Origin of the sequence: Acinetobacter sp. WA-87 (genome assembly GCF_039938935.1) — a bacterium.
In the GTDB taxonomy this organism is placed as follows: Bacteria; Pseudomonadota; Gammaproteobacteria; order Pseudomonadales; family Moraxellaceae; genus Acinetobacter; species Acinetobacter seifertii.
This window is the reverse complement of the sequence record NZ_JBDUVF010000003.1, coordinates 230,687-461,372: the sequence shown is the minus strand read 5'-3', so window position 1 is coordinate 461,372 and position 230,686 is coordinate 230,687. Positions and strand designations below refer to the sequence as shown.

The window sequence follows — 230,686 nt, the reverse complement described above, 5'->3', positions numbered from 1 at the left end:
ATTCCCAACCGCACGGTCCCGTTATTTTCAGCAGCAATTGCCGCCTGTTTAAGTGCTGTATTATTTGAAATACTCAAAAACTTATTTGGCTTTTTAATGTCCAACTTCACCAGTTATGAAATCATATACGGTGCATTTGCGGCAGTACCTATTTTCCTACTATGGGTTTTCTTATCTTGGAATATTGTTTTGCTTGGGGTCGAGGTGAGTTTTGCCCTTACCGCTTTCCATTCAGGTAAAGAGCAAAAAAGACATCCAGTACTCATGCTACTCGATATTTTAGAACTCTTTTATAAAAAGCAGAAACTTGGTGAAAGTGTAAGTGATAAAGAAGCATTGGGTATTTTAGGCCGCGGTGAGGTTGGCCGTTGGCCCGCTTATGTCGTCTTACTTGAAGAGCAAAATTTAGTTAAACGCACAGATAAAGATGAATATGTTTTAGTTCGCAATTTATCTCAAGTCGACTTCTGGAGCTTCTTCACTGCATTGCCTTATCCACTTCCCCTACGTCTAGATGTACTCAATGTGCATGACGATGACGAATGGATGGAAAGAATTGGCCCTGCACTAGTTGAATCAAACGACTATTTAGCTGCAAAGCTCTCTATTCCACTTTCAACGATTTTTGAAGAGAAATAATATACATGAACAACAGGGTTTAGCCTTTGTTTGGTTGGCCCTGTTTTAAGCTCATAATAATGATTCCTGATAAAACCAAAATACTTCCAGCTACAAATTTGATTTCTAATTTTTCATCTAAGAACAACACACTAAAAAGCACACCAAATAATGGCGTCAGAAAGGAAAATACGCCTAAACGTGAGGCTAAATAATTTCTTAATAGCCAAAACCAAAGTAATAAACTTGCAAAAGATACAATCAATGTTTGAAAGCTCAGACTTAAAAATGTCAATTTCGTAAGATGAATTGTGGTTTGATCTGTCGCAAAAGCGATTAAGATTAATAAAATGAAACAACCCGTGAGTTGATAAAACAAGGTTTGCGTTGCTGGGGCTTGAGCCAAAGAAGATAAGCGAACAATAATAGTGCTTAATGCCCAAGCCATTCCCGCCATAAGTGCATATAAATCACCCAATAAAACTTGCACTAATGCTGCGCCATTTAGAGTTGTAGCTGTCGGATAAAATGTAATAATAATTCCCATAAAAGCCAAAGTAATGCCTGCCCACTGCGCTCGGTTCAAGCGCTCAGTAGGAAATTTCCAATGAAGTCCCAATGCGACAAAAATTGGAGCGGTATAGAGTAAAACTACAGTATGGGAAGTTGAGGTGAGTTTTAAGGCTTGAGTTACGAAATAGAACTCTAATGAAAAAAATAAAGCAACAAGCGCACCAGCTTTACATTGTTGATAAGAAAATAGATGGATAGAACTATCACGCCACAATAAAGGCAATACTAAAAGTGCAGATAATCCAGAACGTAAAGCAATTTGCATAATCGGCGTAATATCTGCAGCCGCTATTTTTAGAACCACTTGTTGAAGTCCTAAAATCATGCATAAAAGCACCATTAAAGCCGAAGCTCTGGTATCCAGATTTTTGCGCTCGTCCATTTAATACCTTTATTTATAGCGAAAAATCAGACTATAGAACTGTCGTATTTGCATGATATAGTGAAAAACAGACAAGCTATTTGCATTTTCAGGCAATTTTCATAGATGAAAAAATCAGCTCAACGTGTGCAAGATTTTCTAGAAATTCCCGCTCACAACTCAATTCCTGATTTACTCTGGTTTCGTGTGCGAAATGCGCCAGCAGAAACGGTTTATCCTCAACATGCACATGCATGGGGTGAATTTATTTATGCTTTTAGTGGTGTACTTGAAGTTAATATTGATCAAATCAACTATTTAACGCCGCCACCTTACGGGATTTGGCTACCACCTTATACCAAACATAGCGGAATTAATCGCAATGAAGTAACCCATGCAACCTTATATATTCATGAAAGTCTGTGCCAAAAGTTACCGCAGAAAGTAGGAATATTATTAACTTCACCGCTTGTACCTGCGTTGTTAGACCACTTAAGGCAATATCATCAGGATGAAACTCAAGTTGAATATTTACGTCTACTTCAGGTTCTATTAGATCAACTCATAGAAGCTGAATTGGTCGGTAGTTATTTACCAACAACACATCATCCAGCCTTAGCAAAAGTTTTAAATGATTTACACCATAACCCTGCCGATAACAGTACTTTGCAAGAACTCGCTGAACGTATAAATATGACTGAAAGGACTTTGGCTCGTTACAGTCAAAAAGAGTTAGGCATGTCTTTACATGAATGGAGACAAAGATTAAAAGTTATGAAAGCAATGACTATGCTTAATCAAGGAAAAACAATTGAAAGCATCGCTTTTGATTTAGGTTATGCCAGTGCATCAGCATTTATTTATATGTTTAAACGCTGGATGGGATTTACCCCAGACCAGTTCCGAAAACTCTATCAATAACTTAATGTCGAGTGCAATAAAAAACCCTATTATCAGTTCAATAATAGGGTTCAAAACTTAATGAGCTAAATCAAATTATGCTTTAACAAAAGTTTCCCAAACAAAATCTTGAGTAGCACCTTTCAAAGTCATTTTTAACTGATCGCCAGCATTCAATGGCCCTACACCTGCTGGCGTACCTGTCATAATGACATCGCCCGGTTCAAGTGAAAACACCTGATTTATATCAACCAATAAGTAAGCAATGTTAAACATAAGCAAGGCTGTATTACCATCTTGACGTAATTCATCATTTATATGGAAAGTAAACTTAGTATCTTCCCAATTGGTAATTTCACTTACATCTACCCAGTCCGCAAGTACACATGAACCATCAAATGCTTTTGCTCTTTCCCAAGGCTGGCCTTTATCCTTCAATTCATTTTGCATATCACGCAAAGTTAAATCTAACCCTAAAGTTACCGCCCCAATAGCTTGCAATACTTTTTGCGGATCAGTTTCGCCTTTTAGTGGCTTATCAATACGTAAAACAAATTCGCATTCGAAATGGCAACTACCCCAAGATGGATTCCACGAAATACCTTCATCTAAACCAATCAAACTACTTGGCGGTTTGATAAACAATACTGGTCGTCCCGGCATTGCATTGTTCAGCTCTTTTACATGATCGGCATAACTTCTGCCCACGCAAACGATTTTTGAAGGACGTGTATTCATGAGGCTTCCTTTATATTGTTGCGACTAATAATTCCAATAACTTATTTCTTAAATGTATTTTCAAATACGGTTTGATCTGAAGCTTGAGCAAAAGCACGTTTAGGTACAATAATGACCGTCTTATTTTTTAGCTCAAGCATATAAGTCAATTTACCTATGGCAAAAGTTTGTACGTCACCATACTGTACAACTTGTTTACGACCCGCAGCATAAAGTTCAAAATAATCCTGATATAAATCGATTCCCTGCTCACTCTTACCAAACTGATAACGTACAAACTGACGTTTAAACATCATTGGTAAAAGCCAATAGCGCATTAAACCTTGCATAATTAGGAAAAAAACACCTAAGGCAACATAGTAACGACCAACACCTGAGAAACCTAAATAAAGCCCCCAAATAATGATTGCAACACTAATAACAGGGGTTAAAAAACGGCTGAATTGCTTCTTTCCGAACGTCACCAAGCCAAACCCGTCTTGAGACTCTTCTAAATTTAAATAATAACGTAAAGATAAAGCGCTTTTTTGCTCGGTCATCACAATGTGTCAATATTGAATAAATCGAAACTATTAGAGCATATTCATCTACGCTTTAAAATGAATCAAAAGTGATTTTTTATTTTTGCTCAACTTATAAGACTTTCAGTTGTGCAAGCTGCTTACTCGTTTCATATATAGAACATAGATTCATATTTATAAGGCTTATTTCCTATTCTTAAATTTATAGAATGCTTCTATTGTCTCTTTTAGTGGAATTCGTCATGTCTTTCTTTGCAAAACTATTTGGCTTAAATCAAAAATCGGCAACTCAAGAAGATGTGGCTGTTAAAGCCACTCAAGAACTAAAGCCTTCAAATGCAGTTTCTTTCTTAGAACTCATTAAGAACCGCCGCTCTATTTATGCAATTGGAAATAACTTAAGCCAAACCAACGACGAAATTGAAAAATTAATTCAAGAAGCAATCAGACATAGTCCTTCTGCATTTAACTCTCAATCATCTCGCGCTGTTATTTTATTTGGAGAGTCACATCACAAGTTTTGGAATATGGTTCTAGAAATTTTAAAAAGTATTATCCCAGCTGAAGCTGTATCTGGAACAGAACAAAAAATTCAAAGTTTTGCCGCTGGTGCAGGCACAGTTTTGTTTTATGAAGATCAGAACGTGGTTAAAGGCTTACAAGAACAGTTTGAAGCTTATGCTTATAATTTTTCAATCTGGTCTGAGCACTCAACAGCAATTGCTCAATTTGCAGTTTGGAATGTATTAGCTGAAAAAAGTATTGGCGCTTCATTGCAACACTACAACCCAATTATTGATGAGAAAATTAATACTGCTTTCAATATCCCAGCTGAATGGAAGCTAAGAGCTCAGTTAGTTTTTGGTTCTATTGAAGGAAATGCTGGAGAAAAAGCCTTTATTGATGATTCAAGCCGCTTTAAAACATTTGGCTAATCAATATTTTGTACTATCGTTTAGAGCTGGTTGCCATGAGCACCAGCTTTTTTAATAAAACTATAAAAAATAGGCACAAAAAAACCGCTATAAATAGCGGTTAATTCTTCAAGTGGTGCGCTCAGAGAGATTCGAACTCCCGACCCCTTAGTTCGTAGCCAAGTGCTCTATCCAGCTGAGCTATGAGCGCGTACTTGATGGAGGGCATTATACGCAGTTTTTCTATTTTAGAAAGACATTTTTCATCTTTTTGTCATCAAACGTCTAGTTCTTAGCCATTAGAAAACACAAAGGTATGATCTCGCTCAGGAATGTAGTCTGCTTAGCTATGAAATCGGTTTGAAATATTTTTTTTCAATTAAAGTTCTTTACGACTACACCTCAATTTGGGCATTTTGGCCAAATGAGTAAAAATAAAAGTATAGTTTTTTAGTCAGGATTATATAAATAAAATATTTCTACCTAACCATAAATATTTTTATTAGCTAGTTTATTTAGCTTTAATATTTATAAAAAATAATCAAAAAAAGAGGAAAAAATACATTGATCTTTAAACCATATATTATAAAAAAAATTATTATTTTTATGTCTAAATCAAAGTGAATATCTAATTGTCAAAACATTATAAGTATCAAATTATTTGAGTAGAAATATGCATTGACACTTTTTGAGATGTACCCAATACTAATTTTTAATTATTGAGAAGCATATCTCAATAATTGCCTAACGTAATAAATAAATACTTACTTAAAAATACATAAATATACAGGAAATAGACCATTATGTTCTTATTAAAAAATCTAGTAACTTCGATATCAAAAGTTACCCAAGACTTGGGTAATATTATATCGGTAACCCCAATTGTAAATACAGGTTCCTCTGTTAACGTTAACGTTTCTGATATAAATATTGCTACAGGAAATGTTTCAACATCAGGCTTACTTTCTAATGTTGTTTCAACTGTAACCAATACCGTTTCTCACACAACAGGCTTAGTTTCTGGTGTAGTCGGTACCGTAACAGGTGCTGTTGGTGGTGTAACTGGTGGCGCTACTGGCGGCAATCCAGTTGGTACAGTAACTGACATCCTTGGCGGTGTGACTGGCACTATCGGCGGCCTGACTGGTGGTTTAACTGGCGGCGTGACTGGTGGCAATCCCGTCGGTGCGGTAACTGATATCCTTGGCGGTGTAACTGGCACTATCGGCGGCCTGACTGGTGGTTTAACTGGCGGTGTCACTGGCGGCAATCCAGTCGGTGCAGTAACTGATATCCTTGGCGGTGTGACTGGCACTATCGGTGGCTTGACTGGTGGTTTAACTGGCGGTAATCCAGTCGATACAGTAACTGACATCCTTGGCGGTGTGACTGGCACTATCGGTGGTTTAACTGGTGGTTTAACTGGCGGTGTCACTGGCGGCAATCCAATCGGTGCAGTAACTGACATCCTTGGCGGTGTAACTGGCACTATCGGCGGTCTGACTGGTGGTTTAACTGGCGGCGTGACTGGTGGCAATCCAGTCGGTGCAGTAACTGATATCCTTGGCGGTGTGACTGGCACTATCGGTGGTTTAACTGGTAGTATTATTGGTGGTGGTACATCTCCTATTTCTCCAGTTGTTGATGTAGTTCAAGGCGGCATTGATATTCTTCAAGGCGTTGAAAGCTTAAAAACTGGTATTATTAATACAGCAATTAATACTGTTGCTGACACTGTAGTTGGCGTACTCCCTCAAACGGAACATCCTGTTACCGATATTGCTCATCTTGGCACTCTAACTTTTGAAACCTCTCGCGATACAGTCAATGGCGCATTAGAAACAGTATCTAATTTAGTAGGTGGCGACATTCAAGGAGCTACTCAATCTGCAACAGGTATTCTTGGGACACTTGTTAATAACGGTTCAACTGCAACAGGCATTTTAACTGACATCCTTGGCGGTGTGACTGGTACTATCGGTGGCTTGACTGGTGGTGTTACTGGCGGCAATCCATTTGGTACTGTTACTGACATTCTTGGCGGTGTGACTGGTACTATCGGCGGCTTGACTGGTGGTGTTACTGGCGGCAACCCACTTGGTACTGTTACTGACATCCTTGGCGGTGTAACTGGCACTATCGGCGGCTTGACTGGTGGTGTTACTGGCGGCAACCCACTTGGTACTGTTACTGACATTCTTGGTGGTGTGACTGGCACTATCGGCGGCTTGACTGGTGGTGTTACTGGCGGCAACCCACTTGGTACTGTTACTGACATTCTTGGCGGTGTAACTGACACTATCGGCGGCTTGACTGGTGGTGTTACTGGCGGTAACCCACTTGGTACTGTTACTGACATCCTTGGTGGTGTGACTAGCGGTATTATTGGTGGCGGCACATCTCCTATATCTCCAGTAATTGATGTGGTCCAAAGTGGTATCGATGTTCTTCAGGGCGTGGAAACTTTAAAAACTGGTATTATTAATACAGCAATTAATACTGTTGCAGACACTGTAGTTGGTGTGCTTCCTCAAACGGAACACCCTGTTACCGATGTTGCTCATCTTGGCACTTTAACTTTTGAAACGTCTCACGATACAGTGAATGGTGCGCTTGAGGTTGTATCTGATTTAGTGGGCGGTAATATCCAAGGTGCAACTGATCATGCAACTGGTATTGTCAACACACTCATTACAAATGGTACAACTGCGACTGGTATTTTAACTGACATTCTTGGTGGTGCGACTGGCGCTATTGGTGGCGTAACTGGTGGTGTTGGTGGCGATAATCCACTCGGTGTAGTTACTGATCTTCTTGGTGGTTTAACTGGTGGCAATCCACTTGGTACAGTTACCGATATCATTGGTGGCGTAACTGGCGGTACAGCTGGCAGCAATCCTATTGGCATCGTAACAGATATCGTGGGTAGCTTAACTGGTGGTGTTACTGGCACAGGTAGCTCAGATGTGATTTCTGGGCTATTAGGCGGATTAACAGGTAACTTAGGAGGAGTAACTTCTACAGTATCAAGCGTAACAAATACGGTTCATACTTTAGTTCCTCAATCATTACTTACTGATAATTTCTTAGATAGCTCTTCACACACTCTTTAATAAAATTAAATAAAGCCACTATTTATAGTGGCTTTATTTTTGTATATATTTTTAAAGATTAATTAATATTAATTCATTTCCTGCCATTTATAATATTTCTTATGCGCTAAGCCTAACATCGGATAATCATTAGGAGTATCACCATAAGCATAAATAGTAGAATATTTGGTTAAATCATATTTATTTTTTATTCTATTTACTTTTTCTAAATAACCACAATCACCATTAATAAAATGACCAGTCAAGACACCATTATGTATCTCAAGTTGATTACAAATAACATCTAAGTTTAATGACTGACACCAACTTTCTAAATAAACCCCTAACGAAGCAGATACAACAACAACCTGATCCCCTTGCTGTTTATGCCAGAGAATACGTTCTAGTGCATTTTCACGAATACAGGTAGGAATTACTTTATTAGCAAACTCTTGTCCTATATGTCTCAGAGAATCGGCATTATAACCAACATATCCCACCTGACAGAGCTTGGTCCGTATAGTTCTATCCGTTACCCAGCCAAACTTATAGCCCGCAATATAAGGTGCAAGTCGAATACCACCAAGTATTTGAGTTTTTCTGCTCAAAGAAAATTTAAGGAACAAACTAAAAGTATCGTTATGGGTTATCGTGCCATCAAAATCAAATAAAGCCAGATTCATTTATGATTATCTCTAATATAATTAAAAAGTTATAAATTTAAATTTTTTAAAATTACTAAATAGCAGACACAAAAAAACCGCTATAAAAGCGGTTAATTCTTCAAGTTGGTGCGCTCAGAGAGATTCGAACTCCCGACCCCTTAGTTCGTAGCCAAGTGCTCTATCCAGCTGAGCTATGAGCGCGTAACTTGTGTGCCTTTCAGCGATTCGTTCTATTTTACTTGGTGCGCTCAGAGAGATTCGAACTCCCGACCCCTTAGTTCGTAGCCAAGTGCTCTATCCAGCTGAGCTATGAGCGCATTAAGTAAATGGCGGTGAGAGAGGGATTCGAACCCTCGATACCAGTAATAGGTATGCTTCCTTAGCAGGGAAGTGATTTCAGCCACTCATCCACCTCACCGGAACGAGCCGCCATAATACAAACTAAAACCCTATTGTTCAAGTCATCATAGTGAAATTTTCTTGTTTTTTAGTTCAATGAATTATTTTTTAAGCAATTTCCTTATTATTTTCATCTTTTTCGATCAAACGCTTGTTAAGATAGATATTATTTCTTCATTAAAATACAGTAGTGCATACACATTATTGCAAACCTAAACGTGCAGTTCGGGTCTGCATGACTTATGCTAAACTTATCTGCCAAGCGTGAAACCAAAAGACATGACAAAAAACTGGGCTGACCCCGAAGCGAAAGCTGAAGCTGAACGTTATGACAATCCGATTCCAAGCCGTACTCTTATTTTAGATACATTGGAGCAATTGCAGACACCACAATCCCATGCAGAACTTGTTGACCATTTTCATATTCAAGACCAGAAAAGTATCGAAGCTCTTAGTCATCGCTTAAGTGCAATGGTTCGTGATGGTCAAATCATGAAAGACGGGTTTAAGTTTCAGTTGGTGGCAGACCAACCCACTTATGAAGCGACTGTCTATATTAATAGTAAAGGTTTAGGTACCGCTCATATTGACGGGCAAAATGACCTTTTACTTCCTGAACGTGAATTACGCTTAGTCTTTAATGGTGATCGGGTTCGAGTTCGACAGACATCAGTAGACCGTAAAGGTAAACCGTGGGGTTTCATTACCGAGGTTCTACAGCACCGTGTAAAACAGTTAATTGGTAAATTGTCTATACACGACGGTGAATACTTTATTCAACCTAATAATCCAAATCAGCACCAACCGATTCCATTAGAAAAAGAATTAGTTGCACATGCCAACGCAAATGTTGGCGACATGCTTCGTATTGCTATAGATACCTACCCAACCCGTGAAGAGTTTGCAACAGCGCATATTATTCAATCTATGGCCGATAAAGCGGATACCGAAATAATTATCCCACAGACCATTCTTGAGTTTGGCTTACCTTACGAATTTCCAGATGAAGTTATAAAAGAAGCTGAAAGTTTTAAAGAACCTTCTGCACAAGACCGTGAAGGACGAGTTGATTTAAGAGATTTAGCGCTTGTCACAATCGATGGTGAAGATGCACGAGATTTCGATGACGCCGTGTATGCCGAAAAACGTCCAGGTGGGGGTTATCGCGTTGTAGTTGCAATTGCTGATGTGAGTCATTATGTACGTTTAGATTCAGCTCTTAATGAAGAAGCGGAAGAACGTGGTACTTCGGTTTACTTCCCGCATTTTGTTTTACCAATGCTACCAGAAGCATTATCAAATGGATTGTGTTCACTTAACCCGCACGTAGACCGTTTATGTATGGTCTGTGATCTAAAACTCTCTCGTACTGGTCGTGTAACGGGTTATGAGTTTTATCCATCGGTCATGCACTCAAAAGCACGTTTGACCTACACTCAGGTAGCGCAATACTTTGATGGTGCAACTGACGCAATTCCAAAAGATCGTGATATTCACAAATCACTCAATACGCTTTTCCAGCTTTATCAGATTTTGAAAAATTTACGTGCTGATCGTCATGCAATGGAATTTGAAACGATTGAAACGTATATGACTTTTGATGAGCTAGGTGGAATTAAAGAAATTTTGCCTCGCACACGTAATGAAGCACACAAACTTATTGAAGAATGCATGTTGCTTGCTAACGTGGCTGCGGCTGAATATGCATTAGAACATGATGTTCCAATGTTATATCGCGTACACGAAGCGCCTGAGTTCTCACGTATTCAGAAAGTAAAAGACTTTGTAAAACTTCTTGGCTTACCGTTCCCTGACCAACCAACTCAAGCAGATTATCAAAAAGTTATTGAGGCAACTAAAGACCGTATTGATGCACCAAGCATTCATGCCGTGTTATTACGCTCAATGATGCAAGCTTACTATGGCGCAAAAAATGCAGGTCACTATGGTTTAGCTTATGAAGCTTATACGCATTTCACCTCACCAATTCGTCGCTATCCAGACTTATTGTTACATCGCGCAATTAAAGCTCATTTAAAACAAAAGCCTTCCCCACTCTCTGGTGCAGCTTTAGACGATGCTGGTGAACATTTCTCTCAAACCGAACGCCGTGCAGATGAAGCATCTCGCAGTGTAACGACTTGGTTGAAGTGCCACTATATGCAACAGCACTTAGGTGATGAATTCATTGGTATAGTAAGTGCTGTCACTGAATTTGGCCTATTTATTACCCTTAAAGACTTATATGTCGATGGCATGATTCATATTAGCCAGCTTGGCGATGACTTCTTTATTTATGATCAAGCGAGTCAAAACCTTATTGGACAAAATCGTGGTCAGGTCTTTGGTTTAGGTGATGAAGTTAAGATTCAGGTTGCTGGTGTAAATCTAGAAGAACGTAAGATCGATTTCCAACTTATTCAGCAAGTCACCCATGCTGGACGAGTAGTTCGCAGTCGTGCTCCACGTACAACCAGAACATCAACCCAAGCAACTGAAGAAGTTTTTGGTAAACCGCCTACCGCTTCGAATGATGATGAAAAACCTGTCCGTAAAAAGAAGGAAAAAGGTAAACCAAGTTCATATACTAAAAAGTCTGGTAAAAAAACCACTACGAAAGCAGAGGCCAAGCCAGAAAAAGTAAAGAAAAAAGTAAAACCAAAAAAGAAAAAGTCGAATGCCAAGTCCAAGGCTGACTAATCCATAGGTTTTTACATTATTTATTATTAAGCTCCCCAAAATGGGGGCTTAATACTTTTAGAACGTTTATTTTTCAAATTAAGCTTGATTTCCTGCCTAACAATACCTACATCTAATACTATGTTTAAAAAATAATGTGGCTATTAGCAATGACTTTACAGCAAGCAACTCTACCTACTCCCCGCTTTGACCAAATTACATTAGATAATTTAAAACAAGACATTCAACAAGCAATTCAAGCAGGGCAAGAGTTCTTAAATACCCTTACGGCTGCACCATCCGAGACAGATCAGCAACTTGCCGTGCTTGAACAAATTGATGCACTTGAAAATAACCTTAGTGAATCATGGGGAGTGTTGTCACATTTAAATGCAGTGATGAGTAATGCTGAAACCAGAGAAGTCTATCAGTCGCTCTTACCCGCTTTAAGTGAATATTACACTCAACTAGGTCAACATACGGCGCTATATCAGACTTACCAACATATTCTTGATGGTCAGAGCTATACAACACTTAGCGCTGCGCAACAAAGTGCCATCCGCCTCGCATTACGTGATTTCAAGCTTTCTGGCGTTGCTCTAGAAGGTGAAAAGAAAAAACGCTATGCAGAAATTTCTGCACGTCTTTCGCAGCTTTCTTCTGACTTCTCCAACCACGTACTTGATGCGACACAAGCCTATTTTAAACCGCTTACAGAAGATCAGTTAAAAGGTCTTCCAGAAAGTAATATTGAATTATTAAAGCAGTATGGCAAACAGCGCGACCTTGACCAAGCAGTAGCGACTTTAGATTTTCCAGCTTATTTTGCAATCATGACCTATGCAGATGATCGCGCATTACGCGAAGAACTATATAAAGCTTATGTCACTCGTGCATCAGATCAGTCTGAACAAACTGAATTTGATAACAGCAAAATTATGGAAGAAATCTTGAGCCTCCGCCAAGAAATGGCAAAACTACTTGGTTTCAATAACTACGCTGAATATTCTCTTGCTAGCAAAATGGCTCCTGATGTCAAAACAGTTCACGACTTTTTAGCCGACTTAGCTGAGCATGCACGTACACCTGCTCTTCATGAGGTTGCTGAGCTACAAGCAATTGCCAAACAAGATGGAATTGACGAGCTCAAACCTTGGGATACGACTTACTATTCTGAAAAGCTTAAACAGCAACAGTTCAACTTATCTCAAGAAGCATTAAAACCTTACTTCCCTGCTCCGAAAGTCATTCAGGGCTTATTCCAGATTGTACAGCGCCTATACGGCATTAACATCGTTGAACGTGAAGCTCCTGTTTGGCATCCAGATGCTCGTTATTTTGAGTTAGAAGACCAAGGCCAAGTGGTTGGCGGGTTCTTCTTTGATTTATATGCACGTACTGGTAAACGCGGCGGCGCATGGATGAGCGGCTTCCGCTCACGTATGCAAACTGTTCATGGTTTACAAAAACCAATTTGCTATATGGTGTGTAATTTCACCCCACCTGTAGGTAATCAGCCAGCCTTACTAACTCATGATGAAGTTATTACCTTGTTCCACGAGTTTGGACATGGCTTACACCATATGCTAACTGAAGTAGATAATATCTCGGTTGCAGGTACTCACGGTGTTGCTTGGGATGCAGTCGAGTTACCAAGTCAGTTTATGGAATTCTGGTCATGGGATAAAGAAAGTCTTGATGTTTTAAGTGAGCACATTGAGAGCAAACAGACCTTACCTCAAGAATTACTTGATGCTTTATTAAATGCGCGTTTCTTCCAATCTGGTATGCAAACTTTACGTCAACTTGAATTTGCACTGTTTGATTTAACTATTCACACCAAGACTCCTGCGTTGAATAGCGAGCAAATTCAGCAGACATTAAATGACATACGCCAACAATATGCAGTAGTACCAACTGTTGATTACAACCGTTTCCAACATAGCTTTAGCCATATTTTTGCAGGCGGGTATGCGGCGGGTTACTACTCTTACAAGTGGGCAGAAGTTTTAGCAAGTGATGCATTTGACCGCTTTGAACATGAAGGTATTTTCAACACTCAAACAGGTAAAGAATTCCGTCAAGCAATTTTAGCTGTAGGTGGGAAAGATACTGCTCTTGAAGCATTTGTCAATTTCCGTGGTCGTGAACCAAAAATTGATGCATTGTTACGTCATCAAGGTTGGACGAACGACAACAAAACCGCTTAAACTATGGGCCTAAATTGATCGTGTGGTTAGGGTGATAAAGATGAAAAAACGTTTCATTGCTGGGGCTAAATGTCCAAAATGTGAAGCCATAGATCGGATTGTCATGCTAACCACCGCTGAAGACGAATGGATTGAATGTATCGAATGCGGTTATAGCGAAAATCGTCCGACTCATGTTGATGAACCGGAAACACCTGCTATACCTGATGAAGTTGGAGTAATACAGTTCAAGCCTCGTCGTTCTGACTAAAGGTCTTAGAGATGCCACTACAAAGAAAACAAAACTCAAAACTCTTGTGGATTTTAATTGGGGGCTTAAGCATTCTGGCAGTGCTTTTTTTCGCAGCACAATGGTTTTTTAAAAAAACTGAATCGCCAGCACCGATAGTCGATCCTCATCCTGTATCGACACCAGCTCCTGAAAAACCTACAGCACCAGCAAGTTCCGTACCTGTAGCTCAACCGCAAACTGCTAGTTCTCAGCAGCTTGTGAATGAAGATGTGCTCAAACAGCCTGTTCCAGCTCAAGAATCTTTAGCAAAAGAAGAAGTTTCTAAGCTCAATGATATCAACCATCAATTACAAGATCAGGAAGCGACTTTAAAAGCTCAACATGCTGATGCAGATCAACTTATTAAGCTAAAAGAAGAGCAAGTAAAACTGCTCGAAGCTCAGGTTAAACAACAATAGCTTTTGCCTAAATCTAAAGATAACGTAAAAAAGCTAGTTCACCTTGAACTAGCTTTTTTTATTAATTAGAAACTGGCTTATTTAAAAACTCACCATAAAAAAACACCCCCTTAAAGAGAGTGTTTTTAGTAGGTTATACATTTAAAACTATTTGTACCAACCAAAAAGTTTCAGTACTAATGGAGCATAAGTTACCAATACCAACGATGAGAACAAGACAATAATTGGTAATAACCAGCGTTCATATCGATAATAGAAACTTGTGTATTTCTCTTTCGCTTCCACATCCGCAGCATTGACCTCATCATCCCCAACGGATAACCGTGTTAATAGATGGTTTAAGGCAACTGGTGGTGTTACATAACCAAATTCGAATGCAACCAATACAATCATCCAGAAATGAATTGGATGAATACCATTTTCGTAAGCTACAGGAGCAATCGTTGCTGCTACTAAAATTACAGCACCAAATGGATCTGTACACATACCGATAATAGCAAGTAACAATGCAATACATGCCAGTGATATATAGATACTGCCTAAATGAGTTGGTAATAACTCAACCACTTCAGAGCGCTCAATTAAACCACCTACACTTGCAGACAATGCCATCAAAATAATTAAGGCACCGATATGCCCAACGGTTTCTGATGTCGCAAAACGCAATGCACCACCAAAACCAAGACGGAACTGCGAACTATGCGGATCGTGTGATTGTAAGAACGGAGATTTTTTCTCATGTTCACGAACAATTGCTTCATGAATATTTAAAGCTGGTGTCTCTTTAGGCATCACCAATTTATCGTACAAGATCATCGCAATCAGCACGAGTGGCAGAATTACTGGTGCAGTAAATTCGTTCATTCCGGTATCTAATGCATATTTATAAAATGCAAGAACAACTACTGTAATTAAGATGTATGGAATAACGGGTACGAAAGCTCGTGCCATGCCTGGAAGTGCTACTTTCGGTGAGTTCACACGGAACTTTTCTTCTGCCAAGAAAAGAGATACACCTAAGAAAATAAATGCAGTTAACCAGAATACGTAAATACCATGTCCAAATAATTCATCAGATGTAACATGGCGACTGTCTAGCATGGCAATTAAAACGACCAATAGACATGGACGTACCACAACACCTAATGAACCTGACATTGCAGATACAGCAAGTGCATACTGACGGCGAGCACCTGCATTCCAAACTTCCTTATAAATAATCGCACCGGCCGCAATAACGAAAATCCCTGATGCACCTGTATAAGCTGTTGGTACAGCAGCAGCAATCAGAATTAACCAAGTTAAGGTTTCTGGTGCTAAGTTCCATGGACGAAGTACATTTAAGAACAAGTCCATAACACGTGTTTGTGTAAGCAACATACCTGCCCAAATAAATAAGGCAAGATTTAAGAAAATACCTGAGAACTCAACCAACAAACCAAGGTAAATCCCTTGCCCCATTGGATAGTCCATAAAGAATGTGAAGACAATACCTGTAATTAGTGCCATATAAGCATATAAAGGCACAGAGAGTAAGGCTAAGCCTATGTTACCGCCTTCACGTTTTGGCGGAGGTGAAACAAATAATTGATACAGACTAATTAAGCTCAGAACAACAAACAGAATCATCCAGATCCAGTAAATCGTTACTGTTTCATAAGTAGGTGTTACCCCAGAATTAATGACAGAACGATACTGACTAATCACAGAAAAACTTAGTAGTGCATTACCAAGCAACATAAAGAGAGAATACACTTTGTAATCAATTTTTGTTGCTGGATTACGTAAGCCAATATGGTGATATTTCAATGATGCAGTAATTGCAGAAATTAAAACCATAAAGACTAGTAAAATGGCGCGGTTCTCTGTACCAAATTTAAATATCCCGAAGAAACCCGTTTCAATCGTACGGTATGTACGTACTCCCGGATTTGCCTCAATATATTTAATAGTTTTATCGTAGGCCTTATATTTATCTTCACATTGCTGCTGTGCGGCTTGTAAGGATGCACGGACATCACTTTCTGAGGCAGCACCAAAGAAGCTCGCGAAATCATCAGATGCATTCGCTTTCATTTGCTCTTTTACTTGAGCATCAATATTTGGATTTCGATCACAAGATGGTTTTTCAGGCTCAGCACGCAAAAATGAATATTGCATGCCTATCGCAGGGTCACCATAAAGGCGCTCCCCGATACGTAATAATTGCCCGTGGATCATTTCCCCGGTACCAATTATCAGCGTCATTAATAGCAAAATGAGGATTACGAATGTTGAGATCCATTCGTTCCATATATAACCCAGCAGACCTAATCCAGATCTTTTTTCTTGATATTCTTGCATAAATATTCCAATTTTGTTCTCTCAAATCCCTCATAACAAAGGCTCTGAGTCATGCAATTTCCTTGGTCAGGGGTATCGTCCATCCCCTTTCTACCAATCCCTTTATTCAACGATCAAATTTGCATCAAACTTTATCAATAAAGAATGACTAAAATCTCTTTTTTAACAGTTTGTATTGTCAATCTTCCTACTTGAATCTCTGTATAAGCCAATAGCATCCCCCAAAGATCGCACCGCCTATCGCACCATACAAATGAGCTTCGGTTAAAACAGGACTACCAATTAATTGTGCAGTGCCCGTTTGTCCAAAGGTGTTTTCCCAAACCAGTTTGGCAATAATTAGTCCTAAAACTAACAATGCAAAATTCCGTTCTTTGCGATATTGCAAATAAACTAGAGCAACGGCTGTATACAACCCGTGAAGTACTCCAGATAGACCGGCATATGCATCGATATAAGGCAAATAAAAATAGAACACCAAGCTAATAAATGGTGGTAGAAGAAAAAGAAGAATTAAGATGTGCCACACTTTGGTATGTGGAAATATGAAGGGCAAACAAGCAAATGCCATCATATTTAAAAGGAAGTGAATCCACCCCACATGTACCCAATGCGCTGTCCACAAACGCCAAAACTCACCAAGTAAGCTTTCACGCCAATAAATAAAATAATCTGGAAATACTTGTAGACATGCAGAAACAGAAATGCACCCTGCGACCAAAAGCACTTTTTTATTGAGTACATGATCCTTCATAGCACACTCCTTTTAAAACTAGACTCCTTGCGATTAATACGAAAAATAAGTAGCAACGCAAGCAAGGAGTTAGTTTCTTCAGATCTTTTTACTGTGCAGTTGCTGAGTCTGCTGGAACTTCTGATGCAGCCCCACCGTCAAATAACTCATCCAGTTCTGCTGAACCCTCGTTTTTCTCATCCCAGAAATGAGACATACCACCATCACCTGTACGAACGCCCGTATGCTCAGTCCAATAGCGGTCAGAAATACCACGAACAATTAAACCAGCCATACTATCGATTAACTTAAAGTTCGGATTAACTGGTTTATCATCTGCTTGAGATGCTGCATAAGTTTTTAATGCATCACGGATTTTGGCATCATCACCACTTGCTTGTGCAGCTACAGCATAGAGTGCGTGAGACAAACGAACACCCTTTTGTTCACCGATTTGCACTGACTGTTTTAAAGTCTCATACGGGTCTGGCTTACCTTCATTAGCTCCTGGTAATAAAGTCCAGATCACCGCACGTGTTGCATTTGGTGCTCCCCAGAACTTTTGGTTATCAAGACAAACCATGCCACGTTCTACGATAGCAGCAATATCTTTCGGAACATTGACAGAACCACCTGAGTTAATGTCATTTGTTACTGCTTGAAGGCCACTGATCATTCCAAGTAGATATACAGTCTGATCGGTGTCACTACGCATAGTTGGACAAGAGTCACCTAAATGGTACTTATATTTAGATTCCCAACGATCAGCGAATAATTTATAGCCCGTATATTGCCGCTCTGCAGCAATTGCAGCCCAACGCTTCTGCGCAATACGTGCATCTTGAGCTTCTGTTACTTGTCCTGCTTTTGAAGCGCGCAAATAACGTAACTCCTGCTCTAATGCTTGGTTTTCCGCACATACACCTGAAGCAGCATACATTAAGACAGCAACACGAGTAGGATCTGCACCCATCCCTTTAGTCGACATGATTGCAGGAGTTAAGGCACTACCAGTATTACAAACCATTTCAGCATCTTGCATTGCCAAAATAGGTGGAACAACGTGTTTTTCCGTAAAACCTAAAGCAACATTTGCTCCGCTTTTCACGACGTATGAACAACCTGATAAAACTGAAGCTGCAAGAAAACTCATCGCCAAACCTTGGCTTATTTTTTGGACTTTAGACATCTTCCTGTCCTCGATGTAATTTGTTTTTTCCTTTTCAGATGTACATTAGCAGATGCATATCTTGAATAAAAGAGTAATTACTCTAATTGTAGCGCTTATACTTTGACACACTTCACAGCAGATAAAATTGACAGTTTTTCAGGGAAACAAAAATTTTAGGCAAAAAAAAGTAGCATTGCGACGGTTCAGCACATGCTACTTATTAACTGGGATAAGCTTTTAACGGCTTATATTATTGTTGTTCTATATAATCCTTGAGTAAAGTTCCTGCTCTTCCTACTACTACAGCCATAACAACTGCAATTAACAGAAACATCCACATTGAAATCTCCATGAGAGACCTCCTTACTACATTCGCACCCAGTAAAAACCGGACACTTGATGAAATGAATCGATTAATCAATTAAACTATTGACTGACCGACGACCTTTGCATCCTCTGTCTCTTAACTTTGCTAAGATTAGCTTTATTAAGATGTTCCCTGAGTAAAGTTCCTGCTCTTCCTATCACCACTGCCAGAATGATGGCAATGACCAAGAACGACCATGTTGGCATCTCCATTTGAGACCTCCGACACACTTTACGTTGGTGTTTGTACTTTAACCGATAGAATAATAACCATATTGAGAAATTGTCGGACAATTAGCTTTCTTGCTATTTTTTCTGTATTTTAACTAGACAATTTATATTTTCCAAATAGAAATAAATCTTAATTAATTGATTTTTAATATTTTTAAATAAATATACAAATGTAGAATTGTCTAACAATTAATAGAATTTTTCTAAAGTCTTAAGCTGTTTCCATTGAGATAAGGACATTTGATCAAACCAAATAACAGAAGTTAATGTTTTATCACCCTTAAAATAGACCACTATGAAAATCTGATAATCAATTATTTTTAAAATTTCTACACGAGAAATGGTTTGTTCTGAATGAAAGCTAAGTGACCATAATTTCTGATCTAAATAAGCAATTTGAACGAGCTGTGGTCGCTTTAAAAAGAAAATAAAACTTATAAATAATAAACAGACCGTAACTAACCACCAGAGTATTGGTATCAGCTGATAAAACAGAGCTGCTAAACATAGGCCAATAAAAAACTGAAATATAATCGAGAAACGGCTATATTTCAGTTTAAAATTCAATTGGTTGATCAAAACTAATCAGCCATGAACATAATGCTTTAATTTATGAATAAAATCACGTAATTCTGTACGCGGCGGTTCAGATACTTCCATAAACCAGTCAAGTAAATCAGGATCTTCCTGCTCTACTAATTCAGCAAACAATGCTTTTTCTGCTGGATCTGCCTTTAAATAATAATTTTTCACATACGGGTCAAAATAGACATCAATTTCCTTTAAACCGCGGCGTGCGCGATAAACTACTTTACGTTCTTCCAAGGTCATTTCTTCAGACATTTATTTCCCCATCTGCGTTGATAGTGCGCCTAGTTTACCTGATCACATAAGAAAGTTCGCTAAAAATCTCAAATTGACCAAACTTATCACTTCATAGCTATAAATGAGCATTCATCACATTGTTAGACCTAATGAGCTTGCCTTATGTTTAGACTCATAACATCAAGCCCAAACCAAGGAAGAAATACAATGCAATCTGGTGCTATTCGTCCCATTCCAAATATGTTACCTCGCCATCTATTTAACGAAGAACATGAAGCTTTTCGTGAAACGGTACGTAAATTCTATGAGAAGGAAGTTGTACCAAATACTGAGAAATATGAAAAACAACAATATGTGGACCGAGATCTTTGGAATAAAGCTGGTGCATTAGGTTTACTGTGCACCACTATGCCAGAACAATACGGTGGCTCAGGTGTGGACCGCCTATACAGTATGATTCTTATCGAAGAACAAGCATACGCAATGGACTCAAGTACAGGTTTCTCATTACATTCTGATATTGTCGCCAACTATATCAATAACTTTGGAAACGAAGAACAAAAGCAAAAATGGCTTCCGAAAATGGCAACTGGTGAAACAGTGACCGCAATTGCCATGACAGAACCAGGAACAGGCTCAGATTTACAAGCTGTTCGAACAACAGCCGTTCTTGATGGCGATGAATATGTCATCAATGGTTCAAAAATATTTATTACCAATGGCTATTTGTGCGACATGGCCATCGTGGTATGTAAAACAGGCAACAGTGATAAAGGCTCTGCCAATTTATCACTTATTATTGTTGAAGCTGACCGTGCTGGTTTTACTAAGGGTAAACCACTCAATAAAATTGGCATGAAAGGTCAAGATACATGTGAACTCTTCTTTGATAACGTTCGTGTTCCTAAAGAAAATCTTTTAGGCATGGAAGGCATGGGCTTTATTATGCTCATGAAAGAATTAGCCTGGGAGCGTATGTTGGTTGCAATTATCTGCCAAGCTGGTGCAGAAGCAGCGTTTGCACATACTGTTCAATATACAAAAGATCGTAAAGCATTTGGCAAGCCAATTAGTGCTTTCCAAAATACACGTTTCAAACTCGCAGAACTACGTACTGAAATTGATTTCTGCCGTACCTATTTAGATCGTTGTATGGAATTACAACTTGAAGAAAAGTTGAGTGTTGAAGCTGCCGCAGCTGCTAAATATAAAATTTCGGATATGTTCTCGAAAATAGTCGATGAATGTCTTCAATTACATGGTGGTTATGGTTACATGCTGGAATACCCAATTGCTCGTGCTTATATTGACCACCGAGCAAACCGCATTTATGCAGGTACAAACGAAATTATGAAAGAATTAATCTCTAGGACACTTTAATACCAAGCATAAAAAGGAGGCTATTTGCCTCCTTTTTTATTTCAAATCTTAAGACACTAGCTTTGGCTTACGTGTATTTACATCTGAATGTTTGTGAAAATGAAGAATACCATCATCAAATTTAGCATTTTGTAATGACTTTCTATCTTCAAGATAATTATTGGTTACTTGCCATGGAGCATGCTTACCTTGTTTTGGAAGCTCATGAGCTGCACGACTAATATAACCAGAAGACAATTTACCCATTACAGTATCTTCTTCCATTTCGTTTTTATTACCCGCTGGAATAACCTCATCATAGTTATTCTTGTCCATATAGTTTAATAGACGGGAAATATAATCAGCTGCAATATCAACTTTTAATGTCCAAGATGCATTCACATAGCCAATAATCATTGCCATGTTTGGAATATCACTTAGCATAATACCATTGTAAAGCATATGCTCTGATGAGTTGATTGGCTTACCATCAACTTTAGCTTGAACACCACCCATAATTTGGACTTGTAAACCAGTTGCAGACACTATGATGTCGGCATCAAGATGTTTGCCTGACTTTAATTGAATACCCGTCTCTGTAAATTTCTCGATCTGATCAGTTTCAACACTTGCCTTACCTTCACGAAGAATCTTAAATAGATCACCATCAGGGACTACACAAAGACGCTGATCCCAAGGATTATAAGAAGGCGTAAAATGTTTCATATCCACTTTACCCTTAAGCTGCATTTCAATTGCTTTTAAGAGTAAACGACGAACTGTTTTAGGATGCTTTTGTGACAATGCATAAATTGCGCGCTGCATACCAATATTACGTGCACGCGTAAATTTGTAAGCTGTTTCTTCAGACATAAATCTACGAGTTTTTTCATAAATGAAGTCAATAGAAGGAACTGTTGCAATATAAGTTGGTGAACGCTGTAACATTGTCACGTGACCTGCCCCACCTTTCGACATTGCAGGAACTAGAGTAATTGCAGTAGCTCCACTACCAATAATTACTACTTTTTTACCTGTATAGTCTAAGTTTTCAGGCCAATGCTGCGGATGAATGAGTTGACCTTTAAAAGCATCTTGATTAGGGAAAGTCGGAGCATAACCTTGGTCATAATTATAATAACCAGTACAACCTACAACAAAGTTAGCTACCCAAGTCTGTTGCTTTTTATTGCTATCCTCGACAACAACATGCCATTTCTTTGAAGTAGAATCATAATTTGCAGAAAGCACACGATGACCAAAGTGAATCTTTTCTTTTAATTTGAACTCATCAATTACTTCACCTAAATAACCTTTAATTGAAGCACCATCAGCCAGTACATTTGCTTTACACCATGGTTTAAAGTTAAAACCAAATGTAGACATATCTGAATCTGAACGAATACCAGGATAACGGAAAAGATCCCAAGTCCCCCCAAAAGATTCACGACGCTCTAAAATTTCAAATTGGCGCTGCGGAGAGTTTTTAGATAGATGGGCAGCAACTCCGATTCCTGAAATGCCGGCACCAATGATTAGAATATCAACTTGCTTTTCCATTTTATTTTTATACCCATTGTTGAGAATATGACTTTATTAAAGCACAATTTTGACAATACACAATGTCAAGTTTGACCGTTTATCCGTTTTTTTATGTCACTTGGGGACAATTTTTTATTTTTATAGCTTTTAAAAAATAAAAAAGACCGGCATAAAGCCGGCCTTTTTCGAATAATATCAATTATTCAGCTGAAGTATTCACTTCACGATCTACAAGCTCAACGTAAGCCATCGGTGCTGCATCACCAGCACGGAAGCCCGCTTTAAGAACACGTAGATAACCGCCGTTACGTTCTTTGTAACGAGGGCCGAGTACGGTAAATAATTTACCTACAGTTGCAGCATTACGAGTACGAGCAAATGCTAAACGACGATTTGCTACAGTATCGTTTTTTGCTAGAGTGATTAAAGGCTCAGCAACACGACGTAATTCTTTAGCTTTAGGAACAGTTGTTTTGATCAACTCGTGTTCAAATAAAGAATTAGCCAAGTTTTGGAACATCGCTTTACGATGGCTGCTTGTACGGCCTAATTTCACACCACTATTACGATGACGCATGGTGATAGTCCTACTTAATTAACGGCTACGATAGGCAAAACGGTCGTCCATACGAAGACTAGCTGGTGGCCAGTTTTCAAGACGCATACCGAGTTGTAAGCCTTTCGATGCCAAAACATCTTTGATCTCTGTTAACGATTTTTTACCAAGGTTAGGAGTTTTTAATAACTCAACTTCAGTACGTTGAACGAGATCACCAATGTAGTAAATATTTTCTGCTTTCAAACAGTTAGCAGAACGAACAGTAAGCTCTAGATCATCTACTGGGCGAAGCAAGATTGGGTCAACTTCTTCACGAGGTTCTTGAGCAACTGGAGTTTGATCTTTCTGAAGATCAACAAAAATTGCAATTTGTTGTTGCAAGATTGTTGCCGCTTTGCGGATTGCTTCTTCCGGATCAACCGTTCCATTTGTTTCAAGGTCGATTACCAGTTTATCTAAATCGGTACGTTGTTCAACACGCGCATTTTCAACGGTGTAAGAAACACGTTTAATCGGACTATAAGAAGCATCTAATTGCAAACGACCTACTGGACGTGTTTCACCTTCAGGGAAACGAGAATCAGATGTTTCATAACCACGACCTTGAGAAACTTTCAAGCGCATTTTTAATGAACCTGAAGCACTCAAAGTACCAATTAAATGATCTGGGTTAACCACTTCAACATTATGAGGTAAACGAAGGTCAGCAGCAGTAATATCGCCAGGACCTTGTTTCTCTAATGTTAAATAAGCTTCATTTTGATCGAACAGCTTAATAGACAATCCTTTTAGGTTCAGCAAGAGCTCGACGATGTCCTGCTGCAAGCCTTCTAAAGTACTGTACTCGTGCTCGACACCTTCTATCTCTACTTCAACCACAGCAGCGCCAGGTAAAGAAGACAATAGAATGCGACGTAAAGCATTACCTAGAGTGTGGCCAAAACCACGCTCTAAAGGTTCTAGAATCACTTTTGCCGAGGTCCCGCTTACCGCTTCGACCTTGATCGCTTGCGGAGTGAGAAACTCGTTTGCAGTACGCGTCATTATTGCTACCTCAAGGATTATTTAGAATACAATTCTACAATCAAGCTTTCGTTGATTTCAGCAGGTAAATCAGAACGATCTGGTGCAGCTTTAAACGTACCTTCAAGTTTAGAATGATCAACATCAATCCAAGCTGGAATACCACGTTGAGCAGCTAATTCAATCGCGTTTTTAATACGCAATTGTTGTTTAGCACCTTCGTGAACCGCAATTACATCACCCGCTTTAACTTGAATAGACGCGATGTTTACACGACGACCATTCAAAGTAATGCTACGGTGACTTACTAACTGACGAGCTTCTGCACGTGTAGAACCAAAACCCATGCGATAAACAACGTTATCAAGACGGCTTTCAAGCAATTTCAACAAGTTCTCACCAGTTGCGCCTTTAACACGAGCTGCTTCTTTATAGTAGTTACTAAATTGACGCTCTAACACACCGTAAATACGACGGACTTTTTGTTTTTCACGTAATTGTAGTGAATACTCAGATTGCTTACCACCGCGAGCCTGACCATGTTGACCAGGTGCTTTGTTAGCTTTTTTAGTTTTGACGTCAAATGGTTTAACGCCAGATTTAAGTTGCAGGTCTGTCCCTTCGCGGCGAGAGAGTTTGCATTTTGGACCAATATAACGAGCCATGAATGTTTCTCCTTACACGCGACGTTTTTTAGGTGGACGGCAACCGTTGTGAGGAATTGGAGTCACATCGGTAATGCTGTTAATCTTATAACCCACTGCGCCTAATGCACGAACCGCAGACTCACGACCTGGACCAGGACCTTTTACAAGGACGTCTAGGTTTTTCAAACCGTAATCTAAAGCTGCTTTACCAGCAACTTCAGCAGCTACCTGAGCAGCAAACGGAGTTGATTTACGTGAACCACGGAAGCCTTGTCCACCTGAGGTAGCCCAAGCCAATGCATTACCTTGACGATCGGTAATCGTAACAATGGTGTTATTAAAAGACGCGTGAATGTGTGCAACACCTTCAGAGACGGTACGAGTGACCTTCTTGCGTGTGCGAGTATCTTTAGCCATCTTTTAGCTTCCAGAAATCTTACTTTTTAATCGGTTTGCGCGGACCTTTACGGGTACGTGCGTTAGTTTTGGTGCGTTGACCACGGACAGGCAAGCTGCGACGATGACGAAGGCCACGATAGCAACCTAAATCCATTAAACGTTTAATGTTCATGGAAATTTCGCGACGTAAGTCACCTTCGGTAGGAACCTTAGCAACTTCTGCACGAATCGCATCAAGCTGTGCATCGTCCAACTCACGAATCTTAGTAGTTTCAGTGATGCCAACTGTAGCTAAGATATTCTTAGCAGTATGGCGACCGATACCAAAGATATAAGTGAGGGAGATAACAGCATGCTTGTTATCCGGAATGTTTACACCGGCAATACGAGCCATTCACTTTTCTCCAAAAAGGCAGTAGAGATAATCAACCGCCCCACAAAAATCTTGAGGGGCGGATATTAACCCAATTCGCCTACTGAAATCAACAGGTCTTGATTAGATTAACCTTGACGCTGCTTATGACGAGGTTCTGCGCTACAAATCACGCGAATAACCCCATTACGACGGATAACTTTACAGCTACCACAAATTTTCTTTACAGAAGCTTGTACTTTCATGATGAAACCTCTAAGTGCGCTTATCCCTTAGGATGAGCAGTCGTTTTTCTCATTAATGTTTGATTGTCATATTGATGAGAAGTTAAATGCGCTTGTAGCTGAGCCATAAAGTCCATAACAACAACGACTACGATAAGTAATGAGGTACCACCCAAATAAAATGGAATACCAAAAGAACTCTGTAAAATCATTGGCATCAAACAAATGACTGTAATATAAATCGCACCAATAAACGTCAAACGATTAAGAATATGATCTAAGTAACGAGCAGTTTGCTCACCTGGGCGAATACCAGGCACATAAGCTCCGCTGCGTTTTAGATTTTCTGATACTTCCTTAGGGCTAAATACTAAAGCCGTATAAAAGTAACAGAAAAAGATAATTAACGCACCAAAGAGCACCAAATACAAAGGCTGTCCAGGCGACAATACCAGAGCTAAATCTTGTAAGCTACGCTTAATTAAACCAGCATTCGGATCTGCACTACCTACCCATTGACCCAAACTAGCTGGGAACAACAATAAAGAGCTTGCAAAAATTGCAGGAATCACACCAGCCATATTAATTTTTAATGGTAGATGTGTTTGCTGAGCTGTAAATATACGACGCCCTTGTTGCTTTTGTGCATAGTTTACTGGAATACGACGCTGTGCTTTTTCAATAAACACAATCGCAGCCAGCACACCAAGAGACAAAAGACCAAAGATGACAAGACCAATCAAACTTGTTTGACCATTATCTACAGATGACACTGATTGCATAATTAATTTAGGCAAACCAGCAACAATACCTGCAAAAATAATCATTGAGATACCATTACCGATACCTCTTTCAGTGATTTGTTCACCTAACCACATTAAGAACATAGTTCCAGCGATAAGTGACGTAACAGCAGGAATATAAAATGCAAGACCCGTAGACAGAGTAATACCCTGACCAATTAAGCCTGCACACATACCTACTGCCTGAACCACTGCAAGTAATAATGTACCCTGACGCGTATATTGATTAATTTTACGCTTACCTTGCTCCCCTTCCTTTTTCAAGGCTTCAAGAGAAGGAATCACTGTTGACATTAACTGCACAATAATTGATGCAGAAATATAAGGCATGATCCCTAAAGCAAGAATAGACATTCGCTCTAAAGCACCGCCAGAAAACATATTGAATAGCCCAAGAATAGTTCCTTGGTTTGCATGAAATAAATTTTCTAACGCAGCATTATTAATGCCTGGTACTGGAATATGCGCTCCTAGTCGAAAGACCAGCAATGCACCGATTAGAAAACTCATCCGGCGAATAATTTCACGGTATTTCACATGAAATGGCTGACCTTTCATCATGTTGACATGACCTGAAGAACTAGGAGACATAGACACTCGAGATTACTCCTCGACTTTACCGCCAGCTGCTTCAATTGCAGCTTTAGCGCCTTTAGTCAATGCAACACCTTGAACAGTGAATGCACGAGTGATTTCACCAGAAAGCACGATACGAGCACGAATTTGATCGCGACGAACAACATTCGCAGCTTTTAAAGTTTCAAGGCTAACAATGTCGCCTTCCACTTTAGTTAACTCAGACAAACGTACTTCAGCAGTTTTTAAAGCGATTTGGCTAGTGAAACCGAATTTAGGTAAACGACGATAAATCGCTGTTTGACCGCCTTCGAAACCTGGACGAACGCCACCACTTTTACGTGATTTTTGACCTTTGACACCACGGCCACCAGTCTTACCAACGCCAGAACCGATACCACGGCCTAAACGACGGTGTTCACGTTTTGCACCTTCTGCAGGTGCAAGCTCATTTAAACGCAGAGTCATGGCTTATTCCTCTACACTAACCATATAGTAGACTTTGTTGATCATACCACGGTTAGAAGGCGTATCTTGCACTTCTACAGTATGACCAATACGACGCAGACCTAAACCTTGTAAGCAAAGCTTGTGATTTTTCAAGCGATGTGAAGAAGATTTAGTCTGGGTAACTTTAATCGTTTTCATGATTGATTACCCTTGAATTTCTTCTACTGATTTACCACGTTTCGCAGCGACTTTCTCAGGAGAAGTCATATCACGCAAACCTTTAAAAGTTGCGTTTACTACGTTAGCAGCATTAGTAGAACCATAACATTTAGCAAGTACGTTATGTACACCTGCAGCTTCAAGAACGGCACGCATTGCACCACCAGCGATTACGCCAGTACCTTCTGAAGCAGGTTGCATGTATACACGGCTTGCACCATGACGAGCATTCACAGGGTGTTGTAAAGTAGTACCAGCAAGGTCTACAGTGATCATGTTGCGACGAGCAGCTTCAAGTGCTTTAGAAATAGCAGCTGGAACTTCACGTGCTTTACCACGACCAAAACCAACACGACCATTACCATCACCCACAACTGTTAATGCTGTGAAAGAGAAGATACGACCGCCCTTGACAACTTTGGCTACACGATCAACGGCAACCAGCTTTTCAACAAGACCTTCGTTTTGTTCAACTTTAGCCATGATTAGAACTCCAAGCCGTTTTCACGAGCAGCATCAGCCAAGGCTTTGATACGACCATGATATTTAAAACCAGAACGGTCAAATGCAACTTTAGTTACACCAGCTGCTTTCGCACGTTCTGCGATTAAAGCACCTACTTTAGTAGCTGCATCTACATTACCTGTAGTACCGCTACGTAAAGATGCATCCAAAGTTGAAGCTTGCGCTAAAACTTTGCCACCATCTGCTGAAATAACTTGAGCATAGATGTGACGCGGAGTGCGGTTTACACACAAACGAGTCGCACCCAATGCACGAATGTGCAAGCGTGTGCTTTTCGCACGACGCAAACGGGATTGTTTCTTTTCGTTCATAAGAACCTCGCGCCTTATTTCTTCTTAGCTTCTTTACGAAGAATGACTTCATCCGAATAACGAACACCTTTACCTTTATATGGTTCAGGAGCACGGTATGCACGGATTTCTGCCGCTACTTGACCTAACAACTGCTTGTTTGCTGATTTCAAAATGATTTCAGTAGCAGTTGGAGTTTCCGCTGTTACACCTTCTGGTAAAGCGTAGTCAATTGGGTGTGAGTAACCAAGGTTAAGGTTTACAACAGTACCTTTAACCGCAGCTTTATAACCAACACCAACTAGCTGCAACTTACGTTCGAAGCCTTCGCTAACACCTTTTACAAGGTTGTTCAATACAGCGCGAGCAGTACCAGCTTGCATCCAAGCATCTTTCGATTCTTTAACTGGAGCAAGTTGAAGTTTACCTTCTTCCTGTTTTAGCTCGACCAGCGCATGCAGGTTGAAAGACAATGTACCTTTAGTGCCTTTCACTTCGACCTGCCGGCCGTTCTGAGTAACTGCTACACCATTAGGTACAGTTACTGGGGCTTTAGCCACACGAGACATGAGGAATCACCTATTAAGAAACAAAAGCAATAACTTCACCACCAACGCCCGCAGCACGTGCAGCGCGATCAGTCATGATGCCTTTGCTTGTAGAAACAATTGCAATACCTAAACCTTGCTTAACGCTAGGAAGTTTATCTTTACCACGGTATTGGCGAAGACCTGGACGGCTTACGCGCTTAACCATTTCGATAACTGGTTTGCCTTCGAAATATTTTAAAGTAATAGTCAAAGTAGATTTTGTCTCTTCTTGAGCAACTTCTACATTTGAAATATAACCTTCTTGTTGAAGTACGTTTGCAATAGCAACTTTCAACTTAGAAGAAGGCATAGAAACAGTTTGTTTCTTAGCCATTTGTGCGTTACGAACACGTGTTAGCATGTCGGCAACGGTATCTTGCATACTCATTTAGTCGCTCCTTACCAGCTTGCCTTAACAACGCCTGGTACATCACCTTGCATTACTGTGTCACGTAGTTTGTTACGGCTTAAACCGAACTTACGGAAGTAACCATGAGGACGACCAGTTAAACCACAACGGTTACGAAGACGTACCGGAGATGCATTACGCGGCAATGCTTGTAACTTTAACATCGCTTCGAAACGCTCTTCGTCGCTAGCATTTACGTTTGCAATCGTAGCTTTTAATTCAGCACGTTTTGCAGCGTATTTAGCAACAGTTTTTTCGCGTTTCAATTCGCGATTAATCATACCTTTCTTAGCCATATCGACCTCTTATTTGAACGGGAAGCCGAATGCACGCATAAGCGCACGGCCTTCGTCATCGGTGCGAGCAGTCGTAGTAATGGTAATATCCATACCACGAATACGATCAATCTTATCGAAATCGATTTCAGGGAAAACGATTTGCTCTTTCAAACCCATTGAGTAGTTACCACGACCATCAAATGATTTCGCAGAGAAACCACGGAAGTCACGGATACGAGGGATTGCGATAGAGATCAAACGGTCCAAGAATTCGTACATTTGGTCGCCACGTAAAGTAACTTTACAACCAATCGGCCAACCATCACGGATTTTGAAACCTGCGATAGATTTACGAGCAAGTGTAATTACTGGTTTTTGACCAGCAATTAATTGCATGTCGACTACAGCGCCATCTAATAATTTCTTATCAGTTGCAGCTGCGCCTACACCCATGTTTAGGGTAATTTTTGTGATGCGTGGAATTTCCATCACGTTCTTAATGCTAAGTTCTTCTTTTAACTTTGCTTTAAGTTCATCATTGTAACGTGCTTTAAGTCTGGCCATTGCCTTTTCAACCTATTACTTCGCTACCGCCACTGATTCACCATTTGATTTATAAACGCGAGTTTTCACGCCATCAATCACTTGGTAACCAACACGGTCAGCCTTCTGGGTTGTAGCATTTAAAATTGCCACGTTTGAAATATGAAGCGAAGCTTCTTGAGTAACTACACCGCCTTCAGCGCCAGTTACACGATTCGGCTTTTGATGCTTCTTCACTAAGTTAAGGCCTTCAACCTTAACGCGGTCTTCAGAAACAGACAATACAGTACCCTGTTTGCCTTTTTCTTTACCTGCGATCACGATAACTTGATCGCCTTTTTTAATCTTAGCCATGATTGCCTCTTATAGAACTTCAGGAGCCAATGAAATGATTTTCATGAACTGTTCAGTACGAAGTTCACGAGTCACTGGTCCGAAGATACGAGTAGCAATCGGAGCTTTGTTGTTGTTCAAGATAACTGCAGCATTATCATCAAAACGGATCACAGAACCATCTGGACGACGAATGCCGAATTTAGTACGAACTACAACCGCATTCATCACGTCACCTTTTTTAACACGTGCGCGTGGGATTGCTTCTTTTACAGTAACTTTAATAATGTCGCCAACAGAAGCATAACGACGATGTGAACCACCAAGTACTTTAATACATTGTACGCGGCGAGCACCACTGTTGTCTGCTACGTCGAGCATAGTTTCGGTTTGAATCATTGCCCTACTCCAAAACCGAGCATCACCGGTCACAATTTCGAAAGGCTCAAAGAGTACTCGAAATTGACCGATGATGCAACAAGAACGTCGAATTACTCAGCAGCTGCTTCAACTACTTCCACTAAAGTCCAAGCTTTAGTTTTAGAAATTGGGCGGCTTTCTTTAATGGTTACAACATCGCCAATTTTAGCAACGTTGTTCTCATCATGAGCGTGTAACTTAGTTGAACGGCGAATTGACTTGCCATACAACGGGTGTTGAACGCGGCGTTCAATAAGAACAACAATAGATTTATCCATTTTGTCACTTACGACTTTGCCGGTTAACGTGCGGACTGTTTTTTCACTCATTGTCCGTTCCCCTGTTTTTCGGTAAGGAGTGTCTTAATACGAGCAATTGTCTTACGAGCAATTTGCACTTCGTGCGATTTACCCAACTGACCAGTTGCTTTCGCCATACGAAGACGGAATTGGTTAAGCTGTTGCTCATCAAGCAAAGCTTTCAACTCTTCTACCGATTTTTCACGTAGATCTTTAGTTTTCATTACATTACCGTCCGAGTCACGATAGTGGTTTTAAACGGAAGCTTAGCAGCAGCTAAAGCAAATGCTTCACGCGCTAATTCTTCGTTCACACCTTCAATTTCGTACAGGATCTTACCTGGTTGGATCTGGCAAACCCAGTATTCCACGCTACCCTTACCTTTACCCATACGCACTTCAAGAGGCTTTTGAGTAATTGGTTTATCCGGGAATACGCGAATAAAGATTTTACCACCACGCTTAATACGGCGGCTAATAGTACGACGTGCAGCTTCAATCTGACGCGCAGTCATACGACCACGTTCAGTTGCTTTAATTGCAATCGAACCAAATGATACTGTACTACCACGATGCGCTAGACCAGTGTTACGGCCTTTGTGCACTTTACGGAATTTGGTACGTTTAGGTTGCAACATGGATTATTCTCCCTTGTCAGCAGCACGGTCACCGCGACGACCACGACGCTCTTGACCTTCACCACGACCACGACCACGTTTAGCTGGACGATCTTCAGCAGGAGCAGGGTTCATGACTTGTTTCATGCCACCTAAGATCTCGCCACGGAAAATCCAAACTTTAACACCAATCGTACCGTAAGTTGTTTCTGCACGCATAGTTGCATAGTCAATGTCTGCACGTAATGTATGCAAAGGTACACGACCTTCACGATACCATTCTGTACGAGCAATCTCTGCACCACCTAAACGGCCAGACACTTCAACTTTGATACCTTTAGCACCAGCACGCATAGTGTTTTGAACCGCACGCTTCATAGCACGACGGAACATAACACGCTTTTCTAATTGAGAAGCAATTGCTTCAGCAACTAAACGCGCATCTAAGTCTGGGCGATCAATTTCGTTGATACTTACTTGCGCTGGAACACCCATAATGCTGGTAAGTTCGCGCTGTAATTTCTCAATATCTTCGCCTTTTTTACCGATTACGATACCAGGACGAGCTGTGCTAATAGTTACTTTAGCAGCGCCTGATGGACGTTCGATAAGAATATTGCTTACCATCGCATTCTTAAGTTTTTTAGTTAAAAACTCACGAACTTGAAGATCTTTAAGCAAGTATTCAGCGTATTGTTTCGGATTCGCATACCAGTTAGCGTTATGACGTTTCACAACACCTAGGCGGATACCGATTGGATGAACCTTCTGACCCATATCAAACCCCTACCTTAACGGTGATGTGACAAGTACGCTTAGTAATACGATCTGCACGGCCTTTAGCACGTGGCATAATACGTTTAAGGCTCATGCCTTCATCAACGTAAATCGTAGAAACTTTAAGATCGTCAACATCTAAACTGTTATTGTGTTCAGCGTTTGCAATCGCAGATTCCAATGCTTTTTTCACTAAAACAGCAGCTTTTTTATTGCTGAAGTTTAAGATGTTTAAAGCATGCGCAACAGATTTGCCGCGAATAAGATCTGCAACCAAACGTGCCTTTTGTGCCGAGATAGCGGCACCGCGTAATTTAGCAGTTACTTCCATCATGACACCTATTAACGTTTAGATTTCTTGTCAACACCGTGACCACGATAGGTACGAGTTGGCGCGAATTCACCGAGTTTATGACCAACCATATGCTCAGTAACAATTACTGGAACGTGATTACGACCATTATGAACAGAGATTGTTAAACCAACAAAATCTGGAAGGATCATCGAACGACGAGACCAAGTTTTAATCGGCTTGCGAGAGTTACTAGCAACAGCCGCTTCAACCTTAGCGAACAAGTGCGCATCGACGAATGGGCCTTTTTTCAGAGAACGAGGCATTAGTCAGATTCCTTTACTTGACGCGACGGTCGCGAATAATCATCTTAGTCGTACGCTTGTTGGTACGTGTCTTGTACCCTTTAGCTTTTTGACCCCATGGGCTTACAGGTTGAATACCTTTGTTACGCCCTTCACCACCACCGTGCGGGTGATCAACTGGGTTCATCGCCATACCACGTACGGTAGGACGAACACCACGCCAGCGCGAAGCACCAGCTTTACCCAATGAACGAAGGTTGTTTTCTTGGTTAGAAACTTCACCAATTACAGCGCGGCATTCAACATGAATTTTACGCATTTCACCTGAACGAAGGCGAACAATTGCGTAAGAACCATCACGACCCAACAACTGAACAGAAGCACCAGCAGAACGCGCTAATTGCGCACCCTTACCAATTTTAAGTTCGATGTTATGAAGCGTAGAACCGATCGGCATGTTACGAAGTGGCAAGCAGTTACCTGGACGAATTGGAGCATCGTTACCAGATTGTACTTTATCGCCAGCACGTAAACCTTTAGGAGCAATGATATAACGACGCTCACCATCAGCATATTTCAACAAAGCAATATGTGCTGTACGGTTTGGATCGTATTCAATGCGCTCTACAACAGCTGGAATGCCGTCTTTGTTACGCTTAAAGTCAACGATACGATAGTGTTGTTTATGACCACCACCAACGTGACGAGTAGTAATGTGACCGTTGTTATTACGACCACCAGTACGTTTTTTAGCTTCAACCAACGGTGCGTAAGGAGCGCCTTTGTGAAGGTGGTCATGAACCACTTTCTCTACAAAGCGACGTCCTGGAGACGTTGGCTTACATTTTTGAATCGGCATAATTTTCGTCCTTATTCCGCTGCGCTTTCAGCGGTATCGCCCAAGTCAGCCATTTCAACATCTTGGCCGGCTTTCAGGGTGACGTATGCTTTTTTAACATCAGAACGACGTCCTAATGTTTTACCAAAGCGCTTAGTTTTACCTTTAGTAATAGTAGTGTTAACTTTAACAACTTCTACACCAAAAAGTTTTTCAACTGCTTTTTTAACTTCAAGTTTAGTAGCATTGATGTCTACTTTAAATACTTGAACGCCAACAGTATCACCTAAAACTTGTGCCTTTTCTGAGAAGACTGGTCCTTTAAGGACTTGATAGATACGTTCGTTGTTCATCCGAGTTCTACCTCAATTTTCTTAGCAGCAGCTACAGACATCACAACTTTATCAAACGCGATCAAGCTTACAGGATCGATTGCAGTTGCATCTACCACATCTACATGCGGAAGGTTGCGTGCTGCAAGATATAAGTTCTCATCTACAGCGTCAGTAACGATTAATGCACGAGCAGCATTTAAGTCGTTAAGCTTTGCAAGCAATTCTTTAGTTTTTGGAGCAGCAACAGCAAACTCTTCAACTAATACAAGACGATCTTGGCGAACAAGTTCAGCTAAGATACATTGCATTGCACCGCGGTACATCTTACGGTTTACTTTTTGAGACCAATCTTGTGGACGAGCAGCAAAAGTTTTACCACCACCAACCCAGATAGGGCTACGAATAGAACCCGCACGAGCACGACCAGTACCTTTTTGACGGAATGGCTTTTTACCACCGCCAGAAACGTCTGCACGCGATTTTTGAGCACGAGTACCTTGACGACCACCTGCTAAGTAAGCAGTAACAACTTGGTGTACAAGAGCTTCGTTAAATTCACGTCCGAAAGCAACTTCAGACAATTCAACAGCAGAGCCGGAAACAGTTTTCAAATTCACGGTATTTCCCCTCAGGCCTTGATGGTAGGACGTACAATTACGTCGCCGCCAGTTGCACCAGGAATTGCACCTTTAACAACTAAAACAGAACGTTCAGCGTCAATAGATACGATTTCAAGACCTTGTACTGTTACGCGTTCGTCACCTAAGTGACCAGCCATTTTTTTGCCTTTGAACACGCGTCCAGGAGTTTGGTTTTGACCTGTAGAACCTAATACACGGTGAGAAACTGAGTTACCGTGAGTAGCGTCTTGGGTACGGAAGTTCCAACGTTTAACACCACCTTGGAAACCTTTACCTTTTGATTGACCAGTTACGTCAACAACTTGACCAACTGTGAACAAATCAACGCCGATAGTACCACCAACTTCACGACCTTCAAGCTCAGCTTCAGTAACACGGAACTCTTTAACTAAACGACCAGCAGCAACACCAGCTTTCGCGAAGTGACCTTTCTGAGCGCTAGTTACGCGAGATTCGCGACGTTCACCAGTAGTTACTTGAACAGCTTGATAACCATCAGTTTCAAGTGTTTTGATTTGCGTAATGCGGTTTGGATCGACTTCGATGACTGTAACAGGTACAGAAACACCAGCATCTGTAAAGATGCGAGTCATACCACATTTGCGACCGACTAAACCAATAGCCATGTGCATAAACCTCTAAAAAAGCGGCCTAATTAACTAATCGTTAATTAACCGAAAGCCTTAACCCAAAGCGATCTGAACATCAACACCAGCTGCAAGATCTAATTTCATCAATGCATCAACAGTTTTATCTGTAGGTTGAACGATGTCGATCAAACGTTTGTAGGTGCGGATTTCGTACTGGTCACGCGCATCTTTGTTAACGTGCGGTGAAGTAAGAACGTTGAAGCGTTCGATGCGAGTAGGCATCGGAATTGGACCACACACTTGTGCGCCAGTACGCTTAGCGGTTTCTACGATCTCTTGAGCAGATTGATCAATCAGACGATGATCAAAAGACTTAAGACGGATACGAATTCTCTGGTTAGACATACCAGTAAACTCCAAGCCAAATATATAAAGAATCACCTTTGACGCATCTCACCCATTGGTAAGTGTCAAAGGCAGTGATAATCACTAAGGTCATGATCGATGCCACGACTGTAATGCACATTTACTACTTTCTTCGCAGTAAATGCCCTCTCATTGAGGGTCGCTCATTATAACGATTGTTTAAGTCTTATGCAATTCTCTTTTTCTATTTTTTGCTCAAATCCTGTTTTAGCTAGTCATTTTAGGTATTTATTACAAATTCAATCGCTTTATTTAAAAGCTGATTACCCTGTTCAAATTTTTTTGCCTCTGAATATTCAAGCTCACGTGTAGATTGCACATATTCCCCACTAAAAATTGAAAGTTCTTCCTCATTTTCCAAAAGAAGTTTTAGGGCTGCTGGGGTCATCTCTGGATGAAACTGAAAGCCTAGTACATTCTTTCCAATCTGATACATTTGATTACGACAAGCATTGCTCTCAGCCAAACGTATAGCACCTTTAGGTATTTCAAATGTTTCGCTATGCCACTGCATCACATTAATTTCTTCAGGCAAAGGAAAGCTTTCCTGAGGTAAGTTTGCAACTCTTTGCACTGTCGACCACCCAAGTTCTTGATAACGGTTACGGCTAACCGCTGCACCCAATGCATTTGCGATCAGTTGGCCTCCCAAGCAAAGACCTATAGCTGGCTTACCTGCCGCTAAATATCGACGTAGCCATCTTTTCTCTATTTTCAGCCATGGGTAATTTGCTTCGTCATTAACACTCATGGTTCCACCCATAACCAATAATAAATCAACTTCTTCAATTCGTGGTAAAGCTTCTATTTCAAGAGAACGATCAACTGGAAGTGCAAAAAACTCAGTAGAGCTAATAGTTGCATGATGAGCTTTTAAAAATGAGTAGCAACTTCCAAAACCTTCACCAGCAATATGTTGGAAATAGTGAACACGTAAATGCGACTTCATGCGCTTAAACCTATTGTTGTTAGAATGTTGATTAGATCTTTGCAAAAATAAAGCCAAGTTTTTAGTGAATGTTACAGCAGTAACGAAACATCTTAGAAATAATCAAAAATCTAGCGAATAAGTAAGTTTTCTCTTAATCTAATCTTATTATTTAAAGTACAGCGCCCTATGAAAAAGCATAACAATTTTCAAACCCAACTCATTCATGCACCACGAAAAGCACCTCAGTTTATCGAGACCGTGCAACCTCCCTTATTTCGTGCATCAACTATTATTTTTAAATCAACTGCGCACCTTTTTGATCGCCATTGGACTGACCCTTATGATTATAGCTATGGGACACATGGCACACCTACCACATTCACTTTAGCCGACAATATTGCGCAAATAGAGGGTGGTTTGTACGGCTTACTTGCACCAAGTGGTTTATCTGCAATAAATATAGTTAACTCTGCTTTTTTAGGAACAGGTGATGAAGTTTGGGTACCAGACAATATATATGGTCCAAACCTAGAGCATTTAAACTATTTAAAAGCACAATATGGCATCAGGGTTAAAGTTTATAATTCAATTGATGTTTCAACTTTTCAACCTACCAAACAAACCAAGCTTTTATGGCTAGAGGCCGTAGGCTCTGTCACTATGGAGTTTCCAAATCTTAAAGAGTTAGTAAAAAAAGCAAAAGCTCAAGGTGTTTTAACAGCTTTAGATAATACTTGGGGGGCTGGACTTGCATTTAATGCTTTTGATTTTTCTAATGAACATCTATCAGTTGACTTAACTGTGCATGCACTTACCAAATATCCAAGTGGTGGTGGCGATATATTGATGGGTAGCATTGTAACTCGCGATGAAAAACTATATCACCGCCTGTTCCGTACACATGCCACTCTAGGTATTGCTATCTCAGGAGATGATGCAGCACAAGTTCAGCGTAGCCTCGCACACATGTCACTACGATATGAACAGCAATCAAATAATGCGAAAACTTTATTGGAATGGTTAAAGCAACAGCCTCAATTTGCACAAGTTCTACATCCAAGTGATAAAGCTTCCCCAGGTCATCAATATTGGCAAGAGATTTGCACTACAGGTAAGAGTGCAGGATTAGTCAGTGTCATATTTAAACCTGATTATGATATTTCAGCTATACGTCGCTTTTGCGATGCTCTTAAGCTATTTAAACTTGGTTTTAGTTGGGGTGGTCCAGTTAGTCTTGTCATGCTTTATGATCTAAAAATGATGCGAAAACTTAAAAATACACATTTACAACAAGGTTTATTGGTTCGTTTGTGTATAGGTCTGGAAGATCCGCAAGATTTAATTCAAGATATCGAAAATGCGCTGAAATATTTGTAAAACGACAAGATCAACAGTGACTCACACCGAAGGATAAAAATATATGGGTACACCGATTGTTATTGCTAAAAATATTAATGACACCTCTAAAGAAATTGTTTTGCTTTCTCAATTTGCTAACCGGCATGGCCTAATTGCAGGTGCTACGGGTACAGGTAAAACAGTCACTCTAAAGGTTCTTGCAGAAAGTTTTTCTAGAATCGGTGTTCCCGTCTTTCTTGCCGACGCAAAAGGCGATGTTTCTAGCCTAGCAAAAGCTGGAGAGGCTTCAGATAAATTTAATGAACGCTTAAAGCTTCTACAAATTGATAGCGTTCCTTTTGCTGCCAATCCCGTTATTTTTTGGGATTTATTTGGGCAACAAGGCCATCCTATTCGAACCACTATTTCTGAAATTGGGCCAATTTTATTAGCACGTATACTCAATCTAAATGACACTCAAGAAGGTGTTCTATCTGCTGTTTTCCGCATCGCAGATGATCAAGGATTACTGTTAGTCGACTTTAAAGACCTAAAAGCCATGATCACTTTTGTGAGTGAACATGCAGCGGAATTTAAAGCTGAGTACGGCAACTTATCTCCAGCCAGTTTAGGAGCAATTCAGCGCAATTTGCTCGCTCTTGCCGACCAAGGTGGGGATCAATTCTTTGGAGAGCCAGCTTTAAATATTCTGGACTTTATACAAACCGATGCTAATGGCCGCGGCTATATCAATATTCTTGCTGCTGACAAGCTCATGAATACACCTAAGCTATATGCTACTTTCTTGTTATGGATGCTTTCTGAGTTATTTGAACAGCTTCCTGAAGTTGGTGATATGGATAAACCGAAACTCGTGTTTTTCTTCGATGAAGCTCACTTGTTATTTGATAATGCCAGTCAAGCTTTACAACAGAAAATTGAACAAGTTGTACGTTTAATTCGCTCTAAAGGTGTCGGTATTTATTTTATTACTCAAAATCCACTTGATTTACCAGAAAGTGTTTTGGGTCAGCTTGGTAACCGCGTACAACATGCTCTACGCGCATTTACTCCGAAAGATCAAAAGGCAGTAAAAACTGCTGCAGATACGTTTCGTGCTAATCCTAATTTCAAAGTGGATGAAGCGATTACACAGCTAGCGGTAGGTGAAGCCCTCATTAGTTGCCTAGATGAACAAGGTACTCCACAAATTGTAGAGCGTGGCTGGGTGATGCCTCCCTACTCCTCTTTTACACCGATTACACCTGAAGAACGAAAAACCCTAATTTCCCAAAGTATTATTACTGGTGTCTATGAACAAGTTGTAGACCGTGAGAGCGCTTATGAAATGCTCCAAAATAAAGTTGCTGAACGTGAGCAGCAAAAACAGGATGCTGAGCTTGCCAAAGAGCAAGAAGCTTTAGCGAAGCAACAAGCCAAGGAACAAGAACGTTTAGCACGAGAACAGCAAAAGGAAGAAGAACGTGCTGCAAAAGAACGAGCAAAACTAACTCAAGATATAGTGGGAACTTTTGCAAAAAGCGCTGCACGCACTTTAGGCGGCAGTACAGGACAGAAATTGGTACGCGGATTACTTGGCTCATTATTTGGAAAATAGACCATTTAAATCAGCACTTTATTTTAAGGGATTTTATATCCCTTAATTTTTTTATGGTTTTTATTAATAAAACTATTGCGATTAATTTTTATAAGATGTATTTTAAATACATCTTATAAAGCCAGATAATTAAGGTCTAGCCATGACTCCACAACAAATTGAACTCGTAAAATCTACTGTACCTGTATTGCGTGAACACGGCGTTACACTGACTACATACTTTTATAAGCGGATGTTAAATAACAGTCCTGAATTAAAAAATGTTTTTAACCTAGATGACCAGACAAGCTTACGCCAACCTCGCGCCCTCGCAGCGGCAGTACTCGCATATGCTGAAAATATTGAAAATCCTACAGTGCTTGCCAAAGCAGTTGAGCGTATTACCACTAAGCACGTAAGTTTAGATATTCAACCCGATCAATATGCAATTGTTGGAGACAACTTACTTCATTCAATTAGTGAAGTTTTAAATGTTCCATTTGAATCAGAACTGATTGAAGCGTGGAAACAAGCTTATTTACAGTTGGCAGATATTTTAATTGGCGTTGAAAAACAAAAATATGAACAGCTTGAAAGCTTAAAAGGTGGATGGGCTGGCTGGCGTTCATTTGAAATTACACAAATTGACCCACTTGAGTCTGGCAAGCGCTTTACGTTAAAAGCGACTGATCATGAAGATGTACTGACTAGCCCAGCTAATGCTTTTATTTCTGTAAAAGTACAAGTTCCTGAGCAACAACTTGAGCAACCTAAAGCATTTAAATTTACAGAAGCTCAGGAAAATAATGCGTACCAGTTTGAGGTGCAACCAGAAGAAAATCATACTGAATTTTCCGTTGCTAATATTTTACTTGAGCACTATAGAGTGGGTGACCAAGTACAAGTTTCAGCTCCTTTAACGCTCTAATATAAAAAGCTCTAGCCTGAAAGTTTTCTTCTTTAGACTTTCAGGCTAAGATGATCGTCCGTCAACCTTTAGTTTTTGGTGATCATGCAACTTAATAAATTTACCGATTATGCTTTACGAATATTAATGTACGTCGCTCGCCCAAGTGATGCACCGTATACGATTGCAGAAATCGCGAAAGATTTGCATGTTTCGCAAAACCATCTGGTTAAAGTTGTTCATTTCATGGGCAAGCAAGAATGGATTATTACCATTCGCGGCAAAGGCGGAGGAATTCGCTTAAATCCTAATGCACTAAACTCAAATTTGGGTGCAATTGTTCGTATATTACAAGGTGATAACCAAATCGTTGAATGCAATACACCACCATGTGTTTTACGCTCTCATTGTGGCTTAAAAGGAATTCTCGATCAGGCTTTAGAAAGTTTTTATCAAAGCTTAGACCAATACACGCTTGGAGAAGTCTTACAACAGCCGAGATCTGCTTCAAATACCTCTCCGATAGACTTTTTGCAAATCTAAACTTCGTAATTTTATTTATCTTTACAAGCAAGCTTACTGAAAATTAGCAAGAATAACCAAGCTCCTTTATACTAGGCGCGAGCCCTCTCATTTAAAAAGTTATTTTTTATGCGTCGTAGTGAAAAATCGAAAGACACCAAAGCCAGACTCGCACCCAAACAAAAGATCAGTTATGAAAAGAAACCAGATCCAGCGATCACGGAATATGCCGTACAATCTCTGAACTGGTTACACCAAGCTGAGTTTTTAATGAGTGCACCTAAATTGGCACTTTGTGTTGAAGATAGTGGCTACGAGATTGCTTTTGCAGGACGCTCAAATGCTGGTAAGTCTAGTGCTATTAATGCCTTAACCAACAAAAAACAACTCGCACGTGCCTCAAAAAAACCTGGCCGCACACAAATGATTAACTTCTTCAGCCTAGGTAATCCTGATCAACGCCTAGTTGACCTTCCTGGTTATGGTTATGCTGCCGTACCAGAGGACATGAAACGTGTATGGCAAAAAGAATTAGAGAACTATCTAATCCATCGTAAAAGCTTACAAGGATTAGTTTTACTTATGGATATTCGCCACCCTTTACAGCACTTTGACATGATGATGCTAGAGTGGGCTTATTCACGCCATCTATTTGTACATATTCTTTTAACTAAAGCAGACAAACTTAATCGCGGCCCAGCAAACAAAGTCTTGCTTGAAGTTAAACAACAACTGAAAAAAATGAAGCTTGATTTCTCGATTCAGCTTTTCTCTTCATTGAACAAACTAGGCTTAGAAGAACTCGCCAGTGTAATGGCTGGACGCTTACATTTTACGCTTGATCAAGAGCCAGAATTTGACGTTGATGCGATTCCTGAAGCAAGCGATGAGGATGCTGAAGAGTAAATCGTCATAACAGATACAATTTCTTTATCAAATTTATATTCAAATGGCCCCTATTGCTAAACACAAATGCAGGGGCTTTTTTTATACTCGTTATAACTTCATCGAGTTAAAAATCAGGACTAAATGATGAAATTGCTATCTTTTTTGAAGAATAAGGCTTTAGGTTCTTCTATTGATTATAAAATTCTTCCACGCAAGGTGAAATTTGATTGGAAAGACACGCCTGTAGACTGGATTCCAAACCAACCGTTTGCAAGTTACTTTATTAATGAAATTAATAATATCTTGCCTGCTGGAGAGTTCTGGTTCTGCCGTTTATATAACAAAGTTTTACCTCGCATTACCGATGAAAAACTTAAACAGGACGTTCAAGCATTTATTCGCCAAGAGGCTATGCATGCAAATGCACATACGTCTGCCAATAAAGAATATTTAAGTGCACGTAATATTGATATCCAGAGAAATCTGGACATTATGAATTATCTATTTACCACTGCTTTGGCAGATAAACCTTTTGACAAAGAAGTTCCTCAATTCTTGCAAGAGCAATGGGATTTATTCCGTTTAGGTGTTATTGCAACGGTTGAGCATATGACCTGTGTACTTGGTAAATATGCGCTTTACAACAAACGTTGGGAAGAATTAGGTGCAGATCCTGAAATGGTCGATCTGGTTAAATGGCATGGTTCTGAAGAAATTGAACACCGCACCGTAGCCTTTGATTTATATCGCCATTTGGGCGGTGGTTATATCCCACGTTACTATTTAAGCCTTGCAGTGATTCTACTGGTACTTGGATTATGGGTAGACGGCGCTGCACATATTATGAAGCAAGACCCTCGCTTTGCTGATGCTGCCAAGTCGAGATTTTTCCCAGCATGGGTTGCTGTAGAGTGGTATAAAATTAGCCGAAAAGATAATCAGGTTTTACCAAACCCAATCTGGCTTATTGCTCAGCAAATTGATTACCTCATGCCTTGGTATGATCCAGTTAAAGAAGGTAGCACTGAAGATGCGGTAAGTTATTTATCTCAATCTCCAGCAGCAAAAAGAGCCGAGCTACAAGCCGCTTAAAAATAAAAAAGCAGGATATAAATCCTGCTTTTTTATTGAGTGATCAGATACTGATATCTTTATCTTTGGTATATCGATCTACAACCACACTAATCATCATATCGCCCTGCACATTTACTACCGTTCTTACTGTATCGAGCAACCGATCGATCGGAAGTAAAATAGCAATTGCTTCGGCTGGTAGACCCACAGACTGCAATACCATAATCATGGTGACCATACCTGCACTCGGAATTCCCGGTGCTCCAAGTGATGCAATCATCGCAGTTAAACACACAACAATTTGCTGGGTTAGGTTTAAGTCTAGTCCAACTAAATTTGCAACAAAGAGCGCAGCAGCAGCTTCATATAAAGCTGTACCATCCATGTTAAGCTGCGAGCCTAGTGGAATAACAAAACCTGCCGTTTGAGGACGAACACCTAAGTTTTCCTGTGTACATTTCATACTCAGTGGCATCGTTGCCGAACTAGAACTTGTTGCAAATGCAGTAATTAAGGCTGTACGTGTACCTTTGAAAAAAGTCCAGGGGCTCATACGACCAACAATCCAAAGCAGTAATGGCAAAACAACAGCACCATGGAAAATAGTGGTTCCAGTTACCACAACAGCAAACTCTGCCAAGCGACTTAATACTGAAATATCTTCTGTCGCCATTAATTTAGCAAGTAATGCAAAAATTCCTAATGGTGCCAGTTTCATGACCCATCCAACCAGCATCATCATCATTTCAAAAAACTGATGACTCAATAAACGAATACTCTTAAAGCGCTCACCACCTTGAACCAATGCAAAACCGACAAATAGTGCAAATACCACAACAGCTAAAACATTTCCGTCGCTAAATGCTTTAAAGGGATTAATTAAAGTATTTTGAATAAAGTTAGTAAAGAAAGTTGCTGGGTTCAAACTATCTGGTGCTTGATAGCTTTGCATTGATGCCTGAAAAATTGAAATATCCACGCCTCGGCCCACCTCAAATAAATGAGCACAGCCAATACCCAAGATTAAGGCCAATGTGGTGGTGGTGATAAAACATAAAAATGTGATTTTCCAAACAGGACCTAGCTGTCCGCCTGCCTGTAAATTTGAAACTCCAACCACAATGGAGCTAAAAATTAATGGCACTAACAACATTTTAAGTAGCCCAATAAAAACACTACTCAATATACCCAAGCCATATAAACTATGCTTTACAAAAGCAGTATCAGGATACATGGTGAGTAGGAAGCCAAAGGCTAAACCTAAAATCGCGGCAATCAGAATTTGTGTATTTAAGTTCATATCAACGTTATTTTTTTCAGTAGGCAATACTTTTGCAAATATGACATGAGCTTGATTTTCATTCGAGCAATTTTTTGTCACATGCTTTGAATTAAAAATAAAAAAGCCATCTTTTTAGATGGCTCATTATTAATTATTGAGTTTCAATTTCCCTCAAACGGATCAAACCCTCTTGCACCGTACTACAAACGAGCTGCCCATTTTGCCACATACGGCCAAAGTTTAAACCGCGAGAAGCTGCGCTCACTGTGGCTTCCATGTCATAAAGCATCCATTCATCAGCACGAAGTGGGCGATGGAAATAAATGGCATGATCAATACTGGCACACTGCAAACTTGGAGAAATATAGCTTAAACCATGAGGTCTTAAAGCCGTAGTCATTAAAGTAAAATCTGAATAGAACGCCACAATTGCTTGGTGTAAAGCAATGTCATCTAGCTGTTTTGGAATGCGATCATGAGTACGGATATAGTGCGCATTAAACGGGGCTTCCGGCTGAGGCTGAAATGGATTGACTGGATCAATCGGACGAATTTCAACATGACGTTCACGCATGAAACTTGCACGGACATTCTCTGGTACGAAATTAAGAATCCCTTCTTTAAGCTCACTTTCTGACTTTAAAGTCTCAGGCGCTGGGTATTCCGGTTCTGAATGCTGGTAGTTCAAGCCTTCCTCAGGGTTGGCGAAAGACACCATTGCCGAGAAAATAACTCGACCATGCTGGATTGCCCGAACTTGACGGCTGACAAAGCTTTTTCCATCACGCAAACGATCTACTTCATAGATGATTGGAGCATTAATGTCGCCACCATATAAAAAGTAAGCATGCATAGAATGCGCAGGACGGTCGGTTGTATAAGAGGCAGCACGTAAAGCCTGACCTAAAACCTGACCTCCAAAAACACGTTTACCGACCAAATTACGGCTAATTCCACGGTAAATATTTTCTTCAAGCTTTTCTAAAGTGAGCAGCTCAACCAGTTCTTGGGTTAACGCATTCATGAGAGATACCTTCATATTGCAGGCAAAATTGGTATTAAAGGACAGATGTGTAGAATCTATTGTGCCATAAAAAACTATTTGTACATGGAACAATCAGTCAACTTCTGACGAACATTGCCCTTAAAACAGCTAAAAATACGATTTTTAACGATAAAAAATGCCAAAAGCATTATAATTTATAAGAAAGTAGCATATTGTTTTTTTTAATAAATGCCTCAAAATAATTACCCTCTGCATTTGGTGCCGGGATTTGTCTTTAAGAAGTAGGAGTTCTTATGTCCAAGAGTGGGTTTGGTCAAATGTATCGTCGGCTTTCGAGTAAGCTACTTGACCTCGTGGTAACACCACATGTTCTTGGGGAAGTTCCTACTGAACCAGTATCAGAAACAACAGAAACTGAAGCAAAGACTGAGCGCCAAAAAGTGGTGTGCTATGTCTTACAAAACCATTCTCGCAGCAATGCTTTGGTGGTGGATGGCGAAACTCGCCGTTTAAATTTAAAGCCAGCATTAGATCCGTTAGTGATCGGTTCTCATCAGGAAAAAGCATCAGTTTTATTTTTACAGCATAATGATGAAAATAACCTATTAAATCCCCCACCTCATGCTTTTCCACCGCGCTTAATTAAACTGATTGAAGTTTTACAGGCAAACCCTGAGCTCGACATAGAACTGGTTCCAGTAACCGTTTTATGGGGCCGCTCCCCAGATAAAGAAGATTCTTGGTTCAAGCTCTTGTTCTCAGATACATGGGCAACACCAAGTACAGTTAAGCAGCTTGTAAATATCGGTTTACATGGTCGCCAATCTTATTTGGAGTTCCATGAACCGCAGTCTTTACGTGACCTTGTTGAATATGCTCAACAGCATTATCCAAACCTTTCACCAGCGACTTATATTGTTAGTACTTTAAATGACTATCTTGACCGTCAACGTGAAGTGGTTTTAGGCCCTGACTTATCAGATCGCCGTAATGTCATGCAGTCAGTTGTAAAGTCTCGTGACGTGCAAGAGGCTATTCGACGTGAGAGTATTCGCGGCAAAATTAGCATGCTTGAAGCAGAACGTCGTGCGATTGGTTATGTCAATGAAATCGTATCTGACTACTCACACTCAGCAGTTCGCTTTGCAGATTTAGCATTAACACGCCTATGGACTCAGCTTTATGACGGCGTAGAAGTTCATAACTTTAGTACCGTTCGTGAACTCGCGAAAGATTACGAAATTGTTTATACACCGTGTCATCGCAGCCATATTGACTACCTATTATTGTCTTATGTGATTTATAGACGCGGCCTAATGGTTCCGTATATTGCTGCTGGTGACAACTTGAACTTGCCTTTCGTAGGTCAGCTTTTACGTGGTGGTGGTGCTTTCTTTATTCGCCGCTCTTTCCGTGGTAATGGTCTTTATACAACTGTATTTAAAGAATATTTATACAGCATTCTTTCTCGCAATACGCCACTTGAATACTTTATTGAGGGTGGTCGTTCGCGTACAGGTCGTTTATTACCACCGAAAACCGGTATGCTTGCCATGACGGTTCATAGCCATTTACGTGGCCGTACAAAGCCAATTGTATTTGTACCAACTTATATTGGTTATGAGCGCCTGATGGAAGGTTCGACTTACGTTGGCGAAATGCAAGGTAAGCCCAAAGAAGCTGAATCTATTTTTGGTATTGTTAAAACATTACGAAAAATTGAACGCATTTTCGGTAAGGTACACGTTAACTTTGGTGAACCCGTTTTTCTTGATGATTTGCTTAAACAGCATAACGCAGAAAATGTCTATATCGAGAAAAATGACGACCCAATCCCTCAAGCCGTTTCAGATGCTGTAAATAGCTCTGCACATGCAATTTTAGAAAACATTAACCGTGCGGTAGTCATTAACCCGGTTTCTTTACTCTCAATTATTTTGCTTGCTACTCCAAAGCATACTCTTGATGAAGAAATCTGTATTAAGCAGCTTGAAGCTTACCGCAATTTAGCATCAAATTTCCCATACGATCAGCGCACAGAAGTAACTCCGTTATCTGGCAAGGAAATTATTGCTTACGGCTTAAAGCTAAAATTAATTAAGCGTGTACAGCATGCACTGGGCGATATTATTGCGATTGAAGATAACCAAGCAGTTCTGCTTACATACTTCCGTAATAACATTTTGCATGCTTTCGTTTTACCTTCGTTGGTTGCATCGCTTGTTGAGCATAACGGTAAAATCAGTCGTGCTGATTTAAGTAATGTCATCTATACCCTTTATCCATTCTTGAAAGCTGAACTATTCCTTAAGTGGCAAAGCAGTGAGCTTAAAGAACAGATTGAACAATATGCAGATGCATTGGTTCAATCAAACCTTATTCATCAAGATGAAGAAGGTAACTTGATTAGCTCTGCACCAAACACTGAAGAGCACAATCAACTTGTTGTATTGGCAACACCTGTTAAGCAAAGTCTTGAACGTTATTACATGACTTTAGCTTTAATTACTCAGCGCGGTTCAGGCAATATTTCAGCAAAACAAGTTGAAGAATTAAGTCATTTGTTAGGACAACGCTTGTCTGTTCTTTACGAGTTTAATTCTCCAGAGTTCTTTGACAAAGCATTGTTCCAAAGCTTTATTAAAGTTTTAACTCAGCAAAATTACATCCGTACTAATGATCAAGGCCAGATTGAGTTTGACGATAATTTCCGTCAAATGGCAGCAGGCGCACAGTTAGTACTTGATGAAGTAACATTGCAGATGTTGCAGCACATCACGACCTTTACTGATGAAGAACTAAAAGAAGCACTTGAAGCAATGGCCTCTCAACAAGCGAAACGTCGTTTAAAACGTAAAAAATCTTAAAGTTTGACTCAAAATAAAAGGCAACTTAAGTTGCCTTTTATTTTATCGAGGCATTGAACACTCGAAGTAACGTGGATCATCAATACAGCGTAAGCGCTTCATCAATTCAACAAAGTAAGCATCGTAATATCCAGAACGCACATATTGATTGCGTATTTTGGCCACCATAATGTCATAGCTCTGCTTTTCGTAGAAAGAAACATCTACCCAATAGTAAGCTGGCAAATGATTTTCCCACTGTATCGCTCGATTCGTTAATAATTGACTATTTTGCGCAAACCAAGACCGAATTTTTCGGCCAAAATTGGCAGGATACGATTTAGGCTTAATAATTAGATTTACCCCAAAATAAGCCAATGGAAAGTTAATCACCTGAGTGTCTGGCCCAAAATCTTTCTGTAAGTTATATGGTAAAAGCCCATAAATCGGTGCAGGCATAATATCGATTTTGTTTTGCTGGAACTGAGTGATCGCATTGGATAAATCAACATAGACTGGCTGTGCACCTACACTTCTCACCAACGCCTGCTGTGGCGGATTATTGGCTAATACACCGACTCGTTGACCTCTAAGCTGTGCCACTTTCGATATTTTTTTGTTTTTCATGACCATATAGGCAGTTCCTACGGGAATCATACCAACTACTTCATAGTCTTGATTAATGAGTTTTTTCTCAATTGTCGGGTGATTTAAAAGCTGCAATAAATTTCGGGCAGTCCTGTTATTAGGTATAAGGCCTATACCTGAGCTACTTCCCATAAAATGATTGTATTGATACGTATTAAAGTTACTAGCTGCTAAACCTGAACATTTACCATCATCAAAGGCTTGAATGGCTTGCTGCTCTTTTTGATAGCTGACAACTTTGAATTTGACATTATATTGCTGAGCATATAGTCGGATGTCATTTAAACGACGCGTTATATCCCCTTGGGTGCCCATAGGATCATATGTACACCACAACTGATCCTCTGCCCAACTCGCAACAGACGTTGCACTCAAAATAAGCGCTAAATAAAATTTCTTCACTTTCAACATTTTTATCTTTATCGGCAATTTATTTGCCTCTTCAGGTATTTCTATTGTTATTTAAAGTTTAGTCTAAATTTTGATTTGTACCATGAGCATTTAAACATAATAAATAGTCATTAAAGCAAATTGGGTGTTCAAGTTGAAAACCTGTTTCAAATAAGTGTTTCGCATATATTTTTTTACCTGAAACATGAGCTGAATCTAAAGTAAGCAGCGGTAAGTCTAACTGACTCTGAAACCAAAGGATGACTTCATGTAACGGTACAGGGGCATTATTGGCAACAAGATAACTCTTATGCGGTTTTTCATAATCGGCTAAAAATGCTAAAAATCTTGCCAAGTCATCAATATGAATACGATTACTATAGTGAATATTTGGATAGGTTTGTGTGTTTTCAGCCATCCGTTTTAATCGATCAACCGAAGCACCATAAATCCCTGTGGGACGTACAATCACACATTGAGCTGGAAAGTATTTCTGCCATAGCAATTCCATATTATGAAGAATATGGCCTTGAGCATCATTCGGGTGAATCTGACTATCATCATCAATCGTTTCACCAGAATTTTCACCATATACCCGCGTAGATGACACCACAATTAATCTTTTGACCGGATGTGATTTTAAGGCCTGTCGAATAGGCTCAATACTATCCACGTAAGTATGATGATAACCTTGAACTGTACTATCGTCTGGAGAAAGCAAAATATAGACTACATCTACAGGCGCAATTTCACTTAAATCGAGCGTAAAAATATCCTGTATGAGGTGTGTCCCGTAAGGATCTATTTTTTCACTACGGCTAATTGTGGTAATTTGATGTCCTGTCTCAAATAGTTGTTTAGCAACACGCTGAGATGTTTTACCATAACCGATAAATAATATATGCATAGAGAACTCGTTGAGGGGACATGACTTCAGTCCATCAGTTACAAGGCGTTGGATCGGCTTCAGCAGCCCTACTCGAAAAACTAAATATTTTTACCACAGATGATTTACTGTTTCATCTGCCCCGTGATTATGAAGATCGCAGTACCATTATTCCTATGAATCAGTTGGTGGTTGGTCGTAGTTATTTACTCGAGGGTGAAGTCAAATCTGTTGATTTCCCTCCAGGTAAACGTAAATCTATGGCTGCATTAATACAAGATGAATTTGGTAAGGTGACTTTACGTTTTTATCATATTTATAAAAACTTAACCGATAAAATAAAACCTGGTAACCGTTTACGTATTTTTGGTGAAGTTCGCGTAGGTGCACGAGGACTTGAGCTTTATCATCCAGAAATTCAGCTCATTAATGAACACACGCCTCTGCCAAAAACGCAGCTCACAGCAATTTACCCGAGTACTGATGGATTAACACAACCTAAATTACGCGAATATGTTAAACAGGCGTTGAAGCATCATAGTGATGCACTACCCGAGCTGCTTCCTAAACAATATACAAATGGGTATGCCCTCAAAGAAGCCTTACATTACATTCATGAGCCACCTGTCGATGCCAATATGCTCCAATTGGCCGAAGGATCTCACCCTGCACAGCAGCGTCTTATTTTTGAAGAACTGGTCGCACACCAAATTAGCCTTCTCACACGACGGGCCTATATTCGTCAAATTGCCTCACCCGCTTTCCCAAGTAGTAAGGTACTGGCAAAAAAACTGTTAGAAGCTTTACCATTTCAAATGACCAATGCACAAAAGCGTGTATCCAAAGAAATTTTAAGCGACTTAAAACAGCACCAGCCTATGCTACGTTTAGTACAAGGTGACGTAGGTGCAGGGAAAACTCTAGTTGCGGCAGTTGCAGCATGCCATGCATTAGAGGCCGATTGGCAAGTTGCATTAATGGCACCTACCGAAATTTTGGCAGAGCAGCATTATTTAAATTTTAAACGTTGGTTTGAACCCTTGGGCATTACGGTCGCTTGGTTATCTGGCAAACAAAAAGGTAAAGCGCGAGCACAAGCTGAACAACAAATTAAAGAAGGTCATGCCGAACTGATTGTAGGTACTCATGCCTTATTTCAAGATAATGTTGGGTTTGCAAAGTTAGGTCTTGTTATTATTGATGAGCAACATCGCTTTGGGGTAGATCAACGATTGGCTCTACGTAATAAAGGCGCTGAACAACTAACTCCACATCAATTGGTCATGACTGCAACGCCAATTCCTAGAACATTAGCGATGAGCGCTTATGGCGATTTAGACACCTCAATTATTGATGAATTACCACCAGGTCGTACACCAATTCAAACAGTGACTATTCCGCTAGATCGTCGTGAAGAAGTGCTAAATCGAATTGCTACAAATTGTCGAGAAGGCAAACAAGCTTACTGGGTATGTACTCTGGTTGAACAGTCCGAAACTTTAGATGCTCAAGCCGCGGAAGCCACCTATCAAGAAATGAGAGAGCGCTTTCCTGAACTTAATATTGGTTTAGTTCATGGCAAAATGAAAGCTGATGAAAAGCAATCTGTCATGCAAGCATTTAAAAATAACGAACTACAGCTTCTGATTGCCACAACTGTCATTGAAGTGGGTGTAGATGTACCTAACGCTTCAATTATGGTCATTGAAAATGCTGAACGTCTAGGACTTTCACAGCTACACCAATTACGTGGCCGTGTAGGACGAGGTGCAAAAGCCAGTTTTTGCGTTCTTCTTTATAAACCACCACTTTCACAAAATGGTCAGGAAAGACTTTCGATTTTAAGAGAGAGTAATGATGGCTTTGTGATTGCAGAAAAAGACCTTGAACTAAGAGGTCCGGGTGAATTATTAGGAACCAAACAAACAGGTGATATGGGGTTTAGAGTCGCGCGATTAGAACGAGATGACCATTTACTGAGTCAAGCGCATTATGTTGCACAACAGGTTCTAAAGGACTATCCACAACAAGCTGATGCCCTCTTGAAACGCTGGCTACCTGAAGCGCCCCGATACGCTTATGTTTAAGTTGTTCAATCCTCAATATCTTTTTCAGTTATTGTCCCCTTGCCTGTTATGTGAAATAGGAACGCGGGGTAAGCACTCTCTTTGTAAAGAATGTTGGGAACAACTACCATGGCTTAACCAGACAGTTCAGCGTAATGATCAATCTGTTCTTGTGGCCTGTCATTATACCTATCCAATTAACCGCATAATTCAGCAGTTTAAATATGAACAAAAATTACATTACCAAACCTTACTTGCTGAAATTTTACAGCAGATAAAATTTCCTAAAGTACAGGCCATAGTACCTATGCCTATTTCTAAAGAGCGTTTAACTGAGCGAGGTTTTAATCAATCATTATTACTTGCCAAACTCCTAAGCAAGCAATTAAAAATACCCGTTTGGCAGCCTGTCCAACGCCTCAATGAGCGTTCACAAAAAGGATTATCTCGTCTCGAAAGATTTAAAAATATTGAACAGCAATTTGTTGCGATAACTCAAGAAAAACGGCGCTACCGTCGTGTGCTGATTATTGATGATGTGATCACAACAGGAAGTTCAATTTCCGCTTTAAGTCTGGTGCTAAAACAGCTAGGGTGCACATCTATTTATGCAAGCTGCCTAGCTGCTGCCTCATCTACATCATATTAAAATTATTAAATTGCAGATAAGTTTTGCTCACACCATGGAATTACTATTTCTTTGGTTAATGGCGCAAGTTTGGTTTCGGAATCATTAAATTTTATCCACTTCATTTCAGCAATTTCGGCTGCAATTTGTGGAGACTGTTTTAATCGAACCAAATATAAATGGCTAATCAGCGTATGATCTGGCTCATTAGCAGCTGCTGTCTCAAAACGCCCTATAAACTGTTGTATTACACACGGGCTGCCAACTTCTTCCAAGATTTCACGTTGTATGGCTGTTTCTGGAGCCTCATTCGGCTCCAGCTTACCGCCTACTTGCATAAAAGCTTGTGTATCACGCTTTCTAACCAGTAATAATTCATTGTGCTCATTTAAGATCACCGCAGCGGCGACCGTAATTATTTTCACCGATTTAACCTCGTTTATGGTTGAACATCTGCATTAGCCCATTTTGGAGCTGGTGGTTGATATTGTTCAAATTGTTGAAGAATATCCTCAATTTTATCCGAAGCGATCAATTTATCAGCGAATCGCGCTTGGCTAAAACCTTTATCTACAGTTCCTTGAACCATTTTAAGCAAATCTTCATAAAAGCCCGCTACATTTAGAAAAGCACACGGCTTTTGATGAATACCTAATTGTGCCCATGTCCATTGTTCAAAGATTTCTTCCAATGTACCTGCCCCACCTGGTAACGCAATAAAACCGTCCGACAGATCTGCCATTTTGGTCTTACGCTCATGCATATTCTCGACGACATATAACTTTGTCAGTCCGGGATGAGCTAACTCGCGATCGACTAAAGCACGAGGAATGACGCCAATGACCTGCCCACCGGCTTGCAAAGCACTATCAGCGACAACGCCCATTAAACCTGAACGACCACCGCCATAAACGAGAGTTTTACCTTGCTTGGCAATAGTTTGACCGGTTAATTGAGCAATTTGTTGAAAGATTGGGTCTGAACCTAAAGATGAACCACAGAAAATGCAAATTGAATTCATAGTATAAAAACCGTTTTATTGAACTGTCATGCTGACAAACTAGACTATCGACAGAGTTTTTTTTTGCAAAATAGTGTATTGGCAAGTGTTTTTCGGCAAATCCTTGTCTAAAATACACCCATCAATTTCCATCAGACTGCGTGAGGAAAAAAGACACATGCTTGAAGCCTTTTATGCCACAGAACGCGGAAGTCTGGAAGATGCCACCATCAATGGTGGATTTGATCTACATCCCGAATTAGTATGGCTTGATCTAATTGCACCCTCTCAAGAAGAACAACAATGGGTCTTAGATGCCTACGATCAGAACTTACCTACACTAAAGTCCCTAGAAGACATTTCTTCTTCTGCTCGATTCTACCGCGATGATGACGGTATTTTGCATATCAGCACCTATTTTTTAACGAAAAATAAAAATTATCAGGTCGATGGAGATGCTGAAGAGTCATCACATATGCTTGCCATGGTACAAACCGTAGCATTCATTTTACACAAAGATCGCTTATTTACGTTACGCGGTGAAAAGCTCGTTGCGTTTCGTGCATTTCGTGCTCGAGCTCGCCGTAATGACTATGAAATGGATTACAAAGATCCAACTTGGATTTTATTAGGTCTGCTTGAAGCAAAGCTAGATGAGCTTGCGGATATCTTAGAAGATATCCACAAGGATCTAGAAAAATACTCCACTGAGGTTCTTAATAACCATCAACGTGAGAAAATTTTAGACCTTGATGACATGATTACCCGCTTGGCTCAACAAGAAGATATGCTTGGAAAGGCACAACTTTGTTTAATTGATTTACGTCGGGTCTTAACCTTTTTATCTCGTCCACGCGCCTTAGGCAGTCACATCTACGATGCAGATATCCGAGAGCTCAGTGAAGATGTCCGCTCACTTGTAGAACATGATGCGTTCTTATTCCAAAAAGTACGATTCTTGCTTGATACAACGTCTGGGTTCATTAACACAGAACAAAACGATACGATTCGTCGATTCTCGATTTTACCAAGTATGTTAGCGCCGCCAATGCTGATCGCGAGTATCTATGGTATGAACACTGAAGTATTGCCTTTTGCTCATGGTAAAAGTAGTTTTATCGCAGTGCTATTAATTATTGTCGGCTTTTTTATTGGCCCTATCATTTACTTCCGCTGGAAGAAATGGATTTAAAATCTGCACTTATCCCCTATTAATTTTTATAAAAAAAGCACCTAAATTTAGGTGCTTTTTTATTTTTGGATGACTAGACCAAATGTAGGTCTTCTTGCAAATGGCAAGCTTGAATGATTTTCAGCATCTTCTCTGGAACATTTTTAAAATGTAAGCCAGCGTTCTGCGGAGTCTGACGTAGCCATTGGACTAACACCGCCAATGCCAACGTATTACCATGCTCAAGCTGTTTTAGATCGACTATTAAAGGAAAGCTTGTTTGCTTCTTAATAATTGCCAATCCAGCTTGGTATTGTTGCTCAGCATTTTCAAAATCGATTTTGCCTGAAACAACTAACTCTTGGTTAAGATACTGAACCACTCTTCACCTACTTATTTTTGTTTGTTCTGATTAACAGCAGCATCTGCATCAGGTTGGAATGTCGCAATTGCTTTATTCAAATCGCCACCATTACGTTTCACAGTTGCAGCAAACTGGTTGCGGAACTGTAACCCTAAATCAATACCAGAAACATTGATGTTACGGATTTTCCACTGTGAGCCTTTGTCAGCCAACTGGAACGACACAGGAATTTTGTCGCCATTATGGTTAAAGTCTAAAGTCACAACAGGGTTTTTACCTGCTGTCGCTTTATAAGGGCGCATGGTGTAAGTTTGGTTTGTGTATTTAGCAAATGCACTACCGTAATTCTCAATTAAAGTATTACGGAAGTTTGTTTCAAACTGAGCACGTTGTGCAGCAGTACTATACTGATTTGTCGCATAAGTACCCATCACAATACGAGTGAACGCTTGTGAATCAACATACGGGTCTAAGTTCTGACGTATGATTGATTTAACCAAAGCAGGGTTGTTTTGCAACTTGGCATGATCTGTTTTTAAACGAGCAATCAAACCATCAGCAACACGCTTAATAAAATCAGGTGGTGCTTCTGAAGGTGCAGCAAAAGCTGTACCAGCAATCATAGTAGACAAAATACTTGCTGTCAGGGTTTGTTTAAACAACTTATTCACCTGGAACCACTCCTTCAAATAATCTCTTACTCAACAAATGACGGCTGTGCGCTGCTGTCAGTACTTGCAGGAGCTTTTTCTTCTGCTGAGGATGATGAACCAGCGGCAACTTTACCTGCGCCACCACCAGTAATAAATTTACTAATTAAATCTTCTAAATCCATCGTTCCTTGGGTGTTAGAAATCGTAACACCACGTTTAAGGTAGTTAAGACCACCACCTGGTACGATTTTTAAATATTTCTCACCCAACAAACCATTGGTTGCAACCATTATATAAGCATCTTCATCAATACTGGTGATGGATGACATGTTACTGATCAGTTGCTGTTCCATTGTTTTTTGTTGCGCTGGCGTCGCTTGCGTATAATCAGAACTATAACGTAATTCGTCTAAAGCATTTTTTTGAACTTCTTTTAATTGCTGAGCATTAAAACTTGTCAGTTTTCCATCAAGGTCAAAAGTTACTGTAGCTAAACGTGTAACCGGATCAAGTGTAATTGAATCAACACGACCAATTGTTACACCGCTCATCGTTACTTTAGCACGAGGCTTAAGTCCGTTAACGTTGTCAAACTGAGCTTTCATCGTGTAGCCATCGCTCAAGTTTGTACCAACTAAACCACTTACTTTCATCGCTAAAAAAAACAAAGCAATACCGAAGATAATGACAAAAATACCTACGGCCAGCTCACTAGTACGTGATTTCATTAAATCCCTCCGAACATGACCGCAGTCAACACGAAATCAAAACCTAAAACACATAATGAAGAATATACAACCGTACGGGTCATCGCTGTCGCAATGCCTTCAGGTGTTGGATCACACGCATACCCTTGGAAAACTGCAATCCATGTACAAAGTAAAGCAAATACAATGCTCTTAATGATGCCATTTACAACATCATGGCCAAATTGAACATTATTTTGCATACCACTCCAGAAGGAGCCTTCATCAACGCCAAGAAAATCAACACCAACCATTTTGCCGCCAACAATACCAATCGCAGCAAAGATAACGGTTAACATTGGCAAACTGACTATGCCAGCCCAAAGACGTGGTGATACGATTTGCTTTAAAGGATCAACACCAATCATTTCCATACTGGCAAGCTGCTCACTTTGTTTCATTGAACCAATTTCAGCAGTTAATGCAGAACCTGCGCGCCCAGCGAATAGTAAAGCAGCAACAACTGGTGCAAGCTCACGTAGCAAAGTTAAAGACACCATAGTGCCTAGCATTGATTCGCTACCCACATTGACCAATATTGAGTAGCCTTGCAGTCCGAGTACCAGACCAATAAATAAACCTGATACCGTAATAATAAGTAAAGACATTACCCCTACACGATGCATTTGATAGACGAAACGCCCAAAACCACCCGATGAAGGTAATGAAAAAATAATCTGTAAGAGCATCAGTGCCGCAACACCAATCCCTCGAATCCGCTCAATAACGAGTCTACCTAACCAGGCAATCGTATTCATGGACGAACCTCGTTATCTAAATAAGCTTGATGGCTAAACTGGTACTCAACCGGACCTTCTGCCGAACCGGTTAAGAACTGTTTTACAAAAGGAGAAGCATATTTTTGCAATTCTTCCGGCGTTCCTTCCCCTTGAATCTTTCCTTCCGCTACGACATAAATGTAATCGGCAATAGATAAGGTTTCGGAAACATCATGCGAAACAATAATGGTGGTTAAATCCAAAGCTTCACGCAACGAACGAATGAGACGAGTTAAAACACCTTTTACAATGGGGTCTTGCCCAGCAAATGGTTCGTCATACATGATTAAATCTGGATCAAGCGCGATTGCACGAGCCAAAGCAACTCGTCGATTCATACCGCCTGATAACTCGGTAGGCATGAGCTGTTCTGTTCCACGCAGGCCAACAGACTCAAGCTTTAAAGCAACCAGTTCAGCAATCAAATTTTCAGAAAGCTTAGTATGTGCACGGATTGGAAAAGCGACATTTTCATAAACCGACATATCGGTAAATAAAGCGCCACTTTGGAAGAGCATTCCCATACGCGCACGAGCGGCGAACAATTCCTGACGTGACATTTGAGCAATATCTTTACCATCAAGCAAAACTTCACCCTGATCAGGAACAAGTTGTCCACCAATCAAACGTAATAAAGTCGTTTTACCTGTACCAGATGGTCCCATGATGGCCGTAATCTGGCCGCGACGTATATTTAAACTAATATTGTCATAAATGACGCGTTCCCCTCGATTAAAACTCAAATTTTTCACTTCAATGAGTGACTGAGTCGAGAGAGGAGTTTTATTATTCATAATGGCAATCATTCCTGCACTTTTATGCCCGCATACTATAACACTGAATTTTGGGAATCTTGTTGTAATTTTGACAAAAGCAAAGACAACTAAACGTATAAATATAGGTTAGTTTTTGAAGGGAATTTACTGATTGAGCACTTGGAACTGATCTACAAAATGGCCTGTTAGCAAAGCATAGGCAAAGTAAATCCCATTGCACAAAGCGAGTACAATAAAAAGATATGGCAAACCATGTTGAAGTAATAATTTACTCAACCATGTCAAAGATGCCATTTTTCGATTACTTTTACGCATTATTACAATTAAATTTGAACCACTTCACACTTTATTATTTTATAGCAAAACTGAAAAATAAAAAAGGCCAGTTTGTTAACTGGCCTTTTTTTAAATCTTTTTAAAGATTAACGGTCGAATTTACGACGTGGTTTGTCATCAAAACTACGACGTGGGCGATCCTCACCACCGAAGCTACGTTTTGGACGATCTTCACCACCAAACGATGGACGTTCACCACGTGGTTTGTCATCAAAGCTACGACGTGGTTTATCATTAAAACCACCTTCGCGACGTGGACGATCTGAGTTGAACTCACGACGTGGACGATCTTCGCCACCAAATGACGGACGCTCACCACGTGGCTTGTCATCAAAACTACGACGTGGACGATCTTCACCACCGAAGCTACGTTTTGGACGATCACCAAAACCGCTTTCACGACGTGGTTTATAGTCTACACGGTTACCACGGTTGTCATCATTTGAGTCAAAACGCGGTTTATCATTGAAACCACCTTCACGACGCGGACGGTCTGAGTTGAACTCACGACGTGGACGATCTTCAAAACCGCCTTCGCGACGTGGACGGTCTTCAAAACCACCTTCACGGCGTGGACGATCTGAATTAAACTCACGACGCGGACGATCTTCGCCACCAAATGGACGATCACCACGTGGCTTGTCATCAAAGCTACGACGTGGACGGTCATCACGACCACCTTCACGACGTTTGAAGTTGCTTTCGCCTTCAAAACGACGACCACCGCCAAAACCGCCACCACGACGACCATCACGACCACCGCCGTTGCCGCCACGACCACGACCACCACCATCACGACCTGAACGAGCAGGAGGTGGAGATGGCTCTAAGCCTTCAATTTCAGAAACGCTTAAACGAGCTTCTAAATATTCTTCAAGTGCACGAATCTTACCGCGTTCACGATAAGTCGCTAAAGTAATCGCTTGACCTGTACGACCAGCACGACCTGTACGACCAATACGGTGTACGTAGTCTTCGTGCTTCATCGGAAGACCAAAGTTAATTACGTGAGAAATAGTTGGTACGTCAAGACCACGAGCAGCAACGTCAGTTGCAACTAAGATCTTCGCACGGCCTTCACGGATACTACGTAAACGACGGTTACGTACTGTTTGTGGCATCGCACCGTGAAGTGCAACAACTGAATGACCTGCTTCTGCAAGTTCTTCAGCCAACATATCAGTGTCTTCTTGAGTGCTTGCAAAAACTACAGCTTGATCTAAGTTTTCATCACTTAACCAATGAGTAAGTAATTTTTTCTTGTGCTCAAAGCCATCAGTCCAATGCAATGTTTGCGTAATATCTGTATTGGTAGAATGACCAGTTTCAATTGCGATACGCATTGGATCTTTCATCATGCATGCTGCAAGACGAATAATACGATCAGCAAATGTTGCAGAAAACATTAATGTTTGTTTACGGTTAGCCGCTAATTCGCTAATCGCTTCTAAGTCTTCAGAGAAACCTAGATCAAGCATACGGTCCGCTTCATCAACAATTAAAGCATCTACTTGGTCTAATTTAATTTGACGACGGTTTACCAAGTCAAGTAAACGACCCGGTGTTGCAACAACAACTTGCGCGCCTTTTAACTGTTGAATTTGTTTAGCAAATGGCATACCACCCATAATTGCAGCAATACGAACACCTTTCATGTGACGTACAAATGCAATTGCATCTTGGCTTACTTGTTGTGCTAATTCACGAGTAGGAGAAATAACCAAAATATTTGGTTGAGTTACTGCTTTCATGCGTTCTTTGAACGGAACGAAAGTTTCTTGACCAGCCAAGTTATTTAATGTCGGCAATAAGAAAGCTGCAGTTTTACCAGAACCAGTCTGGCTAGAAACTAAAAGGTCTTTACCTTCTAAAGCTGCAGGAATAGATTGTTCTTGCACAGGAGTCGGGGTAGTAAAACCTAAACCTTCAAGCGCTTGTTGTAAGGTTTCATGCAAAGAAAATTCGGCAAAAGTTTTGCTCATAGAGAGTTTCACCCTAATGGGTGCTCCATTTTTAATAAGTACAAAATAGACATCGGCACAAAGCGGCAAAGCAAAATTAGCTGAACCTTATTATTCAGCGGCAATCCGAGTAACGACGATGTGGATTAAACGCACGCTTGATTACGGCCGAACCTGAAGAATCGCTGAGCGATCGGGGCGCAAGAAATGGTCCTCTCTATGGACAGCGTGCGCTTACAATGAATAGAACAGAATGTTCAGGTAATGAACGGAAATTTAAGTGCGTGGGCGGATTATAGCAGAAAGAATTTAAAAGTCATGTGTTTTAATCAACTTTCTTGTTATTTCTATTATTATTTGTATTTTACCGATCATTAAAAAGTTAAAACCCTCTATAAAAAGAGGGTCTTAACAGAGAAACTATTTCTAAATTATTTTGCAGCTTTGTCCCAAGCAGGAACAACAGTTTGCATTAATGGCTTTAACATTTTAAGTGAACATGCGATCACTTGACCATTTTCAAGTGAATCATTGCCACCACGAGCATCAACAACTACACCGCCCGCTTCTTTAATAATAAGCTCACCAGCAGCGATGTCCCATGGTTTTAAACCAAGTTCAAAGAAACCATCGAAACGACCAGCAGCAACATAAGCTAAGTCTAGAGCAGCTGAACCACCACGACGGATTTGAGCGCCCGCTTGAGTCACTGCTAATAATGATGCGAAATGTTGTTCTGCATAAGATACGATCTCACCAGCACGTTTAGCACGGTAAGGATGGCCTACTGCCAAGAATGTATTTTCTAAGCTATCTTTTACATTTACACGAATACGGCGTTGGTTCATAACCGCACCGCGACCGCGACTTGCAGAGAACAATTCGTCACGCACTGGGTCGTAAATTACGCCGTGCTGAGTAACGCCTTTATGTTGAACTGCAATAGAAATACAGAAATGAGGGAAACCATTAATAAAGTTTTGCGTGCCATCAAGCGGGTCAATGACCCAGCACCAGTCTGCATCGTGGCCTTTGCCTTCTTGCATACCAAACTCTTCACCTAAGAAGCTATGGTTTTTATAACTTTTACGTAATGTATCAATCGTTAATTGTTCTAAATAACGATCTACACGTGTTACCGGGCCATCAATGCCTTTCTCTTCAACTTGCAAATCGAGTTTATGACGATTTTGATGCGCTTTTAAAAGCTCTTGACCAACTGTTTGAGCCGCACGCGCAGCCATAACCACCATAGGTTCCATTGAACACCCACTACAAGAAATTTGAAGATTTTGACAAAGAATAATGCATAAAAGCGCGAACATTTTAGCAAATGAATGCGCTTTATGGGAAAAAATGTTTCAAAAATTTTGTGAAAGGCTTAAACGACCTGATTTTGCTTAAGCCAAGCTCTCTCAATTGAGTTCAAAATACCTTTCGTATCTAGACCACAATCTTGCAACATTTGATTATGTGAAGCCTGATGCAAGAATGAGTCTGGCAAACCTAAGTTAATGATAGGTTTAACAATTTGTTCTTGTGCCATAAACTCATTCACTGCACTACCTGCACCACCCATAATCGCATGTTCTTCAACTGTTACGAATAAATGAGTATGCTCAGCCAAGTCTCGAATGATTTGTTCATCAAGCGGTTTTACAAAGCGCATGTTTACCACACGCACACCTACATCATGTTTTTGTGCAAGTTGCTCACCAGCTTCTATAGCAACCATGACACGGCTACCAAACGCTAGAATTGTAATTTGCTCATCATTGTTTGCATTAATTTCTGCAACAATTTCAGCTTTACCTAATTCAAGAACCGTCATTTCTTTTTGAATTTCGACACCAACACCAGCACCACGTGGATAACGTACTGCGGCTGGGCCATTGTAGACATAAGCAGTATGGAGCATTTGACGACATTCATTTTCGTCTTTTGGCGCCATGATCACCATATTCGGGACAGTACGCATATAAGCATAGTCATAAGCACCAGCATGAGTTGGCCCGTCTTCACCCACTAAACCTGCACGGTCGATTCCGAAAGTTACATCAAGGTTTTGTAAAGCAACATCATGAATAAGCTGATCGTAGCCGCGTTGCAAAAATGTTGAATAAATTGCAACAACAGGTTTGAGCCCTTCGCAAGCCATACCAGCCGCAAGTGTTACAGCATGCTGCTCTGCAATGGCTACATCAAAGAAACGCTGTGGAAATTGCTTGGCAAATTTAACCATGCCTGAGCCTTCACACATCGCAGGTGTGATCGCAAGCAGACGTTCATCTTGAGCAGCTTCATCACACAACCACTCACCAAATACATCGGAATACTTTGGTGGAGTTTTGCCACCTGAGGTAGCATTTATTTTACCAATCGCATGGTAAGTGATCGGGTCTGCTTCAGCAGGAGCAAATCCTTTTCCTTTCTTGGTATAAACGTGTACTAAACGCGGTCCTTTACGTTTTTTGAGCGCGTTAAAAACTTGAGCTAATTGAGTAACATCATGCCCATCAAATGGACCAAAATAGTCAAAACCAATTGCTTTAAATAAATTATCTGCTGCATCGGTTGCTGATTGGTGTAAGCGAGAGTTATAAGTCCATTTTGGGTGTGGCTGAATGTAAGCCTCACCATGTTCATCTACATTGACTAAATGACCCTTTTCCCAAATTGCAGCTAAATGCTTAGCGAAGCCACCGGTACTGCAAGAAATTGACATGTCATTGTCATTAAGGACAACAATCAAGTCAGCATCATGTGCAACAGCATCATTCATCGCTTCAAAAGCCATGCCCGCAGTCATTGCCCCATCACCCACAATACATACCACTTCACATGGGTCATTTTGATAGCGACGTGCAAGTGACATGCCTAAGCCAGCAGAAATAGCTGTTGATGAGTGCCCCACTCCGAAAGTATCAAAAACTGATTCTTCTCTGGCAGGGAAAGCTGCTAAACCATTTTTTGAACGGATAGTGGTAATTTGTTCGCGACGTCCAGTCAGGATTTTATGTGGGTATGCTTGGTGTCCCACATCCCAAACTAAACGGTCATTTGGTGTATTAAAGCAATAATGCAGCGCAACCGTCAGCTCAACCACGCCGAGGTTAGCACCGAAATGGCCACCACTCTGGCCTGCTGCATATAAAATATATTGACGCAACTCATCAGCCACTTGAACCAGTTGGCTATGCTCGAGCTGACGTAATTGTTGAGGATGATCAATTGCATCTAACAATGGCGTAACAGGGCGTTGAGTTGGAATTTCGGTATACAACATATGTGGCAAAGCCTTTATAAGCCTGGCAAATCCTAAGCTGGGTCAAAATGGGTCGATCATACAATCGAATGAAGTCACCTTCAATCAGCCACATTTGCGAACGAGATCATGCAAAGCAGTCTCTCATACATTATGGGTATGGTTGGCAGATTATCCTGAATAATCTGACTATTTATCAACTATTATCGTCTTCTTTATACAAAAAAGAAAACCTTAGTGTGCAAAATGATTATGACAATTCGACCAATCTCCCAGCATTACGCTATACTTTAAACCGTTTTCGGTTAAAAGATGAGTTAATCTGTGCCTATAGAGTTCATTGCAACATCAAAACTCCCGACCGCTTTTGGTGAATTCAATATTTCTGTGTTTCAAGATCCAGCAACAGGTGAAGAACATGTGGCACTTTCTAAAGGGTTAGAAAATCCGCCAACAGGCCCTGTTTTAGTCCGTGTACATTCTGAATGCTTAACAGGTGATGCTTTTGCGTCATTGAAATGTGATTGTGGTCCACAATTGCAAGCGACTCAAAAACTCATCAATGAAGCAGGACAAGGCGTAATTTTATATTTACGCCAAGAAGGTCGTGGAATTGGTTTAACCAATAAAATTCGTGCTTATGCCCTACAAGATCAGGGACACGATACAGTAGATGCCAATTTACTATTGAATTTACCTGCCGATGCACGTCGTTACGATATGTGTAGCATTATGCTCGACCACTTAAAAGTAAAAGAAGTGAAGCTAATTACCAACAATCCTTTGAAAATTCAGGCACTCAAAAATCAAGGTATTAACGTTGTAGACCGTGTACCGTTAACCGTAGGTCGTAATCCTTTTAATGAACAATATTTAAAAACCAAACGTGAAAGAATGGATCACCTTTATCAAAAAGATGATTTTTGATTTCAAGGGTAAAGTTTAAAAACAATGTTTAAGGGATTTTTTCAAGATTTAGAAAAAATCCCTTACTTTTTTTATGGTTTTATGTTTTGATGTATTTAATTTATATCAATCATCTTTGAGGGTCATTATGCAACATCCGACTTCCACAGATATTCAACGTGTCCGCGAATTTCTCCTCGATTTACAAGCCCGTATTTGCGCTGGTTTAGAACAACAAGAAAAAGCTGGCGGTGGTACGGCAGAATTTATTATTGATGATTGGGAACGCCCAGAAGGTGGCGGCGGTCGTTCACGTGTGCTGCAAAATGGTACAGTGATCGAAAAAGGCGGCGTGATGTTTTCTCACATCAACATTAGCAAACTGCCCGCTTCTGCTACAGAAAGACATCCTCAAATTGCTGGTGCTAAAGCACAAGCGCTTGGTGTTTCTTTAGTTATTCACCCTAAAAACCCAAATATTCCAACCTCTCACGCAAATGTACGTTTATTCGTTGCAGAACGTGAAGGACAAGATCCAATTTGGTGGTTTGGTGGTGGTTTTGACTTAACGCCATTTTATCCAGATGATCAAGATGTTTTAAATTGGCATCAAGCTGCTTATGACCTATGTAAACCTTTTGGCAACAATGTTTACAACGAACACAAGCAATGGTGTGATGACTACTTTTATTTAAAGCATCGCGACGAACAGCGCGGTGTCGGTGGTTTATTTTTTGATGATTTAAATTGCTGGGATTTCGAAACTTGCTTTAAATATATTCAAGCTGTAGGCAACGGTTATTTAAATGCCATTTTGCCAATTTTCGAAAAACACCGTGAACAGCCGTATACCGAAGCTCAACGAGAATTTCAACTTTATCGCCGCGGCAGATATGTTGAATATAACTTGGTTTATGACCGTGGTACTTTATTTGGTCTACAAACAGGTGGCCGTATTGAGTCTATTTTAGTGAGCTTGCCTAACTTAGCTGCATGGTCATATCGTCCTGAGTGGGATGAAGACTCACCAGAGAAACGTTTAACTGACTACTATTTAAAACCTCGTGATTGGTTAGGCTTAAAAGAAAAAGTCGCTTAATTTTTTTGTTTTGGGGATTCTTTGGCTTCCACCCTAAAGAATCTCCTTTTTTATTTTTCAAGTTTTCTGACACTCTCCTAATATTTTTTCTTGTGCCAATTTGACTTATAGTGAGGCCTGCTGAATATTCAGTATAGGCTTTATTTGCTTCATGCCATTTTAAAATTTTGGATACAAGAATGACCAAACAGTTTGCAGTAATTGGCAACCCAATCGAACAATCACGCTCTCCTGAATTGCATCATGCTTTCGCTCAAAAAACAGGTGTTGATCTAGACTATCAAAAACGACTGGCCCCTCTCGACGGTTTTGAATCGAGCATGCGCAGTTTCTTTGCAGAGGGCGGAAGTGGTATGAACGTTACCGTTCCGTTTAAAGAGCAAGCTTATGCTTTATGTGATGTGTTAACTGAGCGTGCCCAAATTGCTAAAGCTGTAAATACGTTATGGATGGAAAATGGCAAATTGCATGGTGACAATACTGACGGTCAAGGCTTAGTTGCCGCAATTCAAGCATTAGAATGGAACCTTGATAATACAACTATTTTAATTTTAGGAGCTGGTGGTGCAACTCGTGGTGTTATTTATCCGCTTGTACAAGCTGGCGCTAAAAAGATTATGATTGCAAATCGAACTCTGGCTCGTGCAGAGCAACTCGTAGATGACTTAAAAACAGCAGTTCCACAAGCTCAACTACAAGCAATTTCCCTAAATGACTTAGAAGGGAATTTTGATATTGTAATTAATGCGACTTCTGCAAGCCTTTCAGGCGATGCTCTACAACTTCCTGAAAAATTACAATTCAAACATGCTTATGAAATGGCTTACGGCAAGCCATCTAGTTTCTTAGATCAAGCGAAACAACGCAATGTGCCTTATGCAGAAGGTTTTGGCATGTTAGTAGGCCAAGCGATTGAAGCTTTTTATATCTGGAATGGTGTAAGGCCAGACTTAAAAGATTTCTTATAAACAAAAAAAAGAACCTACTTAAAGTAGGTTCTTTTTTTATCTCATTGACTATTTTTTAGCAGCGACCATTTGCTTATAAACATCTCGGAAAATTTCATAATCAATAAATTCATTATGTTCAGGTTTTAACTTCTGAATTGTTTTTTCCGTAAGCTGTTGTTTACGAGCGGCCACATAAACGTTCCCTAAAATATCAGCGGTTTCTGATAACAAATGTTTTTCTTCAGCAGAAACACCGTTTTGTTTTTCAAACTCTAACTGATACTGTTTTGAGAAAAGTTGGGCAGGCTGTTTATATTGCTTCTGTAGTTTCTGCCAAGCTTCACGCCCTGCTTTCCCTTGCATGGTCTCTATTACAATATGATCTACAGCACGACCTAACTCATGGTCAAACTGCTCATCTTGCTCAAGATGATGCTTTTTCTGTAAAGCTGTAATACGTTCTAAAGCCTTTCCTTGAGGATTATAGGTATCTTCTTCTGAGAACCAGTAAGCATAAACCTCAGCAATTTCTTGTAGCTGCTGAATAGAGTAATACTTAATATATGACGGTTTTTCAGCAGTCAAATTGGCAATAAATACTGCTTTATAAGTTTTGTCATAGGCATGCGTTGCGTCATAGGTTTTATCTGCAAGTAAAGCCAGATTTGCATCTAGATCTTGTACGTCACTATGCGTGCCCACTGGATGCTCTAACACATCACCTTGACCGAGTTTGTCACCAAAGCCTTTAATAAAGTTTTCTAGCATAGAACCTTTACTTGCTTCAGCTACAGATTTAGCTTGTTTAAGCTGCTGCTGATCAATTGAGGTCGCTTTACCATAGTTTAAAATTTGCATATCAGCTTTAATATTGAAGCTATGTTTAAACTCGGCTGGCGTATAAGCAACATCATAAGCCATGTTTACTGCACGGCCTTTGTCATCTAAAGCCACATCAATCGTGATTGGATTTCTTTGCTTCGGTAAAGCTTGCTCAATCTCAACTTTATGTTTTAACCATAAAGCTTTGAAAGCTTCATCATTGATAAACTGGTTTTGGTTATAAGCTTCAAACGTTTGTTTTAAAGCGTCTCGGCGAGACTTAGTTTGAACTTTTTCAGCACTTGCAGCGCTCTGGTCTAGCACATCAATGCCATAAACTTGGCAATAATTAATATCACCTAAAGCAACAGGTTTCTTCAGTGTTTTTAATTCAATACATTGATCTTCAGTGAGAGTTACAACCTCTTCAGCTTGTGCATCTTGTACACCATCTGCAGCAGCTTCTTCACTGACATCTTCGTCTTCAGAAGCCGATGCATCTGCAGCTTCAGGAGCTTGCGCCGCCGCACTTAAATTATCTTCACCTTCATCATCTGATGAAAGAGCGCCATCAAAGTGTGCGTTGATTAAACTATATAGTTCCTGACTTACAGCAGCAGCGTCATCGGAAGAAACTTTTTGTTCTTCCTTATTAGTTGCTCCTTTTTTTGCTTCAGAAGCAGCAAGCTCAGTTGCCACCTTTTCTGCCATCTTTTCATTATCGAAGCCTAAAACACTTTTTTGAAGGTATTTATCATTGACCTGACCATACAGCTCAACTTCTAAAAGCAACTCTTCAATCGTAGTGTTCAAACGAATTTTATCAACAGCCCCAGCCTTACGATCAGTATCTGTCAGAGATACACGTTGTAAGTTTTGCGGGTCAGCCAAACGATATGACACTGCACTAGAAGCTTTAAGATATTCAATAAACTTCTTCATATCGACATTTTTAAAGAAGTCTTTATACTTTGAAAAATCAATGTAAGTTAAATTGTTTTGATTTTCTTTATTGACTAAATACGGCATTAAACCAAAGTAATTTACGTAAAACTTATAATTTTCTAAATCAAGCACCATTGGCAATTTTGCCTGAACCAATAGCGTTGGCTTTTCATATCTGGCAGTTAGGTTAAATGAACCCATTTTTTGACGATAATGAATTGAGCCGTCATAGCTAAATTGAAGATCATTTAATAAATTAATTAATACGGCATTTACTTTGTCAGAACGTGCTGATGAGATCAGTCCCAAATCACCTTGTTCATTTGCAATAGCCGCATAGAGGGTTTGTTTCTGTGCTTTACTTAAGCCAACCTTTTGCTCACGTAGGTACTGATCGACTTTCTTTTGTAATTCAGCATCAAGCTTAGGTGTATTTTCAGCTTTTGAATTTTGCTTTATTTGTGATGGATCAACCGTAATTTTAAAGTTTCCGCGATAATCATAACTTGGATATTCATACATCGCGTTAACGCTTTGAATAGCTTTTTGCTCTAAATTCGCAGATGCCAATTGCGGACGTACACTGTGTTGCGCACACGCCGTCAAGCCCAAACTAAATAAACATAAACTGAGATATTTTAAATGCATAACCTTTTTTAAAACCTTATCGCTTTATCTTTTCAGCAAAACTTGCTAAAAATAAAAAATTAGTTGTTTTTTCACATAAAAGTATAAGACCTGACTTTATCAGAAAATATAATTTACGGTGTATTTATTTTCGACAAAATTCGCTTTTCTGACATTCTTTTCGGGTGTGATTAACATTGTATTTTTATCATGCGAGTGAATAATCAAATCATCGATTGAGATAATCCCACAATGATTCAAAATTAGGATTAAAGCCATGCCAGCATATAAAGCTCCCCTACACGATATCCGCTTCTTAATGAATGAAGTACTAGATTATCCTGCTCACTATAAAACTTTATCAAATGGTGAAAGTGCAGATCCAGATACTGTAGATATGATTCTTGAAGGTGCGGCAGATTATTGTGAAAACGTACTGTCACCACTTAACCAATCTGGCGATGAAGAAGGTTGCTATTTTGACAACGGCGAAGTAAAAACGCCAAAAGGTTTTAAAGAAGCTTATGACCAGTTCGTAATGGGTGGCTGGCAAGGACTTTCTTATCCTGAAGAATTTGGTGGTCAAGGCCTACCAATGTCTCTAAACCTGATTAAATCAGAGATGATGGGTACTGCAAACTGGTCATTTACCATGTATCCAGGATTGAGCTCAGGTTGTATGAACACGATTTTGCAATTCGGTACAGATGAGCAAAAACAAACATATATGCCTAAACTTGTTGAAGGTACATGGAGCGGCACAATGTGCTTAACCGAACCTCAATGTGGTACAGACTTAGGCCAAGTAAAAACTAAAGCTGAACCTCAAGCAGATGGTACTTACAAACTCACGGGTACAAAAATCTTTATTTCTGCGGGTGAACACGATTTAACTGAAAACATTATTCACATCGTACTTGCTCGTCTTCCAGATGCGCCAGCAGGTACACGTGGTATCTCATTGTTTATCGTACCTAAATTCATGCCTACAGCAGATGGCGGTGTGGGTGAACGCAATACCGTAACTTGTGGTTCAATTGAACACAAAATGGGTATTCGTGCGTCTGCAACGGCTGTACTCAACTTTGATAATGCAACAGGTTATCTAATTGGTGAAGTAAACAAAGGTTTACATGCAATGTTTACCTTCATGAACACAGCGCGTATCGGTACTGCAGTTCAAGGTATTGCACATGCTGAGTTATCTTTCCAAGGTGCTCTTCCATATGCTAAAGACCGTATGTCTATGCGTGCGCTTTCTGGTAAGAAAGATCCAGATAAAGTTGCTGATGCAATCATTCACCACGCAGACGTACGCCGTATGCTTTTAACTCAAAAAGCGATCGCTGAAGGCGGTCGTGCAATGATTTACTATGCTGCGCAAATTGCTGACAAAATGACAGATGCGTTAACACGTGGTGATCAAGCTGCTTTTGAAGACTACGATGACAAACTTGGTTTCTATACACCGATCTTAAAAGGTTTCTTAACTGAACTTGGTTTAGAAGCAGCCAACCACGGTATGCAAGTTTACGGTGGTCATGGTTATATTAAAGAATGGGGTATGGAGCAAATCGCACGTGATGCACGTATTGCGACCTTATACGAAGGAACAACTGGTGTTCAAGCACTCGACTTAATTGGTCGTAAAGTGTTGCTAAGTTCAAAAGGTAAAGTAGTACGTGAATACACTGCTGAAATCTTAAAATTCTGTGCTGCTCACGCACGTAATAAATACTTACGTCGTTTTGCTTGGGACTTAACTAAGCTTTGTGCTCAGTGGAATACTTTAACAGTTCGTATCATGCTTGCTGCACGTAAAGACCGCGACATCGTGTCTTCTGCTTCTGTAGATTTCTTAATGTTCTCAGGCTATGTCATGATGGCTTACTTCTGGGCTCAACAAGCTGTGATTGCTTCTGAAAAATTAGAAGCTGGCAACGGTCAAGAAACCCCTGAGTTCTATAAAGCAAAAATTAAAGTTGCTGATTTCTACTTCGACCGTTTATTGCCACGTGCACAAGGTCATGCAGAATCGATGGTAACTACATCTCGCACACTTACTTCATTACCAGTTGAGCACTTTAGCTTCGACTACTAATGATTTGTAAATACTAAAATTAAAAGAGCGCAATTTATATTGCGCTCTTTTTTATTATATTAAAATTAACTTTATTCTTTTTTAAGGATATAAGCTTTTGTAGGAACAAAATAATTTTGCTCTAGAAACTCACGATTTTTACCATAATCACTATAAAAGAGTTTTTCTAAATTTACCGATAAAATTCTTTCTGAATCAATATTAAAGTAGAAATTCACATCTGATGCGGGGCAATGAATAATTAAATTATGTTCTACATTGTCTACTTTCCACGTTAAGTTAGGACACAATTGATTTACAACCGCACTTTTAGCACCATCTTTAGTACCTATACGTCCGTAATGAACTACATTCCAGTAGGCAGAACCATCAGCTAGTAAATTTAAAATATATTCAGCTTCCCCGTTCTCACAATCAGCAAAAGCATCTGTACAAGATATGCGAGTATGATAACGTCCAACATACTGTAACGATGAGGCCGACAATTTTTGTAAGTGGCCTTGTGAATTATTTGGTAGAAAAGTCCGACCAGCAGCAGCATCTAAAGTTGTTACTGCCGAGTTATTTTTTATAGCGTCATTTTCATGCTTTGAAGCTGTCGTGGATACACTGGAATGATCTTTCGATTCCGCATGGTTTACATCGCAGGCAGTTAACCCTATACCTAGGATAATCATTAAACCTAAATGCTTTATTACAAAACCAGACTGCTTCAAAGATATATACATCATTTAAATACGACAGCAATGTTACAAGTTTATCTTTAATCCAAGAACTATTTACCTATATAAATAAGATTTAGCCCTGAAAAAGTGCATTTTAGTTGATGTTTCTTTCATTCCTTTAAATCGTTTACATATTTTAACCATTTTTAGTTTTATTAAGACTTTAACTTGGTAATTCGATCTCCATATCTTTATTAAACAAGTGAATAAATGATTCCTTGTAGTTTATATATTTGAGGAGAATTAGATGGCCAATTCTGGTTTATATCGCTCGAACCGACAAAGCATGATCGCCGGTGTAATGGGCGGTATTGCTGAACGTTTTGGTTGGAACGCAAATTTATTACGCATTATTTTCGTATTGGTTTCGGTAATGAGTGCGGCTTTCCCAGGGATTTTAGTTTATCTCGTTTTATGGTTAGTCATTCCTAAAAGACAGCCTGAACAAGTCCAAGGTTATCAACAACCTGTTCGTACTGTACGAGAAGAACAAATACATTAAATAACTTAGTTTATTTTGGTCGCTACGGTTGCATCCCCTAATCAACCGTAGCTTTTTTTATTCTAAAATTATAGCTTTCGATTTAACTGTTGCTGTAATGCAGCAATCATATCTGCACGGCTAATCATTCCTATAAGCTTACGATCTTCAACAACAGGAATGTAGTTAAAAGACTTTTCAACAAAGTATGGCACTAAATCTTGAATAGGTTGGGTTGGTAGTACAGTAACCACTCGACGACTCATGATCTGCTTTACATAATGCTGCCAAGAGTTTCTTGGATCGGCTGCCCTTTTAAACCATTCTACGACTTCATATAACGCTAAAGTTCCGACCAAATGGTTTTCTGCATTGACCACAGGTAAACTCATAAGATTCTGTTGTTTAAACTTATCGAGTGCTTGGTGAATATCGTCGTCTTCATGCAACTTAATCACATCACGGCTCATAATATCCTGACAGATATATTGATTAACCATGCGTTCATTGGCATGTTCTTGCGCTTCTAAAATGATTCTTTCTAAGTCGTACTGGCTGATATCTAATAGTTCAGTGTGATGCTCTAATGCATACTCGATATCTTTTGGCTGAATCGACACCTTTTGGGTAGGTGTTGGATCTTTAGTACGTTCATTTAAATGTGCGGTAACGGGATAATGTCGCCCAATCAATCGATTGAAGAAAACAGCAAACCCAAGTAGCAGTAACGAGTTGAGTAAAACTGGATAAAGAATGAAATAAAAACCTAATTTATGGATGGCAGTACCACCCAGTACGGCCGTAATTGCAACTGCGCCACTTGGTGGGTGTAACGAGTCGGTGGTCATCATTAAAAAGATGGCAAGCCCGACAGCCACACTAAAAGCCGTAGTTAAATCAGGAATCCACTGTGCACAGGCAACGCCAATAATGCCAGCTAAAGTATTACCAACAATCACGTTCCATGGTTGAGCCAACGGACTGGTTGAAACTGCAAATAAAAGAACAGATGAGGCACCCATAGGCGCGATGTACCAAGCATTAATTCCACCCAGAACATACCAGCTAATTAAAGAAGAAATTGCTAAACCACATAGTGCTCCAATACCGCAAAGCAATCGCTCTTTTAGTGGTAAAACCTTAAAATTTGGTTTTAAAATCTGTAACCATTCTCGCTGTATAACACTCACAGTACACCTTTGGGGATATGCCGTTATTTATAACGGGCAAAAGTATACGCCGAAAGCCGTATAAAATGCATTTAAATTATATCTTTCAATGCTCAGAGAATTTTTTGAAGTTATTCTTACTATTTTAAAACTTTAATATTCCATCAATTTTTCATTTAAGTAGCGCCAGTAACGTTTTGGCAAATACTGCACATGAAGTTTTATATTCTGGCGTTCTGTAATATTTACGCTCTTGAAATAATCTTTCCAAAGCTGGTCATATAAAACTTCCTGCTCATCTAACTCAAGTTGAAAGCTTTGACTCATGCCATTTTTAAAATTACGGTCAACTTCAGAGGCTTCGAGTGAAACTTCATGTATTTCACGTAAATCATAATAAATTCCAAACTTACGTTGCTCGTCATAAATGAGCCAACGCTGATCTTCATAACGCCGTTTAAAATGCGGCTGAATAAGGGGTAAAACATTAAAATCAGGACGTACTAAACTTAAAAAAAGCTCATCTTTAGTTTTCTTAAACCGAATAAAAGCTTCCATGCGATGCTTTTCTCGCCCGACTTTTTTCGTCCACTGCGCAATCGCTAAAACACTTGGGTGCGAATAATCTTTTTCTACAGACGAATGACTACTAAACACATAAATACAATAATTAAATAAATGCTGATAGGCATCTAAAGATTCAGATAAATAAGCAAAATAAAATTGTTTTAACGAAGAAGATGAAAGCTTTTTTTGTAGCGCAGACCATACACGTTCGGCATGTTGCTCGTTATTTGCAACCTCAATTTTATCGGCAAATAAGCCATGCTGAGCTGCATCATTCAGGCAGAGTTTGACCTGTAATTCTTTAAATTGAAATGCACGAAAAACACAGCTTAGTAGCCCAACCATTGAACCATCAAAATAGTAAGCAACTTCCTCATTAAACATGGCTAAAACCCAAGGCTTAATTGTGGCGAGAGTTGCTGCACATATTTCGAAGATCCCTGCGTTAAAATCTGCTGTCGAATATAGCCAGAAGATAATTCCTTTTGGAATTTTGGACTGTCTTCACAGCGAATAAAGAATTTTGCACGCTGGTAGGCCACGCCTAGTTTTTTAAGTAAATCGATATGGATTTTTCCAAAACGGCGAGCCTGCACAATTTTCTTAGCCGATTTCACCCCAATGCCTGGTACACGCAGAATCATTTGATAATCAGCACGATTTAAATCTACCGGAAACTGTTCAGGATGCCTTAAAGCCCAGCTTAATTTCGGGTCTACATCAAGATCTAAGTTTGGATGTTTTTCATTAACGATTTCATTGACCTGAAACCCGTAAAAGCGCATGAGCCAATCGCTTTGATAGAGTCGGTTTTCACGAAGCAGCGGCGGTGCGGAACCCACTGCTGGCAAGTAATTATTTTCGGTATTAATTGGAATATAACCCGAAAAATAGACGCGCTTGAGTTTAAATTCCTTATAGTGCTTGTCTGCCATAAACAAGACATCTTGGTCTGACTCTTGATGTGCCCCCACTACCATTTGAGTGGTCTGCCCTGCTGGTACATATTTCGGTACATGCTTAATGATTTGTCGCTCATCTTTAAGCTGAATGAGCCTGTCACGGACTAAACCTAAATCTTTTTGTACTTCCTGATGTGATTTTTCTGGGGCGAAAGTTTTTAGCCCAATCTCAGTTGGCATCTCTAAATTAATACTCATACGATCCGCATATAAACCTGCTTCATGAATCAGTTCAGGCGATGCTCCCGGAATGGTTTTTAGATGAATATAGCCATTAAAGTTTTCTTCAAGACGCAACTTTTTCACGACTTGAAGCATACGCTCCATCGTATGATCCGCCGATTTAAAAATGCCTGAGCTTAAAAATAACCCTTCAATATAATTACGGCGGTAAAAATTAATAGTTAAGTCTACGACCTCTTGCACCGTAAATGCTGCACGCTGGACGTCGTTAGAGCGACGTGAAACACAGTAGGCGCAGTCAAAAATACAAACGTTACTAAATAGAATTTTTAAGAGAGATACACAGCGGCCATCTTCAGTATAGCTATGGCAAATACCCGAATGGCTAGCATCCCCTAGACCTTTATCTTTGTTTTTACGGTCACTGCCACTTGATGAACAAGACACATCATATTTAGCAGCATCAGCAAGAATCTGTAGTTTTTCCCGAATGCGATCAGACATATCAAACGACTCATTTGTGGCATCGTCTAAAAAATATCATGTCGCATTCTTAAATTTAATCTAGTGAAGTACGGTCAGCGTCATGAGATGACGTTTAAAATGAACTAGCTTAATTAACGTATTATTCAAGCTGCTTTACACGCTTTTCATACTCTTGCATAGGGCAATACGAATACATCGGTGAGCCAATGTATGAACCTGCATTATTACATTCCTGATCTACATAGGCTTTCCAAAGTCGCTGAGATTTTAAAATATCTTGGTAACGTTCTGGCTGTTTGTATTCTTCGCTTTGTGCATGAATTTGATCAATGAGAGCAACAATTTTTTCTTCATAAGTCTTTTTAGCTTTATCAGAACAACTATACACGACCATATTATTAATGCTTTCAAGCTTCATTTCTTTAATAGTCTGTTCTACACATTGATTGTACTCATCTTGCTCATCAGTTTCGGTTTGTGCGTATAACCACGGACTATAAAAAAGACTGGATAAAACAATAAGTTTGCAGCAAAATTTCAACATAACTTCTTCTCAGTTCTATAATTTTTAATATGCTGCAATATAACAAAAAAAACGATTATTTACGCACTTGCGCTTGCACCTATCCCATTGCTAAGTTTATCTGCCTTAGGAGTAATGACATTAAATGCTGAGTTCAACCTTTATTCGATTGGAGTTATTTTTCTAGCCCACTTCTTATTTTATTTACTTTTTTATGGCCTTCTGGTTATTCCTTTCACATATGTCATTTCATATTTACTCGCCCGTAAAAATCGTTTAAATCTGATGAGTATTTTCATTAGCGCAACTGTGATCTGGATTTTGATAAGCCCTATTGCACGTTTGTTTTTTGTCGGGTCATTTCCATCTCCTTGGTGGGATATTTATAAGATTTACAGTTTTTATCTCATGATTTTATTTACGGGCTTTTGCTACTGGTTAAGCTTGAAGTGGCTAAGCCGAAAACAAATAGGCTAATCGCGCATTCCTTTGATTAAGCCTTTGCCACTCCCCTACAAAATCCTTATACTTAGGGGCAATTTTTCTCATAAATTCGTGGATGCTACATGAGTCGCGCCATCTCGCATATTGATACATTTCAGGGTTTAATTCTTGCCCTACAAAACTACTGGGCCGAACAAGGCTGCGTCGTATTACAACCTTACGACATGGAAATGGGCGCTGGAACATTCCACACCGCAACATTCTTACGTGCTTTAGGGCCTGAGACTTGGAACGCGGCATACGTTCAACCTTCACGTCGTCCAAAAGATGGCCGCTATGGTGAAAATCCGAACCGTTTGCAACACTACTACCAGTTCCAAGTGGTACTTAAGCCAAACCCAGACAACATCCAACAGCTTTATCTTGATTCTTTAAAAGCAATCGGGATTGATACACTTACTCACGACATTCGTTTCGTAGAAGACAACTGGGAGTCTCCAACTCTTGGGGCTTGGGGCTTAGGTTGGGAAGTTTGGCTTAACGGTATGGAAGTGACTCAGTTCACTTACTTCCAACAAGTCGGTGGCGTTGAATGTTACCCAGTAACAGGCGAAATCACTTATGGTTTAGAACGTCTAGCGATGTACCTTCAAGGTGTTGACTCGGTTTATGACCTTGTTTGGACGAAAGGCCAATTTGGTACAGTAACTTACGGCGACGTATTCCATCAAAATGAAGTTGAGCAATCGACTTACAACTTTGAATACGCTCCAGTTGAAAAATTATTTGAACTGTTTGATTTTTATGAATCAGAAGCAAACCGTTTAATTGAAGCAAAACTTTCTCTTCCTGCTTATGAACAAGTGGTTAAAGCGTCTCATACCTTTAACTTGCTTGATGCACGTGGCGCAATTTCTGTGACTGAGCGTCAACGTTACATTTTACGTGTACGTACTTTAGCGCGTGCTATTGCACAAAGTTATGTACAAGCACGTGCAGAGCTTGGCTTCCCAATGGCAGAACCACACTTACGTGATGAAGTATTGGCACAGCTAAAAGCACAAGCTGAAAGTGAAGCAGCAAAGGCGGAGAAAAACTAATGAGCAAACATACTGTTTTATTCGAACTTGGCTGTGAAGAACTTCCACCAAAAAGCTTAAAAACATTACGTGATGCCCTAAAAGCTGAAACAGAAAAAGGCTTAAAAGATGCAGGTTTAAACTTCGCATCAATTGAAGCTTATGCAGCTCCACGTCGTTTAGCACTTAAAATTGTTGATATCGATGCTGCTCAGGCAGACACACAAAAGCGTTTTGATGGCCCTGCTGTTCAAGCAGCTTATGATGCAGAAGGCAAACCGACTAAAGCGCTCGAAGGCTTTATGCGTGGTCAAGGTATTACAGTTGATCAGCTTTCTACTTTCCAAGCAGGTAAAGTTGAAAAAGTTTGCTATTTAAAAGATGTAAAAGGTCAAAGCCTTGACGCTTTACTTCCACAGATTTTACAAACTGCATTAGACAATTTACCAATTGCTAAGCGTATGCGTTCTGCTGCAAGCCGCACCGAATTTGTACGTCCAGTGAAATGGGTTCTCTTACTTAAAGATGACCAAATTGTTGACGCGACTATTCAAGATCATAAAGCGGGTAATGTAACTTATGGTCACCGTTTCCATGCACCTGAAGCTGTAACTTTAGCGCATGCAAATGACTATTTAGCTGCTTTAGAAAAAGCTTACGTTGTTGCGAACTTTGAAAAGCGTCAAGCAACCATTCAAGAACAAGTGAAAAAGTTAGCTGATGAAGTGAACGCAACTGCGATTGTTCCAGCTGATTTACTTGACGAAGTAACAAGCCTCGTTGAATGGCCTGTGGCTTTACGTGCAACTTTTGAAGAACGCTACTTAGCTGTTCCTCAAGAAGCTCTTATTACGACAATGCAAGACAACCAGAAGTATTTCTGTTTGATCAATGCGGAAGGCAAATTACAGCCTTACTTCATTACTGTTTCAAATATTGAGTCTAAAGATCCGACTCAAATTATTGAAGGTAACGAGAAAGTTGTTCGTCCTCGTTTGTCTGATGCTGAATTCTTCTTCTTACAAGATCAAAAGCAACCGCTTGCATCTCGTAAAGAAAAATTAGCAAATATGGTATTCCAAGCACAGCTTGGTACGCTTTGGGACAAATCAACACGTATTGCAAAACTTGCTGTTGCATTATCTTCAATCACTGGTGCAAACACAGCCGATGCTGAAAAAGCTGCATTACTTGCTAAATGCGACTTAACCTCTGAGCTTGTTGGTGAATTCCCAGAACTTCAAGGTATTGCGGGTACTTACTACGCACGTATTGAAGGCGAAAACACTGAAGTTTCAGAAGCTTTAGGTGAGCAATATTTACCAAAATTTGCGGGTGATGTTTTACCTAAAACTAAAACAGGTACAACGATTGCTCTTGCTGACCGTTTAGATACGCTTGTTGGTATTTTCGGTATTGGACAAGCGCCTACAGGTTCTAAAGACCCGTTTGCACTTCGTCGTTCAGCAATTGGTATTTTACGTTTAATCATTGAAAATGAATTAGATGTAACAATTGAAGAGTTAGTAAATCTTGCACTTCAAGGCTATGGCGATATCGTTAAAGACCATGACAAGACTCGCGCTGATGCTGTTGCATTCTTGGAAGGCCGTTACCGTGCCAAGTACGAAGACCAAGGTGTTGCTGTTGACGTACTTCAAGCTGTTCAAGCACTTGCACCGAAGTCTCCACTTGATTTTGACAAGCGCGTAAATGCTGTTAACCACTTCCGTACGTTACCTGAAGCTGCGGCACTCGCTTCTGCAAACAAACGTGTTGCTAATATTCTTGCAAAAGAAGCGACACCAGAAGGTTCTGTAGTCGAAGCAAACTTGGTTGAAGATGCTGAAAAAGCATTATTTGCTGAGCTTCAAGCAGTTACCCCTGCTGTTGAACCATTACTTGCAGCAAAAGACTACACTGCTGCCCTTTCTAAGCTTGCAGCACTTCGCGCGCCGATTGATGCATTCTTTGATGGTGTAATGGTAATGGCAGATGATGCTGACCTGAAAGCAAACCGTTTACGTTTACTGGCTCAGCTACGTAACTTGTTTACTGCTGTAGCTGATGTGAGTGTGTTGCAGGGCTAAGATTATATAGAAATTAATTTTTGTATAATTAAGCTTTATTTAAAACCATGTTTCCGAACTAAACCGGAAGCATGGTTTTTTAATAGTTTTACCTTCTAATTTTATTCAAAATAATAAATTGATTAATTTATAAACACTCAATAAATAACAATTATTTACTTTTATTTCAGTTAATCCATAATTCAGCCAGCTTTAACAAATAATTACCTAACTTAATAAAGAATGATTGCAATGAAAAACTTAAACTTATTACTCATATCAACATTACTATTTACTGGATGTGCAACGACTAAATCGATTCAATATCCCGCTACAGGTAAACAAACCTCTCTTTCTGTTTCTTCAGAACAATTATCTTCAATGACTGAATCAGGTGCAGGTGATTACTTTGTAAAAGACAGCCAAATATTAGTTGGCGACTCTAGTAATGCTTCAGCCAGCCCAGTTTCTGGAATGTTTGGTCTTATCGGAGTAGGAGTCGCAATGGCAATTGATAAAAATGCAAATAGTTCAGCCATTGAAAAAAGCTCTCTCAATCAACCTATTAAATTTGACCAGCTAATACATCAAAAAATTAACGATTCTTTCGCGCAAAATAAAGCTGATCCAACAATCAAATTACTCAATTTAAATCAGGCATCTGAAGTTAAGATTGTGCCTTATTCACGTCTTTCTTTCCGTGAAAAGCCAATTGTAAAAGTAAATTTTGGTTTAAAGACCCAATTTAAAAATGCAGCCGACAATAATGCAGATACAAAACGCTTATATCACTATGTAAGTAAGGATCGTATTTCTTTATCTGAATGGGAAGCTAATAATAATTTATTATTTATGAAAAAAGCAGATCAAGCATTTAACGCTCTTAGCCAAGTATTCACTTTAGATTTACAACATCAATTAAATTTAAAAGCATTTGATGAAAACAAGCAAAAAAGCTGTAAAACTAATGCAGATACATCCTTAGTTTCTTTTATTCAAACTCCCGATAATTTATGTGTTGGCGTAGTTAAAACAAGCAAAGGCGATGTATTCGAAAATAGTATTTATATCGTTGAACAATAATAAAAATTACTAATTAATATTAAATAGAATAGAGAACTACTTAAGTTTAAGTAGTTCTCTAATGTTTTCAAACCAACTCTTTAATTTCTTCTAAACTTTTCGATGGCTCAAACCACATAAAATCATAATCAGCTACATCATGAATATAAAACGGATCATTTTTCATGATTTCTTCAACTTCTTGAATCGAAGAGCTTAGAACTAAAATCACCCCACCCACTCTATTTTCTCGGCGACCTGATGCCAGAAATTTCTTTTGCTCATAGTAATGATCTAAAAATGCGATATGTTCTTTTAGCACTGCATCAACTTCGGCTAACGGTTTTTTATAAGTTAAAGTAACAACAATCATCTCATTCTCTTAAAGCAAGTAACACATGACATAGCATTAATCTACAGATAGTTTAATGATCTATAGATTATTCGATAGTACGCCAATTCCCCCAATTCATCCACACCAAACTCCCCACAATAATCACTCCACCTAGCAGCACCATCATTGATGGTTTTTCATTTAAGAAAACAACGGCCAAACTCATGGCGACAATCGGCGAGCAATACAAAAAATTCGATGCAATCGTTAACGGCATATTTTTAAGTACATATCCCCAAAGTACATAAGCCATCGCACTTGGGAAAATACCCAATAAGACAACCGACATATTTGCTTGCCACGTAGCATGTGAAATTTCACTAGGTAAATGAGCGCTATAAAATAGTAAAGGAATGGTCCCGAACCAGATGATGTAGCACATCAAGCTCAAGGCATCATAGTTTAAAGCAAATTTCTTATATAAATTAAAGTACAGACCCCACGCAATTGCAGCTAAAACAATTAATAAACTATAAGGGCTAGGTACACCAAAACCATGATCTCCACTAACCACCAACATGGCGCCGCAAAGTCCCAGCAAAATACACAACCACTGTTTGAAACTAATTTTTTCTTTAAAAAGCAAAGCTGAAATAATAAAAGTGAATAGCGGAATAGATTGACTCAAAATACTAGATGCAACCGCAGTCACATACTGCTGTCCGGTATTTATAAGTAAGTGATGCAGAGTTACAGAGAAAAATCCTAATACAGCAAGCGCAGGAACATCTTTCCACTTTAAAGGCTGAATGCCTTTTTTCATAACCAAAAGAAGTAAGAAAACCGATGCAATCAAAAAACGGAGCAAGGCAATATGCTGTGGTGTATATGAGTGCAAGGCACTATGCACACCAATAGGTGAATAGCCCCAACAAAAGACGGTCACAGCAATACATAAATAGAGCTTAAATACGGGAGGCTGGGTTTCGGCAGCAAGGGAAATTGCCATGTTAAATCTACACTAGTGAAATGGAACTCTTTCATCATATGCGCATGGATAGTTGAATAAAATTAACTTATATTGAGTTTAATATTCATTAAAAGTGAATGATAAAACATGGATATCACTCAGTTAAAAATGTTCCAAACCGTGGTTGAATGCGGAACAATGGCAAAGGCATCAATGCAACTGCATTGTGTACCATCCAACATTACGACACGGATTAAACAACTCGAAGAAGAACTCGGTGCACCGCTGTTTTATCGGGAAGGAAAAAGTTTAAACCTCACTCCTTCTGGTGAAATTTTTCTTAATTATTGCCATAAAATTTTAGCGCTATGCGATGAGGCAAAACGTAGTATTCACCCAGATGCACCGCCTTCTGGCCCACTCAAAATTGGAGCGATTGAATCGTCTGCCACAACTCGTCTGCCTAGCTTACTTGCGAAATATCATCAGCGCTATCCAGAGGTTTCCATTCAAATTATTACTGGCACATGGAAACAGCTATTAGTTGATATTTCTCAGCATAAACTCGATGGTGCAATTGTCGCGGGTAATATTGAATTTCCAATGTTAAATAAGCTAGGTATTTATCAAGAAGAAATTATTTTAATTGCCCCAGAATCTTTCGGTGAAATCCACTGCCAAGAAGATTTGATTGGTAAGGAAATTTTTATGTGGACGGAAGGCTGCCCTTACCGAGCTGCTCTTGAAGAATGGCTTAAGCTTAAAAATATTTCGCTTCCAATTACGAGTATTACCAGTTATGCCACCATTATTGGTTGCGTGAGTGCAGGCTCTGGTGTGTCTTTAGTGCCGAAGAGTCTTTTTGAGCAATATAAAAATTTAACCAATATTCGAGGCTATAAATTTGAACATCTTGCCTTTATGCAAAACCATTTTTTCTGGCACAAAAATGTAAGTAATCACAAAGCGAGAGATATGTTTTTAGAATTGATTAAATCTGAATTTATCGTTTAGGTTTTTGCCTGAAATAAACTATGCATGCAAAAATCTATGCTTTATATAAAATTGTCATGCATAAAAAGCATAACCAAATTTCAGAAATTTAAATTTTATACTTATAAAACAAATACTTTAAATTAAATTAATTTTTGATTTAGAAATAAAATCTGCATAAGCCATCCGCTTTTTGCAATGATCCTAATAAAAATACGCTCATTCTAAACCTATAGAATTTTTGAGTCGCTCAACATGAATAAAGCAATTGGAATTTTAGGTGGTATGGGACCACAAGCTACGATTGATGCTATGAATAAAATTATTAAAAATACACCAGCACATTGTGACCAAGAACATATTCCTGTCGTTACAGTTTCTATCCCAGATATACCTGACAGAACTCAATCCATTATAAATCATGATGATAAACCACTCGAGAAAATGGCTGAATATCTTAAAATATTAGAAGCAGCACAAGTCGGTTGTATCATTATTCCTTGTAATACTGCTCATTTCTGGTTTAACCAACTGCAAAAGCGTACCCAAACTAAAATGATCAGTATCATTGAGTCTGCGGTTCATTTTATTCAAGATAGTCAAATTGATGAGGTGTGTATTCTTGCTACATCTGCCACAATAAACACCGAGCTTTATCAAAGCCAGTTTATTGAAAATAGTATTGGTTTCTCTACTCCTTCTGCCGAAATGCAAAATAAAGTAATGCAAAGTATTTACCAATACAAAGCAGGAAATATTCAACAAGCTAGAGAAATGATGAAGGAAGTTATTAATTTTTACACTAAAAAGAGAAATATAAAATTCCTGTTGGCTTGTACAGAAATACCTCTCATTTTAGAAGAAAGTATTGAGGCTTATCCTGAACTATTCATCGACACAACCGACGTACTCATTAAGAATGCGATTGCGTGGTATCAAAACTCCCCCATAGAAAAAGTTGCATAGCTAAATGAAAGATAATGCAACTTATGCATAAAATGGTTTAGGCAATTGTCCAATCAATTGCCTTCATAAAAATCCATAAACTTTCAGAAGCTGTATTGAGCCTCGCACTACTACGATATAAGTAAATATCTACAGACAAGACTGAATCTTTCAAAGGTACAATCATAAGTTGTTTTTTTTCAAGCTCATCTTGAATACTGTAATCGGGTAACCACCCCACTCCATATCCCCCTTTAATCATGTCTTTAAGCAGTAAACTCATTGAAGACACAAAGTTTGTCTCAAATTTATCTGAATGATGCTCTTGTAGAAACTTATTTACTTTTTTACCCATATAACTATCGTCGGTGTAATTCATGAGCGGAACTGAAGCATCTTCGAGTGAATATTTGGGACGACCTAAATGATTAGGTGCAGTGACTAAATAAAGCTTTGCTGAAAATAGTTTATGGCACAAGAACTGTGGATTCATAAGATCATCATCATAAAAAGATGCGATAAAGTCACATTGACCATTTTTAAGAGAATCTACGGTTTCATTTACGTTAATGGCTTCAACATGAAAAATCTTTTCTTGGTAGTTTTTTAAATTTCCTAAAATTTTAGGAAAAATATAACCTGCCAAAGAGTGCGCAGACGCAATAGTGACTTTACTTCTAACATGATTGTCACCTTTAATTCGATCTATATTGAACTCAAAATCATCTAGCAAATTTCTGGCGTGCAGAACAAAAAGCTTACCCTTTTCTGTGAGCTGTAACGGCGAAGTTTCTCGGTCAAAAACCTCGAATCCCAAACTACTTTCTAGGGCCTGAATACGACGACTTAACGAAGATTGTGAAATATTTCTAATATCAGAAGCGATTGTAAAATTTCGGTATTTTTCTAGAATGATCAGATCATATAACCATTTTAATTCTATATTTTGTATCACCTGAAGCTCCAGATCATTCTAGGAATTTAGATAAGTTGTTTAAGTATATTTGAAATGATGATTTATCGTAATCAAATCGTATGGGTTTTATCTCATTGCTGCACAAGGTTTATTTTTAACAGTAAGATCAGCACTTGATATTTTGACAGTCATTGGGGAGTTTGAACCAAATGAAAACCTTAAAAGTTTTATGTATTGCAAGCTCTATATTGGCTTCATCGACGCTTTTTGCTGAAACGACACAGCCTCAACCTACAAATGAGACAACGTCTAAAGCTCAACCTTATGGTGATAATCCAAGTTTAGGTCGTGTGTTGTTATATAAAACAGGAAAAGGCATACAAAATCTAGGGAACTCTATTCAAGGTGCTTCTGAAAATACGTCAAATAAAATTAGTGAAAAATGGCAAAGCACTAAAGAATTTACAGCTGAAAAATCAGAAGTTGCCCAACAAAAAGTAGATACTGCAAAAGCATATACTGAAGAGAAAATAGAACAAGCTAAACAAAATATCACCAGTAGCCGAAATGGTGAAAACATTCCGATCGAACAAGGTGAGTTAAGTAAGTCTAGTACGACGACTAATTAAAATTGAGTCCGACGAATAGCGCGATTACTTCGCGCTCATAGAAATGTATACGTTTAAAAAGAAATACTACCCATTACAAAGAGCTAGGAATCTGCCTTATGAATAGTCAAAAACTTCTCTTTTCAACACTATGCTGTATCGCACTATCTGCATGTGCAACTACTAAATCTGTTTCTTCTTATTCTCAATCAAAGGTTTTAGAACAAGACACCAATATTGAAGCTTATCCAACCACCACAGGTAATGTAGCCAAGCTCATTAAACATGATAAGCAGGCCTGCATGATCGAATTTACGGGTTACTTAGGTGGAGGCCAAGTCACTGAGCACTGGATTTTTAATAATAAAGGCCTGATTTCAGCTCAATCATTTACCGAACAATATCCCGACTCATCTGGCATACTAAGTCAAGCCACCAACTCGACAACAAAAAGCTCGACCACTTTTAATATTCAAGACCCAGCAATTCAAAATAATTTTAAAAAGCTCCAAAGCAATTTTAGTAAAGCCAATTTAGCAAAATGTGATTAAAGATTTTCCATAAAAAACCCGTTGCAGAGGCAGTTTTCTGCAACGGGCCATAGCCATTCAAATTTCTTGGACCTAATAAAAAATTATAAATCTGCTATTTAATTAATGGTTAAACCATTGGTTGCAGCCAGTAAATCAATACGAGGGAAAACCAAGCGTGTTCTTGGGTCAGTAATAGGTTTACCCGTAGTTTTTAAACGATTAATCGTCTGATCGATAGTTTCAGTTGGTGTCACACTATTTGCTCTTAATAGTGCAATTGCGCCAGCAACATGTGGTGTCGCTTGGGAAGTACCGCCCATAGTGTAGCCACCTGCTGTAATCATTGCCCCTGGAGCCAGTAAAGTCACAAGACGTCCACCGTTACTAAAACATGCTACTTTGTCTGCTGCTGTAGTTGAGTCAGTACATTTCAGTGGATTACCCCATGATGCACGACCAATATTACTATCATATACTGCGCCAACTCTTACAGCACCAGCAACACAAGCAGGTGACGAAATTCCATCAGGGAACGCATCATTACCAGATGCTACTACGGGGACTACGCCAGCAGCTCGTGCATTTGCAAATGCTGTTGCATAACTACTATTGCTACATTCAGATGTGAATTTCACACCAGGAACGCCAAGGCTCAAATTGATCGCTTTAATATTGTAAGTTTTAGCATTATTTACTGCCCAGTTAATACCCGCAAGGATATCGCTATCATAGGCTGAATCTGATCGAAAAACGTCTATTCCAATAATTTTTGTTTTGGTAGCAACTTTAGACACAATCGCTGAAACATTACTACCATGACCATTATCATCAAGTGAGCCATCATCTGGAGCACTATCAAATGAATAAACGACACGACATGTACTTGAAGGTGTATTCACCGCCGTACAGCCAAAATCCGAATGCAAATAATTTACCCCTGTATCCAGCACAGCAACACTCGAACCGGTTCCATTAAAACCTTTAGTATTGGCCTGAGGCTGATTAATTAAAGGCAGACTTTCCATCGTCGTAGGCTGATTGATTCGGTTTGGATATACAGCCTTAACGTTTGGGTCATTTAGTAAATCAACTAAGGCCTCTCTATTACTAACTCTATAAAAAGCTAAGGGCAAATTATTGTAGTCCCGAAGTACTTGCACCCCTACACCACGATTAAACCTTGCCTGTAAGTTCTTTTTATTTGAAGCAATATAACTTCGCCGTTCCAAACCTGAAGCCACGCTTTCCGTAGGAATATTATATTCAACAATAAGATCATTAGACTCATTGGTGACCAAGGCATCTAAATCGATTTTACCCTGAGACACTTTTTGTTTTGCTGCCTGATTTAGCTGTTGTTTGGCTCCCTTAGAATCCAAAGGAAGAGCGAAAGCTGTTGTACTTAATATTGTAGATAGACCTAATAGTAATAACGTTTTACTTTGCATTATTTTTCTCCGTAGTTCTTTGGTAAAGAACATTTGAACGTCTAGTATTTCTTGGATAAAGAAAACTAGATTATTTAAAGTGTTTTAATTTCATTAGCAGGATCTTTTTCTGGATCAATCGGTTGAATAGAAAGATCACTTTTTGTGTCATATAAAGGAACAGTATCTGCGGATACTGGTTTAGGTTGAGTAGAATTTAAAGATACATTTTTAGGTTGAACAGGCTCCTTAAGTTGGGAATGTAAAGATGAAGTGTCTGATTGCGATGGATTCGACTTGTGCAAAGTAGAATTCATCACATCTGATGCACCGCTTGATGGCTTAAAATAGAGAACAACGGCGACTAAGCCGAGTAATACGACAAGGGAAGCAATAATTTTCATCATTTAAGATCTCTGTTTTTTTGTTTATAGACATCTCTATTTATTTTTGATTATTCGAAATAAAGCGCTATTTCTTGGGATATATGTCATGTGAAATTTCATTTCATAAAACATGTAAGCCCGAGGAACACTAAAATTCTTTTTCCCGAATAAACAAAAATACTGTTCTGCCCTGTGCATTTATATTTCTGGCAGAATATGGTTCAAAAAAGTGCCAAAAAGCACTTTATTCTCATAATAAGCAATAACTATGCCGTTATCTCGATTAAAAAAAGAAAAGGAAATCTTCTTTATAGATATAAAAAAATGGTCGTGTTGAATAAGTTTAAATATTTGTATTTCTAAAAAATGAGAGAAGTTATTTTTTATTAGCTTTTTAAACAGTCAAATATCGATATCTATTTCACTTTATTATTAATATTTTCTTTTCTCCACAATTTCTCCCTCATCTGTTTAGTGACTGTAATACTGTTGTAAGGTTTTGATGAAGTCTATTCCTAAGCAAAGCAAGGTTTGACTATGATGCGATTGCGTTTATGAAATACCTCACTAAAAAGGTATATTCTTTGAAGGATATCGCAATGAAAATGATGAAAACAGCTATCGTTACTGCAAGTGTTCTTGCTTCTGCTTCTATTTTTGCACAAAGTGCGGGCATTAATGCAGATGCTTCTGCTCAAGTAAATGTACAACCGGGTGGTCTTGTTAGTGGCGTAGCCAACACAGTCAAAAGTACTGCACACACTGTAGGTAGCACAGCAAAGTATGCTGGTCATGTTGCTGCTGACACTACAGTTAAAGCAACTAAAAAAACAACTGGAAAAGTGACTGAACTTTCTTCTAAAGCTGCAAATGGTACAAAACACTTTGCTACGGAAGCTGCTACAGGTACTAAAAATGTAGCGACTAAAGCTGCAAACGGTACTAAAAATCTAGCCGTTGAAGCGAAAGCTGATACCAAAGCACATTTAAATGCGGTAAAAACTAAAGTAGCAGCACATGAAGCTGAACAAAAAGAGTTTACTGCTGAAAAACAAGCTAATGCTCAAGCACGTGTAGATGCAGTTAAAGCTCGCGTAGCTCAAAATCAAGCTGAGCAAAAAGAATTAGTGGCTGACACTAAAGCTGATGCTCAAGCAAAATTAAATGCAGCTCAATCAGCGCACGCGATTAATGCTCAAACAGGTGTAAACGTTGGTGTTAATGTTGCCCCAGTTGGAGTTAGTGCAAATGCAAACTTAAATGCAGGTGCTCAAGGCTCTACCCAAAAAACTGAAAAGAAATCTTTCATGAAAGGTCTTTTCGGTACTAACTAATTAAAGCTAGCAATAAAAAAGGGCTATCAACTGCCCTTTTTTATTTACTTTAAATCAGTTATTTAAAGAGTTTCAGTTAAAACCAAACCAGCGCGCAAACCAATTTTCACATTTGGGTTTGGAAATAAAATCCAGACTTGATCTTGCTCAACCACATAATTACCAGAAGGTTGCATGGTAATGATTTCACCTTTCGTAAATGTCGAAAAGTTTGGAGCCTCAGCCGATAAGTTCATTTGAAAATCTTCATCTTTTTTAATTAAAGAATCAGACACCTGAAACACTCGAATTTTCGATTTATGTCGCGTCGGTAAAACTTGTTCAGAAACCATATGACGAATGACTTCATCAATTGCAGCAAACTGACTTAAGTCATTTTGTCCAAATGGCAAGGCTTTACCTAACTCTAAGGTTGCGCTCGCTGCTTTAAAGCTCTCGCTGGTAAAATGTGTAAATGTTTTACCTACTGCATTGTGATAAACCAAAGCATCTAAATCGGCTGCTTCAAGACTTGCTGTTAAATCAGCATCATAGCCATGCGTTTGATAGGGAAATAAAGCAAACGTTGGTAATAATGAAGCACGAATTGCTGTGTGCAAATCATAGTGATAGCGCTTAGCATTACTCGCACTTTCCTGAAAGAAAGTGGCCACTGCCTGCTCTAAAACCGCAGCTCGCTTAGACTCTTCTGTTACAGGTAGAGTTTTATACCCACCACAAAACATTCGGTTTACATCGTCATATACATAGCGCTTGCCTTGGCGCATTGCATACGGATTACCCAACACAAGCAGCAACCTCACAGCAAGGTTTAAACGCCCTGCAAATAAATCGGTGCAAAGTTGAGACAACAACTCAATTGGTGCTGTTTCATTACCATGTACCCCTGCTGACAGTACGACAGCTTTGTCGTACTGTGCATGTGGCGTACATTCAAGAAGTCCTTCACCTAGCCAACGCCAAGAAAAGTTTTCTTGCTTTCCTTCGCGAGTTGTAGGCTGCTCACCCTGTAAGGTTAATGCTAGAAAATCTTGCATGTCACCTCCTCATTATTTTTGGAAAGGATAAACCGAACCCAAACCTAAAATTTTGGTGAGTTCATCAAGTGCCATACGGCTTTCCATAAGCAGGTGCGGATCTGCTAAATCTTCTTGCGCTAAACGATCGCGATAATGTTTATCAACCCATTGATTGAGCGTTCCAAACAATTGATCATTCATGAGAACTTTTGGATTTATAGCATTTAATTCGGTTTCGTTCAAAGCCACACGTAAACGCAAACATGCTGGTCCACCACCATTACGCATACTTTCACGCAGGTCATATACCTGAATTGCATCAATTGGTGTGCCCATTTGAATCATATCGTTCAAATAGCCCCACACTGCTGCATTTTGACGAGATTCTTCTGGCACAACAATCGTCATACCGCCATCTGGACGAGTCAAAATCTGGCTATTAAATAAATAAGTAGCCACAGCATCGTCTACAGTAACGCGGTTTTCAGGCACTTCAATCGAAATAAAGTCTTCACCAATGCTTGCCATTTTTTGACGAATTTCAGTAAAAGCCTGATCTTGATTTAAAAAAGCATGTTGATGGTGGAATAAAACCTGTTGGTTACTTACTGCGATCACATCGTTATGGAAAACACCCTGATCAATTACATCCGGATTTTGTTGAACAAAAACCGTATGTGCATCATCTAAACGATGCAAACGTGCAATAGCTTCACTTGCCTCGCGCGTTTGACGTGCTGGATAGCGCTTTGGTCCCGGTAAGCCATTATTTAAATGTTGTTGACCATAAACAAACACCTGAATACCGCGCTTAGCATAATCACCACCTAAACGATTGTGATTTGCTGCCCCTTCATCACCGAACAAAGCCACTTGCGGTAAAGCTTCGTGGTGTACAAAGTGACGCTCATTTTTAAAGATGGCTTGTAAAACTTGGCTTGTAGTTTCAGCTTCAATTGAACGGTGAAATTTATTGTTCAGGTTAGCCGCAGTAAAATGCACACGCTCATCTTGGCTATCAGCCGAAGGTGAAACTGTCGCTGCATTTGCAGTCCACATTGGAGAAGCTGAGCTTAAAGATGATAACAATTCAGGTGAATGACGCATGGCTTGAGCCACAACACTAATGTCATCTCCTGTAAAACCTAAACGGCGTAACATTGGAACATGTGGACGTTCATGCGGAGCAAGTACACCTTGTTTCATTCCCATATCAGCCAAGGCTTTCATTTTTAATAAGCCTTGTTTCGCCGCTAATTTTGGGTTCGAGGTATTATTGCGGTTTTTGGTTGATGCTTCATTACCAAAAGACAAACCCGCATAGTGATGTGTTGGTCCCACTAAACCATCGAAATTTACTTCATATCCTTTCATTTTTTCTTTCCCTAGTGTTTAAGGCAACACAATCCCTGGAGATAATTTTTCTGGCAAACTTAAGCTTTCACTTTCAAGTGAAGCCATTGGCCAAGCGCAGTAGTCAGCAGCATAAAATGCACTTGCACGGTGGTTGCCTGAAGCTCCAACACCACCAAATGGTGCGGCACTTGAAGCACCTGTTAATGGCTTGTTCCAGTTCACAATACCGGCACGTGCTTCAATGAGTAAGTCATCAAACAGTTCACGTTTTGGAGAAACCAAACCAACTGACAAGCCGAAACGTGTTGCATTAGCAATTTTCAATGCTTCATCAAAGCTGTCATAACGTTGAATGGTCGTAAGCGGGCCAAAATATTCTTCATCTGGAATACCAGCCACACCTGTTACATCAACAATGCCCGGAGTCAGTAGCGAACTGTCTTCTTGTGGACGAGTCATTGCTAATAAACTTTTTGCACCCAGTTCAAGTAACTTTTGCTGAGCATTCATCATGTTTGTTGCAGCAACTGATGAAATTACACCACCCATAAATGGCTGTTGTTCATCGTTCCAGCGACCCACTTTCAAGTTCTTAGCAACCTCAACAAAACGTTGAATAAATGCATCACCTTCAGCACCATTTTTTACCAAGATGCGGCGCGCACATGTACAACGCTGACCTGCCGAAACAAATGCAGATTGAATAGCCAGATTAACTACAGCATCGACATCAACAATTTCATCAATAATCAATGCATTATTGCCACCCATTTCAAGTGCAAGAATTTTCTCAGGCGCACCTGCCATTTGCTTATGCAAGTGATAACCAGTGTTTGCACTTCCGGTAAACAGTAGACCATCGATTTCATGTGAAGCAGCCAGCGCTTCACCAGTAGTACGACCACCTTGTACCAAGTTCATCACGCCATTTGGCAAACCAGCTTGTTGCCAAAGTTTTACAGTTTCTTCAGCAGTCCAAGGTGTTAATTCACTTGGTTTAAATACAACTGTGTTGCCCGCAAGTAATGCAGGAACAATATGTCCGTTTGGTAAATGGCCCGGGAAGTTATATGGACCAAAAACTGCAAGTACACCATGTGGACGGTGACGTAAAGATGCCACACCATCTGCCATTTCAGTTGAGCTTTCGCCAGTACGCTGGTGATAAGCACGAATCGAAATCGCAACTTTGCCAATCATAGATTGAACTTCAGTTAAGGTTTCCCAAAAAGGTTTGCTAGTTTCTTGGCTAATGACTTCTGCTAAATGTTTTTTATTTTCTTCAAGCAGCTTTGCAAACTTTTCTACAATCGCAACGCGCTCAGCAAGAGGTAAACGTGCCCATGTAGGAAACGCTGTACGTGCAGCTTGGCAAGCTTTCTCAACATCAACGGCCGTAGCTTCACCACCTGACCATACAGTTTGGTTATCAACTGGATTTGTTTTTACAAATGTTGTACCGCTGCCTTGTAACCAGACACCGTTTATAAATAAAGAGTTTGACATCAGGATACTTCCATAGGATTTAGTGATAACACACGAACAGCGTGGCCTTCTTGTACACCGAGTTTCTCAGCTTGTTCATGGGTTAAATTTAGAGTGCTATCTACGAGATCAAACTTCATTAACATGGCTCGATAGTCGTGATAATTATCATTGGCAACAAGGTATTGTGTTTTACCTACCGTTGCGTCATTTGTAATTTTGACAGTTAAAAATTGGCTTTCTTTTACTGCGCGCAACTCATCAATATTGGCTTCAATCGTTGGGCCTGCATCAAAAATATCGACATATCCTTGATAACGTAAACCTTCAGACTCAAGCACATGATAAGCAGGCAGAGTATGTGGATGCATTTTTCCAATTACTTCTTGCGCGTCTTTTGGCAAGAGGTCTACATAAACTGGAAAACGTGGCATAAGTTCCGCAATAAAAACTTTTTGACCAATTCCACTTAAATAATCTGCTGTGGAGAAATCCATATTGAAGAAATGGTGCCCAATCGCATCCCAGAAAGGCGAACATCCATTTTCATCAGAGAAACCACGCATTTCAGCAATGAGTTTTTTCTCGAAATATTGCTTAAAAGCAGCAATAAACATAAAACGGATTTTTGATAAAAATTTACCGTTTTGATTCTCACGACGTTCTGGATCTAAAAATAATGTACAGAGCTCACTGCTTCCCGTTCTGTCATTACTTAAAAATAATGTCGGTAATGATTTGTAGACATTTAATGCTTTTGAAGCGTGAACTTGAGTACCCACGTGAAAGTTGTACCAAGGCTCAATTAAACCTACAGCAACCTCAATTGCACTTACCCCAATAACACGTTGAGCTTCTGTATCTTCAAGAACAAACAAATAACCTTGTTCGCTCTTATGGACATTACCATTTAAAGTATTGCGAGTACGTGAAATTCGAGCCGAAAGCGTATCCATATTTTGTGGCAAGGAAGTCAGGCCAACACCTGACTTACCTGCTAATTTATAAATATCTTCAAGGTCTCGAAACTCGGCATGACGGACAATCATCATGGCTAGCTTTCCTTTTTTTTATTTAGCCAACTTTGCCAAAGCTCTTTTTAAACGAGCAATCCCTTCATCAATGTCCTGTTCAGGAATAATGAGAGATGGAGTAAAACGAACCACGTTTGGTCCAGCAATTAAAGCAAGTAATCCTTCTTCGCCTGCCCAAGTCGTAATGTCTTTTGCTTTACCAGCATATTCAGCTTTTAATACGCAACCAATCAATAATCCTTGACCACGAATTTCATCAAAAACTTGATATTCAGCATTTAAAGTATTTAATGCATCAAGGAAATATTGATGACGGTGTTTTACACCTTCAAGCACTTCTGGTGTATTAATAAACTCAAATACTGCGCCAGCAACAGCACTTGCCAACGGGTTACCACCGTAAGTCGTACCGTGCGTACCCACTGAAAAATGCGGAGCAAATTTATCAGTTGTTAACATTGCACCCACTGGGAAACCACCGCCTAATGCTTTTGCAGTGGTAAGAATATCCGGAGTAACACCTGAGTTCATGTAAGCATAAAGTGAACCTGTACGGCCTACACCTGTTTGTACTTCATCAAAAATAAGTAACGCACCAAACTCATCACACAACGCACGCAAACCTTTTAAAAATTCGATGTCAGCAGGAATAACGCCGCCTTCGCCTTGGATCGGTTCAACAATCACGGCACATGTTTGTTCGTTAATGGCTGCTTTTGCAGCTTCTAAATCATTAAAGGCAACATGGTTAATACCATTTGGAAGTGGTGCAAAATCTTGTGAATATTTTGGTTGACCACCCGCCGAAACGGTAAATAAGGTACGGCCGTGGAACGCATTATTAAATGCCACGATGCCGCTTTTCCCTGCCACACCGCTGTCGAGCCCAACTTTACGAGCAAGCTTTAAAGCTGCTTCATTCGCTTCTGCACCTGAGTTACAGAAGAATACTTTATCTGCAAATGTATTTTCAGTGAGTTGTTTAGCAAGGCGTAGAACTGGTTCATTGGTATAACCATTGCCGACATGCCAAAGTTTTGTTGCTTGTTCTGTTAAAGCATTTACTGCCACTGGATGTGCATGACCTAATGCGTTTACTGCAATCCCGCCTGCAAAATCGATATATTCTTTATTTTCTTGATCCCAAATACGTGAACCTTCACCACGTACCGGAATGAAATTTGCCGGTGCAAAAACTGGAACCATCCAGTCATTAAAGTTGCTTCGAGTTACAGAAATTGGCTGTTCCATGCTTACCTCAGTATCTATTTAATTTATTTAATCTGTCTTACTGTCTTTTATTTAATTTATTTAGAAAAAGGGACTGAGAAAATAACTCTATAACATCCTTTATATTTACTCAGCCCACTTTTTCTAAAAGGTAATTTCCTCAGATTAGCCTGGGAAAATACCGCGTTCTTTACGAGCTTTTAAGATACGCTCACATGCCAAGATGTAAGCTGCTGTACGTAAAGTACAAGCATTGCTGTTTGCTGTATTCCAAACGTCATGCATAGCTTGAACCATCAACTTGTCTAAACGCTCGTTGATTTCTTCTTCGGTCCAGAAGTAGCTCGCCATGTCTTGAACCCATTCGAAGTAACTTACAGTTACACCGCCGGCGTTACATACCACGTCAGGAACCACAACAATGCCACGCTCAACTAAAATATCTTCAGCTTTAGGATAAGTCGGGCCGTTCGCACCTTCTAAAATCAACTTAGCTTTAAGTTTTTCAGCACGTTCAACTGTGATTTGACCTTCTAACGCAGCAGGAATAATGATGTCTACATCTGCAGTCCAGAAATCTTCATCAGCAATTGCTTGCGCGCCAGCGAAACCACCAATCCCACCTTGGTTTGCATTTACGTGTTCACGTAATGCAACAAGATCAATACCGTCAGCATTGAAAATTGTGCCAGTGTGATCTTGAACGTGAGTGATTTTTGCTTTTGATTCAACAAACAAGAAAGCAGCTTCACTACCTACGTTACCAAAACCTTGAACAGCGATTTTCGCGCCTTCAATTGGCAAATTGATTTTTGCAGCTACTTCGCGACCTGTAACGAATACACCGCGACCAGTCGCTTTAACACGACCTAAAGAACCACCTAAGTGAACTGGCTTACCAGTTACAACACCAGTTACTGTATAACCTTGGCTTGTAGAGTAAGTATCCATCATCCAACCCATGATATTGGCATTTGTACCAACGTCTGGAGCTGGGATATCTTTTTGAGGTCCGATAATGTGACCGATTTCAGTCGTATAACGGCGAGTTAAACGTTCTAATTCACGATTTGAAAGTTTACGTGGGTCAACACGGATACCACCTTTAGCACCGCCAAATGGCAAGTTCAAAACAGCAGTTTTAATTGTCATCCATGCAGATAACGCCATCACTTCATTTAAATCAACGTTTGGATGGTAACGTACACCACCTTTACCAGGACCACGAGACAAGTTGTGTTGTACACGGTAGCCTTCAAAGTGCTGAATAGAACCGTCATCCATTACGATTGGCACGTCAACAATAAGCGCACGCTTTGGACGTTTTAATGTATCGATAAACTCAGCTAAGTGGTCTAAGTACGGAGCAACACGGTCAATTTGTGCCAAGTAAGTTTGCCATGCATCGCTATGTTCGTTTACGTATGAAAGATCTGACATCTTTTTTCCTATTTACCTATACAGACTCAGATGTGATAAATCCGCAGTCTTTATTATTCAGCAACCAAAACCTTGCAATAACAATGTTTTGATTTATTTATAAAATCTTCAGCCCTTTTAAAGCTTTAGACCCTTTAAATTCCATCTTGTGATATCAAAAGTACGATTTACTTTTATATATCGATATCTTTTACAATCTTTCTTTTGCCTCATCTGCTGTTTATAAAAACGTCTTTATAAAAGCAAAAGTCCACCACAACCAACTCAAACAAGCCGATTGGAAATAAGTACAAAAGAGGTGATACAACCGTTTGGGAGTTAAAAAGAACTCAGGTTCATAAACCGAAAAACCATAAGTCCATAAAATTATTTTTGACTAATCGATAGATCCCTCCATTAGTCTTTTTAAATAAAAATTGTTCATTAATACTGCAAGCTTTATATCGGCACTCAAGCAGATAATTGATGCTTTCATATAGACATAAAATCTTTAAGTAAATATAGCACAGAGCAAAGTAATTTAGAACATTTTAAAATAAACAAGCAGAGAAAAAATAATCAATTTCTCATCTTTTTTATAATAAAAAAGTAACCAATCTAAAAAACACCTTTAACCATGATCATTTTATTTTATGGAAATTAAAAAAATATTAAAATTAAAAATGATCAAAAAATTACCATTTAATAACAATAACTTAATTAACAAAAAATTTCAAAAAACACTCAAAAATTGCAGAAAATTTCATAATATTTTTTTAGTTTGATTTAATTTAAAACAAAAAATAAAATATAAAAGTTTCTTCAATATTAAATAACCATGTTAAACATATACTTATTTAAAAACTTATAATAATTAGCTATTAATAACATTCCGACAAATGGTTAATTCATGAATCATTATTTGATTTTTTTATTAAAATAAAAAAAACATTTTTAAAAAAAATACATAAAACATCAGGACCAAGCTTAATTTTCAGAAATAAAAAGGTCCCTTGAGGGACCTTTTTCAACTAAACCAAGCTTAGTTCTGAGCAATCTCTTTCTTACGATAAAAGATAAAATAACTGAGATAGCATAAGACGATAAAAATTAAACAACAAACGAAACCAGCTTGCATTGATGGGTCAAATACCATACTCACACAGGTAACAATACAAAATAGACCACCTACAATTGGAGTCAGTGGAAAAAGTGGCGCAGCGAAACGTAAATCTTTTGCTGTTTTGCCTGCCTTATACCATTGTCTACGGAAGTTAAATTGTGAAACGCAAATTGCGATCCACACCACCACCATTGTAAAAGCAGCAACACCTAGTAAATTTTTGAAAATTGTTTCTGGCGCAAACTGTTCTGAAAGTAATCCGGGAATAGCACCAAACATGGTCACAATAATGGCAACAATAGGTGTTCCAGATGGTGTGAGTTTAGCGAAAATTTTAGGTAATTGATTTTTTGCTGAAAGCGACCACATCATACGTGAAGCAGCAAACAAACCAGAGTTAGCTGCAGAAAGTAGAGCCGTAATAATTACGAAACGGATAATATCTTCTGCATACGGAATACCAATATAGTTAAATACCGTCACAAATGGACTACTGCTCACATCATTTGCATTAAGACCTGCAAGATGAAATGGAAGCAAAGAGCAAATAACAACAATTGTACCTACAAAAAATATAAGTAAGCGCCAAATTGCTGCATTAATTGCTTTAGGAACAGTCTTCGCTGGATCTTCTGCTTCACCCGCAGCCACACCAATAAGCTCAGTTCCAGAGAAAGCAAAGTTTACTATCAGCATGGTTGTGAAAATTGGAAATAACCCGTGCGGAAACCAACCTTGTGCCGTTAAATTAGTAAATAATGGCGCTGTTTCATGCCCGTGATAAGGAATAAAACCAAAAATCGCGAGCAATCCCAAAGTAATAAAAACAATAATTGTTATAACTTTAATAAGAGCAAGCCAAAACTCAGATTCTGCAAATAAACGCGTTGAACTAATATTAAGGAAAAAGACGAGTCCACCAAAAAACAAAGTCCATGCCCAAACAGAAGTGGTAGGAAACCATTCCTTAACCAGTAAAGCTGCGGCAGTGAATTCAGTTCCTAAAGTAGCAGTCCAAGTTAGCCAATATAACCAGGTGATCATATAACCTGTGCCCGGACCAATATAGCGTCGTGCGTATTCACCGAAAGAGCCCGACTCAGGCACATGAACCGCTAGCTCACCAAGACAGAGCATAACGGTGTAGGCAATCAGACCGCCCAAGAAATAAGAGATAATTGCGCCAATTGGGCCTGCTTGAGAAATTACGTCGCCAGACCCTAAAAAAAGACCTGTACCTATGGCACCGCCAAGGGAGATCATCACCAAATGTCGAGTACTCATTGCTCGTTTCAAAGGTGCAGAACTTCCATGTTGCGATGCATCATTATTCCGATAATTTAATGATTGCATATAAAAAACTGTAACGACAATTTAGTAAAAAATCATTTTAGGAGAAAAAAATAAATATGCAATTATCTTTGAATAGTGAAGCTATTTTAAGCACACCTTCCCATTTTAAATAAAATATCAATGAAAAACAGCACCTTGACAATTATAAAAGTATTAATTGTATTTTAATTAATCCTACACTATTTCTTTAATTTATATAAAAATAAAAACCATTATTTTTTAAATATAATAATTTTTCACTTAATTTATCATGACTACTTTTAGTCCTATCTTTATTTAAAAATCAATCACACTATTTATTTAAATAATGACTTTTAATTTCATATACAAATAAATTAATAAAAAAATATTTTTTGAGCAAAAAATAAAGCCCAAATTTGAAGGTTTGGGCTTTATTTAAGCAATAAGGTAAATTAAAAACGGGTCAGTACAAGTTGTTGCGATGGTTGAACTGAACCTTCAATGTAGTCACAAACACCTTGTTCATCACAATCTAAATTGAATTGCTTATAGCTCAATGCAAAAAAATCAGAATATTGTTTAATGACAAATGGACTCATATCCGAGCTTAATGCATCACCTTGTTTAAATAATTTAATAATTTTTCGGTCATTCATACCTAACAAATAAATTTCATTATTTAATTCAATGTGTGCAACTCCGGTCTGCTCTGCCACAATCGGAATCAGATACGATGTATTTGCGAACAACACATCTACAGCATAGCTTTCAAGTTTTAAATTAATTAAATTGAATACTAAGACTGTACCAGAGTGAGTCTGCAAGCCTTTGTTAGAGCTTACAACTTGCTGGCTGTACTGAATTTTAATTCCAAGTTTTTGGAAGTCTTGTTCAGTCGCCTGCTTTGTTTTTACAAGACTACGTGTAATGGCTTGCTTGAGCGGGTTATCTAAATAACGCTCATCTAATTGAAAATCATTTTGACGTAAAATTTTCAATAACATACTGTCATGATAAGTCAGCACATTGGCAAGTACATTACGGTAATAGAATTTACTTTGTTTTTTAATTTTACGAACGTGTTGATAGAAATATGTTTCATCAAATTCATGTTCAATAAAATCATGTAAAAGACTTGAACTCGCCAATACAGATAGAGCTTCATGTCCTGTAAAAGGCAAATGAACCGTATGTAAACTTGGCAATATTTCTTTTATTTTTAAGTAATGTTCACGATCGACGGCAAAGTAAGGGTCATAAACAATAATATATTCACGACTTGCATCTATATCTTGCTGCTGAATTTGCATGTCTTTATTTGCGACAGCATCAAAGAATTCAGCATAACGTCGGTCTTCAACTTGTTCAGGGTCAATTGAATATTGAGGTACAAAAGCAACGATTCGATTCATGTTTAAAAGATTCGAATATTTGATTGCTGCATAGCCACCCATTGAGCCGCCATAACCTACAATATTTTTAAAACGCTGAATAATAGGCAAAATGGCTTTAGCCATTTCAACCATACTGGCTTTTGGGAACCATGATTTTTGTTTTGGCATAATCCCAATAACATTGTATTGGTACTTTATTAGAGACTTTTCAGCATTGATAGATAAGCCACTCGCTCGGGTAATCAAATCGCCAAAAGAGAGAACTAATGTATTAGAATCGCCTTGTAAAAAAATGGCTCTAATGTGTTCGTCTTCAAAAATAATTTGCTTATCCATGCTCACACCGAAAGAAAATTTACTCCCACATATATCGTCAAAAATGAAACAAAATAGGTGTTTTGCCAATTTATGATTGCGGAGTATCTTATTTTATAGATGCCAGTCAGATTAAAAAGCGCAAAATATGACACAATCCTTACATCCTGCCGCTCAAAAAGGCTTCAGCTCCGCTGCGGAGCTTTATCAGCAAGTTAGACCGAATTATCCAGCAGAAATAGTCAGTTGGCTGCAAGAACGCCTCCAAATACATGAAAATTCTACTGTTATTGATCTTGGCTCAGGCACTGGCAAATTCTTACCCTACTTAAAACAAACCCATGCAGATATTCTTGCAGTAGAGCCAATTGGCGAGATGTTACAACAGCTTCAGCAAGCCTATACTGATATTAAAACTTTACAGGCATTTAGCCATGCTATTCCGCTAAACGATCAACAAATTGATGCGGTCATTTGCGCTCAATCTTTCCATTGGTTTGACAACATGGAAACACTGACTGAAATCCATCGAATATTAAAACCGCAAGGACATTTGGGACTCGTATGGAACCAGCGTGATGAACGTACGAACTGGGTAAAAGCCTTAGCAGATTTTTTGCTACCCCTTGAAGGTGATACACCGCGTTACCATAGTGAAAACTGGAAAAAGGTTTTTGAAAATCAAAATTTATTTAGTTTTGAAAGCTTAGAAACTTTTTCGCAATCACAGCATGGTACTGTCGAACAAGTGGTGAGTAAAAGATTACTCTCTACAAGTTTTATTGCAGCAATGACCGAAAAAGATCAATTACAGCTCAAAGCTCAGTTTGAAAAAATTGTTTATGATTTTACAGGGCTAGGCCCACAAGATCAGATTGATTTTCCATATGTCACATATGCATATCACTTTCAGAAAAGTACGTCGTCAAATCATAGAGAATAGGTTCGGTTGAAAGCTATGTTTAAAAAAACGCCTCATATCATCTTAATGTCTTTGCTCAGCTCTAGCCTATTATTGACTGCTTGTAAAAAAGCAGATGAGCCAGCAAAGACCGAACAACATCAGACAAATTCATCTACTGATCAGGTGATGGAAAAGCTCAATGAAAGACCTGTTAAAAAATTCGCGGCCACTGCTGACGATGCGCATGACATTGCATTATTAGAGGACTATGACCGTCGCTTTACTGAAATGAGCGATGAAATGGAAACTGAGCTAGAAAAAATGCATGCAGCAGGTACACTCACCACAGAGTTTGAACAGAAACGTACACTTGATAATGTTCGTTCAGCATTAACTATGTTAAAAGATCTCGACTTAAAAACTGAACAAGGTCGTTATATTCAAGGCTTGCTTTATCAGTATTGGGAAAACCAAGAAAAACATATCAATGATAAACAAGCCAATAAAGATGAACAGGTCAATCAACTGGCTGACTACTTACAAGCACAGAACCAGTTGAAATACTGGAAAGCTTCGCAGCAGCATTAATTTTATAGCGTGCAATAAAAAGCCTTCTGATTAAGAAGGCTTTTTAATTTATATATTTTGTTTTTCAACCCAGTGAATTGCTTGAACACGGAATAACTCACACGCACCATCACCTGTATCAGTTGAGGTTAAAGATGATCGCCAAACTAAATTTTTGTCTTTAATTTCGACCAATTCACCTTTGAGATAAACCAAGTCACCGCGTTTAACTTGTTTAATTTGTTGAGCAATCTCAGGGCTCGCAGGAATGATGTGCATATTAGACACCATTTGCATCGCTTGCTCAGCAGGTACTGGAAGCTTACTCATTTTCCAGTTCAAATAGCGGTCATACTGTTTAACTGAAATAGTACGAGCAATATCTGGTTGAGCAAACAGTCCCCAGCTTACCGCATAATCAATCGGTGAAAACTTAGCTTGTTCATCATTTTTATAAATTTTTGAACCTAAAATTCTAAAGTTGCCTTGAAATGGTTGTAACACAGAAATTGACTGATCTTTTTCAATCGGTAACAGACCATTTGCAATGTTATATTCACCAGAAGTAGAGGCCGTCGAAGCAAAAGCTGAGCTAATACATAAAGAGGCCAATAAGCCTATCATTACATGTTGTTTTTTCATCGCTTTATACCTCAAATATTGCTAGATCAAATACAGTAGATCTCTAATTTATGGTAGCGCTAAGCGATGAAAAAAATATCGGAATTTAGTAACAATACAGATCAATTTCGTCTATTTTTGTGCCTAATTAAATAGGTTGTTAATCTTCAAAATCAATTCGTAACGTTTCAAAACGAACCTTTCCTTCTTTTATTGCTTGAGCAATTGCCTGCTGCCCTTTGGTTAAACGCGCTCCCCCACTTTTTATATCAAGTAAAATAATCTGGATATCCTCGGCAGTCCCGTCCCCATCTCGAAAATCGGTATAGCCATCAAAAATAACGTAATCAACTGGATCACCCAAGAACTTGGCATCACTTGGTAAGTATTGAAACTCAGGTAAAATCGGCGCGAATTGTTCTGCCATTTTACCTTTTAATACGGCGCGGCTTGTATTCACACTTCTCTTTTGTGCTTGTGCTAATGCCTGTTGATGCTCAAGCTCTAACTCCGCAATATATTGCTCGTATTCGGCCTTAATTCGACCATTACGGGTATTTGATAAAATGAATGTAGTAATAATAATACCAATACCAGCACCTATAAGCATGGCTAGCCATACGGACATAAATTTTCCTTAACAAATACATATCATCGCGATAGATGAGCAATCATATCTAAAATTACGGAGTAGCTTAAACTTTTGTCAAAGGTGGTCATCTACTTCGCATAAAAAGATGCTAAGGTATAAAACATAAACACATGTGCTGCTGAAAATAATTGGATTTATGAAAACGATACTTATTGCAAATCAAAAGGGCGGATGCGGAAAAACCATGACAGCCATTACGTTGGCAACAGCTTTGGCACAAAAAGGATATAAAGTAGCATTAGCAGATTCTGATAACCAAAAATCTTCTTTACAATGGTTGAAGCAACGTCCAGAAAATGTAGCTGCGATTCAAAGCCTAGATTGGCGTCATGAAAAATCGATTGGCGATGCGCCTAAAAATTTAGATTATTTAATTATTGATGCACCAGGCGCTCTTTCAGGCGATCACGCTGAGCAGTTAGTCAGCGAAGCTCATGCCATTATTACACCACTTCAGCCTTCGTTTTTTGATATCGATAGTACACGTCGTTTTCTCAAGCATTTGCAAGATATTAAGCGTATACGCAAAGGTAAGGTACAAATTTTACTGCTTGCAAATCGAGTTAAACCGAATAGCGCCAGTTCAAAAGACATTCAGCAATTTTTTGAAAAAATCGAACATGAACCAGTCGCTTGGATCGCAGAGCGTAGTGCTTATGGCAGCTTGGCAATGCAAGGTTTGAGTGTGTTTGATAAACCACAAAAAAACTTTATTGCAATTCAAAGCCAGTGGCAGCCACTTTTAAATAAACTGATTGAAGATAAATCTGAGTGGTTCTAAAAATAACTTTTTATTTTTGCTGAGCAGGAATGTGTACATTAGCATTTCTGCCTAAAATTTGCCTCAGGTCATTTTTCAGTTAATATGGCCTCACCCTATTTAAAAAATTAGAGAATTTTTGTTCGTGCATCAATACGCTCCTACTTTACAGCGCGTTTTATTGTTTGGGTTGTTTTTTATCCTGATGTTTTTAGGATTTAACATCCTGAAGTACTTTATTGTACCTGTAGTTTGGGCTGCGATTATTGCCTACATGACTTGGCCTATTTATTTAAGAATCCAGCGTTTTTTTGGTGAAAACCGCCATAATTTGAATGCCACATTGATGATTAGCTTAGTCATTTTAATTGTTGGCGTTCCACTCACATGCGCTATTTTTATTTTGCAGCACGAAGGCCGTAATCTTTATTTCGACTTGCAACGCCAAGTTTTTTCGGGCCATTTAAGCGTACCTGACTTCATTAAAAACTTACCTTTTGTCGGTAAAGAAATAAGCCGAACACTAAACGATATAAATACCGACCCCAATAGTACAATTCAAAGTATTGCAGCTTGGGTTCAAAGCCATTTAAGTTATGGTCGCGTATTACTCAATGAAATTAGTAAAAATATCATCAAACTTGGTTTCGCAATTTTAACGCTTTTCTTCTTTTATCGTGATGGTCACACCATTTTAACTCAAGTAAGTAAAGCCTTAGAAATGGTGATCGGTCCACGTATTCATCATTATCTAGATACAATTTCAGAAACAACTCGTGCTGTTGTGTACGGTGTGGGTTTAACTGCGATTGCTCAAGCTGTGCTTGCTGGATTAAGTTATTTCGTAGCGGGTGTACCAAATCCAATGGTACTCACGATTGCAACATTCTTATTAGCACTCATTCCTTTCGGTACTCCTGTTTCCTATTTAGGTGTTGGCCTATGGTTGTTCTCTCAAGGGCAAACTATGGAAGCCATTGGCGTAGTTTTATGGGGTGTTCTTATTGTAAGTAGTTCGGACAATGTGATTCGCCCTCTTGTGATCTCTGGTGCAACCCAAATTCCGTTTTTACTCATTATGTTTGGTGTATTAGGTGGTATTGCGAGTTTTGGTTTAGTTGGTTTATTTATTGGGCCAGTTATTTTAGCCGTTCTATTAGCGATTTGGCGCGAATGGCTCCATGAAACCATTGATCCTGAACCAATGCCAAAAACCACTATGATTTATGATTCGGATGATGATTTACCGCCATCTCAAAATTAAGCCAATGATTTAAAAATGTTTCAGGATACAAAGTGACTATTTAAATTAACTTGTAGGCTTAACGAGCCTTTGCTTGAATAAAAAAATCAGCTTTATATCTATAAGGACATCCAATAATGCCATTATTAAATAAAATGAGTGCAGTATGTGCACTGACAGCCTTATTAACAGTCGGTTGTAGCACGGTCAGCAAAACTGTTTCAGATACGACTCATGCATTAACCACAATGCACACCAAAAAAGTAGTCGATGTGAATGAAGTAACAGCCAATGGGATTGGTAAAAAAATCGGGACAATTAGCTTTCAAGACAGTGATAAAGGCCTGATTATTACCCCTGCTTTAGCAGATTTACCAAGCGGTACTCGCGGTTTCCATATTCATGAAAATGCATCGTGCGAACCTGCTGTTAAAGATGGAAAACCAGGTGCCGCTTTAGCTGCGGGTAGCCACTATAACCCTAATCAAGCACCACATCATGGTACGCCAACTACAGGACACTTGGGCGACTTACCAGCATTGGTTGTTGATAATAATGGTGTAGCTACCACCGCTGTTATTGCACCACGTTTAAAACTTGCTGACATTCAAGGCCGCGCCATCATGATCCATGCTGGCGGAGATAACTATTCAGATTCTCCTCTACCTTTAGGTGGTGGCGGAGCACGAATTGCCTGTGGCGTAATCCAATAACTTATTATTTTTATATTGTGGGTATCTAAAAAGATATCCACAATTTTGCTATTTTATTAAGCAGTTTAGTTCACTTAATTATTATAAAATCTTAAAAAATTAACTGACTTTTTTAGATAAAGCGCATAATATTTTTCAAGTAATAAAAAATTTAAATATCCCTAGTCACGCCCCCTATCATTTAGAAAAAAACCGTGAATTATTTGACTCAAATATTTAATCGTTTTAAAGCGAATTCAATTTTAATTTACTGTCTGCAAATTTTAATTGTACTTACAGGCACAACTTTAGGTTTACTGTGGTTGAGCCATAACGAGCTCATCGTTCCTGTAACCTTAGGTGCGATTGCCGCTGCACTTACCGATTTTGACGATCGCTTAAGTCTCCGTTTACGTAATCTGCTCTATGTTTGCATACTCTTTTTTACTGTCAGCACTATTCTTGGTTTTTTAGCACCTTATAAACTTTTATTTATTTTATATCTTTCAATTTCAAGTGCTGGTTTAATTTTATTGGGAGCCTTAGGCCAGCGCTATGCCACCATTTCTTTTGGTACGATTTTACTCTCGATTTACAGCATGTTTGGTTTAGGAGAATATGCTCACTGGTACCAACAGCCTACTTATTTTGTCTATGGCGCACTGTGGTACGGCCTAACATCTATTTTATTTTTTCTTTTAAAACCAACACTTCCTTTACAAGATAAGCTTTCGCAAATTTTTGAAGAAATATCTGCCTTACTTCAAGCTAAAGCACGCTTGTTCGATCCTGATAATAAAGAAAATGTTGAACAGCTTTTATTTGAATTATCACTACAAAATACGCAAGTCGCGCAAAGTCTTAACCAAATACGTAGTTCCCTGCTAACTCGTCTTAAGGCATCACGAGTCAGTAATAAAAGTATTTACTGGTTAAACCTGTACTTTTTTGCCCGCGATATACATGAGCAGGCCACCTCTAACTATCTACACTATGAACATATTCAACAAAATTTTAGCCGTAGCGATCTCATTTTCCGTTTTCAGAAAAATCTCCGTTTACAAGCTCAAGCTTGCCATGATTTAGCACAATGTATTTTGCATAACCAGCAATATCAGTCTTCTCAAGAAGGACAAATTGTTTTAAACCATTTGGAAGGTTCTTTAAAAGACTGGATACAACAGCATCCACAAAATTTTGAAGTTAAAAACTTAAAGCTGATTTTTAATAATTTAAAAGGCATGCATGAACAGTTTGAACAACTTCAATATGCTCAACCGTTTAATGAAACGCTCAGTCAAAACAAGCAAGATCATCTCAATTTACTTGATGATGATATTCAAGATTTTTCTGACCTTGTTTTAAAAATTCGCCAGCAACTGACTCCACAATCGGCTCTGTTTAGACATGCAATACGAATTGCCGTTGTGTTTGCAGCAGGTTACGTCATTTCACTGCTACCTTTCGCCCAGCACGGTTACTGGATTTTGCTCACCAGTTTATTTGTTTGCCAAATTACTTACTTTGCAACGAAAAGCCGTTTAAAACTCAGAACAATTGGAACCTTACTTGGCGTTTTATTGGGTATTCCTATTTTGTATTTTGTCCCAAGTATTGAAGGTCAGCTCATTCTTACCATTATTTGTGGAGTTAGCTTTTTTTACTTACGCCAAAAGAAATATGCACTTGCAACACTGATGGCAACCTTGATGGTATTGCTCATTTTCAACTTAAAAGGCGCAGGTTTCAGTATTATTTTACCTCGCCTAATCGATACGTTATTAGGCTGCTTTATTGCATGGCTTGCTGTTAACTTTATATGGCCAGACTGGAACTTCCGTAATATTCCAAACAATATTAAAAAAAGTAGCCAAGCCACACTGGATTATTTCAATGTAATTGTTCAGCAATACCAACATGGTAAAAATCAGGACATTGAATATCGCAGAATTCGCCGTGCTGCGCATAACGCACAAATTGAGCTGTCGAATATGATTTCGAGCTTAAGTGCTGAGCCCAATCCCAAACCAGAGCTGATTCATTACGCCTTTCGCTATCTGGTTTATAGTCATAGCCAGTTGAGTTATGTCGCAGCATTAGGTAGCCAAAGACAAAAAATTGAGGATCAACAGGTATTACAGCTCTTACTGGATTGTCAGCAAATTCTTAACCAAAGTTTATTTGAACAAACTTCTGTTGATTTTAATTTTCTTGAGCAAACTTTGAAGCAAATTCAAAGTCTAACAACTCACGAACACTTTTCAGAAAGCTACACTCTTGTTTTAAAACAAATGAGTTTACTATTAGAAACCTTGCCTGAATTATTAACCCTTAAAGGCAAACTTTTAGAACAAGAGATTAAGTAAAATAAAAAAATACCGGAATTTATATTCCGGTATTTTTTTAATGTAAGTCTTGGGCAACTCTTTCCTGCATTTCCCGTTTTAAAGCTAAACGTGGCTGAGTAAACCACAGCGCAATAAATGCAAAAGCAGATAAGACAAAAGCCCATAAATGAAATTGAGTATAGAGATAACGCACCAGCTCAATCATTGCAAAAAAGCTCGTCATCAATAGCATTGAAACAGCGGCAGCCACAGTTCCTTTTGATACTTCAGATGACATCAGTGCAAAACGGTACAACACTGAAAAGCTAATTCCTTCACCAAAGCAAATGAGTGTCATACCCGTAAGCAAACAAGGAATTAAATAGGTTTGCCAGACAACGCCTAATATTAAAATGAGTGTACCAGTGAGCATAATCGGTAAACCAATTAGGACTGTTTTACCTAAAGCCAAACGGTCAATAATTTTAATTAAAACGATGTTACCAACAATTAAGCCTAGAAATACCGGGAATTGAGCTAAACCATATTGCACACTGGTTAGCTTGAGTTCATCAACCAAAATAATTGGTGATAACGCAATCCAAAGCATAAGCGGCATACCTACAAGCGGCAGGGCGAGTGTTAAACCAAGGAATTGCCGATTGCTAAACACTTTTTTAAAGTCATCAAAAAGATAGCTAAAAGGTTGTTTAGTTACACTCACCTTCTGACTCGGCATTTGTTTCTTTAAGCCAAACCAACTTAGCAGTGCAAGTAAAGCAATTGCCACAAAGCCCCAGTGCCAAGACACATAATCAATTAAAAATGCGCCAAGTACAGGTCCGAGCAAGGGTGCAAGCAATGAGATATTTGCCATGAGTGCCATGACTTTAATAGCATCACGCTCGGCAAAATTTTCTTGAATCGCTGCATAGCCCACTGCTGAAATTACACTTAGACCAATACCTTGTAAAAAACGTAATGTCAGAAAGTGTTCAATTTGTCTTGTTAATAAAATTAAAAAACAGCACAAGGCAAAAAATAAAACACCGGCCAAAAGAACTTTCTTACGACCTAATCGATCTGATAAAGGCCCAAGTAACCATGCAACAGATGCACCACCTAATAAATAAAATGACATTGAAGATGGTGCCCAAGTTGCACTCACACCAAAATCTTCAGTAATTGCCAACATAGCTGGCTGAATCAGGTCATTACCAATATAAACCGCAAATTCAAATAGCACTAAAGCTAAAGGAAACATCAACGTTGTACGGTTCAACGCTGTCGTTTGAATATTATTCATGAGTTGTACACTTCAAAATAGCGGCCAAAATGTCTCAGCAACTACATATTGAAATAAATAATGTAGTCATCACGATGACAGTATGGTCAGTCAATCTTTAATTAAGTTTTTATATGCCGTGAGAGTGCATGTTTAGAATGTGAAACACCGTATTCACAAGGTGTCTAAGACAAGAAAAATGTATGACGTGAGATTCGGTAATTTTTACCATTTGGCTTAATTTCCGGATGACACAATATCACTTTTTATATTGATCAGCAATCGGACAGTTTCATCCATTTAAAATTCTATATTTTGCTTAGCATCAACTCATTTTTATATTGTGAATAACCTTAAAGTTATCCACATACCTGATAGAAATTCTACTTTAAGGACAAGGATTGACTTGGAAGTCTGTTGTCTCCTGCCCTTGTTTACATTGATAACTTTGTTTTTTATTTACGATTTTCCAAATGGTCTGATCACGTTTTAATAAATATTCGGTACGTGTTTTTGATATAGCATCTTCACTAGGCACAGTTTGTAAAATAGTTACTTGTGCATTAGAAGCATCATCCAAAGCATTCATTTGTTGTGAAATACTTAAATTACTCGCATTATTTAAAAGGTTTGGTTGATCAATCAAAACTGCTTGTATCGGACTATTGGCTTGGGGTGTAGGCGGGTTTGTATTCGGTGTACATGCGCTCAGAATCAACAAATTACACACCATGAGTAAACCAATTTTTTTCATACTCAACTCCACCACAACTTCACGTTGATGCTAAAGGCTATAAACAAATTTTTCCATTCAACTTTGTAAAGTGTTTATGTTTAGAGTGAAAAATTTAATAATTGTTTAATGCATAATTCATGATTTTTAATCAATAATCTTTTTCCGATTACTGCATTTTTCTCTAAGAGTAAGTTCACTAAAGTATGCATCAATTTAGGAATTTAATTAGAGTAACTTTCATGAGCAATATTTTAGTGATTAATGGTGCCAAACAATTTGCCCATTCAAATGGTGAATTAAATGACACTCTCACGGCTTTGGCAACGGACCATCTCACTGAACTAGGCCATGATGTTCAAGTGACCCGTACAGATAGCGACTACAATGCAGAAGCCGAAGTAGAAAAATTCTTATGGGCAGATGTCGTAATTTACCAGATGCCTGGTTGGTGGATGGGTGCACCGTGGACGGTAAAAAAATATATTGATGATGTATTTACGACAGGCCACGGCTCACTATATGCAAATGACGGTCGTAGCCGCTCTGATGCTTCAAAAAAATATGGTTCAGGTGGCTTAATTCATGACAAGAAATATATGCTATCACTCACTTGGAATGCACCTATGGAAGCATTTGATGATGCTGATCAGTTCTTCCACGGTGTGGGCGTAGATGGTGTTTATTTACCGTTTCATAAAGCCAATCAATTTTTAGGTATGAGCACGCTTCCAACTTTCATTGTAAACGACGTAATTAAAATGCCTGAAGTTGATCGTTACGTTGAAGAATATAAAGCACACTTAAACACTGTATTTGCAGCAGCTTAATCAGGAGAAAACCATGCTTACCATTATTGCAGAAATTCGTACTCAATCAGGTGGACAACATCGCCAAAACGTATTGGATACTTTTCAAAAAATCATTCCAACTGTTTTAGCAGAAGATGGTTGCCATGGTTATGAACCTTTAATTGATCACAAATCAAATGCAAGTTTCCAGACTCAAGAGCCTGACACGATTGTTATGCTAGAAAAATGGGAAAGTGTGGCTCATCTTGAAGCTCATTTAGCTACACCTCATATGCAAGCGCATCATGCAGCCGTTAAAGACGATGTCGTTGATGTCAAAATTAGAATTTTAGAAAGCGGCATATAATTTAACCCATAAAAAAAGACGATATATTTATCGTCTTTTTATTTTTAAGAACAAAGTTGGGTTTGGAACCCTCTAGAACCTTTCCCTCGTGCACATTGGTAGCTTGTTTGCTTATTTTGCAATTGCCACTTTTCATCGACCAATTTAAATGAATATTCTGTTCGAATTGCTGAAACAGAATCATCCATTAAACCTGTTTGAATGACTGTAATACGAGAAACTGTTGGAGACTCTACTCGGTTAAATACTTGCTGAATTGAGGTATTGTTATGCTCTTTTACAATCTCAGGTTGAGCTTTAAGAACTTGTTGCATCGGGGTTTCCGAACCTACAAAAGGAATCAACTTACTGGTCGTCGCACACCCAGTGAAAAGTCCAACACAAAGTGCTGAAATTAAAAATAAACGTTGCATTCTTATCACCAAAAACAAAAGCCATAGCTTTATGATGCTATGGCTTTGTCGGTTACTCTGTAGAAACTATGTAGTTCTACAAAATAGATCTATTTAAAGATCAAATAATTTACCTATTTTAGGCTATTGGACTATATAGCGGTTTTGCTCTTAGTCTCTTACCCTTGCTTAATCATATTCTGATGGGATAGCAAACTTGTAAATACTAATAGTGAGTAGCATAAATACCAGTTTGTAAAATAACTTTTAGACTAAATTAATAAGTCTATAAAATGTTTTTCACTTTCCTAAAATAGTATTTAAAATTTTAGAGAATAAATGTACCTCTCCAGAACCTTGAATATCTACATTTTGTTTGATTAAAAAAGCTCTTGCCTCATTGTCTACAATATAGGGATAAAACTTTGCATTTTGAAATGATGGTTTTAATTTTTGATAAATTTTATCTGACTCATCACTAAAATAAATACTTGGATAACCAACTTTTTCAACATCACCTCTTTCATTGACTAATAACTCTATCGTAAGCATTCTATCTTTCGAATCCAATTCAGCAGAACTAAATTGTGGAATATGAGGACCAACACGGTATTCAGGTGTATTTAATAGCCTTTTTCGAATAGATTTATTACCAAAATCAATATAGTTATATTGTTCCCAATTACAATCAGAATTTCTTTTTTTATCTTCTCCAATAAGTGAGCCATCCTTTGCTCGTACAGTCATTGTCATCACACCAGAATTTACTTTACTAAAAATATTTTCATTTAATACGCGACAATACATCATAAATAAAATATTAGACAACGGATCAACATATTTGCTTGAGGGATTTTCCAATGCTGTATTTGATTGAGCTTTCAATAGAATCACATTAAAATTTATGTCTAGGATACCAGCACGACTCATCGTTATTTTAAAAGCATTAGGGTTAAGGTCTAGCTCTCTTTCACCTTTTCTATTTTTTAATTTTTCATTTATTTTAGATTTATTTATTATTTTATAATTTTCATCTAGAATTCCTTCTTTAACTAAAATTAAATCTAATTCTGACGGTTTAATATTTATCTCGCCTTTATCCGCCCATAACACTTGAAATTGTGTAACAGCCAATAAACATAAAATAATTTTTTTTAACACTCTATTTTCCTTAATCAAAAAATTTTTAATATAATGACAATTAATATTATTTTAATAAAAAAGCGCATCTTTCGATACGCTTTTAACAGAAATTCTTTTATTCAATCAAGTATTAAAGATCAAATAATTTACCTGGGTTCATCAGACCATTTGGGTCAAATACTTTTTTCAATGCCTTCATATATTCAATTTCTTCAGGTGAACGTGAATATTCTAAATATGGCTTTTTCGTCATACCTACGCCATGCTCAGCAGAAATTGAACCATCGTATTTTTTAACGGTATCAAACACGTATTTATTCACAACCTGACATTTTGCAAAGAACTCATCTTTGGTTAAGTTTTCAGGTTTTAAAATATTTAAGTGCAAGTTACCGTCACCGATATGACCAAACCAGCAAATTTCAAAATCAGGATAGTTCTCTTGAACAATTGCATCAATCTCACGAATAAATGCAGGTACATGAGTAATTAATACTGAAATATCATTTTTGTATGGGATAAATGGTGCGATTGATTCAGAAATATCTTCGCGTAAACGCCATAAGCTTTCTACTTGGTCAAGGCTCTGGCTCATTACGCCATCAAGCACCCAACCCTGTTCCATACAATGCTCGAAAATTTCCATTGCTTTATCAAGTATCGGCTCATATGGTGCTTCAAACTCAAGCAATACATAGAACGGGCATTGAGTTTCAAATGGACGTTGTACATGTCCGTGGTCTAAAACTTTTTGCATTGCAAGCTCACCAAAGAACTCAAATGCTGTTAAGTCGATATCTTTTTGGAACGCATGTAATACAGGCATTACTGCATCAAAATCAGGAACACCTAACACTAAAACTTGTAAGTTTTGTGGTTGACGCTCAAGTTTAATTTCTGCTTCAGTCACTAAACCTAAAGTACCTTCACCACCAATAAACAAATGCTGTAATGCATAACCAGTGGCATTTTTAACCATGCCTTTGTTTAAACGTAAAATATCGCCTTTACCCGTAACTACCGTTAAACCAAGTACCCAGTTACGTGTCATGCCGTATTTAATGACTTTAATACCACCAGCGTTAGTACCAATATTACCGCCAATCTGGCTAGAACCTGCTGATGCAAAGTCCACTGGGTAATACATGCCTTGTTCTTCTGCATAGTTTTGCAATTGTTCAGTCACAACACCAGCTTGCACTCGAACCATACGGTCTGCTGGGAAGAATTCAAGAATCTGGTTCATTTTGTCCATGCTAATGACAATTTCACCATTGGTTGCTACTGCACCGGCAGAGAGACCAGTACGACCACCAGATGGTGTAATCGCAACATTAAACTGGTTCGCAAGCTTCACAACAGCTTGAACTTGTTCAGTGGTCGATGGGAAAACGATGACCGATGGGTTCGGATTAAAATGCTTGGTATGATCTTTACCCCAGTTTTCGAGACTATCAGCATCAGTTTTAATACGGTTTTCACCGACGATTGCTGTTAATTGGGTAAGTAACTCAGGTGTTAAAGCGACTGGAGCATTCATCGTTTGCAGACCTAGCAAGAAGTAAACTATGGTGGGACTATGACTTCATATTTTCAGGGTTCTCACCTGAGCAAAGCCATAATGTTCAAGGAACGTCTATATTCTACATGTAACCACACAAGCGATAAAGTTCAGAATAGAGATACTGTCACTACAAAACATGTTTAACGCGAATAAATGCTTTTTTATAAAGCTTTTAGAGAAAAACAACTTTAAATAATATTCCAAGCATATTTTAAAATGTTCGACAAGCCATAAACGGAAGTGATTAGACATAGATAAAATTGCCATAAGGCAATGGTATAAACGAAATATCTATAGCGCTGCCCAGTATGTTATTATACCGCCACCAAATTTGGCCTTTGTAGCGGAGCCGTAATGAGCCAACATCTTTCACTACCTAAAGATAAAATCCGTTTCCTTTTGTTAGAAGGCGTTCACCAAAACGCAGTCGACACTTTAAACGCTGCGGGTTACACCAATATTGACTATCGTAAAACTGCTCTTGAAGGCGAAGCGCTTAAAGAAGCAATTAAAGATGCTCACTTTATTGGTATTCGTTCGCGTACCCAATTGACTGAAGAAGTTTTTGAAGCTGCAAATAAATTGATCGCAGTAGGTTGTTTCTGTATCGGAACAAACCAAGTTGATCTTAAAGCAGCAATGGCACGTGGTATTCCTGTATTCAACGCACCGTATTCAAATACGCGTTCGGTTGCAGAGCTTGTACTTGCTGAAACAATTCTTCTTCTTCGCCGTGTTCCTGAAAAATCGGCGGCTTGTCATCGTGGTGGTTGGGACAAGTCTGCTGTTGGTTCTTTTGAAACTCGTGGCAAAACTTTAGGTATTGTGGGTTACGGTTCCATTGGTTCTCAACTTTCAGTTCTTGCTGAAAGCATGGGTATGCATGTGATTTATTATGATGCAGTCACTAAGTTACCAATGGGTAATGCTCGCCAAGTTGGTTCTTTAGATGAACTTTTAGCAACTGCAGATGTTGTAACGTTGCATGTACCAGATGTTCCGTCTACACGTAACTTCTTCACTAAAGAACAATTTGCGAAAATGAAAGAAGGCGCGATCTTCTTAAATGCTGCACGTGGTACATGTGTAGTCATTGAAGATTTAGCTGATGCGATCAAATCTGGCCATATTGCTGGTGCAGCAGTTGACGTGTTCCCTAAAGAACCAAAAGCAAATGGTGAAGAATTCCAATCTCCACTTCGCGGCTTGGACAACGTGATTTTAACGCCTCACGTTGGTGGTTCAACGATGGAAGCGCAAGCAAACATCGGTTTAGAAGTTGCTGAGAAATTTGTTGCTTACTCTGATAAAGGTATGACACTTTCTGCAGTAAATTTCCCAGAAATCGCGTTACCATTAACTGCTGGCCAACACCGTTTACTACACATCCACAAAAACGTACCGGGTGTATTGTCTAAAATCAACAACTTGTTTGCTGAACAAGGCATCAACATTTCTGGTCAATCACTTATGACTAAAGGTGACATCGGTTACCTTGTTATGGATGTTGACGCTTCTGCTTCTCACGAAGCTTTAGATATGTTGCATGAAGTTGAAGGTACAATTCGCGTGCGCGTATTGTTCTAATACGAACTGTAAATGCAAAAGCCACAGCAATGTCTGTGGCTTTTTTATAGGTATTTACATTATCATGTGAAAAGTATACCAATCGATCTAATAATAAAATGTCAATTTCAAGCCAGAAAACTCAGCTACACGCTTTGGGCTTTCTTATTCTTGCCATGTTAAGCGTTCAAAGTAGCGCATCCTTGGCTAAAGTCCTATTTCAAAACTTTCCCGTACTTACTGTTTCCGCAATGCGATTATGTATTGGAGCATGTATTCTGGCTTTCATTTTTAAGATCTGGCGAATTAATTTTAGTCAGGTTCGATGGAAAGCAATTTTAAGCTATGGCTGTGCCCTTGCTGGTATGAATGCACTTTTTTATCTGTCTATTGAACGCCTACCAATTGGTATTGCGGTTGCTTTTGAATTTATTGGGCCATTAAGCGTGGCTTTATATCATGCACGACAAAAATACGATTTTGTTTGGGTAAGTTTTGCGATTGTTGGGCTTATTTTATTATTCCCTTTTAATCAAGCACATGGTCTAGACTGGATTGGAGTTTTGTTTGCAATGAGTGCAGGTGCTTGTTGGGCACTCTATATTATTGCAGGACAAAAACCTTCTGGTATTTCAGGTAATCATACTGTGTGTTTAGGAATGTCTGTGGGTGCATGCATCTTATTACCCATTACCTTTTTTTCAAGCTCGATTGGTCAAGTGATAGAACTGCCTTATCTATTTTATTTTATTGGCTTAGCAATCTTAGCCAGTGCACTTCCCTTTTCCTTAGAAATGCTTGCATTACGCAATTTGACACCATTAAGTTTCGGAACACTGATGAGCTTAGAACCCGCAGTCGCAGCATTGTCTGGTTTCATATTCTTAGGTGAGTATTTGTTATGGAATCAATGGCTAGCTCTCGCAACCATTATTATCGCTTCTGTCGGCTGCACCATAACCACCCAAAAAGCCCGTCAGGAACGCGAAAAAATCGCAGTTTAGTTGGTTAAGAAGTGCCAGCTAAAATGCAATGTTGGCTATAATTGATCGCTATTAATTTTAAGTATCAAATGAAGCACTAAGGTATTTCCATGCAAAATCTTCCATTTATTGCTGTGCTATATATGATTTTGTCGATGGTTTCATATCAAATCAGCGCCTCATTTGCCAAGCAACTTATTGCAGCTTTAGATCCTCTGACAGTTACTATTTTAAGATTAAGTTTTGCGACTATTATTGTTGCTATCATGTTCCGTTCGTGGAAAATCTGGTCTCGTTTACCCTATCTAAAATGGCGCGATTTATTAATGTATTGCGCATCTTTAGGGCTAATGAATATTTTATTTTATACGTCTTTAGGAAAACTACCTCAGGGGATCGCGGTAGGCTTAGAATTTATTGGACCATTAGGTCTTGCTCTACTTTCGATTAAGCGAAAGAGTGACTACATTTGGGTAGCATTTGCTATGTTAGGCATTGCGCTCATGGTGCCATGGCAAGACCCAACACAACACCACTTTTCCTATGTCGGTGCTGCTTGTGCACTGGGTGCAGGTCTATGTTGGGCCTTCTATATTTATTTTGGTCAAAAGGTCGTGACCCAAAATATAGGAATGCACGCCTTAACAATTGCGATCGCGATATCTGCGCTTGCCTTATTACCAATTGGTATTTGGTATAATGGCCCAGCATTACTTGAAACACAGTATTGGGGCAAAGCCTTACTTATTGCGGTTTTAGCGACTGCTATTCCATATGCACTCGACTTAATGGCCCTCAAACAACTTAATAAATTAACTTACGGCACCCTAACAAGTTTGGCACCCGCATTAGCAGCATTAACGGGCTTCTTATTACTTCATGAAGAAATCAGTATGCTGCAATGGGTGGCTTTAGCTTGCGTAATGCTCGCTTCAATTGGGGTTACTCTAAGAAGTACTAAAACAGCATCATAGATATAATCCTACTACTGTTTTTTATACTTCTTATATTCCTTTAAATATTGATTACCAAGTTTTTCTTTTTCACTATCTTTAAGAATTTTTCCAGCTTGCTGAAAAAATCTATGTTCCTCTTCTTTTAAATGATGATGAACTTTTTCACTCAACTGTTTCGCAGTTGCCAACCAGCTTGGGCTACTCATATCCGTTTTTTCAAGTTGCTCAACTAACTCATCCATTTCATGATGTTCAGATAAAGCATGTCGGGTAATATCTAAACCGACATCATCAAACATTAAAGGAATATATAAGTAACGGTCTTCGGCAACCGAATGGGCATAAAGTTCATTTTTTAATGCATCAAATAATTCTTTTCGTTCTTCGGTTAAACCATGTGTTTGGACTAATTTTTCAGAAAGGTTGCGTTGATTTTCATGGCTTTCTCTTAATGCTTCGAAAATATTCATTCTCTTCCTCATTTTTAGCTAAAAAATCTTTTTTATTTCAATGCTTACATACGTTGAAATTTATATGGTTTCCGTAGCTTAAAATAAGACTATTTTTTACACAGTTTTCTTTCTAGTAAATTTCTGTAATGATTTTTATATTTCTAATTTCAAATGATACATAAAAGTATGAACTGCTGTTTTAAAATCAGTTCATACTTTTCATACTATTTTAGCCAGTCACAAACATCTGATAACCCAAACGGCAAATTAAGATACTGACCAAAACTAAAAAGATAATACGCACAAAACCGCTACCGTATTTGAGTGCAGTCCGCACTCCAACAATAGAACCTAATACGTTGGCTGCCGCCATCATTAAACCAATATGCAAAATAGCGTGACCCGTAGGAATAAAAAAACTCAACGCTGCAAGATTGGTCATGAAATTACCAATTTTCGACAATGCCGAGGCATGCAAAAAATCGACTTGTAAAAAACGGATAAAGAAAAAGATAAAGAAACTACCGGTACCTGGTCCAAAAATACCGTCATAAAAACCGATTGCCAAACTACCAATACCCGCTAGAACAAGCATTTTCGTAGTGATTTTCTGCTCGGTATGAACTTGTCCAAAGTTCTTTTTAAGTAAAGTATAAATCGCAATTACAATCAGCATTACAAACACAAATGGACGTAAAACCGATTGGGGAATAAGTGATAAACAGGCTGCTCCAGCAAATGAGCTAATGAGAGCACAAACCGCAATCACGGCAAGAAGCTTCCATTGCAGTTTCACTCGTTTTGCAAATGTATAAGCCGCCGATGCAGTACCAAAAATCGATGAAACTTTATTAGTACCAATCACCGTTGCAGTCTGCATGGTCGGGAAAGTGCTCATAATACCGGGAATCTGGATGAGTCCGCCGCCACCCACAGCAGCATCAATCGCTCCCGCAGTAAACGCAAAAAAGATCAAACTAAGGATAACATCCCATTCCATGCCCATGCTTTATACTCTACATCTACTACAAATTTAAGATACGCTTAGGTACCAACCGCTTTTTATCAGTAATTTCGGCTAACCCTAAACAGCGCTCACCCGAAAAAACCAAAACTTCTGCTTCCGCAGAATAATCAATATTGCTTTCTAAACCGTTGCAAAAATATTTTTCACGTCCCTCAGGAACTTGAATTTTCAAGAAATGGTCAACTGGTGCATAAACTGGTAATAACAATGCTTCTCTTTGCTCTTCGTTTAAACTTTCCAAATATTCAATGGTATAACTTGGGATCAACTCAAAATGTCCTGTTTGAGTCCGATTCAGCATTGTTAAATGCCCGCCACAGCCAAGTGCTTCACCAATATCTTCACCGAGTACACGGATGTATGTACCTTTAGAACAGGTTACATCGAGAGTGATACTATTTTCGGTAAACTCGACTAAATCTAGCGCATAAATCGTAACCGGACGCGCTTCACGTTCAATTTCAATACCTTTTCGGGCAAGTTCATATAAAGGTCTACCTTCTTTTTTCAAGGCAGAATACATTGGAGGAACTTGCTGAATATCGCCTCTGAATTTTTCTAGAGTTTGCTCAATAAGCTCTTCTGTAAGAACAGGAACAGGACGCTCTTGTAAAATATCGCCCTCTACATCACCGGTTGTTGTTGTTTGCCCCAAACGAACAGTGGTTTGGTATCGCTTTGTAGAATCCAGTAAATAATGTGAAAATTTAGTTGCCTCCCCTAAACAAACGGGAAGTAAACCTGTTGCTAATGGATCTAACGCACCAGTATGCCCTGCTTTTTGGGCACGGTATAACCAACGTACTTTTTGCAAAGCGGCGTTTGAACTTAGGCCTAATGGTTTGTTTAAAAGAAATACACCACTGATATGGCGACGAGAAATTTTTTGATTTTTTGTCGTCATTTTTACTGGGACACAAAGCTAGAGAAAAGTGCCGACATGTTAGCAAATTCGGCAAGATATTTTCAGAATATTTAGGTGCGTTTTCACTTATTTTATGGCACATTATTAATCGAGTAAAAAAACAACAAATTAAAACTTAAGGAAGATATCTTTATGCAAAGGATGCAGAAAAAGATATTGTGGTGTGTGCTTGGATTTTTTATTTTAAGCCTCATTGCATGTGTATATTGGCTGAGCCCAGACTCAAAAAGCGCCTCACATCAGTTTAATAAAGAGGAGCCAAAAAACTTAGCAGGCACTTCTCAAACCTCTTTAAATTCATCGTTAAATCAAAATGTTTATTCAAGCAAAAGTCAGCAAGATACCCAAGTGAATTGCCAGCTAAAAGTTGATAGCAACCAACATTTAGTTGTGAATAGTCAGACACGCGACTGCTTTGAATATTTTATTACGCAGTATGGCGAAGGGAATTTACAACAAGTTAAAAATCATTTTGAGAAATTTATACAAGATCAGTATTTAGAACCAACTCGCTCACAAATAATTGATTTATGGAATCGTTATTTAAAATACCGTGAAGAACTTGCACACATTCAAACACCTCAATCTAAACAACAAGATCAAAGTTATTTTCAAAAAATTTTTAATTCAATTCAAGATATCAGAAAGCGCTTCTTTTCAGCCTCCGAAATTGAAGGCCTCTTTTCAACAGAAGACGTTTATCAGAACTACACATTAGATCGTATGAAAATTCTGGAAGACTCATCTTTAAGTGAAATTGAAAAGGCTCAAAAGCTCAAAGAACGCTTTGAACAACTACCAGCAGATTGGCAACAAAACCTGCAAGAGCTATCAAAACTTGATGATTTACATACCCTGACCAAACAAATTAAAGCCCGTAATGGCTCAGCAGAGGAACTGCGACAAATGCGTACAGCACTTGTTGGAGCTGAGGCAACACAAAGATTAGAAACTTTAGATACACAGCGTAATGCTTGGCAACAGCGAGTTACAGGCTACCTAAATCAACGTGATGAAGTGCTGAATAGTAGTATGAGTGATAGCGCAAAAAATCAAGCGATTCAACAACTACGCCAACAACAATTTAGCTCTTCACAGGAACAACTTCGTCTTCAAACTTTTGAAAAAGTCCATGACAAAGGAGGTGAATTACCATTTAGCTACTAGGCTTTTCTATTCCAAAGTTAGCCAAATCTTAATCCAGCAGCAAAAATAAAGCTGCTGCTCATACAAAATAAAAATAGTGAGTAAAAAATGAAAAGGAACTTAATATTTTTCTGTGCAGCAATACTCTCAGGACTGAGTGTTTCAGCAACCCACGCTACAAATGCAGAGCAAGTAAAAGGCTCATTTGTCTACTCAAATTATGCCCAAACTAAATATCCATTGGTTTTTAACCATGGTATGGCTGGTTTTAGCAGAGTTGGGACAGATACACTTGGCCTGGACTATTGGTATCAGATTCTTCCTGACCTTGCTCGTAATGGAGGAAATGTATGGGCAACAAGGGTTTCACCGTTTAACTCAACCGAAGTTCGCGGAGAACAACTTGCCCAACAAGTAGAAGAAATTATTGCCATTACCGGGAAACCTAAAGTCAACTTGATTGGACATAGCCATGGGGGACCAACAATTCGCTATGTCGCTGGCATCATGCCAGAAAAAGTTGCCTCACTTACTACGATTGGAGCACCTAACAAAGGATCTCCAATGGCAGATGTCATATTGAACGTTGAGGGTACTCCTCTGTCAAAACTGGCAACACTAGTAAATTGGTTTTCAGCAGCAATTACTTGGGCAGAGGGTCTCGATCCAACAAGTTATCCGCATGATTCATTAGCAGGTGCTCACAGCTTATCTACTCAAGGTTCTGCACAGTTTAATGCTCAATTCCCTATGGGTATGCCTACAACTTCTTGCGGCGAGGGTGCTTATCAAGAGAAAGGTATTTATATGTATTCATTCTCAGGGAATAAAGCGCTGACCAATCCATTAGATCCTTTTGATATTGCATTAACTGGTAGCAGTTTAGTTGTCGATCCATTAGGAGATAATGACGGTTTAGTTTCTAGATGTAGTGCCAAATTTGGTAAAACTATTCGTGATGACTACAACTGGAACCATTTAGATGAAGTAAACCAAGTGCTTGGTATACGCTCTATTTTTGCGGCCGATCCTGTCTCGGTTTACCGTCAACATGCCAACCGTTTAAAACTACAAGGACTATAATTTTTAAACAAAAAAAATGCGCCTCTGGGCGCATTTTTTACTCGGTATAAGCTTACGCTTTACGAGCTGGTAATTTTTCACGAATACGTGCAGCTTTACCAGACAAGTCACGGAGGTAGTAAAGTTTAGCACGACGAACGTCACCACGACGTTTCACTTCGATTTTAGCAACAACTGGTGAGTGAGTTTGGAATACACGCTCAACACCAACACCGCTAGAAATTTTACGTACTGTGAACGCAGAGTTCAAACCACGGTTTTTCTTAGCGATTACAACACCTTCAAATGCTTGAAGACGTTCACGATCACCCTCTTTTACTTTTACTTGGACAATAACAGTGTCACCTGGTGCAAAAGCAGGGATATCAGATTTTAACTGTGCATTTTCAACAGCTTGAACTAAAGGATGTTTACCACTCATTGTGGGAATCTCCAATATGTGCGGAGTCAGAAGAGGTCTGAGATTCCGCTGGGGATAGAGGCTAAAGCGCATATCAACCCGTTTATCTTTCCCTTTACGACAATATGTCTATAAAGAGCCTTTAAATATACATAAAACTATTCATGAAATAGACTTATGCTTTAACTCGAAGCAATGCTTCTCGTCCTGTTTTAGAACTTTCGTTCCTGAGAACAGCAATTAAAAATTACCACCATTCTCTTTTATATCTTTTAGCCATTTTTTTTGTTGCTTAGTCAACTCAAATTTTTCAGCCAACTCTGGTCGGCGCTCTAAAGTTCGTTGATATCGCTGCAAAAATCGCCATTTTCCAATATTAGCATGGTGCCCTGACTTTAAAATTTCAGGAACATCCAAACCTTCAAAATGGTCTGGCTTAGTGTATTGAGGACAATCTAAAAGACCATCTACAAAAGAATCCTGTATCGCTGATTGCTCATCTGACATTACATTCGGCAAACGGCGAATAATACTATCAAGCAACACCATGGCAGGTAGTTCACCACCAGATAAAACATAATCTCCAATTGACCATTCCTGATCAACATAATGCTGGATCAAACGCTCATCGACACCTTCATAACGTCCACACAATACAATCAAGCCGTCATAATCGACAAACTTCTGTACTGCCTGTTCATTTAAAGTTTTGCCTTGTGGAGACATATACACCACAGGTACATGAACACACCCTGCTTGCGAAGCAAGTTGTTTGGCATGGTTAATTGCTTTTGCTAAAGGCTCAGCCATCATCACCATACCGGGACCACCACCAAATGGACGTTCATCCACTCTTCGGTAACTCCCTTCAGCAAAATCACGTGGATTAATACAAGTTACTTGTACAATGTCACGCTTTGCTGCGCGTCCGCTAATCCCGTACGCTGTAATCGCTTCAAACATTTCAGGAAAAAGCGTAATGACTGCAAAAAACACCGCAGACTCCTCTATTTTCCTGCTGCGTTAATCCTTAAAGAAGGATTAATAATCTACGCCCCAATTGACGTAAATGCGACCAGCTTCAAGATCAACGCGTTGCACCACATCTTTATGCCAAGGAATCATGCGTTCTTCTGAATCAATGCTGTCTGGTGTAGCGCGTACAACCATCACATCATTAGCTCCAGTTTCAAATAACTCATGAATTTGCCCTAAGTTAACTTCCTGTTCATCATCATCAAGCCCTAACACTGTTAAGCCTTTTAAATCTGACCAGTAATACTCATCTACATCTGCTTTTGGCAGTTGAGACTTAGCAATCCAGATATTAGCGCCAACCAAGTTTTCTGCTCCAGTGCGATCACTCACACCTTTCAAAGCAACTACTAGGCCTTTGCCATGTGGTTTCCAACGTTTTACATCTATTGTTTGCCAACCTGCCTTGGTCTCAATGTACCAAGGCAGGTAGTCAAACATGTTGCTCATAGGTTCTGTATTGGAATACACCCAGAGCCACCCATTCAATCCATAAGCTGAACGTAACTGTCCAATCTGAATACGATCTTCGGGAACATTCTGTGTTGGTGTCATGGGCTACCTACTACAATAATTATGCAGTAGCTTTTTTAGCTTGAGCAGCTAAAGAAGCAACACGTTCTGAAGGTTGAGCACCTTGAGAAACCCAGTGAGCAAAACGGTCTGCATCTAAACGAAGTTTTTCTGCTTGACCTTGTGCAGTCGGGTTAAAGAAACCGATACGCTCGATGAAACGACCATCACGTGCATTGCGGCTATCAGTCACAACGATTTGATAGAATGGACGTTTTTTTGCGCCGCCACGTGCTAAACGAATAACAACCATGATAAAAGCCTTATAATTCTTACGGATTATCCCTGCGCCGACCATCGGCAACACTTCAAACCCCTTTCATAGAGGGCGACATTCTACGTGATTTTCGCCCTGAAAGAAAGATTAAATTTTGAGTTATCCGCAGTTTTGAATTTAAATTATTCTGTCCAACTTGATGAAGCCGATAGTGCACAATCTGTAGCACCTTTTGCCCAAAATTTTTGCCCTTGATCATTTAAGCAAATAATTCCATCACCCGCTTGTGAACTATTAGAGATTGGTGTTGCCGTAAGCACCCATGTCGAATCATTTAAAGTAGCAAAAGCTAAAGTATATAAGGCTTTCCCCTGAAGAGGACTCACATTAGAACCATACATTGATTGTATAGTTGCATCTGAGGGGTAACGTTCATTTACTATTTTTTGAGACTCTAAAGTTTGTGCAATATTCATCAGTTCAGATTGAACAGCTGTACGATTCACCTTACGTAAATATTGTAAGTACGAAGGAATAGCTATGGCTGCTAAAATTGCAATTATCACTACTACAATCATGAGTTCTATTAAGGTAAAACCATTCTTCACTACCAACTCTCACTATTTGTTTCACATGTATTACATGTAGTCGTTCCACCACAATCATTATCAACAGCAGTAGATGTTAAGCTCTGGCAACGTAAACCTGAATTTTTAGCAATAAAATTAAGATTTCTAGAATCTGTTGTAGTCGCTCTAATCACCCATGTCTGCCCATTTGCAGCAGAACTCGTTAATAAATTACCTGAAGCTGTGTCGTCAGTAATCTGAATCGTATAACTACCCCGTGGTAACGTTACAGATGTAGTCGCAAATCCCCTATAGGTAAAATTTTTTGATTTATGTCGTTCTAATTGCTCTACCAATTTTAGAATTTCACTTTTGGTAGCAGAAGCAGTCGCTCTACGGGAATAACTTTGATATGAAGGGATAGCAATTGAAGTAAAAATAGCGACAATCACTATGACAACCATGAGTTCAATCAAGGAAACACCTTGATTGAACCGTAAAATAAAATATTTATTCATAAGTCATGCCTTAGCGATAACGCTCATACCAGCGCGTAGGAACTAAATGACTTGTACACTGCCACTCGCCCGTTCCACTCTCGTTTCCAGACAGTTGTAATTTCCCACAACTATTAGTCACTGGAGGCTCATCTATTTTTGGAACAAATGCTATGCCACGAATACCTGAACCAATTACGTTTTCATTACATTCTGAGGCTCCCACTGGGCAATTACTGCCAGTTTTTGTTTGAATTCCACTTTTATTCTCTTTATTTTGATCAACTGATCCATCAGAATTAAGACAGGCGCCAAATGGTAAACAGTAAGTCTGCCTATCTGTTTCACCTACTACACGAGGTAAACATGGGTCTGCCGCTACAATACCAGTTCCTTGTGGGTCATAAACAGGCACAATTAAAGTCCCTGTAACTGCCATAGGTTCTTCAAATGCTTTTAGTCCACCTTTAATGCGGAAACTACCATTGGCTTTCTCTGTACCATCACTCTTACTAGACAATGAGCGATACCAACCTCCTTGCCCTACGCCAGTATCAGGAAAGAAAATCTTAGCCACACTTGTTTCACCTGTTCTCAGAATTTGTGGATTTTTTCTTAAGCCTGTCCGTGTAATATCTTTTGTTTCAAGTTGGTTATCAGTTAAAGACATTAGATCCTTTTTAATAAAGTCTTTATCGATAATTCCATACACATTGTTTACAGGTCTTGCACTTAATGCTGTGCTAGGTGACATCTTCTCACGCCCTGTAAGCGGATAAACATCTAACGGTGTACTACGATCACCTGAGGCAATACCTACAGTGATAAAAGTATTGCTGCCATAATCATGTATAGTGACTGTAGGCGGCTCATAAAAACGTGGTGCATTTCCACCTGTGTAATCATTTCCGCTATCATATGTTGTATCGTTTGTTGCTAGATTTGCCAATCTCACAACCCGTATGCCAAAACTACTATAAGTCGAATTAGTTTGTGTTTGATTATTATTTAGATCTACACGAAACACTTGTCCACCCAAATCGCCAAAATACAAATGATCTACTAAACCATCGCCATCTCGGTCTAAAGTACTAATACGGCTAACAATACTATGCTTCATATTAATGTTATCATTACTTGAACCTGTATCACTGGTCCACCATAAACGCTCTCCGGTTTTAGCATCTATAATATAAACAGCATTTCCTTTTGCTTTTCCATTCGTAAAGCAAGAGTTACTCAAGGTTATGTTTGGGTTTTCATAACATTGATCATAGCCACCACCAACAATCATGACCCTTTTAATAACCCCGTTATAACGAATATTTGCAAGTACGGGCTTAGACCAACTCTGCCCCATACGATTATAATTCGTTTGATCTGCCCCTACTCTAAAAAGTAGTTTTGGTGAAGTAGGGCTTAATACATTCAAGCCATAATAACTACTCCCCCCCATTCGCATACCACCATAAATATTCATTTGCTTTGCAGTCACTTTCGAAACCGCATCACTACCACTTCCTGAAGTAGTAATACTGTATGCAGGATCGGATACCCAAGCTCCATCCATACCCTGAGCAGGTGCTGTAGCATCAGTTTGACCAACCACTAAAGCTTTTGATGCGATAGGATCACTTAATATATCAGCAGGAACAAAAGCCATTTGTTCCACACCAGTTGAAGCATTTACAATATGTAAACCACCCTCCATCGTTCCATAGAGAATAGATTGTTCACGTGCAGATGTTAAATTACCATTTCCATCTAATGTTCCACTATAAGTAAGCTGTACTGGTAAAGAGTGAATACTCCCACCCATCGATAAATACGGTTCATTCGATGTAATCAAAGAAGAAGGTAAAGTCGCTGCACCAATGTCAGTTGAGTAACCTAGATAATTCAATATTTTTAATTTTAAGCTAATTGGAAAAGCTTTTAGAATATCTTGTCCAGTCGATGGATCAAATTTACCTAAAACATAACTTGCTGTATTTGCCGGTGTGTCAAAAGGGTTTGTATTTACAGCAGGTGCAGCAGGAATTTTCAGTAGATTCGTATTTGTAGTTGATATTTTAGTTAGACTTCCATCTGTTGCAACAGCAGAAACATCTGTAAAAAAGTTGCGTATTTTATTTTGTGCTGCATAGTAGTATTTAGTGATATTCCCCGTCTCATTCACTACTTCCGATTGTCCTGCAATTGGTAAAGGAACATTCGAATATGAACCACCCAAAAAGACTTTACCCCCATCGTTGTAATTCGATGTATTCCAATAATCTTTAGTTCCAGTTCTAAATGCCCCACTTGCGTTATAGACCAATCCACCAGAATTTGCCTCAAAAGCACCAGCAGTTGTGCCCGATAAAACCACATGATATTTTTTTAAGTTACCTCTCCATGTTAAATAAGCATTTGCTGGATCAGGCTCAAAAGCACGTAAGTATCCATATTCCTGTAAATTTTTAGGATTTAGTGCATCATAAGGTACGGAAATCGCACCAGTAGTAAGCGGTTCTAACGGAACCTTGCCTAAGTTACTAATAAATGCAATAACGCTATTCGTTACACCTTGTGCACTTTGGGTGGGGAAAAAACCTCCATTTCCATAACCAGGGGGAGCGACTGCATTTGTGGTCTGATTCGGCGAACATTTATCATCACTTTTACGATCAGATTGGGTTCTCGAACTTAAACGACAGGCATTTTGTACATCAGAAGAACTTAAACTAGAAAAGTCACTACCAAAACCAACAAATGCTGTTTGAATAGAAACTCCAGCCGGGTTTTTTGTTTTATCAAATAATCTTTTTGCAAACTCCCCCATACAAGCCCAACCAGAGTCTGCTGTAGTGTTAGACAAACCTCCAGAGCAATTAAAATCTACTCCCAAAGTACTCCCTAAAGCGTTCGACATTACACTTGCCGAACGTGTATCTGTTGTTTTATTCGGCTCACCATCTGATAAAAAGTAAATACCCTGCCCATCACAACTCTGACGATCGGCCACCGCAGGCAAAGGAGAGTTATATTGACTTTGATCCGTATTTTTAGATCCACTAATAGATTTATTGAATCCGCTATCTAAATTATTAATTGTTATTAAACCTGTTTTTTTATAACAGGTGCCTGATAACGATTGCCACCCAATATTTGCAGTACATGACGTTTGTTGCAATCCTGTTATTACAGGGGGATTACTTAAAGATGAACTATCCCAACTATTACATGTTGTTCCTTCTGTATTCCATTCTGTACAAGCATTATAATTCGTTATTACTCGACCTCGTCGGTCATATGTTACATATGAAAAATATATGGGTGCATCTATCAAATTAATATTTTTTAAAGTCGTTGTACCCATCAAATAAGCAGCAGCTTCCGCATACGCATGTGCTGAAGGCGTATACCCACCAGCAGTTAAACTGGCTACAGCTTGTTTTAATTTATAACGCTGAGAACCTACAGTGTTTAAAGTACTCGCATCCCCCAAAGGAGCAGCAGCCACCAAAATTTGTCCAGTTCGACTATCACCATCTGCAGAAAAATTTCCCAACCCGACACGTGTATCATTTAAAATAGGATTGTCACTGGCTAAAAAAGCATTCATACCATTTTTAAGCATGCCTAATCGGTCTTCACCATAAGTATTGTTAGTCATACTTCCTGATGTATCCAACATCATTACAATGGTTTTTTTACCAGCTGTAGGGGATGCATAAATTTGTAAATCACTTGCATGCACAACAGAACTTGTTACTAACCATGTAAAAGTAACCGAAGTCGAACAGATGGCATACCATAAATTATTTGGCTTAAAATTTTTCAATTCTAGTTTCACGATATTCCCCGTTATGAACCTGGTGCCGTAATTTGAGTTAGTTTATTGGTATAATTAAATTCTTGAACTTGCGTGCTATAAGGCACGTTATGATTTGCCAAACACTGTGCCAAGGTTTGTTTCGCCGTTAATGCGGTATCAAAATTGTCACTAATTCTTGCTGAACTTGTGCTTAAGCAATCAGCTTGTAAGTTTGCTATAGAGTTAGATGCGTACGCTGGTAAAAAGGCAGTGGTAATAACCCGAATACGTTGAGTAGAAAGCATACTTTTAGGTAATTGTGTACCTTCAGATACATTTGTCCCTCGAGGTAAATTTGAACCCGGAACATCATTAAGGGCATCGGTTGGGATACTGACAGCAACTTGAGTGACTACCGCTTGGCGGCTACTCCCATAATCACTTGTTAAATCACAAAAACCTACCACTCCGCCGTCTTCAACCTGAGCATTATCAGCACTTCCTGCACGAAGCAAACTTGCTCCGCGAGTTTGAGCAAAATTTACAGATGTAGAAGTTGGCTTATAACAAAAATTATATTCTGCACCAGGGTTACTTTCATTTGCTTTCAGTGCTGCACCAATCACATTGGTAATATTAGTCAATGTGGTTGGGTTCATCTGTACAATAAGCTCCAAAGGAGTATCTGAAGATTGAAAGTTTAATTGACCAACTTGGCTATTAGTAGCCACTTTTAAAGAAACAATAGCTACTCTTATTGCTAAAACACCTACAGAAATAATGACTAATAAAATGATAAGTACAATAATAAGTGTGGCACCTTTTTCTTTAGATCCACCTTTAATATTCTTATAATTTAAATTGGTCATAGTGTTTCCCCCATTGCATTGCGTAGAGCAATCGTTATGTTATACGCACGACGTAAGAAACGAGTTGTATTATCAGAGGCATGTACGGTTTGATCTAACATAAGAAAAGACTTCGCTGGGTCTATTGCTTTGTTTTTGGCATTATTAGTTGAGCGCGCTAAGACTGATATTTGTATTGAAAGAATTCGTGGTGGCATCACAGGTGGTGTAGTATCTCGAGCAGCCTGTGCAGCAGCACGGTATTGAGGAATCGTATAATAAGCAAAATTTCCAGCTGCATTTTTTGCACCAAACAGCACATGAAAATGATCTATACGGGGCAATATAATTTGACCCGCATCCCCCAAACCAGTAATAGTGGTAGGTTGAGCTGTGGCAACAGTGGAGGGAGTATTTGCATCACATGCAAGTGCATAATCTTGCTGGGAATTACCATTACTGTCCAAACGTAAAAAATAACGTTCTACAACAAGATCACCCGCTAAAACATTTACGCCTTCACAGTTTGTCATATTAGAAGGAGCAATGAATTGAATAGTAAGCTGATCACTTTGCACAGCAGCATTTGAACTATTCTGTATATTTGAAAGACCTTTCCAGTGATTACTCACTGTACTCACAGTATCTCCTGCGCCACGACTTAGCAGTGTGTCCGCAATATAAGTATCTGTTCCAACTTTAGGGACAAAATTAACATTATTCTTATTGCTTGCGGTTGAGCCAGTTAACACAATCCCCCCCCAAGGAGTTGTATCATTTAATTGCGGATTAACTACATTACCAAAATTTATCAGCCGTATATCCCGTGCAATGTATTCCAAACCAAAAATACCACTATCTTGGATTTCAGCATTTGCCTTTTGTAATCTGCTCGATAAAAGCCCCCCAATAAATAACTGTATTGCAGCAGCTACTAAAATTAAGCCTAAAGCTAAAGCAACTATAAGCTCAATCAAGGTAAAACCTTGTTCTTTACGAGAAATGAAGGACTGAATCATTAATATGCCTCCATCATTAAACAAGTTGAGTTAGTTTCGTAAACACCGTTACTACTCATACAATTTGAAACATCAACACTAGTAGTCGTTCCATTTGTAGTAATCACTGGCACTGTTTTTCCCCAAAAAACAAACAGACATTGCCTCTGCTGGGCCATTGTGTTTGTAACACCTGGACAATTTGTCATTGTGATTTTCATACCCAATCTATCAGCATTTTTTGCTGCTTGATAAGCATCAAATTGGGCAAGTTGAGAAGGTGTACAAACTGCATTGAAACACAAAGTAGGAGCCGTCGTGTCAGATGAATAATTAGTATAGCTACGAACAAATGCAGGATATTGAGCAACTTGAGTACTATTTGTACGAATATTCTCTGCTAATCCCCTCGTAATCATAATAGCTTGGGATTTACTTAACGCTTCAGAAGATGCATCCATAGCTCTTAGCTGCAAAGCAACATAACCTAAAATTCCAATAGCAAGTAAAATTAAAGCAACTAAAACCTCGAGTAAGCCCACCCCAGCTTGAGCTTTTTGCTTATGGTACTGCACTAGCATGTCTCCTCAGCTTTAAAAACTAAAGCTCCAAGTTTTGTAAGTATAAAATTTTTCTTTTTATTTATTTTTGAATTACAGATAGATATAAGTGCATCCTGATTAATATTACTTACCATCCCATTTGAATTAAAAATTAAGGTCGTCGTAACTAAAGAACTTTGTGTGCTATCAGCAGCTATATTTTTTAGTGTTATAGTATTATAAGAGGTAGGTTGCCAATTTAATGAGATTGTCGTATTAGTGGCTGTTGAGTTCAAATTAACAGAAACGTTCTGACGACTAAGTACAGCTTGACTTTTCGCCTCAGTTAAGGCGTTAATTAAGTCTCTTTGATTAGTATCTAAGCGTTTACTTTCTAATAAATTTGACATTGATGGTGCAGCTATTATTGCAATAATAGCCATAACCGCAATTGTTACCATAAGCTCGACCAGAGTGAAACCTTCTTGCGGAATACTCCCCCTCATCTCCATAACCCCAAATAAACTTAAAAATTTTTATTTCTATATAAATTTTACGTTTTAGTTTTACAAAACGAATACAAACCAGATAAAGGGTATAAAAAAACAGATAACTGTCACATCACAATTATCTGTTTAACTTTTTAAAATCAGTATGTTAAATAAGTCACATTTTATGCTTGTGTCACATGAATGCGTAATTCTTTAGGAAGACTAAAAGTAATATTTTCTTCACGTCCTTCTAACTCTTTAGGTGCCTGAGCACCCCAGTCTTGTAAACGTTGAATGACTTGCTTAATTAAAATTTCTGGAGCTGAGGCACCAGCTGTTACACCAATTTTACAAGTTTCATTGAACCATGACTGTTCAAGCTGATCAGCATTATCGACAAGATAGGCAGCTTTCCCCATACGTTCAGCAAGTTCACGTAAACGATTCGAATTTGATGAATTAGGTGAACCAACTACCAATACGACATCACATTTTTCAGCTAAGTCACGTACCGCATCTTGTCTATTTTGAGTTGCATAACAAATATCATCTTTACGTGGCCCTTGAATATTTGGGAATTTCGCACGCAATGCATCAATAACTTTCGCTGTATCATCAATAGATAAAGTCGTTTGTGTAACAAACGCAAGTTTATTTGGATATCTTACCTGCAGTGCTTCTACATCAGCCTCATCTTCTACCAGATAAATATCCCCACCTTTTAATTTGTCATATTGCCCCATCGTACCTTCCACTTCAGGATGACCTTCATGACCAATTAAAATTGCTTCCGTTCCTTCACGAGCATATTTAGTGACCTCAATATGCACTTTGGTAACTAAAGGACAAGTTGCATCGAAGACTTTTAAACCTCGACGCTCAGCTTCTTGTTGGACTGCTTTTGAAACACCGTGTGCACTGAAAATTACAATTGAGTCATCTGGCACTTGGTCCAGCTCATCAACAAAAACCGCGCCTCTTTGACGCAAGTCATCTACCACAAATTTATTGTGTACAACTTCATGACGTACATAAATAGGAGGATTAAAACATTCCAAAGCCCGATTGACGATTGCTATGGCTCGATCAACACCGGCACAAAAACCACGCGGATTAGCTAACACAATTTCCATAACAGCCTCAAAATTAATAAAACAGGGGAACTTCTCTTAAATATTTGCAGTTAAAACTATTCAGTTTAAACGCACGGTACACTACAATAGCGAAGATATTTTATCATATCAGGAAAAATATCATGTCGGGTCTATTGTTTGTCGTTTCTGCTGCATCAGGAACGGGCAAAACATCTTTGGTGAAAGCCCTACTTGACCGTGTAAGCAATTTACATGTTTCAGTTTCGCATACTACCCGAGGTCAACGACCAGGTGAATTAGATGGTGTTCACTATCACTTCACAACAAAAGATGACTTTTTAGACCAAGTTAACCAAGATGGATTTATTGAATACGCTGAAGTATTTGGTAACTACTATGGCACTTCGCAAGCAACCGTAAAACAACAGTTAGCTCAAGGACATGATGTCTTGCTTGAAATTGATTGGCAAGGTGCAGAGCAAGTACGTAAGCTGTTTCCTGAATCTAAACAAATCTTTATTTTACCGCCTACTCAATTTGACTTGCGTCAGCGTTTATCTAATCGCGGTACAGATTCTGTTGACGTGATCGAACATCGTTTAAGCTGTGCTGTTGAAGATATGCAGCATTATACGAACTTTGACTACATCATTATCAATGATGATTTTAATAAAGCCTTACATGAGCTTGAAGCTGTGATTACAGCGAACCGTTTAGTGCTATCTCAGCAAGCAAAAAGACACCAAACATTAATTCAAGACTTGATTACTCCTCAACCAAAACAGGAATAACTTGAGTCTAGAACGAAAGCCTTTTATACTATTTAGTCTGTTCAAATTTACCATTCCAGAACGAGAACTTTTATGGCACGCGTCACCGTTGAAGATTGTTTAGATCATGTAGACAACCGTTTTGAGCTTGTGCTCGTTGCAAGTAAACGTGCTCGTCAATTGGCACGTCAAGGCATGGAGCCAACTGTAGAATGGGATAACGACAAACCGACAGTTGTTGCTTTACGTGAAATCGCTGTAGGTCACGTAACGAAAGAAATTCTTAAACAACGTGAGCAAGATTATCAAACTTCGAGTCTTGATCTTGCCCTTTCTACAAACAGCTTGAATTTAGAAGGTTTTTCTTTCTAATTACTCCTGTTTCTATAAAAAAACCATCGTTTCTTTGCGATGGTTTTTTATTTGGCTTCTTCATATTTAAAATATATTGGCAAAAACAATTATTTTCATTGAAAAAAAAATACACTTTTTCAACCGAAAAAATTGACAAGTTCCGCAATATGCTTTTCATTAAGAAGTAGATAGATTTAGTTTTTTAAGCAACAGAAAAAGGGTGGTCTATGCCAGGCGAAGAGGTCAGCCAAGCCAAGCAACAGCTCAAATTAATTATCGAACCTTACTTATCCGTAAGTGAAGTCGAGAAAGTGCTTGCTGCCTGTGATTTTGGAGATCTGGCACACACTGGTATTACACGTAAAAGTGGTGAACCCTATATTTTACATCCCATTGCTGTTAGCTGTATTTTAGCTAATATGCGATTGGACGCTGAAACTTTAATGGCAGCCCTTTTACATGATGTCATTGAAGATACTCAATATACTAAAGAAGATATTACTGAGCGATTTGGCCAAACTGTTGCAGAGCTAGTTGATGGCGTGACCAAGCTAAGCCAATCAAGTGATAAAGAATACAACAAAGCTGCGTCTTTCAGAAAAATTCTACAAGCAACACTACAAGATCCACGCGTCATTATTATTAAACTAGCCGATCGCTATCATAATATGACAACCTTAGGTGCTTTGCGTCCCGATAAACGTGCTCGTATCGCGCAAGAAACTTTTGATATTTTTGTACCTATGGCAAGATTAGTCGGCATGAATGAAATGGCTGATAATCTTGAAAATTTATGTTATCAAAATCTTGATTTAGATATGTTTGATAACGTCCAGAATGCATTACTCCAAACCAAACCCGAACGATGTAAATACCAAAGCATTTGGGAACAAAATCTAGCAGAGCTTCTGCACAACTACCATATTCAAGGCCGTATTAAAAAGAAAAATAATAATATTGAACTATTACGCCATTTCGTCAAAAGCGAGATGGATTTACAAGAGCTTACCCATAGTCATGCCTTTGAAATTATTTTACAGTCAGTTGCCGACTGTGACCGTTTATTTGCAGCATTAAAAGAAAATTTTCAAGTTATCGAATACCAAGACCATATTCGACGCCCATTACCTGGCGGCAATCAATCTTTATTGATCAAGCTTAAAGGCGAAAAAACTACACTATCACTCACCATTCAAACTGAACTCATGCGTAAAGCTGCCCGTTTTGGTGTGGTATTAGGTGAAAATGCGCCGCAAACTTGTCGTTCTGCCATTCAAGCATCAATGCAGAACTTAAATACACTCATTGACGGTGAATGTGCTAAAACAACTTTTAATGATTTATTAGATTACTTACATCAAGAAAAAATTTGGGTTTACACCCCACACGGCCAACTACACGAATTACCACAAGGCGCAACGGTAGTTGACTTTGCTTATTCAGCAAGCCTTTTCTTGGGTAACCATGCAGTAGGTGCAAAAGTTGATGGTGAAATTAAACCACTTTCAACTCCCCTAGTCAGTGGACAGGTGATTGAAATCATTACTGATGTTTTAGCAACTCCAAATCCGGACTGGTTAAGCTTCATTAATACTCAAAAAGCCCGCCGTGCGTTACAACATGTACTCAAAGATCAAGATATTGAAGAACAACGTTTAGTGGGTGCACAGGCACTTTCACGAGCATTAAAACTCTTTAACCGTTCAATCAATGATCTTTCAGAAGCAGATTGGCTAGATCTTTTACAATGGCGTCATATTGATAATAAAGATGCATTATTTGAGCAAATCGCAGTTGGAGACTTACTTCCTCAACTCGTAGCCAATCATTTGTTTGCAAATGACAAACATCCACAAGTAGAAAATTCAGACCGATTAATTCAGGGTACTGAAGGCATCGATGTTAAATATGCTCACTGCTGCAATCCAGTTTTGGGCGATCTCATTCAAGGTCACTTAACACGCCGTGGATTAATTGTGCATCGTATTCGTTGTCATAATTTACTGCATGAACAGCATTTGCATCCAGAAAATATCATGCCGCTTCAATGGAAAGCAGATGATGTAGATGATGTACGCTTTACTGCCTACCTTGCGATTTATATGGCTATGAATGATGAACAGGTATCAGACCTTATCTATCAATGCCGTAAAAATAATGCAGGGGTAGAAATGGTACATTCCAACGAGCAACGAACTTTCTTCAATATTGTGGTGAACAATCGTAAGCATATTGCAAAAGTTATTCGTGATTTACGCATGCACTACGGATTCCCACGTATTGAACGCTTAGATGCCCCAGCTCCACAGGCGGAAATTTCCAAAGTTAGCTAAAATTTGTTCTGCTTTACTAAAATCTAACTTTCCAAAATCACTTAATTAATTAAATCGATGATACTTTTGTCAAAACGTATCATCGATTATGATGGAAAAAGATTTAATCAAGGAGAACCAAATGTCCCGTCAAGTCATTCATACTGAAAATGCCCCTGCTGCTATTGGCACATATTCTCAAGCCATTTTAGTAGGCAACACTCTCTATCTATCAGGGCAAATTGGTTTAGACCCATACAGTATGGAACTTGTAGAAGGCATTGAAGCTCAAATTCGCCGCGTATTTGACAACCTTAAAGCAGTTTGTGAAGCCGCAGGTGGCTCACTTGCAGATATTGCAAAACTCAATATTTTTCTCACTGATTTATCTAACTTCCAACTTGTAAACCAAATCATGGGTGAATATTTTGCTCAGCCATATCCAGCTCGCGCAGCACTTGGGGTAGCAAGTTTACCCAAAGGTGCATTAGTTGAAATGGACGGCATTGTTATTATTAATCAATAAGATAACAATTTAATTCTTAAATATTTAGTGAAAAACGTAAATACCACCGTGCTTAAAAATCTGGACAACTCTCAGATTTCCGCTTAGGTGGTATTTTTTTATCCAAAATCCCAATAAAGATAAATGAGATTTTAAATGAATTTCATTGACAAACGATAATAATTATCAATAATATCAATTATCGCATTTATATTTGGGGATCACTCCCATGTACGTTTGCTTGTGTCGTGGCATTACAGATCAAGATATCAAAGACGCTATTGAAAATGGCGCTGAAAGCTATCGTGAAATTCGTGATTTGCTTGACCTTGGTACTTGCTGCGGACGCTGTGCACCAGAAGCACGTGCTATTATTAGTGATGAATTAGCTGAAATTGCTGCACGCATTTCGGTAGCTGCATAATAAAAATTAGTATTTAACAGTTAATTATTGACTCCTCCACCGCTTTTTGTGGAACGTTCATTGTTCCTCATTCAAGCGGTTTTTTTTGGAAGGAAATTCACCTTTACCAATATTGTGTTGTTTTTGATTGCGATTTTCATTTGCTGTTCTATAAATTACTCGCCATCTCCATGATTGTTCACTAAAATGAACTCATAGATTGCCTTAATTGGATTAAGGCAGAAATTGTTTTGGAGTAGCTACAATGAAAGGCAATCGTGATGTAATCAATCAGCTTAACCAAGTGCTGTATCATCATTTAACTGCAATTAACCAATACTTTTTACACTCTCGCATGTTTAATGACTGGGGAATTGAACAACTCGGTTCTGCTGAATATAAAGAATCAATTCGTCAAATGAAGCATGCAGATAAAATTATTGAACGTATTTTATTTTTAGAAGGCCTCCCGAATCTTCAACATCTAGGTAAATTATATATTGGTCAACATACAGAAGAAGTTCTGCAATGTGATATTCGCAAAGTGAAAGAAAACATTGAAGCTATTCAAAAAGCAGTCGCTTTAGCTGAAACAGAACAAGATTATGTAACGCGTGATTTAGTACAAGAAATTCTAGAAAAAGAAGAAGAATATTGGGATTGGTTAGACACTCAAATTGACCTTATCGGTAGCGTTGGTATCGAAAATTATATCCAGAGCCAAATGTAATCTTGCATAAAAAAATCCCCTTGTAGTGCAAGGGGATTTTTTTTATTTATCTTTTAATAATTCCGAAAGTGTTGTGTGCTGCCCATAAAGGTGCTGCAAAATAAATATTTGTTGCTCTGCTTGATCTACTTTTCCATTGTAAGCAAGTAACTGAGCATATTTACGCAAATTATATGGAGTTGCTTTGTTCTTCACAAAATTTCCCCATTGAACTAATTCTGCTTCAGATAAAGTTACATTAGGATTAAGTGCAATCCACTTTAAACGTTGATCAAATTGAGTTAAAACAAAAATTCGATCGCTTCCCATAAACTCAGCATTTGGCTGCTTGTTTTTAAATAGTAAGTTACTATTCATTACATATACGTTGTAGTCGCGCCAAATTGCGATTACAAGCATCAAGCTTATGACCCATACTAAACGTAAAAGCTGTTTACTTAATACAACGCCTTTCAGTATTGGAGTCTGTGCTTGAATTACACCCAATAAAAAACCACATGTCAGCAAGAAATAAGCATAACGCTGCGGAAACTCTAACATCGCATGAATAAGTACTGTACAGACCATCATAAACGCGATAATTGAGATCGTTTCTTTCGCTTGTTGATTTAACCAAAACAACCAACCAACAAACAAAGCAATCATTACTGTAGCAATTGGAATACCATTCCAGACGATTAAATCCAATAGCACATTATGAGCACTATTGAACCATACATGCACTGTCCCAAATCGGATACTATCAATGCCTGCTACGCTAGTCTGACTCCATCCATAACCAAACCAGGGATGTTGAGTGATAGCATGCAATATTTGCATCCATATTCCAACCCGCTCATGTCCAGAACCTGCTCTAGCAACTAATGTACTAGTTTCTGTTATTTCTGTATTTGTAGATAATTCAATAAATTTAGTTAAATAAGGTAAAATTAGACCTGCGATCATAAAAAAACTAAAACACCAAAAAATGCTCTGGATTGCTCCAAAACGTTTTTGTTTTTTATACTTTTTAATCACCCAATAAATAAGTAAAAATGGAACAACAATCCAAGAGGTTCTTGATTGACTCAAGGCAACTGCAAATAAAATAGTCAGTGCTGATGGAAAAAGTAGCCAAACTGATGCTTTATTATTTTCATATAAAAATAAACAACCTATTAACCCCATAAGGAGAAAGGTTGCCATATTATTAGGTTGGCCAAAATTTCCGTATGGACGGTTACCTATTAAATGCAGCATGTGTGCAAAATGGGTATCAACGTTTAACCACTGACAAATTGCAATAACGCTCGTTGCAACTGAAACAATAACAGTAAGTAAACTAAAACCTGTAAAAATCTCATCTCTTTTTTGTGGCTCTAATGATAGGTTATAACCCGCTACAACCATAAACCAGAAGCCTAAAAAATAAAGTGAACTTAACAAAGCTGTACTAAAATCAAAAACTAATCCCAAAGCCCACTGCACCACTGGAATTAAAGCAAATGGTAAAAGCAATAATTGTGCACGCGGAATTTTAATATTTTGATGAAAAATAGCAGCTAAGACACTTAAACCTGCTGCAAAAGTACTTATCTCACTAGAGAACATCACCCAAGGATTATAGTGAAATGGAGACAACCAAGCAAAACCTAATAGGATTGCAGCGAGGAATAAGAAAAATACTTGCATAGTAAGGCTAGAGACTAAAACTTGAGAGAATTATACATGGAAGAGAATGATAAGGACTAAGTTCCACCTACACTCCACTCATTAAATCTCTTACTTTTATATGCTGATTTTTCAACCTACAATCTCAACAACCCGAGCTTTAATTCACCAACAACAACCATATCAAAAGCTATTAAATAACTTTTAAGATATAAAGTTATTTAAATTACTCTTTTCAAAAATTCTGATCTTTTTAATTGCGATCTTTAGTTAATTTTTTATCTTCCAAACTTTCAAATAAACTCTGATATGCGACTTTTTCACCATACATTACTTCTAATATTTTTAGTTGTCTTTTTGCCTCAAACTCATAACCATTATACGCCAATAACAATGCATATTTATGGACATCATAAGATGTAAGATAAGTCTTTACCATATATTCAGCAGCGATTATTTTTTCAGATGAAACTTTCATTTTAGGATATTGAGCTATCCAAGCAGCCCTAGCATCGAACATATCAAAAAAATATAACTTATATGGTAAATTTATCTCATTTTTAGAGTTATTCATTTCAGCTGTCTGACCTGCAATAATATTATCCCAAATACGATTATATTGCTGATAAATACAGAAGGATCCTATGATACTTACTAAAAAAACAATTCTAATAAATACATAAGATAGGCTTAACTCTATGTTTTTTACATAAGACAAAGAAATACCGAAAAACAATGCCACCAAAAATAAAAAATAACTATAATATAATGGGTATTCAAACATTGAATGAATACCAACAACAGATATCATTATACTAACAATAAAACTTTCAATATTAATAACATTTTTTAAAATTTTAATATACAAATATAAAATATAAAATATAATTAATAAACCAAGTGGGATACCACACCAAATTAGTAAATCAATAAATAAATTATGTGCACTACTTGCCCATTCTTTAGCTGGATATTGATCAATAATAGAAAATTGAGCTGCTGTGGTTTGATGCCATCCATAACCTCCCCATGGCCTCAATAACAACGCATGAAACATCTGATTCCATATATTCAATCGCTCATAACCTGATGAAGCTCTTGCAACAACGGAAGCAGTCTGTGTAACAACAAAAAAATTTGATAAGATAGAATTTATATAGGGTAAGAACCAAACACACAATAAAAACCAGCATAAAAAGCAATAGAAGGTTTTATATTTGAGTTTAAAATTGTATTTTTTGATAAAGCTTAGACTTAGATAAAAAGCTGTTATAAAAAATATATTAATCCAAGCTACTCTTGACTGTGTTAAAGTAATGGAAAAAATACAAACCACACAAATAAAAATTAAAAGAAAATTATTAAACCTTTCTTTCTCAAATAAATACCAACCAGAAAGTACACTTAAAATAAGAAATGTAGATAATTGATTTGTCTGTGCCAAATTAGCATAAGGCCGGTTTCCATATAGCTCTGCAATCCACATATTATTTTTATCTATGTTCAACCATTGAACAATAGCAATAAGGCTCGATAAAAAACCTACAAACATAATAAGACTTGTCAAGATGAATAGTAAGTCATTTTTCTTATTATCATAAAACTCATTATATACTTTTTCAGGTAATGAAAAACTATATCCTATAGCAACAGTTAACCAGAAATAAAATATATAAATAAAAGATAAAAAGGCATTACTAAAGTAGAATACTTCACCAAAAAAATAATTAATCAAGGGAATAAAAGATATAATCAAAATAGGAATAATTATTTTTGGAATATACAGTTTTCTTTTAAAAAATACTGGAAAAACAAAAATTATAGAAATAAAACCAAAATATTCAGATAAAAAACTTGCCCAAGGTCGGAAATGGATAGGATTAAGAATTGCTAAAGCAAAAAAAAACCAGAAATTAAAATAGAATATTTTTTAATCATAAAAACTTTCATTATTGGAAGGAAAGATAGAGCTATCTTTCCTTTTTTGAATTAATTTTGAGTATTATTGACAAGTTTTTGGTTTAAATTCAGTGGCTACTGATGTAGAACAACTCCAGCTACCAATAGCACCTGATGTTGGGTTGTCTGCTGTACGAGTCCAAGTAATTGTTTTAGTCTGAATCGCTGATGTACCTAACAATGCACATGTAATCGTACTTGCACCGTCTGTACCACTTACACTAACTGTAATAGCAGAACAGCGTTTAGTTGAGGCTTGAACACCTAATCCTGCTGCAGTGGTAATTGATCCAGAAATACCTTCTGCTAATTTTGCTTCAGCATTTGTTTTAGCAGGACTAATTTCTGCAAGCCCCGCTGCAACTTGCGAACGAGCAATATAGTTTTGATAAGCAGGAATCGCGATTGCTGCCAAAATACCAATAATCGCAACCACGATCATGAGTTCAATTAATGTAAAACCTTTTTGTGCATTCATAGCCTTTTCCCCAAAGATTGTATGTATGTTTTTATATAAGCTTTTTGAGCTATAGAATATATTGCAGCAACTATGCCAACTTTTATTTTAATTTAAAAACAATAAGTTATAATTTATAACAATTAAACCCCAGGGTATATTAGGCAAATAATTGACAAAAATTGTCACCATAATTTTATTAGGATTGAATCACTAATAAAAATTACTTCACATCCTATTTCTTTTTTTTACTCTTTAATGTGACAAAAATCTCTTTAAAAGCAGATAAATAGATGACAATTTTTGTCAGCCACCATATTTGGAATAATTTTTAAAAAAGCTGATTTTTTAGGTAGATAAGCTAATTAATAATAATCGGTGCATTGCCTAATTCATTATTTTGATCTGGCATATTCTCATCGTAAAAACGTGACATCACATCACCAATTTGCTGAACCCCAATTACTACAGCTTGTAGATACTGTTTTTGTTTGAGCTGCTGCACAATAGATTCACAAATCTTTTGCCAAACTTGATCAGTAGTTGCATTGCTGATACCGCGGTCAAATATAATTTCTACTGTTCGCTCACATAAATTTAAATAGAGCAGCACACCGCTATTAAGCTCAGTATCCCAAACCCCAAGTTCTGCAAATAATTGTTGTGCCCTCAAACGTGTATTTTGCCTATATGCTTGTGAACAAGGAATATGCCCTTCTATAACGACCTGAATTTCACCAACATGACCAATTTCAGCTTGTCGTACTGCTTCGGCAATCGCTTGTTTATCTTTTTTACTAAAATAGCGACTACTAGCAGGGAAATAACAAAGATGCTTAAACCAACGTTTCAAACTTGGCTCTACATATTCCTCAATTTTGGGTTGAGTAATAATGTGTGTTGTTTCTGATGTTGTTACCATGACCCTGAAGCACCTCCACCACCAAAACGACCTCCGCCGCCGCCATAACCGCCGCCTCCACCACCAAAGCCGCCGCCTCCGCGTCCACCCCCACCAGAACCACTTAAAATAGCCTGTAAAATAAGTTGGGCTATTGAGGTAATGAGTAAAAAGAAAATACCAAATCCAAGTAATAAACTAGTAACCAAGCCAGCACCGTTTACAAAGCCTGCTACTGCTGCAGCAACACCTGCTGTAGAAGCACTAAGAGGTCGACCTACAATAAACGAACCTACAATTCCAGCAATCAGAATAAACAATGCCATCGTCAGCGTTGTTTGTTTGGCTTGTTGTTCTTCGGCAGCTTGATGTTGGCGCTCTTTTAAATCTTGGGCAGCTTGCTGAGCAACTTCTGGATCTAGATTTAAAATTCTTGTAATTTCATCGATACCAGCATTTAAGCCTTGTGCATATTGGGCTTGTTTAAAGTAAGGTGTAATTTGATTTCGAATAATTCGGCTTGCAACGATATCTGGCAATACACCTTCTAAACCATATCCAGTTAGAATTTGTATTCTATGATCATTAATTGCAACTGCGATAAGCAAACCATTATCACGTTTACTTGAACCAAGTTGCCATTTCTCACCGACACGCAAAGCGTAATCAAAAATATCTTCTTGGCCCGTAGTCGGTACAATCACGATACCTATTTGTGCCTTACCTTGCTGATATAAATTTAAAATTTTCTGGTTAAGTTGCTGCTTTTCAGCTTCACTTAAAATATTGGCTTGATCAATGACAGGCTGATTTAATGTAGGTAAACCACGAATTGATTCACCATCAGCCATGTCATTCGCAACTTGAGCTTGAGGCGCGGCACTTGAAGCAGCCTGCTCATTTACTTTAGGCTTCGATGCTTGAGCTTGCTGCTGTTGAATAATTTTACCTGCCACCACCGTGTCAGTTTCATCTATAGCAGTGGCAATATTATTCTCACTCCAAGCCGCACTCTGAAACAGAACACTGCAGCAAAGCACCATTAAGGTAATAACGAATACCTTAATTTGCTTAGACTGAAGCAATATCGTATTTCTCATGCGGCACTTCCTTGATTTAAATTAATCAAAAGAAACTTTTGGAGCCTGTTGAGCCGATGCTTCCGCAGAGAAATTAGCTTTCGGATGCATACCAATCACTTTTGCTGTTACGGCTTGCGGGAACTGACGGACATAAGAGTTATAGTCCTGAACAGTTGTAATATAACGATTACGTGCCACAGCAATTCGGTTTTCTGTACCCTCAAGCTGAACCTGTAATTCTTGGAACTGAGTGTTGGCTTTTAAATCTGGGTAATTTTCTGAAACAGCAATAAGTCGAGATAGTGCACCTGTTAACTGGCTTTGTGCTTGTTGATATTTTTCCAGTAATGCTGGGTCTTCTAATACTTCTTTATCAACTTTCAAACCTGCAACATTTGCACGTGCTTGAGTGACTTCTGTTAATACTTGCTCTTCATGTTTAGCATAGCCTTTAACCACATTTACAAGGTTTGGTACCAAATCTGATCGACGTTGATATTGGTTTTGTACTTCAGACCACGCCGCTGTTACAGCCTCATCTTTGACCTGTAAAGTATTATAGCCACAGCCGGAAAATAGTAAGGTGCTTGCAAGTGTTGTCGCGATTACCAGTTGTTTAAACGTTTTCATCGTCACTTCATCCTCAAGTTTTTCTTTATATTTTTAACCTCTTGTCTCGATTGTATGATGAATTTGGCATTATTGTGTTGCTTTTATTTTATAAATTTAAAAAACCGGATCTTTAAATCCGGTTTTTATTTTAGCTTGGTCGTTGCATTGTTTCTTCTTGGAAACTTGTCATTTGATATTCACCAGCCAAATAGCTTTTCCAGTAATCGACCATATGTCCATAATCTGTTTGACTCGGATGAAAGTCCTTTTTGTAATAAGCAAAATATTCAGGTGTAAGTTGTATAAGCATTTTAACAAGCAAATATACGCCAAAAATATTTCCACCTATTTTAGGCAAGCTTTTCCATTTATCTTGCCAAAATAAACGAGTTGTTCCATAGAAAGCGAGACTTGCAAATCCTGTAGTGACACTACGCATTAATAATCGGCGAATACGGTCATCACCATAGACATGTTGATAGACATCAAATGCAACTGAACGATGTTCAATTTCCTCAATAGCATGCCAAACCCAAAGCTTTAGAGCATCTTGATCCAAAGTTTTTAGTAGTTCGGGATGCTGTAAAATATATCCACCAAGCAAAGCCGTAAAATGCTCAAATGCACATGTCAGTGCCAGCTGTAGCTTAGGTGGAATTGTTCTTAAATATTTATCACGTTCATTTAGCCACGCTTGAAAACGATCCAAATTATAGTCTTCACGGCGCCAAGCCTCATTAAATTCACCATGCGCTTTCGAGTGCATTGCTTCTTGCCCAATAAAAGCTGCAATTTGTGCCTGTAGTTGAGGGTCTGAAACTTTGTCGCGCACATTACGCACACTATTTACAAAAAACTGCTCTCCTACTGGAAATGTTGAAGAGAGTGCTGTTAGAAAATGAGACATTAAAGGTGAGTTCGCAAAATAATAGCGCTTGATTGCTTGAGGATTAAACTCAAGGCGACGTACTGTAATACCCAACGCTTTTCGACGATTTAAATATGATTTTTCTGACGTCATACCTGCGATGTTCATACTCAACACCTACTGTATTGAAGAAGGAAGCTTTGAGTATGTCTTGGGATTTAAGCACTAAAAAGGGCAAAAAAGCTTATTGTATTTGCCAAAAATGTCAAACTGACTAATTGGAGACAATAAAAAAGCCTACTTGAAGTAGGCTTTTTTGAGTGATTTAACAAATTAATTTATTAAACACCAAGGTAATCTAAAATACCTTCAGCGGCTTGACGGCCTTCCCAAATCGCAGTCACGACTAGGTCTGAGCCACGTACCATATCACCACCAGCAAAGATTTTCGGGTTTGATGTCTGGAATTTGAATTCTTGCTTTTCAGCTGCAACAACACGGCCTGAACCATCAAGATTGATATTCACATTACCAAACCAGTCTGCAGGGCTTGGACGGAAACCAAACGCTAGTAAAACTGCATCGGCTGGTAAAACTTCTTCAGAACCCGGAATTGGTTCAGGGCTACGGCGGCCACGACTATCAGGTTCACCCATTTGCGTAGTTACTACTTTTACGCCTGTTACTTTGCCATTTTCACCAACAATCTCGATCGGTTGACGATTGAATAGGAATTTCACCCCCTCTTCGTAGGCATTTTTCACTTCACGTGCAGAACCCGGCATGTTGCTTTCATCACGGCGGTATGCACAAGTTACATCGTGAGCACCTTGACGCAATGAAGTACGGTTACAGTCCATAGCGGTATCACCACCACCTAGAACAATAACTTTTTTACCATCTAAGCTAATGTATTCACTTGGATCTTTTTCCCAACCTTGGCAACGATTTACGTTCGAGATCAAGAAATCAAGCGCATCATAAACCCCATCAAGGTCTTCTCCAGGGAAGCCACCCTTCATGTAGGTATAAGTTCCCATACCCATGAATACTGCATCATATTCTGCAAGTAATTCATCAATAGTGACATCTTTACCAATTTCAGTATTTAAACGGAATTCAATGCCCATACCTGTGAAAATTTCACGGCGGCGTTTCATGACATCTTTTTCCATTTTGAATTCTGGAATACCAAATGTCAGTAAGCCACCAATTTCAGGACGTTTATCAAATACAACTGGCTTAACACCACCACGAGCTAAAATATCTGCGCAGCCTAGACCTGCTGGGCCTGCACCAATAATTGCAACTTTTTTACCTGTCCATTTCACATGTGACATGTCTGGGCGCCAGCCCAAAGCAAAAGCTGTGTCATTGATGTATTTTTCAGCATTACCAATGGTTACTGCACCAAAACCATCATTTAAAGTACAAGCACCTTCACACAAACGGTCTTGTGGACAGACACGACCACATACCTCTGGTAAGGTATTTGTTTGGTGACAAAGCTCAGCAGCTTGGAAAATTTGACCTTCAGCAATCAGTTTTAACCAGTTCGGAATGTAGTTATGTACTGGGCACTTCCATTCGCAATAAGGATTACCACAACCTAAACAACGGTGAGTCTGATTAGTGACTGTTTCCGAAGTAAAAGGTTTATAAATTTCCACAAATTCTGCTTTGCGGACAGTAATATCTTTTTTCTCTGGATCTTGGCGTGGTACATCCAGAAATTGAAAGTCATTATTTAGGCGTTCTGCCATGTCTCTCTCCGTGGGTAGGCGCGGATTTCACTGTTGCCCGCACCTGCCTATGTCTTTGCAGTCGTGGAATTATTGTGGGTCAGCTTGTGTAGTTTTCAAAAGCGATTGCAAGTTAGCAGCTTTTGGTTTTACAAGCCAGAATTTACGGCTGTAGAAGTCAAACTCATTGCGGATTTTATAAGCCCAAGCACTACCTGTTTCTTTGATATGCTCATCGATAATACGCAATAAGAACTCTTTATGATCTTCCATAGATTCTGTTGAAATACGATTTAAATCAATCAACTCATGGTTGTAGTAATCTACGAAGTCATTATCAAGGTCAAGTACATAAGCAAAACCACCAGTCATGCCCGCACCGAAGTTATGACCTACTTTACCAAGTACAGTCACAACACCACCTGTCATATATTCACAGCAGTGATCACCCGCACCTTCGATTACAGCAAATGCGCCAGAGTTACGAACTGCAAAACGCTCACCCGCTGTACCTGCTGCAAAAAGCTTACCGCCAGTTGCACCGTACAAACAGGTATTACCAATAATTGCTGTGTTTTGTGTTTGGAAAGGTGAACCTTGTGGTGGGAAAATCGAAATACGACCACCCGCCATACCTTTACCTACATAGTCGTTTGCATCACCCTCAAGACGGATGTGTAAACCACCAGCGTTCCATACACCAAGTGACTGGCCAGCTGTACCAGTTAAGTTCATTACAACTGGATGTGCTTCCATACCCAAGTTGCCGTAGCGACGAGCAATTTCACCCGATACACGAGCACCGATTGAACGGTCACAGTTCACAACATTAAAGTTGAACTGACCACCTGCACTTGACTCAATTGCAGGAAGCATTTCTGCAACCATTTTCTCAGCCAATACACCTTTATCGAATGGTGCATTACCTTGTACTTCACAGTACTGCGCTTTACCTTCAGCAGAAGGATGTGAAGTTAACAGTGCACTTAAATCAAGATGCGCATGTTTTTCAGTTTCACCAGGTAATACTTCAAGCAAGTCCACACGACCAATCAAGTCTTTTAATGAAGACACACCTAATGCTGCCAACCATTCACGAGTTTCTTCCGCAATGAAGTGGAAGAAATTGATGAGCATTTCTGGCTCGCCAATATAGTGCTCTTGACGTAAATGATCTTGTTGAGTCGCAACACCGGTTGCACAGTTATTTAAGTGACAAATACGGAGGTATTTACAACCTAAAGCGATCATTGGTGTTGAACCAAAGCCAAAGCTTTCAGCACCTAAAATTGCTGCTTTGATGACATCAAGACCAGTTTTTAAACCACCATCAGTTTGTACACGCACTTTTCCACGCAAGTCATTTACACGCAGTGCTTGATGCGCTTCACTTAGACCAAGCTCCCATGGCGAACCCGCATGGTGAATTGATGAAAGTGGAGATGCAGCTGTACCGCCGTCATAACCTGAAATGGTAATGAAATCCGCATAAGCTTTTGCAACACCCGCAGCAATTGTTCCTACACCCGGTTCAGATACCAACTTCACAGATACCATGGCTTTCGGGTTAACTTGTTTCAAGTCAAAAATTAACTGAGACAAATCTTCAATTGAGTAAATGTCGTGGTGTGGCGGAGGTGAAATAAGTGTTACGCCCGGTACTGAATAACGTAAACGTGCGATTAAGCCATTTACTTTACCACCTGGTAACTGACCACCTTCACCCGGTTTTGCACCTTGAGCAACTTTAATTTGCAATACTTCAGCAGAAGTTAAATATGCAGGTGTTACACCGAAACGACCAGATGCGATTTGTTTGATTTTCGAGTTACGAATTGTGCCGTAACGAACAGGATCTTCACCGCCTTCACCAGAGTTTGAACGACCACCGATCGTGTTCATTGCGATTGCGATTGCTTCATGTGCTTCTGGAGAAAGCGCACCTAAAGACATCCCAGCCGAGTCAAAGCGAGGCAAGATATCTTCAACTGATTCAACTTGCTCAACTGGAATTGAATTGGTTGTTTTTAACTTAAATAAGTCACGAATAGTCGCTACTGGACGATTATTCACCAACTCAGCATATTCTTTAAAGTCTTCGTACTTACCAGAGCGAACCGCTTTGTGTAATGAGTTAATCACATCTGGGTTAAACGCGTGGTACTCTTTATCAAATACGAATTTAAGCAAACCACCCTGATCAATTGGTTTACGGCTTGACCAAGCTGTCGCTGCTAATTTTTTCTGGTCTTTTTCGAGGTCAGCAAATGTTGCACCTTGAATACGACTTGGAACACCTAAGAAACACTGATCTACCACTTCAGATGATAAACCTACTGCTTCAAAGAGCTGACCACCACGATAAGAAGCAACGGTAGAGATACCCATTTTTGAAAGAACTTTTAATAAGCCTTTCTCGATACCTTTACGGAAGTTTGCTTGCGCATGGATTGGGTCACCTAAAAGCTCACCTTTAGCAATCAAATCATTGATCACGTCGTACGCAAGATATGGATAAACTGCGGTTGCACCAAAACCAAGTAGTACCGCAAATTGATGCGGATCACGTGCAAAACCAGTTTCAACCATGATGTTTGCATCAGTGCGCAGACCAGTTTTGATGAGGTAATGATGTACCGCACCTGTTGCAAGTGCTGCGTTTGCTGGTAATAAACCTTGGCTGATATTTTTATCTGTTAAGACAATTAAAGTTTTGCCATCACGAACTGCTTGCGCCGCTTCTTCACAGATACGTGTAATCGCAGCTTGCAAACCTTCTTCTTCAGCATAGTTTAAGTTGATATCAACTGCTTCATAACCCGGACGCTCAATGCTACGGATTTGCTGCATTTTTGAATTTGACAATACTGGACTAGAGATGATGATACGATCAGCATGCTCAGGGCCTTGCTCAAATACATTCTGTTCACGACCTAAACAGGTCTCTAACGACATTACAATTGACTCACGTAGCGGGTCAATTGGTGGGTTTGTTACCTGTGCAAACTGTTGACGGAAATAATCTGTCACGTGGCGTACTTGACGAGACAATACAGCCATAGGTGTATCATCACCCATAGAGCCTACTGCTTCCTGTCCACTTTCAGCGATTGGGCGTAGTAACTGGTCGCGCTCTTCAAATGTCACCATAAACATTTTTTGAGCTACTTTTAATGCCTCACCAGTTAAACCTTTATCAACAAGTTGTTCTTCAAGTTCTGGGTCTGCTTTTAAACGAATTGCATGATCACGTAGCCATTCGCGGTACGGACGCATGTTTTTCAAATGCGTACTCACATCTTTAGTATCAAGTACTTTACCTGTTAGGGTATCAACTACCAAAATTTGACCCGGACCTACACGGCCTTTAGAAACTACATCTTCAGGTTCATAGCCCCAAACACCGATTTCAGATGCTAAGGTGATGTAATCATTTTTGGTAATTACCCAACGTGCAGGACGTAAACCATTACGGTCAAGCATACAAATCGCATGACGACCATCTTGAATAACAAGACCGGCAGGACCATCCCAAGCTTCCATATGCTTAGAGTTGAACTCATAGAATGCACGTAAGTCTGCATCTAAAGTTTCAACATTTTGCCAAGCTGGTGGAACGAGCATGCGTAATGCACGGAATAAATCCATACCGCCACCCACCAAAATCTCAAGCATGTTATCTAGGCTTGAAGAATCTGAACCTGTGCGGTTTACAATCGGATTAAGCTCAGTAAGACCAGGTAATAATGGGTTTTCAAATTTAGGCGTACGTGCCAATGCCCAGTTACGGTTTGCTGTAATGGTGTTGATTTCACCATTATGCGCAAGGTAACGGAATGGCTGAGCCAAAGGCCAACGCGGTAATGTATTTGTAGAGAAACGTTGGTGGAATACCACAATATGCGATTTTAAGCGCTCATCTGCTAAGTCTGTATAGAACTCAGCAATTGCCGCAGGCATCATCAAGCCTTTATAGCTAATGACTGTTGAACAAAGCGTAGTCACATAAAATAACGGATCTTTTTGGAGTTGTTGTTCCGCACGGCGACGCGCCAAGAATAACTTACGGTTAAATTCAACCTCAGTTACACCCATTGGACAGTTCACAATGACTTGTTCAAAAGCTGGTAAAGATTGAAGCGCAATTTCACCTAATGCATCGTTGTTTGTAGGAACGATACGCCAAGCAAGAACACGTAAACCTTCTGACTCGATTTCTTTCGTTAAAATATTTTTAGAGTGCTGTGCTAATGCTGGATCAATATTTAAAAATACCGTACCCACAGCAAAAATTTCACTGAGTGTAATATCACTTAGTTTTTTTGCTTCATCACGGAAAAATTGCTTTGGCATCGCCAATAATAAGCCGCAACCATCTCCCGTCTTGCCATCTGCGGCAATACCACCACGGTGCGTCATGCAACTTAAACTGTGAATCGCGGTTTCTACTAGATGATGACTTGATTCACCCTTCATATGGGCAATCAGTCCAAAACCACAGTTATCCTTAAACTCATCAGGCTGATATAAACCTTGAGCGGGAGCTACAGTATTAGGCGATGGCATGTGCATAGCGTACCCTTCTTTCAATAATGCTCTTTCGAGCGTCAAACAAACAACTTCTTTTTGCGATAGTGCCTACCGATGATAGTTAGCTCAATGTTTCGCAAATAAAAAATTTTGGGCTGATAAGCCAATATACGCTGTTCCATTTTTACGTACACTGGTTTTTGCTAGAAAAATGTTTTGACTTATTTCGCACTCTTTTAAAGCAGTTCGACCCCACGACTCTGCATAGAATTCACTTCTTAGAGGGCTAAAATAGTTTGCAGCACATTAATAAGCACAACAATAAAGCAAAAAATGTGCCATATAATAAAAATTAATCTAAGTACTTATATTCAATATAAATATATCTATTTTATTCGCGTTATCACACCAAAAAATGACTAAATATGCACCAGATATGGTCAAAAAATATTATTAGATTTTATTTTGCACTAATATTGTGCATATTATTGAGCAAATTATCTCCTTTTGCTGCCCTTATTTGAGGCATTTTTATTGAATATCGTTTGAACGTGTTTGAGCTGGCTTATTAGGTTGATCAATATTTGAATTCGATTGTTGTACATCCACTACATTTCCTTGAGCATCACGGCGAACAATAGTGGTCTTAGTGGCTGAATTGGTTGCAGGAGCTTTCGGCTGAACATTAACTGCGGCATTAGTTGATCCAGCCATCAATAATGATTCATCAATTGTAGGTAGAGCGGCTGGACGCAGACGAACCTCATAAAGCTGATTATTCCCACCTTTCATCTCATCTGCACCCAAATCATTGACCAAAGGAGCATAACTTGAGAACTGTTGTGGCTGAGGCTTAATAGACTCAGGCAATTGTAGGTTAATCTGTGTTAACTGTTGAATTGCATCGTCTGAGCGTTTAAAGGTTCCATAAACCAAAACATACTGCTCCGCTTGCTGTTCACCACTTAAACGAAAATAAATAAATTTATTACGATCACTACGATTTTTTAAAAAGTTTTTAATGATGTCTTCATCAGAAGCTCTAAATATCTCAAGCGTCCATTGTTTTTTATTTTCGTTAATAAATTTCGTACCACGAAACTCTGGTTCATGCTCACCAGATGCAACTGTACGAGTTGTTAGATCAAGTGGACGAACTTCATCAGCTAAAGCACCCAAGTTAGGTGTCGTAGCAACTTTCTCTGGTTGAATTTGAACAGGCGCATCAGAATCAGCTGACTTTTCAACTTCAACCAACTTCTTGCTATCGGTAATTACCCAAAAAATAAAAGCCAGTAACAAGCAGGCAATACCACCAACCAACCAGATATATTGTTGAACATTCTGCCAAAATGTACGTGATACAGTCATGCTTTACCTTATCTATTATCCGTGTTGATTTGCCAAAATAGCTTGTTTCATCAATTCGACATCAAAGTCTTTAGTAATGACAGCTTGTCCAAGTTGTTTTAATAACACCAAACGTAATTGCCCATTGAGAACTTTTTTGTCATGCGCCATGTATCCAAGGAAATCATCCAATGGAATTTGTGGACATGATATCGGCAAATTCGCACGTTGAATGATTTTTTTTGTACGTGCTACATCTTCAGTTGAGATCCAGCCCAAACGTTGTGATAAATCTGCCGCCATGACCATACCAGTTGCGACAGCTTCACCATGTAGCCAAGTACCATAACCAAGATATGACTCAATCGCATGACCAAAAGTGTGGCCTAAATTAAGTAAAGCACGTTCACCTTGTTCTTTTTCATCATTGGCAACGATACGCGCTTTGTGAGCACATGAACGATAGACAGCTTCTGCAAGTAAATTAGCATCTCTCGCAACAAGTCCATCCATATTTTCTTCAAGCCATACCAAGAAATCGACATCACCTAAAAGAGCATATTTAATCACTTCAGCTAAACCTGCTGAGAGTTCACGTTCTGGCAATGTATTGAGTTGTGCCATATCAGCCAGAACAACTTGCGGCTGTTGAAAAGCACCTAACATATTTTTACCAAGCGGATGGTTGATTCCTGTTTTTCCACCAACACTTGAATCTACTTGTGAAAGTAATGTGGTAGGAACCTGAACAAAGTAAACTCCACGCTGGAAACAAGCAGATGCAAAACCAGCCATATCTCCAATCACACCGCCACCTAAAGCTAAAACGGTACAATCACGGTTAAAACCAGCTTCAAGTAATGCATCAAAAATTAAATTTAGATGTTGAATATCTTTGTATTTTTCACCATCAGGCAAAATACAAGTCGCAACTGTTTTACCTAAACTTTTTAAAGCTTCCTGATAGTGGCTTAAATATAAAGGCGCAACCGTCACATTACTGACTATCATGACCTGTTGACCATGAATATAAGGCTCTAGTAATTGTTTCGGGTCAAGTTGACTACCAATAAAAATAGGATAACGGCGTTCGCCTAATTCAACATGTAATGTTTGCATGAATTTATAAAACCACTAGTCAGTTTGTCTATTTTAGCTTGTTCGATAGAATAAGTTGCAAAATCTTTTGTGCAAGATCACGTGCAGCGCCTTGATTCGTTTCAATCGTATAATGTGCAACTTCACGATACAAAGGGTCTCTGATCTTTAATAGGTCTCGCAATTTCTGTTCAGGATTTTCAACTTGTAATAATGGTCTGTTTTTGTCGCGGTAGGTTCTTTGTAATTGTAATTCAACAGGTGTATAGAGATAAATAACTATTCCGCGTTGCTTTAAAAATTGTCGGTTAGGCGCTTGGGTAATTGCCCCACCACCTGTTGCCAACACCAACGCTTTACGTAAGGTCAGCTCATTTAAAACCACAGTTTCACGAGTTCGGAACCCAACCTCTCCCTCTTTTTCAAAAATCCAAGGAATAGTTGCCCCTGTCTTGCGCTCAATTTCATGATCACTATCTAAAAATTCACGCCCTAATAGTTCTGCTAAATGACGTCCAACGGTTGTTTTTCCTGCCCCCATGGGCCCTACCAAATAAATATTTGGTAGGGTTTCAAACGCTTTGCTTGGCAAGGCGCCACCTATTTCAATTGCTTTCATTGAAAAATATATTAATGATTTCTCGCCAAAGTGTCATTAACAATTCGTGGTGTTACGAAAATCAGTAACTCTTGTTTATCATCAGACTTTACATCTTTTCTAAATAAACGCCCAACCAAAGGAATATCCCCAAAGAAAGGAACTTTAGTTTGGGTATTTGTCGTTGTTTGCTCGAATACACCACCTAAGATGACGGTTTCTCCGTTATCAACCAGCACATTGGTATTAATATTATTCTTATTCAGAATTAATTCACCATTTGGTGCCTCACCCGCCACAGAATCCTTAGAAATATCTAATTTCATTTGAATCTTGCCATCAGGTGTAATACTCGGAGTAACATCCAGACTTAAAAGCGCATCTTTAAAAGAAGTTGTTGCTGTTGAGCCAGCAGCAGAATTTGTTGTAGTCTGATATGGAACTTGTTGACCCGTTGCAACTTTTGCAGTTTGTTTATCGGCAGTCATCACTTTAGGCGTTGAAATTACTTCACCATAACCATCAGCCTGCAATGCTGATAACTCTAAATCCAACATGAAGTCTGACATACTAATTAAACTAAAAGCTATGCTACTAGCTCCAGCCGACGTAACGCCCAAATCAACATTTAAATTATCTGGTCGTTCAATTGTATATTTTCCATTACTATCAGGATTTTTTAGGTTCCATAAAGTTGTTTCACTACCACCTACCAACAAACTGTTATTACTATTCACCCCTTGCGATAATATTCCCCACTTAACGCCAAGTTCTTTGGTAAACGATGTAGAGGCTCTCACAATACGTGCTTCAACCATAACCTGCTTAACTTTTACATCAAGCAAATCAATCATTTTACGAATTTTATCAATATTTTGTGCTGTATCATTTACAATCAAGGTGTTAGTACGTGAATCAGCTACAGCACTACCACGTGAACTTAATAAGCTCTCCAACGCAAGAGCATCTGAAGTGGCTGTATGATTTGCGGCTGCTCCTTTTACATCTCGAGAATCTTCGATTATTTTTAGTACATCACTCGCTTTCGCATAACTCAAGCGGATATAATCTGTTTGAATTGGAGCCAACTTAATTGTTTGGGCTAATGCTTTTGCCTGTTCATCCTCTGCTTTGATTAACTCAGCAACTGGAGCAATCCAAATCACATTCCCGTTACGTCTTTTATCAAGATTTTTCGTCTTTAAAATAATATCTAGTGCTTGATCCCAAGGTACATCTTTCAAGCGTAGCGTGATATTACCTTGCACACTATCCGCGGCCACCATATTAATGCCTGTAAAATCAGCAAGAAGCTGTAAAACACGGCGTACTTCAATATCTTGGAAATCTAACGAAAGCTTATTACCAGAATAACTTGGTGCTTTATACGAAGCCGGTGTGCTTTTATCTTGTGGACGTTTTAAGCTAATCGTGAGCTTATTTTCAGCCTGATATGCCATATATTCATAGCTACCGGATGACTGAATTGTGATTACACCAGCATCTTTATCATTGTAAGCATCGACACTTGAAACTGGCGTTGCAAAATCATTTACATTTAAACGACGTGCTAAATGTGTCGGAATCTTTGTACCTAATGTTCTTATAACAACTTTACTGCCTTGTTGTTGAACATCTACAGGTGTATTACTTCCCAAAAGATCGACAACAACTAAACCTTCTCCCTGACTACCACGCTGAAAGCCAATATTTGAAACACCTTGTGGTTGTGCGGTAGCTGCAGGTATCGGCTTATTCGTTGTTTGAGCTGAATTAATTTTTAGAATGAAAGTATTGCCTTCCACGCGCGTTGTAAAAGCACCAGCATCTTTTAGATTTACAGTCAAGCGTGAACGCACATCATCTGAAGTCACATCAACGGAACTTGCTTCATTCGTTGCAACAGCAATTTTAGACTGCTTTAAACTTTGTTGCGCCTTATCAAAATCTAGTATTAAACGCGAAGGGTTTTCAAGTTGGTAAGCTTGTGGCTGTGGAGGCAAACCATTAAACATGACTCTAATTTCTGTACCCTGACCTGCAATTTGCGTTGGTACAATATTGGTCATGCTGACCTGTGCAGATGCAGCCTGCATAATTGCAATCGCTACAGCCCCCATAGAAAACTGACGGAATACCTGATTCATTGTCTGACCATCCCCAATTAAATAATCTTTAAAAATACTTTTTCGTTGTTATTCCCTAAATATTAGGGTGCAGGCCCAATCAAGACCAATGTTCTCGGTCTTTCCACATAACCTTCTCGACCATCCGGCACAATCTCGACCAAATCAATCTGGGTCGGACTAATCTGGGTAATACGCCCCTGATTCATACCCATATAGTTACCCACTTGTACTCGTTCAATTTGCTGATCTGGTGTCTGGATTAGAGCTAGCATTTGACCACGATTATTACGCATGCTTCCTTTCATAGTTAAGGCTTCAAGCGCATAATTTTCTAGTGGTTGTGGCGCACGTGAAAAATTCGGATAAACCCGTTTCCCAGCCATAATTTTGAGTTCTGCAGCCAGTGAGCTCGGCATAAATGGGCTTTTTAATTGATGGGCAGCATAATTAAATTGTGGTACTGGAGTAAAAATCGGTGCTGGTTCAATAGGGAGTGGTGGCTGATTACGTATACTTGCCATTTGCTGATTAACTGTGTCAATTCTTGAATCACATCCTACAAGAACGGCACAGGCCAAAACATAAAGAGTAATTTGCTTAGCTTTCATTATAACCCCTCTATTTCGACTGAGCACTAGAGCTGGTTGCAGATGATGCTGAAACCTTAACTGATTGTGCAGGTTCTTTTGTTGCTCCTACATATCGATAGGTTTTCGCCTTAATAGAATAATTCAGTACAGGAATATCTGATTTACTATCTTTAGGAGGAGCAGCCTCTACAACGAAATCATGCATAGTCACAATACGCGGCAAAGCAGCAATACTACTCACGAAAGCTCCAAAAGCGTGATAATCTCCTGCAGCCTCAATTTCAATTGGTTGCTCAATAAAAACTTTCTGCTTAACCTCATCTTGTAAGCGAATATTTTTAAATTTCAATCCAGACTTCACACCCGTCAAGTTGATATCTTCAACTAAACTAGGAATCTCTGTTTCTTTAGGCAATTGCTCTAATTGTTGATTAAAATTTGCCTGCATATCTTGAAGCTGCACTTGATACTGTTGCAAGTTACGTAATTTCGAATCTTTTTCTCGAAATTCGTTTAACAAGTTACTTTCCTGAGCTTGAGCACTATCAATTGCTTGTAGCTTGGGCTGAATAGCAACAAAATAGCCCAAAGCTAATACAGCAAAGAAAATAAAAATCCAGCAAGTAATTTTTACAGATATAGGCCAACTACCATAGTTGTTCATATCGAGCGTATTAAATTGTTGAAGAAATTTATCGAGATTAAATTTCTTTTTCTTTGAAGCTGCTTGCTCTAATGATAACTCTTGAAGTTCATCTTGACTCATTTTGCTGCCCCCGTATCTTTAGCTACGGCTGGTTTATCAGCATTATTATCAGCTGTGGTCACGCCCATTTCCCCTAAATCGAAAGTCACAACAAAACTACCGTAATGATCTTCTACCCTAGGAAGAAGAGAACTCGCAGGCTTATCTTTTTTATCTTCAGTAGCCAAGAAAGAGTTCATAAAAGCATTTCGATACCAAGAAGATGCTTCAAGATTACGGAGTAGTTCAGCTACCGTATTTGGACTTTCAGCTTTACCTTCAATCGTAAATTTATCTCCAGTTCTGCTAAATTTCGTTAAATACATTGCAGATGGCATGACTCTGACTAACTCATCAACCAGTCTTACTACGACTGGACGCTGACTCTGTAAATCTTGAATCAATTTCATACGCTCAATGATGGCATCACGTTGTTCTTGTAAACCATTTAATGCTTTTAATTGCTGATCAAGGTTTTGGTTAGTACTTGTAATAAGTTGATTTGCTTGTTCTTGATCATCTAATTTATGATCAAAATAGAACCATCCCCCAAATACGGTTGTAATTCCCAACACAACCACCCCAAAGCATAACGTTATAAATTGTTTTTTTCGTTGCTCCCTCAGCTCTTCACGCCAAGGTAGTAAATTAATTGTTGCCATTAATCAAAACTCCTTAAAGCCAAGCCACACGCCACCATTAAAGATGAGGCATCATTTTCAATTTTTTGAACGTCGACTTGAGGAGAAAAACCCATCTGTAAAAATGGATTGGCAATAGTGACACGGTAACCTAATTTTTGCTGCAAAAGCTTGGCAAGACCTGGAATATTCGCATTGCCGCCTGCGAGCAGAATATGGTCTATTTCGTTAAACTGAGATGAAGAAAAGAAGAATTGTAAAGAGCGAGCCGCTTGCTGAACTACGGCATCTAGAAACGGATCTAATACTTCAATTTCATAGTCATCTGGTAAAGAACGATCTTTTTTCGCTCGACTTGCCTCTTCTAAAGACAAACCATAACGACTTTGAATTTCAAGCGTAAGTTGTTTTCCGCCAAAAACTTGCTCACGGGTATAAATAATTTTGCCGTTTTGCATGACAGACAATGTTGTCATGGTATGGCCAATATCTAAAACCCCTATCGTATTTGCACCCATAGGTAAGCTATCAGCAAACACGCTAAATGCGCGCTCAACAGCATAACTTTCAACATCAGCCAATTTAGGATTTAAATCTGCCAACTCAAGAACCTCAACGCGTGTTTCTACGTTTTCCGTTCTTGTTGCGACTAAGAGTACATTTACACGATTTGAATTCGCGAGACGGTCAGGTAGAACCTCAAAATCTAGGCTCACCTCATCCAAAGGGAACGGTATATACTGCTCCGCATCTACACGAATCTGAACTTCACGTTCATCATCGCTCATATCCGCATCCATCTCGATAGTTTTATGAATAACCGTCGATGTAGGAACAGCAATTGCAGCATTTTTAGTTTGGGGATTTGCTAAGTTAATCGCCCTTTCCAATGCTTCCGCTACTGCTTCTGGATTTAAGATATTTTTTTCAACTACACTGTTTTCAGGTAAAGGCATCAAAGCGTAGCTTTCAACCCAATATTTACCGTTCTTGACAGAGAGCTCTAACAACTTAACAGAAGTCGAACTAATATCGACGCCCATTAACCCCTTATTAGGTTTACGATATAACCTGAGCACACTATTGTCCTATTATTTTTTTATCCCCAAAAAAAATTACAAACCAACAATCTCGGTCTTTATTTTTACACGGATACAATATCTCATCTAACAATCCGCATGTCTAAAGGCTATACTGACCACAATTAGTTTGTATTCGATCTTATTAAAGCTTACTTATCATGAAAAAGCTATCCAGTTTGGGCTTCGTGCGTCCAATTTTTTTGATCATTATTATTATCTTAGTCTCACTTCCGATGGGATTTTATGGCATGTATCTCTATATTGCCCCAACCCTCCCGGAAATGAGTTCATTAAAGAAAGCACCACTTCTAAAACCATTACAAGTCTATACAGCCGATAATCAACTTATTGCTGAGTATGGTGGTAAACTTTCGATACCGGTTGAATACAAACAAATTCCTCCTGCTTTTATTCATGCATTTTTAGCTGCAGAAGACTCATCTTTCTTTGAGCATAGCGGTATTAGCTTTAAAGGTTTAGGTCGTGCTTTAAGCGAGAGTGTGACTGGTTCCGATGTGCAAACTGGTGGCTCTACCATCACAATGCAGGTCGCAAAAAACTATTATTTAAGTCCCGAGAGAACGTTAAAACGTAAACTAACAGAAATCTTTTTGGCTCGGAAAATTGAGCAAAACTTATCTAAAGAAGACATCTTAAGTCTTTATGTCAATAAGATTTTCTTGGGGAAAAATGCGTACGGTATCGCAGCAGCAGCCAAAATTTACTATAACAAAAGCATTAATGAACTCAGCATTGCTCAAATGGCAATGATTGCAGGTTTACCAAAAGCGCCATCCAAATATAACCCTGTTGTTAATCCTGAACGTGCACTTGAACGCCGTAACTGGATTTTAGGCCGTATGTTACAACTCGGTTATATTTCTCAAGCGGAATATCAAAAAGCTGTGGCTGAGCCTATTAATTTGAATATGCCCAACCGCGACTTAAATAATATTCATCCATATGCTGGTGAAATGGTTCGCTCAGAGCTTGTAAAACATTTTGGTGAACAAGCAATTGACTCAGGTTATAAGGTTTATACGACCATTAATGCCCAACGTCAGGCTATTGCAGAGAAATCTGTACAAGATGGTCTTGAGGCTTATGACAGACGTCATGGTTGGCGTGGCGCAGAAGCACATGATAAACCTTTAAGCCAATTTAGAGCTTATGCCAATACCTACCCCGCAGAAGTGACTAAAGTAAATAGCAACTCTTTTGAAGCTTTAATGCAAGATGGTTCAACCGTCACTGTGCAATGGTCTGGTATGTCATGGGCCCGCCCCTATCGCAATGCAAACAGCGTAGGTGGAGCACCTTCACGTGCATCTCAAATTGTTAAAGTGAAAGATATTATTCGCTTACGTCCAAATGAAGCTAAAACTGCATGGTCGTTAGTTCAAGTACCAAAAGTTCAAGGCCAGCTTATTGCAATTAATCCAAATGATGGCTCAATTGAAGCGATTGTTGGTGGCTATAATTTTTATCAATCAAAATTTAACCGTGCTTTGCAAGGCTGGCGTCAACCAGGTTCTACCATCAAACCATTTCTTTATGCTTTGGCACTAGAGCGCGGTATGACACCTTACACCATGGTCAACGATAGTCCGATTACCATTGGCAAGTGGACACCAAAGAACTCTGATGGTCGTTACCTAGGCATGATCCCATTACGACGTGCTTTGTATTTATCTCGTAATACTGTATCTGTAAGACTTTTGCAAACTGTAGGGATTGAGCGTACTCGCCAATTATTCATGGATTTTGGTTTACAAGAAGATCAAATTCCACGTAACTACACTATTGCCTTAGGTACACCTCAAGTATTACCAATTCAAATGGCAACGGGTTATGCAACCTTTGCAAATGGTGGTTACCGTGTTCAACCGCATTTCATCCAACGTATTGAAGATGCATACGGTAAAGTTATTTACGAAGCTAAACCAGAATATGCATGTATTCCATGTATTAATGCACCTGAAACAACAGATGATGCTCAAGCAACCACACCAGATGATCAAGTTGTTGAAGTGACCAATAAAGAGTTGGAGCAGAAAGAAAAAGCAGCAAAACAGCTTAATCTTAAACAAACAGATAAAAATAACAGCCAATATCGACAAGCTCAGCGCATTTTAAAATCAAGCTCTGCTTATGATATGGCGAATATCTTACGTGATGTAATTGAGCATGGTACTGGTCGTGCTGCACTTAAAATTGGCCGTAGTGATTTGGGTGGTAAAACAGGTACAACAAACGATGCAAAAGATGCATGGTTTGCAGGTTTTAATGGCAAATTAGTCGCTATTACTTGGGTTGGTTTCGACCAACCAACGACACTTGGTCGTCGCGAGTATGGTGGTATTGCCGCATTACCAATCTGGATTAACTTTATGGATCAATCGCTTAAAGGTACTCCAGCTTCTTGGGTTCGTTTAGAGAAAGATGCTCAAGCACCTATTTCTCGTGAAAAACAAGATGTCGCAAGTGAAGTTGGCGATAAGAAAACATATCGCGCAGCGCCACCATTGGCTCGACCACTTTATCGTCCTGCACCGCCACAGCCTAAAAACACTACCAATGACTTCGATGACTTACCAGGCGAAGAAATTGTAATTCCATCTAAGGCAGCGCCTCCAGCAATGAAGCCTGCACAAGGAGCAGCACCGAAGCGTGACAAAGATGAATTAGAAAACTTGATTAACCAAATTGAGTAAAATAAAAAAGCCATCGTTAGATGGCTTTTTTATTACGCTTTTGAAAAAGATAGATTTGAAAAGATGCCGTTACCTCTAATTGAGAGTGCTGCTCTAACTGCATTCGACGCTCTGGAGAGGCCTTATATGCATATGGCGTCATAGCGATTAGATTTTTTAAAGCCTCTTGGTCAAGTAATAAAGGGGCATCTATAGTTTGCTGTTCTTTCAACTCAAATAAATCTTGCAGTTGTTCAACAAACTTTTGCGGTGTGTGCGGATTGACCTGCTCAAACAGTGCCTCACGCATCGCATATAAATGTTCAGTTGCAGGTGTGACAACAATTAAACATCCATCATCTTTTAGCACACGTAAAATTTCTGCTTGTGGAATTGGACTAAAAAGGCTGGTACACACATCCATACTTCGATCGATTACCGGCAAAGTCGCTCCTGTACCGACAACCCAAGTCACGTTGTGATTTAACTTTGCTGCACGTTGTACAGCATTTTTCGCAATATCTACACCTACACACTGCTCAACAGCATCTTGCATTGCACTTGTGTAATAACCCTCACCACAACCAATATCGAGTACTGATTTAGCTTTAAGCTGCTTTAGCAAAGCAACTACAGCTTGCTGTAAAGGTTGATAATAGCCATCCTGTAAAAAGGCACGGCGCGCATCTACAGACTCTGGAGTATCTCCTGGATTTTTACTGTGCTTATGTTGGACAACATGTAAGTTTACATAACCTTGTTTTGCAATGTCATAGCTATGACCCTGATCACATCGCCAAGTTTTATTTACCAGCTCTAGTCTTTGACGACACACAGGACACATTAAATTTTGCATAGTCACTTTTAATTATTCTCTTGTTCTTTTTGTTGTAAATAAGCCTTTGCGTGCAGTCCGACAAATGTGCGGCCTGCATTTGTTCCAGAAATCCATTCATCTACATCAAACAAATCAAATAAACCAATTTTAATTAAAGTCGGAATCGCAATTTTTAATTCCTCTTCAATTTGGCCTCGCTGCCCTGCATTATACAAATCAATATTATGCAACATCGTCGCTACTGTTCCAGTTTGTACTTTACTACCATCTTTAAGTACAACTTGAGGTAATACTTCCCCATCACTAACCACTTTTTGGTTAATTACAGATAATTGGTCTAGTCCAACAACCTTTGTCATTTACCACTCCAATAAAAAAAGCCAGTAGAAACTGGCTTTATATTGACACCAAAATAATTTCTAGCGCAATTTTAAGGTCATTAAGCCTAATACGACTAGTATAATCGTAATAATCCAGAACCGAATAACCACTTGAGTTTCTTTCCAGCCTTGTTTTTCATAGTGATGATGTAAAGGCGCCATCAAGAAGACGCGCTTATTCCGCATCCGTAGCGACCCAATTTGCAGGAATACCGAAATAGCCTCCATCACAAAAACACCGCCCATAATCGCAAATACGATTTCTTGGCGCACCATCACAGCAATTGTTCCAAGCATTGCACCTAGAGCTAAAGCACCCACATCACCCATAAAGACTTGCGCTGGGTGTGCGTTATACCAAAGAAACGCCAAGCCTGCACCAATCATGGCAGAACAGATTACAACCAGCTCTGAAGTATATTTCACATATGGAATATGCAAATAATTAGCAAAACGGATGTCACCAGATAAGTAAGCAAATACACCTAAACCTGAAGCAACCATAACCACTGGCATAATGGCCAAACCATCCAAACCATCAGTTAAGTTAACCGCATTAGACGCACCATTAATGACTAAATAAGTGAATACAATAAATGCTAAACCCAAAGGAACAATAGAAAGTGGAATAGAAAGATTCTTAAAGAAAGGAATCAATAAATCCAACATATTTGCAGTATGTTCTGCATTAGATTGTTCAGTTGCAATTAGATATAACGCAATACCAGCACCGAGTGACGCAATAGAAGTCCAGAAGAATTTCTTACGAGCAGGTAAGCCAGCATTGTCTTTGTAGCGGATTTTAATCCAGTCATCTGCCCAGCCAACCGCACCAAACACAACCATCACACCAAGCACAATCCAAACATACGGATTAGATAAATCAGCCCACAACAGAGTACTAATACCAATTGAAAGCAGGATTAGAATCCCACCCATCGTTGGTGTACCCATTTTTTTGGCATGATTTTCAGGAGCAAACGAACTTACTGCCTGACCGTATTTTAACGCTTGTAATTTACGAATCATGATCGGTCCGAGAACCAAACCAATGGTCAGTGACGTTAATACACTGAGTAAAGAACGTAATGTTAAATAACGAACGACTTGAAACGAACTGTGATAGCCCGCAAGTTGTTCAAACAACCATAACAGCATTTAAAGTTTCTCCATCAAATCAGCCATCAACGTTTCCATATGAGTAAAGCGAGAACCTTTAAACAGGAAACTCATGGACTGGGGTTGATGTGTTTGGATTAGATTGATTAAAAATGGAAGCGCCTCAGCTTGAGTCTGAAATGCTTTCAATTTATTAGAATGAAGGCCTGCACCTTCAAGAGCTGCCGAGGCAAACTGCCCAACTGCAACAATATGGTCTAAAGGAAGTTCTGCAAGATCTCGACCTAAGTCGTGATGCTCTTGCCAACTACTATCGCCAAGCTCTCCAATATCACCCATCACCATGACTTTAATGCCATTTTGCTGAAGTAATACTTGTGCCGCAGCACGCATAGAGGTTGGATTGGCATTATAAGTATCATCAATAAATAAGTAAGGCGCTTTTTGAATAAAGTTCAAACGACCTTTAGCACCTTGTGCTTGCTCCAAACCTTTTACAATATCTTCTAAGCTAATTCCTAGCGCTAGAGCAAACGCTACGGCTGCCGTTGCATTTTGTACGTTATGCTCACCCGCAAAAGGCAATCTTACGAGGCTAGTACCTTGAGGTGTATGTAGCTGAAAATTGGCAGACTGTGGTAGCAGCTCAACTTCTGTAGCAAATACATCACCACCTATACCAAAGGTAGAAATTTGATGATCTTTGGCTGCTTCACGAATCTCGGCAGTGAAATCGTCTTGTTGCGGAACAATAGCAACGCCCTGAGGCAAAATATGACGATAGATTTCCGATTTAGCACGGCAAATGCCATCACGTCCGCCGAACTCGCCCAAATGAGCAGTTCCAATATTTAAAATGCCCGCGACATGTGGCTGAACGAGTTTTGATGTGTAATCAATTTCACCTTGATGATTTGCACCAAGTTCCATCACCGCGTATTGATGTTCCTTGCGAAGCTCAAGCAGCATCATCGGCACGCCAAGGTCATTATTTAAGTTGCCTCGCGTAATGAGTGTAGGTGCTAAACGTGACAGTATGCTTCCTAGCATTTCTTTTGTGGTAGTTTTGCCACTACTTCCCGTTAAAGCAATCACTTTCAATTGAGCATTCTGCTGACGGCGATAACTACCAAGTTGCCCCAAAGCTAAACGAGTATCAGCAACCACAAGCTGAGCAATATCAACATCTAATGGACGTTCAACAACAGCGATTTGACAACCATTTGCTGCAACTTGTGCAACGAAATCATGTGCATCGAAACGTTCACCTTTTAGTGCTAAAAAGGCGTCCCCACTTTCTGCATGACGCGAGTCAGTCAAAATACGTTTAATTTCAGTTTGAGGGATCTGGTCTTTATGCCAGTAACCCTGTGTTGCCTGTTGTAATTGTTGAGCTGTCCACGGTTCCAAAGGCACGGTACTGGTGGTTGAAGTATGCATAATTTTTCCTATTGTGCAGGGTAAGCAGCATCTACCGTATGATGTTGTGCATCAATCGCAGAACGCACTTCAACCACATCATCAAACCAGTGACGCACACCATTAATTTCTTGATAATTTTCATGACCTTTACCGGCAATCACCACAATGTCACCAGCTTGAGCTTGTTCTGCAACAAATTTAATGGCTTCACGGCGGTCATGAATTTCATGCATACGGTGCCCTGAAAAATCGATTCCTTGCTTCATGTCAGTAAAAATCTGTTCAGGGTCTTCTGTTCTTGGGTTATCTGAAGTCAAAATAACTGGATTTGCACCATCTAAAGCGGCTTGAGTCATAAGTGGACGCTTACCACGGTCACGGTCTCCACCACATCCAAATACCGCCCAAAGCTGATTAGAGACATGTCGCTTTAAGGTCTTAAGCACTTGAATTAATGCATCTGGTGTATGTGCATAATCGACTACAAACAATCGCTCATCATCACGAATGACTTGCATTCGGCCTGGGGCACCAACTAGTTTAGGAACAAAATTAACTAATGCTTGTAAATCAAAACCAGCTTGCTCAGCAGCTATGAGCGACGCAATCAAGTTTTCAACATTAAAATGGCCTAATAGCGGACTTTCTACCGCAAATGAACCTTGCTGACACATCAAATTAAAGGTTGCACCAGCCAAGCTATAGCTTAAATCGGTGATGTAATAATCGGCTGTATTTTGAGTTAATGAATAAGTCAAAATTTTAGGTTGTGCAGGATTATTCTGAGCAGACTTAATCATTACATCTGCATGTGCATCATCTAAATTAATAACAGCAATTTTTAATGAATTAAATTGGAACAAACGAGCCTTTGCTTCTGCATAAGCTTCTAAAGTGCCATGATAATCAAGATGGTCACGACTTAAGTTGCTATAAACAGCAATTTCAATATCACAGCCATTTAGTCGCCCCTGCTCAAGACCATGCGAACTCGCTTCTAACGAAGCAAAAGTTGCACCCTGCTTAGCATAAGCATGTAATTCATTTTGCAATTGCAGAGCATCAAGGGTGGTATGCGTAGAAGGAGTCAAGTCTGGCAAAATACCATTACCAGTCGTCCCCATCACTGCACAGCGCTGCTGTTGTGAACTAATTAACTCAGCAATTAAGCGAGAAATAGTGGTTTTACCATTTGTCCCTGTTACAGCAATAATCCTTAATGGTTTAACTGTATCAGTCTGTTGTAAATAACGTTTTTGCCACTCACCCATACGCTGGCGCACATCAGGGCATACCCACTCATTTGCAACACCTAATTCGGTTTCACTAATTACAGCAAGTGCCCCATTTGCTAAAGCTGCTTCAGCAAATGTACGTGTTTTTTCAGGTTGGCTATAACTGGTCAAAGCAATAAAAATTTGGCCTGTTTCGATTTTACGACTATCTAAACCAAAGCCATGAAATGGCTGGTGAGGCCATTGTGCATCAATCTCGATTGGATTAATTTCTTGAAAAGAAACAGTCATAGCTTACCTGCGAGTAGGATTCTGTGGAGTATTAAGTGGCTTATCAAGTGGTACGTTCATTAAACGCAGTGACTCTTGCATAATACGAGCAAAAACTGGTGCAGCAACCAAACCACCGTAGTAACGACCTTGTGGATTCTCCACAACCACGATAACTGCTAAACGCGGGTCACTAATTGGTGCAACGCCTGCAAATAAAGCACGATATTCACTATTTGAGTAGCCTTTACCATCCGCACGTAATTTATGAGCGGTACCTGTTTTACCACCTACTCTATACCCCGGGATATTGGCCTGTGTCGCCGTACCACCTGGCATAGTCACTTGCTCAAGCATTAACAAGACTTGATCAGCAATTTTAGGATTTAAAACCTGCTCACCTTTAGGTGCCTGATCCAATTTATGCAAGCTTAATGGCATTTCGACGCCATGATTTGCAAGCATCGCATAGCCTTGTGCCAACTGAAGAATAGTTGCGTTTAGACCATAACCATAAGCCATGGTACCAATTTGAGAAGAGTTTAATTTACTTACAGGAAGTACTAAACCAGCACTTTCACCCGGGAATTTCACTGCAGAACGTTTACCAAATCCAACACGCTTAAAGAAGGTCGGCAATGTCTCTTTCGGAAGTGATAATGCAATTTTTGCAGAACCTACGTTTGATGACTTAATAATGACACCAGTTACAGTCAAAGCCCCGTAGTTATGGGTATCACGAATCGTATGCCAACCCAGACGCATTGAGCCGGGTGAAGTATTTACAATTGTATTCGGCGTATATTGCCCAGTTTCCAAAGCAGATGAAATCGTGAATGGTTTCATGGTTGAACCCGGCTCGAACATATCGATCGCACCACGGTTACGCATAGCATCTTTATTAGATAAGCCATTCTTATCATTTGGGTTGTAAGATGGCCAACTGGTCATTGCTAAAATCTCACCAGTTTTAACGTCAACTGCAATTGCAGTTGCTGAACGTGCATTATTCGCAACGCCTGCGGCCGTCAATTCACGATACATAATATACTGTAAGCGAGAGTCGATACTTAAAGTGATGTTCTCACCCGGCTCGCCCTCACGGATTACTTCAGAAACTTTTAAGCGATTACCGCGCTTATCACGAATAATTTTTTGTTCGCCATCGATGCCAGAAAGCTGTTTATTCAACTGCATTTCCAAGCCCTCAACACCTTTTCCATCACTATTGGTCAAGCCAATAATTTGGGCATTCGGCTGTGGTTGCGGATAATAGCGTTTGTAAGTTTTCTCCGCATAGACCCCTTGGAAGTTGCCTTTCATAATAAGGTCAGCTTGTTGCGGTGGAACTTCTTTTTTCAAAACTAGATAGCGAGAACGCGGACGCGCATTCATCTGCTTTTTAAGATCAGCACGATCAACACCAACTACATCGGCAAGCTCATCTAGGTTTAAATTTTTATCAGGTAACTGGCGTTTTAATTTACGATTTTTTGGATCTTGTTTTAGTTCAGCCGTAATTTGATCGTATAAATGTTTGGTTTCAAAATAATCACGCGGATCCATCACAATTTTCATGATTGGACTACTAATCGCTAAAGGCACACCGTGGCGATCGCTAATCACCCCACGCATAGCTTCTATACGTTCGGTACGCAAAATATTGGCATTGGCCTTATTTTGTAAAAAGTCCTTATTAATGATTTGAACATAAAATGCACGCGCAATTAATACCACAAAACACAGTAGTACCACTGCCCAGAGCAGATAAAACCGCCACATATCAAAGGCAAGACTTGGTTTTTCCGAAATAGACTGCTGTTTTTTTCGTGTTTGCTTTGTTCGCTTATCTACCATACAGCAAGGCCTTACTTATTGTGCTCTGGAGTCATCGGTAAAGAAATTACCACCGTTTCTGCAGCAGGTGGCGAAAACATTCGTAATTGTGTGACAGCGCGTGTACCAATTTGAGCAGTAGCACCAAACGTTTGCTGCTCAATCAATAAACGTCCCCATTCAGCATTGAGATCGTCACGTTCACGCATATAAGAGCTTAGCTCTCTATAATCATGACGATACTCAAACACCTGTAATACCACCATCATGGCACTGATAAAAACCACTGCCACCATGACTGCATACACTACGAATTTTTTGACCACTTTTTTTCCTGTGGTTTCGATTTCATCACTGCTTTTCATTACTCGCCTTTTTGTTCCAAGCGTTCAGCAACCCGAAGCCATGCACTACGTGAACGTGGGTTCGCTTTTACTTCTTGTTCACTCGCACGAACCCGCGAAATTTTCTTTAATCTTCTCGTATCAATCTGCTGCTCTGGCATACCCCAACCAGAATCCTCGGCCAAAGTTGATTCTTTTTGAATAAACTGTTTTATCAAGCGGTCTTCAAGCGAATGGAAGCTGATCACCGACAAACGTCCTTTTGGTTTAAGCAAGTCTACAGCTTGCGGCAAAAACACTTCAATATCATCCAGTTCTTTGTTAATAGCAATACGGATGGCCTGAAAAGTACGCGTAGCTGGATGTTTATGCTTTTCCCATTTTGGATGAGCTGTTTTTACAAGTTCAGCCAATTGTGCCGTAGTATCTAATTTTCCGGCTTGTTTAATTGCTTTCGCAATACGTCGACTATATCGTTCTTCACCGTATTGATAAATGATATTAGCCAATTGTTCTTCTTCAATTTCAAGTAACCATTCAGCAGCCGTCAAGCCTTTAGAATTATCCATGCGCATATCTAAAGGGCCGTCTTGCATGAAACTAAAACCACGTTCTGCTTGATCTAATTGAGGAGAAGACACCCCTAGGTCAGCCATAATCCCATCAACGCTTTGCACCCCAATTTCCTGCATTTTTTCTTTAATTTCAGCAAAACTTGCATGAATAATGGTAAATCTTGGGTCTTCTTGTGCTAAAGCAGCCGCAACTTCCAGAGCTTGAGGGTCTTTATCAAAGGCATATACTCGAGCATTTTCATCGAGTTTAGACAATAATAAGCGCGTATGCCCGCCTCGTCCAAAGGTTGCATCGATATACACCCCAGTTGTGCGATCTGCCAATAAGCTTTCAACGGTCTCAAAAAGTAAGACAGAAATATGCGACATAGGAGTTAAATCATAGCGTAAAAATGTAACTGCACATTATCACCTTGTTTATGATGAACACCAAACGGCTTTTTGTAGGAAAATATTAATTTTTCATAGAGAAAACCGTTTTCTTGGCATTTTTTAAGCAAAATAAAAAAGCAAGCTAACCTTTTCAGGTTCACTTGCTTCAATATTAAAAGTTTAAGTAATTTTTAAACGACTACTCTAGCTATATTTATCTTTACTATTTCCCTTCATAAATCTGATCGAAGATGGCTCCATTGGCAAAGTGAGTTTGCTGAGCTTTTGCCCACCCACCAAAAACATCATTAATAGTAAATAATTTAATTTTTGGAAATTGTGCTGCATATTTTGCAGCGACCTGAGGATTACGTGGTCGGAAGTAATGTTTAGCGGCCAACTCTTGTCCTAAAGGTGAATATAAAAAGTTAAGATAGCCTTTTGCTAAAGTACGGTTACCGTCCTTGTCGACTGTTTTATCTACAATCGCAACAGAAGGCTCTGCCAAAATTGAAATGGATGGATAAACAATTTCATATTTATCTTTATCAAGCCCTTTAGTTGCCAATAGTGCTTCATTCTCCCAAGAGAGTAGAACATCTCCAATTCCGCGCTCAGCAAATGTAGTCAGCGAACCACGTGCCCCAGAATCTAACACTTTGACATTATGATAAAGTTTTTTAACCAGCTCTTTTGCTTTGGCATCATTTCCACCTGGCTGTTTTAAAGCATATCCCCATGCAGAAAGATAAATCCAGCGTGGTGCTCCCCCCGTTTTCGGATTAGGCGTAATAATTTCAACGCCAGGTTTAGTTAAGTCATTCCAGTCACGAATATTTTTTGGATTACCTTTCCTAACCAGAAAAACAACTGTAGATGTATAAGGTGCCGAGTTATTAGGAAACTCTTTTTGCCAGTTCGGCTGGATATATCCGGCTTTAACAATTTCATCAATATCATTCGCTAAAGCCAAGGTCACCACATCTGCTTGAAGGCCTGTCGCTACAGCTCGAGCCTGTTTCCCAGAGCCACCATGGGATTGTTTAAAATCAACGTCTTGACCTGTACGTTGCTTCCAGAATTTTCCAAAAGCCTGATTATATTCTTGGTAAAATTCACGGGTTGGATCATAAGAAACATTTAAAAATGTAGTCGCAGCCTGTACTGCACTTACGGCTAACCCCATATATGTAGCGACCGCAATTATTGCTATTCTTTTCATTTATAAAAACCAATTTCATTTTTAAACTATACTATATTTTTATGTTTTCATTTTTCCATCAAATACTTATAACAATTCAAGGTTTACTAATCACTTTAAACGATATAATTTCTGCTTAGTTTTTATTCATATTTTAGAAAAGTTTTGTAATTATTCTTATAGTTTATTTATAGTCTTCACTTTATCTACACATTAATTTGTTAAATAATGAGACGTAATGGATACAGATAGGCTACATTTAAAAGATACCAAGGTGAAATAAAGGTGTTTTTTGTAAAAAGTGTGACATAGTTCTACTTTTTTATTAAAATTTATGTTTGAATCGTAGCGTTACCGTAATTTACATTTGGTTAAACTCAAAAAATAGACGAAATGTACGTACTGAGGGGATGAGTAAAAAATGAAAACTAAGTATGGAAAAGCTTTGAGTTTGGGTTTGGTGCTCAGTTTTGCATCACAATTATCTGTTGCCGCAGCACTCAAAGATACACCGAGCAAAAGCGTTTCTGACCGTCAGTCTTCGCTTATTGAAAAAGCGCTAGACCAACAAAAACGTAATACCATAGCCTTACCATCTACAGATGATGAGCTAAAAGTACTTAACACAATTCGTGTAACACCTACTCAAAATTTTCTTGCAGCACAGCATGAACGTTTTTCACGTTTTGTTCAGGCAATATTCCAGCCGCATACCTCTTAATATTTGAAACGCCCCCTCAACGTTTCAAGTTAAGCCCAGTCTGTCGTTAAATAAAAACGTCAGAATACTGGGCTTTTTCGTTATAATAGTTTCAATTTTTATTTTGACCCATAATCTATGAAAGTTCGTACTCGTATTGCACCTTCTCCTACTGGTTTCCCTCATGTTGGTACTGCCTACATTGCCTTATTTAACATGTGTTTTGCGAAACAACATGGCGGGGAATTTATTTTAAGAATTGAAGATACTGACCAACTTCGCTCTACGCCAGAATCTGAAAAAATGATTTTAGATTCATTACGTTGGTTAGGTTTAAACTGGTCTGAAGGCCCAGATGTAGGTGGCCCTCATGCACCTTATCGTCAATCAGAACGTATGGGAATTTATAAGCAATACGCGTTAGAACTTGTTGAAAAAGGTCATGCTTTTTACTGTTTCGCGACAGCAGAAGAACTAGATCAAATGCGTGCCGAGCAGCAAGCTCGTGGTGAAACACCAAAATATGATGGTCGTGGTTTAAAGCTTTCTCAAGAAGAAGTTACTCGCCGCCTTGAAGCAGGTGAACCTCATGTCATTCGTATGAAAGTGCCAGAAGAGGGCGTATGTAAATTTAATGACTTATTGCGTGGGGAAGTAGAAATTCCTTGGGCACAAGTCGACATGCAAGTCCTTCTTAAAACAGATGGTTTGCCAACTTACCATTTAGCCAATGTAGTTGATGACCATTTAATGGAAATCACTCATGTATTACGTGGTGAAGAATGGCTTCCATCTGCGCCAAAGCATCAGTTGCTTTACCAATACTTTGGTTGGGAAATGCCAACACTTTGCCATATGCCATTGTTACGTAACCCAGATAAATCGAAGTTATCTAAACGTAAAAACCCAACATCAATTAATTACTACCGCGATATCGGCGTTCTACCAGAAGCCTTACTCAACTATTTAGGCCGTATGGGCTGGTCAATGCCAGATGAGCGTGAAGTATTTACCCTGCAAGACATGATGGATCACTTTGATATTCAACGTGTATCTTTAGGTGGTCCAATTTTTGATGTCGAAAAACTCAATTGGTTAAATGGTCAATGGATTAAAGGTTTAACACCGGGCCAATTATTAGACCGATTACTTACTTGGAAAAGTGATCGCAGCACTTTAGAAGACATTGCTGCGGCTATTCAACCACGTATTAATTTACTTTCTGAAGCTGTGAATTGGGCTGGTTTTTACTTTAACCATATGCCACAAATTACAGCCGAAATGTTTGAAAGTAAAAAATTGACTCAAGAACAAGTTCGTCAAAGCTTACAATTTGCAATTTGGCGTCTTGAAGGTCAATTTACTTGGAATAATGACACGGTTAGCCAAACCTTAATGGACTTGGCAAATCAGATGGGTATTAAATTACGTGACTTTATGCCAGCGTTCTTTATTGCAATTGCTGGTTCAACTAGTTCAACACCAGTGATGCAATCGATGGTTACGATTGGCCCTGATTTAACCTTTGCTCGCTTACGACATGCATTAGAAATTGTGGGTGCACCGAGCAAAAAAGAAGTAAAAATCTGGGAAAAGCTCAATGAAAGCTTAAAACTGCCGAAAAATGAAGCAACTAGCGAAGCTTAATTCATTTTTTTGTTGACGTGTGAGCGCATTCACCCTAATATTGCGCTCACACAAACTGGGGCCATAGCTCAGTTGGTAGAGCGCTACAATGGCATTGTAGAGGTCAGCGGTTCGATCCCGCTTGGCTCCACCAAGATCCTTTGTGTTTGCCTCATCAAGTCCCTATCGTCTAGAGGCCTAGGACATCGCCCTTTCACGGCGGTAACCGGGGTTCGAATCCCCGTAGGGACGCCATTTTCTATTAGAAAAATTCATTTTAAAGACTCTTTCGTCACCTTCCTGTCTATTCTTTGACACCTTCTTGATTGCACATTTGTCTATTTTATCTAAAATAGCGTCTTTCTCAAATTCTCTCAATGTGTATGTAATATGCAGCCATCTGACAATCAACTAGATGCTCAGCATCAGAACAGTACTGCACCTTTAAAAAGAGCCATGAGTACTCGCCACCTTGTGATGTTATCGCTCGGGGGAGCAATCGGTACTGGTTTATTTTTGGGTTCAGGGGAAGTCATTTCACAAACTGGACCTATTGGCGCAATTATTGCCTACATTCTTGGGGGCGCGATTGCTTACATGGTTATGCTCTGTTTAGGCGAGCTGGCTGTCCACATGCCTGTATCTGGCTCTTTTGGTGCATATGCTCAAAAGTACATTAGTCCAAGTACAGGTTATATGATTTCATGGATGTATTGGCTAACATGGACAGCAACGCTAGGAACCGAGTTTACTGCTGCTGCTCTACTGATGCAGGAATGGTTTCCACAAGTCTCAATGTGGATTTGGACTCTCATATTTGCAGTGACGATTTTTGGACTCAACATTAGTTCAACTCGAGTATTTGCTGAGTCTGAGTTCTGGCTAGCACTGGTTAAGGTGGTAACTGTTATTGCATTTATTGTGCTTGGGTTATTAGCCATTTTTGGTTTAATTCCTTTTCATGGCGCTCAAACTGCTCCTCTATTTAGTAATTTAACTGCCCAAGGCTGGTTCCCACACGGTTTCCTTCCCATTTTTACGACCATGCTGATTGTGAATTTTGCGTTCTCTGGAACGGAACTGATTGGTGTGGCTGCTGGCGAAACTAAAGATCCTGCTCAGAATGTTCCTAAAGCGATTAATGCTGCGATCTGGCGTCTTCTTATTTTCTTTGTCGGCACCATTATCGTGATCAGCGCATTACTTCCTTTCCAGCTTGCAGGCTTAAGCAGTGAAAGTGTAAGTAGCAGCCCTTTTGTTACTGTATTTAATTATATTGGCATTCCATATGCTGACGACATCATCCGTTTTGTAATTATTACTGCTCTACTTTCAGCTGCCAATTCAGGTTTGTATGCAGCATCACGCATGATGTGGTCTTTATCAGAACAAAAGCTTCTTCCAAGTGTATTTTCAACTCTTTCAAAAAGCGGAACGCCTATTGTTGCTTTAGTAGTAACTATGTTTGGTGCAATTCCCGGTTTATTGTCAGAACAATTTGCACCTGAAACCATCTTTAAAAACTTACTCGGTGTTGCAGCTTTCACCATGGTTATTGTCTGGATGAGCATCTGTTTAAGTCAGTTCAATTTCCGTAGACAGTGGTACCGAGCTGGGCATACAGTTAAAGATTTAAAATATGCTGCACCATTATTTCCTAGTGTCCCAATTTTAGGTTTTCTTTTCTGCTTTATTACCTGTTTAAGTATGGCAGCGGACCCTCAAATGCGAGCTGGTTTTGTAGGTTGCTTAATTTTTACTGCTTTATGTTATGTGAGTTACTTTATTTTTTATCGTGACAAAGCTTAAGTGCTTGTAATTAAAAGTGTAGCAAAAAGCTACACTTTTTTTTGCCTAGACACTGGCTTTATAGAACCTACCGTTGTAGATTAAAATTCATATTAAAAACAATTCTTTGCCTACAATGAAAATTATATTTATCCACGGGATGAATCAGCAGAATTACACAGCACATAGCTTAAAGGAGCATTGGCTAAAAGTATTTAAACTGGGCTTAAAACAATTACATTGTAGAGTTAATTTAAGAGATCTACATATACATATGCCATTTTATGGCGATTTAATGACGAAATATCAATTATCCAATCAATTAGACCTAAACACCTTACTTCCAAAATCTTTTAACTTTCACCTGCCTATCCACTTAAACCACCAACCCCCTACACTTAAGGAACATACTCCTTTTGTTCCTCAGCTTCCGCTTTCCCCAGATCAACCAGCAGAAAGCTTATCAGAACGCCTATATCTAACCTCTCAGTTAGTAAAAGACCGTGTTCTTAAGGAAATGGTGATCCTTCTAAATAGTTTTCCAAAACTACACGAGAGCTTAATTCAACAATTCTTAATTGAAACGTACATGTATTTATCAAATCCTGATTTTATGCATGAAGTTCACCAAAGAATTTTAAAACAAATTCACGATGATGAAGACTGCATTGTAGTTGCGCACTCTTTGGGTTCTGTGATTGCATTTCACTTATTATCAGATCCGGCTTATCATTTTTCAGTACAACGCTTTGTGACCTTAGCTTCACCACTTTCTTTTCGGGTAATACAAAGTAAACTCCCTATTCCGATTGAACGACCAAAATGTCTCAATGGTGATTGGTATAATTTCTACTCAAAAGATGATTTTTTAACAGCTTTCCCATTAAGTGAAGCACCTTTTGATTTTACCCCACCAATTATCAATCAAGAAATTTTTACTTTTGCCAACCAGCCTCATGAAATTGTTGGTTACTTACAGCATCATGAAGTTATCAAAGCCATTATTGAACCTTTTCAATAAAAATAAGCTATAAATGCCTATATTTTCTACAATTTGAGTTATTTTTAAGCGCTTGACCGTTTTTTTTAATATTTCTTCATAAAACTATTTGACACTTTTATTAAATCGACCTAATATACGCCCACCTCTGAAACGTCCCTATCGTCTAGAGGCCTAGGACATCGCCCTTTCACGGCGGTAACCGGGGTTCGAATCCCCGTAGGGACGCCACTAAATTCGAGGAAAAGCAAAGACTAATTATCTTTGTCGAGAATTTAGGTAAGCAGTTTACTGCACACAGGTAACTAGCCTCATATAAGTCCCTATCGTCTAGAGGCCTAGGACATCGCCCTTTCACGGCGGTAACCGGGGTTCGAATCCCCGTAGGGACGCCAAATTCTAAAAAGCCACTGCATAATGACAGTGGCTTTTTTCTTATCTAGACGATAAGAAAGCTGATCATCAACCAGCTTTCCATCATTTTAATTTAATTCGCAATTCCAACTTGAACTTCAAGACGACCTGATTGAACTCGCAAACCTTTTATTTCGAACTGATCTACCAATTGCTGTACAAGCTCACGGCTTTCTCTCAAAATATTAAGTCCCGGTAAAATACTAAAGTCGGTTAAGTTTAAAAGCTTCTCGACCATCCATGAACGGTTATTAATGAAGTCAATAAATCCGGCCTGTTCAAGGTCAATAAACCACATACGGTGACCATCACGCTGAATGCCTGGAATATCACGAATCAAATGATTAATCAGCGATGGTATAGGCAACATGTTAATCACTTCAAAACCAACTCGTCCAATTCGACGCACAGCCCAATTCGACAAAGTTCCCCCATGACGAATTTGCACATCTAAACTTTCATCCATTTGGCGTAAGCGTAAAAATTTTTCTTGCCCAATTCTGCATTCCAACACACGGAAATCTAAACTAAGTCGATATATAAAACGGTGATAGTGTCCATCTATTTCAACCTGAAATCGATCGTTCCCACACTGAACTTTAATATCATCAATTTCTGAACGATCTATTCGTTTACGAATTTGACTGTTTAACAGCATTTCAGGCAAATATAAATTCAGCGTGCTTTTACCTAAAAAGGTACGTGCCATGATTAAGGCAACTTGCCGCGCAGTTTCGCTCGTTTCAGACACCATGTCTCTAACAGTTCCAGCTGCCAGATTGGTCATGCCAACAACTCCTCTCTTTGTATGAGTTGTTACATGGTCTAAAGCATCTAAAGCTGCATCTGCAACCTCTGCAAGATTACGTGTCGTATCACTAGCAAAGCCAACTGCATCATGAGCATGTTGCAAGGTCTTATGCAACAATCGACGTGAGAATGACAGTTTTATAGGGTCAGGGGCCCCTGAAACTGTTGATGTCGTTATAGGCTCCGACTTATTGTCATCTTCTTGACCCAAGTCCTTCTCCTTTTTATATTTCTTTCGCATCCTACTAATAAGCTTTTCAGCTCATTTCCAGTGTTGAATACACTTGGTTTTTATCTAGATTAGCATGCTCTACAGTATTATTTTAACTTTTATGTGTACGCATAAATCATCATTTTTTCATATACCCTTGTTTCAAAAAAGTATTTTATATCTCATTTTCACGCCACTTTTTAAAAAGCCTACAATTTTTTTCCTTTCTTTGCATTTCCGTTAGAATAGATTCAAATTTAATGTGGAGCTGTCATGCAATATCGTTGCCCTCAATGTCAAAGTGTTAAAATTATGCCTGTAAGCCAAGGTGTTAACAGTGCCAAGCCTGTTGTGCCTAAAAGCTTAGTGATTTTAGTTCCTGCCATTTTTGTACTATTACTCTTGGTGGTGATTAGTATTTTTATGTGGATTTTTGGCAATGGTGCAGGCACTTCTCTACAAATTGCAACGGTCGTTGTTTTTGTTGTGACTTTAGGGGCAGGTTTTATGTTCTGGCGTGATCTGCCTGACTTTAAATTGTCTATGCAAGCATTTATGCAGTCACAGAAACACTGGAAATGTCGTGACTGCAATCACGAATGGGAAATTTAAAAAAGTATTCACATCAGCTTAGTGCTGATGTGAATGTTCTTTAGCAGTCTCATCATGTTCATGTGAAGCATGTTGAGCAATATGCTGGCAATTGATCTCGGCATCATCTTCAATTTGCAATGTCACTTCGCCAATACCATGCTCATGGGAAAGCATTTCAACAGCATCTTGATAAAGCTTAGTACGGTCAGCTTCAGGCGCAAATAAGTGCACAGTTAAATGGATGTTTTTAGAAGTAATTGCCCATACCTTGAGTTGGTGAATACTTTCAACACTATTTAAAGACAGTAAATCAGCACGTAACTTTTCGATATCGACTTCTTCGGGTACACCTTCGAGCAAAATATTGATACTTTGTTTAAGTAAAACCCATGTTCTTGGTAATACCCAAAAACCAATCAGTACCGCAATAATCGTATCGACCCAGTACCAGTTGGTAAAGTAGATCACAACTGCACCAATAATAACGCCAACCGAGCCTAGCGCATCACTCAAAACCTCTAAATAAGCACCTTTCACATTTAAGCTGTTATTGGCACTCGACATAAGGATTTTCATTGAGATGAGGTTAATCACCAAACCAATGGTTGCTACAATGAGCATGCCCACACTTTGAATTTCAGGTGGCTTAGAGAAGCGGATATAAGCTTCATATAAAATATAAATCGCCACCACGAAAAGCATAAGCGCATTAAATAATGCAGCGAGAATTTCAAAGCGCTGATAACCAAAAGTACGTTTATTATCAGCTGGACGCTTCGCGATCTGAATTGCAACCAAAGCAATTGCCAGAGCAGCTGCATCGGTAAACATATGCGCAGCGTCAGAGAGTAACGCCAAACTTTGCGTGATTAAACCAGCAACGACCTCAACAATTAAAAATGTTGAAGTCAGTGCTAAAGCAATCATTAATTTCTTAGCATTACCTTCAGTCACTACAGCATGACTATGATCATGACCATGTTGTCCACCCATTTTGCGGACTCCTTATTATTTATCTTTATGGAGAGGTAAAAGTAACAATAGATACATTTTACTTTTACCTCTTTCAAACACTTTTTTGAATTGACGCTGTCATCAAAAAAGATATCTCAAAACGATGACATTATGAATGCTCAGCGTTTTTTGCTTTGCTTTCATTCATCCATCGGTAAATCACTGGTAATAAAACCAAAGTTAATATCGTAGATGAAATAATGCCACCGATTACGACCGTTGCCAAAGGTCGTTGTACTTCTGCTCCGGTTCCTGTCGCCAAGGCCATCGGAATGAAACCAAGTGAAGCTACGAATGCTGTCATTAATACTGGACGTAATCGTAATACCGCTCCTTTCCAAGTTGCCGCATGAACATTTAAGGTTGTTCTTAGCTCTTTAATAAACGTGAGCATGACCAGACCATTCAATACAGCAACACCCGATAAAGCGATGAACCCAACCCCAGCAGACATGGAAAGTGGAATATCCCTCAACCATAAAGCGACTAGTCCACCGGATAAAGCGAAAGGAACACCACTAAATACCAGTAAGCTATCTTTAAAATTGCTAAATACAGCCATCAGTAACACAAAGATCATGATGAGTGCCATAGGTACGACGATTTGCATTCTTGCAGTAGCAGAAGCAAGATTCTCAAACTGTCCGCCATAGCCTAACCAATAACCGCTAGGTAACTTTTGCTGTGATAGCTTGCTTTGCATTTCTTGTACAAAAGACCCAAGGTCCCGATCACGCACATTTGCTGTCACAACAACACGGCGTTTACCATTTTCACGACTTACTTGAGCAAGGCCTAAAATATTCTCAACCTTTGCGACGTCTTGTAACTGAATCAGACCTCCATTTGGTAAGCGAATCGGTAACTGAGCTAACTGCTGAGGCGTACGCATGTTTTCCTGCAAACGAATCACAAAATCGAAACGTCTATCGCCCTGTAAAATTTGCCCTACACTCTGCCCGCCAATACTGGCAGCGACAATATCCTGAATCGATTTAACTGATAATCCGTATTGGGCAGCCAATGCATGATCAACATCTACATTCAGTAATGGTAAACCGTCAGTCTGTTCAACTTTGACTTCACTAGCACCTTGAATACTACGTAATTGTTGAGCTATTTTCTCCGCTTCCTGATTGAGGACCTGCATATCGTCCCCAAAAACTTTCACGCCAATATCACTTCGTACACCTGAAATAAGCTCATTAAAACGTAGTTCAATTGGTTGTGAAAATTCACTGTTATTACCAGGAATCTGGTTCACGAATTGCAGCATTCTGGCACGCAATTCATCTATTGTTTCTTTAGGGTTTGGCCACTGATCGTGTGGTTTTAATAGCACGATACCATCAGAAATATTAGGAGGCATCACATCCGTAGCAACCTCGGCCGTTCCTGTTCTTGCAAAAATGGCTTTAATTTCGGGAAAAGCTTTCAATAACTGCTTTTCCACATTCTCCTGAATCTTAAGTGATTCCTCGATACCAGTACTCGGTGCACGCATGAGTTGCAATGCAAAATCACCTTCACTTAACTGAGGCGCGAACTCACTTCCTACTCTTGTTGCAACTGCACTTGTTAAAATCAAGATGCTGACCGCTGCTGTAACGACAACATATCGGAAGGCATATGCTTTATCGAGTAAGCCTGCATAACCTTTTTTCAAGGTCATCATCCAACGGCTTTCTTTTTCCTTCACTTCACCCGTAACAAACAAAGCGACAGCAGCCGGCACAAAGGTCACAGATAGAATAATTGCTCCCAATAGCGCTAGGACAACGGTCATTGCCATAGGATGGAACATTTTTGCTTCTACGCCTGCCAGAGCAAAAATTGGTAGGTACACAACCATAATGATGATCTGACCAAATATTAGTGGGCGTCGTGCCTGTTTAGCTGCAAGGAAGACCTCTGTAAAACGTTCTGAACGTGTTAATAAACGACCTTTTAAATGCTGTGCTTCAGCTAAACGCCGAATACAGTTTTCAACAATAACAACTGCCCCATCCACAATGATCCCGAAGTCTAAAGCTCCTAAGCTCATGAGGTTAGCACTGATTTTTTGTTCTGCCATACCCGTTAAGGTAAAAAGCATTGCCAAGGGAATAATACAAGCGGTGATTAAAGCGGCGCGAAAGTTTCCTAAAAAAATGAAAAGGATAACAATGACTAAAATCGCCCCTTCAATCAAATTTTTGGCTACCGTTTTAATCGCTTTATCTACGAGACTACTACGATCATAGACTGTTTCAATCACAACACCCTGAGGGAGTGATTTTTGAATTTCTTGAACTTTCTGATCAATCGCTTTGGCAATTGTTTTACTGTTTTCCCCCATCATCATCATGGCGATACCTAAAACAGTTTCCTGCCCATTATAGGTAGCACCACCAGTACGCAAGTCATGACCAATCGATACTGAGGCCACATCAGCAACCCGTATAGGTAAACCGTTTTTAGTTGCGACCGTAACGTTCTGAATGTCTTGTATCGACGTCAGCATACCCGGAACACGAACTGTGAGTTGCTGACCATTCTCTTCAATAAATCCAGCACCGCGGTTTTCATTGTTATTTTGAAGCACATCTTGTAAGTCGGTGAGTGGAATCTGCAACTGCTGTAACCGCGTCAGATCTGGTGAAACCACATAGGTTTTGTTATATCCACCAATACTATTAACCTCGGCTACCCCTTGTACGCGTTGTAACTGAGGACGAATAATCCAGTCTTGAATTTCACGCAGATCCATCGCGCTATAGGCTGAACCATCTGCTTTTTTGGCATTTGGCTCTGCTTTTACCACCCATTGATAAATCTCACCCAGTCCAGTTGAAATTGGAGACATTTGTGGATCAATGCTATCGGGTAAAGCACTCTTAGCTTCTTGTAAACGCTGGTTAATCAGCTGTCTTGCCCAGTAAATGTCGGTACCATCTTTAAAGATAATCGTGACCTGAGAAAGACCATATCTGGAAATTGAACGAGTCTGTTCCAGATTTGGAATACCAGACATGGCATTTTCAATCGGATAAGTGATCCTTTGCTCAACTTCTGGTGCCGTAAAACCATTGGCCTGACTATTGATTTGTACCTGCACATTGGTGATATCTGGCACGGCATCAATTGAAAGTTTCTGGTAGCTATAAATTCCAACACCAATCCAAGCAATAACAAACATCATGACCCAGATGGCATTTTTAATTGAAAACTGAATGATCCGATCAAACAAACCTTCAGCCTCTGGCAAATCAGGTTTATTAATGTCCATGCTCAGCCTCCCCTTTTTCAAGTTCGGACTTGAGCAAGAAACTACCTTGAGTCACATATTGCTGCTTTTCAGTAATTCCGGATTTAACCTCGACCCATTGTGCATCTGAAGAATAATTGCCTAACTCTACGGTAACTGGAGCGAAATGAATTTTGTCCTTCTCCTGTTTTGCAACAAAGACCACATTCTTTCCATCAATCTGTTGTACCGCTGCCTTGTTAACCCGTAATACCGTCGCTGCATTATTTTGTTTCAGTAACACGTTGACCATTAAGTTAGGACGTAATTCTTTTGAAGGTGTCAGCACCTTGGCCCGAACCTGTAATCGACCAGTTTGACTATCCGCTTCTGAAGTTAAACTTTGTACCTGCGCTTTGAAAATATTGTTCGTTTGCAGTGATTTAAATTCAATTTCCTGATTAGGCTGAATATTGGTATTTGTACTTGGTAACACAAACTCAACCCATAGTTGATCTAGGCGATCAATCACAAATAATTGTTTTTCAGGGCCAATTTGCTCACCAATGACAATATCTTTATTACTGATTACACCACTTAAAGGCGCCGTTAAAACATATCGACCGCTACTTGAACGATTCGCTCCCAAGGCACTTAAACGGCTATTTGCAGCCTGTACCTGAATTTGTGCCTGACGATAAGCATTGTAAGCACGTTGATAATCTTGACGTGCTGAAACACCCTGTTCCCACAATTGCTTTTCACGTTGATAATCTTGCTGAGCTAATGTGAGTGCTTCTTGTGCCATGCTTAAGTTAGCTTGTTGATCGACCAAATCTGGTACAAATAAAGTCGCAAGCGCTTGCCCCTTTTCAACTTGTTGTCCCAGCGCAACATTTACGCTATCCACTCGTGCAGAAAAAGTAGAAGAGACATGTGCTTGCTGGTCTGTATTTACGACAAGTTTGGCAGGATAAGAAAGACTCTGCTCAACTTCTCCACGTCCTACTTGCTCTAACTTCACACCATATTCAACCAGTTGCTTAGAAGTCAGATTTAAACTTCCTTCCTCTTTTTCAGACTCACTATGGCCTGCTTCACCTTCTGTATGTCCTTCTTCACTTTTCTCAGTATTAGGCTGTTTTTTCCCTGAGAAAAATAACCAAGCACTTATAACAAGACAGACTATCAGGAGCAAAATAGCAATAAGCCATTGGTTTTTCATTTTTTTAACTGACATTACTCTGCCCCTCCAACTGTCGGCAACTTATAAGTGTCTTGCCATAAATTTTGATTGATTTGATTTAATGCATCTCCAGCCATCACCATATTAGGATCGATCCCGAGAGCTAAACTTTCTGCTTCAATTGCTTTTTGCCAAGCAGATTTAAGTAGTTGAACTTTTTTCAACCTTTGTTCTTGTAATTGCAAGGTAGATTGCTGAACATCAGTAATTGCAAATTTACCGACTTTGAAACCAAGCAACATTTTCTCCTGTACCGTTTCTGATAAAGGAATCTGCTGTTCATTCATCAAGTTATATTGCTGCTTTAAACCAGCCAACTCGTACTGTAAGGTGCGTATAGAATCTAAGCTTTGCTTTTTATAAAAACTTTGCTGCTGGGCAATTAAGTCAAGTTTGCTTTGAGCAATTTTTAGGGCATATTGTTGACGATTAAAAATGTTTAAGGGAACTGCAATACCTACTCGAATCTGATTTTCAGTACTATTTGTATCTGCAGTTTTACTACGAACTACACCCATATTTACCGTAGGCGTAGGGCGATTTTTTGCTTTTAAATAATTAATTTCAGAATTTTGCTGTATTGCTTGAAGCCGCATGGACTGTTCTAACAAATTCTGTTTTAAGTATTGATCGATATCACCTTCATTTTTTAAAGGCCATGCACTTTTGATATCTGGACGTAAGGTGAAGTTATCTTCCGTCTCACCCCATAAGTTCGCCAGTTTTCGTTTGGCACTACTCAGTGATAATTCAACTTCTTGATATAAACGCTGATTTTCAACATGCGTCATTAAAGTCCGGTCTAAATCAACCTGAGCAATACTGCCTGCTTGAAAGCGTAAACGCGTAGCATCAAGAAAGTTTTGACTTGTTCTTAACTGAGCTTTTGCAACCTCATGTTGAAGCTCTAAAATTGATACTTGTGACCATAAATATTTAACAGCCAGCTTCAGTTGAGCATCATACAGAACCTGATTTAGCTCAACTTGATTTTGCTGAACAGTTGCTAGTTTTTTTGCCGCGGAGCGTACACCAAAAATATCTAGCTTTTGGGAGATCCCAAGTTCAAGCTCCTGATCTTTTCCAGAGTTAAAACCCGTTTGCTGTACTGAAACAGTAGGATTTTCCCATAGCTGGCTCTGCTTGATATTACTGTCTACAATATCTTGTTGAGCTTGCCAAATTCCTGTTTGAGTCTGAAACTGCTTAACCTGATCTAACACTTGGTCGAACGTTAAAACATTCTGTACGCGCTGCGCTTGAGTATTCTCAGCAAGATTTTGATTTGAACTAGCAGCAGTTGTTATCACACTAGCTGAAAGTGCAACAGCAACAACTAATGATTTAAGTACCCAAGAGGAACTCAGACTAACGAAACGTTTTTCGTATAAAAAAATAGACATAAAATAACCCTATGAAATAAATAATATTTCTGGTGGGCTAATTTTCGGCTACCCCACCTATAGCAGGGTTAAAACAGGAGGCGGATCTTGTTTAGAGATATGAGGGGACTTATAAGAATTGGACCAATAGTATTGTTGTTTGAGCTCAGATGATCGCATTAACGGTGAAACAATTTTTTCTTGCGCTTCTACAATCACAACATGAAAACATGAAGGTAAATGATCATGATGATCAGACAAGTTCAAAGGAGCTTTGTGAGTGGTCCCTGCGACGTCAGTCTTTTCAGTATGGCCATGCTGTGAAATTTCATAATTCAACGCTGCATGATGACCAAAATGATGCAATGCTTTTTCCTGATTTTCATGGGCGCAGAATGCCGCTGCCACATTCCATAAACTTTGGAATATGAGCAAACAGAACAAGACGGACATGAAAAGTGCAGAACGTGGCAACAGCACACCATTAAACTAAAAAGTTGAACAAGGGCACTATAGCAGGCTCATCGCATGTAATAAAATTACATCTCTGAAGGCCAACACAGAAACAATACCGAATAACTTGGATTAAAGATAAATAAGCCATTAAAAATGTTTATCTTTATAGCTAGAAAGCTAATTATTAAATAATTAGCTTTCTGCAAAAATAAAAATTATTTACGTTTACATGTTAAATGATGATTCTTACTTTTTTCTGTTTTAGCTTTTGTTTCTTGCTGAGACTTAATATTCTTTTCGAGGAATATTAATCCTCCATCAGCATGAGCCAAACTCGTTGAAAGAAATAGAACCATCAAAGCCGATTTTATATTTAATTTAATTAACATCATAATCACCTAATCTAAATATTCCGAATGTATTTAAGGAGTTAATCCTTAAATACATATAATTTTTTGCATGCCTCGATTCATCAATTCAGTACAATCTTCCGATTCTTTGAAAAGCATGCACATTTCACTTTTCTACTAAAACCAACTAAATAATGAAGGAAGAACACCATGCGATCGCAGCTCATCAAAAAGTTGGACCAACGCAGCAATCCAGATAAACCAAACGACTTGAGTCAAAAAAAGACGAAAATGCTTTGGTGAGACTTGATAAAAATCTGGTTCTTTAAAATTCTGGAAACTGAGTAAAAAACGGGGAATTGTCTTTACATAATCTGTATATGCTGTTCCATATTTTTCACTTAAAAAAGCTTCTTCTTGACTAATGACATAATGGTAATAACAGAAGAAATAAAGCGTGAATAATATGGGAAAAATGAAAGTCTCAGTAATCAACATGATTCCGAGTCCTCCCAAATAGCTAAACAGATATAGAGGATTTCGACACAGAGAATATGGGCCGTCAGTCACTAACTTGGCATTTTTAAATCCGGAAATGTAAAGACTGCACCATATTCTTCCCATTACTCCGATACCAACAAATAGCCATCCAAAAACCCATAAGATATGTTCTACAAATGCCGCCTGAAAATGCCATTTGCTAAAACTTAAAGCGAGAATAATAGCCAAAACAAAACCAATAACTCTGGAACTCACAGTTCGAACACGGGGGGAAAATAAAATATTCATTTCCATAATCCCCCATCACTGTGAATACTCAGAGACAAGGTAACTGTTTTGTTTAGATGATATTTCTGTTCTTCAGAAAAATTTGATGGAAACTTATATTCTGCCTTTTGATTAGAATAAAGACGTGAATATCTAAATGAGTAATCCACATAGAGGACTACCGTGCCTTGTTTACACATACAATTAACCCTTTGAAATAAATAAATTTCTAGTGGGTTATTTTTCGGCTACCCCACCTATAGCGGGGTTAAAACAGGAGGAGGATTTAAGTCTCCAAGATACGGAGACTGATAAAAATTAGACCAGTAATAGACTTGTGAACGCTCATGTACATATACAACAGGTTCTTGAGCCTGTTTGGCGTTATCAGTCATGACTACATGAAAACATGAAGGTAAATGATCATGATGATCTTGCCAACTTAGTGGAGCATTATCAGAATTTTCTACAATACCAACATGTTCAGTCTGCATATGGTCTGAAGATTGATACACATTTAAATCTGCATGATGACCAAAATGTTGTAATGCTGTTCCCCTATTTTCATGCACACAAAATGCTGCTGCCACATTCCATAAGCTTTGGAATATAAGCAAACTAAACAAGACGGACATAAAAACTGTAGAACGTGCCAACGGTACACCATGACGTAAATTGCACAAAGTCACTATAGCAGGCAATCTACATGTAATAAAATTACAGAATCTTGATTTATAGGTTCAGTTCTTGTAAATCAAATTGTTCCTAAATTTTCTTTCGTGGCTAAAAATCTAAAAATTAGGATTTCAAAAAAATACTGCCTAATTGTAAAAACTATAAATGCAGCTTTTATATCCTTTCACCTCAATTAGTTGCAAACAGTAAGTTTAGCAAACTACTAATACCTTAAAAGCCGAGCGGATAATTTAAAAACTTTAAGATCGCATTACAGCAAAAAGATGAAATACGTTTAAACGTGTAACACGTATGGCACTTTATTCTTTAGCAATGGCATTTGATGTAGTCATAGTAGCACCCTCTCTTATATGATCAGATTTAAGAGGTGACTTTAATAAATAAGAGTTTGATTCATAAAAACAGAAAAACCAGCCCTTAGGCTGGTTTTTCATTTACGGATAATTAACCCGTAATCTTTTTGTATTTCGTACGTTTTTGAGATGCATCTTCGCCTAAACGTGACTGACGGTAAGCTTCATATTCTGCATAGTTACCAGTGTAGAATTCTGGCTGTTCGTTCTCAAACGACAAGATGTGCGTTGCAATACGGTCAAGGAACCAACGGTCATGCGATACCACCATTACCGTACCTGGGAACACAAGAATTGCATCCTCAAGCGCACGTAAAGTTTCAATATCCAAGTCGTTCGATGGCTCATCCAGTAAGATCACGTTTGCGCCCATCTGTAAGATCTTCGCAAGTTGTAAACGGTTACGTTCACCACCAGACAATTCACCTACACGTTTTTGCTGATCTTGGCCTTTAAAGTTAAAGCGACCAATATAAGCACGTGATGCGATTTCGTAATCACCAATTTTCAGGATATCTAAACCGCCAGAAACTTCTTCCCAAACGGTTTTATTGTTATCCAAGGTATCACGAATCTGACCTACGTAAGCCACTTTAACCGACTCACCTAAAGTCACAGTACCCGTATCCGGTTGCTGTTCGCCAGTCATCATACGGAATAAAGTGGTTTTACCCGCACCGTTTGGACCAACGATACCCACAATAGCTGTTGGAGGTACGGTAAACGTTAAGTTTTCGTACAACAAACGGCCATCGAATGATTTGCTGATACCTTCAACTTCCACAACTTTATTACCCAAACGCGGGCCAGGTGGAATATAGATTTCAGACGTTTCATTACGTTGTTGGAATTCTTTAGAGTTAAGCTCTTCAAAACGTTCCATACGTGCTTTGTTTTTCTTTTGCTGACCCTTCGCATTTGAACGAACCCATTCAAGTTCTTTTTTCAATGCTTTAGCAAAAGATTCTTCTTGTTTCTGCTCTTGTTCTAAACGAGCATTTTTCTGTTCTAACCAAGAAGAGTAGTTACCTTGGTAAGGAATACCATGCCCACGGTCAAGCTCCAAGATCCACTCGGCAACGTTATCAAGGAAATAACGGTCATGCGTAATCGCAACGATTGTGCCAGGGAAATCTTTCAAGAAACGCTCTAACCAAGATACAGACTCTGCATCCAAATGGTTCGTCGGTTCGTCAAGAAGAAGCATGTCAGGCTTAGAAAGCAATAAACGACAAAGCGCTACACGACGACGTTCACCACCTGAAAGTAATGTTACATCTGCATCCCAAGCTGGAAGGTTCAAGGCATCTGCCGCGATTTCAAGCTGGTTATTTAGGTTGTGCGCATCCCAAGCATGGATAATTGATTCTAATTTTTCCTGCTCTTTTGCAAGCGCATCAAAATCTGCATCTGGGTCTGCATATTCTGCAAATACCTGATCTAGACGTTCTAAAGCATCTAAAGCTTCACGTACGCCATCTTCAACGTTACCACGAACGTCTTTAGTTGGATCAAGTGGCGGCTCTTGCTCTAAATAGCCGATTTTAATTCCAGGTTGTGCACGAGCTTCACCTGAGAAATCTTTATCTACGCCAGCCATAATACGAAGCAAGGTAGATTTACCCGCACCGTTCAAACCGAGAACACCAATTTTGGCACCCGGGAAAAATGATAAAGAGATGTCTTTTAAGATTTCGCGCTTTGGCGGAACCATCTTAGACACTCGGTTCATCGTATAAATATATTGGGCCACGCAGGACTCCTCAATTGAAAAACCAACAGATCGCAATGAGCGAAAAATAGTAGCTATTATATGCTGAACGCGGCAAAAAAATAAGGCGTGATTGAGTTTAATCGGTTTTTATGACTGATAAATGTCGTCAAAATTGTTTCCTGATATAAAAAATGCATGACCTTGAATCATGCATTTTTCATTTATCAGAATGCGGAGAGTTGAACTGATTTACATAGATTTATTTAATGAAATTATTGACTAATAAGTTTTTAACATCATCTACCCGACCCGACATTAATGCTTTAATTGCATAGAGTGAGGTTGATGAAACCTGATTCAGGTTAGGATCTGGCGGCATTACCAGTTCCATCGGATTGGTATGAACATCGAGTAAAGCTGGGCCATCATGTTTTAAAAAACTTTCAACTGCCTGCTCCAACCCGTCGCCATGCTTTATTGTTTGCCCATGCAAACCAATTACACTAGCAAGCTGACCAAAATCAGGATTGAGCAAATCAGTATAATGGTCAAGCAATCCTTCAACTTTTTGTTCAAGCTCTACAAAATTCAACGAACTATTGTTAAACACCACAATCTTGATTGGTAATTTTTCCTGAATTGTAGTGAGCAGGTCGCCCAGTAACATGGCTAAGCCACCATCTCCACACAATGCAATAATCTGGCGATTCGGGAATGCTTTTTGTGCTCCAAGTGCTTGTGGCATGGCATTGGCCATAGTGCCATGTAATAAGCTGGTAAAGGTTCGACGTTTGCCATTGACGTCAATATGTCTTAATACCCACACCATCGGTGAACCACCATCTCCGAAGAAAATTGCATCCTGATCTGCATAGCGGTTGAGTAGCGAAACCAGATATTGTGGATGGATCAGCCCATCTTTACCTACCCGCTCTTCTTTATGGCGTGTTTCATCACTCTGATGTTTCAGCGCAAGACAATGATCTAGAAAGTCACGTTCATGACGTGTTTCAAGTAGTGGCAATAAAGCATCGAGCGTCGATGAAATTTTACCCACGGCGCCCAATGTAATTGGATGGCGTCGACCCAAATGAGTCGGATCAATATCAATTTGCAAGATTTTGGCATGACTTGGATAGTACTGTGCCCATGCAAAATCGGCACCCAGTAAAATTAGTAAATCACAATCCATAAGGGTGTGATAACCCGCTTTATTACCAAAAATACCTGTCATACCCATATTGTATGGATTGTCATATTCGACAAAATCTTTGGCACGTGAAGTATGTGCTACGGGAGCTTTTAACTTCTCTGCAAAAGCCACCAGTTGGTCATGCGCACCCTCACATCCTGCCCCTGCATAAATTCCAATTTTTTGATGCTGTGAAATCAGATCAACAATCTGTTTGAGCTCAGATTTACTCGGCAAAATATCGGGATCTGTTTGGCGTGGTACAAAAGGTAGACCTGCTTCAGCTGACGCTTCACTGATATTCGCAGGAACAATGACCACGGCGACACCACGCTTGGTCAGTGCAGCCTGACAAGCCATACTCATAATATGTCTGGCTTGTGAAGGTTGGGTTATTTCTTCACAGAAAACCGAATTTTTGGCATAAACCGATTTAAAATCGACATATTGTGGAAAGTCGATAAATCCAGCCATCTCGGTGGAAATCTGGCTGGCAATCAAGATGACTGGGGCACGATTACGATGCGATTCATACAAACCATTAATAAAGTGCAGACTCCCTGGTCCACAAGATCCTGCACATGCTGTTAAGTGACCACTGAGTAAAGCATCCGTACCTGCTGCAAAGCCACCAACCTCTTCGTGGCGTACATGAATCCATTCAATTTTACTCTTAGACATGGAGTCGGTGACATGGTTTAAGGTGTCACCTACAATACCGTAGCAACGTTGAACACCTGCTTGTTCCAGCACCTCAATGATAATGTCAGATACTTTTTGAGTACTCATTACTTCACTTCTCCAGCTTTTTTATCATGAATTGAATTACTTTTGCTTTTTATAGTGTTCTTGCAAGGTTCAGACTGCCAGTAAGTTTTTGTGGCGTTCTCTCAACATCATGTAAATTTAATTCAGTGATCTGAAAAAATTAAACTAAGTTCTTTTATGCTTAAAACTGCTGAACTTTACATAAAAACATCTAAATCATGCATAAAGAGTATGCTAAAAAATCTGGATTATTCTTTGACCACTTCGATGATAACAATGTCACATACATACCGAGACGAAACCTTAGCCATTCACGCAGGCTACACTCCTGAAGCAACAACCAAAGCGGTCGCTGTTCCTATTTATCAAACCACTTCTTATGCCTTTGATAATACACAGCATGGTGCAGACCTTTTCGACTTAAAAGTACAAGGTAATATTTATACTCGTATTATGAACCCCACCACTGCTGTACTTGAGCAACGCCTTGCTGCACTCGAAGGAGGCATTGGTGCTTTAGCTTTAGCATCGGGAATGGCAGCCATTACTTATGCCATTCAGACCATTACTGAAGCTGGAGATAATATTGCTTCTGTCTCAACTTTATATGGCGGTACATATAACTTATTTGCCCATACACTACCAAAACAAGGAATTGAAGTTCGCTTTTTTGATTATCAAAAGCCTGAAAGCTTGCGTAATTTAATTGATGATAAAACTAAACTTGTCTTTGTTGAGTCAATTGGTAACCCGCTCGGCAATATCATTGATCTAGAAGCAATTTCAAAAATCGCCCATGAATATGGTGTACCTGTCGTTGTCGATAACACGGTTGCTACCCCTGCTTTATTAAAACCATTTCAATATGGCGCCGATATCGTTATCCATTCGCTTACTAAATATATTGGTGGCCATGGCAATAGTATTGGCGGTGCAATTGTCGATAGCGGTAAATTTCCTTGGGGTAAATATCCAGAGCGTTTTAAAGTTTTGAATACACCAGACCCAAGTTATCACGGGGTTAATTATGTCGAAGCTTTAGGTGAGGCTGCCTATATAGCACGAGCTCGTGTAGTGCCATTACGCAATACAGGCGCAGCTATTAGCCCGCTCAGTGTTTTCTTAATTTTACAGGGTCTAGAAACGCTTAATTTACGGATGGAACGCCATACTGAAAATGCACAGAAAGTCGCGGAATATTTGCAAAATCATCCAAAAGTAAAATGGGTCAATTACGCAGGCTTAAAAGATCATCCACAACACCAACTTGCGCAAAAATATGTAAAGGGTAAACCTTCTGCAATTTTATCCTTTGGTGTTCAAGATGGTCGTGAAGGGGGTACTCGCTTCATTGACGCTCTACAGCTATTTACTCGTCTGGTGAATATTGGTGATGCGAAAAGTCTGGCGTGTCATCCTGCAACAACCACTCACCGCCAGCTTAATGAACAAGAATTAAAAGCTGCCGGCGTAAGTGAAGATATGGTTCGTCTTTCTATCGGTATTGAACATGTTGATGACCTGATTGCCGACTTAGAACAAGCACTTTCAACTGTATAATTTTTAAACCAATAAATAAGCCTCTGGAATATAGAGGCTTTTTTATTTTCATTTGATTTAATCCTTCACAATAATTAATGGATTAGGGTAATAATTTAGAGTTTTTACTCTAAATAAATTGTTAAATTTCATATATTTACATACTAGACAATTTTTATACATCTATTAAGATAGGGCAATATTTAGGAGTTCATCAGGATGAACCAACGGTTGTAAAAAATAAAAATTACATACCGGAATAAATAGCCCCTGCCCCTACTTAGGTAAAATGCTGTGAATAAAAAATTAGAAGCTCTGTTCCAAGAAAAGGTACAAGGTAAAGTCATTTTAGTGACAGGTGCCTCAAGTGGAATCGGTTTAACGGTTTCGAACAAACTTGCTGACGCTGGTGCGCATGTTTTACTGGTTGCCCGTACTCAAGAAACATTAGAAGAAGTGAAAGCAGATATTGAAAGCCGTGGCGGTCAGGCATCAATTTTCCCATGTGATCTTAACGACATGGACATGATTGATCAGGTTTCTAAAGATATTTTAGCTTCTGTTGATCATATTGATATTTTAATCAATAACGCAGGTCGCTCTATTCGTCGTGCTGTTCATGAGTCTTATGATCGTTTCCATGACTTTGAACGTACCATGCAATTAAACTACTTTGGCGCTGTACGAATGGTGCTTAATATTTTGCCTCACATGATTCAACGTAAAGACGGTCAAATTATTAATATTAGTTCAATCGGCGTATTAGCAAATGCAACACGCTTCTCTGCTTATGTCGCTTCTAAAGCTGCGCTTGATGCATTTAGTCGTTGTCTTTCTGCCGAAGTTCATGCGCATAAAATTGCGATCACATCAATTTATATGCCTTTAGTGCGTACCCCAATGATCGCACCAACCAAAATTTATAAATATGTACCAACCCTTTCACCTGAACAAGCAGCTGACTTAATTGCTTATGCAATTGTGAAACGTCCAAAACGTATTGCGACGAACTTAGGCCGTTTGGCGTCTATGACGTATTCAGTCGCGCCAGGCATCAACAACATGTTTATGTCGATTGGTTTCCGCCTGTTCCCAAGTTCTGATGCAGCAAAAGGCCAAAAAGCTGAGAAATTGAACTGGGCACAAAAAGCTTATGCACGAATTTTCCCAGGTGAACATTGGTAATTTGACATATTAAGATGAGTTAAAAATAAAAAAGCGCTTCTTAAGAAGCGCTTTTTTATTTAGGCTTGTTTACGCATCTAGAAATTCAACATGCCCTGTTTTAACATCGTAAATCGCACCAATAATTGCAATCTCACCACGGTCTAGCAGGTCTTTAAGTACTGTGCTGTTATTAATAATATATTGGATGTTGTAGTGAACGTTCATTGCTGTCACCTGATTAATAAAAGCTTTGTTTAACTCACGTGGTTGCATAATGTCATATACGCTTTCTACCGAACGCATGAGTGGTCCAAGCACATATTGAATATGCGGCATTTCTTTCACATCAGAAACTTGTTTTTCCTGTAACCTTAGCTGACATGCACTGGTCACTGCTCCGCAGTCGGTATGACCTAAAACTAAAATGACTTTAGAACCTTTGGCCTGACAGGCAAACTCAAGTGAACCTAGTACTTTTTGACCTGCGATATTACCAGCAATCCTTAAACTAAACAGATCACCAATACCCACATCAAAGATCATTTCGGTAGGCGCACGTGAATCCATACATCCCAAAACAGCCGCAATTGGGTGTTGACCTTCATCTGCAGTGACACGGATTTGACGGTAAATATCACGTTGTAAACGTTCATTTTTTACGAAACGTTCATTACCTTCTTTAAGTAAAGTAACCACCTGCTGCGGACTTAATTTACGCTGTAAATCTCTAGTACTAATGTAAATATCAAGAACTGCATCATCTACTTCTTCATAGTGCTGTTTAAACCCTATAAGCTTCAAATCAACCTGACGCTTAACTGCCGTTTCATTTTGATAATCTTGAATGACCTGATATATATCGGGATCAATCGAGTCACATTGAGTCGCATCAATAATCAACTGCTGATCTTTATGAACATGTTCCAATGCAGAAATGAGCGCTGAACGATTAAGAAAAGTCACTTGTGATGGAAGCTCAATACGGGTCACGATTCCGTGTAAATGCTTTTCTTTATAAACACGAACGCCTTTATTGAAGTTGCCATATAAAATAAACGCACTACTGGTAAATAGACCCACCAAAATTCCGGTTAATAAGTCTGTCAGCAAGATTGCAACAAGGGTGATAATGAAAGGTAAAAACTGTTTCCAGCCTTTTTGATAAAGCTGTTTAAATAGCTTTGGATGAGTCAGTTTAAAACCAGTCACGATTAGTATCGCTGCAAGTGCAGACAATGGAATCATATTCATGAGTTGAACAAAGAATAAAACTGCTAGTAGCAATAATATGCCGTGAATAATCGTGGAATATTTACTACGTGCGCCTGTATTTGCATTTACAGAACTGCGGACAATGACTGAAGTGACTGGCATGCCGCCAATTAAACCTGAAACAATATTGCCCGCGCCTTGTGCCCACAGTTCACGATTAGGTGGAGATGAACGCTTTTGAGGATCAAGTTTATCTGCGGCTTCTAAGTTTAGTAATGTCTCTAAAGACGCCACAATCGCGAGTGTAATTGCTCCGGTATAAATTAATGGTTCAGCCAGATAGCTAAAGTCTGGAAAAACCAATACCTCTTGCGGCGCTTGCAATATGTTTGGTAGTTGAATCAAATTATTGGTTTGTACTGCCCAAGGCGAGCCGATATTCATTAACACAAAATTTAAAACTGCTGCAATGACCACAGCAATTAAAGCCGAAGGTATGGCCAACTTTTTAAGTGGACTATTATCCCAAGCTAAAATTAAAAATAAACTCAGTAGGCCAATAAGCGCTGCGCCAGCGTCAAAGTGCTGAAGAAAAGTATCAGGTGTAGCAGTCCAAACGTTTTTCCATGAAAAGTCAGTCAGCCCAAATAAATATGGCAACTGAGTCACAATCAGAATAGCACCAATAGCAGCCAATAATCCTAAAATGACGTTGTTTGGAATAAAGTTAGCAAAGAAACCTAACTTAAATATTCCAAATAGAATTTGTAAAATTCCTGCAAATACAATACACAATAAAAAGGCGGCATAGTTGCCGCCTAATTGATCTAACTGTACAAGGATGACCGCAGTCAGCCCTGCTGCTGGGCCAGAGACACTGATGTGAGAACCACTCAGTAGGCCAACAATAATTCCACCAACAATCCCGGCAATAATACCCGAAATGATTGGAGCGCCTGAGGCTAAGGCAATACCCAAACATAAGGGTAACGCCACGAGAAATACGACCACTCCCGAGAGGAGATCGTTTAAATGAAATCTATTTTTCAGTTCTAAAGCCGGCATAAAAACAACCATTTATAATATAAAAAAACAATCAATTTTTAATGTAACTGCCTGAAAGTGAGGAACTTACTTCAAGGCTTTGTCGATATTGTCTGACAACTGAAAAGGGTTAAAGTTGAGTTATGCTATAACGTTGTATAGTTGATTGTAGATTTCACAACGTTTTTGTTGATCTTAAGATTCACCTCATCTTTACCACTGCGATTTCTGAAAAAACGAATTCCACGCTCTCTAAAGCAAACTACAAAACAATAAAAAACCTCCCGTTTGGGAGGTTTCTTTAGGTCTTCTAAAGGCTCTTATTTAGAACCTTTAATTCCTGCTTGTAGTAACAATGCGCCAAAACCACCAATTTTTTGCTCTTGTGGTTTTTCTTGTTTGCTACGTTGTGGACGCTCAACCTGATCTTTACGTGGTTGTTGAGGACGCTTACCTTGTGGTTTACGCTCAGAACGCTGTTCATTATTTTGCTCACGACGCGGTGGACGCTGTGCTTTAACAGGAGCTGCGCCTTCTGCGCGCATACTCAAGTTCACACGGTTACGCTCAGCATCAACTTGCATCACACGTACTTGTACAATCTGACCTGGTTTAACTACTTTATGCGGATCAGAAACAAACTCATTTGCTAATTCAGAGATATGAACTAAACCGTCTTGATGTACACCAATATCAACAAAGGCACCAAAGTTTGTGACATTGGTAATTACACCTTCAAGCTGCATGCCTTCAGTCAATTGACCCACTTCAGTGATATCTTCGCGGAATTTAGCAGTACGGAACTCTGGACGCGGGTCACGACCTGGTTTTTCAAGTTCAGCTAATACGTCTTGAACTGTTGGCAAACCAAATTTGTCATCAACAAATTCATCAGCTTTTACTTGGCGGATGATTTCGGTATTACCAATAATGTCTTTAACTGTCGTCGCTTTCGCCACAACAATTTTCTCAACAAGACCATAACTTTCAGGGTGAACAGCAGAAGCATCTAAAGGTTCAGAGCCATTTTGGATACGTAAGAAGCCGGCCGCTTGTTCAAAAGTGCGCTCGCCTAAACGAGGTACGCTTTTCAACGCTTGACGGTTATCAAAACGACCATGCTCTTTACGGTATTCAACGATTTGCTGAGCAATCGCTTTGTTTAAACCTGCTATGTAAGCCAAGATTGCTGGTGAAGCAGTATTTACATCAACACCAACAGCATTCACACAGTCTTCAACTACCGCATCAAGTGTTTTTGCCAAACCAGTTTGATTTACGTCGTGTTGATATTGACCTACACCAATCGATTTCGGATCAATCTTCACAAGCTCAGCAAGTGGGTCTTGTAAACGGCGAGCAATAGAAACTGCTCCACGAATTGAAACATCAAGCTCTGGAAGTTCTGCCGAAGCAAGTTCACTTGCAGAGTAAACAGATGCACCTGCTTCGCTTACAGTCACACGTGTTAATTTAAGGTCTGTGTTTGCAGCCATCATTTCAGCAACTACAGCTTCTGTTTCACGGCTCGCAGTACCGTTACCAATCGCAATAAGCTCTACGTTATATTCACGACACAAACGAGCTAATTCAGCAATTGAACCTTCTTTGTCTTCTTTAGGCGCAAATGGATAAATCGTGCTATGAGCAAGTACATCACCTGCATCGCTTACGACAGCCAGTTTTACACCCGTACGAATACCAGGGTCAACACCCAAAGTTGTACGGCTACCTGCTGGGGCAGATAACAATAAATGACGAAGATTTTCAGCAAATACTTGCATTGCTTCTGCTTCAGCAGCAAGACGTTTTTCTGTTAGCAATGAATGCTCGATTTGAGGACGAACTTTACCTAACCAGAATAATTTTGCAGTTTGCTTTAAGAAATCTTGGCGAGTTTGTGGCTGAACTTGATCAAGGTTGTATTCAGTTTCAATACGCACCAAAGGTGCATCATCTTCACCATCTACTTTTAAGCCAAGTACGTTTTCTTGACGGCCACGTAACATTGCCAATAAACGATGAGAAGGTAGTTTGTTTAAGCCTTCAGAGAATTCAAAGTAATCGCGGAACTTTTTACCAACTTCTTTCTTTTCTTCAGAAGCAACTGTACTTTTTAATACTGCTGTTTTTGCAAAAGTTGCTTTTAATTCTGTAGTCAGCGCAATGTTTTGTGCCCAGTCATCAATCAGAATATGCTGAATTGCATCTAACTGACTTTCAACATCTGGATATTCTTCATGACTAAAACCAGCCAATGCTTCTGTCGGGTCAATTTGTTCTGCAATAATTTTTTCAGCGATTGGTCCTAGACCCGCTTCTTTCGCCTTGAAAGACTTACTCGTACGCTTAGGACGGTACGGTGCATAAATTTCTTCTAAAGCATTTTTTGTTTCGGCTGCATTCACCCGCGCCAATAAGTCATCATTCAATTTATTCTGTTCTTGCAATGACTGAATGACCTTTTCACGGCGCTCATATAAATCACGTAAATACGCTAAACGAGTATCTAATTGGCGTAACTGCGTATCATCTAAACCTTGTGTTACTTCTTTACGGTAACGGGCAATAAATGGAACACTGGCACCTTCGTCAATTAAGCGGATGGCAGCTTCTACTTGGTTTGGACGTACGGCAAGCTCACTTGCCAACTGCTGAACTAAGTCAGTCATCGTGTTTGATCCCACAAGGATAAAGTTTAAAAGCAATGATTATAAAGACCAAGCCCATAAAATCCACACTTGTTTGCGTATTCAAAACGTTTTTTTGTATTGACTATGAATTTTTCACATTCTTATCTTAAAAAAACTCTTTTAAAACCTGATCTATTTGTCATTCTACTTTTCAAGTCAAACTTTATTTAAAGATAGGAGTTGTAGCAACTCTTCTAGCATCCAATTAAATTTTTTAATACAAATTACGAGAAAATGAACATATTGATACATGGCTAGAAGGTTTAAAAACTTCATTTTTCTTCTTTTTATATATAAATTTTGAACCTATCATCAATAAAACATCTAGCAATGCTTGTAAAAACTAAAGAATAAATGAATAGAATTTTTTTAAATAATTTATTTGAAACAAATATTTATTAAAATTTAATCGATAAAAATCTAGCGAATGATTGAATATTTGGTTTTTTATCGCGGGCTTTGCTAAATTATGGGCATAAGATGTTGTTTTTTGGTTTCAAGCACCTACGAAAATTGTAATTTTGAGCAAATTGATACATAGTCTTAACAAGAACATCGGCATTATACTGAGGGCTTGCTGGCAATAAGCCTGAGCGCCCCAATAATATATAAATTATGACTTTAAAAGGGAGTACATCATGAGTTTAGTTGTACCTGCTGAACATCCTGAAACCGTACATAACGAAACGGATCGTGTCGAGCGCATTTTAGTAGTCGATGACGATGTGCGTTTACGTACCCTCTTGCAACGCTTTTTAGAAGATAAAGGCTTTGTTGTAAAAACTGCCCATGACGCTTCGCAAATGGATCGTTTATTACAACGTGAGTTATTTTCTCTTATCGTTCTCGATTTCATGTTACCCGTTGAAGATGGTTTAAGTATTTGCCGACGCTTACGTCAGTCAAACATTGATACTCCTATTATCATGTTAACTGCTCGTGGTAGTGACTCTGATCGTATTGCTGGTCTAGAAGCTGGTGCAGATGACTATTTACCAAAACCATTTAACCCTAATGAGCTTCTAGCACGTATTCGCGCAGTATTACGTCGTCAAGTTCGTGAAGTTCCAGGTGCTCCAAGCCAACAAGTTGAAGTAGTTAGTTTCGGCCCATGGTCTTTAGATCTATCTACACGTACGCTTACTCGTGAAGGTCAAATCGTTACATTGACTACAGGTGAGTTTGCGGTATTGAAGGCTTTGGTACAGCATCCACGCGAACCATTAACACGTGACAAACTCATGAACTTGGCTCGTGGTCGTGAATGGGGTGCAATGGAACGTTCTATTGATGTTCAGGTATCTCGTCTACGTCGTCTGATTGAAGATAATCCAGCACGTGCGCGCTACATCCAAACTGTGTGGGGCGTGGGTTATGTGTTTGTTCCAGACGGTGCTGAATAAGTTTGAGATAAAATAGAGTGACTTTAGAGCCAATTCCACCACAAAACTTTACCGATTACGTTACGTACTCAGAGCGTAAACGGACGAGGTGGGAACGTTTTCTCGACAAGATTAAGCCACGTTCTGCTGCCATGCGTACCACTATTTTGGTACTGCTGGTGGTGTTCTTTAGCCTGTTTATGTCATTGTGGTTTTTTTGGCGCACTCTCTATTTACCAGAAATTCAACAACATGCCCGTTATCTGGCTGTTGAACTAGAACTGGTCAATAACCCCAATATTCGTATTTTACATGGTAATAACGAAGTTGATATCGATACCTGGTTACGTAATCGGGTTGGTATTGAATACATAACCGATCCTAAAGAATATCCTAGTGTCCGCGATAAAGTTATTGCCGAGTTTTTTACTAATCACGTTGAGCAGAAACTAGCCAATGAGATTGGCACTAAGGACGTTACGGTTTACTTCCAATTTAAACCAAGCCCTCGTATTTGGATTCAAACTCCTGAAATGCATGGTAATTGGGTCCGTGAGCCTCTAAAAACATATGCAAACTATAGCCCTGAACTATTAATTGGATGGGTTGTGGGTGTTCCTTTAGCCTCAGCCATCATTATTTTGATTTTGGTTCGACAAATGAACCGCCCTTTGCGTCGTTTGCAAAATGCTGCCAATGAATATAGTAAGTCAGGAACAGCGCCTTACCTAGATACCAATCATGGTCCACTAGAAATTCGCCAAGTAAATCAAGCCTTTAATCGCATGGTATATACGCTTGATCAAACCGAGCGTGAACGACGGATTATGTTGGCTGGTATTTCACATGATTTGCGCACGCCCCTTACACGTATTCGTTTAACAGCAGAAATGTTGCCTGATGAGTTTTTTCGTGAAGGCTTGGTGTATGACGTAGATGATATGGATGCGATTTTAAATCAGTTCATCTCGTATATGCGCGACGGTTCAGATGAAGAATTAAAAGACACCAATATCAATATGTTATTGCAAGAATTAATTGTTCAGTTTAAACCGCTTGATATTCGTTTCGAGATGCAAGATGTACCGATTATTCCTGCACGTAGCCTCTCATTAAAACGTCTGATTGCCAACCTAATTAATAACGCAAAGCGTTATGGTGCAGAGCCAATCGAACTCAGTGCAAAAGTTGAAAATGAACATATTTTGATTACGGTGGCCGACAATGGTGAAGGCATTCCTGAAGACCAAATTGAAGAATTAATGCAGCCTTTTGTAAGAGGTAACTCTGCTAGAACCATTCAAGGTAGTGGTTTAGGTCTTGCAATTGTTAAACGTATTGTCGATATTCACCAAGGTGAGATCCAAATTCATAACCGTGAACAAGGTGGCTTAGAAGTTATTATTTCGTTACCTATCCCAAAACCAGCGGCTGAAGAAAATACCACGACAAATCCGTTAGAAAAAATTAAACAAACTTTAAGTGAGCGCTTTTAATTTGATCGAATGATCATTTAAAGCGCTATTTTAATTTTTTAAAAAATATTTAAAATCAATTAAATATAAGTCATAAAAATAAATTATACCCACATTTATTTAAAAAATTAGACCTTAGCCTAACACCTATGCACTTTTCATTTTTTCATAGCTAAAATCCCGTATGTTTTGACAATATTGAGGATGTCCAATGTCTTTAAGTCGTATTCGCCTAGCTTCTCTTCATGACAAGGTCATCAGTGCTGAACAAGCTGCGCAATTCATCGAAAATGGAATGACCGTTGGTATGAGTGGTTTTACTCGTGCCGGTGAAGCTAAAGCTGTTCCACAAGCACTTGTAGAGCACGCAAAGAAAAATCCGTTAAAAATCACATTAATTACGGGTGCTAGCTTAGGTAATGACTTAGACAAACAACTCACGGAAGCAGGTGTTTTATCTCGTCGCATGCCATTTCAGGTAGACAACACTTTACGCCGCGCAATTAACAATGGCGAAGTCATGTTTATTGACCAACATTTGTCAGAAACTGTCGAGCAAATGCGTAACCAACAACTTAAACGTCCAGACGTTGCAGTTATTGAAGCAATTGCAATTACTGAAGATGGCGGCATTATTCCAACAACTTCAGTTGGTAACTCTGCAAGCTTTGCTATTTTTGCCGAAAAAGTGATTGTTGAAATCAATACCTCTTTAAGCGAAAGCTTTGAAGGTTTGCACGACATCTACATTCCGACTTATCGTCCAACACGTACGCCAATTCCATTAACAAAAGTGGATGAGCGTATTGGTACAACAGCAATTCAAATCGATCCTGCAAAAATTGTAGGTATTGTATTTAACGATACACATGACTCTCCATCAACAGTCACTCCTCCAGATGATGAGACTCAAGGTATTGCAAACCACTTAATTGCTTTCTTTAACAAAGAAGTTGCAGAAGGTCGTTTACCGAAAAACCTTGGTCCATTACAAGCAGGGATTGGTTCTATTGCCAACGCTGTATTAACAGGTTTAAAAGATTCTGATTTTGAAGACCTCATCATGTACTCAGAAGTACTACAAGACTGTACTTTTGAACTCATTGATGCAGGCAAAATGAAATTTGCTTCTGGTAGCTCAATTACCCTTTCAGCGAAATGTGGCGAAAAAGTTTTTGGCAATATCGAAGCTTACAAAGACAAATTAGTGCTGCGTCCGCAAGAAATTTCTAACCACCCTGAATTAGTTCGTCGTTTAGGCATTATTGGCATTAACACTGCGCTTGAGTTTGATATTTACGGTAACGTGAACTCAACTCACGTATGTGGTACAAAAATGATGAATGGTATCGGTGGTTCAGGTGACTTCGCGCGTAACGCACACTTAGCGATCTTTGTGACTAAATCAATTGCTAAAGGCGGCGATATTTCCTCTATCGTGCCAATGGTGAGCCACGTTGACCACAGCGAACACGACGTTGATATTTTAGTGACAGAGCAAGGTCTAGCTGATTTACGCGGTTTAGCACCTCGTGAACGCGCTCGCGCTATTATCGACAACTGCGTACACCCACTTTATCGTGATGCATTAAATGACTACTTTGACCGTGCATGTGCCAAAGGTGGACATACTCCTCACTTACTTCGTGAAGCATTGTCTTGGCATGCAAACTTTGAAGAGACAGGTCAAATGCTTCAAGCAGCACCAGTTGCAAAATCAGCTTAAATCACTGGTTTAATTCAAGCACTCCTTCGGGGGTGCTTTTTATTTGTTTAAATTATTAATAAACACTGCTCAAACTCATATTTTTATTTTATCTTTTCAGCACATCAAAACAAAAAGTAGAAATCCGCATGTTCATTATTCGCCAATTTACAAATGCAGATCTGGATGATGTCGTTAATTTATGGGAAAGCTGCGGTCTCACCCGCCCTTGGAATAGTCCTGAAACAGATATTTTCAGAAAAGTTTCACAACAAGATGATTTATTTTTAGTTGCTATTAAGGATGAGCAACTCATTGGCACGCTCATGGGCGGTTACGACGGTCATAGAGGCTGGATTAATTATTTAGCTGTTCACCCCCACCAACAACGCTTAGGCATCGCTACAGCGCTTGTACAGCAACTTGAGAAGCGCCTCATCGCTCGTGGTTGCCCAAAACTTCAATTATTGGTGCGTAAAGATAATTTGAATGTATTGAACTTTTACGAACAGCTCGGTTACGACGAAGTAGAAGCCGTGTGCTTAGGCAAACGACTCATTAATGATAGTCCTCACGAGTAGAGACAAGTTTTCAGTTGAGCCATTTTTAGAAAGTAAAGGTAATATTGGGGATAACCCTATTTGCTTGTGGATAAAATGAGATTTATACACAGGCACGATCTTCATATTTTTATTAAATCAGCAGACATGAAAAAGCCCCATACTTTGAAGTATGGGGCTTTTTCGAATATGGTGGCGAGACCCAGGATCGAACTGGGGACACACGGATTTTCAATCCGTTGCTCTACCTACTGAGCTATCACGCCGATGGCCTGTATTAAGCCGTATCTCAGGACAATAGTCAACAATTATCCTGAGTTTCTGATTTAAATGGATATTTTTTATACTTAAAAAAAATCCCTGATGGGATCAGGGATTGAAAACACAAATAATGGTGGCGAGACCCAGGATCGAACTGGGGACACACGGATTTTCAATCCGTTGCTCTACCTACTGAGCTATCACGCCGAAGTGGGCGTATTAAACAATGTTTATTAGTTACCGTCAAGTAACTTCCGCATTTTTTGTAACAAGTGATTATTTTTAAATCACAGTTACAGTAAAAATAGGCTTTTAGGTATGTAGTTTACCAATATGTGCTAAACAACGATGGATAGCCCCACATCCCGGTTCAAAAGTTTTAACGCCATTTGATTCTTCTATACGGCAAGCTTCTTCAACTAAGCGCTCAGCGACACCACGACCACGGTTAGCAGGATGCACAACAATATATTCAAGAACCTTGCTTTCACCTTGTCCTGAAGACCAAATTGCACCTATAATTTTGGTGTTAAATTCCGCAGTGTATAGCGTGGTATACTGCTGTAAATCTTGTTCAAGTTGTTCAATCGCATCGTGCCCGTCACCAAACTCCGGACTTGTATCATACAAACGCTCAAGCTGATCACGAATCTCTGAATTATCTAGAGAACTATAAGCATGTACGGTAATAGGCATTGATTAACCCTCCTGAGCAAACTATGATGCTGTCACGAATTCGTCACAGCGAAATTGTCGTTAACATCCAATCATTTTTGACGTTTTTTTGAGGAACGTGTCCATGACGCAACGTATCAGTGAAGTGGTTAGAAATACCAATGAAACCAAAATTCGAGTTCGTTTAAATCTCGATGGTACTGGTCAAGGCACACTAAACACCGGAGTTCCATTTTTAGACCATATGATTGATCAAATCAAGCGACATGGCTTATTTGATATCGATATTCATTGTGATGGAGACCTCGAGATTGATGATCATCATACCGTAGAAGATTGCGGTATCACGCTTGGACAAGCTTTTGCACAAGCTTTAGGTGATAAAAAAGGTTTAAAACGCTATGGCCACTTTTATGCGCCGTTAGACGAAGCTTTATCTCGCGTAGTGGTAGATTTATCTGGTCGTCCGGGTTTATTTATGGATATTCCATTTACTCGCGCACGTATTGGTACTTTTGATGTGGATTTATTTTCCGAGTTTTTCCAAGGTTTCGTAAACCATGCGCTTATGACCTTACATATCGATAACTTGAAAGGTAAAAACAGCCATCATCAAATCGAGAGTGTATTTAAAGCACTAGCTCGTGCTTTACGTATGGCATGTGAAGTTGATCCACGTGCTGAAAACACGATTGCATCGACAAAAGGTAGCCTCTAATGAGACGTATCGCGTTACTTGATTATGGCATGGGCAATCTACACTCAGCAGCTAAAGCACTTGAGCATGTGGGCGCTACAGTCGATGTAACTAACGACCCAAAATTAATTGCACAAGCCGACAAAATTGTTTTCCCAGGTGTTGGGGCAATGCGTGACTGTATGCAAGGCATGCGTGAAGCAGGTATTGATGAAGTCGTACGCAATGCTGCTTTTAATAAGCCAGTTCTTGCGATTTGTGTAGGAATGCAAGCCTTACTGCAAAGTTCTGAAGAAAATGGCGGTGTAGACGCATTAGGTATTTTTGACGGTGTAGTAAAGCACTTCCCTCAAATGGAAGGTTTGAAAGTCCCACACATGGGCTGGAACCAAGTTCACCAAATGGACCCAAGCCATCCAATGTGGAACAACATTGAACAAGATGCTCGCTTCTACTTTGTACACAGTTACTATGTTGAACCGAAAGATGAAAAGCTTGTGGCTGCAACATGCGAATATGGCGTGAACTTCTGCACAGCAATTCACAAAGATAATTTATTTGCGACTCAATTCCATCCAGAGAAAAGCCATACTGCTGGATTACAGTTACTTAAAAACTTTGTGGAATGGAATATTTAATTTCACGAAAGCTTTAAACAGATCAGGTCTAGATGGCCTGATCTTTTTTTTTATTTATAATAATAAGCAATCATTTATAGAATGATATTTTATTCAACAAAATATTGAATATTTATACTTTTAAATAAAACCAAATGATCAGGATAAACACAATGAATTCACCTTTTGAAAATCAGCCACTTCAGCAGGATTCACCCTTTAAGGCGAATGGGCGTTTTGGACGACTCTCTTACGCTGCTTGGACATTCTTATTTACACTCGTCCTCGTTATAGCCTTTCTGCTTATTGCTTTTACTTTCGGTCTTACACAAAATGAGGGCACCCCAGGTTTTACTGCGCCAGGCATCATCGCTATTGCCATTCTCTATATTGTCGGTATTTATATTAGCTTCGTATTTACTATTCGACGTTTGCATGACCGTAATAATACCGGATGGTTATCTTTACTCATGCTCGTACCAGTCGTGAACATTGGCCTTGCCATTTATTTATTCTGTGCAAAAGGAACTGAAGGACCTAATGATTATGGACCAAAGCGTCCAACGCCAAGCTGGGAACGTGTTTTAGGTTGGATCTATATTGTCATTATTCCACTCGCATTTGTTTTCGGAGTTATTGTTGCAATGATGGTCCCGAGTTATCAAAGTTATATCGAAAGAAGCGAAAGTATTGAAATTGGTACACCATCTCAGTCTCAATAATTTTTAAAGTTTCGTAAAGCCTAGTTCTCTAGGCTTTATTCATATATAAAGGCAATAGCTCAATTTATTTGTACGCTGTTAAATATGTCCGAAGCCCCGTCCCTCCTTGATAAAGCCTCTATTCAGCAGCTTCCACTTTTTAAAAATCTTAACCACCAAAATATTGTGGTGATTGAAAATATTGAGCAATGCAAAACTATTGAAGAAGAATTAAAAGCAGCGATCTTTTTAGGGTTTGATTCAGAGTCTAAACCGACATTTCGGGTAGGTGAGGTCTCGACGGGTCCACATCTGATTCAGCTTGCCACAGAACATAAAGCCTATTTATTTCATGTCAATTCATCAACTTTAAAGTTTTTGCAGCCTATTTTGTCAAACCCTCAGCAAATTAAAGTCGGCTTTGGTCTTAAAAATGATAAGCACATTTTTCATAAAAAAGGCATAGAGCTTGAAAGCTGCGTTGATCTTGCTAAAGGTTTTAGTCACTTTGGTTTTACTCAGCAAATGGGTGTACAAAAAGCCGTAGCACTGTTGTTTGGACAGTATCTTTCAAAGTCAAAGAAAGTCGGAACATCAAATTGGGCGCAAAAACCACTTACACTACAGCAAATCAGTTATGCAGCCGCTGATGCTTATGCAGCTCTACTGGTATTTTTAGAGCTTCGTAAACAAAACTTATTGCCGGCTCACATTTCACAAACGATTCAAACCGCACTTCACGCGTAAAGTTATAAAAGTCTTTTCTAAGGCTTAGCGATTGATCAATACTTTGCTAAGATGTGCACAATTTCATAAACATGATGAAGCAAGGAGCGAAAGCATGCTAATCATTCCAGCAATTGACCTGAAAGATGGTAAATGTGTGCGTTTAAAACAAGGGCGTATGGAAGACGATACCGTTTTCTCTGACGATCCGGTTGCAACTGCCCAGCATTGGGTAAATGAAGGCGCACGTCGTTTGCATTTGGTCGATTTGAATGGTGCTTTCGCAGGTACGCCTATCCATAAACCTGTGGTTGAAGCAATTGCTAAAGCTCAGCCAGAATTACCAATTCAAATTGGTGGTGGTATTCGTTCATTAGAAACGATTGAACATTACTTAGAAGCTGGCGTGACTTTTGTCATTATCGGGACTAAAGCAGTTCAAGAGCCAGAATTTGTAGAAGAAGCTTGTAAGCGCTTTGCAGGTCACATCATTGTTGGTATTGATGCCATGAATGGTATGGTTGCAACTGACGGTTGGGCTAATGTTACTGACGTGAAAGCAACTGACTTAGCAAAACGCTTTGCAGATGCAGGCGTGTCTAGCATTGTTTACACAGACATTGCTCGTGACGGCATGATGCAAGGTGTAAACGTTGAGCAGACTGTCAACTTGGCTCAATACTCAGGCTTACCAGTGATTGCTTCAGGTGGCGTAACTAACCTTGATGACGTTCGTAACTTAAAAGGCAAACCAGGCATTTTAGGTGCAATCACAGGTCGTGCAATTTATGAAGGTACTCTAAACCTTCGTGAAGCTCAGCTTTTGTTAGATGAAAACCGTCTTTAATTTTTAAGATGTAAAAAAAGAGCCTGTTTAGGCTCTTTTTTTATTTTAATCATTTCTAATTTAATAGTTTTTCTAAATCGATCACCTCATCTGCCAGTTCCATTGCATAGGGTGAATGCGTAATCATAATCACGGACGGAACAACTTGCTGAATATATGCAAGTATATCTTTTGCAGTATCTACATCTAAAGCTGCGGTCGGTTCATCTAATATGATGAGTTGTGGGCGTGCTAAAAGACCTCGAAGGATACAAATTCTTTGCTTTTCTCCCCCTGAAAAATTCTTATAAATTTCAGTTAGATCATCATCGAGCGTTAACTCATGCTTTTTCAAAATATGCGATAGTTTAAACTGCTCAAGCATCTGAATTAAGTAAGAATCTTCATATATATACTGAGAGTTATAAACCAAATTATCTCTTAAAGAATAAGGGAAAATAACAGGTTGCTGGGCAACATAGACCACTTCATCAAAAATATGCTTAGAAAAATTATGACTAATATCGATATTTTTATAAAAAAGCTGCCCTGACTGAATCTGATATACCCCCATTAAATAATTCATCAGAGAAGTTTTACCTAGCCCTGTTTGCCCAATCACGACATACGTTTTATTAGCCAAAATTGTTAAATTAAAGTGGTCTACTGCTCTTTTTCCTAACGAAAATTTGGCATTTATAAATTGAAATATGACTTCGGAATGTTGAATGGTAGATGACGTATATTGCTCTTTCTTAAGATTAAAATACTGTCGGTATTTTGCTAAAGCCACAAAGTTGCCATTTAACCGCATCAAACTTTGGGAAACAGCCAAAAATGGATTGGTGAGCTGAATAATATAAGTACTTATCAATACGAAAGCCCCAGCTGTCAATTGCTTGTCAGTTGAAAGAAATACAGTAAATAACATAAAAATAAGTAAGAATAAAAAGATCATAAACAACTGAGAAATCATCAATAATCCTATTTTCTTATTCCTATCTTTTGCCGTTGTGATATATAAATTTAGAGTGTCATTAAATTTCGATAACTGAAACGGCACTGCATTTTTTACTTTAATTTCATAGGAGTTAGATATTTGATGTATTAAATGACTATTCACTAAATTGTCTTTTTCATACATAGCATCGAATAGTGAACTACTTCTTTTATTTATATAAAAGGAAACGATAAAAATAATAATAGCGACCAATAAAAAGCTAATACTGAAAAGTAAACTAATGGTCGTAAACAAAACCGCAAAAATCATTACCAATTGGAAAATAATTGGTCCTAAATAAAAAGTTAACGTTAAATTAACCTCACCAAAAGCAGTACTTCCTCTTTCAAGATCACTCATTACTGTTCCAGCCTCGATTTGATCTTGTGCATCTTTTTTTAGATTTAAATAATTTTTTAAGCCTGCAGAAATTAATGATCCTTTGAAATCGACCATCAAATAAGCCCCAAAAATATTTTGCGTCCAATGGCATAACTCATTGACTAACCATGCGGTCGCGTAGGCAAATACAAGTAGATATAAAAAATTAAATGGGAGCTGAATATTGAGTAAAAAGTTATATTCGTGTGCAGAATAATCGATAATAATTTTTAGCAAGTATGGTAATAAAGTCGTAAAAAATGCTGCAAATACCACTAATAAAAACATAAGAAACATACTACTTCTTTGTTTCTTATAGTTTTCTTTAGAAATATTCCAGATAAATTTATAGTTCTGAATATCTTGCGAACTTAATAAAAACTTCATTTCTCTATCTTTTTTCTGTTAAAACGATTTAAAAATAATTTCATTACACAAGAAATATCATAACTTGTCTTATTTATTGTTCTTCATGTTTTTTGTTTAAAATTAGATTTTCAAATTTTTAAATAAGATAAATTCACTATATAAAACCAAATTCTTCATATAATTTTGAAAAGACTTTAAAGTTAATACACCACATTACGAATAAATTTAAGCACTTGATTACCACTATTAATATAAGTGTAAGTTACTGAACTGGCATATATAATTGAAGAACCGGCAGCTATGGTTTTTGAGCTATCTGCAAATTGTATGGTTAGCTCACCTTCTAATACATAAATAAGTTCTTGCCACCCTTCTGGGTCTGCTTCAGCAATATAAGACTCCCCTACTGCCAAAGACCATGTCCAAAGCTCAACTTGACTATGGGATGGAACTGAAGCCAGTAAAGTTGCTTTGCTTTCTTCTTTTTCGCCTTGCCAAGCAAGTACATTAACCAACGCATGTTCTTTATGCTCTGGTGCACTTACAATCGTTCTAAAGTTTACGCCCAACACTATCGCAATCGCATCGAGCTTAGCTAGGCTGATATTGACTTGTCCTGTCTCTAAAGCAGCAATAGTACGTCTACTTACACCCGCCTGGTCTGCTAATTCCTGTTGGCTTAAACCACGCTCATCTCTTAATGAACGGATATTTGTGCCTACGTGCTGTAAAACGGTACTCGACTGGCTCATAGAATAGGTTAGCAAAGAAAATTTGAGCAATATATTGCACAAAACAGAAGAATAGCGCAATATGTGCAGTATATTGCACAATTCATTCTAATTTTGAGTATGTCACCAATTTCTTTGAGTTCAAGCAAAGCCCCACAGTTAGCACTCGTTTTGATTACTATGATTTGGGGCGGAACATTTCTTACAGTGCAATATGCACTGAATTTTACATCGCCTATGTTTTTTGTAGGCTGCCGCTTTGCTGTAGCAGCACTAACGTTATTGCTTATTTCATTCAAAAGCATGAAAGGCGTTACGTTAAAAGACTTAGGTGCTGGTAGTGTGATTGGTCTAGTCATTGTGGGCGGCTATGGAACTCAAACAATTGGCCTGCAAACCATTCCGAGTAGTGAATCGGCTTTTTTAACGGCACTTTATGTTCCGCTTGTTCCTATTTTAATGTGGCTCATCTTTAGAAAGACACCACATGCCATGACTTGGGTGGGAGCAGCTCTAGCTTTTACTGGTCTTGTTTTATTGACAGGGAATGGTTTTGAGCAAATTTCATTAAGTTTTGGGCAGCTTTTAACAGTACTCGGATCACTTGCGATTGCTTTAGAAATTATTTTTATTAGTTACTTTGCTGGAAAGGTAAATTTGCGCCGTGTAACCATTATTCAACTTGCTGTCGCGTCTCTACTTTCGTTTGCAGTTATGCCTGTGGTGGGTGAGCATACGATTCCAGCATTTTCATGGCCGCTTGTACTCCTTGCTGTTACATTAGGTTTAGCAAGTGCACTGATTCAATTTGTGATGAATTGGGCTCAGCGTATGGTTGATCCTTCACGTGCTGCGATTATTTATGCAGGAGAGCCTGTTTGGGCAGGAGTTATTGGCCGAATCGCAGGTGAGCGATTACCAGTTATTGCTCTTTTTGGCGGTGCTTTAGTGGTGTTAGGTGTTTTAGTCAGTGAGTTAAAACTTAAGTTACCCATTAAAAAAACTAAAAGAATTCGAGAATAAAAAAAGAGAGCTTAACGCTCTCTTTTTTTATCTATTATTTTTTCTTTAATAAAATGCAGGGCTCGTAGTATTCAACTGTCGGCATTGGATCATAAAAAGGATGGAGCAATGCTTTCCATTCCTGATAAGCCTCAGACTTTCTAAACCCTTCGGTATGATGCTCAATCTCATCCCAAGAAATCATTAAAATATAATGATGTGGGTCAGTTGCATGTCTAATGAGTTGGACAGCATTAAAGCCTTCCATTGGATAAACAATATGTTTTGCCTGCTCGAATGCTTTAAGAAATGCTTCACTTTGCCCAGGCTTTATACTCAAATGCACATGTTCAATAATCATGATTTATTGATACATCGGACGATTGTCGTTTAATGCAATCAAACCGCGAATTGCACGATATACGATCCAGATCCATGCCGCTGTAATCACGCCCACACAGAATACGGTCGATGAGATCGCAACACCTGCAAATAAATCGGTATTTTCATCTGTAAAAAACAAGAAAATAAATGGTAAAAAGGCAATAATATTCCAAGCGAGATACCACCAGAATGTTCTGATTTGCCAAGTAAAGTGACTCGCAAAAATTGAACCTTGTACATCAGAACGTTTTACGTAGTTAATAATTAAAGCAATAATCGCAAGTAAGCCGCCCGTAAAAATGGCAACAATATAAAGTACATACAAAATAAGTGTTAAAGTACGATTTGGATCTTGGTCGATAGAACTATTCATTTTTATACCTCTCAAGTTTAATAAAACAATTTACTTTTATGATCCCCGCAAAACGTTTAAAGGAGAAATTAGCCACAAAATCAAAAGTAAATGAAGGAATATGGTACAAAAATAAATCTTACGAAATGGTTGTTTTTGTGTTTTATGTCGCAGTTTTTGTTGTGCCCACCATGCAGCTGGCCAACCGCCTAAAAAGCTCACAATATGTAAAGTCTGTTCAGGAATACGGCGATTGCCTAGTTGTGCGGCTTCTTTATCTTGTGAATATAGCCAATAACTTAAGACATTCATCATTAAGATAAACAATAAGGTATAAGCTGGCAGAACATGGATAAAACTCATAATGCCCATTAGAACAAAATAAAATACGATGACCATTTGCATGGCAGACCATGGTTTTGCCTGAAATGAAGATTCTGTTTTTGCTGACTTTGAAGCTTTACGCGTTTGTGATGCCTTCAAATAAGTGACTTGCTGGGCACGGAAGCGACCTCGCTCATCTAAAATGACTAAATACTCTAGTGCACAACCAATAATTGGCCGAGGTCCGGGGCGTGCAAAATCTTTGATATGCAAAAAGACTCGCTCTTTTTCAGCATCGTCCGGCTGAATAAAGCCATAACCTTTTTCGTCGAACCATTCGACTAAACGCCCCTGATCTCGCATCTCTATTCCTTTTATGCTTTTACATGACTTAAACGGTCTTGCATCATTGCTCGCATTTCTTGCGGATCTTTTTGCAAAATGTCGTCGCCTGTACGTCCTTCTTCTTTATTTTTTTGAGCAACTTGCAAACGCATTGACCAAAAACGGCATGCTGCCATTGCTAAGAATACATCTAAACATTCCAGTTCATCTGAAGTAAGCACACGAACTTTTTGGTATGCCGCTAAGTAAGCTGCCACTTTGTCTGAGTTTAAATGCGCTGCTGGATATTCGGTACAAAAATCATTGATGGTAATCGCAATATCAAACAGCAATTCATCTTGATTTAACTCGTAAAAATCTAAAATACCTTGTAATTGATCACCTTCAAACAATGTATTGTCGCGGAATAAATCTGAATGAATAAAACCTGTTGGTCGGTTTGAATACTGTGCTGTTTTTGCATTAAACGCTTGATAGACCTGCTCAAGCAAAGCTTGGTCATCTTGAGTCATATTTGGTTTAAGCTGCTCTGCAACACCTGTCCAGTATTGATGATCACGGCGATATTCACGTTCAAGCGGAAAGTCTTCTAAAGCCACATGCAGTTTCGCCTGTGCATCTGCAATTGCTGCAACTTGTGCTACTGTGGTTTGCATGGGATGGTGACCCATGAGACGTGGTGCAATCTGTGCAGGCTTGTCTGCAATCACGTGAACCGCTTGCCCGCTATGTTTTAACGGTACAGCAACGGGTACATCATGAGTCCCCAATTGTTCAAGTACAGGAATAAGTTCACCTGCCCCTTGTGCATCTAACTCTTCAAACACGGTAAGTACATACTGTTTGCGGTTTACATCAACCAGAAAATAATTGGTGTTTTGAATACCTCCCTGAATTGGGTTCAGCTCCAACACCTCTAATCCATAAGGTGCAGCAAAGGCGCGAACTTCATCTAAACTCAACGGGGTATAAACCGACATGGAAAACCTGCAAAAAACATCTGTGAAGTTTGATAGAATACCTCTTCCCTCCATGAAGGTGTAGCGCCTGTGTAGGAACTTTCACCAACGGCGATTATTTTTGGAAAAAGCTATGCTTGCTAAACGTATTATTCCTTGCCTAGACGTTGATAACGGACGCGTAGTTAAAGGCGTTCAATTCCTCGATATTCGTGATGCTGGCGACCCTGTTGAAGTGGCACGTCGCTATAACGAACAAGGTGCAGACGAAATTACTTTCTTAGACATTACCGCTACACATCATGGACGCGATACCACTTACCGTACTGTTGAACGTATGGCCGAGACTGTATTTGTGCCATTAACTGTCGGTGGTGGTGTCCGTAAGGTTGAAGATATTCGTGCGTTATTAAATGCAGGTGCAGACAAAGTGAGTATTAACTCGGCTGCCGTATTTAATCCGGAATTTGTTCAAGAGGCTTCACAGCACTTTGGCGCGCAATGTATCGTGGTTGCAATTGATGCCAAAAAAACTGGTGACAACAAATGGGAAATCTTTACTCACGGTGGCCGTAAACCAACAGGTATTGATGCCATTGAATGGGCTGTGAAAATGGCTGACTACGGTGCGGGTGAGTTACTCATTACTAGTATGGATGCCGATGGTACTAAAGCAGGTTACGATATTGCCTTAATGCGTGCCATTAATGACCGCGTGACCATTCCAACGATTGCCTCAGGCGGTGTAGGTAACTTACAACACCTTGCAGACGGTATTTTACAAGGTGGTGCAGATGCGGTATTGGCTGCAAGTATTTTCCACTTTGGCCAATATACCATTCCAGAAGCTAAACAATATTTAGCTGATCAAGGCATCGAAATGCGCTTGTAAGCTTATTTATCATTAAAGGGGCAATATGCCCCTTTAATTTTTTATGCAGCACCATCGACCGAATTTATGTCGCTAACGAGTTTAGGTCTTTCTTTTTTCTCGACCCATTTTGCAGGAAAGATTTTTTCTACTGCTTGAGACAGTGGTTTAGCAAGTGCAGTCGGTAATCGTATACCCAAAGGGTTTTGTTCTTTTAAATCTGCCGAAGACACCACACGTGTTCCCATCACATAATCAAACCAAGGCTTAGTCACACACCAATTAGCATCTTGATTAGAGTTCATGTGGTGGTCGTAATGCCACGGAATTTTACGCTTTGCCCAGTCAGGCTCTAAATGTGCACGGCGATGAATATAATAATAATTACCAGCACTGTACCAAGCTGCAAGTGCCATACCTTTTGAAAATGGATAGAAAATAGCACTTGAAACTGTTGCCACTACGGCAAGAGAAATTAACTCATTTTTAGTTCGCCAGTTGCCAACGCCTTCCACATAGCAATCATCATGAAATTGCTGTTTGCGTACTTCACGATGGTGTGCCCAATGTGACTCCATGCTTCTTGGCACTGGGCTATAGCGCGGTTTTCCAGCACGGTGTACGCCATGCAAAATATATTTGTGTGCCACCCATTCAAATGCATTTGCAACCGCAATTCCGGCAATAAAACCTTTTAACATCACCTAACTCCTTTTTCTTTTTATTGAGCATATAAAATTCGTTATGCTAGGTATTGACCAGAATTTATGGTTTCATTGACAAATCACGACAAGAAAGAGGTGGTCACGGATGCCCCAACTAAAAAATTATACAGGCTCGGTGTATGGAGGGCTGGGACATCTATTAAAAGCTTATTGTGAAGCGAATGGATTAGCTATTCCTAAACAATTAGAACACATTCAAAATCTGGAACGCTTTGACTACGTCGTTTGGCGCGACTTGTTAGAAGTGATTTATAAACTAGACCCGAAGCCCGGTTTAGGTCTAGAAATTGCTAAATATGTTCAGCCCAAACACTTAGGAATTATTGCTTATCTCGCGCTCTCTTGCGATAACCTAGGTGAAGCCTTAATTCGCTATCATGACTTTCACCGTCTGATTTATGACGGTAGCCCATTAGTGGTTGAGCTATATGAAGAATATGCTTCTATTCGCTGGGAGGCGACTGAACTACACCCTACTCAGCTTACCGATGAAATCGCGATTGCGCTGGTGATTCAATTCTTACGTCTTTTTATGTCTCATGAAGGTGTACATGTACATGAGGTACATTTCTTAAATACTGCCCCTAAAAATATCAGGGTTTATGAACAATATTTTCAATGTCCTGTTCGTTTTAGCCAGCCGCGTACAGAGTTACTTATTCCAATTACCGAAATTCATAAACCCCTTAGCAACGCTGACCACACTCTACAGCAGTTATTGGTTCAGCAAGCCCAAGCACTGTTAGAACAATTACCAAATTCGACTCAACTCGATCAGCGCTTACAGCACTCCATTTTAACTGGCTTACAAAAGAATCAGTACCAAATTGAATATATTGCGGCTCAATTAGGCCTATCGGTTCGCCAACTCCAACGTCATTTACAACAACAAAACACCACCTTTCAGGAGCGTGTACAGCAAGTGCGCTTTATGCTGGCAACCGAGTATTTAAAAGACCCGCATTTAAGCTTACAAGAGATTGCACTTTTACTTTGTTACTCGGAACAAAGTGCTTTTCAAAGAGCTTTTAAACATTGGACCAATCAAACACCCCAACAATGGAGAGATCATTTTTTAGACAAAGAATAACCAACCAAAACTTACAAATCTTTTCTTGATTAAAACAACACTGAAAACAAAAATTTCATATAGTCACATGCTTAATTTTTTGTGACATATTTCACACTAATTAAAAAATAGATCAATAGATGAGTAATCACAATGAATAAATATTTTGCTGAATTCTTAGGTACGTTTTGGCTAGTCTTTGGTGGTTGTGGTAGCGCTGTATTAGCCGCAGCTTTCCCTGAACTTGGTATTGGCTTTGCAGGTGTAGCCCTTGCCTTTGGTTTAACCGTACTCACTGGTGCTTATGCTTTAGGGCATATTTCTGGTGGACATTTTAATCCCGCGGTGAGTGTCGGTCTTTGGGTCGGCGGTCGTTTTGATATTAAAGATTTAATTCCTTACATCGTTGCACAAGTAGTCGGCGCGACTGCTGCTGCATTTGTTCTTTATATTATTGCTCAAGGACAAGCTGGCTTCACTGGTGTAGGCGGCTTTGCTTCAAATGGTTTTGGTGATTTATCACCAAATAAATTTGGTTTAGGTTCTGCTTTTATTATTGAAGTGGTCCTTACTGCTTTCTTCTTAATCGTTATTTTAGGATCAACACATGGTCGTGCACCTGCTGGTTTTGCGCCTATTGCGATTGGTCTTGCATTAACACTTATTCACTTAATCAGTATTCCAGTGACAAATACTTCGGTGAACCCTGCACGTAGTACAGGTGTTGCATTCTTTGCTCAAACTGGTGCTTTAAGTCAGTTGTGGTTGTTCTGGGTAGCACCGATTTTAGGTGCTGTGATTGGTGCGATTATTTATAAAGTGGTTGCTGGAGATAAAGATTAATTCTTTATATCTATAGCCTTAATCTACTATCGCGGTGGGTGACATGGATGTCACCTGTTGAGCAGGGGTACACGGAAGTGCCCTCTGCTCAACAAAGCCTTTTGCTTACTTTTGGGCTTTCAAAAGTAAGAAATGTCTATACAACCTCACTAACACCTAACCGGGTACTAAAGACTGTATGGCAACATGACTATGCTCAACATCACACATAGAATGCATAAATTATAAAAACGGATTATTCACTTCTTGTTCAGCTGGTCGTTCAATTTTCTCAGGCAATTCTTCTTTTTCCAAAGCTGCAACCACATCGTTTAAAAAGCTCTGCAATGCCTTTGCCTGCTCTAAGCCGACTTTGTCTTTAGTAATTTGCAAATTGCCATAAATGCTCACGCAATCGACATCATTTTCTAATGTTAAATCTTCAATTGAAGAAGACTCTGTACCCTTTTCAAATGGCTTAAACATAAGTGTGTCTCGTTGTTATATCTTCACAGTGTAATACGATCAATTTAAAAAAAATCAATCAAAATTAAAAGTGCCGATAAAATTAAAAAAGCGCCCATCAAGATATTAAAATATTTCAAACGGTTGCCTTGGTTTAGCACCACTGAAAATTTATCACCGCAAAATCCCCAAAAGAACAAACACACATAACAGGTGAAAAAATAAATAACGATAAAAATCGGTAACGCCTGCGGGTTTTCAATGCTGGTAAACATGGTTATACCCGATACACAAGCTAACCACGCTTTAGGGTTAAGCCACTGTAACAAGAACCCATCTTTAAAATTGGGAATAATGATCTGTTCGACAGGATCACTTGAAATAGAAATATTTGCAGCAGAAAGAATAATTTTAATCCCGATATAACAAACAAAGAGCGTTCCACAAATCGCAAGAATTTTTAAGACAACTGGAAATTGAGTTAATACACTTTGCAGGCCAAACGCCATAAAAATCAAAAGCAAAGTAAAACCAATGGTAGCACCTGAAATATACGGAACTGATCTTTTTAGACCGTGATTTAAGCTGGTCGATAAAATGACAGTATTGACGGGACCCGGGGTAATAGACATAGCAAAAGAAAAAAGAAACATCGAGGCAAACATTGTTATTGTCCTTATTCGAATAAATGGATAAACAGACAGATCTGTATGCTCATCTTATTGTATTGAATAAGAACTGTGCAACAATGTTTACATGCGAGTTATTTAATGATTTGCAAGAAATAGTTCACCAAGGCTTCTACTAATTGTTTCACAATCGCCTTTCTAGTTTCTTCATCAATACTTGGAACTTTTGATTCCATAGGTTCAGAAGACGTACTTTTTTGCTTTTTAAACTGATCTTGTAATGCGTGAATCTGATCTTTAGTTAAATCTTGTTCACACTGACTTTCTCCGTCCCAGTGTAAATAATCTAATTTCTGATTTGGCTTAACTTGGCTAGATGTTAATGGCAGACGATAAACATTACGTTTTTGTTGTTCGGTAAGTTGAGGAAATAAGTTAATTCCTAACTTTTCTTCCAAATAACAAACACTCACGACCTTAACCTGCTGCGAGTTGTTATTTGGTGCATAGTAAGCGCCAATTGCACCCGTTTTAGGATAATAAACAGCTTTATATACGGCGCTTGGAACAATAACACCACGCCCAATCGTTTTGAGTCGTTGACCCTCAAAAATTGGTCCCGTCACAATATAGGCATCTTGCTTTTGCTTAGTAACCACAGCACGTGTAGCGTCTTCAAGCTTACGCCAAACTTCCTGATTATTTTTAGGGGCCTGCGGAACCATATTACTGAGCGAGAAGCTATCGTACTGCGAGTCTTTAGTTGGCATATCACCATTTGGGGACATGTGCCCACGGTCATAGCCTGAGCCACGATAATCGCTTAACAATGAACGGTGACGCTCAGGAACACGTGTTTCTTCGTGGAAATTATCTTCACGTTTAATTTTAGTGCTTAAACGTTCTGGACTTAGATATTCAGCTGACCATAACGGCGTTTTAGACATACCCGAGTACAGAACATTGAAGCCATTAAAACACAGCGCATAACTGTCTTTTTTTAAACTTTCTTTATTTAGGGCAGGTGGAACTTCACGATAAAACTGATTTAGACAAGTCGAGTTAGTACTTAAAGGCGAAAACCATTGTGAAATTTTTTCACCGCCAAAAGCGATGGCAAAGCTTCCTGCTGCCACTCCGGCAAGTACAATTTTGCCAAAATGCTCGCTTAAAGAAAAATCACCAAAGATGCCTGAACTACTTTTTTTGCTTGCCATGTTTCTATCAATACCACTGTCCACACGCAGCTTAACAATCCTGCTTTTTTAAGTATATCGCTTATCTTTCAAATGGTTAAAACATGGTCATCTTTTTTGTAACTCCATTTCCCCTTACGTAACAATCTGTTGGGATTGTGAGGAACTTTCACTATTGAATTGGGTTAATTGCGTATCTTTCATTGAAAAGCCCTTATGCCTTATGACATGGTTAGCTCCACAAATTTGGATAAAAATATAAACGGAGTCCATTTAATGATCCATTCAAAGATTATTGGTATTGGCGTAATTGCTGGACTGTGCAGTATGGCAGCCCTAGCTGAACCTGCGGTCCAACCAGGTGAAACTTTAGAAAGTTTGTCTAAAGTAAAAGTCACTACAACCGTCAATGGCCAGCCTGGCTCTATTAGTGATTTAGTGAATAGTGGGAAAGTACAACCTGTTTCTGCTCCACCAACAGGTGCAGCCCCTACGGGTGCTCCTATACCAGCTGATGTACCTCCTGCTCCTCCAGCAGATGCACCACCAGCACCTCCAGCGGGCGGTGATATGGCTGCTCCAGCGCCACAAGACCCAAATACTCCACCGCCACCAGCCGACCCGAACCAGTCTGCGGACCCAATGGCAAAAGATGGTGCTTTACCAGCAGATGCACCAATGGCACAAGCTCAATAATCGGAGCCATAAAAAAACCAAGACTTATGTCTTGGTTTTTTTATTACATCAAATTTTATATTTCGATTTGACTACCTAACTCCACCACACGGTTGGTTGGAATTTGGTAGAAGTCACTCACCGGACTGGTGTTACGCTGCATCGAAATAAACAGCTTTTCTCTCCACGGCGACATACCATCACCCACCGAATGAACAATACGATCGCGCGAAATAAAGAAGCTGATATGCATTAAGTCGTATTCAAGACCTAACTGCTCATAAGCTTTCATGAGTGCTTTTGGCACATTCATTTCATCTTTAAAGCCGTAGAAAATTTTAATACGGTAGAAATGTTCAGCTAAAGCTTCTGTCGTAATACGTTCTTCTGGTGCAACAAAAGGTACATCTTCAATCACCACAGTGACCAGAATATTACGCTGATGCAGTACTTTGTTGTGCTTGATGTTATGCAACATGGCATGAGGTACAACGTTTGGTGTACCTGTCATAAACACGGCATCACCCGGTACCCAGTGCACGCTATTACCAATACTTTTCACAAACAAGTCTAAAGACAATGTGTCATGTTCAAGTTTAGCAAAGGTAAGCTCACGACCGCGTTTCCATGTCATTAAGATAGTGACTGCAATACCACCAATGAGCAACGGCACCCAACCGCCTGACAACACTTTAAGTGAAGTTGCTGCGACTAAAACCGACTCTAAAATGAAGAATGGAATAATCAGTAACACCACTTTTGGCCAGCTCCATTTCCACGCCGAGTAGATAAAGATGGAAACCAAAATCGTGTCACAGAGCATGGTTAAGGTTACTGCTAAACCATAAGCACTTGCCAAGTTTGAGCTGGTTTTGAAAATCAGAATTAAGATAATAATTGCGATTAAAAGTAACCAGTTTAAGAACGGTACATAGATCTGACCTTCTTCAGACTCAGAGGTATGTTTAATACTTAAACGTGGTAAATAACCCAATTGAATCGCTTGGCGAGCAAGAGAAAACACCCCTGAAATTACAGCTTGAGAGGCAATCACTGTTGCCATAGTCGCCATAATAATCATTGGGTAAAGTGCCCACTGAGGAACCAGTAAATAGAACGGGTTTTCAATTGCCGCAGGGTCACGAAGTAACAATGCGCCCTGTCCTGCATAGTTTAAAACCAAGCATGGCAACACCACAAAGAACCACGCAAGACGAATCGGAACTGGTCCAAAATGTCCCATGTCGGCATAAAGTGCTTCACCACCTGTCACAGTTAACACCACAGCACCCATCACAAAAAAGGTCATGACTGGATGATGATAGATAAACTGAATTGCCCAATGCGGGCTAAACATGCCGAGTACAATTGGTGTTTGAATAACGCTATGAAGGCCTAATGCACCTAAAGAGATAAACCACACAAGCGTAATTGGACCAAAGAACTTACCTACAAACGCAGTACCATGTTTTTGCACTAAAAACAGCGTAATGATAATGGCAATTGCAATTGGCATAATGAACGGGTCAAAAACATTGGTTGCAATAGACAATCCTTCGACCGCAGACAATACCGAAATTGCTGGGGTAATAATACCGTCACCAAAGAACAGTGATGCCCCAATAAAGCCAATGGCAATCATGTAGATTTTTTTGTTGTCGGCAATTTTTGCTTTACGCAAATTCAATGCGAGTAAGGCCATGATACCGCCTTCGCCATTGTTGTCTGCACGCATGACAATTGCGACATACTTGATGCTGATAATCAGCATTAAGCACCAAAAAATAATGGATAAAATTCCTAATACGTTTTCAGGCTGAATTCCCAAACCATGGGCAGCATGGAAGGACTCTTTCAAGGCATAGAGCGGACTCGTTCCGATGTCTCCAAAGACCACCCCAAGAGCTGCCAAAGCCGTGGCAGGCAAGGTCGCTTTTTTGGCCGTATTTTGCATTGTGTAATTAAACCAATAGATTTTTAGCGCAATCTTATCACCTCTATTATTTTTTTTCTGTAATGCTCGTCTTAAATCTTGGCAGAACCTGATTTTTTAGTTACTATCGCACGCCTTGGTGAGGTGTCCGAGTGGCTTAAGGAGCACGCCTGGAAAGTGTGTATACGTTTGCGCGTATCGAGGGTTCGAATCCCTCTCTCACCGCCAGAATTTGGATTTAAAGAAGCTTAAACTTAATCGGTTTAGGCTTTTTTATTGGCTCAAACATTAAAAATAGCCAAAAAAATATTGATAATTTTTATATCCATCACAACGTCTAAATTTAAGTAAATATTTAAATTCGTTGCGTGGTAGATAAACAAAACTTATTTGTTACTACGCCTGCCTATATGGATGATCAAGCGAGTTTAAAAGATATCTTTTTAGGTATTACAAGCTTAGTTAATGCCATGACAACTTTGACAAATTAAGGTATTTGATTAGGGATAGAAAGCTCTATCCTTCTCTAACCACCAGAATACAAATTTTAAAAAAAACTGAAATTTAATAGCTTTAAGCTTTTATGCCGTTTGCTAGAACCCCATTCCGCCGTATATCAAAAATTCGACAGTATCTGAAATAAACTATATCTAAGTAAATTGGCAAAGTAATCCAACTAATTTTCAACGAAACCGTTAATATAGCCTCGCTCATGTTCCCAATATTAGTGTAATCAGCATTCAGGTAGCAAATGCCTGAAATAGTGTTATGCAGCAAATTTGTATCTTCATACAGAAATAGCTATCTTATTAATTCTTTAGCAATACATAGCCTTAATTTCAGGCAATTTATAAAAGGCGAAGAAAGATTATGAGTACACCTACAGCCGGACAAAGCTATATTGTCAACGCTAACACAAAGGTAAGCGTCAATCACCTTATGTCAAAAGGAACTTTTGAGTTTGTTAATCAAGAGAAAGATGAATTAAAAGTACTTAAAGGTTCTTTTAACACCGCTAACAATACTTCAAATATTATTAGCTATGAGATAGAAGGTTATCCAGATAAAAAGATTCCCCCTGAAATAGTAGAGATAATGAAGAGTAAATTTATTCTAACTGTACCAGAAGAATTTCAGGAGTAATTCATAAAATTAATGGGCGGTGATCACTACGAATACCGCCTACTCTAATATCTTGAATCATCAAATATAAGACTTAATTTTTAAAATATTTTACTAACTAAAGTTTAGCTATTTTATCACCTATTTATTTTACAAAAGCTTTTTACTCTTATAATTACTCGAGTTGAAGATCATAGACTTATAAGTGATAGAAATATAAAGTTATCGTCTTTAAAACTATATAGTACGATTAGGGACTTCTCCCTAAAAGGCTATATTGTAGAATTAAATAAATATGACCTGACCAAGGCAAATTTGGACAATAATTATTAATATGGAGAAAAATTATTGCTCAAGAAATCGGTTATAGTATTGTACATCCAAGTAGAGAGATTATCGAATTCTACCTATAAAATATAATAAATTATTAGACTGAATAAAAGCTGCTATAAAGCAGCTTCATTATTTTACTTAATCTAATAACTTTCACACAACTCAGACCAATTGATTATTTTTTCTGAAATCTCTTCAGAAGTATCTCCTTCTACTAAATCAATTTTTTCACAACGTAAACTCCAACGAAAATCTTTAATTATTTCAATTCTTTTTTCTTTATCAGCTTTAGACATGATTTCTAAATTTTCGTCATCAGGAGATAACATAAATAATTTAAAATCACTTTTGTTTTTTGTAAACTTTTTAGTAAATGAAATATTATTCAAAGCTTTAAGACAGTTTATTTCAATTTTTTCAGGTGTTGCATAAACTGAAGAAATTAAATCACCAACTTTATTTTTACCTTTAATATTAATTGCTATAGGCAATTTTCTAAAACCAATATCCTCGTCTCCAATAGGTTCAATATTATCTGAAAATATATCACTATAAATTTCACCGAGTTTGTCTTTAACATATGCTCTTACATCAGCATGAAATTTTGAGGTTTTAACTGTTCTAAATATTTTTCGACCTTTAGAATTACTATGCGGATGAGATAATGGAACTGTTCTATACAATAAATCTTCAATAATAGAGTCAATCGACTCTCCTTGGACAAATCCTCTTTTATCTATAGTTAATTGACTTGAAAAAGAGGTTTCATAATTATGATTTAAAAAATCGTCAAAGAGTTCAATACAGCTTTTTATATATGAAGCATTCTCTACACCAAAAGCACATTCTACTCGTCCAAAATCTTCAATAAATTTGGTAAACACTATTCCATCTAGATTTACCAACACCCCAATTGCTAACTCTTCCATTGTGACTAAGTCAGGCTTAAAGCGAATATGAGACCACTTTGCTCGAATAAGCTTTTCTGGTTGGTTTCTTTCTTTAAGAAATCTATTCTCAAATTTTTTAAAATTCATTTTAATACCTGCTATGCATACTGAGCTGAAGTATCAAGCCAATGATCGCATTTTTGATCAAGATTATTAGATTGGACAGCAGATTCCTCCAAGAAATCTTGCAAGACTTTGCTTACTTTTTGAATTGGTTGAGGAGGTAGCTTTGTATCAACTTCTTCGGAATCAATAAATTCATCAATTAAGGCAAAAAGCTCTTGCTTAATTTTTTCCAAACCTATTATATGCTTTTTCTTAAGTTCCGTTAATTCTGATAATAATTCTTGTTTCCAAAATAATCCTTCATCAAATTTACTTCTGTATATCTGAGTATACCACTTCTGGAATGGACCATTTATAATTCTAGACTGCATAATATCCCATGCACTCCAATTATCACCATATAAAATTCCGCCGTGATCAATAAGTGTAAATGTTCTATTTGGTAATTCTAATAGATTCCCTAAGTTTCTATCATCATTTGCTAACCAGTCATCACACAAAATTAAATCTGGCAGATGTTGCCATTTTTTAAGCGATTCCTGTAGCTGATTTGATAAATATTGTTTGATCTCAGGATTCTGCTGCTGCGTTATCTCAATGCGTTTATTAATACCATTTGTATTTGTTGTTACCCACGCAAGGACCTCTCCTTTATACTTTTCGAGTTCTGATGCATCTTTCCATAATTCAGGATTTTCTGTTTCAGAAATTTGATATTGTAAAAAACCGCCTAAATCAGGTTGTGGAAGATCTAATGAACGGATTATCAAGAATCCAATAGCTTCATTCAATAAGGCTCTTTTTTTATCATGTTTATAAAACTTAACAAAAGACTCTCTACAGATCCCGTCATCCCAAATGATTTCTGCGACATGTGTACCTATACCCATACAACCATCAACAGCAGGTCGAAGAAACTTTCGATAACAGGAAAATGGTAAATATTGCAGAATTTCACTCATTGATTAACCTCATAGGAAATTTAAAATCAAGGTATTGTTATTTATAAAATATTTAAGTATAAATAATTTCGTAATTTAACATTTTTATTTTTCTACTAAAAGAAATATAAACTTAATTAAAAGATAAAATAAAAATCTATTTTCAAATTATTCACTAAATATAATAAGAACTCTCATCATGAGAAAATAAAATTAATCTAATCAACGATAAGTAACTTCGCACCATTTAAGCTAAAAGACTGATGTGGCTCTGAATTGTCTCCGACTTGATAACTCATGCCTGACGTTAAAGTAAATGTTCGCCCATCTTTCAATCTACTTTCTAGCTCACCTTCTAGGCAAAATAAAATGTGCCCTTTTTCACACCAATGGTCTGCCAAATAGTTTGCAGAGTACTCGACAAGTCTTACTCTTATTTTATTTCCTTCTTCACCAAAAAATTGGGTTTTCCAATAAGCTTTTCCTGTTTCACCGCTATATTCAGTGACTTCAATTTTTTCCCAGTTTGTAATTTGAAATGGAAAAGGCGCGATATTCATAGTTTTTCCAGAGACGTATTATTGTATTTTCAACTTATAGACAAAATTGGTTTTTGCAAACGATTTAAAAATCTATTTCTTAAGGTCCACTACCTAACTCAAAAAGAAGTCCGTTAGATTTCCCTAATCAACCTTAATCCAAATCGAACACTTC

Annotated in this window: 224 protein-coding genes, 11 tRNA genes and 5 pseudogenes (2 of these 240 cut by a window edge); 84 read left to right on the top strand and 156 right to left on the bottom strand. The window is 39.0% G+C overall.

The genetic code is table 11. The annotated features are described in order from the left end of the window. Positions 1-639, top strand: the 3' portion of a protein-coding gene (locus ABFY81_RS12395) for a YihY family inner membrane protein (protein ID WP_004705421.1). The gene continues 609 nt to the left of window position 1, outside the view; only the last 639 of its 1,248 coding nucleotides appear in the window; the start codon falls outside the window, past its left edge; its stop codon occupies positions 637-639. 19 nt (positions 640-658) lie between these two features. Here the strand turns inward: ABFY81_RS12395 and ABFY81_RS12390 are convergent, their stop codons facing one another. Continuing rightward, positions 659-1,573, bottom strand: coding sequence for a DMT family transporter (locus ABFY81_RS12390; protein WP_019456551.1), 915 nt, complete (start codon positions 1,571-1,573; stop codon positions 659-661). Positions 1,574-1,678: 105 nt separating this feature from the next. Here ABFY81_RS12390 and ABFY81_RS12385 point away from each other — a divergent pair, with 105 nt between their 5' ends. After that, on the top strand, positions 1,679-2,473 hold the full coding sequence (locus ABFY81_RS12385; RefSeq protein WP_347913871.1) for a helix-turn-helix transcriptional regulator: 795 nt from the start codon (positions 1,679-1,681) through the stop codon (positions 2,471-2,473). Positions 2,474-2,548: 75 nt separating this feature from the next. On the opposite strand, the gene ABFY81_RS12380 is transcribed toward ABFY81_RS12385, so the two are convergent. Further along, positions 2,549-3,190, bottom strand: a complete 642-nt coding sequence (locus ABFY81_RS12380; RefSeq protein ID WP_049064626.1) for a fumarylacetoacetate hydrolase family protein — start codon at positions 3,188-3,190, stop codon at positions 2,549-2,551. A gap of 41 nt (positions 3,191-3,231) precedes the next feature. Then, positions 3,232-3,729, bottom strand: coding sequence for a YcxB family protein (locus ABFY81_RS12375; protein WP_004705413.1), 498 nt, complete (start codon positions 3,727-3,729; stop codon positions 3,232-3,234). A gap of 224 nt (positions 3,730-3,953) precedes the next feature. Here ABFY81_RS12375 and ABFY81_RS12370 point away from each other — a divergent pair, with 224 nt between their 5' ends. Next, positions 3,954-4,646: a nitroreductase family protein gene (locus ABFY81_RS12370; RefSeq protein ID WP_347913870.1), complete on the top strand. Its 693-nt coding sequence runs from the start codon at positions 3,954-3,956 to the stop codon at positions 4,644-4,646. 113 nt (positions 4,647-4,759) lie between these two features. On the opposite strand, the gene ABFY81_RS12365 is transcribed toward ABFY81_RS12370, so the two are convergent. After that, positions 4,760-4,836 (bottom strand) — tRNA-Arg (locus ABFY81_RS12365). Between the two features lie 592 nt (positions 4,837-5,428). On the opposite strand from ABFY81_RS12365, the gene ABFY81_RS12360 reads away from it, so the two are divergent. After that, positions 5,429-7,738, top strand: a complete 2,310-nt coding sequence (locus ABFY81_RS12360; protein WP_347913869.1) for a hypothetical protein — start codon at positions 5,429-5,431, stop codon at positions 7,736-7,738. 68 nt (positions 7,739-7,806) lie between these two features. Here the strand turns inward: ABFY81_RS12360 and ABFY81_RS12355 are convergent, their stop codons facing one another. The 4 genes from ABFY81_RS12355 to ABFY81_RS12340 all read right to left on the bottom strand — a co-directional run bounded on the left by ABFY81_RS12355 (position 7,807) and on the right by ABFY81_RS12340 (position 8,800). Then, positions 7,807-8,400, bottom strand: a complete 594-nt coding sequence (locus ABFY81_RS12355) for an HAD-IB family hydrolase (protein ID WP_347913868.1) — start codon at positions 8,398-8,400, stop codon at positions 7,807-7,809. 106 nt (positions 8,401-8,506) lie between these two features. Then, positions 8,507-8,583: transfer RNA gene (locus tag ABFY81_RS12350), tRNA-Arg, on the bottom strand. Positions 8,584-8,622: 39 nt separating this feature from the next. Next, positions 8,623-8,699, bottom strand: a tRNA-Arg gene (locus tag ABFY81_RS12345). 10 nt (positions 8,700-8,709) lie between these two features. Further along, a tRNA-Ser gene (locus ABFY81_RS12340) sits at positions 8,710-8,800 on the bottom strand. 260 nt (positions 8,801-9,060) lie between these two features. Here ABFY81_RS12340 and rnr point away from each other — a divergent pair. The 4 genes from rnr to ABFY81_RS12320 all read left to right on the top strand — a co-directional run bounded on the left by rnr (position 9,061) and on the right by ABFY81_RS12320 (position 14,360). Then, entirely contained in the window at positions 9,061-11,481 is a 2,421-nt protein-coding gene (rnr, locus tag ABFY81_RS12335; RefSeq protein ID WP_347913867.1) for a ribonuclease R, read from the top strand. Positions 11,482-11,615: 134 nt separating this feature from the next. Then, complete coding sequence (locus ABFY81_RS12330; RefSeq protein WP_347913866.1) at positions 11,616-13,670, top strand: M3 family metallopeptidase; 2,055 nt, start codon at positions 11,616-11,618, stop codon at positions 13,668-13,670. A gap of 40 nt (positions 13,671-13,710) precedes the next feature. Beyond that, on the top strand, positions 13,711-13,920 hold the full coding sequence (locus ABFY81_RS12325; RefSeq protein WP_002049754.1) for a YheV family putative zinc ribbon protein: 210 nt from the start codon (positions 13,711-13,713) through the stop codon (positions 13,918-13,920). A gap of 11 nt (positions 13,921-13,931) precedes the next feature. After that, positions 13,932-14,360, top strand: a complete 429-nt coding sequence (locus tag ABFY81_RS12320; protein ID WP_004705403.1) for a hypothetical protein — start codon at positions 13,932-13,934, stop codon at positions 14,358-14,360. A gap of 147 nt (positions 14,361-14,507) precedes the next feature. Here ABFY81_RS12320 and ABFY81_RS12315 read toward each other — a convergent pair whose 3' ends face one another. The 5 genes from ABFY81_RS12315 to ABFY81_RS12295 all read right to left on the bottom strand — a co-directional run bounded on the left by ABFY81_RS12315 (position 14,508) and on the right by ABFY81_RS12295 (position 20,047). Then, positions 14,508-16,703: a TRAP transporter large permease subunit gene (locus tag ABFY81_RS12315; protein WP_019457776.1), complete on the bottom strand. Its 2,196-nt coding sequence runs from the start codon at positions 16,701-16,703 to the stop codon at positions 14,508-14,510. Between the two features lie 187 nt (positions 16,704-16,890). Next, positions 16,891-17,457 (bottom strand): rhombosortase, encoded by a 567-nt coding sequence (rrtA, locus tag ABFY81_RS12310; protein WP_004705397.1) that lies wholly within the window; start codon positions 17,455-17,457, stop codon positions 16,891-16,893. Positions 17,458-17,545: 88 nt separating this feature from the next. Then, on the bottom strand, positions 17,546-18,625 hold the full coding sequence (locus ABFY81_RS12305) for a hypothetical protein (protein WP_347913865.1): 1,080 nt from the start codon (positions 18,623-18,625) through the stop codon (positions 17,546-17,548). 768 nt (positions 18,626-19,393) lie between these two features. Beyond that, positions 19,394-19,783, bottom strand: coding sequence for a hypothetical protein (locus ABFY81_RS12300; RefSeq protein WP_025469244.1), 390 nt, complete (start codon positions 19,781-19,783; stop codon positions 19,394-19,396). A 6-nt stretch (positions 19,784-19,789) separates the two neighbouring features. Continuing rightward, the gene (locus ABFY81_RS12295) at positions 19,790-20,047 is read right to left on the bottom strand and encodes a succinate dehydrogenase assembly factor 2 (RefSeq protein ID WP_002049719.1); all 258 of its coding nucleotides are present in this window, start codon (positions 20,045-20,047) and stop codon (positions 19,790-19,792) included. 189 nt (positions 20,048-20,236) lie between these two features. On the opposite strand from ABFY81_RS12295, the gene ABFY81_RS12290 reads away from it, so the two are divergent. Continuing rightward, on the top strand, positions 20,237-21,409 hold the full coding sequence (locus tag ABFY81_RS12290; protein ID WP_039253596.1) for an acyl-CoA dehydrogenase family protein: 1,173 nt from the start codon (positions 20,237-20,239) through the stop codon (positions 21,407-21,409). A 48-nt stretch (positions 21,410-21,457) separates the two neighbouring features. On the opposite strand, the gene ABFY81_RS12285 is transcribed toward ABFY81_RS12290, so the two are convergent. The 30 genes and pseudogenes from ABFY81_RS12285 to ABFY81_RS12140 all read right to left on the bottom strand — a co-directional run bounded on the left by ABFY81_RS12285 (position 21,458) and on the right by ABFY81_RS12140 (position 37,659). Continuing rightward, positions 21,458-22,948 (bottom strand): NAD(P)/FAD-dependent oxidoreductase, encoded by a 1,491-nt coding sequence (locus tag ABFY81_RS12285; protein WP_004705389.1) that lies wholly within the window; start codon positions 22,946-22,948, stop codon positions 21,458-21,460. Between the two features lie 181 nt (positions 22,949-23,129). Beyond that, positions 23,130-23,507 carry a 50S ribosomal protein L17 gene (gene rplQ, locus ABFY81_RS12280; RefSeq protein WP_002049717.1) on the bottom strand — a complete coding sequence of 126 codons (378 nt, stop codon included), beginning with the start codon at positions 23,505-23,507 and terminating at the stop codon, positions 23,130-23,132. Positions 23,508-23,525: 18 nt separating this feature from the next. After that, complete coding sequence (gene rpoA / locus ABFY81_RS12275) at positions 23,526-24,533, bottom strand: DNA-directed RNA polymerase subunit alpha (protein ID WP_004705386.1); 1,008 nt, start codon at positions 24,531-24,533, stop codon at positions 23,526-23,528. Positions 24,534-24,550: 17 nt separating this feature from the next. Beyond that, entirely contained in the window at positions 24,551-25,177 is a 627-nt protein-coding gene (rpsD, locus tag ABFY81_RS12270) for a 30S ribosomal protein S4 (RefSeq protein ID WP_002049716.1), read from the bottom strand. Between the two features lie 12 nt (positions 25,178-25,189). Then, positions 25,190-25,576: a 30S ribosomal protein S11 gene (rpsK, locus tag ABFY81_RS12265; protein ID WP_001040166.1), complete on the bottom strand. Its 387-nt coding sequence runs from the start codon at positions 25,574-25,576 to the stop codon at positions 25,190-25,192. 19 nt (positions 25,577-25,595) lie between these two features. Beyond that, positions 25,596-25,952 carry a 30S ribosomal protein S13 gene (gene rpsM / locus ABFY81_RS12260; protein WP_000090816.1) on the bottom strand — a complete coding sequence of 119 codons (357 nt, stop codon included), beginning with the start codon at positions 25,950-25,952 and terminating at the stop codon, positions 25,596-25,598. Positions 25,953-26,059: 107 nt separating this feature from the next. Next, positions 26,060-26,176, bottom strand: coding sequence for a 50S ribosomal protein L36 (gene rpmJ, locus ABFY81_RS12255; protein WP_000867907.1), 117 nt, complete (start codon positions 26,174-26,176; stop codon positions 26,060-26,062). 20 nt (positions 26,177-26,196) lie between these two features. Further along, positions 26,197-27,516 carry a preprotein translocase subunit SecY gene (secY, locus tag ABFY81_RS12250; protein WP_170318186.1) on the bottom strand — a complete coding sequence of 440 codons (1,320 nt, stop codon included), beginning with the start codon at positions 27,514-27,516 and terminating at the stop codon, positions 26,197-26,199. A 45-nt stretch (positions 27,517-27,561) separates the two neighbouring features. Then, positions 27,562-28,002, bottom strand: coding sequence for a 50S ribosomal protein L15 (gene rplO, locus ABFY81_RS12245; protein ID WP_002049750.1), 441 nt, complete (start codon positions 28,000-28,002; stop codon positions 27,562-27,564). Between the two features lie 3 nt (positions 28,003-28,005). Continuing rightward, a complete protein-coding gene (rpmD, locus tag ABFY81_RS12240; RefSeq protein WP_000849088.1) occupies positions 28,006-28,182 on the bottom strand; it encodes a 50S ribosomal protein L30 in 177 nt (58 codons plus the stop codon). 6 nt (positions 28,183-28,188) lie between these two features. After that, a complete protein-coding gene (gene rpsE, locus ABFY81_RS12235; RefSeq protein ID WP_001141025.1) occupies positions 28,189-28,686 on the bottom strand; it encodes a 30S ribosomal protein S5 in 498 nt (165 codons plus the stop codon). Between the two features lie 2 nt (positions 28,687-28,688). Further along, positions 28,689-29,039, bottom strand: coding sequence for a 50S ribosomal protein L18 (rplR, locus tag ABFY81_RS12230; protein ID WP_002049741.1), 351 nt, complete (start codon positions 29,037-29,039; stop codon positions 28,689-28,691). A 14-nt stretch (positions 29,040-29,053) separates the two neighbouring features. Continuing rightward, the gene (gene rplF, locus ABFY81_RS12225; RefSeq protein ID WP_004705382.1) at positions 29,054-29,587 is read right to left on the bottom strand and encodes a 50S ribosomal protein L6; all 534 of its coding nucleotides are present in this window, start codon (positions 29,585-29,587) and stop codon (positions 29,054-29,056) included. A gap of 13 nt (positions 29,588-29,600) precedes the next feature. After that, positions 29,601-29,996: a 30S ribosomal protein S8 gene (rpsH, locus tag ABFY81_RS12220; RefSeq protein ID WP_002049732.1), complete on the bottom strand. Its 396-nt coding sequence runs from the start codon at positions 29,994-29,996 to the stop codon at positions 29,601-29,603. A gap of 11 nt (positions 29,997-30,007) precedes the next feature. Beyond that, positions 30,008-30,313 carry a 30S ribosomal protein S14 gene (rpsN, locus tag ABFY81_RS12215; protein ID WP_001074624.1) on the bottom strand — a complete coding sequence of 102 codons (306 nt, stop codon included), beginning with the start codon at positions 30,311-30,313 and terminating at the stop codon, positions 30,008-30,010. A 9-nt stretch (positions 30,314-30,322) separates the two neighbouring features. After that, positions 30,323-30,859 (bottom strand): 50S ribosomal protein L5, encoded by a 537-nt coding sequence (gene rplE, locus ABFY81_RS12210; RefSeq protein WP_004705381.1) that lies wholly within the window; start codon positions 30,857-30,859, stop codon positions 30,323-30,325. A gap of 15 nt (positions 30,860-30,874) precedes the next feature. Further along, a complete protein-coding gene (gene rplX, locus ABFY81_RS12205) occupies positions 30,875-31,192 on the bottom strand; it encodes a 50S ribosomal protein L24 (protein WP_002049703.1) in 318 nt (105 codons plus the stop codon). A gap of 9 nt (positions 31,193-31,201) precedes the next feature. Further along, entirely contained in the window at positions 31,202-31,570 is a 369-nt protein-coding gene (gene rplN / locus ABFY81_RS12200; protein WP_001982634.1) for a 50S ribosomal protein L14, read from the bottom strand. Between the two features lie 92 nt (positions 31,571-31,662). Beyond that, positions 31,663-31,920 (bottom strand): 30S ribosomal protein S17, encoded by a 258-nt coding sequence (rpsQ, locus tag ABFY81_RS12195; protein ID WP_001291845.1) that lies wholly within the window; start codon positions 31,918-31,920, stop codon positions 31,663-31,665. After that, positions 31,917-32,114: a 50S ribosomal protein L29 gene (gene rpmC, locus ABFY81_RS12190; RefSeq protein ID WP_000849927.1), complete on the bottom strand. Its 198-nt coding sequence runs from the start codon at positions 32,112-32,114 to the stop codon at positions 31,917-31,919. Before rpmC ends, rpsQ begins: the two co-directional genes overlap by 4 nt. After that, complete coding sequence (gene rplP, locus ABFY81_RS12185; protein WP_002049688.1) at positions 32,114-32,527, bottom strand: 50S ribosomal protein L16; 414 nt, start codon at positions 32,525-32,527, stop codon at positions 32,114-32,116. Before rplP ends, rpmC begins: the two co-directional genes overlap by 1 nt. Beyond that, positions 32,467-33,283, bottom strand: a pseudogene (gene rpsC / locus ABFY81_RS12180) (30S ribosomal protein S3). Before rpsC ends, rplP begins: the two are co-directional and overlap by 61 nt. Before the next feature lies 1 nt (position 33,284). Then, positions 33,285-33,614, bottom strand: coding sequence for a 50S ribosomal protein L22 (gene rplV, locus ABFY81_RS12175; protein WP_001982638.1), 330 nt, complete (start codon positions 33,612-33,614; stop codon positions 33,285-33,287). Between the two features lie 11 nt (positions 33,615-33,625). Continuing rightward, a complete protein-coding gene (rpsS, locus tag ABFY81_RS12170) occupies positions 33,626-33,901 on the bottom strand; it encodes a 30S ribosomal protein S19 (protein ID WP_001138119.1) in 276 nt (91 codons plus the stop codon). Positions 33,902-33,914: 13 nt separating this feature from the next. Beyond that, positions 33,915-34,739, bottom strand: coding sequence for a 50S ribosomal protein L2 (gene rplB / locus ABFY81_RS12165; protein WP_004705377.1), 825 nt, complete (start codon positions 34,737-34,739; stop codon positions 33,915-33,917). An 11-nt stretch (positions 34,740-34,750) separates the two neighbouring features. After that, positions 34,751-35,071, bottom strand: a complete 321-nt coding sequence (gene rplW / locus ABFY81_RS12160) for a 50S ribosomal protein L23 (protein WP_003653662.1) — start codon at positions 35,069-35,071, stop codon at positions 34,751-34,753. After that, a complete protein-coding gene (rplD, locus tag ABFY81_RS12155; protein ID WP_002049755.1) occupies positions 35,068-35,670 on the bottom strand; it encodes a 50S ribosomal protein L4 in 603 nt (200 codons plus the stop codon). Before rplD ends, rplW begins: the two co-directional genes overlap by 4 nt. A gap of 11 nt (positions 35,671-35,681) precedes the next feature. Continuing rightward, a complete protein-coding gene (gene rplC / locus ABFY81_RS12150; RefSeq protein ID WP_068932448.1) occupies positions 35,682-36,320 on the bottom strand; it encodes a 50S ribosomal protein L3 in 639 nt (212 codons plus the stop codon). Positions 36,321-36,377: 57 nt separating this feature from the next. Then, the gene (gene rpsJ / locus ABFY81_RS12145; RefSeq protein WP_000070912.1) at positions 36,378-36,689 is read right to left on the bottom strand and encodes a 30S ribosomal protein S10; all 312 of its coding nucleotides are present in this window, start codon (positions 36,687-36,689) and stop codon (positions 36,378-36,380) included. Between the two features lie 241 nt (positions 36,690-36,930). Continuing rightward, positions 36,931-37,659 carry a type 1 glutamine amidotransferase gene (locus ABFY81_RS12140; RefSeq protein ID WP_019457783.1) on the bottom strand — a complete coding sequence of 243 codons (729 nt, stop codon included), beginning with the start codon at positions 37,657-37,659 and terminating at the stop codon, positions 36,931-36,933. 168 nt (positions 37,660-37,827) lie between these two features. Between ABFY81_RS12140 and ABFY81_RS12135 the strand changes: the two genes are divergently transcribed. From ABFY81_RS12135 to ABFY81_RS12105, 7 genes are all read left to right on the top strand, one after another. Then, a complete protein-coding gene (locus ABFY81_RS12135; protein WP_347913863.1) occupies positions 37,828-39,018 on the top strand; it encodes a PLP-dependent transferase in 1,191 nt (396 codons plus the stop codon). Positions 39,019-39,061: 43 nt separating this feature from the next. After that, complete coding sequence (locus ABFY81_RS12130) at positions 39,062-40,597, top strand: helicase HerA-like domain-containing protein (protein ID WP_347913862.1); 1,536 nt, start codon at positions 39,062-39,064, stop codon at positions 40,595-40,597. Continuing rightward, positions 40,585-40,716, top strand: coding sequence for a hypothetical protein (locus ABFY81_RS12125; protein ID WP_347913885.1), 132 nt, complete (start codon positions 40,585-40,587; stop codon positions 40,714-40,716). The genes ABFY81_RS12130 and ABFY81_RS12125 overlap by 13 nt, the downstream gene beginning before the upstream one ends. Before the next feature lie 23 nt (positions 40,717-40,739). After that, positions 40,740-41,504 (top strand): globin domain-containing protein, encoded by a 765-nt coding sequence (locus ABFY81_RS12120; RefSeq protein WP_347913861.1) that lies wholly within the window; start codon positions 40,740-40,742, stop codon positions 41,502-41,504. Between the two features lie 84 nt (positions 41,505-41,588). Next, positions 41,589-42,026, top strand: a complete 438-nt coding sequence (locus ABFY81_RS12115; RefSeq protein WP_019457787.1) for an Rrf2 family transcriptional regulator — start codon at positions 41,589-41,591, stop codon at positions 42,024-42,026. 108 nt (positions 42,027-42,134) lie between these two features. Continuing rightward, a complete protein-coding gene (gene yihA / locus ABFY81_RS12110) occupies positions 42,135-42,911 on the top strand; it encodes a ribosome biogenesis GTP-binding protein YihA/YsxC (RefSeq protein ID WP_347913860.1) in 777 nt (258 codons plus the stop codon). Positions 42,912-43,034: 123 nt separating this feature from the next. Then, a complete protein-coding gene (locus ABFY81_RS12105; protein WP_347913859.1) occupies positions 43,035-43,985 on the top strand; it encodes a metal-dependent hydrolase in 951 nt (316 codons plus the stop codon). A gap of 43 nt (positions 43,986-44,028) precedes the next feature. On the opposite strand, the gene ABFY81_RS12100 is transcribed toward ABFY81_RS12105, so the two are convergent. After that, entirely contained in the window at positions 44,029-45,294 is a 1,266-nt protein-coding gene (locus ABFY81_RS12100) for a dicarboxylate/amino acid:cation symporter (protein WP_347913884.1), read from the bottom strand. Between the two features lie 106 nt (positions 45,295-45,400). Beyond that, a complete protein-coding gene (locus tag ABFY81_RS12095) occupies positions 45,401-46,273 on the bottom strand; it encodes an acyl-CoA thioesterase II (RefSeq protein ID WP_004705360.1) in 873 nt (290 codons plus the stop codon). A 275-nt stretch (positions 46,274-46,548) separates the two neighbouring features. Here ABFY81_RS12095 and plsB point away from each other — a divergent pair, with 275 nt between their 5' ends. Continuing rightward, positions 46,549-49,122 (top strand): glycerol-3-phosphate 1-O-acyltransferase PlsB, encoded by a 2,574-nt coding sequence (gene plsB / locus ABFY81_RS12090; protein WP_004705358.1) that lies wholly within the window; start codon positions 46,549-46,551, stop codon positions 49,120-49,122. A 42-nt stretch (positions 49,123-49,164) separates the two neighbouring features. Here plsB and ABFY81_RS12085 read toward each other — a convergent pair whose 3' ends face one another. Next, positions 49,165-50,151 carry a putative solute-binding protein gene (locus ABFY81_RS12085; RefSeq protein WP_068932531.1) on the bottom strand — a complete coding sequence of 329 codons (987 nt, stop codon included), beginning with the start codon at positions 50,149-50,151 and terminating at the stop codon, positions 49,165-49,167. 67 nt (positions 50,152-50,218) lie between these two features. After that, complete coding sequence (locus tag ABFY81_RS12080; protein ID WP_004705354.1) at positions 50,219-51,046, bottom strand: NAD(P)H-binding protein; 828 nt, start codon at positions 51,044-51,046, stop codon at positions 50,219-50,221. Positions 51,047-51,066: 20 nt separating this feature from the next. Between ABFY81_RS12080 and recG the strand changes: the two genes are divergently transcribed. Together recG and ABFY81_RS12070 are read left to right on the top strand one after the other, a co-directional pair. Next, the gene (gene recG / locus ABFY81_RS12075; RefSeq protein ID WP_039253566.1) at positions 51,067-53,112 is read left to right on the top strand and encodes an ATP-dependent DNA helicase RecG; all 2,046 of its coding nucleotides are present in this window, start codon (positions 51,067-51,069) and stop codon (positions 53,110-53,112) included. Continuing rightward, positions 53,105-53,740, top strand: coding sequence for a ComF family protein (locus ABFY81_RS12070; protein WP_288101926.1), 636 nt, complete (start codon positions 53,105-53,107; stop codon positions 53,738-53,740). Before recG ends, ABFY81_RS12070 begins: the two co-directional genes overlap by 8 nt. 5 nt (positions 53,741-53,745) lie before the next feature. On the opposite strand, the gene ABFY81_RS12065 is transcribed toward ABFY81_RS12070, so the two are convergent. Both ABFY81_RS12065 and ABFY81_RS12060 read right to left on the bottom strand, forming a co-directional pair. Next, positions 53,746-54,144, bottom strand: coding sequence for an NUDIX domain-containing protein (locus ABFY81_RS12065; RefSeq protein ID WP_019457794.1), 399 nt, complete (start codon positions 54,142-54,144; stop codon positions 53,746-53,748). Positions 54,145-54,158: 14 nt separating this feature from the next. Continuing rightward, complete coding sequence (locus tag ABFY81_RS12060; RefSeq protein WP_004705346.1) at positions 54,159-54,740, bottom strand: TIGR00730 family Rossman fold protein; 582 nt, start codon at positions 54,738-54,740, stop codon at positions 54,159-54,161. A 157-nt stretch (positions 54,741-54,897) separates the two neighbouring features. Here ABFY81_RS12060 and ABFY81_RS12055 point away from each other — a divergent pair, with 157 nt between their 5' ends. After that, complete coding sequence (locus tag ABFY81_RS12055; protein WP_004705344.1) at positions 54,898-55,911, top strand: magnesium and cobalt transport protein CorA; 1,014 nt, start codon at positions 54,898-54,900, stop codon at positions 55,909-55,911. Positions 55,912-55,984: 73 nt separating this feature from the next. Here the strand turns inward: ABFY81_RS12055 and ABFY81_RS12050 are convergent, their stop codons facing one another. The 9 genes from ABFY81_RS12050 to dxs all read right to left on the bottom strand — a co-directional run bounded on the left by ABFY81_RS12050 (position 55,985) and on the right by dxs (position 64,791). Continuing rightward, a complete protein-coding gene (locus ABFY81_RS12050) occupies positions 55,985-56,272 on the bottom strand; it encodes an STAS domain-containing protein (protein ID WP_100193357.1) in 288 nt (95 codons plus the stop codon). Between the two features lie 11 nt (positions 56,273-56,283). Next, the gene (locus ABFY81_RS12045) at positions 56,284-56,925 is read right to left on the bottom strand and encodes an ABC transporter substrate-binding protein (RefSeq protein WP_039253560.1); all 642 of its coding nucleotides are present in this window, start codon (positions 56,923-56,925) and stop codon (positions 56,284-56,286) included. Between the two features lie 26 nt (positions 56,926-56,951). Continuing rightward, positions 56,952-57,635 carry an outer membrane lipid asymmetry maintenance protein MlaD gene (locus tag ABFY81_RS12040; protein ID WP_347913858.1) on the bottom strand — a complete coding sequence of 228 codons (684 nt, stop codon included), beginning with the start codon at positions 57,633-57,635 and terminating at the stop codon, positions 56,952-56,954. After that, positions 57,635-58,411: a lipid asymmetry maintenance ABC transporter permease subunit MlaE gene (gene mlaE, locus ABFY81_RS12035; RefSeq protein WP_004705340.1), complete on the bottom strand. Its 777-nt coding sequence runs from the start codon at positions 58,409-58,411 to the stop codon at positions 57,635-57,637. The genes ABFY81_RS12040 and mlaE overlap by 1 nt, the downstream gene beginning before the upstream one ends. Continuing rightward, on the bottom strand, positions 58,408-59,226 hold the full coding sequence (locus ABFY81_RS12030; RefSeq protein WP_004705339.1) for an ABC transporter ATP-binding protein: 819 nt from the start codon (positions 59,224-59,226) through the stop codon (positions 58,408-58,410). Before ABFY81_RS12030 ends, mlaE begins: the two co-directional genes overlap by 4 nt. 126 nt (positions 59,227-59,352) lie before the next feature. Beyond that, the gene (locus tag ABFY81_RS12025; protein ID WP_171057785.1) at positions 59,353-59,502 is read right to left on the bottom strand and encodes a hypothetical protein; all 150 of its coding nucleotides are present in this window, start codon (positions 59,500-59,502) and stop codon (positions 59,353-59,355) included. Positions 59,503-59,630: 128 nt separating this feature from the next. Then, positions 59,631-61,526 carry a DEAD/DEAH box helicase gene (locus ABFY81_RS12020; protein WP_077163590.1) on the bottom strand — a complete coding sequence of 632 codons (1,896 nt, stop codon included), beginning with the start codon at positions 61,524-61,526 and terminating at the stop codon, positions 59,631-59,633. Positions 61,527-61,936: 410 nt separating this feature from the next. Next, on the bottom strand, positions 61,937-62,767 hold the full coding sequence (locus tag ABFY81_RS12015; protein WP_019457801.1) for an inositol monophosphatase family protein: 831 nt from the start codon (positions 62,765-62,767) through the stop codon (positions 61,937-61,939). 119 nt (positions 62,768-62,886) lie between these two features. Next, positions 62,887-64,791: a 1-deoxy-D-xylulose-5-phosphate synthase gene (gene dxs, locus ABFY81_RS12010; RefSeq protein WP_068932467.1), complete on the bottom strand. Its 1,905-nt coding sequence runs from the start codon at positions 64,789-64,791 to the stop codon at positions 62,887-62,889. Positions 64,792-65,094: 303 nt separating this feature from the next. On the opposite strand from dxs, the gene ribA reads away from it, so the two are divergent. From ribA to aroE, 3 genes are all read left to right on the top strand, one after another. Then, positions 65,095-65,697 carry a GTP cyclohydrolase II gene (gene ribA, locus ABFY81_RS12005; RefSeq protein ID WP_347913857.1) on the top strand — a complete coding sequence of 201 codons (603 nt, stop codon included), beginning with the start codon at positions 65,095-65,097 and terminating at the stop codon, positions 65,695-65,697. A 127-nt stretch (positions 65,698-65,824) separates the two neighbouring features. After that, positions 65,825-66,775: an oxygen-dependent coproporphyrinogen oxidase gene (hemF, locus tag ABFY81_RS12000; protein WP_347913856.1), complete on the top strand. Its 951-nt coding sequence runs from the start codon at positions 65,825-65,827 to the stop codon at positions 66,773-66,775. Between the two features lie 179 nt (positions 66,776-66,954). Then, positions 66,955-67,743, top strand: a complete 789-nt coding sequence (aroE, locus tag ABFY81_RS11995) for a shikimate dehydrogenase (protein ID WP_347913855.1) — start codon at positions 66,955-66,957, stop codon at positions 67,741-67,743. A gap of 48 nt (positions 67,744-67,791) precedes the next feature. Here aroE and ABFY81_RS11990 read toward each other — a convergent pair whose 3' ends face one another. Further along, on the bottom strand, positions 67,792-70,140 hold the full coding sequence (locus tag ABFY81_RS11990) for a hypothetical protein (RefSeq protein WP_347913854.1): 2,349 nt from the start codon (positions 70,138-70,140) through the stop codon (positions 67,792-67,794). A gap of 256 nt (positions 70,141-70,396) precedes the next feature. On the opposite strand from ABFY81_RS11990, the gene ABFY81_RS11985 reads away from it, so the two are divergent. Further along, a complete protein-coding gene (locus tag ABFY81_RS11985; protein ID WP_347913853.1) occupies positions 70,397-72,220 on the top strand; it encodes an acyl-CoA dehydrogenase C-terminal domain-containing protein in 1,824 nt (607 codons plus the stop codon). A 71-nt stretch (positions 72,221-72,291) separates the two neighbouring features. On the opposite strand, the gene ABFY81_RS11980 is transcribed toward ABFY81_RS11985, so the two are convergent. Next, positions 72,292-72,951 (bottom strand): hypothetical protein, encoded by a 660-nt coding sequence (locus ABFY81_RS11980; RefSeq protein WP_004705325.1) that lies wholly within the window; start codon positions 72,949-72,951, stop codon positions 72,292-72,294. 241 nt (positions 72,952-73,192) lie between these two features. Between ABFY81_RS11980 and ABFY81_RS11975 the strand changes: the two genes are divergently transcribed. Further along, positions 73,193-73,447, top strand: coding sequence for a PspC domain-containing protein (locus ABFY81_RS11975; protein WP_004705323.1), 255 nt, complete (start codon positions 73,193-73,195; stop codon positions 73,445-73,447). Between the two features lie 68 nt (positions 73,448-73,515). Here the strand turns inward: ABFY81_RS11975 and ABFY81_RS11970 are convergent, their stop codons facing one another. From ABFY81_RS11970 to ABFY81_RS11955, 4 genes are all read right to left on the bottom strand, one after another. Then, positions 73,516-74,616, bottom strand: a complete 1,101-nt coding sequence (locus tag ABFY81_RS11970; protein WP_347913852.1) for an HPP family protein — start codon at positions 74,614-74,616, stop codon at positions 73,516-73,518. A 132-nt stretch (positions 74,617-74,748) separates the two neighbouring features. Beyond that, positions 74,749-75,546, bottom strand: a complete 798-nt coding sequence (locus ABFY81_RS11965; protein ID WP_347913851.1) for a TIGR03915 family putative DNA repair protein — start codon at positions 75,544-75,546, stop codon at positions 74,749-74,751. A gap of 2 nt (positions 75,547-75,548) precedes the next feature. Further along, positions 75,549-76,811 (bottom strand): putative DNA modification/repair radical SAM protein, encoded by a 1,263-nt coding sequence (locus tag ABFY81_RS11960; protein WP_077163599.1) that lies wholly within the window; start codon positions 76,809-76,811, stop codon positions 75,549-75,551. A gap of 121 nt (positions 76,812-76,932) precedes the next feature. Next, on the bottom strand, positions 76,933-77,337 hold the full coding sequence (locus tag ABFY81_RS11955; protein ID WP_347913850.1) for a lysozyme inhibitor LprI family protein: 405 nt from the start codon (positions 77,335-77,337) through the stop codon (positions 76,933-76,935). A 39-nt stretch (positions 77,338-77,376) separates the two neighbouring features. Here ABFY81_RS11955 and ABFY81_RS11950 point away from each other — a divergent pair, with 39 nt between their 5' ends. From ABFY81_RS11950 to ABFY81_RS11935, 4 genes are all read left to right on the top strand, one after another. Continuing rightward, complete coding sequence (locus ABFY81_RS11950) at positions 77,377-77,793, top strand: hypothetical protein (protein ID WP_347913883.1); 417 nt, start codon at positions 77,377-77,379, stop codon at positions 77,791-77,793. A gap of 89 nt (positions 77,794-77,882) precedes the next feature. Further along, positions 77,883-78,860: a glycine--tRNA ligase subunit alpha gene (gene glyQ, locus ABFY81_RS11945; RefSeq protein ID WP_002044989.1), complete on the top strand. Its 978-nt coding sequence runs from the start codon at positions 77,883-77,885 to the stop codon at positions 78,858-78,860. Continuing rightward, on the top strand, positions 78,860-80,929 hold the full coding sequence (glyS, locus tag ABFY81_RS11940; protein WP_347913849.1) for a glycine--tRNA ligase subunit beta: 2,070 nt from the start codon (positions 78,860-78,862) through the stop codon (positions 80,927-80,929). Before glyQ ends, glyS begins: the two co-directional genes overlap by 1 nt. 231 nt (positions 80,930-81,160) lie before the next feature. After that, positions 81,161-81,991: a hypothetical protein gene (locus tag ABFY81_RS11935; protein WP_019457816.1), complete on the top strand. Its 831-nt coding sequence runs from the start codon at positions 81,161-81,163 to the stop codon at positions 81,989-81,991. Between the two features lie 67 nt (positions 81,992-82,058). Here ABFY81_RS11935 and ABFY81_RS11930 read toward each other — a convergent pair whose 3' ends face one another. Together ABFY81_RS11930 and ABFY81_RS11925 are read right to left on the bottom strand one after the other, a co-directional pair. Beyond that, positions 82,059-82,343, bottom strand: coding sequence for a YciI family protein (locus ABFY81_RS11930; RefSeq protein ID WP_347913848.1), 285 nt, complete (start codon positions 82,341-82,343; stop codon positions 82,059-82,061). A gap of 67 nt (positions 82,344-82,410) precedes the next feature. Beyond that, positions 82,411-83,313, bottom strand: a complete 903-nt coding sequence (locus ABFY81_RS11925) for a DMT family transporter (RefSeq protein ID WP_347913847.1) — start codon at positions 83,311-83,313, stop codon at positions 82,411-82,413. Positions 83,314-83,421: 108 nt separating this feature from the next. Between ABFY81_RS11925 and ABFY81_RS11920 the strand changes: the two genes are divergently transcribed. Next, positions 83,422-84,288, top strand: coding sequence for a LysR family transcriptional regulator (locus ABFY81_RS11920; protein WP_347913846.1), 867 nt, complete (start codon positions 83,422-83,424; stop codon positions 84,286-84,288). A 234-nt stretch (positions 84,289-84,522) separates the two neighbouring features. Beyond that, positions 84,523-85,233, top strand: a complete 711-nt coding sequence (locus tag ABFY81_RS11915) for an amino acid racemase (RefSeq protein WP_347913845.1) — start codon at positions 84,523-84,525, stop codon at positions 85,231-85,233. Between the two features lie 37 nt (positions 85,234-85,270). Here the strand turns inward: ABFY81_RS11915 and ABFY81_RS11910 are convergent, their stop codons facing one another. Further along, complete coding sequence (locus ABFY81_RS11910; protein WP_347913844.1) at positions 85,271-86,167, bottom strand: LysR substrate-binding domain-containing protein; 897 nt, start codon at positions 86,165-86,167, stop codon at positions 85,271-85,273. Between the two features lie 170 nt (positions 86,168-86,337). Between ABFY81_RS11910 and ABFY81_RS11905 the strand changes: the two genes are divergently transcribed. Then, a complete protein-coding gene (locus ABFY81_RS11905) occupies positions 86,338-86,757 on the top strand; it encodes a hypothetical protein (protein ID WP_004705301.1) in 420 nt (139 codons plus the stop codon). A 98-nt stretch (positions 86,758-86,855) separates the two neighbouring features. Further along, positions 86,856-87,287: a hypothetical protein gene (locus tag ABFY81_RS11900; protein WP_019457822.1), complete on the top strand. Its 432-nt coding sequence runs from the start codon at positions 86,856-86,858 to the stop codon at positions 87,285-87,287. Between the two features lie 98 nt (positions 87,288-87,385). Here the strand turns inward: ABFY81_RS11900 and ABFY81_RS11895 are convergent, their stop codons facing one another. Beyond that, positions 87,386-88,717 (bottom strand): S8 family serine peptidase, encoded by a 1,332-nt coding sequence (locus ABFY81_RS11895; protein WP_347913843.1) that lies wholly within the window; start codon positions 88,715-88,717, stop codon positions 87,386-87,388. A gap of 74 nt (positions 88,718-88,791) precedes the next feature. Further along, positions 88,792-89,100, bottom strand: a complete 309-nt coding sequence (locus tag ABFY81_RS11890; RefSeq protein WP_134262741.1) for a hypothetical protein — start codon at positions 89,098-89,100, stop codon at positions 88,792-88,794. A 581-nt stretch (positions 89,101-89,681) separates the two neighbouring features. Between ABFY81_RS11890 and ABFY81_RS11885 the strand changes: the two genes are divergently transcribed. Next, positions 89,682-90,416, top strand: a complete 735-nt coding sequence (locus ABFY81_RS11885) for a hypothetical protein (protein WP_151761423.1) — start codon at positions 89,682-89,684, stop codon at positions 90,414-90,416. A 62-nt stretch (positions 90,417-90,478) separates the two neighbouring features. Here the strand turns inward: ABFY81_RS11885 and astE are convergent, their stop codons facing one another. The 8 genes from astE to ABFY81_RS11845 form a co-directional block, all read right to left on the bottom strand. Continuing rightward, positions 90,479-91,453, bottom strand: coding sequence for a succinylglutamate desuccinylase (gene astE / locus ABFY81_RS11880; protein WP_347913842.1), 975 nt, complete (start codon positions 91,451-91,453; stop codon positions 90,479-90,481). Positions 91,454-91,465: 12 nt separating this feature from the next. Continuing rightward, a complete protein-coding gene (gene astB / locus ABFY81_RS11875) occupies positions 91,466-92,809 on the bottom strand; it encodes an N-succinylarginine dihydrolase (protein ID WP_077168947.1) in 1,344 nt (447 codons plus the stop codon). A gap of 18 nt (positions 92,810-92,827) precedes the next feature. Continuing rightward, complete coding sequence (gene astD, locus ABFY81_RS11870) at positions 92,828-94,297, bottom strand: succinylglutamate-semialdehyde dehydrogenase (protein ID WP_191001050.1); 1,470 nt, start codon at positions 94,295-94,297, stop codon at positions 92,828-92,830. Next, complete coding sequence (astA, locus tag ABFY81_RS11865; RefSeq protein WP_347913841.1) at positions 94,297-95,328, bottom strand: arginine N-succinyltransferase; 1,032 nt, start codon at positions 95,326-95,328, stop codon at positions 94,297-94,299. The genes astD and astA overlap by 1 nt, the downstream gene beginning before the upstream one ends. 18 nt (positions 95,329-95,346) lie before the next feature. Further along, positions 95,347-96,561: an aspartate aminotransferase family protein gene (locus ABFY81_RS11860; RefSeq protein ID WP_068932525.1), complete on the bottom strand. Its 1,215-nt coding sequence runs from the start codon at positions 96,559-96,561 to the stop codon at positions 95,347-95,349. 144 nt (positions 96,562-96,705) lie between these two features. Continuing rightward, on the bottom strand, positions 96,706-97,980 hold the full coding sequence (locus tag ABFY81_RS11855) for a Glu/Leu/Phe/Val dehydrogenase (protein WP_049063596.1): 1,275 nt from the start codon (positions 97,978-97,980) through the stop codon (positions 96,706-96,708). Positions 97,981-99,001: 1,021 nt separating this feature from the next. Further along, the gene (locus ABFY81_RS11850; protein ID WP_347913840.1) at positions 99,002-100,435 is read right to left on the bottom strand and encodes an amino acid permease; all 1,434 of its coding nucleotides are present in this window, start codon (positions 100,433-100,435) and stop codon (positions 99,002-99,004) included. Between the two features lie 413 nt (positions 100,436-100,848). Further along, on the bottom strand, positions 100,849-102,126 hold the full coding sequence (locus tag ABFY81_RS11845) for a hypothetical protein (protein ID WP_347913839.1): 1,278 nt from the start codon (positions 102,124-102,126) through the stop codon (positions 100,849-100,851). A 127-nt stretch (positions 102,127-102,253) separates the two neighbouring features. On the opposite strand from ABFY81_RS11845, the gene ABFY81_RS11840 reads away from it, so the two are divergent. Both ABFY81_RS11840 and ABFY81_RS11835 read left to right on the top strand, forming a co-directional pair. Then, a complete protein-coding gene (locus ABFY81_RS11840; protein ID WP_191001048.1) occupies positions 102,254-103,048 on the top strand; it encodes a class I SAM-dependent methyltransferase in 795 nt (264 codons plus the stop codon). Positions 103,049-103,063: 15 nt separating this feature from the next. After that, positions 103,064-103,597 carry a hypothetical protein gene (locus ABFY81_RS11835; protein ID WP_004705274.1) on the top strand — a complete coding sequence of 178 codons (534 nt, stop codon included), beginning with the start codon at positions 103,064-103,066 and terminating at the stop codon, positions 103,595-103,597. 48 nt (positions 103,598-103,645) lie between these two features. Here ABFY81_RS11835 and ABFY81_RS11830 read toward each other — a convergent pair whose 3' ends face one another. Both ABFY81_RS11830 and ABFY81_RS11825 read right to left on the bottom strand, forming a co-directional pair. Then, positions 103,646-104,218, bottom strand: coding sequence for a hypothetical protein (locus ABFY81_RS11830; protein WP_019457834.1), 573 nt, complete (start codon positions 104,216-104,218; stop codon positions 103,646-103,648). Positions 104,219-104,357: 139 nt separating this feature from the next. Continuing rightward, on the bottom strand, positions 104,358-104,825 hold the full coding sequence (locus tag ABFY81_RS11825) for a Holliday junction resolvase-like protein (RefSeq protein WP_347913838.1): 468 nt from the start codon (positions 104,823-104,825) through the stop codon (positions 104,358-104,360). 160 nt (positions 104,826-104,985) lie between these two features. On the opposite strand from ABFY81_RS11825, the gene ABFY81_RS11820 reads away from it, so the two are divergent. From ABFY81_RS11820 to yccS, 4 genes are all read left to right on the top strand, one after another. After that, positions 104,986-105,630, top strand: coding sequence for a ParA family protein (locus tag ABFY81_RS11820; protein WP_077164877.1), 645 nt, complete (start codon positions 104,986-104,988; stop codon positions 105,628-105,630). A 124-nt stretch (positions 105,631-105,754) separates the two neighbouring features. Beyond that, the gene (locus ABFY81_RS11815; protein WP_191107358.1) at positions 105,755-106,873 is read left to right on the top strand and encodes an AI-2E family transporter; all 1,119 of its coding nucleotides are present in this window, start codon (positions 105,755-105,757) and stop codon (positions 106,871-106,873) included. Positions 106,874-106,989: 116 nt separating this feature from the next. Further along, on the top strand, positions 106,990-107,565 hold the full coding sequence (sodC, locus tag ABFY81_RS11810) for a superoxide dismutase family protein (protein WP_200027106.1): 576 nt from the start codon (positions 106,990-106,992) through the stop codon (positions 107,563-107,565). 194 nt (positions 107,566-107,759) lie between these two features. Continuing rightward, positions 107,760-109,910, top strand: coding sequence for a YccS family putative transporter (gene yccS / locus ABFY81_RS11805; RefSeq protein WP_347913837.1), 2,151 nt, complete (start codon positions 107,760-107,762; stop codon positions 109,908-109,910). 37 nt (positions 109,911-109,947) lie between these two features. Here the strand turns inward: yccS and ABFY81_RS11800 are convergent, their stop codons facing one another. Beyond that, on the bottom strand, positions 109,948-111,177 hold the full coding sequence (locus ABFY81_RS11800) for an MFS transporter (protein ID WP_191105893.1): 1,230 nt from the start codon (positions 111,175-111,177) through the stop codon (positions 109,948-109,950). Between the two features lie 367 nt (positions 111,178-111,544). Then, positions 111,545-111,910 (bottom strand): hypothetical protein, encoded by a 366-nt coding sequence (locus ABFY81_RS11795; protein WP_039250545.1) that lies wholly within the window; start codon positions 111,908-111,910, stop codon positions 111,545-111,547. Between the two features lie 221 nt (positions 111,911-112,131). Here ABFY81_RS11795 and ABFY81_RS11790 point away from each other — a divergent pair, with 221 nt between their 5' ends. Both ABFY81_RS11790 and ABFY81_RS11785 read left to right on the top strand, forming a co-directional pair. Beyond that, positions 112,132-112,719, top strand: a complete 588-nt coding sequence (locus ABFY81_RS11790) for an NAD(P)H-dependent oxidoreductase (protein WP_100191766.1) — start codon at positions 112,132-112,134, stop codon at positions 112,717-112,719. A 13-nt stretch (positions 112,720-112,732) separates the two neighbouring features. After that, on the top strand, positions 112,733-113,047 hold the full coding sequence (locus tag ABFY81_RS11785) for a putative quinol monooxygenase (RefSeq protein WP_347913836.1): 315 nt from the start codon (positions 112,733-112,735) through the stop codon (positions 113,045-113,047). Positions 113,048-113,091: 44 nt separating this feature from the next. Here ABFY81_RS11785 and ABFY81_RS11780 read toward each other — a convergent pair whose 3' ends face one another. The 3 genes from ABFY81_RS11780 to ABFY81_RS11770 form a co-directional block, all read right to left on the bottom strand. Further along, positions 113,092-113,460 (bottom strand): hypothetical protein, encoded by a 369-nt coding sequence (locus ABFY81_RS11780; RefSeq protein WP_174744142.1) that lies wholly within the window; start codon positions 113,458-113,460, stop codon positions 113,092-113,094. Positions 113,461-113,739: 279 nt separating this feature from the next. Next, the gene (locus tag ABFY81_RS11775; RefSeq protein ID WP_347913835.1) at positions 113,740-114,600 is read right to left on the bottom strand and encodes a hypothetical protein; all 861 of its coding nucleotides are present in this window, start codon (positions 114,598-114,600) and stop codon (positions 113,740-113,742) included. 112 nt (positions 114,601-114,712) lie between these two features. Beyond that, a complete protein-coding gene (locus ABFY81_RS11770; protein WP_002116692.1) occupies positions 114,713-116,122 on the bottom strand; it encodes an FAD-binding oxidoreductase in 1,410 nt (469 codons plus the stop codon). Positions 116,123-116,500: 378 nt separating this feature from the next. Here ABFY81_RS11770 and serA point away from each other — a divergent pair, with 378 nt between their 5' ends. From serA to ABFY81_RS11755, 3 genes are all read left to right on the top strand, one after another. Then, on the top strand, positions 116,501-117,733 hold the full coding sequence (gene serA / locus ABFY81_RS11765) for a phosphoglycerate dehydrogenase (protein ID WP_004705258.1): 1,233 nt from the start codon (positions 116,501-116,503) through the stop codon (positions 117,731-117,733). A 98-nt stretch (positions 117,734-117,831) separates the two neighbouring features. Further along, the gene (locus tag ABFY81_RS11760) at positions 117,832-118,716 is read left to right on the top strand and encodes an EamA family transporter (protein WP_025465172.1); all 885 of its coding nucleotides are present in this window, start codon (positions 117,832-117,834) and stop codon (positions 118,714-118,716) included. An 89-nt stretch (positions 118,717-118,805) separates the two neighbouring features. Beyond that, positions 118,806-119,669, top strand: a complete 864-nt coding sequence (locus ABFY81_RS11755; RefSeq protein WP_134262459.1) for an EamA family transporter — start codon at positions 118,806-118,808, stop codon at positions 119,667-119,669. A gap of 11 nt (positions 119,670-119,680) precedes the next feature. Here ABFY81_RS11755 and ABFY81_RS11750 read toward each other — a convergent pair whose 3' ends face one another. The 3 genes from ABFY81_RS11750 to truB form a co-directional block, all read right to left on the bottom strand. Next, positions 119,681-120,121 carry a hemerythrin domain-containing protein gene (locus ABFY81_RS11750; protein WP_347913834.1) on the bottom strand — a complete coding sequence of 147 codons (441 nt, stop codon included), beginning with the start codon at positions 120,119-120,121 and terminating at the stop codon, positions 119,681-119,683. Positions 120,122-120,332: 211 nt separating this feature from the next. After that, positions 120,333-121,109, bottom strand: coding sequence for a TSUP family transporter (locus ABFY81_RS11745; protein ID WP_004705250.1), 777 nt, complete (start codon positions 121,107-121,109; stop codon positions 120,333-120,335). Positions 121,110-121,128: 19 nt separating this feature from the next. Next, positions 121,129-122,034 carry a tRNA pseudouridine(55) synthase TruB gene (truB, locus tag ABFY81_RS11740; protein WP_347913833.1) on the bottom strand — a complete coding sequence of 302 codons (906 nt, stop codon included), beginning with the start codon at positions 122,032-122,034 and terminating at the stop codon, positions 121,129-121,131. Positions 122,035-122,187: 153 nt separating this feature from the next. Between truB and ABFY81_RS11735 the strand changes: the two genes are divergently transcribed. Both ABFY81_RS11735 and ABFY81_RS11730 read left to right on the top strand, forming a co-directional pair. Then, positions 122,188-123,222 (top strand): lipase secretion chaperone, encoded by a 1,035-nt coding sequence (locus ABFY81_RS11735; RefSeq protein WP_347913832.1) that lies wholly within the window; start codon positions 122,188-122,190, stop codon positions 123,220-123,222. Between the two features lie 120 nt (positions 123,223-123,342). Then, the gene (locus ABFY81_RS11730; RefSeq protein ID WP_081409789.1) at positions 123,343-124,284 is read left to right on the top strand and encodes a triacylglycerol lipase; all 942 of its coding nucleotides are present in this window, start codon (positions 123,343-123,345) and stop codon (positions 124,282-124,284) included. A gap of 52 nt (positions 124,285-124,336) precedes the next feature. On the opposite strand, the gene rplS is transcribed toward ABFY81_RS11730, so the two are convergent. The 12 genes from rplS to ispH all read right to left on the bottom strand — a co-directional run bounded on the left by rplS (position 124,337) and on the right by ispH (position 135,386). Then, positions 124,337-124,705: a 50S ribosomal protein L19 gene (rplS, locus tag ABFY81_RS11725; RefSeq protein ID WP_002116654.1), complete on the bottom strand. Its 369-nt coding sequence runs from the start codon at positions 124,703-124,705 to the stop codon at positions 124,337-124,339. A 219-nt stretch (positions 124,706-124,924) separates the two neighbouring features. Beyond that, on the bottom strand, positions 124,925-125,680 hold the full coding sequence (trmD, locus tag ABFY81_RS11720; protein WP_347913831.1) for a tRNA (guanosine(37)-N1)-methyltransferase TrmD: 756 nt from the start codon (positions 125,678-125,680) through the stop codon (positions 124,925-124,927). A 45-nt stretch (positions 125,681-125,725) separates the two neighbouring features. Continuing rightward, complete coding sequence (gene rimM / locus ABFY81_RS11715) at positions 125,726-126,274, bottom strand: ribosome maturation factor RimM (protein ID WP_347913830.1); 549 nt, start codon at positions 126,272-126,274, stop codon at positions 125,726-125,728. Between the two features lie 19 nt (positions 126,275-126,293). After that, a complete protein-coding gene (gene rpsP / locus ABFY81_RS11710) occupies positions 126,294-126,545 on the bottom strand; it encodes a 30S ribosomal protein S16 (protein ID WP_000260334.1) in 252 nt (83 codons plus the stop codon). A 146-nt stretch (positions 126,546-126,691) separates the two neighbouring features. After that, positions 126,692-127,117 carry a type IV pilin protein gene (locus tag ABFY81_RS11705; RefSeq protein WP_347913829.1) on the bottom strand — a complete coding sequence of 142 codons (426 nt, stop codon included), beginning with the start codon at positions 127,115-127,117 and terminating at the stop codon, positions 126,692-126,694. After that, positions 127,117-127,596: a type IV pilin protein gene (locus tag ABFY81_RS11700; protein ID WP_068932332.1), complete on the bottom strand. Its 480-nt coding sequence runs from the start codon at positions 127,594-127,596 to the stop codon at positions 127,117-127,119. Before ABFY81_RS11700 ends, ABFY81_RS11705 begins: the two co-directional genes overlap by 1 nt. A 10-nt stretch (positions 127,597-127,606) precedes the next feature. After that, entirely contained in the window at positions 127,607-131,413 is a 3,807-nt protein-coding gene (locus tag ABFY81_RS11695; protein ID WP_347913828.1) for a PilC/PilY family type IV pilus protein, read from the bottom strand. 11 nt (positions 131,414-131,424) lie between these two features. Then, positions 131,425-132,243: a PilX N-terminal domain-containing pilus assembly protein gene (locus ABFY81_RS11690; protein ID WP_068932337.1), complete on the bottom strand. Its 819-nt coding sequence runs from the start codon at positions 132,241-132,243 to the stop codon at positions 131,425-131,427. After that, positions 132,240-133,241: a PilW family protein gene (locus tag ABFY81_RS11685; protein ID WP_347913827.1), complete on the bottom strand. Its 1,002-nt coding sequence runs from the start codon at positions 133,239-133,241 to the stop codon at positions 132,240-132,242. The genes ABFY81_RS11690 and ABFY81_RS11685 overlap by 4 nt, the downstream gene beginning before the upstream one ends. Continuing rightward, entirely contained in the window at positions 133,241-133,801 is a 561-nt protein-coding gene (pilV, locus tag ABFY81_RS11680; RefSeq protein WP_081409785.1) for a type IV pilus modification protein PilV, read from the bottom strand. The genes ABFY81_RS11685 and pilV overlap by 1 nt, the downstream gene beginning before the upstream one ends. Then, positions 133,795-134,268 (bottom strand): GspH/FimT family pseudopilin, encoded by a 474-nt coding sequence (locus ABFY81_RS11675; protein ID WP_347913826.1) that lies wholly within the window; start codon positions 134,266-134,268, stop codon positions 133,795-133,797. Before ABFY81_RS11675 ends, pilV begins: the two co-directional genes overlap by 7 nt. Before the next feature lie 167 nt (positions 134,269-134,435). After that, positions 134,436-135,386 (bottom strand): 4-hydroxy-3-methylbut-2-enyl diphosphate reductase, encoded by a 951-nt coding sequence (gene ispH / locus ABFY81_RS11670; protein ID WP_077164860.1) that lies wholly within the window; start codon positions 135,384-135,386, stop codon positions 134,436-134,438. A gap of 122 nt (positions 135,387-135,508) precedes the next feature. Here ispH and gmk point away from each other — a divergent pair, with 122 nt between their 5' ends. The 7 genes and pseudogenes from gmk to bfr all read left to right on the top strand — a co-directional run bounded on the left by gmk (position 135,509) and on the right by bfr (position 140,421). Next, positions 135,509-136,138 (top strand): guanylate kinase, encoded by a 630-nt coding sequence (gmk, locus tag ABFY81_RS11665; protein WP_198071995.1) that lies wholly within the window; start codon positions 135,509-135,511, stop codon positions 136,136-136,138. A gap of 72 nt (positions 136,139-136,210) precedes the next feature. Continuing rightward, complete coding sequence (gene rpoZ / locus ABFY81_RS11660; protein WP_000135049.1) at positions 136,211-136,489, top strand: DNA-directed RNA polymerase subunit omega; 279 nt, start codon at positions 136,211-136,213, stop codon at positions 136,487-136,489. Positions 136,490-136,528: 39 nt separating this feature from the next. Beyond that, a pseudogene (locus ABFY81_RS11655) lies at positions 136,529-136,659 on the top strand (hypothetical protein). 39 nt (positions 136,660-136,698) lie between these two features. Then, on the top strand, positions 136,699-138,804 hold the full coding sequence (locus ABFY81_RS11650) for an HD domain-containing protein (protein WP_347913825.1): 2,106 nt from the start codon (positions 136,699-136,701) through the stop codon (positions 138,802-138,804). A gap of 121 nt (positions 138,805-138,925) precedes the next feature. Continuing rightward, entirely contained in the window at positions 138,926-139,309 is a 384-nt protein-coding gene (locus ABFY81_RS11645; protein WP_004705222.1) for a RidA family protein, read from the top strand. 208 nt (positions 139,310-139,517) lie between these two features. Beyond that, the gene (locus ABFY81_RS11640) at positions 139,518-139,712 is read left to right on the top strand and encodes a bacterioferritin-associated ferredoxin (RefSeq protein ID WP_004705220.1); all 195 of its coding nucleotides are present in this window, start codon (positions 139,518-139,520) and stop codon (positions 139,710-139,712) included. 244 nt (positions 139,713-139,956) lie between these two features. Continuing rightward, positions 139,957-140,421: a bacterioferritin gene (gene bfr, locus ABFY81_RS11635; protein WP_000678123.1), complete on the top strand. Its 465-nt coding sequence runs from the start codon at positions 139,957-139,959 to the stop codon at positions 140,419-140,421. 42 nt (positions 140,422-140,463) lie between these two features. On the opposite strand, the gene ABFY81_RS11630 is transcribed toward bfr, so the two are convergent. From ABFY81_RS11630 to ABFY81_RS11550, 17 genes and pseudogenes are all read right to left on the bottom strand, one after another. Further along, positions 140,464-142,092 (bottom strand): Wzy polymerase domain-containing protein, encoded by a 1,629-nt coding sequence (locus ABFY81_RS11630; RefSeq protein ID WP_347913824.1) that lies wholly within the window; start codon positions 142,090-142,092, stop codon positions 140,464-140,466. Positions 142,093-142,324: 232 nt separating this feature from the next. Next, positions 142,325-143,623, bottom strand: a complete 1,299-nt coding sequence (locus ABFY81_RS11625) for a Wzy polymerase domain-containing protein (RefSeq protein ID WP_347913823.1) — start codon at positions 143,621-143,623, stop codon at positions 142,325-142,327. Between the two features lie 450 nt (positions 143,624-144,073). Next, positions 144,074-144,508 (bottom strand): pilin, encoded by a 435-nt coding sequence (locus ABFY81_RS11620; protein WP_068932358.1) that lies wholly within the window; start codon positions 144,506-144,508, stop codon positions 144,074-144,076. A gap of 340 nt (positions 144,509-144,848) precedes the next feature. Continuing rightward, positions 144,849-145,409: a TPM domain-containing protein gene (locus ABFY81_RS11615; protein ID WP_347913822.1), complete on the bottom strand. Its 561-nt coding sequence runs from the start codon at positions 145,407-145,409 to the stop codon at positions 144,849-144,851. Next, positions 145,403-146,488 (bottom strand): TPM domain-containing protein, encoded by a 1,086-nt coding sequence (locus ABFY81_RS11610; protein ID WP_347913821.1) that lies wholly within the window; start codon positions 146,486-146,488, stop codon positions 145,403-145,405. Before ABFY81_RS11610 ends, ABFY81_RS11615 begins: the two co-directional genes overlap by 7 nt. A 21-nt stretch (positions 146,489-146,509) precedes the next feature. Continuing rightward, complete coding sequence (locus ABFY81_RS11605; RefSeq protein WP_002051712.1) at positions 146,510-147,100, bottom strand: LemA family protein; 591 nt, start codon at positions 147,098-147,100, stop codon at positions 146,510-146,512. Between the two features lie 130 nt (positions 147,101-147,230). Then, positions 147,231-148,118: a metal-dependent hydrolase gene (locus tag ABFY81_RS11600; protein ID WP_191016398.1), complete on the bottom strand. Its 888-nt coding sequence runs from the start codon at positions 148,116-148,118 to the stop codon at positions 147,231-147,233. 173 nt (positions 148,119-148,291) lie between these two features. After that, positions 148,292-149,713, bottom strand: a complete 1,422-nt coding sequence (locus ABFY81_RS11595) for an FAD-dependent oxidoreductase (protein ID WP_019457868.1) — start codon at positions 149,711-149,713, stop codon at positions 148,292-148,294. A gap of 69 nt (positions 149,714-149,782) precedes the next feature. Beyond that, positions 149,783-154,258: a glutamate synthase large subunit gene (gene gltB / locus ABFY81_RS11590; protein ID WP_171220357.1), complete on the bottom strand. Its 4,476-nt coding sequence runs from the start codon at positions 154,256-154,258 to the stop codon at positions 149,783-149,785. 461 nt (positions 154,259-154,719) lie between these two features. Further along, positions 154,720-155,593 (bottom strand): annotated as a pseudogene (locus ABFY81_RS11585) (hypothetical protein). Between the two features lie 15 nt (positions 155,594-155,608). Next, positions 155,609-156,691 carry a 3-dehydroquinate synthase gene (gene aroB, locus ABFY81_RS11580; RefSeq protein WP_347913820.1) on the bottom strand — a complete coding sequence of 361 codons (1,083 nt, stop codon included), beginning with the start codon at positions 156,689-156,691 and terminating at the stop codon, positions 155,609-155,611. A 28-nt stretch (positions 156,692-156,719) separates the two neighbouring features. Continuing rightward, positions 156,720-157,289: a shikimate kinase AroK gene (gene aroK, locus ABFY81_RS11575; protein ID WP_347913819.1), complete on the bottom strand. Its 570-nt coding sequence runs from the start codon at positions 157,287-157,289 to the stop codon at positions 156,720-156,722. 11 nt (positions 157,290-157,300) lie between these two features. Beyond that, entirely contained in the window at positions 157,301-159,415 is a 2,115-nt protein-coding gene (locus ABFY81_RS11570; protein WP_347913818.1) for a type IV pilus secretin PilQ family protein, read from the bottom strand. Positions 159,416-159,477: 62 nt separating this feature from the next. Then, entirely contained in the window at positions 159,478-160,005 is a 528-nt protein-coding gene (locus ABFY81_RS11565) for a pilus assembly protein PilP (protein ID WP_068932376.1), read from the bottom strand. A gap of 10 nt (positions 160,006-160,015) precedes the next feature. Then, the gene (locus ABFY81_RS11560) at positions 160,016-160,753 is read right to left on the bottom strand and encodes a type 4a pilus biogenesis protein PilO (protein ID WP_347913817.1); all 738 of its coding nucleotides are present in this window, start codon (positions 160,751-160,753) and stop codon (positions 160,016-160,018) included. Beyond that, on the bottom strand, positions 160,750-161,394 hold the full coding sequence (locus ABFY81_RS11555; RefSeq protein ID WP_347913816.1) for a PilN domain-containing protein: 645 nt from the start codon (positions 161,392-161,394) through the stop codon (positions 160,750-160,752). Before ABFY81_RS11555 ends, ABFY81_RS11560 begins: the two co-directional genes overlap by 4 nt. Beyond that, positions 161,394-162,452, bottom strand: coding sequence for a pilus assembly protein PilM (locus tag ABFY81_RS11550; RefSeq protein ID WP_039251099.1), 1,059 nt, complete (start codon positions 162,450-162,452; stop codon positions 161,394-161,396). Before ABFY81_RS11550 ends, ABFY81_RS11555 begins: the two co-directional genes overlap by 1 nt. 161 nt (positions 162,453-162,613) lie before the next feature. Between ABFY81_RS11550 and ponA the strand changes: the two genes are divergently transcribed. Next, positions 162,614-165,169, top strand: a complete 2,556-nt coding sequence (gene ponA / locus ABFY81_RS11545) for a penicillin-binding protein PBP1a (protein WP_174739704.1) — start codon at positions 162,614-162,616, stop codon at positions 165,167-165,169. A 16-nt stretch (positions 165,170-165,185) separates the two neighbouring features. On the opposite strand, the gene ABFY81_RS11540 is transcribed toward ponA, so the two are convergent. The 9 genes from ABFY81_RS11540 to ABFY81_RS11500 form a co-directional block, all read right to left on the bottom strand. Beyond that, complete coding sequence (locus tag ABFY81_RS11540) at positions 165,186-166,010, bottom strand: putative RNA methyltransferase (protein ID WP_347016888.1); 825 nt, start codon at positions 166,008-166,010, stop codon at positions 165,186-165,188. 2 nt (positions 166,011-166,012) lie between these two features. After that, a complete protein-coding gene (locus ABFY81_RS11535) occupies positions 166,013-166,345 on the bottom strand; it encodes a hypothetical protein (protein ID WP_077163639.1) in 333 nt (110 codons plus the stop codon). Positions 166,346-166,405: 60 nt separating this feature from the next. After that, complete coding sequence (gene mraY, locus ABFY81_RS11530; protein ID WP_347913815.1) at positions 166,406-167,524, bottom strand: phospho-N-acetylmuramoyl-pentapeptide-transferase; 1,119 nt, start codon at positions 167,522-167,524, stop codon at positions 166,406-166,408. Then, positions 167,525-168,925, bottom strand: a complete 1,401-nt coding sequence (gene murF / locus ABFY81_RS11525; protein ID WP_288420849.1) for a UDP-N-acetylmuramoyl-tripeptide--D-alanyl-D-alanine ligase — start codon at positions 168,923-168,925, stop codon at positions 167,525-167,527. Between the two features lie 8 nt (positions 168,926-168,933). Next, a complete protein-coding gene (locus ABFY81_RS11520; protein WP_347913814.1) occupies positions 168,934-170,433 on the bottom strand; it encodes a UDP-N-acetylmuramoyl-L-alanyl-D-glutamate--2,6-diaminopimelate ligase in 1,500 nt (499 codons plus the stop codon). 3 nt (positions 170,434-170,436) lie between these two features. Then, entirely contained in the window at positions 170,437-172,269 is a 1,833-nt protein-coding gene (gene ftsI / locus ABFY81_RS11515; RefSeq protein WP_288420853.1) for a penicillin-binding protein PBP3, read from the bottom strand. A gap of 11 nt (positions 172,270-172,280) precedes the next feature. Further along, positions 172,281-172,613, bottom strand: a complete 333-nt coding sequence (locus tag ABFY81_RS11510; protein ID WP_004705170.1) for a cell division protein FtsL — start codon at positions 172,611-172,613, stop codon at positions 172,281-172,283. Then, positions 172,613-173,536 carry a 16S rRNA (cytosine(1402)-N(4))-methyltransferase RsmH gene (gene rsmH / locus ABFY81_RS11505; protein WP_100290800.1) on the bottom strand — a complete coding sequence of 308 codons (924 nt, stop codon included), beginning with the start codon at positions 173,534-173,536 and terminating at the stop codon, positions 172,613-172,615. The genes ABFY81_RS11510 and rsmH overlap by 1 nt, the downstream gene beginning before the upstream one ends. 226 nt (positions 173,537-173,762) lie before the next feature. Then, positions 173,763-174,761, bottom strand: coding sequence for a sulfate ABC transporter substrate-binding protein (locus tag ABFY81_RS11500; RefSeq protein WP_263614743.1), 999 nt, complete (start codon positions 174,759-174,761; stop codon positions 173,763-173,765). Positions 174,762-175,161: 400 nt separating this feature from the next. Between ABFY81_RS11500 and ABFY81_RS11495 the strand changes: the two genes are divergently transcribed. The 8 genes from ABFY81_RS11495 (at position 175,162) to ABFY81_RS11460 (ending at position 180,249) form a co-directional block, all read left to right on the top strand. Next, a complete protein-coding gene (locus tag ABFY81_RS11495; RefSeq protein WP_031956437.1) occupies positions 175,162-175,461 on the top strand; it encodes a hypothetical protein in 300 nt (99 codons plus the stop codon). 117 nt (positions 175,462-175,578) lie between these two features. Continuing rightward, positions 175,579-177,087: a glutamate--tRNA ligase gene (gene gltX, locus ABFY81_RS11490; RefSeq protein ID WP_049066028.1), complete on the top strand. Its 1,509-nt coding sequence runs from the start codon at positions 175,579-175,581 to the stop codon at positions 177,085-177,087. A gap of 57 nt (positions 177,088-177,144) precedes the next feature. Next, positions 177,145-177,220 (top strand) — tRNA-Ala (locus ABFY81_RS11485). A 25-nt stretch (positions 177,221-177,245) separates the two neighbouring features. Continuing rightward, positions 177,246-177,321: transfer RNA gene (locus tag ABFY81_RS11480), tRNA-Glu, on the top strand. 135 nt (positions 177,322-177,456) lie between these two features. After that, the gene (locus tag ABFY81_RS11475) at positions 177,457-178,875 is read left to right on the top strand and encodes an amino acid permease (RefSeq protein WP_347913812.1); all 1,419 of its coding nucleotides are present in this window, start codon (positions 177,457-177,459) and stop codon (positions 178,873-178,875) included. Between the two features lie 115 nt (positions 178,876-178,990). After that, positions 178,991-179,875, top strand: a complete 885-nt coding sequence (locus tag ABFY81_RS11470; protein ID WP_134262515.1) for a hypothetical protein — start codon at positions 178,991-178,993, stop codon at positions 179,873-179,875. Positions 179,876-180,009: 134 nt separating this feature from the next. Beyond that, positions 180,010-180,085: transfer RNA gene (locus ABFY81_RS11465), tRNA-Glu, on the top strand. Positions 180,086-180,173: 88 nt separating this feature from the next. Continuing rightward, a tRNA-Glu gene (locus tag ABFY81_RS11460) sits at positions 180,174-180,249 on the top strand. Between the two features lie 92 nt (positions 180,250-180,341). Here the strand turns inward: ABFY81_RS11460 and ABFY81_RS11455 are convergent. Further along, complete coding sequence (locus tag ABFY81_RS11455; RefSeq protein WP_019458432.1) at positions 180,342-181,289, bottom strand: hypothetical protein; 948 nt, start codon at positions 181,287-181,289, stop codon at positions 180,342-180,344. A 273-nt stretch (positions 181,290-181,562) separates the two neighbouring features. Here ABFY81_RS11455 and ABFY81_RS11450 point away from each other — a divergent pair, with 273 nt between their 5' ends. After that, positions 181,563-181,901, top strand: a complete 339-nt coding sequence (locus ABFY81_RS11450) for a membrane protein (protein WP_002051673.1) — start codon at positions 181,563-181,565, stop codon at positions 181,899-181,901. An 18-nt stretch (positions 181,902-181,919) separates the two neighbouring features. On the opposite strand, the gene ABFY81_RS11445 is transcribed toward ABFY81_RS11450, so the two are convergent. The 8 genes from ABFY81_RS11445 to ABFY81_RS11410 all read right to left on the bottom strand — a co-directional run bounded on the left by ABFY81_RS11445 (position 181,920) and on the right by ABFY81_RS11410 (position 190,981). Next, entirely contained in the window at positions 181,920-182,876 is a 957-nt protein-coding gene (locus tag ABFY81_RS11445; protein ID WP_347913811.1) for a cation diffusion facilitator family transporter, read from the bottom strand. A gap of 130 nt (positions 182,877-183,006) precedes the next feature. After that, positions 183,007-186,165: a CusA/CzcA family heavy metal efflux RND transporter gene (locus tag ABFY81_RS11440; RefSeq protein WP_347913810.1), complete on the bottom strand. Its 3,159-nt coding sequence runs from the start codon at positions 186,163-186,165 to the stop codon at positions 183,007-183,009. Then, entirely contained in the window at positions 186,155-187,363 is a 1,209-nt protein-coding gene (locus tag ABFY81_RS11435) for an efflux RND transporter periplasmic adaptor subunit (RefSeq protein ID WP_004705147.1), read from the bottom strand. The genes ABFY81_RS11440 and ABFY81_RS11435 overlap by 11 nt, the downstream gene beginning before the upstream one ends. Then, positions 187,363-188,772: a TolC family protein gene (locus tag ABFY81_RS11430; protein WP_347913809.1), complete on the bottom strand. Its 1,410-nt coding sequence runs from the start codon at positions 188,770-188,772 to the stop codon at positions 187,363-187,365. The genes ABFY81_RS11435 and ABFY81_RS11430 overlap by 1 nt, the downstream gene beginning before the upstream one ends. 57 nt (positions 188,773-188,829) lie before the next feature. Next, the gene (locus ABFY81_RS11425; protein WP_347913808.1) at positions 188,830-189,225 is read right to left on the bottom strand and encodes a cation efflux protein, CzcI-like; all 396 of its coding nucleotides are present in this window, start codon (positions 189,223-189,225) and stop codon (positions 188,830-188,832) included. Between the two features lie 197 nt (positions 189,226-189,422). Continuing rightward, entirely contained in the window at positions 189,423-189,596 is a 174-nt protein-coding gene (locus ABFY81_RS11420; RefSeq protein WP_019458438.1) for a hypothetical protein, read from the bottom strand. 138 nt (positions 189,597-189,734) lie between these two features. Beyond that, positions 189,735-190,352: an isoprenylcysteine carboxylmethyltransferase family protein gene (locus ABFY81_RS11415; RefSeq protein WP_347913807.1), complete on the bottom strand. Its 618-nt coding sequence runs from the start codon at positions 190,350-190,352 to the stop codon at positions 189,735-189,737. 230 nt (positions 190,353-190,582) lie between these two features. After that, the gene (locus tag ABFY81_RS11410; protein ID WP_254626892.1) at positions 190,583-190,981 is read right to left on the bottom strand and encodes a cation efflux protein, CzcI-like; all 399 of its coding nucleotides are present in this window, start codon (positions 190,979-190,981) and stop codon (positions 190,583-190,585) included. Between the two features lie 283 nt (positions 190,982-191,264). Between ABFY81_RS11410 and ABFY81_RS11405 the strand changes: the two are divergent. After that, positions 191,265-191,375, top strand: a pseudogene (locus ABFY81_RS11405) (hypothetical protein); the annotation flags it as partial. Between the two features lie 90 nt (positions 191,376-191,465). Here ABFY81_RS11405 and ettA read toward each other — a convergent pair. Both ettA and ABFY81_RS11395 read right to left on the bottom strand, forming a co-directional pair. After that, positions 191,466-193,127 carry an energy-dependent translational throttle protein EttA gene (ettA, locus tag ABFY81_RS11400; protein WP_004705132.1) on the bottom strand — a complete coding sequence of 554 codons (1,662 nt, stop codon included), beginning with the start codon at positions 193,125-193,127 and terminating at the stop codon, positions 191,466-191,468. A gap of 220 nt (positions 193,128-193,347) precedes the next feature. After that, entirely contained in the window at positions 193,348-195,069 is a 1,722-nt protein-coding gene (locus tag ABFY81_RS11395) for a thiamine pyrophosphate-dependent enzyme (protein WP_077168912.1), read from the bottom strand. A gap of 255 nt (positions 195,070-195,324) precedes the next feature. On the opposite strand from ABFY81_RS11395, the gene ABFY81_RS11390 reads away from it, so the two are divergent. Together ABFY81_RS11390 and ABFY81_RS11385 are read left to right on the top strand one after the other, a co-directional pair. Beyond that, a complete protein-coding gene (locus ABFY81_RS11390) occupies positions 195,325-196,608 on the top strand; it encodes an aminotransferase class I/II-fold pyridoxal phosphate-dependent enzyme (protein WP_347913806.1) in 1,284 nt (427 codons plus the stop codon). A gap of 273 nt (positions 196,609-196,881) precedes the next feature. Next, on the top strand, positions 196,882-197,772 hold the full coding sequence (locus ABFY81_RS11385; protein WP_004705127.1) for an SDR family NAD(P)-dependent oxidoreductase: 891 nt from the start codon (positions 196,882-196,884) through the stop codon (positions 197,770-197,772). A 69-nt stretch (positions 197,773-197,841) separates the two neighbouring features. Here the strand turns inward: ABFY81_RS11385 and ABFY81_RS11380 are convergent, their stop codons facing one another. Then, a complete protein-coding gene (locus tag ABFY81_RS11380; protein WP_200027076.1) occupies positions 197,842-200,031 on the bottom strand; it encodes a SulP family inorganic anion transporter in 2,190 nt (729 codons plus the stop codon). A gap of 299 nt (positions 200,032-200,330) precedes the next feature. Next, positions 200,331-202,682, bottom strand: coding sequence for a Tex family protein (locus ABFY81_RS11375; protein ID WP_347913805.1), 2,352 nt, complete (start codon positions 202,680-202,682; stop codon positions 200,331-200,333). A gap of 659 nt (positions 202,683-203,341) precedes the next feature. Between ABFY81_RS11375 and ompR the strand changes: the two genes are divergently transcribed. The 4 genes from ompR (at position 203,342) to ABFY81_RS11355 (ending at position 207,846) form a co-directional block, all read left to right on the top strand. Next, a complete protein-coding gene (gene ompR, locus ABFY81_RS11370; RefSeq protein ID WP_000060753.1) occupies positions 203,342-204,106 on the top strand; it encodes a two-component system response regulator OmpR in 765 nt (254 codons plus the stop codon). Between the two features lie 17 nt (positions 204,107-204,123). Further along, the gene (locus tag ABFY81_RS11365; RefSeq protein WP_039251064.1) at positions 204,124-205,581 is read left to right on the top strand and encodes an ATP-binding protein; all 1,458 of its coding nucleotides are present in this window, start codon (positions 204,124-204,126) and stop codon (positions 205,579-205,581) included. A 190-nt stretch (positions 205,582-205,771) separates the two neighbouring features. Next, complete coding sequence (locus ABFY81_RS11360; RefSeq protein ID WP_002116671.1) at positions 205,772-207,286, top strand: acetyl-CoA hydrolase/transferase family protein; 1,515 nt, start codon at positions 205,772-205,774, stop codon at positions 207,284-207,286. Between the two features lie 128 nt (positions 207,287-207,414). Next, on the top strand, positions 207,415-207,846 hold the full coding sequence (locus ABFY81_RS11355; RefSeq protein WP_039251061.1) for a GNAT family acetyltransferase: 432 nt from the start codon (positions 207,415-207,417) through the stop codon (positions 207,844-207,846). Between the two features lie 169 nt (positions 207,847-208,015). On the opposite strand, the gene ABFY81_RS11350 is transcribed toward ABFY81_RS11355, so the two are convergent. The 3 genes from ABFY81_RS11350 to ABFY81_RS11340 all read right to left on the bottom strand — a co-directional run bounded on the left by ABFY81_RS11350 (position 208,016) and on the right by ABFY81_RS11340 (position 208,782). After that, positions 208,016-208,091, bottom strand: a tRNA-Phe gene (locus ABFY81_RS11350). 126 nt (positions 208,092-208,217) lie between these two features. After that, positions 208,218-208,293: transfer RNA gene (locus ABFY81_RS11345), tRNA-Phe, on the bottom strand. A 105-nt stretch (positions 208,294-208,398) separates the two neighbouring features. Further along, positions 208,399-208,782: a GNAT family N-acetyltransferase gene (locus ABFY81_RS11340; RefSeq protein WP_004705113.1), complete on the bottom strand. Its 384-nt coding sequence runs from the start codon at positions 208,780-208,782 to the stop codon at positions 208,399-208,401. Between the two features lie 103 nt (positions 208,783-208,885). On the opposite strand from ABFY81_RS11340, the gene hisB reads away from it, so the two are divergent. The 5 genes from hisB to hisA all read left to right on the top strand — a co-directional run bounded on the left by hisB (position 208,886) and on the right by hisA (position 212,349). Then, on the top strand, positions 208,886-209,479 hold the full coding sequence (gene hisB / locus ABFY81_RS11335; protein WP_002116767.1) for an imidazoleglycerol-phosphate dehydratase HisB: 594 nt from the start codon (positions 208,886-208,888) through the stop codon (positions 209,477-209,479). Beyond that, entirely contained in the window at positions 209,479-210,096 is a 618-nt protein-coding gene (gene hisH / locus ABFY81_RS11330) for an imidazole glycerol phosphate synthase subunit HisH (RefSeq protein WP_347913804.1), read from the top strand. The genes hisB and hisH overlap by 1 nt, the downstream gene beginning before the upstream one ends. Positions 210,097-210,248: 152 nt before the next feature. Further along, entirely contained in the window at positions 210,249-210,797 is a 549-nt protein-coding gene (locus ABFY81_RS11325) for a DUF805 domain-containing protein (RefSeq protein WP_151682797.1), read from the top strand. A gap of 84 nt (positions 210,798-210,881) precedes the next feature. Next, positions 210,882-211,523, top strand: coding sequence for a 3'-5' exonuclease (locus ABFY81_RS11320; protein ID WP_347913803.1), 642 nt, complete (start codon positions 210,882-210,884; stop codon positions 211,521-211,523). 94 nt (positions 211,524-211,617) lie between these two features. Further along, positions 211,618-212,349 carry a 1-(5-phosphoribosyl)-5-[(5-phosphoribosylamino)methylideneamino]imidazole-4-carboxamide isomerase gene (gene hisA / locus ABFY81_RS11315; protein WP_002052186.1) on the top strand — a complete coding sequence of 244 codons (732 nt, stop codon included), beginning with the start codon at positions 211,618-211,620 and terminating at the stop codon, positions 212,347-212,349. Between the two features lie 55 nt (positions 212,350-212,404). On the opposite strand, the gene ABFY81_RS11310 is transcribed toward hisA, so the two are convergent. Both ABFY81_RS11310 and ABFY81_RS11305 read right to left on the bottom strand, forming a co-directional pair. Then, positions 212,405-214,096, bottom strand: coding sequence for an ABC transporter ATP-binding protein (locus ABFY81_RS11310; protein ID WP_347913802.1), 1,692 nt, complete (start codon positions 214,094-214,096; stop codon positions 212,405-212,407). Positions 214,097-214,278: 182 nt separating this feature from the next. After that, positions 214,279-214,830, bottom strand: coding sequence for an XRE family transcriptional regulator (locus tag ABFY81_RS11305; protein ID WP_006582519.1), 552 nt, complete (start codon positions 214,828-214,830; stop codon positions 214,279-214,281). A 99-nt stretch (positions 214,831-214,929) separates the two neighbouring features. Here ABFY81_RS11305 and ABFY81_RS11300 point away from each other — a divergent pair, with 99 nt between their 5' ends. After that, positions 214,930-215,832: a DMT family transporter gene (locus ABFY81_RS11300; protein WP_347913882.1), complete on the top strand. Its 903-nt coding sequence runs from the start codon at positions 214,930-214,932 to the stop codon at positions 215,830-215,832. A 34-nt stretch (positions 215,833-215,866) separates the two neighbouring features. On the opposite strand, the gene ABFY81_RS11295 is transcribed toward ABFY81_RS11300, so the two are convergent. Genes ABFY81_RS11295 through ABFY81_RS11280 form a run of 4 tightly spaced genes read right to left on the bottom strand, consistent with a single transcriptional unit; the run spans position 215,867 to position 218,196 of the window. Further along, positions 215,867-216,172, bottom strand: coding sequence for an antibiotic biosynthesis monooxygenase (locus ABFY81_RS11295; protein WP_174735727.1), 306 nt, complete (start codon positions 216,170-216,172; stop codon positions 215,867-215,869). 3 nt (positions 216,173-216,175) lie between these two features. Beyond that, positions 216,176-216,568 carry a hypothetical protein gene (locus tag ABFY81_RS11290; protein WP_347913801.1) on the bottom strand — a complete coding sequence of 131 codons (393 nt, stop codon included), beginning with the start codon at positions 216,566-216,568 and terminating at the stop codon, positions 216,176-216,178. Positions 216,569-216,604: 36 nt separating this feature from the next. Beyond that, a complete protein-coding gene (locus tag ABFY81_RS11285) occupies positions 216,605-217,234 on the bottom strand; it encodes a DUF1294 domain-containing protein (protein ID WP_347913800.1) in 630 nt (209 codons plus the stop codon). 11 nt (positions 217,235-217,245) lie between these two features. Next, positions 217,246-218,196 (bottom strand): homoserine kinase, encoded by a 951-nt coding sequence (locus tag ABFY81_RS11280; RefSeq protein ID WP_347913799.1) that lies wholly within the window; start codon positions 218,194-218,196, stop codon positions 217,246-217,248. Positions 218,197-218,308: 112 nt separating this feature from the next. Between ABFY81_RS11280 and hisF the strand changes: the two genes are divergently transcribed. Further along, on the top strand, positions 218,309-219,067 hold the full coding sequence (gene hisF, locus ABFY81_RS11275) for an imidazole glycerol phosphate synthase subunit HisF (protein ID WP_017386435.1): 759 nt from the start codon (positions 218,309-218,311) through the stop codon (positions 219,065-219,067). A gap of 41 nt (positions 219,068-219,108) precedes the next feature. Here the strand turns inward: hisF and ABFY81_RS11270 are convergent, their stop codons facing one another. After that, complete coding sequence (locus ABFY81_RS11270) at positions 219,109-219,747, bottom strand: hypothetical protein (RefSeq protein WP_347913798.1); 639 nt, start codon at positions 219,745-219,747, stop codon at positions 219,109-219,111. 109 nt (positions 219,748-219,856) lie between these two features. On the opposite strand from ABFY81_RS11270, the gene ABFY81_RS11265 reads away from it, so the two are divergent. Together ABFY81_RS11265 and aqpZ are read left to right on the top strand one after the other, a co-directional pair. Then, positions 219,857-220,861 carry an AraC family transcriptional regulator ligand-binding domain-containing protein gene (locus ABFY81_RS11265; protein WP_347913797.1) on the top strand — a complete coding sequence of 335 codons (1,005 nt, stop codon included), beginning with the start codon at positions 219,857-219,859 and terminating at the stop codon, positions 220,859-220,861. Positions 220,862-220,993: 132 nt separating this feature from the next. Beyond that, positions 220,994-221,683, top strand: coding sequence for an aquaporin Z (aqpZ, locus tag ABFY81_RS11260; protein ID WP_004705093.1), 690 nt, complete (start codon positions 220,994-220,996; stop codon positions 221,681-221,683). Positions 221,684-221,905: 222 nt separating this feature from the next. Here aqpZ and ABFY81_RS11255 read toward each other — a convergent pair whose 3' ends face one another. From ABFY81_RS11255 to ABFY81_RS11245, 3 genes are all read right to left on the bottom strand, one after another. Beyond that, positions 221,906-222,148: a hypothetical protein gene (locus tag ABFY81_RS11255; protein ID WP_000476056.1), complete on the bottom strand. Its 243-nt coding sequence runs from the start codon at positions 222,146-222,148 to the stop codon at positions 221,906-221,908. A 44-nt stretch (positions 222,149-222,192) separates the two neighbouring features. Then, positions 222,193-222,792 carry a LysE family translocator gene (locus tag ABFY81_RS11250; RefSeq protein WP_004705089.1) on the bottom strand — a complete coding sequence of 200 codons (600 nt, stop codon included), beginning with the start codon at positions 222,790-222,792 and terminating at the stop codon, positions 222,193-222,195. A gap of 98 nt (positions 222,793-222,890) precedes the next feature. Then, on the bottom strand, positions 222,891-223,973 hold the full coding sequence (locus ABFY81_RS11245) for a DNA/RNA non-specific endonuclease (protein ID WP_039251040.1): 1,083 nt from the start codon (positions 223,971-223,973) through the stop codon (positions 222,891-222,893). Between the two features lie 255 nt (positions 223,974-224,228). On the opposite strand from ABFY81_RS11245, the gene ABFY81_RS11240 reads away from it, so the two are divergent. Further along, on the top strand, positions 224,229-224,648 hold the full coding sequence (locus tag ABFY81_RS11240) for a hypothetical protein (RefSeq protein ID WP_004705086.1): 420 nt from the start codon (positions 224,229-224,231) through the stop codon (positions 224,646-224,648). A gap of 55 nt (positions 224,649-224,703) precedes the next feature. Here ABFY81_RS11240 and ABFY81_RS11235 read toward each other — a convergent pair whose 3' ends face one another. After that, entirely contained in the window at positions 224,704-226,581 is a 1,878-nt protein-coding gene (locus ABFY81_RS11235) for a potassium transporter Kup (protein ID WP_004705082.1), read from the bottom strand. Between the two features lie 117 nt (positions 226,582-226,698). On the opposite strand from ABFY81_RS11235, the gene ABFY81_RS11230 reads away from it, so the two are divergent. The 3 genes and pseudogenes from ABFY81_RS11230 to ABFY81_RS11220 all read left to right on the top strand — a co-directional run bounded on the left by ABFY81_RS11230 (position 226,699) and on the right by ABFY81_RS11220 (position 227,703). Next, positions 226,699-226,788 (top strand) — tRNA-Ser (locus ABFY81_RS11230). Between the two features lie 137 nt (positions 226,789-226,925). Next, positions 226,926-227,051, top strand: a pseudogene (locus tag ABFY81_RS11225) (isoprenoid biosynthesis protein ElbB); the annotation flags it as partial. A gap of 379 nt (positions 227,052-227,430) precedes the next feature. Further along, positions 227,431-227,703: a hypothetical protein gene (locus ABFY81_RS11220; RefSeq protein WP_347913796.1), complete on the top strand. Its 273-nt coding sequence runs from the start codon at positions 227,431-227,433 to the stop codon at positions 227,701-227,703. A gap of 455 nt (positions 227,704-228,158) precedes the next feature. On the opposite strand, the gene ABFY81_RS11215 is transcribed toward ABFY81_RS11220, so the two are convergent. The 4 genes from ABFY81_RS11215 to ABFY81_RS11200 all read right to left on the bottom strand — a co-directional run. Continuing rightward, positions 228,159-229,052, bottom strand: a complete 894-nt coding sequence (locus ABFY81_RS11215; protein WP_347913795.1) for a hypothetical protein — start codon at positions 229,050-229,052, stop codon at positions 228,159-228,161. An 11-nt stretch (positions 229,053-229,063) separates the two neighbouring features. Next, the gene (locus ABFY81_RS11210) at positions 229,064-229,993 is read right to left on the bottom strand and encodes a hypothetical protein (protein ID WP_347913794.1); all 930 of its coding nucleotides are present in this window, start codon (positions 229,991-229,993) and stop codon (positions 229,064-229,066) included. Positions 229,994-230,190: 197 nt separating this feature from the next. Beyond that, entirely contained in the window at positions 230,191-230,532 is a 342-nt protein-coding gene (locus ABFY81_RS11205; protein ID WP_100192327.1) for a DHCW motif cupin fold protein, read from the bottom strand. 133 nt (positions 230,533-230,665) lie between these two features. Continuing rightward, a protein-coding gene (locus tag ABFY81_RS11200) for a hypothetical protein (protein ID WP_347913793.1) crosses the window boundary here: on the bottom strand, positions 230,666-230,686 show its 3' end. It continues 759 nt past the right edge of the window; 21 of the gene's 780 nt are visible here — the last part of the coding sequence; the start codon falls outside the window, past its right edge; it ends in the stop codon at positions 230,666-230,668.

Excerpts from the sequence above, each read along its gene's own strand:
- ABFY81_RS12390 (WP_019456551.1), bottom strand. The coding sequence starts at position 1,573 with ATGGACGAGCGCAAAAATCTGGATACCAGAGCTTCGGCTTTAATGGTG.
- ABFY81_RS12385 (WP_347913871.1), top strand. The coding sequence starts at position 1,679 with ATGAAAAAATCAGCTCAACGTGTGCAAGATTTTCTAGAAATTCCCGCT.
- ABFY81_RS12380 (WP_049064626.1), bottom strand. The coding sequence starts at position 3,190 with ATGAATACACGTCCTTCAAAAATCGTTTGCGTGGGCAGAAGTTATGCC.
- ABFY81_RS12375 (WP_004705413.1), bottom strand. The coding sequence starts at position 3,729 with ATGACCGAGCAAAAAAGCGCTTTATCTTTACGTTATTATTTAAATTTA.
- ABFY81_RS12370 (WP_347913870.1), top strand. The coding sequence starts at position 3,954 with ATGTCTTTCTTTGCAAAACTATTTGGCTTAAATCAAAAATCGGCAACT.
- ABFY81_RS12360 (WP_347913869.1), top strand. The coding sequence starts at position 5,429 with ATGTTCTTATTAAAAAATCTAGTAACTTCGATATCAAAAGTTACCCAA.
- ABFY81_RS12355 (WP_347913868.1), bottom strand. The coding sequence starts at position 8,400 with ATGAATCTGGCTTTATTTGATTTTGATGGCACGATAACCCATAACGAT.
- rnr (WP_347913867.1), top strand. The coding sequence starts at position 9,061 with ATGACAAAAAACTGGGCTGACCCCGAAGCGAAAGCTGAAGCTGAACGT.
- ABFY81_RS12330 (WP_347913866.1), top strand. The coding sequence starts at position 11,616 with ATGTGGCTATTAGCAATGACTTTACAGCAAGCAACTCTACCTACTCCC.
- ABFY81_RS12325 (WP_002049754.1), top strand. The coding sequence starts at position 13,711 with ATGAAAAAACGTTTCATTGCTGGGGCTAAATGTCCAAAATGTGAAGCC.
- ABFY81_RS12320 (WP_004705403.1), top strand. The coding sequence starts at position 13,932 with ATGCCACTACAAAGAAAACAAAACTCAAAACTCTTGTGGATTTTAATT.
- ABFY81_RS12315 (WP_019457776.1), bottom strand. The coding sequence starts at position 16,703 with ATGCAAGAATATCAAGAAAAAAGATCTGGATTAGGTCTGCTGGGTTAT.
- rrtA (WP_004705397.1), bottom strand. The coding sequence starts at position 17,457 with ATGAAGGATCATGTACTCAATAAAAAAGTGCTTTTGGTCGCAGGGTGC.
- ABFY81_RS12305 (WP_347913865.1), bottom strand. The coding sequence starts at position 18,625 with ATGTCTAAAGTCCAAAAAATAAGCCAAGGTTTGGCGATGAGTTTTCTT.
- ABFY81_RS12295 (WP_002049719.1), bottom strand. The coding sequence starts at position 20,047 with ATGTCTGAAGAAATGACCTTGGAAGAACGTAAAGTAGTTTATCGCGCA.
- ABFY81_RS12290 (WP_039253596.1), top strand. The coding sequence starts at position 20,237 with ATGCAATCTGGTGCTATTCGTCCCATTCCAAATATGTTACCTCGCCAT.
- ABFY81_RS12285 (WP_004705389.1), bottom strand. The coding sequence starts at position 22,948 with ATGGAAAAGCAAGTTGATATTCTAATCATTGGTGCCGGCATTTCAGGA.
- rplQ (WP_002049717.1), bottom strand. The coding sequence starts at position 23,507 with ATGCGTCATCGTAATAGTGGTGTGAAATTAGGCCGTACAAGCAGCCAT.
- rpoA (WP_004705386.1), bottom strand. The coding sequence starts at position 24,533 with ATGACGCGTACTGCAAACGAGTTTCTCACTCCGCAAGCGATCAAGGTC.
- rpsD (WP_002049716.1), bottom strand. The coding sequence starts at position 25,177 with ATGGCTCGTTATATTGGTCCAAAATGCAAACTCTCTCGCCGCGAAGGG.
- rpsK (WP_001040166.1), bottom strand. The coding sequence starts at position 25,576 with ATGGCTAAAGATACTCGCACACGCAAGAAGGTCACTCGTACCGTCTCT.
- rpsM (WP_000090816.1), bottom strand. The coding sequence starts at position 25,952 with ATGGCTCGTATTGCCGGTGTAAACATTCCGGATAACAAGCATGCTGTT.
- rpmJ (WP_000867907.1), bottom strand. The coding sequence starts at position 26,176 with ATGAAAGTACAAGCTTCTGTAAAGAAAATTTGTGGTAGCTGTAAAGTT.
- secY (WP_170318186.1), bottom strand. The coding sequence starts at position 27,516 with ATGAAAGGTCAGCCATTTCATGTGAAATACCGTGAAATTATTCGCCGG.
- rplO (WP_002049750.1), bottom strand. The coding sequence starts at position 28,002 with ATGACTCTGCGTTTAAATGAGCTTGCACCTGCAGAAGGTGCAAAACGT.
- rpmD (WP_000849088.1), bottom strand. The coding sequence starts at position 28,182 with ATGAAAACGATTAAAGTTACCCAGACTAAATCTTCTTCACATCGCTTG.
- rpsE (WP_001141025.1), bottom strand. The coding sequence starts at position 28,686 with ATGGCTAAAGTTGAACAAAACGAAGGTCTTGTTGAAAAGCTGGTTGCC.
- rplR (WP_002049741.1), bottom strand. The coding sequence starts at position 29,039 with ATGAACGAAAAGAAACAATCCCGTTTGCGTCGTGCGAAAAGCACACGC.
- rplF (WP_004705382.1), bottom strand. The coding sequence starts at position 29,587 with ATGTCTCGTGTGGCTAAAGCCCCAGTAACTGTACCTAATGGTGTAGCA.
- rpsH (WP_002049732.1), bottom strand. The coding sequence starts at position 29,996 with ATGAGTATGCAAGATACCGTTGCCGACATGCTAACACGTGTTCGTAAC.
- rpsN (WP_001074624.1), bottom strand. The coding sequence starts at position 30,313 with ATGGCTAAGAAAGGTATGATTAATCGCGAATTGAAACGCGAAAAAACT.
- rplE (WP_004705381.1), bottom strand. The coding sequence starts at position 30,859 with ATGGCCAGACTTAAAGCACGTTACAATGATGAACTTAAAGCAAAGTTA.
- rplX (WP_002049703.1), bottom strand. The coding sequence starts at position 31,192 with ATGGCTAAGATTAAAAAAGGCGATCAAGTTATCGTGATCGCAGGTAAA.
- rplN (WP_001982634.1), bottom strand. The coding sequence starts at position 31,570 with ATGATTCAAACCGAAACTATGCTCGACGTAGCAGACAACAGTGGTGCT.
- rpsQ (WP_001291845.1), bottom strand. The coding sequence starts at position 31,920 with ATGAGTGAAAAAACAGTCCGCACGTTAACCGGCAAAGTCGTAAGTGAC.
- rpmC (WP_000849927.1), bottom strand. The coding sequence starts at position 32,114 with ATGAAAACTAAAGATCTACGTGAAAAATCGGTAGAAGAGTTGAAAGCT.
- rplP (WP_002049688.1), bottom strand. The coding sequence starts at position 32,527 with ATGTTGCAACCTAAACGTACCAAATTCCGTAAAGTGCACAAAGGCCGT.
- rplV (WP_001982638.1), bottom strand. The coding sequence starts at position 33,614 with ATGGAAGTAACTGCTAAATTACGCGGTGCCGCTATCTCGGCACAAAAG.
- rpsS (WP_001138119.1), bottom strand. The coding sequence starts at position 33,901 with ATGCCTCGTTCTCTGAAAAAAGGCCCATTCGTCGATGCGCACTTGTTC.
- rplB (WP_004705377.1), bottom strand. The coding sequence starts at position 34,739 with ATGCCGATTCAAAAATGTAAGCCAACGTCTCCAGGACGTCGCTTTGTA.
- rplW (WP_003653662.1), bottom strand. The coding sequence starts at position 35,071 with ATGAACAACGAACGTATCTATCAAGTCCTTAAAGGACCAGTCTTCTCA.
- rplC (WP_068932448.1), bottom strand. The coding sequence starts at position 36,320 with ATGGCTATTGGTTTAGTCGGTCGCAAATGTGGTATGACTCGCATCTTT.
- rpsJ (WP_000070912.1), bottom strand. The coding sequence starts at position 36,689 with ATGTCTAACCAGAGAATTCGTATCCGTCTTAAGTCTTTTGATCATCGT.
- ABFY81_RS12140 (WP_019457783.1), bottom strand. The coding sequence starts at position 37,659 with ATGAAGTCGCATTTACGTGTTCACTATTTCCAACATATTGCTGGTGAA.
- ABFY81_RS12135 (WP_347913863.1), top strand. The coding sequence starts at position 37,828 with ATGAAAAAGCATAACAATTTTCAAACCCAACTCATTCATGCACCACGA.
- ABFY81_RS12130 (WP_347913862.1), top strand. The coding sequence starts at position 39,062 with ATGGGTACACCGATTGTTATTGCTAAAAATATTAATGACACCTCTAAA.
- ABFY81_RS12120 (WP_347913861.1), top strand. The coding sequence starts at position 40,740 with ATGACTCCACAACAAATTGAACTCGTAAAATCTACTGTACCTGTATTG.
- ABFY81_RS12115 (WP_019457787.1), top strand. The coding sequence starts at position 41,589 with ATGCAACTTAATAAATTTACCGATTATGCTTTACGAATATTAATGTAC.
- yihA (WP_347913860.1), top strand. The coding sequence starts at position 42,135 with ATGCGTCGTAGTGAAAAATCGAAAGACACCAAAGCCAGACTCGCACCC.
- ABFY81_RS12105 (WP_347913859.1), top strand. The coding sequence starts at position 43,035 with ATGATGAAATTGCTATCTTTTTTGAAGAATAAGGCTTTAGGTTCTTCT.
- ABFY81_RS12095 (WP_004705360.1), bottom strand. The coding sequence starts at position 46,273 with ATGAATGCGTTAACCCAAGAACTGGTTGAGCTGCTCACTTTAGAAAAG.
- plsB (WP_004705358.1), top strand. The coding sequence starts at position 46,549 with ATGTCCAAGAGTGGGTTTGGTCAAATGTATCGTCGGCTTTCGAGTAAG.
- ABFY81_RS12080 (WP_004705354.1), bottom strand. The coding sequence starts at position 51,046 with ATGCATATATTATTTATCGGTTATGGTAAAACATCTCAGCGTGTTGCT.
- recG (WP_039253566.1), top strand. The coding sequence starts at position 51,067 with ATGACTTCAGTCCATCAGTTACAAGGCGTTGGATCGGCTTCAGCAGCC.
- ABFY81_RS12070 (WP_288101926.1), top strand. The coding sequence starts at position 53,105 with ATGTTTAAGTTGTTCAATCCTCAATATCTTTTTCAGTTATTGTCCCCT.
- ABFY81_RS12060 (WP_004705346.1), bottom strand. The coding sequence starts at position 54,740 with ATGAATTCAATTTGCATTTTCTGTGGTTCATCTTTAGGTTCAGACCCA.
- ABFY81_RS12055 (WP_004705344.1), top strand. The coding sequence starts at position 54,898 with ATGCTTGAAGCCTTTTATGCCACAGAACGCGGAAGTCTGGAAGATGCC.
- ABFY81_RS12040 (WP_347913858.1), bottom strand. The coding sequence starts at position 57,635 with ATGAAATCACGTACTAGTGAGCTGGCCGTAGGTATTTTTGTCATTATC.
- mlaE (WP_004705340.1), bottom strand. The coding sequence starts at position 58,411 with ATGAATACGATTGCCTGGTTAGGTAGACTCGTTATTGAGCGGATTCGA.
- ABFY81_RS12030 (WP_004705339.1), bottom strand. The coding sequence starts at position 59,226 with ATGAATAATAAAACTCCTCTCTCGACTCAGTCACTCATTGAAGTGAAA.
- ABFY81_RS12025 (WP_171057785.1), bottom strand. The coding sequence starts at position 59,502 with ATGGCATCTTTGACATGGTTGAGTAAATTATTACTTCAACATGGTTTG.
- ABFY81_RS12020 (WP_077163590.1), bottom strand. The coding sequence starts at position 61,526 with ATGAGCAAAACTTTTGCCGAATTTTCTTTGCATGAAACCTTACAACAA.
- ABFY81_RS12015 (WP_019457801.1), bottom strand. The coding sequence starts at position 62,767 with ATGGAACCTATGGTGGTTATGGCTGCGCGTGCGGCTCAAACAGTTGGT.
- dxs (WP_068932467.1), bottom strand. The coding sequence starts at position 64,791 with ATGTTGTATACCGAAATTCCAACTCAACGCCCTGTTACGCCATTGTTA.
- hemF (WP_347913856.1), top strand. The coding sequence starts at position 65,825 with ATGCAACATCCGACTTCCACAGATATTCAACGTGTCCGCGAATTTCTC.
- aroE (WP_347913855.1), top strand. The coding sequence starts at position 66,955 with ATGACCAAACAGTTTGCAGTAATTGGCAACCCAATCGAACAATCACGC.
- ABFY81_RS11990 (WP_347913854.1), bottom strand. The coding sequence starts at position 70,140 with ATGCATTTAAAATATCTCAGTTTATGTTTATTTAGTTTGGGCTTGACG.
- ABFY81_RS11985 (WP_347913853.1), top strand. The coding sequence starts at position 70,397 with ATGCCAGCATATAAAGCTCCCCTACACGATATCCGCTTCTTAATGAAT.
- ABFY81_RS11980 (WP_004705325.1), bottom strand. The coding sequence starts at position 72,951 with ATGATGTATATATCTTTGAAGCAGTCTGGTTTTGTAATAAAGCATTTA.
- ABFY81_RS11975 (WP_004705323.1), top strand. The coding sequence starts at position 73,193 with ATGGCCAATTCTGGTTTATATCGCTCGAACCGACAAAGCATGATCGCC.
- ABFY81_RS11965 (WP_347913851.1), bottom strand. The coding sequence starts at position 75,546 with ATGTTTAATGAGGAAGTTGCTTACTATTTTGATGGTTCAATGGTTGGG.
- ABFY81_RS11960 (WP_077163599.1), bottom strand. The coding sequence starts at position 76,811 with ATGTCTGATCGCATTCGGGAAAAACTACAGATTCTTGCTGATGCTGCT.
- ABFY81_RS11955 (WP_347913850.1), bottom strand. The coding sequence starts at position 77,337 with ATGTTGAAATTTTGCTGCAAACTTATTGTTTTATCCAGTCTTTTTTAT.
- glyQ (WP_002044989.1), top strand. The coding sequence starts at position 77,883 with ATGAGTCGCGCCATCTCGCATATTGATACATTTCAGGGTTTAATTCTT.
- glyS (WP_347913849.1), top strand. The coding sequence starts at position 78,860 with ATGAGCAAACATACTGTTTTATTCGAACTTGGCTGTGAAGAACTTCCA.
- ABFY81_RS11935 (WP_019457816.1), top strand. The coding sequence starts at position 81,161 with ATGAAAAACTTAAACTTATTACTCATATCAACATTACTATTTACTGGA.
- ABFY81_RS11930 (WP_347913848.1), bottom strand. The coding sequence starts at position 82,343 with ATGATTGTTGTTACTTTAACTTATAAAAAACCGTTAGCCGAAGTTGAT.
- ABFY81_RS11925 (WP_347913847.1), bottom strand. The coding sequence starts at position 83,313 with ATGGCAATTTCCCTTGCTGCCGAAACCCAGCCTCCCGTATTTAAGCTC.
- ABFY81_RS11920 (WP_347913846.1), top strand. The coding sequence starts at position 83,422 with ATGGATATCACTCAGTTAAAAATGTTCCAAACCGTGGTTGAATGCGGA.
- ABFY81_RS11915 (WP_347913845.1), top strand. The coding sequence starts at position 84,523 with ATGAATAAAGCAATTGGAATTTTAGGTGGTATGGGACCACAAGCTACG.
- ABFY81_RS11905 (WP_004705301.1), top strand. The coding sequence starts at position 86,338 with ATGAAAACCTTAAAAGTTTTATGTATTGCAAGCTCTATATTGGCTTCA.
- ABFY81_RS11900 (WP_019457822.1), top strand. The coding sequence starts at position 86,856 with ATGAATAGTCAAAAACTTCTCTTTTCAACACTATGCTGTATCGCACTA.
- ABFY81_RS11895 (WP_347913843.1), bottom strand. The coding sequence starts at position 88,717 with ATGCAAAGTAAAACGTTATTACTATTAGGTCTATCTACAATATTAAGT.
- ABFY81_RS11890 (WP_134262741.1), bottom strand. The coding sequence starts at position 89,100 with ATGAAAATTATTGCTTCCCTTGTCGTATTACTCGGCTTAGTCGCCGTT.
- ABFY81_RS11885 (WP_151761423.1), top strand. The coding sequence starts at position 89,682 with ATGAAAATGATGAAAACAGCTATCGTTACTGCAAGTGTTCTTGCTTCT.
- astE (WP_347913842.1), bottom strand. The coding sequence starts at position 91,453 with ATGCAAGATTTTCTAGCATTAACCTTACAGGGTGAGCAGCCTACAACT.
- astB (WP_077168947.1), bottom strand. The coding sequence starts at position 92,809 with ATGAAAGGATATGAAGTAAATTTCGATGGTTTAGTGGGACCAACACAT.
- astD (WP_191001050.1), bottom strand. The coding sequence starts at position 94,297 with ATGTCAAACTCTTTATTTATAAACGGTGTCTGGTTACAAGGCAGCGGT.
- astA (WP_347913841.1), bottom strand. The coding sequence starts at position 95,328 with ATGATGATTGTCCGTCATGCCGAGTTTCGAGACCTTGAAGATATTTAT.
- ABFY81_RS11860 (WP_068932525.1), bottom strand. The coding sequence starts at position 96,561 with ATGGAACAGCCAATTTCTGTAACTCGAAGCAACTTTAATGACTGGATG.
- ABFY81_RS11855 (WP_049063596.1), bottom strand. The coding sequence starts at position 97,980 with ATGTCAGATCTTTCATACGTAAACGAACATAGCGATGCATGGCAAACT.
- ABFY81_RS11850 (WP_347913840.1), bottom strand. The coding sequence starts at position 100,435 with ATGCAATCATTAAATTATCGGAATAATGATGCATCGCAACATGGAAGT.
- ABFY81_RS11845 (WP_347913839.1), bottom strand. The coding sequence starts at position 102,126 with ATGGATAAGCAAATTATTTTTGAAGACGAACACATTAGAGCCATTTTT.
- ABFY81_RS11840 (WP_191001048.1), top strand. The coding sequence starts at position 102,254 with ATGACACAATCCTTACATCCTGCCGCTCAAAAAGGCTTCAGCTCCGCT.
- ABFY81_RS11835 (WP_004705274.1), top strand. The coding sequence starts at position 103,064 with ATGTTTAAAAAAACGCCTCATATCATCTTAATGTCTTTGCTCAGCTCT.
- ABFY81_RS11830 (WP_019457834.1), bottom strand. The coding sequence starts at position 104,218 with ATGAAAAAACAACATGTAATGATAGGCTTATTGGCCTCTTTATGTATT.
- ABFY81_RS11825 (WP_347913838.1), bottom strand. The coding sequence starts at position 104,825 with ATGTCCGTATGGCTAGCCATGCTTATAGGTGCTGGTATTGGTATTATT.
- ABFY81_RS11820 (WP_077164877.1), top strand. The coding sequence starts at position 104,986 with ATGAAAACGATACTTATTGCAAATCAAAAGGGCGGATGCGGAAAAACC.
- sodC (WP_200027106.1), top strand. The coding sequence starts at position 106,990 with ATGCCATTATTAAATAAAATGAGTGCAGTATGTGCACTGACAGCCTTA.
- ABFY81_RS11800 (WP_191105893.1), bottom strand. The coding sequence starts at position 111,177 with ATGAATAATATTCAAACGACAGCGTTGAACCGTACAACGTTGATGTTT.
- ABFY81_RS11795 (WP_039250545.1), bottom strand. The coding sequence starts at position 111,910 with ATGAAAAAAATTGGTTTACTCATGGTGTGTAATTTGTTGATTCTGAGC.
- ABFY81_RS11790 (WP_100191766.1), top strand. The coding sequence starts at position 112,132 with ATGAGCAATATTTTAGTGATTAATGGTGCCAAACAATTTGCCCATTCA.
- ABFY81_RS11785 (WP_347913836.1), top strand. The coding sequence starts at position 112,733 with ATGCTTACCATTATTGCAGAAATTCGTACTCAATCAGGTGGACAACAT.
- ABFY81_RS11780 (WP_174744142.1), bottom strand. The coding sequence starts at position 113,460 with ATGCAACGTTTATTTTTAATTTCAGCACTTTGTGTTGGACTTTTCACT.
- ABFY81_RS11770 (WP_002116692.1), bottom strand. The coding sequence starts at position 116,122 with ATGAATGCTCCAGTCGCTTTAACACCTGAGTTACTTACCCAATTAACA.
- serA (WP_004705258.1), top strand. The coding sequence starts at position 116,501 with ATGAGCCAACATCTTTCACTACCTAAAGATAAAATCCGTTTCCTTTTG.
- ABFY81_RS11760 (WP_025465172.1), top strand. The coding sequence starts at position 117,832 with ATGTCAATTTCAAGCCAGAAAACTCAGCTACACGCTTTGGGCTTTCTT.
- ABFY81_RS11755 (WP_134262459.1), top strand. The coding sequence starts at position 118,806 with ATGCAAAATCTTCCATTTATTGCTGTGCTATATATGATTTTGTCGATG.
- ABFY81_RS11750 (WP_347913834.1), bottom strand. The coding sequence starts at position 120,121 with ATGAATATTTTCGAAGCATTAAGAGAAAGCCATGAAAATCAACGCAAC.
- ABFY81_RS11745 (WP_004705250.1), bottom strand. The coding sequence starts at position 121,109 with ATGGGCATGGAATGGGATGTTATCCTTAGTTTGATCTTTTTTGCGTTT.
- truB (WP_347913833.1), bottom strand. The coding sequence starts at position 122,034 with ATGACGACAAAAAATCAAAAAATTTCTCGTCGCCATATCAGTGGTGTA.
- ABFY81_RS11735 (WP_347913832.1), top strand. The coding sequence starts at position 122,188 with ATGCAAAGGATGCAGAAAAAGATATTGTGGTGTGTGCTTGGATTTTTT.
- rplS (WP_002116654.1), bottom strand. The coding sequence starts at position 124,705 with ATGAGTGGTAAACATCCTTTAGTTCAAGCTGTTGAAAATGCACAGTTA.
- rimM (WP_347913830.1), bottom strand. The coding sequence starts at position 126,274 with ATGACACCAACACAGAATGTTCCCGAAGATCGTATTCAGATTGGACAG.
- rpsP (WP_000260334.1), bottom strand. The coding sequence starts at position 126,545 with ATGGTTGTTATTCGTTTAGCACGTGGCGGCGCAAAAAAACGTCCATTC.
- ABFY81_RS11700 (WP_068932332.1), bottom strand. The coding sequence starts at position 127,596 with ATGAATAAATATTTTATTTTACGGTTCAATCAAGGTGTTTCCTTGATT.
- ABFY81_RS11690 (WP_068932337.1), bottom strand. The coding sequence starts at position 132,243 with ATGACCAATTTAAATTATAAGAATATTAAAGGTGGATCTAAAGAAAAA.
- ABFY81_RS11685 (WP_347913827.1), bottom strand. The coding sequence starts at position 133,241 with ATGATTCAGTCCTTCATTTCTCGTAAAGAACAAGGTTTTACCTTGATT.
- pilV (WP_081409785.1), bottom strand. The coding sequence starts at position 133,801 with ATGCTAGTGCAGTACCATAAGCAAAAAGCTCAAGCTGGGGTGGGCTTA.
- ABFY81_RS11675 (WP_347913826.1), bottom strand. The coding sequence starts at position 134,268 with ATGAGGGGGAGTATTCCGCAAGAAGGTTTCACTCTGGTCGAGCTTATG.
- ispH (WP_077164860.1), bottom strand. The coding sequence starts at position 135,386 with ATGGAAATTGTGTTAGCTAATCCGCGTGGTTTTTGTGCCGGTGTTGAT.
- gmk (WP_198071995.1), top strand. The coding sequence starts at position 135,509 with ATGTCGGGTCTATTGTTTGTCGTTTCTGCTGCATCAGGAACGGGCAAA.
- rpoZ (WP_000135049.1), top strand. The coding sequence starts at position 136,211 with ATGGCACGCGTCACCGTTGAAGATTGTTTAGATCATGTAGACAACCGT.
- ABFY81_RS11650 (WP_347913825.1), top strand. The coding sequence starts at position 136,699 with ATGCCAGGCGAAGAGGTCAGCCAAGCCAAGCAACAGCTCAAATTAATT.
- ABFY81_RS11645 (WP_004705222.1), top strand. The coding sequence starts at position 138,926 with ATGTCCCGTCAAGTCATTCATACTGAAAATGCCCCTGCTGCTATTGGC.
- ABFY81_RS11640 (WP_004705220.1), top strand. The coding sequence starts at position 139,518 with ATGTACGTTTGCTTGTGTCGTGGCATTACAGATCAAGATATCAAAGAC.
- bfr (WP_000678123.1), top strand. The coding sequence starts at position 139,957 with ATGAAAGGCAATCGTGATGTAATCAATCAGCTTAACCAAGTGCTGTAT.
- ABFY81_RS11630 (WP_347913824.1), bottom strand. The coding sequence starts at position 142,092 with ATGCAAGTATTTTTCTTATTCCTCGCTGCAATCCTATTAGGTTTTGCT.
- ABFY81_RS11625 (WP_347913823.1), bottom strand. The coding sequence starts at position 143,623 with ATGTTTGTAGGTTTTTTATCGAGCCTTATTGCTATTGTTCAATGGTTG.
- ABFY81_RS11620 (WP_068932358.1), bottom strand. The coding sequence starts at position 144,508 with ATGAATGCACAAAAAGGTTTTACATTAATTGAACTCATGATCGTGGTT.
- ABFY81_RS11615 (WP_347913822.1), bottom strand. The coding sequence starts at position 145,409 with ATGGTAACAACATCAGAAACAACACACATTATTACTCAACCCAAAATT.
- ABFY81_RS11610 (WP_347913821.1), bottom strand. The coding sequence starts at position 146,488 with ATGAGAAATACGATATTGCTTCAGTCTAAGCAAATTAAGGTATTCGTT.
- ABFY81_RS11605 (WP_002051712.1), bottom strand. The coding sequence starts at position 147,100 with ATGAAAACGTTTAAACAACTGGTAATCGCGACAACACTTGCAAGCACC.
- ABFY81_RS11600 (WP_191016398.1), bottom strand. The coding sequence starts at position 148,118 with ATGAACATCGCAGGTATGACGTCAGAAAAATCATATTTAAATCGTCGA.
- ABFY81_RS11595 (WP_019457868.1), bottom strand. The coding sequence starts at position 149,713 with ATGGCAGAACGCCTAAATAATGACTTTCAATTTCTGGATGTACCACGC.
- gltB (WP_171220357.1), bottom strand. The coding sequence starts at position 154,258 with ATGCCATCGCCTAATACTGTAGCTCCCGCTCAAGGTTTATATCAGCCT.
- aroB (WP_347913820.1), bottom strand. The coding sequence starts at position 156,691 with ATGCAAACATTACATGTTGAATTAGGCGAACGCCGTTATCCTATTTTT.
- aroK (WP_347913819.1), bottom strand. The coding sequence starts at position 157,289 with ATGAAAGCAATTGAAATAGGTGGCGCCTTGCCAAGCAAAGCGTTTGAA.
- ABFY81_RS11570 (WP_347913818.1), bottom strand. The coding sequence starts at position 159,415 with ATGAATCAGGTATTCCGTCAGTTTTCTATGGGGGCTGTAGCGATTGCA.
- ABFY81_RS11565 (WP_068932376.1), bottom strand. The coding sequence starts at position 160,005 with ATGAAAGCTAAGCAAATTACTCTTTATGTTTTGGCCTGTGCCGTTCTT.
- ABFY81_RS11560 (WP_347913817.1), bottom strand. The coding sequence starts at position 160,753 with ATGAGTCAAGATGAACTTCAAGAGTTATCATTAGAGCAAGCAGCTTCA.
- ABFY81_RS11555 (WP_347913816.1), bottom strand. The coding sequence starts at position 161,394 with ATGGCAACAATTAATTTACTACCTTGGCGTGAAGAGCTGAGGGAGCAA.
- ponA (WP_174739704.1), top strand. The coding sequence starts at position 162,614 with ATGAAAAAGCTATCCAGTTTGGGCTTCGTGCGTCCAATTTTTTTGATC.
- ABFY81_RS11535 (WP_077163639.1), bottom strand. The coding sequence starts at position 166,345 with ATGACAAAGGTTGTTGGACTAGACCAATTATCTGTAATTAACCAAAAA.
- mraY (WP_347913815.1), bottom strand. The coding sequence starts at position 167,524 with ATGCTGTTATGGTTGTTTGAACAACTTGCGGGCTATCACAGTTCGTTT.
- murF (WP_288420849.1), bottom strand. The coding sequence starts at position 168,925 with ATGCATACTTCAACCACCAGTACCGTGCCTTTGGAACCGTGGACAGCT.
- ABFY81_RS11520 (WP_347913814.1), bottom strand. The coding sequence starts at position 170,433 with ATGACTGTTTCTTTTCAAGAAATTAATCCAATCGAGATTGATGCACAA.
- ftsI (WP_288420853.1), bottom strand. The coding sequence starts at position 172,269 with ATGGTAGATAAGCGAACAAAGCAAACACGAAAAAAACAGCAGTCTATT.
- ABFY81_RS11510 (WP_004705170.1), bottom strand. The coding sequence starts at position 172,613 with ATGAAAAGCAGTGATGAAATCGAAACCACAGGAAAAAAAGTGGTCAAA.
- rsmH (WP_100290800.1), bottom strand. The coding sequence starts at position 173,536 with ATGTCGCATATTTCTGTCTTACTTTTTGAGACCGTTGAAAGCTTATTG.
- ABFY81_RS11500 (WP_263614743.1), bottom strand. The coding sequence starts at position 174,761 with ATGAAAAGAATAGCAATAATTGCGGTCGCTACATATATGGGGTTAGCC.
- ABFY81_RS11495 (WP_031956437.1), top strand. The coding sequence starts at position 175,162 with ATGAAAACTAAGTATGGAAAAGCTTTGAGTTTGGGTTTGGTGCTCAGT.
- gltX (WP_049066028.1), top strand. The coding sequence starts at position 175,579 with ATGAAAGTTCGTACTCGTATTGCACCTTCTCCTACTGGTTTCCCTCAT.
- ABFY81_RS11475 (WP_347913812.1), top strand. The coding sequence starts at position 177,457 with ATGCAGCCATCTGACAATCAACTAGATGCTCAGCATCAGAACAGTACT.
- ABFY81_RS11470 (WP_134262515.1), top strand. The coding sequence starts at position 178,991 with ATGAAAATTATATTTATCCACGGGATGAATCAGCAGAATTACACAGCA.
- ABFY81_RS11450 (WP_002051673.1), top strand. The coding sequence starts at position 181,563 with ATGCAATATCGTTGCCCTCAATGTCAAAGTGTTAAAATTATGCCTGTA.
- ABFY81_RS11445 (WP_347913811.1), bottom strand. The coding sequence starts at position 182,876 with ATGGGTGGACAACATGGTCATGATCATAGTCATGCTGTAGTGACTGAA.
- ABFY81_RS11440 (WP_347913810.1), bottom strand. The coding sequence starts at position 186,165 with ATGGACATTAATAAACCTGATTTGCCAGAGGCTGAAGGTTTGTTTGAT.
- ABFY81_RS11435 (WP_004705147.1), bottom strand. The coding sequence starts at position 187,363 with ATGTCAGTTAAAAAAATGAAAAACCAATGGCTTATTGCTATTTTGCTC.
- ABFY81_RS11430 (WP_347913809.1), bottom strand. The coding sequence starts at position 188,772 with ATGTCTATTTTTTTATACGAAAAACGTTTCGTTAGTCTGAGTTCCTCT.
- ABFY81_RS11420 (WP_019458438.1), bottom strand. The coding sequence starts at position 189,596 with ATGTTAATTAAATTAAATATAAAATCGGCTTTGATGGTTCTATTTCTT.
- ABFY81_RS11415 (WP_347913807.1), bottom strand. The coding sequence starts at position 190,352 with ATGGAAATGAATATTTTATTTTCCCCCCGTGTTCGAACTGTGAGTTCC.
- ABFY81_RS11395 (WP_077168912.1), bottom strand. The coding sequence starts at position 195,069 with ATGAGTACTCAAAAAGTATCTGACATTATCATTGAGGTGCTGGAACAA.
- ABFY81_RS11390 (WP_347913806.1), top strand. The coding sequence starts at position 195,325 with ATGTCACATACATACCGAGACGAAACCTTAGCCATTCACGCAGGCTAC.
- ABFY81_RS11380 (WP_200027076.1), bottom strand. The coding sequence starts at position 200,031 with ATGCCGGCTTTAGAACTGAAAAATAGATTTCATTTAAACGATCTCCTC.
- ABFY81_RS11375 (WP_347913805.1), bottom strand. The coding sequence starts at position 202,682 with ATGACTGACTTAGTTCAGCAGTTGGCAAGTGAGCTTGCCGTACGTCCA.
- ompR (WP_000060753.1), top strand. The coding sequence starts at position 203,342 with ATGAGTTTAGTTGTACCTGCTGAACATCCTGAAACCGTACATAACGAA.
- ABFY81_RS11360 (WP_002116671.1), top strand. The coding sequence starts at position 205,772 with ATGTCTTTAAGTCGTATTCGCCTAGCTTCTCTTCATGACAAGGTCATC.
- ABFY81_RS11355 (WP_039251061.1), top strand. The coding sequence starts at position 207,415 with ATGTTCATTATTCGCCAATTTACAAATGCAGATCTGGATGATGTCGTT.
- ABFY81_RS11340 (WP_004705113.1), bottom strand. The coding sequence starts at position 208,782 with ATGCCTATTACCGTACATGCTTATAGTTCTCTAGATAATTCAGAGATT.
- hisB (WP_002116767.1), top strand. The coding sequence starts at position 208,886 with ATGACGCAACGTATCAGTGAAGTGGTTAGAAATACCAATGAAACCAAA.
- hisH (WP_347913804.1), top strand. The coding sequence starts at position 209,479 with ATGAGACGTATCGCGTTACTTGATTATGGCATGGGCAATCTACACTCA.
- ABFY81_RS11325 (WP_151682797.1), top strand. The coding sequence starts at position 210,249 with ATGAATTCACCTTTTGAAAATCAGCCACTTCAGCAGGATTCACCCTTT.
- ABFY81_RS11320 (WP_347913803.1), top strand. The coding sequence starts at position 210,882 with ATGTCCGAAGCCCCGTCCCTCCTTGATAAAGCCTCTATTCAGCAGCTT.
- hisA (WP_002052186.1), top strand. The coding sequence starts at position 211,618 with ATGCTAATCATTCCAGCAATTGACCTGAAAGATGGTAAATGTGTGCGT.
- ABFY81_RS11310 (WP_347913802.1), bottom strand. The coding sequence starts at position 214,096 with ATGAAGTTTTTATTAAGTTCGCAAGATATTCAGAACTATAAATTTATC.
- ABFY81_RS11305 (WP_006582519.1), bottom strand. The coding sequence starts at position 214,830 with ATGAGCCAGTCGAGTACCGTTTTACAGCACGTAGGCACAAATATCCGT.
- ABFY81_RS11300 (WP_347913882.1), top strand. The coding sequence starts at position 214,930 with ATGTCACCAATTTCTTTGAGTTCAAGCAAAGCCCCACAGTTAGCACTC.
- ABFY81_RS11295 (WP_174735727.1), bottom strand. The coding sequence starts at position 216,172 with ATGATTATTGAACATGTGCATTTGAGTATAAAGCCTGGGCAAAGTGAA.
- ABFY81_RS11290 (WP_347913801.1), bottom strand. The coding sequence starts at position 216,568 with ATGAATAGTTCTATCGACCAAGATCCAAATCGTACTTTAACACTTATT.
- ABFY81_RS11285 (WP_347913800.1), bottom strand. The coding sequence starts at position 217,234 with ATGCGAGATCAGGGGCGTTTAGTCGAATGGTTCGACGAAAAAGGTTAT.
- ABFY81_RS11280 (WP_347913799.1), bottom strand. The coding sequence starts at position 218,196 with ATGTCGGTTTATACCCCGTTGAGTTTAGATGAAGTTCGCGCCTTTGCT.
- hisF (WP_017386435.1), top strand. The coding sequence starts at position 218,309 with ATGCTTGCTAAACGTATTATTCCTTGCCTAGACGTTGATAACGGACGC.
- ABFY81_RS11270 (WP_347913798.1), bottom strand. The coding sequence starts at position 219,747 with ATGTTAAAAGGTTTTATTGCCGGAATTGCGGTTGCAAATGCATTTGAA.
- ABFY81_RS11265 (WP_347913797.1), top strand. The coding sequence starts at position 219,857 with ATGCCCCAACTAAAAAATTATACAGGCTCGGTGTATGGAGGGCTGGGA.
- aqpZ (WP_004705093.1), top strand. The coding sequence starts at position 220,994 with ATGAATAAATATTTTGCTGAATTCTTAGGTACGTTTTGGCTAGTCTTT.
- ABFY81_RS11255 (WP_000476056.1), bottom strand. The coding sequence starts at position 222,148 with ATGTTTAAGCCATTTGAAAAGGGTACAGAGTCTTCTTCAATTGAAGAT.
- ABFY81_RS11250 (WP_004705089.1), bottom strand. The coding sequence starts at position 222,792 with ATGTTTGCCTCGATGTTTCTTTTTTCTTTTGCTATGTCTATTACCCCG.
- ABFY81_RS11245 (WP_039251040.1), bottom strand. The coding sequence starts at position 223,973 with ATGGCAAGCAAAAAAAGTAGTTCAGGCATCTTTGGTGATTTTTCTTTA.
- ABFY81_RS11240 (WP_004705086.1), top strand. The coding sequence starts at position 224,229 with ATGATCCATTCAAAGATTATTGGTATTGGCGTAATTGCTGGACTGTGC.
- ABFY81_RS11235 (WP_004705082.1), bottom strand. The coding sequence starts at position 226,581 with ATGCAAAATACGGCCAAAAAAGCGACCTTGCCTGCCACGGCTTTGGCA.
- ABFY81_RS11220 (WP_347913796.1), top strand. The coding sequence starts at position 227,431 with ATGAGTACACCTACAGCCGGACAAAGCTATATTGTCAACGCTAACACA.
- ABFY81_RS11215 (WP_347913795.1), bottom strand. The coding sequence starts at position 229,052 with ATGAATTTTAAAAAATTTGAGAATAGATTTCTTAAAGAAAGAAACCAA.
- ABFY81_RS11210 (WP_347913794.1), bottom strand. The coding sequence starts at position 229,993 with ATGAGTGAAATTCTGCAATATTTACCATTTTCCTGTTATCGAAAGTTT.
- ABFY81_RS11205 (WP_100192327.1), bottom strand. The coding sequence starts at position 230,532 with ATGAATATCGCGCCTTTTCCATTTCAAATTACAAACTGGGAAAAAATT.